This window comes from Halobellus litoreus, assembly GCF_024464595.1.
Lineage (GTDB): Archaea > Halobacteriota > Halobacteria > Halobacteriales > Haloferacaceae > Haloquadratum > Haloquadratum litoreum.
The window spans coordinates 1224000-1450492 of the sequence record NZ_JANHAW010000001.1 but is presented as its reverse complement, the minus strand read 5'-3'; the positions used below and the strand labels follow the sequence as shown (position 1 = coordinate 1450492).

At 67.7% G+C, this 226493-nt stretch carries 221 protein-coding genes, 1 tRNA gene and 1 pseudogene (2 of these 223 cut by a window edge); 120 read left to right on the top strand and 103 right to left on the bottom strand.

Annotated features, from left to right (window positions below):
- Positions 1-296: the 3' portion of a class I SAM-dependent methyltransferase gene (locus NO360_RS07365; protein WP_256306988.1), read on the top strand. Its footprint begins 385 nt before the window's first position; the window shows 296 of its 681 coding nt (coding positions 386-681); its start codon lies off the left edge, out of view; its stop codon occupies positions 294-296.
- A 145-nt stretch (positions 297-441) separates the two neighbouring features.
- Here NO360_RS07365 and NO360_RS07360 read toward each other — a convergent pair whose 3' ends face one another.
- From NO360_RS07360 to NO360_RS07350, 3 genes are all read right to left on the bottom strand, one after another.
- Positions 442-1767: an ABC transporter ATP-binding protein gene (locus NO360_RS07360; protein WP_256306986.1), complete on the bottom strand. Its 1326-nt coding sequence runs from the start codon at positions 1765-1767 to the stop codon at positions 442-444.
- Positions 1768-1769: 2 nt separating this feature from the next.
- Positions 1770-3512: an ABC transporter permease gene (locus NO360_RS07355; RefSeq protein WP_390282109.1), complete on the bottom strand. Its 1743-nt coding sequence runs from the start codon at positions 3510-3512 to the stop codon at positions 1770-1772.
- Positions 3513-3693: 181 nt separating this feature from the next.
- Entirely contained in the window at positions 3694-4842 is a 1149-nt protein-coding gene (locus NO360_RS07350; protein ID WP_256306985.1) for a thiamine ABC transporter substrate-binding protein, read from the bottom strand.
- A gap of 239 nt (positions 4843-5081) precedes the next feature.
- Here NO360_RS07350 and NO360_RS07345 point away from each other — a divergent pair, with 239 nt between their 5' ends.
- The gene (locus NO360_RS07345; RefSeq protein WP_256306984.1) at positions 5082-6131 is read left to right on the top strand and encodes an AI-2E family transporter; all 1050 of its coding nucleotides are present in this window, start codon (positions 5082-5084) and stop codon (positions 6129-6131) included.
- Positions 6132-6366: 235 nt separating this feature from the next.
- Positions 6367-6684, top strand: coding sequence for a HalOD1 output domain-containing protein (locus tag NO360_RS07340; RefSeq protein WP_256306982.1), 318 nt, complete (start codon positions 6367-6369; stop codon positions 6682-6684).
- Positions 6685-6748: 64 nt separating this feature from the next.
- Here NO360_RS07340 and NO360_RS07335 read toward each other — a convergent pair whose 3' ends face one another.
- The 3 genes from NO360_RS07335 to NO360_RS07325 form a co-directional block, all read right to left on the bottom strand.
- The gene (locus NO360_RS07335) at positions 6749-9367 is read right to left on the bottom strand and encodes an ERCC4 domain-containing protein (protein WP_256306980.1); all 2619 of its coding nucleotides are present in this window, start codon (positions 9365-9367) and stop codon (positions 6749-6751) included.
- Positions 9368-9445: 78 nt separating this feature from the next.
- Positions 9446-9625, bottom strand: coding sequence for a hypothetical protein (locus NO360_RS07330; RefSeq protein ID WP_256306979.1), 180 nt, complete (start codon positions 9623-9625; stop codon positions 9446-9448).
- Positions 9626-9794: 169 nt separating this feature from the next.
- The gene (locus NO360_RS07325) at positions 9795-10037 is read right to left on the bottom strand and encodes a ferredoxin (protein WP_256306978.1); all 243 of its coding nucleotides are present in this window, start codon (positions 10035-10037) and stop codon (positions 9795-9797) included.
- A 308-nt stretch (positions 10038-10345) separates the two neighbouring features.
- Between NO360_RS07325 and NO360_RS07320 the strand changes: the two genes are divergently transcribed.
- From NO360_RS07320 to NO360_RS07305, 4 genes are all read left to right on the top strand, one after another.
- Positions 10346-11545 (top strand): outer membrane protein assembly factor BamB family protein, encoded by a 1200-nt coding sequence (locus NO360_RS07320; RefSeq protein WP_256306976.1) that lies wholly within the window; start codon positions 10346-10348, stop codon positions 11543-11545.
- Between the two features lie 115 nt (positions 11546-11660).
- Positions 11661-14231, top strand: coding sequence for an ATP-dependent DNA helicase (locus tag NO360_RS07315; protein ID WP_256306974.1), 2571 nt, complete (start codon positions 11661-11663; stop codon positions 14229-14231).
- A gap of 19 nt (positions 14232-14250) precedes the next feature.
- The gene (gene cgi121, locus NO360_RS07310) at positions 14251-14760 is read left to right on the top strand and encodes a KEOPS complex subunit Cgi121 (RefSeq protein WP_256306972.1); all 510 of its coding nucleotides are present in this window, start codon (positions 14251-14253) and stop codon (positions 14758-14760) included.
- A gap of 133 nt (positions 14761-14893) precedes the next feature.
- Complete coding sequence (locus tag NO360_RS07305) at positions 14894-15127, top strand: Sec-independent protein translocase subunit TatA/TatB (RefSeq protein ID WP_305149084.1); 234 nt, start codon at positions 14894-14896, stop codon at positions 15125-15127.
- Between the two features lie 212 nt (positions 15128-15339).
- On the opposite strand, the gene NO360_RS07300 is transcribed toward NO360_RS07305, so the two are convergent.
- Positions 15340-15966, bottom strand: coding sequence for a DUF7344 domain-containing protein (locus tag NO360_RS07300; protein ID WP_256306970.1), 627 nt, complete (start codon positions 15964-15966; stop codon positions 15340-15342).
- 193 nt (positions 15967-16159) lie between these two features.
- On the opposite strand from NO360_RS07300, the gene NO360_RS07295 reads away from it, so the two are divergent.
- Positions 16160-16975 carry a DUF8054 domain-containing protein gene (locus NO360_RS07295; protein ID WP_256306969.1) on the top strand — a complete coding sequence of 272 codons (816 nt, stop codon included), beginning with the start codon at positions 16160-16162 and terminating at the stop codon, positions 16973-16975.
- 338 nt (positions 16976-17313) lie between these two features.
- Here NO360_RS07295 and NO360_RS07290 read toward each other — a convergent pair whose 3' ends face one another.
- Positions 17314-17856 carry a DUF7344 domain-containing protein gene (locus NO360_RS07290; RefSeq protein WP_256306967.1) on the bottom strand — a complete coding sequence of 181 codons (543 nt, stop codon included), beginning with the start codon at positions 17854-17856 and terminating at the stop codon, positions 17314-17316.
- A 381-nt stretch (positions 17857-18237) separates the two neighbouring features.
- Here NO360_RS07290 and NO360_RS07285 point away from each other — a divergent pair, with 381 nt between their 5' ends.
- The 8 genes from NO360_RS07285 to NO360_RS07250 all read left to right on the top strand — a co-directional run bounded on the left by NO360_RS07285 (position 18238) and on the right by NO360_RS07250 (position 27216).
- A complete protein-coding gene (locus tag NO360_RS07285) occupies positions 18238-19575 on the top strand; it encodes a choice-of-anchor W domain-containing protein (RefSeq protein WP_256306966.1) in 1338 nt (445 codons plus the stop codon).
- Between the two features lie 92 nt (positions 19576-19667).
- Positions 19668-21380: a vWA domain-containing protein gene (locus NO360_RS07280; RefSeq protein ID WP_256306965.1), complete on the top strand. Its 1713-nt coding sequence runs from the start codon at positions 19668-19670 to the stop codon at positions 21378-21380.
- A 119-nt stretch (positions 21381-21499) separates the two neighbouring features.
- The gene (locus NO360_RS07275; RefSeq protein WP_256306964.1) at positions 21500-22978 is read left to right on the top strand and encodes a vWA domain-containing protein; all 1479 of its coding nucleotides are present in this window, start codon (positions 21500-21502) and stop codon (positions 22976-22978) included.
- Positions 22979-23201: 223 nt separating this feature from the next.
- Positions 23202-24011, top strand: coding sequence for a hypothetical protein (locus NO360_RS07270; RefSeq protein ID WP_256306963.1), 810 nt, complete (start codon positions 23202-23204; stop codon positions 24009-24011).
- On the top strand, positions 24008-25201 hold the full coding sequence (locus NO360_RS07265) for a hypothetical protein (RefSeq protein ID WP_256306962.1): 1194 nt from the start codon (positions 24008-24010) through the stop codon (positions 25199-25201). Before NO360_RS07270 ends, NO360_RS07265 begins: the two co-directional genes overlap by 4 nt.
- Positions 25198-26169 carry a signal peptidase I gene (locus NO360_RS07260; protein ID WP_256306961.1) on the top strand — a complete coding sequence of 324 codons (972 nt, stop codon included), beginning with the start codon at positions 25198-25200 and terminating at the stop codon, positions 26167-26169. Before NO360_RS07265 ends, NO360_RS07260 begins: the two co-directional genes overlap by 4 nt.
- Complete coding sequence (locus NO360_RS07255) at positions 26162-27079, top strand: hypothetical protein (RefSeq protein WP_256306959.1); 918 nt, start codon at positions 26162-26164, stop codon at positions 27077-27079. The genes NO360_RS07260 and NO360_RS07255 overlap by 8 nt, the downstream gene beginning before the upstream one ends.
- Positions 27079-27216: a hypothetical protein gene (locus tag NO360_RS07250; protein WP_256306957.1), complete on the top strand. Its 138-nt coding sequence runs from the start codon at positions 27079-27081 to the stop codon at positions 27214-27216. Before NO360_RS07255 ends, NO360_RS07250 begins: the two co-directional genes overlap by 1 nt.
- A gap of 186 nt (positions 27217-27402) precedes the next feature.
- Here NO360_RS07250 and NO360_RS07245 read toward each other — a convergent pair.
- Together NO360_RS07245 and NO360_RS07240 are read right to left on the bottom strand one after the other, a co-directional pair.
- Positions 27403-27475, bottom strand: a tRNA-Gln gene (locus NO360_RS07245).
- A 159-nt stretch (positions 27476-27634) separates the two neighbouring features.
- Entirely contained in the window at positions 27635-28639 is a 1005-nt protein-coding gene (locus NO360_RS07240) for a CPBP family intramembrane glutamic endopeptidase (protein ID WP_256306955.1), read from the bottom strand.
- Between the two features lie 241 nt (positions 28640-28880).
- On the opposite strand from NO360_RS07240, the gene NO360_RS07235 reads away from it, so the two are divergent.
- Together NO360_RS07235 and NO360_RS07230 are read left to right on the top strand one after the other, a co-directional pair.
- Complete coding sequence (locus NO360_RS07235; RefSeq protein ID WP_256306954.1) at positions 28881-29462, top strand: IMP cyclohydrolase; 582 nt, start codon at positions 28881-28883, stop codon at positions 29460-29462.
- Positions 29463-29525: 63 nt separating this feature from the next.
- The gene (locus tag NO360_RS07230) at positions 29526-30197 is read left to right on the top strand and encodes a metallophosphoesterase family protein (RefSeq protein ID WP_256306953.1); all 672 of its coding nucleotides are present in this window, start codon (positions 29526-29528) and stop codon (positions 30195-30197) included.
- An 18-nt stretch (positions 30198-30215) separates the two neighbouring features.
- Here NO360_RS07230 and NO360_RS07225 read toward each other — a convergent pair whose 3' ends face one another.
- Positions 30216-31394, bottom strand: coding sequence for an aspartate kinase (locus NO360_RS07225; RefSeq protein ID WP_256306951.1), 1179 nt, complete (start codon positions 31392-31394; stop codon positions 30216-30218).
- A gap of 210 nt (positions 31395-31604) precedes the next feature.
- Between NO360_RS07225 and NO360_RS07220 the strand changes: the two genes are divergently transcribed.
- The gene (locus NO360_RS07220) at positions 31605-32066 is read left to right on the top strand and encodes a hypothetical protein (protein ID WP_256306950.1); all 462 of its coding nucleotides are present in this window, start codon (positions 31605-31607) and stop codon (positions 32064-32066) included.
- Between the two features lie 89 nt (positions 32067-32155).
- On the opposite strand, the gene NO360_RS07215 is transcribed toward NO360_RS07220, so the two are convergent.
- Complete coding sequence (locus NO360_RS07215) at positions 32156-34030, bottom strand: DNA-directed DNA polymerase II small subunit (RefSeq protein ID WP_256306948.1); 1875 nt, start codon at positions 34028-34030, stop codon at positions 32156-32158.
- 111 nt (positions 34031-34141) lie between these two features.
- Here NO360_RS07215 and NO360_RS07210 point away from each other — a divergent pair, with 111 nt between their 5' ends.
- Positions 34142-35017 carry a S26 family signal peptidase gene (locus tag NO360_RS07210; RefSeq protein ID WP_256306947.1) on the top strand — a complete coding sequence of 292 codons (876 nt, stop codon included), beginning with the start codon at positions 34142-34144 and terminating at the stop codon, positions 35015-35017.
- A gap of 15 nt (positions 35018-35032) precedes the next feature.
- Here the strand turns inward: NO360_RS07210 and NO360_RS07205 are convergent, their stop codons facing one another.
- The 3 genes from NO360_RS07205 to NO360_RS07195 form a co-directional block, all read right to left on the bottom strand.
- Positions 35033-35761 carry an Sjogren's syndrome/scleroderma autoantigen 1 family protein gene (locus tag NO360_RS07205; RefSeq protein ID WP_256306946.1) on the bottom strand — a complete coding sequence of 243 codons (729 nt, stop codon included), beginning with the start codon at positions 35759-35761 and terminating at the stop codon, positions 35033-35035.
- Between the two features lie 232 nt (positions 35762-35993).
- Positions 35994-36464 (bottom strand): Zn-ribbon domain-containing OB-fold protein, encoded by a 471-nt coding sequence (locus NO360_RS07200; protein WP_256306944.1) that lies wholly within the window; start codon positions 36462-36464, stop codon positions 35994-35996.
- A gap of 6 nt (positions 36465-36470) precedes the next feature.
- Complete coding sequence (locus NO360_RS07195; protein WP_256306942.1) at positions 36471-37649, bottom strand: thiolase C-terminal domain-containing protein; 1179 nt, start codon at positions 37647-37649, stop codon at positions 36471-36473.
- 145 nt (positions 37650-37794) lie between these two features.
- On the opposite strand from NO360_RS07195, the gene NO360_RS07190 reads away from it, so the two are divergent.
- On the top strand, positions 37795-39375 hold the full coding sequence (locus NO360_RS07190; protein WP_256306941.1) for a long-chain-fatty-acid--CoA ligase: 1581 nt from the start codon (positions 37795-37797) through the stop codon (positions 39373-39375).
- Positions 39376-39496: 121 nt separating this feature from the next.
- Here the strand turns inward: NO360_RS07190 and NO360_RS07185 are convergent, their stop codons facing one another.
- Positions 39497-40021: a DedA family protein gene (locus tag NO360_RS07185; protein WP_256306939.1), complete on the bottom strand. Its 525-nt coding sequence runs from the start codon at positions 40019-40021 to the stop codon at positions 39497-39499.
- Between the two features lie 213 nt (positions 40022-40234).
- On the opposite strand from NO360_RS07185, the gene hemB reads away from it, so the two are divergent.
- From hemB to NO360_RS07145, 8 genes are all read left to right on the top strand, one after another.
- Positions 40235-41215 carry a porphobilinogen synthase gene (gene hemB / locus NO360_RS07180; protein ID WP_256306937.1) on the top strand — a complete coding sequence of 327 codons (981 nt, stop codon included), beginning with the start codon at positions 40235-40237 and terminating at the stop codon, positions 41213-41215.
- Between the two features lie 313 nt (positions 41216-41528).
- Positions 41529-42920, top strand: coding sequence for an ammonium transporter (locus tag NO360_RS07175; protein ID WP_256306936.1), 1392 nt, complete (start codon positions 41529-41531; stop codon positions 42918-42920).
- Positions 42913-43278, top strand: a complete 366-nt coding sequence (gene glnK1 / locus NO360_RS07170; protein WP_256306935.1) for a nitrogen regulatory protein GlnK1 — start codon at positions 42913-42915, stop codon at positions 43276-43278. The genes NO360_RS07175 and glnK1 (NO360_RS07170) overlap by 8 nt, the downstream gene beginning before the upstream one ends.
- Before the next feature lie 435 nt (positions 43279-43713).
- The gene (locus NO360_RS07165; RefSeq protein WP_390281853.1) at positions 43714-45150 is read left to right on the top strand and encodes an ammonium transporter; all 1437 of its coding nucleotides are present in this window, start codon (positions 43714-43716) and stop codon (positions 45148-45150) included.
- Positions 45147-45536 carry a nitrogen regulatory protein GlnK1 gene (glnK1, locus tag NO360_RS07160; protein WP_256306934.1) on the top strand — a complete coding sequence of 130 codons (390 nt, stop codon included), beginning with the start codon at positions 45147-45149 and terminating at the stop codon, positions 45534-45536. The genes NO360_RS07165 and glnK1 (NO360_RS07160) overlap by 4 nt, the downstream gene beginning before the upstream one ends.
- 87 nt (positions 45537-45623) lie before the next feature.
- Positions 45624-46418: a CPBP family glutamic-type intramembrane protease gene (locus NO360_RS07155; protein ID WP_256306933.1), complete on the top strand. Its 795-nt coding sequence runs from the start codon at positions 45624-45626 to the stop codon at positions 46416-46418.
- Positions 46419-46481: 63 nt separating this feature from the next.
- On the top strand, positions 46482-47837 hold the full coding sequence (hemL, locus tag NO360_RS07150; RefSeq protein WP_256306932.1) for a glutamate-1-semialdehyde 2,1-aminomutase: 1356 nt from the start codon (positions 46482-46484) through the stop codon (positions 47835-47837).
- 76 nt (positions 47838-47913) lie between these two features.
- Complete coding sequence (locus NO360_RS07145; protein WP_256306931.1) at positions 47914-48624, top strand: hypothetical protein; 711 nt, start codon at positions 47914-47916, stop codon at positions 48622-48624.
- A gap of 27 nt (positions 48625-48651) precedes the next feature.
- Here NO360_RS07145 and NO360_RS07140 read toward each other — a convergent pair whose 3' ends face one another.
- Positions 48652-49068 carry a hypothetical protein gene (locus NO360_RS07140; RefSeq protein WP_256306930.1) on the bottom strand — a complete coding sequence of 139 codons (417 nt, stop codon included), beginning with the start codon at positions 49066-49068 and terminating at the stop codon, positions 48652-48654.
- Between the two features lie 119 nt (positions 49069-49187).
- Here NO360_RS07140 and hemC point away from each other — a divergent pair, with 119 nt between their 5' ends.
- The 4 genes from hemC to recJ all read left to right on the top strand — a co-directional run bounded on the left by hemC (position 49188) and on the right by recJ (position 53438).
- Positions 49188-50318: a hydroxymethylbilane synthase gene (gene hemC / locus NO360_RS07135; RefSeq protein ID WP_256306929.1), complete on the top strand. Its 1131-nt coding sequence runs from the start codon at positions 49188-49190 to the stop codon at positions 50316-50318.
- Positions 50319-50320: 2 nt separating this feature from the next.
- Complete coding sequence (gene cobA / locus NO360_RS07130; protein ID WP_256306928.1) at positions 50321-51148, top strand: uroporphyrinogen-III C-methyltransferase; 828 nt, start codon at positions 50321-50323, stop codon at positions 51146-51148.
- Positions 51145-51909, top strand: coding sequence for a uroporphyrinogen-III synthase (locus NO360_RS07125; protein ID WP_256306926.1), 765 nt, complete (start codon positions 51145-51147; stop codon positions 51907-51909). Before cobA ends, NO360_RS07125 begins: the two co-directional genes overlap by 4 nt.
- A 77-nt stretch (positions 51910-51986) precedes the next feature.
- Complete coding sequence (recJ, locus tag NO360_RS07120) at positions 51987-53438, top strand: RecJ family nuclease (protein WP_256306925.1); 1452 nt, start codon at positions 51987-51989, stop codon at positions 53436-53438.
- A gap of 289 nt (positions 53439-53727) precedes the next feature.
- On the opposite strand, the gene NO360_RS07115 is transcribed toward recJ, so the two are convergent.
- Positions 53728-54339 carry a helix-turn-helix domain-containing protein gene (locus tag NO360_RS07115; protein WP_256306924.1) on the bottom strand — a complete coding sequence of 204 codons (612 nt, stop codon included), beginning with the start codon at positions 54337-54339 and terminating at the stop codon, positions 53728-53730.
- Between the two features lie 1150 nt (positions 54340-55489).
- Positions 55490-56623 (bottom strand): RNA ligase, encoded by a 1134-nt coding sequence (locus NO360_RS07110; protein ID WP_256306922.1) that lies wholly within the window; start codon positions 56621-56623, stop codon positions 55490-55492.
- Between the two features lie 165 nt (positions 56624-56788).
- Between NO360_RS07110 and NO360_RS07105 the strand changes: the two genes are divergently transcribed.
- Entirely contained in the window at positions 56789-57478 is a 690-nt protein-coding gene (locus NO360_RS07105; protein ID WP_256306921.1) for an RNA ligase partner protein, read from the top strand.
- Between the two features lie 241 nt (positions 57479-57719).
- On the opposite strand, the gene NO360_RS07100 is transcribed toward NO360_RS07105, so the two are convergent.
- On the bottom strand, positions 57720-58805 hold the full coding sequence (locus NO360_RS07100; protein WP_256307129.1) for a CNNM domain-containing protein: 1086 nt from the start codon (positions 58803-58805) through the stop codon (positions 57720-57722).
- A gap of 165 nt (positions 58806-58970) precedes the next feature.
- Between NO360_RS07100 and NO360_RS07095 the strand changes: the two genes are divergently transcribed.
- The 4 genes from NO360_RS07095 (at position 58971) to NO360_RS07080 (ending at position 63692) form a co-directional block, all read left to right on the top strand.
- The gene (locus tag NO360_RS07095; protein WP_256306919.1) at positions 58971-59294 is read left to right on the top strand and encodes a DUF5783 family protein; all 324 of its coding nucleotides are present in this window, start codon (positions 58971-58973) and stop codon (positions 59292-59294) included.
- A gap of 88 nt (positions 59295-59382) precedes the next feature.
- Positions 59383-59745, top strand: a complete 363-nt coding sequence (locus NO360_RS07090) for a NifU family protein (RefSeq protein WP_256306917.1) — start codon at positions 59383-59385, stop codon at positions 59743-59745.
- A gap of 73 nt (positions 59746-59818) precedes the next feature.
- Positions 59819-61366 carry a sulfatase gene (locus NO360_RS07085; protein WP_256306916.1) on the top strand — a complete coding sequence of 516 codons (1548 nt, stop codon included), beginning with the start codon at positions 59819-59821 and terminating at the stop codon, positions 61364-61366.
- 580 nt (positions 61367-61946) lie between these two features.
- Positions 61947-63692 carry a BCCT family transporter gene (locus tag NO360_RS07080; protein ID WP_256306914.1) on the top strand — a complete coding sequence of 582 codons (1746 nt, stop codon included), beginning with the start codon at positions 61947-61949 and terminating at the stop codon, positions 63690-63692.
- Between the two features lie 363 nt (positions 63693-64055).
- On the opposite strand, the gene NO360_RS07075 is transcribed toward NO360_RS07080, so the two are convergent.
- From NO360_RS07075 to NO360_RS07060, 4 genes are all read right to left on the bottom strand, one after another.
- Entirely contained in the window at positions 64056-64262 is a 207-nt protein-coding gene (locus NO360_RS07075) for a cold-shock protein (protein WP_008418277.1), read from the bottom strand.
- 272 nt (positions 64263-64534) lie between these two features.
- Positions 64535-68242, bottom strand: coding sequence for a DNA polymerase II large subunit (locus NO360_RS07070; RefSeq protein WP_256306912.1), 3708 nt, complete (start codon positions 68240-68242; stop codon positions 64535-64537).
- Between the two features lie 2 nt (positions 68243-68244).
- A complete protein-coding gene (locus tag NO360_RS07065; RefSeq protein ID WP_256306911.1) occupies positions 68245-68664 on the bottom strand; it encodes a PPC domain-containing DNA-binding protein in 420 nt (139 codons plus the stop codon).
- A 99-nt stretch (positions 68665-68763) separates the two neighbouring features.
- A complete protein-coding gene (locus NO360_RS07060) occupies positions 68764-68931 on the bottom strand; it encodes a DUF7556 family protein (RefSeq protein WP_256306909.1) in 168 nt (55 codons plus the stop codon).
- Between the two features lie 488 nt (positions 68932-69419).
- Here NO360_RS07060 and NO360_RS07055 point away from each other — a divergent pair, with 488 nt between their 5' ends.
- The 15 genes from NO360_RS07055 to NO360_RS06985 all read left to right on the top strand — a co-directional run bounded on the left by NO360_RS07055 (position 69420) and on the right by NO360_RS06985 (position 84904).
- Positions 69420-70265: a CBS domain-containing protein gene (locus NO360_RS07055; RefSeq protein WP_256306908.1), complete on the top strand. Its 846-nt coding sequence runs from the start codon at positions 69420-69422 to the stop codon at positions 70263-70265.
- Positions 70266-72065, top strand: coding sequence for a glycine--tRNA ligase (gene glyS / locus NO360_RS07050; RefSeq protein WP_256306907.1), 1800 nt, complete (start codon positions 70266-70268; stop codon positions 72063-72065).
- A gap of 3 nt (positions 72066-72068) precedes the next feature.
- Positions 72069-72722: a dolichol kinase gene (locus NO360_RS07045; protein WP_256306906.1), complete on the top strand. Its 654-nt coding sequence runs from the start codon at positions 72069-72071 to the stop codon at positions 72720-72722.
- An 87-nt stretch (positions 72723-72809) separates the two neighbouring features.
- Positions 72810-73295, top strand: coding sequence for a cation:proton antiporter regulatory subunit (locus NO360_RS07040; protein WP_256306904.1), 486 nt, complete (start codon positions 72810-72812; stop codon positions 73293-73295).
- Positions 73295-74494, top strand: coding sequence for a cation:proton antiporter (locus NO360_RS07035; protein ID WP_256306903.1), 1200 nt, complete (start codon positions 73295-73297; stop codon positions 74492-74494). The genes NO360_RS07040 and NO360_RS07035 overlap by 1 nt, the downstream gene beginning before the upstream one ends.
- A 316-nt stretch (positions 74495-74810) precedes the next feature.
- Positions 74811-76025: an argininosuccinate synthase gene (locus tag NO360_RS07030; RefSeq protein WP_256306902.1), complete on the top strand. Its 1215-nt coding sequence runs from the start codon at positions 74811-74813 to the stop codon at positions 76023-76025.
- Between the two features lie 3 nt (positions 76026-76028).
- Positions 76029-77621, top strand: a complete 1593-nt coding sequence (gene argH, locus NO360_RS07025) for an argininosuccinate lyase (protein ID WP_256306901.1) — start codon at positions 76029-76031, stop codon at positions 77619-77621.
- Positions 77622-77825: 204 nt separating this feature from the next.
- Positions 77826-78005, top strand: a complete 180-nt coding sequence (gene lysW, locus NO360_RS07020) for a lysine biosynthesis protein LysW (RefSeq protein ID WP_103991080.1) — start codon at positions 77826-77828, stop codon at positions 78003-78005.
- A gap of 1 nt (position 78006) precedes the next feature.
- Positions 78007-78879 (top strand): lysine biosynthesis protein LysX, encoded by an 873-nt coding sequence (gene lysX, locus NO360_RS07015; protein WP_256306900.1) that lies wholly within the window; start codon positions 78007-78009, stop codon positions 78877-78879.
- Positions 78876-79946 carry an N-acetyl-gamma-glutamyl-phosphate reductase gene (gene argC, locus NO360_RS07010; RefSeq protein WP_256306899.1) on the top strand — a complete coding sequence of 357 codons (1071 nt, stop codon included), beginning with the start codon at positions 78876-78878 and terminating at the stop codon, positions 79944-79946. Before lysX ends, argC begins: the two co-directional genes overlap by 4 nt.
- A 17-nt stretch (positions 79947-79963) precedes the next feature.
- Complete coding sequence (locus NO360_RS07005; RefSeq protein WP_256306898.1) at positions 79964-80992, top strand: acetylglutamate/acetylaminoadipate kinase; 1029 nt, start codon at positions 79964-79966, stop codon at positions 80990-80992.
- Complete coding sequence (locus NO360_RS07000) at positions 80989-82128, top strand: aspartate aminotransferase family protein (RefSeq protein ID WP_256306897.1); 1140 nt, start codon at positions 80989-80991, stop codon at positions 82126-82128. The genes NO360_RS07005 and NO360_RS07000 overlap by 4 nt, the downstream gene beginning before the upstream one ends.
- Before the next feature lie 110 nt (positions 82129-82238).
- On the top strand, positions 82239-83366 hold the full coding sequence (locus NO360_RS06995; protein WP_390282112.1) for a [LysW]-lysine hydrolase: 1128 nt from the start codon (positions 82239-82241) through the stop codon (positions 83364-83366).
- Between the two features lie 5 nt (positions 83367-83371).
- A complete protein-coding gene (gene argF / locus NO360_RS06990; RefSeq protein WP_256306895.1) occupies positions 83372-84271 on the top strand; it encodes an ornithine carbamoyltransferase in 900 nt (299 codons plus the stop codon).
- A gap of 132 nt (positions 84272-84403) precedes the next feature.
- The gene (locus tag NO360_RS06985) at positions 84404-84904 is read left to right on the top strand and encodes a phosphate-starvation-inducible PsiE family protein (protein WP_256306894.1); all 501 of its coding nucleotides are present in this window, start codon (positions 84404-84406) and stop codon (positions 84902-84904) included.
- 50 nt (positions 84905-84954) lie between these two features.
- Here the strand turns inward: NO360_RS06985 and NO360_RS06980 are convergent, their stop codons facing one another.
- A complete protein-coding gene (locus NO360_RS06980; protein ID WP_256306893.1) occupies positions 84955-85416 on the bottom strand; it encodes a DUF6789 family protein in 462 nt (153 codons plus the stop codon).
- 163 nt (positions 85417-85579) lie between these two features.
- Between NO360_RS06980 and NO360_RS06975 the strand changes: the two genes are divergently transcribed.
- Both NO360_RS06975 and NO360_RS06970 read left to right on the top strand, forming a co-directional pair.
- A complete protein-coding gene (locus NO360_RS06975; RefSeq protein ID WP_345780178.1) occupies positions 85580-87757 on the top strand; it encodes an ATP-dependent DNA helicase in 2178 nt (725 codons plus the stop codon).
- 99 nt (positions 87758-87856) lie between these two features.
- Positions 87857-89227, top strand: coding sequence for a cytochrome P450 (locus NO360_RS06970; RefSeq protein ID WP_256306891.1), 1371 nt, complete (start codon positions 87857-87859; stop codon positions 89225-89227).
- A 36-nt stretch (positions 89228-89263) separates the two neighbouring features.
- On the opposite strand, the gene NO360_RS06965 is transcribed toward NO360_RS06970, so the two are convergent.
- A complete protein-coding gene (locus tag NO360_RS06965) occupies positions 89264-89785 on the bottom strand; it encodes a 2'-5' RNA ligase family protein (protein WP_256306890.1) in 522 nt (173 codons plus the stop codon).
- A gap of 86 nt (positions 89786-89871) precedes the next feature.
- On the opposite strand from NO360_RS06965, the gene NO360_RS06960 reads away from it, so the two are divergent.
- Positions 89872-90492 carry a hypothetical protein gene (locus NO360_RS06960; RefSeq protein WP_256306888.1) on the top strand — a complete coding sequence of 207 codons (621 nt, stop codon included), beginning with the start codon at positions 89872-89874 and terminating at the stop codon, positions 90490-90492.
- Positions 90493-90535: 43 nt separating this feature from the next.
- Here NO360_RS06960 and NO360_RS06955 read toward each other — a convergent pair whose 3' ends face one another.
- Positions 90536-90745, bottom strand: coding sequence for a DUF7554 family protein (locus NO360_RS06955; protein ID WP_256306886.1), 210 nt, complete (start codon positions 90743-90745; stop codon positions 90536-90538).
- A 146-nt stretch (positions 90746-90891) separates the two neighbouring features.
- Between NO360_RS06955 and NO360_RS06950 the strand changes: the two genes are divergently transcribed.
- The 3 genes from NO360_RS06950 (at position 90892) to NO360_RS06940 (ending at position 92490) form a co-directional block, all read left to right on the top strand.
- A complete protein-coding gene (locus NO360_RS06950) occupies positions 90892-92073 on the top strand; it encodes an SPFH domain-containing protein (protein ID WP_256306884.1) in 1182 nt (393 codons plus the stop codon).
- A 76-nt stretch (positions 92074-92149) separates the two neighbouring features.
- A complete protein-coding gene (locus NO360_RS06945; RefSeq protein ID WP_256306882.1) occupies positions 92150-92305 on the top strand; it encodes a hypothetical protein in 156 nt (51 codons plus the stop codon).
- Positions 92306-92331: 26 nt separating this feature from the next.
- A complete protein-coding gene (locus NO360_RS06940) occupies positions 92332-92490 on the top strand; it encodes a hypothetical protein (protein WP_256306880.1) in 159 nt (52 codons plus the stop codon).
- Here the strand turns inward: NO360_RS06940 and NO360_RS06935 are convergent.
- The 5 genes from NO360_RS06935 to NO360_RS06915 all read right to left on the bottom strand — a co-directional run bounded on the left by NO360_RS06935 (position 92487) and on the right by NO360_RS06915 (position 98196).
- The gene (locus NO360_RS06935; RefSeq protein WP_256306878.1) at positions 92487-92948 is read right to left on the bottom strand and encodes a universal stress protein; all 462 of its coding nucleotides are present in this window, start codon (positions 92946-92948) and stop codon (positions 92487-92489) included. The two genes, NO360_RS06940 and NO360_RS06935, sit on opposite strands and share 4 nt — an antisense overlap.
- 1 nt (position 92949) lies before the next feature.
- Entirely contained in the window at positions 92950-94068 is a 1119-nt protein-coding gene (locus NO360_RS06930; RefSeq protein ID WP_256306876.1) for a sulfite exporter TauE/SafE family protein, read from the bottom strand.
- 14 nt (positions 94069-94082) lie between these two features.
- Positions 94083-94277, bottom strand: a complete 195-nt coding sequence (locus NO360_RS06925) for a hypothetical protein (RefSeq protein WP_256306875.1) — start codon at positions 94275-94277, stop codon at positions 94083-94085.
- Between the two features lie 196 nt (positions 94278-94473).
- The gene (gene uvrB, locus NO360_RS06920) at positions 94474-96600 is read right to left on the bottom strand and encodes an excinuclease ABC subunit UvrB (RefSeq protein WP_256306873.1); all 2127 of its coding nucleotides are present in this window, start codon (positions 96598-96600) and stop codon (positions 94474-94476) included.
- 231 nt (positions 96601-96831) lie between these two features.
- On the bottom strand, positions 96832-98196 hold the full coding sequence (locus NO360_RS06915) for an ATP-binding protein (RefSeq protein ID WP_256306871.1): 1365 nt from the start codon (positions 98194-98196) through the stop codon (positions 96832-96834).
- Positions 98197-98397: 201 nt separating this feature from the next.
- Between NO360_RS06915 and NO360_RS06910 the strand changes: the two genes are divergently transcribed.
- The gene (locus NO360_RS06910) at positions 98398-99531 is read left to right on the top strand and encodes a thiolase family protein (RefSeq protein WP_256306870.1); all 1134 of its coding nucleotides are present in this window, start codon (positions 98398-98400) and stop codon (positions 99529-99531) included.
- A 213-nt stretch (positions 99532-99744) separates the two neighbouring features.
- On the opposite strand, the gene NO360_RS06905 is transcribed toward NO360_RS06910, so the two are convergent.
- From NO360_RS06905 to NO360_RS06890, 4 genes are all read right to left on the bottom strand, one after another.
- Positions 99745-101613, bottom strand: coding sequence for a cation:proton antiporter domain-containing protein (locus NO360_RS06905; RefSeq protein ID WP_256307126.1), 1869 nt, complete (start codon positions 101611-101613; stop codon positions 99745-99747).
- A 78-nt stretch (positions 101614-101691) separates the two neighbouring features.
- Complete coding sequence (locus NO360_RS06900) at positions 101692-103659, bottom strand: AMP-dependent synthetase/ligase (RefSeq protein ID WP_256306868.1); 1968 nt, start codon at positions 103657-103659, stop codon at positions 101692-101694.
- A gap of 139 nt (positions 103660-103798) precedes the next feature.
- On the bottom strand, positions 103799-104134 hold the full coding sequence (locus tag NO360_RS06895) for an AzlD domain-containing protein (protein WP_256306867.1): 336 nt from the start codon (positions 104132-104134) through the stop codon (positions 103799-103801).
- The gene (locus NO360_RS06890; protein ID WP_256306866.1) at positions 104134-104877 is read right to left on the bottom strand and encodes an AzlC family ABC transporter permease; all 744 of its coding nucleotides are present in this window, start codon (positions 104875-104877) and stop codon (positions 104134-104136) included. The genes NO360_RS06895 and NO360_RS06890 overlap by 1 nt, the downstream gene beginning before the upstream one ends.
- A 319-nt stretch (positions 104878-105196) precedes the next feature.
- On the opposite strand from NO360_RS06890, the gene NO360_RS06885 reads away from it, so the two are divergent.
- Positions 105197-106531, top strand: a complete 1335-nt coding sequence (locus NO360_RS06885) for a ribonuclease catalytic domain-containing protein (RefSeq protein ID WP_256306865.1) — start codon at positions 105197-105199, stop codon at positions 106529-106531.
- A gap of 76 nt (positions 106532-106607) precedes the next feature.
- Here NO360_RS06885 and NO360_RS06880 read toward each other — a convergent pair whose 3' ends face one another.
- From NO360_RS06880 to NO360_RS06870, 3 genes are all read right to left on the bottom strand, one after another.
- The gene (locus NO360_RS06880; RefSeq protein WP_256306864.1) at positions 106608-106841 is read right to left on the bottom strand and encodes a DUF7385 family protein; all 234 of its coding nucleotides are present in this window, start codon (positions 106839-106841) and stop codon (positions 106608-106610) included.
- Between the two features lie 92 nt (positions 106842-106933).
- Entirely contained in the window at positions 106934-109036 is a 2103-nt protein-coding gene (locus NO360_RS06875; RefSeq protein ID WP_256306863.1) for an ATP-binding protein, read from the bottom strand.
- Positions 109037-109079: 43 nt separating this feature from the next.
- Complete coding sequence (locus NO360_RS06870) at positions 109080-109829, bottom strand: rhomboid family intramembrane serine protease (RefSeq protein WP_256306861.1); 750 nt, start codon at positions 109827-109829, stop codon at positions 109080-109082.
- Between the two features lie 171 nt (positions 109830-110000).
- On the opposite strand from NO360_RS06870, the gene NO360_RS06865 reads away from it, so the two are divergent.
- The 3 genes from NO360_RS06865 (at position 110001) to NO360_RS06855 (ending at position 112403) form a co-directional block, all read left to right on the top strand.
- The gene (locus NO360_RS06865; RefSeq protein WP_256306859.1) at positions 110001-110276 is read left to right on the top strand and encodes a hypothetical protein; all 276 of its coding nucleotides are present in this window, start codon (positions 110001-110003) and stop codon (positions 110274-110276) included.
- Positions 110258-111577, top strand: a complete 1320-nt coding sequence (locus tag NO360_RS06860; protein ID WP_256306858.1) for a TIGR00341 family protein — start codon at positions 110258-110260, stop codon at positions 111575-111577. The genes NO360_RS06865 and NO360_RS06860 overlap by 19 nt, the downstream gene beginning before the upstream one ends.
- A gap of 88 nt (positions 111578-111665) precedes the next feature.
- Positions 111666-112403 (top strand): SIMPL domain-containing protein, encoded by a 738-nt coding sequence (locus NO360_RS06855; protein ID WP_256306857.1) that lies wholly within the window; start codon positions 111666-111668, stop codon positions 112401-112403.
- Between the two features lie 24 nt (positions 112404-112427).
- Here the strand turns inward: NO360_RS06855 and NO360_RS06850 are convergent, their stop codons facing one another.
- Complete coding sequence (locus NO360_RS06850; protein ID WP_256306855.1) at positions 112428-113687, bottom strand: MgtC/SapB family protein; 1260 nt, start codon at positions 113685-113687, stop codon at positions 112428-112430.
- Between the two features lie 54 nt (positions 113688-113741).
- Positions 113742-114716 carry an NOG1 family protein gene (locus NO360_RS06845; protein ID WP_256306854.1) on the bottom strand — a complete coding sequence of 325 codons (975 nt, stop codon included), beginning with the start codon at positions 114714-114716 and terminating at the stop codon, positions 113742-113744.
- Positions 114717-114859: 143 nt separating this feature from the next.
- Between NO360_RS06845 and NO360_RS06840 the strand changes: the two genes are divergently transcribed.
- Positions 114860-115222: a DUF5518 domain-containing protein gene (locus NO360_RS06840; protein WP_256306853.1), complete on the top strand. Its 363-nt coding sequence runs from the start codon at positions 114860-114862 to the stop codon at positions 115220-115222.
- A gap of 34 nt (positions 115223-115256) precedes the next feature.
- On the opposite strand, the gene NO360_RS06835 is transcribed toward NO360_RS06840, so the two are convergent.
- From NO360_RS06835 to serS, 3 genes are all read right to left on the bottom strand, one after another.
- Positions 115257-115811 (bottom strand): DUF367 family protein, encoded by a 555-nt coding sequence (locus NO360_RS06835; RefSeq protein ID WP_256306852.1) that lies wholly within the window; start codon positions 115809-115811, stop codon positions 115257-115259.
- Positions 115812-115879: 68 nt separating this feature from the next.
- Positions 115880-116176 carry a hypothetical protein gene (locus tag NO360_RS06830; protein WP_256306851.1) on the bottom strand — a complete coding sequence of 99 codons (297 nt, stop codon included), beginning with the start codon at positions 116174-116176 and terminating at the stop codon, positions 115880-115882.
- A gap of 208 nt (positions 116177-116384) precedes the next feature.
- Positions 116385-117767, bottom strand: coding sequence for a serine--tRNA ligase (gene serS, locus NO360_RS06825; protein ID WP_256306850.1), 1383 nt, complete (start codon positions 117765-117767; stop codon positions 116385-116387).
- 166 nt (positions 117768-117933) lie between these two features.
- On the opposite strand from serS, the gene uppS reads away from it, so the two are divergent.
- A complete protein-coding gene (gene uppS / locus NO360_RS06820; RefSeq protein WP_256306849.1) occupies positions 117934-118875 on the top strand; it encodes a polyprenyl diphosphate synthase in 942 nt (313 codons plus the stop codon).
- A gap of 68 nt (positions 118876-118943) precedes the next feature.
- Here the strand turns inward: uppS and NO360_RS06815 are convergent, their stop codons facing one another.
- A complete protein-coding gene (locus NO360_RS06815) occupies positions 118944-119552 on the bottom strand; it encodes an undecaprenyl diphosphate synthase family protein (RefSeq protein WP_256306848.1) in 609 nt (202 codons plus the stop codon).
- Between the two features lie 227 nt (positions 119553-119779).
- Here NO360_RS06815 and NO360_RS06810 point away from each other — a divergent pair, with 227 nt between their 5' ends.
- The 3 genes from NO360_RS06810 to NO360_RS06800 all read left to right on the top strand — a co-directional run bounded on the left by NO360_RS06810 (position 119780) and on the right by NO360_RS06800 (position 122434).
- Positions 119780-120538 carry a potassium channel family protein gene (locus NO360_RS06810; RefSeq protein WP_256306846.1) on the top strand — a complete coding sequence of 253 codons (759 nt, stop codon included), beginning with the start codon at positions 119780-119782 and terminating at the stop codon, positions 120536-120538.
- A gap of 112 nt (positions 120539-120650) precedes the next feature.
- Positions 120651-121955 (top strand): DUF92 domain-containing protein, encoded by a 1305-nt coding sequence (locus tag NO360_RS06805; protein ID WP_256306845.1) that lies wholly within the window; start codon positions 120651-120653, stop codon positions 121953-121955.
- Between the two features lie 35 nt (positions 121956-121990).
- Positions 121991-122434, top strand: coding sequence for a GNAT family N-acetyltransferase (locus tag NO360_RS06800; RefSeq protein ID WP_256306843.1), 444 nt, complete (start codon positions 121991-121993; stop codon positions 122432-122434).
- A gap of 3 nt (positions 122435-122437) precedes the next feature.
- Here NO360_RS06800 and dnaG read toward each other — a convergent pair whose 3' ends face one another.
- On the bottom strand, positions 122438-124171 hold the full coding sequence (dnaG, locus tag NO360_RS06795) for a DNA primase DnaG (protein WP_256306841.1): 1734 nt from the start codon (positions 124169-124171) through the stop codon (positions 122438-122440).
- 398 nt (positions 124172-124569) lie between these two features.
- Between dnaG and NO360_RS06790 the strand changes: the two genes are divergently transcribed.
- The 5 genes from NO360_RS06790 (at position 124570) to NO360_RS06770 (ending at position 128276) form a co-directional block, all read left to right on the top strand.
- Positions 124570-124803, top strand: a complete 234-nt coding sequence (locus tag NO360_RS06790) for a DUF3311 domain-containing protein (RefSeq protein ID WP_256306840.1) — start codon at positions 124570-124572, stop codon at positions 124801-124803.
- Positions 124796-126298 carry a sodium:solute symporter family protein gene (locus NO360_RS06785; protein ID WP_256306839.1) on the top strand — a complete coding sequence of 501 codons (1503 nt, stop codon included), beginning with the start codon at positions 124796-124798 and terminating at the stop codon, positions 126296-126298. The genes NO360_RS06790 and NO360_RS06785 overlap by 8 nt, the downstream gene beginning before the upstream one ends.
- A 79-nt stretch (positions 126299-126377) precedes the next feature.
- Positions 126378-127196, top strand: a complete 819-nt coding sequence (locus tag NO360_RS06780) for a YqcI/YcgG family protein (protein WP_256306838.1) — start codon at positions 126378-126380, stop codon at positions 127194-127196.
- A 4-nt stretch (positions 127197-127200) separates the two neighbouring features.
- Positions 127201-127806, top strand: a complete 606-nt coding sequence (locus NO360_RS06775; protein ID WP_256306837.1) for a cysteine hydrolase family protein — start codon at positions 127201-127203, stop codon at positions 127804-127806.
- A 74-nt stretch (positions 127807-127880) separates the two neighbouring features.
- The gene (locus NO360_RS06770) at positions 127881-128276 is read left to right on the top strand and encodes a DUF7994 family protein (RefSeq protein ID WP_256306836.1); all 396 of its coding nucleotides are present in this window, start codon (positions 127881-127883) and stop codon (positions 128274-128276) included.
- Positions 128277-128324: 48 nt separating this feature from the next.
- Here the strand turns inward: NO360_RS06770 and NO360_RS06765 are convergent, their stop codons facing one another.
- The gene (locus tag NO360_RS06765) at positions 128325-128588 is read right to left on the bottom strand and encodes a hypothetical protein (protein ID WP_256306835.1); all 264 of its coding nucleotides are present in this window, start codon (positions 128586-128588) and stop codon (positions 128325-128327) included.
- A gap of 170 nt (positions 128589-128758) precedes the next feature.
- On the opposite strand from NO360_RS06765, the gene NO360_RS06760 reads away from it, so the two are divergent.
- Positions 128759-129676, top strand: a complete 918-nt coding sequence (locus tag NO360_RS06760; RefSeq protein WP_256306833.1) for an HFX_2341 family transcriptional regulator — start codon at positions 128759-128761, stop codon at positions 129674-129676.
- Between the two features lie 120 nt (positions 129677-129796).
- Here NO360_RS06760 and lrp read toward each other — a convergent pair whose 3' ends face one another.
- On the bottom strand, positions 129797-130255 hold the full coding sequence (gene lrp, locus NO360_RS06755) for an HTH-type transcriptional regulator Lrp (protein ID WP_103990891.1): 459 nt from the start codon (positions 130253-130255) through the stop codon (positions 129797-129799).
- 126 nt (positions 130256-130381) lie between these two features.
- On the opposite strand from lrp, the gene glnA reads away from it, so the two are divergent.
- A complete protein-coding gene (gene glnA, locus NO360_RS06750; RefSeq protein ID WP_256306832.1) occupies positions 130382-131755 on the top strand; it encodes a type I glutamate--ammonia ligase in 1374 nt (457 codons plus the stop codon).
- 54 nt (positions 131756-131809) lie between these two features.
- On the opposite strand, the gene NO360_RS06745 is transcribed toward glnA, so the two are convergent.
- The 3 genes from NO360_RS06745 to NO360_RS06735 all read right to left on the bottom strand — a co-directional run bounded on the left by NO360_RS06745 (position 131810) and on the right by NO360_RS06735 (position 135420).
- On the bottom strand, positions 131810-132718 hold the full coding sequence (locus NO360_RS06745) for a phosphatase PAP2 family protein (protein ID WP_256306830.1): 909 nt from the start codon (positions 132716-132718) through the stop codon (positions 131810-131812).
- 98 nt (positions 132719-132816) lie between these two features.
- The gene (locus tag NO360_RS06740; RefSeq protein ID WP_256306829.1) at positions 132817-134190 is read right to left on the bottom strand and encodes a YihY/virulence factor BrkB family protein; all 1374 of its coding nucleotides are present in this window, start codon (positions 134188-134190) and stop codon (positions 132817-132819) included.
- A 114-nt stretch (positions 134191-134304) separates the two neighbouring features.
- Positions 134305-135420, bottom strand: a complete 1116-nt coding sequence (locus tag NO360_RS06735) for a tRNA (guanine(26)-N(2))-dimethyltransferase (RefSeq protein ID WP_256306827.1) — start codon at positions 135418-135420, stop codon at positions 134305-134307.
- 306 nt (positions 135421-135726) lie between these two features.
- Between NO360_RS06735 and NO360_RS06730 the strand changes: the two genes are divergently transcribed.
- The 6 genes from NO360_RS06730 (at position 135727) to NO360_RS06705 (ending at position 140210) form a co-directional block, all read left to right on the top strand.
- Positions 135727-136044, top strand: coding sequence for a hypothetical protein (locus tag NO360_RS06730; RefSeq protein ID WP_256307124.1), 318 nt, complete (start codon positions 135727-135729; stop codon positions 136042-136044).
- 120 nt (positions 136045-136164) lie between these two features.
- Positions 136165-137172: an HVO_0234 family beta-propeller protein gene (locus tag NO360_RS06725; RefSeq protein ID WP_256306825.1), complete on the top strand. Its 1008-nt coding sequence runs from the start codon at positions 136165-136167 to the stop codon at positions 137170-137172.
- Between the two features lie 82 nt (positions 137173-137254).
- Positions 137255-138121: a ribose-phosphate diphosphokinase gene (locus tag NO360_RS06720; protein WP_256306824.1), complete on the top strand. Its 867-nt coding sequence runs from the start codon at positions 137255-137257 to the stop codon at positions 138119-138121.
- 20 nt (positions 138122-138141) lie between these two features.
- Positions 138142-138771 carry a uracil-DNA glycosylase gene (locus NO360_RS06715; protein WP_256306823.1) on the top strand — a complete coding sequence of 210 codons (630 nt, stop codon included), beginning with the start codon at positions 138142-138144 and terminating at the stop codon, positions 138769-138771.
- Between the two features lie 172 nt (positions 138772-138943).
- A complete protein-coding gene (locus NO360_RS06710; RefSeq protein ID WP_256306822.1) occupies positions 138944-139372 on the top strand; it encodes an HIT family protein in 429 nt (142 codons plus the stop codon).
- A gap of 79 nt (positions 139373-139451) precedes the next feature.
- A complete protein-coding gene (locus tag NO360_RS06705) occupies positions 139452-140210 on the top strand; it encodes an AAA family ATPase (RefSeq protein ID WP_256306821.1) in 759 nt (252 codons plus the stop codon).
- A gap of 84 nt (positions 140211-140294) precedes the next feature.
- Here NO360_RS06705 and NO360_RS06700 read toward each other — a convergent pair whose 3' ends face one another.
- Positions 140295-140816: a DUF7858 family protein gene (locus tag NO360_RS06700; RefSeq protein WP_256306820.1), complete on the bottom strand. Its 522-nt coding sequence runs from the start codon at positions 140814-140816 to the stop codon at positions 140295-140297.
- A gap of 163 nt (positions 140817-140979) precedes the next feature.
- Here NO360_RS06700 and NO360_RS06695 point away from each other — a divergent pair, with 163 nt between their 5' ends.
- The gene (locus NO360_RS06695; RefSeq protein WP_256306818.1) at positions 140980-141867 is read left to right on the top strand and encodes a transcription initiation factor IIB; all 888 of its coding nucleotides are present in this window, start codon (positions 140980-140982) and stop codon (positions 141865-141867) included.
- A gap of 142 nt (positions 141868-142009) precedes the next feature.
- On the opposite strand, the gene NO360_RS06690 is transcribed toward NO360_RS06695, so the two are convergent.
- The 7 genes from NO360_RS06690 to NO360_RS06660 form a co-directional block, all read right to left on the bottom strand.
- Positions 142010-142678 (bottom strand): MinD/ParA family ATP-binding protein, encoded by a 669-nt coding sequence (locus tag NO360_RS06690; RefSeq protein WP_256306817.1) that lies wholly within the window; start codon positions 142676-142678, stop codon positions 142010-142012.
- Entirely contained in the window at positions 142675-143694 is a 1020-nt protein-coding gene (locus tag NO360_RS06685; RefSeq protein ID WP_256306816.1) for a DUF7857 domain-containing protein, read from the bottom strand. The genes NO360_RS06690 and NO360_RS06685 overlap by 4 nt, the downstream gene beginning before the upstream one ends.
- 58 nt (positions 143695-143752) lie before the next feature.
- Positions 143753-144667: a DUF7856 family protein gene (locus tag NO360_RS06680; RefSeq protein WP_256306814.1), complete on the bottom strand. Its 915-nt coding sequence runs from the start codon at positions 144665-144667 to the stop codon at positions 143753-143755.
- Positions 144664-145002 carry a DUF7855 family protein gene (locus NO360_RS06675; protein ID WP_256306813.1) on the bottom strand — a complete coding sequence of 113 codons (339 nt, stop codon included), beginning with the start codon at positions 145000-145002 and terminating at the stop codon, positions 144664-144666. Before NO360_RS06675 ends, NO360_RS06680 begins: the two co-directional genes overlap by 4 nt.
- A 57-nt stretch (positions 145003-145059) precedes the next feature.
- On the bottom strand, positions 145060-145344 hold the full coding sequence (locus NO360_RS06670; RefSeq protein WP_256306812.1) for a DUF7854 family protein: 285 nt from the start codon (positions 145342-145344) through the stop codon (positions 145060-145062).
- On the bottom strand, positions 145344-149387 hold the full coding sequence (locus NO360_RS06665; protein ID WP_256306811.1) for an LAGLIDADG family homing endonuclease: 4044 nt from the start codon (positions 149385-149387) through the stop codon (positions 145344-145346). Before NO360_RS06665 ends, NO360_RS06670 begins: the two co-directional genes overlap by 1 nt.
- Before the next feature lie 105 nt (positions 149388-149492).
- The gene (locus NO360_RS06660; protein ID WP_256306809.1) at positions 149493-150209 is read right to left on the bottom strand and encodes a conditioned medium-induced protein 4; all 717 of its coding nucleotides are present in this window, start codon (positions 150207-150209) and stop codon (positions 149493-149495) included.
- 84 nt (positions 150210-150293) lie between these two features.
- Between NO360_RS06660 and NO360_RS06655 the strand changes: the two genes are divergently transcribed.
- The 4 genes from NO360_RS06655 (at position 150294) to NO360_RS06640 (ending at position 152939) form a co-directional block, all read left to right on the top strand.
- Entirely contained in the window at positions 150294-150875 is a 582-nt protein-coding gene (locus tag NO360_RS06655) for a biotin transporter BioY (RefSeq protein WP_256306807.1), read from the top strand.
- A 37-nt stretch (positions 150876-150912) separates the two neighbouring features.
- Positions 150913-151665, top strand: a complete 753-nt coding sequence (locus NO360_RS06650) for an energy-coupling factor ABC transporter ATP-binding protein (protein ID WP_256306805.1) — start codon at positions 150913-150915, stop codon at positions 151663-151665.
- Positions 151659-152420 carry an energy-coupling factor transporter transmembrane component T family protein gene (locus tag NO360_RS06645; protein ID WP_256306803.1) on the top strand — a complete coding sequence of 254 codons (762 nt, stop codon included), beginning with the start codon at positions 151659-151661 and terminating at the stop codon, positions 152418-152420. The genes NO360_RS06650 and NO360_RS06645 overlap by 7 nt, the downstream gene beginning before the upstream one ends.
- A gap of 78 nt (positions 152421-152498) precedes the next feature.
- Positions 152499-152939, top strand: a complete 441-nt coding sequence (locus tag NO360_RS06640; RefSeq protein ID WP_256306801.1) for a twin-arginine translocation signal domain-containing protein — start codon at positions 152499-152501, stop codon at positions 152937-152939.
- A gap of 97 nt (positions 152940-153036) precedes the next feature.
- On the opposite strand, the gene NO360_RS06635 is transcribed toward NO360_RS06640, so the two are convergent.
- A complete protein-coding gene (locus tag NO360_RS06635) occupies positions 153037-153489 on the bottom strand; it encodes a ferritin-like domain-containing protein (protein ID WP_256306800.1) in 453 nt (150 codons plus the stop codon).
- Positions 153490-153736: 247 nt separating this feature from the next.
- On the opposite strand from NO360_RS06635, the gene NO360_RS06630 reads away from it, so the two are divergent.
- Positions 153737-155071, top strand: coding sequence for a glycosyltransferase family 87 protein (locus NO360_RS06630; RefSeq protein WP_256306798.1), 1335 nt, complete (start codon positions 153737-153739; stop codon positions 155069-155071).
- A gap of 48 nt (positions 155072-155119) precedes the next feature.
- Here the strand turns inward: NO360_RS06630 and NO360_RS06625 are convergent, their stop codons facing one another.
- On the bottom strand, positions 155120-155485 hold the full coding sequence (locus NO360_RS06625; protein ID WP_256306796.1) for a 4Fe-4S dicluster domain-containing protein: 366 nt from the start codon (positions 155483-155485) through the stop codon (positions 155120-155122).
- A gap of 215 nt (positions 155486-155700) precedes the next feature.
- Between NO360_RS06625 and NO360_RS06620 the strand changes: the two genes are divergently transcribed.
- The gene (locus NO360_RS06620; protein WP_256306795.1) at positions 155701-156186 is read left to right on the top strand and encodes a cupin domain-containing protein; all 486 of its coding nucleotides are present in this window, start codon (positions 155701-155703) and stop codon (positions 156184-156186) included.
- 209 nt (positions 156187-156395) lie between these two features.
- Here NO360_RS06620 and NO360_RS06615 read toward each other — a convergent pair whose 3' ends face one another.
- The 5 genes from NO360_RS06615 to NO360_RS06595 all read right to left on the bottom strand — a co-directional run bounded on the left by NO360_RS06615 (position 156396) and on the right by NO360_RS06595 (position 162713).
- Positions 156396-157109: a type 1 glutamine amidotransferase gene (locus tag NO360_RS06615; protein ID WP_256306794.1), complete on the bottom strand. Its 714-nt coding sequence runs from the start codon at positions 157107-157109 to the stop codon at positions 156396-156398.
- Positions 157110-157215: 106 nt separating this feature from the next.
- Complete coding sequence (locus NO360_RS06610; protein WP_256306793.1) at positions 157216-157995, bottom strand: alpha/beta fold hydrolase; 780 nt, start codon at positions 157993-157995, stop codon at positions 157216-157218.
- Positions 157996-158046: 51 nt separating this feature from the next.
- On the bottom strand, positions 158047-158655 hold the full coding sequence (locus NO360_RS06605) for a DUF7504 family protein (RefSeq protein ID WP_256306792.1): 609 nt from the start codon (positions 158653-158655) through the stop codon (positions 158047-158049).
- Between the two features lie 186 nt (positions 158656-158841).
- Positions 158842-161610: an alanine--tRNA ligase gene (gene alaS / locus NO360_RS06600; RefSeq protein WP_256306791.1), complete on the bottom strand. Its 2769-nt coding sequence runs from the start codon at positions 161608-161610 to the stop codon at positions 158842-158844.
- A gap of 122 nt (positions 161611-161732) precedes the next feature.
- Positions 161733-162713: a replication factor C small subunit gene (locus tag NO360_RS06595; protein WP_256306789.1), complete on the bottom strand. Its 981-nt coding sequence runs from the start codon at positions 162711-162713 to the stop codon at positions 161733-161735.
- Positions 162714-162815: 102 nt separating this feature from the next.
- Here NO360_RS06595 and samp2 point away from each other — a divergent pair, with 102 nt between their 5' ends.
- Positions 162816-163028: a ubiquitin-like small modifier protein SAMP2 gene (gene samp2, locus NO360_RS06590; protein WP_256306788.1), complete on the top strand. Its 213-nt coding sequence runs from the start codon at positions 162816-162818 to the stop codon at positions 163026-163028.
- 52 nt (positions 163029-163080) lie between these two features.
- Positions 163081-163743: a GNAT family N-acetyltransferase gene (locus NO360_RS06585; RefSeq protein ID WP_256306787.1), complete on the top strand. Its 663-nt coding sequence runs from the start codon at positions 163081-163083 to the stop codon at positions 163741-163743.
- A gap of 16 nt (positions 163744-163759) precedes the next feature.
- Here NO360_RS06585 and NO360_RS06580 read toward each other — a convergent pair whose 3' ends face one another.
- Positions 163760-165133 carry a phosphoglucomutase/phosphomannomutase family protein gene (locus tag NO360_RS06580; protein ID WP_256306786.1) on the bottom strand — a complete coding sequence of 458 codons (1374 nt, stop codon included), beginning with the start codon at positions 165131-165133 and terminating at the stop codon, positions 163760-163762.
- 162 nt (positions 165134-165295) lie between these two features.
- Between NO360_RS06580 and NO360_RS06575 the strand changes: the two genes are divergently transcribed.
- Together NO360_RS06575 and NO360_RS06570 are read left to right on the top strand one after the other, a co-directional pair.
- Positions 165296-165832: an NADPH-dependent FMN reductase gene (locus NO360_RS06575; RefSeq protein ID WP_256306784.1), complete on the top strand. Its 537-nt coding sequence runs from the start codon at positions 165296-165298 to the stop codon at positions 165830-165832.
- 198 nt (positions 165833-166030) lie between these two features.
- Positions 166031-167944: an ABC transporter ATP-binding protein gene (locus NO360_RS06570; RefSeq protein ID WP_256306783.1), complete on the top strand. Its 1914-nt coding sequence runs from the start codon at positions 166031-166033 to the stop codon at positions 167942-167944.
- Between the two features lie 6 nt (positions 167945-167950).
- Here NO360_RS06570 and NO360_RS06565 read toward each other — a convergent pair whose 3' ends face one another.
- Positions 167951-168220 carry a DUF7571 family protein gene (locus NO360_RS06565; protein WP_256306782.1) on the bottom strand — a complete coding sequence of 90 codons (270 nt, stop codon included), beginning with the start codon at positions 168218-168220 and terminating at the stop codon, positions 167951-167953.
- A gap of 174 nt (positions 168221-168394) precedes the next feature.
- On the opposite strand from NO360_RS06565, the pseudogene NO360_RS06560 reads away from it, so the two are divergent.
- Positions 168395-168630 (top strand): annotated as a pseudogene (locus NO360_RS06560) (cold-shock protein).
- A gap of 158 nt (positions 168631-168788) precedes the next feature.
- Here NO360_RS06560 and NO360_RS06555 read toward each other — a convergent pair.
- From NO360_RS06555 to larB, 4 genes are all read right to left on the bottom strand, one after another.
- Positions 168789-169079 (bottom strand): GIY-YIG nuclease family protein, encoded by a 291-nt coding sequence (locus NO360_RS06555; RefSeq protein WP_256307123.1) that lies wholly within the window; start codon positions 169077-169079, stop codon positions 168789-168791.
- Between the two features lie 65 nt (positions 169080-169144).
- Complete coding sequence (gene surE / locus NO360_RS06550; protein ID WP_256306780.1) at positions 169145-170011, bottom strand: 5'/3'-nucleotidase SurE; 867 nt, start codon at positions 170009-170011, stop codon at positions 169145-169147.
- Positions 170012-170142: 131 nt separating this feature from the next.
- On the bottom strand, positions 170143-170292 hold the full coding sequence (locus NO360_RS19060; RefSeq protein WP_425601423.1) for a DUF7563 family protein: 150 nt from the start codon (positions 170290-170292) through the stop codon (positions 170143-170145).
- 225 nt (positions 170293-170517) lie between these two features.
- The gene (gene larB, locus NO360_RS06545) at positions 170518-171309 is read right to left on the bottom strand and encodes a nickel pincer cofactor biosynthesis protein LarB (protein WP_256306778.1); all 792 of its coding nucleotides are present in this window, start codon (positions 171307-171309) and stop codon (positions 170518-170520) included.
- Positions 171310-171623: 314 nt separating this feature from the next.
- Here larB and NO360_RS06540 point away from each other — a divergent pair, with 314 nt between their 5' ends.
- Positions 171624-171791, top strand: a complete 168-nt coding sequence (locus NO360_RS06540) for a DUF1931 family protein (RefSeq protein ID WP_256306777.1) — start codon at positions 171624-171626, stop codon at positions 171789-171791.
- A gap of 105 nt (positions 171792-171896) precedes the next feature.
- Here the strand turns inward: NO360_RS06540 and rpiA are convergent, their stop codons facing one another.
- The 3 genes from rpiA to NO360_RS06525 form a co-directional block, all read right to left on the bottom strand.
- Positions 171897-172589: a ribose-5-phosphate isomerase RpiA gene (gene rpiA / locus NO360_RS06535; RefSeq protein ID WP_256306776.1), complete on the bottom strand. Its 693-nt coding sequence runs from the start codon at positions 172587-172589 to the stop codon at positions 171897-171899.
- Positions 172590-172692: 103 nt separating this feature from the next.
- Positions 172693-173118: a GtrA family protein gene (locus NO360_RS06530; RefSeq protein WP_256306775.1), complete on the bottom strand. Its 426-nt coding sequence runs from the start codon at positions 173116-173118 to the stop codon at positions 172693-172695.
- Positions 173119-174552, bottom strand: a complete 1434-nt coding sequence (locus NO360_RS06525; RefSeq protein WP_256306773.1) for a sulfatase — start codon at positions 174550-174552, stop codon at positions 173119-173121.
- Between the two features lie 157 nt (positions 174553-174709).
- On the opposite strand from NO360_RS06525, the gene hjc reads away from it, so the two are divergent.
- Complete coding sequence (gene hjc / locus NO360_RS06520; protein WP_256306771.1) at positions 174710-175159, top strand: Holliday junction resolvase Hjc; 450 nt, start codon at positions 174710-174712, stop codon at positions 175157-175159.
- Here hjc and NO360_RS06515 read toward each other — a convergent pair.
- Entirely contained in the window at positions 175112-175747 is a 636-nt protein-coding gene (locus tag NO360_RS06515; protein WP_256307121.1) for an SWIM zinc finger family protein, read from the bottom strand. The two genes, hjc and NO360_RS06515, sit on opposite strands and share 48 nt — an antisense overlap.
- A gap of 348 nt (positions 175748-176095) precedes the next feature.
- Here NO360_RS06515 and NO360_RS06510 point away from each other — a divergent pair, with 348 nt between their 5' ends.
- Positions 176096-176290, top strand: a complete 195-nt coding sequence (locus tag NO360_RS06510) for a DUF7472 family protein (RefSeq protein ID WP_256306770.1) — start codon at positions 176096-176098, stop codon at positions 176288-176290.
- 142 nt (positions 176291-176432) lie between these two features.
- Here NO360_RS06510 and NO360_RS06505 read toward each other — a convergent pair whose 3' ends face one another.
- The gene (locus NO360_RS06505; RefSeq protein ID WP_256307119.1) at positions 176433-177593 is read right to left on the bottom strand and encodes a DNA primase; all 1161 of its coding nucleotides are present in this window, start codon (positions 177591-177593) and stop codon (positions 176433-176435) included.
- A 200-nt stretch (positions 177594-177793) separates the two neighbouring features.
- Between NO360_RS06505 and NO360_RS06500 the strand changes: the two genes are divergently transcribed.
- A complete protein-coding gene (locus NO360_RS06500; RefSeq protein ID WP_256306769.1) occupies positions 177794-178384 on the top strand; it encodes a DUF7474 family protein in 591 nt (196 codons plus the stop codon).
- A 111-nt stretch (positions 178385-178495) separates the two neighbouring features.
- Entirely contained in the window at positions 178496-180028 is a 1533-nt protein-coding gene (locus NO360_RS06495; protein WP_256306767.1) for a molybdopterin-dependent oxidoreductase, read from the top strand.
- Positions 180029-180052: 24 nt separating this feature from the next.
- Here NO360_RS06495 and NO360_RS06490 read toward each other — a convergent pair whose 3' ends face one another.
- The 4 genes from NO360_RS06490 to NO360_RS06475 all read right to left on the bottom strand — a co-directional run bounded on the left by NO360_RS06490 (position 180053) and on the right by NO360_RS06475 (position 185267).
- On the bottom strand, positions 180053-180796 hold the full coding sequence (locus NO360_RS06490) for a DNA polymerase sliding clamp (RefSeq protein ID WP_256306766.1): 744 nt from the start codon (positions 180794-180796) through the stop codon (positions 180053-180055).
- 243 nt (positions 180797-181039) lie between these two features.
- Positions 181040-182260, bottom strand: a complete 1221-nt coding sequence (locus NO360_RS06485) for a carboxypeptidase-like regulatory domain-containing protein (protein ID WP_256306765.1) — start codon at positions 182258-182260, stop codon at positions 181040-181042.
- Positions 182257-184707 carry a cytochrome c biogenesis protein CcsA gene (ccsA, locus tag NO360_RS06480; protein WP_256306764.1) on the bottom strand — a complete coding sequence of 817 codons (2451 nt, stop codon included), beginning with the start codon at positions 184705-184707 and terminating at the stop codon, positions 182257-182259. Before ccsA (NO360_RS06480) ends, NO360_RS06485 begins: the two co-directional genes overlap by 4 nt.
- On the bottom strand, positions 184704-185267 hold the full coding sequence (locus tag NO360_RS06475) for a thioredoxin family protein (protein ID WP_256306762.1): 564 nt from the start codon (positions 185265-185267) through the stop codon (positions 184704-184706). Before NO360_RS06475 ends, ccsA (NO360_RS06480) begins: the two co-directional genes overlap by 4 nt.
- A gap of 240 nt (positions 185268-185507) precedes the next feature.
- Between NO360_RS06475 and NO360_RS06470 the strand changes: the two genes are divergently transcribed.
- The 5 genes from NO360_RS06470 (at position 185508) to NO360_RS06450 (ending at position 189282) form a co-directional block, all read left to right on the top strand.
- Positions 185508-186863 carry a c-type cytochrome gene (locus tag NO360_RS06470; RefSeq protein WP_256306760.1) on the top strand — a complete coding sequence of 452 codons (1356 nt, stop codon included), beginning with the start codon at positions 185508-185510 and terminating at the stop codon, positions 186861-186863.
- A gap of 24 nt (positions 186864-186887) precedes the next feature.
- On the top strand, positions 186888-187580 hold the full coding sequence (locus tag NO360_RS06465; protein ID WP_256306758.1) for a cytochrome c biogenesis CcdA family protein: 693 nt from the start codon (positions 186888-186890) through the stop codon (positions 187578-187580).
- Between the two features lie 4 nt (positions 187581-187584).
- The gene (gene ccsA / locus NO360_RS06460) at positions 187585-188364 is read left to right on the top strand and encodes a cytochrome c biogenesis protein CcsA (protein WP_256306756.1); all 780 of its coding nucleotides are present in this window, start codon (positions 187585-187587) and stop codon (positions 188362-188364) included.
- Positions 188365-188366: 2 nt separating this feature from the next.
- Entirely contained in the window at positions 188367-188486 is a 120-nt protein-coding gene (locus NO360_RS06455; protein WP_256306755.1) for a CcmD family protein, read from the top strand.
- Between the two features lie 82 nt (positions 188487-188568).
- The gene (locus NO360_RS06450; protein WP_390281906.1) at positions 188569-189282 is read left to right on the top strand and encodes a halocyanin domain-containing protein; all 714 of its coding nucleotides are present in this window, start codon (positions 188569-188571) and stop codon (positions 189280-189282) included.
- Positions 189283-189318: 36 nt separating this feature from the next.
- On the opposite strand, the gene NO360_RS06445 is transcribed toward NO360_RS06450, so the two are convergent.
- Genes NO360_RS06445 through NO360_RS06435 form a run of 3 tightly spaced genes read right to left on the bottom strand, consistent with a single transcriptional unit; the run spans position 189319 to position 191160 of the window.
- Positions 189319-189993: a heme exporter protein CcmB gene (locus NO360_RS06445; protein ID WP_256306753.1), complete on the bottom strand. Its 675-nt coding sequence runs from the start codon at positions 189991-189993 to the stop codon at positions 189319-189321.
- A 19-nt stretch (positions 189994-190012) separates the two neighbouring features.
- Positions 190013-190783 carry an ABC transporter ATP-binding protein gene (locus NO360_RS06440; RefSeq protein WP_256306751.1) on the bottom strand — a complete coding sequence of 257 codons (771 nt, stop codon included), beginning with the start codon at positions 190781-190783 and terminating at the stop codon, positions 190013-190015.
- The gene (locus tag NO360_RS06435) at positions 190780-191160 is read right to left on the bottom strand and encodes a cytochrome c maturation protein CcmE domain-containing protein (protein WP_256306749.1); all 381 of its coding nucleotides are present in this window, start codon (positions 191158-191160) and stop codon (positions 190780-190782) included. Before NO360_RS06435 ends, NO360_RS06440 begins: the two co-directional genes overlap by 4 nt.
- 382 nt (positions 191161-191542) lie before the next feature.
- Here NO360_RS06435 and NO360_RS06430 point away from each other — a divergent pair, with 382 nt between their 5' ends.
- Entirely contained in the window at positions 191543-192319 is a 777-nt protein-coding gene (locus NO360_RS06430; RefSeq protein ID WP_256306747.1) for a 23S rRNA (uridine(2552)-2'-O)-methyltransferase, read from the top strand.
- Positions 192320-192337: 18 nt separating this feature from the next.
- On the opposite strand, the gene NO360_RS06425 is transcribed toward NO360_RS06430, so the two are convergent.
- Positions 192338-193051 carry a queuosine precursor transporter gene (locus NO360_RS06425; protein WP_256306746.1) on the bottom strand — a complete coding sequence of 238 codons (714 nt, stop codon included), beginning with the start codon at positions 193049-193051 and terminating at the stop codon, positions 192338-192340.
- Entirely contained in the window at positions 193044-193217 is a 174-nt protein-coding gene (locus tag NO360_RS06420; protein ID WP_256306744.1) for a ribbon-helix-helix domain-containing protein, read from the bottom strand. The genes NO360_RS06425 and NO360_RS06420 overlap by 8 nt, the downstream gene beginning before the upstream one ends.
- Before the next feature lie 171 nt (positions 193218-193388).
- Between NO360_RS06420 and NO360_RS06415 the strand changes: the two genes are divergently transcribed.
- Positions 193389-193985: a carboxymuconolactone decarboxylase family protein gene (locus tag NO360_RS06415; RefSeq protein ID WP_256306743.1), complete on the top strand. Its 597-nt coding sequence runs from the start codon at positions 193389-193391 to the stop codon at positions 193983-193985.
- Positions 193986-194007: 22 nt separating this feature from the next.
- On the opposite strand, the gene tatC (NO360_RS06410) is transcribed toward NO360_RS06415, so the two are convergent.
- Entirely contained in the window at positions 194008-196233 is a 2226-nt protein-coding gene (tatC, locus tag NO360_RS06410; protein WP_256306741.1) for a twin-arginine translocase subunit TatC, read from the bottom strand.
- A gap of 110 nt (positions 196234-196343) precedes the next feature.
- On the opposite strand from tatC (NO360_RS06410), the gene tatC (NO360_RS19055) reads away from it, so the two are divergent.
- Positions 196344-198470, top strand: coding sequence for a twin-arginine translocase subunit TatC (gene tatC / locus NO360_RS19055; protein WP_256306740.1), 2127 nt, complete (start codon positions 196344-196346; stop codon positions 198468-198470).
- Positions 198471-198551: 81 nt separating this feature from the next.
- Here the strand turns inward: tatC (NO360_RS19055) and larE are convergent, their stop codons facing one another.
- Complete coding sequence (larE, locus tag NO360_RS06400; protein ID WP_256306738.1) at positions 198552-199490, bottom strand: ATP-dependent sacrificial sulfur transferase LarE; 939 nt, start codon at positions 199488-199490, stop codon at positions 198552-198554.
- Between the two features lie 151 nt (positions 199491-199641).
- Here larE and NO360_RS06395 point away from each other — a divergent pair, with 151 nt between their 5' ends.
- The 4 genes from NO360_RS06395 (at position 199642) to NO360_RS06380 (ending at position 204018) form a co-directional block, all read left to right on the top strand.
- Entirely contained in the window at positions 199642-201654 is a 2013-nt protein-coding gene (locus NO360_RS06395; protein WP_256306736.1) for a MutS-related protein, read from the top strand.
- Between the two features lie 165 nt (positions 201655-201819).
- Positions 201820-202338, top strand: a complete 519-nt coding sequence (locus NO360_RS06390; RefSeq protein WP_256306735.1) for a cytochrome b N-terminal domain-containing protein — start codon at positions 201820-201822, stop codon at positions 202336-202338.
- A gap of 96 nt (positions 202339-202434) precedes the next feature.
- Complete coding sequence (locus NO360_RS06385) at positions 202435-202794, top strand: hypothetical protein (protein ID WP_256306734.1); 360 nt, start codon at positions 202435-202437, stop codon at positions 202792-202794.
- 99 nt (positions 202795-202893) lie between these two features.
- Entirely contained in the window at positions 202894-204018 is a 1125-nt protein-coding gene (locus NO360_RS06380) for an ORC1-type DNA replication protein (protein ID WP_256306733.1), read from the top strand.
- A gap of 21 nt (positions 204019-204039) precedes the next feature.
- On the opposite strand, the gene NO360_RS06375 is transcribed toward NO360_RS06380, so the two are convergent.
- Positions 204040-205323 carry an adenosylhomocysteinase gene (locus NO360_RS06375; RefSeq protein ID WP_256306731.1) on the bottom strand — a complete coding sequence of 428 codons (1284 nt, stop codon included), beginning with the start codon at positions 205321-205323 and terminating at the stop codon, positions 204040-204042.
- A 603-nt stretch (positions 205324-205926) separates the two neighbouring features.
- Between NO360_RS06375 and NO360_RS06370 the strand changes: the two genes are divergently transcribed.
- On the top strand, positions 205927-206259 hold the full coding sequence (locus NO360_RS06370; protein WP_256306729.1) for a helix-turn-helix domain-containing protein: 333 nt from the start codon (positions 205927-205929) through the stop codon (positions 206257-206259).
- A 30-nt stretch (positions 206260-206289) separates the two neighbouring features.
- Here the strand turns inward: NO360_RS06370 and NO360_RS06365 are convergent, their stop codons facing one another.
- Positions 206290-206904 (bottom strand): DUF192 domain-containing protein, encoded by a 615-nt coding sequence (locus NO360_RS06365; protein WP_256306727.1) that lies wholly within the window; start codon positions 206902-206904, stop codon positions 206290-206292.
- A gap of 2 nt (positions 206905-206906) precedes the next feature.
- The gene (locus NO360_RS06360) at positions 206907-208214 is read right to left on the bottom strand and encodes an amidohydrolase (RefSeq protein WP_256306725.1); all 1308 of its coding nucleotides are present in this window, start codon (positions 208212-208214) and stop codon (positions 206907-206909) included.
- A 153-nt stretch (positions 208215-208367) separates the two neighbouring features.
- On the opposite strand from NO360_RS06360, the gene eif1A reads away from it, so the two are divergent.
- From eif1A to NO360_RS06345, 3 genes are all read left to right on the top strand, one after another.
- Positions 208368-208658 carry a translation initiation factor eIF-1A gene (gene eif1A, locus NO360_RS06355; RefSeq protein WP_256306724.1) on the top strand — a complete coding sequence of 97 codons (291 nt, stop codon included), beginning with the start codon at positions 208368-208370 and terminating at the stop codon, positions 208656-208658.
- A complete protein-coding gene (rio1, locus tag NO360_RS06350; protein ID WP_256306723.1) occupies positions 208655-209623 on the top strand; it encodes a serine/threonine-protein kinase Rio1 in 969 nt (322 codons plus the stop codon). The genes eif1A and rio1 overlap by 4 nt, the downstream gene beginning before the upstream one ends.
- A gap of 72 nt (positions 209624-209695) precedes the next feature.
- The gene (locus NO360_RS06345; protein WP_103990968.1) at positions 209696-210238 is read left to right on the top strand and encodes a KH domain-containing protein; all 543 of its coding nucleotides are present in this window, start codon (positions 209696-209698) and stop codon (positions 210236-210238) included.
- A 62-nt stretch (positions 210239-210300) separates the two neighbouring features.
- Here the strand turns inward: NO360_RS06345 and NO360_RS06340 are convergent, their stop codons facing one another.
- Positions 210301-211074 carry a DICT sensory domain-containing protein gene (locus tag NO360_RS06340; RefSeq protein WP_256306720.1) on the bottom strand — a complete coding sequence of 258 codons (774 nt, stop codon included), beginning with the start codon at positions 211072-211074 and terminating at the stop codon, positions 210301-210303.
- 201 nt (positions 211075-211275) lie between these two features.
- On the opposite strand from NO360_RS06340, the gene thsA reads away from it, so the two are divergent.
- Complete coding sequence (thsA, locus tag NO360_RS06335) at positions 211276-212925, top strand: thermosome subunit alpha (protein WP_256307118.1); 1650 nt, start codon at positions 211276-211278, stop codon at positions 212923-212925.
- Positions 212926-213266: 341 nt separating this feature from the next.
- On the opposite strand, the gene NO360_RS06330 is transcribed toward thsA, so the two are convergent.
- A complete protein-coding gene (locus tag NO360_RS06330) occupies positions 213267-213431 on the bottom strand; it encodes a DUF6757 family protein (RefSeq protein ID WP_170216802.1) in 165 nt (54 codons plus the stop codon).
- A gap of 65 nt (positions 213432-213496) precedes the next feature.
- Positions 213497-214330, bottom strand: a complete 834-nt coding sequence (locus NO360_RS06325; RefSeq protein WP_256306718.1) for a PHP domain-containing protein — start codon at positions 214328-214330, stop codon at positions 213497-213499.
- 185 nt (positions 214331-214515) lie between these two features.
- On the opposite strand from NO360_RS06325, the gene NO360_RS06320 reads away from it, so the two are divergent.
- On the top strand, positions 214516-214800 hold the full coding sequence (locus NO360_RS06320) for a DUF5789 family protein (RefSeq protein ID WP_256306717.1): 285 nt from the start codon (positions 214516-214518) through the stop codon (positions 214798-214800).
- A gap of 75 nt (positions 214801-214875) precedes the next feature.
- Here NO360_RS06320 and NO360_RS06315 read toward each other — a convergent pair whose 3' ends face one another.
- Positions 214876-215865 (bottom strand): DUF5784 family protein, encoded by a 990-nt coding sequence (locus tag NO360_RS06315; protein WP_256306716.1) that lies wholly within the window; start codon positions 215863-215865, stop codon positions 214876-214878.
- Positions 215866-216002: 137 nt separating this feature from the next.
- Here NO360_RS06315 and NO360_RS06310 point away from each other — a divergent pair, with 137 nt between their 5' ends.
- Entirely contained in the window at positions 216003-216176 is a 174-nt protein-coding gene (locus tag NO360_RS06310; RefSeq protein WP_256306714.1) for a DUF5786 family protein, read from the top strand.
- A 40-nt stretch (positions 216177-216216) separates the two neighbouring features.
- Here the strand turns inward: NO360_RS06310 and NO360_RS06305 are convergent, their stop codons facing one another.
- From NO360_RS06305 to NO360_RS06285, 5 genes are all read right to left on the bottom strand, one after another.
- A complete protein-coding gene (locus tag NO360_RS06305) occupies positions 216217-216960 on the bottom strand; it encodes a DUF7530 family protein (RefSeq protein ID WP_256306712.1) in 744 nt (247 codons plus the stop codon).
- Entirely contained in the window at positions 216960-218015 is a 1056-nt protein-coding gene (locus tag NO360_RS06300; RefSeq protein ID WP_256306711.1) for an NAD(P)H-binding protein, read from the bottom strand. Before NO360_RS06300 ends, NO360_RS06305 begins: the two co-directional genes overlap by 1 nt.
- 80 nt (positions 218016-218095) lie before the next feature.
- Positions 218096-219046 carry a YkgJ family cysteine cluster protein gene (locus tag NO360_RS06295; protein WP_256306710.1) on the bottom strand — a complete coding sequence of 317 codons (951 nt, stop codon included), beginning with the start codon at positions 219044-219046 and terminating at the stop codon, positions 218096-218098.
- Entirely contained in the window at positions 219043-219843 is an 801-nt protein-coding gene (locus NO360_RS06290; protein WP_256306709.1) for a universal stress protein, read from the bottom strand. Before NO360_RS06290 ends, NO360_RS06295 begins: the two co-directional genes overlap by 4 nt.
- Before the next feature lie 2 nt (positions 219844-219845).
- Positions 219846-221279 (bottom strand): APC family permease, encoded by a 1434-nt coding sequence (locus NO360_RS06285; RefSeq protein ID WP_256306708.1) that lies wholly within the window; start codon positions 221277-221279, stop codon positions 219846-219848.
- 99 nt (positions 221280-221378) lie between these two features.
- Here NO360_RS06285 and NO360_RS06280 point away from each other — a divergent pair, with 99 nt between their 5' ends.
- Positions 221379-221582 (top strand): DUF7561 family protein, encoded by a 204-nt coding sequence (locus NO360_RS06280; protein WP_256306707.1) that lies wholly within the window; start codon positions 221379-221381, stop codon positions 221580-221582.
- Between the two features lie 193 nt (positions 221583-221775).
- A complete protein-coding gene (locus tag NO360_RS06275; RefSeq protein WP_256306706.1) occupies positions 221776-223743 on the top strand; it encodes a PAS domain S-box protein in 1968 nt (655 codons plus the stop codon).
- Positions 223744-224027: 284 nt separating this feature from the next.
- On the opposite strand, the gene fer is transcribed toward NO360_RS06275, so the two are convergent.
- The 3 genes from fer to NO360_RS06260 all read right to left on the bottom strand — a co-directional run.
- Positions 224028-224417, bottom strand: a complete 390-nt coding sequence (gene fer, locus NO360_RS06270) for a ferredoxin Fer (RefSeq protein ID WP_256306705.1) — start codon at positions 224415-224417, stop codon at positions 224028-224030.
- 136 nt (positions 224418-224553) lie between these two features.
- A complete protein-coding gene (locus NO360_RS06265; RefSeq protein WP_256306704.1) occupies positions 224554-225711 on the bottom strand; it encodes an inorganic phosphate transporter in 1158 nt (385 codons plus the stop codon).
- 193 nt (positions 225712-225904) lie between these two features.
- Positions 225905-226493, bottom strand: partial view of an O-acetylhomoserine aminocarboxypropyltransferase/cysteine synthase family protein gene (locus NO360_RS06260; protein WP_256306703.1) — the 3' end only. 707 nt of this gene lie beyond the right edge of the window; 589 of the gene's 1296 nt are visible here — the last part of the coding sequence; its start codon lies beyond the right edge, outside the window — the gene reads right to left on this strand; the stop codon is at positions 225905-225907.

The following is a 226493-nucleotide window of genomic DNA, read 5'->3' as shown; positions in this document are numbered from 1 at the left end:
TTCTTCGCCCCGGTGGCACGTTCTACTGCGCCGTGAACTACTACGAGGAGAACGTCCACTCCCACGAGTGGCAGGAGCGGATCGACGTCGAGATGACGCGGTGGTCCGCCAACGAGTACCGGCAGGCGTTCCGTCAGGCGGGCCTGGCCGTGGCCGAACAGGACTTCATCCCGGATAGAGAGATCGACATCCCGCCCGCGGAGGCGTTCCCCACCGAGGACTGGGGGTCCCGCGAGGCGATGGTCGAGCGCTACCGGACCTTCGGAACGCTTCTCACTGTCGGCGTCAGCCGCTGAGACGCGTCGATCGACGGTCGAGCGGCTCGACGGCTTCGACTTGGGAGTCGATAACTCAGCTGTCGACTCGGCGGCCGTAGTCCGTGGGCCGATCGATCACTCAGTCGTCGACTCGGCGGCCGCAGTCCGTGGGCCGATCGATCACTCAGTCGTCGACTCGGTCCACGACGTGTGCCGAAGCGCAGTCGAAACCGACCCGCACGTCGCCGGTGGGTGGATCCGTCGACTGCACCGTCAGTCCTCGATCGTTCCAGCGGAGATACGTCCGGGTCGCGTCGCCGAGGAACTCGGCCCCCGTTACCGTCGCGTCGAGGATGTTGGTTTCGCTCCGAGAGGTTCCACTCGACTTCTCGAACCCGCCGGTCTCGCTCTCGGACGTTCCATTCGACTTCTCGATTCCGGCGGTTTCGCCCCTGGAACTTTCCGTTCCGAGCAGGCGCATCGCTTCGGGTCGGACACAGAACACGATCCGATCTCCGCCCGACAGGGCTACCCGAGTCGATATCACGACCCGAACCCCGTCAACGTCGACATCGACCTTCCATACCCGCTCTCCTCTGTCGTCCGTTGTCTCGGCACCGACGACATCGCTCCGAACCCCCTTCGTTTCAACTGGAGATTCACCGGATTCGCGGGCCGACGCGGACTGTTTTCCATCGTCCCGCTCGTGGGCGGAACAGGCCTCGTCCCTCCCGCGAACGGAGACGACCTCGCCCTCGAAGACGTTGTTGTCGCCGACGAACTCCGCGACGAAACGGGTCGCCGGGCGGCGGTAGACCGCCTGCGGCGTCCCGACCTGTTCGACCGCGCCGTCGTTCATCACGGCCACGCGGTCCGAAATCGCGAGCGCCTCCTCCTGGTCGTGGGTGACGTACAGGGTCGTGATCCCCAGCGTCGACTGGATCTCCTTGATCTGCATCCGAAGCCGCTCGCGGAGGCGCGCGTCGAGGGCGCTCATCGGTTCGTCGAGCAGGAGGAGGTCCGGACCGGGCGCGAGCGCCCGAGCGAGCGCGATGCGCTGCTGTTGGCCACCCGAAAGCTCCGTCGGGTCCCGGTCGCCCGCCTCCGGCAGGTCGACGAGTTCCAGGAGGTCGGCGACTCGTTCGTCCCGGCTCACCCCGCCCGGCGGGTCCGAGAACCGGAGGCCGTAGGCGACGTTCTCCGCGACCGAGAGGTGGGGAAAGAGCGCGTAGTTCTGGAAGACGACGCCCACGCTCCGCGATTCGGGCGGTACTCCGCGCATCTCCCGGCCGTCGAACCGAATCGATCCGCCCGTCGGCGGTTCGAACCCGGCCACGAGGCGGAGCGTCGTCGTCTTCCCGCACCCCGAGGGCCCGACGAGTGTGAAGAACTCACCGTCGTCGATCTCGAAGCTGATCCCCCGACCATCGCCCTCCCGATCTTCGCCCTCTCGACCGAGCGCGACCGTCTCGCCGTACGCCTTTCGAACGTTTTCGAGCGTCAGTTGCATCGTCAGAACCCTCCCCGTCCGCCGTACCGACCGCCGAACCGTTCGATGATCACGAAGCTCAGACTCGTCACCGCGAGCAGGACACAGCCCATCGCGGTCGCCGGACCGAGCCGCCGTCCGAGATACCGCTCGACTGCGACGGGCATCGTGTAGCTGGTCGACCCCTCCGCGAGGACGACCGTCGAGTCGAACTCGCCGATCGAGATGGCAAAGGCGAACGCCGCGCCGGCGACGACGCCGGCGGCCACGAGCGGCAACTCCACGTCGACGAGCGCCCGAACCCGAGTCGCGCCGAGACTCCGCGCGGACTCCACCAGTCGCGGATCGAGATTCCCCAGCAGCGGCGCGACGTTTCTCGTGACGAACGGGTACGCCCCGACCGCGTGCGCGGCCACGACGGCGAGGGCGCCGGTCACCTGTACCCGCGTCCCGAAAGCCTCGACGCCGAAGACGAGGCCCCGGAGCAGCCCAAGTCCGACGACGATCCCGGAGACCGCCAGCGGTGCCATCGCCAGCGCGTCGACGGCGGCCCGACCGGGGAACTCCCGCGTCGTCAACACCGCGACAGCGACGCCCATCGGCACCGCGACGAGCAGCGTCCCGATCCCGAACCGCAGCGAGTTCGTGATCGCCGGGAGCGGCCGCACCTGGTAAGACGCGCCCGTCTGCTGGCGTTCGAGGAGGAACAGGTAGTGTTCGAGCGTCAGCCCACCCTCCGGACCCGTCAGACTCGCGAGAACCATCGACGCGATCGGGCCGACGAACACCGCGAGCACGACGACGCCGTACGCGCCGATGCCGATGCGCACGCCGAGCGCGCTCGGCGTCCACGCCTCTGGCCACAGCGACCGCCGGGGTTGCGGCCGCGCGCCCTGCCCCGAGCCCCGATTCCGACCCTCGTAGCGGAGGTACCAGTACGTCAGGCCGATGGAGATCGCGGTCTCGACGACGGCGAGGGCGGCCGCCTCGGCGTACGCGAGGTTCTGGATCCGCGAGTAGATGAACACCTCGACGGTCGCCAGCTGGAACCCGCCGAGCGCGAGCACGATCGGGAACGACGCGAACGTGAAGACGAAGGTCAGCGTCGCACCGATCGCGACCGCCGGGAGCAACTGCGGCAGCACCACGTCGCGGAACGCCCGCGTCGGCGACGCGCCGAGACTTCGGGCGGTCTCCACGGCGGAGGCGTCGACGCTCTCCCAGGCCGCCGTCGTCACCCGCGCGACGAGCGGAGCGTTGTAAAACGCGTGCGCGATCACGATCGCCTCGATCGTGAACAGCAACTCGACCGGAGGCAGTCCGATCGCCCGCAAAACCGCGTTCAGCGTTCCGGTCCGTCCGAAGGTGGCGACGAACCCGATCGCGACCATAATCGAGGGCATCACGAACGGGAGGATCGTCAGCGAGCGCAGCGTCTCCCGACCGGGGAACTCGAACCGCGCGAGGACCCACGCGCCCGGGAGCCCCAGCAAGACGGACGCGATCGTCGACAACAGGGCCTGATAGGCGGTGAACCCGAAAATATCGACGAGGTAAAACCGCGACGTGAGAACCGAGACGATCGGCTCGACGGTCGGTCGACCGTCGACGAAGACCGCGTCGGCGAACACCGTCGCGACCGGATAGTAGAAGACGACGAGGAGGATCAGCGACGTCGCGACGGCGGCCAGCGCGAGTGCACGCGCTTCGATGCGACGCCCGAACGAACGCGCCGACGCTCGCACCCCGGCCAGCCGACTCCACACCGTCGACGCGGCGTCGCGGAGGGCCGCGCTCACGGTTCCGGAGTCGTCGCCGACGTTCGCCTTTTTGACGTCGCTCTCGCCGACGTTCGCTCCGTCGGCGTCGCCCTCATCGACGTCCGCTTTGTCGGCGCCGCCTTCGCCCACGTTCGGGACTCCCGACCCGTCGCTGTCGGCGTCGCCGTCACTTGCTCGCGAACTGTCGCTCCCACGCCTGGGTCCACTCACTCACGTTGTCTCGAAGTTCGTCGTACGTGAAAGTGACTGCTTCCGGCGGTGCCTGCGCGTACTCGGCGAAATCCCCCGGCAGTTCCGCAGTCGTCGTCGCCGGGAAGGCGACGTTCCGCTGGGCGATCTCGCCTTGGACGTCCGGACGCAGCATAAATTCGAGGAACTCACGGGCCAGTTCGGGGCGATCGGTCCCCTCGAAGATCGACATTCCCTCCGGGTAGGCGTAGCCCTCGTCGTTCAGGAATCGGATCTGGTGTTTCGCGAGGTCCTGGCCCTCGCGGTTGGCGTACACTTGGTCGGTCGAGTAGGAGACGACCATCGGCGCTTCCTCCTCTAAGAACGCGTTGTACGACGTCGACCAGTCCGAGAGGACGCGAACGTCGTTTGCCTGGAGGTCTTCCCAGTAGTCGAGGTACCCGTCGGGACCCTTCGCGTCGACCGTGTGCAGCAGGAACGACTTCCCGGTCGCGCTCCCCGTCGGATTCTGGGTGAGGAGGTCGCCCTCGAACTCGGGTTCGAGCAGTTCTTCGAAGGTCTCCGGGGCGACGAAGTCGCCGTCCTCGCTCATCGTCTCGTTGTAGACGATGCTGACGTAACTCGTGTCGTAGGGAACGATTCGGCCCTCGGGATCGAAGTTCAGCCCCTCTTTCACGTCGCCACGGCCGCCGATGTCGTCGACGGCGGTGAACAGCCCGTCGTCGAGCCGCTCGTCGATCCGGATGAGCATATCCACGTTGAGGCCGACGTAGACGTCCGACTCGATGTCGACGCCCTGGAGCGCCCGTTCGATGTAGTAGTTGATCTCGCTGTCGGGCGTCGCGAACGTCACCGTGGCGTCGAACTCCGACTCGAAGGTCTCCTTGAGCCACGGTCCGGGACTCGTCGACGGCGCGTCGACGAACGCGCCGTACGTCGAGACGACCAGCTCGGGCGGTTCCGACCCCGGCGTTCCCGTCGTCGTTCCGGTCGCGTCGCCGTCGGCTTCGGTGGCCGTATCGGCGGTTGACCCACTATCGCCATCGCCGCCGCCCCCGCCGACGCACCCGGCGAGTCCGACAATGCCGCCCGCACCGACCGTTCGTACGAACGTTCTCCGTTTCATTACCAGGTAGTTTCACCGAGTGGTACTTAATCGTGATGCATCGCCTCGGCCGACGCCGACGTATCCGGCGATCCTCACTGGTTCCGTTCGACGACGGTTCTCACCACTCCTTCTCACCACTTCCTTCTCACCACTTTCTTCCGCGACGGTCCTCACTGGTTCCTTGGGCGACGATCCACACCGCTTCCTTGGGTCGACCGCGGAGCAACGCTCTTGGCAGTCGGCCGTGAGTCGTATCCGTGACTCGGACCCGACGGTACGCGCTGGGGGCGGTGTTCGTCCTCGCCGGTCTCACGGCGGCGGTTCTCTTACAGTCGGTCCTCGGGACCGTCTTCTTCGCCGTCACCGTCGCGTACCTGCTGTGGCCCGTCCGACGGACACTCGTCGCCCGCGGCTTCTCCCGACGGGTCGCAAGCGGCGGTGCGACCCTCGGCGCGCTGCTGATGACGGTGCTCGTGTTGGTTCCGCTCGCCGTCGTCGTCTACCTCCGATTCGATTCCTTCGTTGCGCTGGTCGGACTGCTCCCGGACGAACTGATTCTCGACGCGTTCGGGTTCCAGTACGCGATGACGCTCGAGTCGCTCACGTCCGTCGTCGTCGACATCGTCGAACGCACTGCCCGACGCGCCGCCACCGCGGCACCGGTCCTCGTCCTGAAAGCGACGCTGTTCGTCTTCCTGGTGTACTCGCTCCTGTTCTACGGCACGGACGCTCGACAGGCGGTGCTGGCGCTCGTCCCGCCGGGCTACGGCGACGCCGCGGCGGCGCTGAACCGACGCACCCGCGAGACGCTCTTCGCCATCTACGTCCTGCAGGCGGCGACCGCGCTCGGCACCTTCGCCCTCGCGCTTCCGGTGTTCTTCCTCCTCGGATACGACTCGGTCGTGACGCTTGCGACTATCTCCGCGGTCCTCCAGTTCGTGCCCGTCGTCGGCCCGAGCGTCCTGCTCGCCGGACTCGCTGTCTACCACGTCGCGGTCGGCGAACTGCTCCGCGCGGTGCTCGTCTTTCTCGTCGGCGGGCTCGTCATCGCGTTGCTCCCCGACGTTCTCATCCGCCCGCGACTCGCGCGCGAGACGGCCGATATTCCGGGAAGCCTCTACTTCGTCGGCTTCTTCGGCGGCGTGCTCACGCTCGGTCCGATCGGCGTCGTGGCGGGGCCGCTCGCGGTCGGCCTGTTCGTCGAGTCGGCGGCGCTCCTCTCGGCGGAGTTGCATCCCGAGGGCCGCGAGACACCCACGGATCGAACCGCGGACGCAGACGATGAAAACAGCGATGAAGCGTCCTGAGGGCGCAGGTGGTGAAGGCAGCGGCGGAACGGACTGAGGACAGAGAGCCGGCGACAGCGGCCACGGACTGGGAAGCGGTAGAGACGAGCATATGACGACGACAGACTCAGTCGGCGCCGATCCCCCTGCGCAAAGTCCGGATGTAACGTCATAACTTCGCGGAAGACGGCCCCTGATTATCGAATTCGATACTTTTGTCGCCAAGTTTTATATGATGCGATTTTTACGGGGCTGTATGTCAAAAGCAGGTGACTTCCGACGCGGCTCCCTCGATTCCTGGTCCGTCATCACGCGCGATACCTGGGAAGACGAAGGCGAGTTGTTGGTCCGACTCTCCGACGCGCTCGGCAGCCTCGACGAGACGGACGACGACGTGTCCCTCTACGATCACGTCGAAATCGAGGCCGTGACTCGGGCGCTGCTGCCCGACGCCGAATCGCGGGCCGTCTCGGAGATCCGATTCGACTACCAGGGGTACGAGATCCGCGTCACACGCGATGGCGTCATCGCCGCCAGTCCGTCCTCCGCCGGATCCCGACAGTTCCCCCGATAGTATCGTCCATCGGTACCGTCGGCCATAGATATTGCCGCCGGAACGAGCGACCCGCCGCGCCTGTCTACTCGTAGTCGCTTCCCACGACCTCGCGGATCCGCTCGGCCGTCACCTCGCCGATCCCGCCGACCTCGCGGAGGTCGTCTTTCCGCGCGGTCATCACCTGCTCTACCGTTCCGAACTCCTGAAGGAGCGACTGCGCCGTCACGGGACCGATGTCCGCGATCGAGGAGACGACGTACTCCTGCTGTTCGGCGAGCGTCTTCGCGCTCTTTTCGCCGTGCACGCTCACCGTTCGGTCCCGCTCCGTCTGTTCACGTTCGGCGATGGTGAGAAGCAACTCCGCGGTGTCGTCCTCGTCGCGCGTCTGGAGGACGCTCACGTCGAAATCGACCGCCAGCGAGGCCAGCGCCCCTCGAATCGCCCCCGGATGAACGTTCCGCTCCTCGTATAGCCCGTCGCCCTCGACGATCAGCACCGGGCGGGCGTACGCCCGCGACAGATCGCCGATCTGCTCGAAGATGGAGCGCTCCTCGCCGAGGAGCGTGTCCAGGAAGTCCGCGACCGACTTGCGCTCGACGGCGACCCGGTCCGAAAGGACGTAGTCGCCGACGGCCAACGTCTCCAGTCGCGTGCGGACGCCCTCGCGCTTCGAGAGGTCCTTCGCGATGGCCGCGTCGAGTTCCCGCTGGTCGACGACGATTTCGGTCTCCTCGTCGCCCTCGGCGGTGGCGACGATCCCGTCCGCGTCGTCGCCGTCGTCCGCCTCGCCATCGTCGGCATCGGCGCTCTCCTCCGTACTCCCCTCCACCGCCTCACGCCCGTCGCCTTCGGCCCGTTCGATCTCCTCGTCCGTCGGGCCGAAGTCCGTGAGTCCCGCCTGACCGTCCGCCTGCGCCGCCGTCTCCGGCTCCGTCGTCCCGCTGTCCCGTTCCTCGCCGTCACCGCTCCGTTCATCCTCACTGCTCCGTTCCTCGCCGTCACCGCTCTGTTCGTCTCCGCTCCGCTCGTCGCCGTCACTGCTCCGTTCCTCGCCGCCCCTCCCGTCTTCGCTTTCTCCACTTCGGCCGTCTCCGTTTCCACGAGTCGCCTCTTCGTACGCCTCTAGCGCCTCCTGTGGCGGGTTCAGCTCGGATTCGATGTCGCCGACGACGCTCTTCAGCTCGCGCAGTTCCGACTCCATCTCCTTCTCGCGACGGCGAGAGATCCAGAAGTACGCCTCGTCGCGGGTGTCCTCCGCGAGGAGGACGACGACGCGCCCCTCCGCCTGTCGGCCGGTCCGGCCCTTCCGCTGGATCGAGCGGATCGCCGTCGGCACGGGCTCGAAGAAGAGCACCAAGTCGACCTCCGGGACGTCTAGGCCTTCCTCGGCGACCGAGGTCGAGACGAGCACCTCGAACTCCCCGTTTCGGAAGTCGTCGAGCGTCTCCTGTTGCTCTTTCTGGGTCATCCCCTCGGAGCTCTCCTTGTCGCCCTGTCCGACGAATCGGCGGACGTCGAACGACGCCGAGAGGAATTCGGTCAACGCCTCGGCGGTGTCGCGCGATTCCGTGAAGACGATGACGCGCTCGCCCTCCTCGATGCCGAGCGTCTGTGCGAGGAGGATCCGCGCGCGGGAGAACTTCGGGTGCGTGCCGTCGAAGCTCTCGGCCAGGCGCATCGCCTCCCTGACCTTCGGCTCGGAGACGAGCCGCTGGCTCGCCTTCGACGCCCCCGAGGAGCGCGCGGCGTTGCGCTGACGCTCGAAGTACCGCCGAACGGACTCGACGGACTGGGTCTCGACCAGTTCGACCGCCCGCCGGAGTTTCATCACCTCCGCGTGCGTCGACATCCCCTTGTACCCCTCCGACTTGTCGGCGTTCATCAGCTCTTGGAGCTTTCCGCGCATCCGATTCAGCTGCTTCTGGGAGACGTCGGGCTGGGTCGTGTTCGTCACCCCCAGCGACTTCAGCTTCTGCAACCGATCTTTGATCACTTCGTTGAGCGCGTCGCGGATCCGCAGGATCTCGTCGGGCAACTGGATCCGCTCCCACTCGACGGAGGTGTCGTGGGTGTACTCGTCGACGTCGGCGTCGTCCTCCGTCATCACCTCGACCTCGGCGATCCCGAGGTTCTGGCAGACGTTCAGGATCGCTTCCTTGTCACCACCGGGAGAGGCGCTCATCCCGGTCACGAGCGGATCCGTCGCGTCCGCGTGGTAGCGCTCGGCGATGTAGACGTACGCGTAGTCGCCGCTCGCGCGGTGACACTCGTCGAAGGTGAGGTGAGTCACGTCCGCGAGGGAGATCCGAGACCCCACGAGGTCGTTCTCGACGACCTGGGGCGTCGCGATCACGATCCGCGCGTCGCCCCAGGCGTCGGCCCGATCCTCGGGGCGGATCTCACCCGTGAAGACGACGATCTCTTCGTCGGGGATCGAGAGCGCCTCTCGGTAGAACTCGGCGTGCTGTTGCACGAGCGGTTTCGTCGGCGCGAGAAAGAGCACCGTGCCCCCTACCTCGTGCAGCCGATGGGCCGTCACGAGCAGGCTCACGGTCGTCTTCCCCAGTCCGGTCGGGAGGCAGACGAGCGTGTGCCCGTCACGTGCCGTACTCGCGAGTTGGACCTGATAGAGCCGACGCTCGATGAAGTCCGGGGTCAAGAGCGGGTGGTCAACGTAACCGGGCTCGTCGGTGGCCGCCATCACGCGGGATTGGGCGTCACCGCTGTTAAGGGTTCGCCGAGGAGGGTGGAAGTGAAACCGGAGGTGTCGGCCCCGATCTCACCGGTTTCCGTCCGCGTCGACGCCGAACTCAGAACCGAACCCGTCACGACGGCCCTCGCGCCCGTAGGCGTCGGCTGTCGGTCCGCCGTCCTCGCGGTCCTCGACGGAGTCCGGCAGCGACGCCCCGATCAGGTCTGCCCACTCCGAGAGGTTCTGCTTCTGGTTTCGGTGGCTCATACTCGTCCCTCGGGCGTTAAAATCTCCGCCAACGTATATAATGATTGTGCTGCGCGGCTGTTCGGGTATTCTGGGCCCTTGCGGGCGTGCTGGCCCACCTTGCGGGCGTATTGGCCAACTCTCCGGGTGCACCGGCCCGCCGTTCGGGCGTGGCGGTCGTCGATCCGCCTCAGATCACTTGCTCGCCGTCATCGTCGTACAGTTCGATGGCGTCGACGGGGCAGGCCCGCGCGGCGAACTCGGCGTCGAGTTCCGCACCGTCGGGAACCTCGAGTTCGAAGACGTCCTCCTCGACTTCCGTCGCGCCCGTTAACTCCGCCTTCCCCGCGTCCATATTCTTCTGGAAGGCGTCCCACTCGTCGACGCACTGGAACATCCCGATGCAGGTCTCTCGATCGTAGCGGATCTTCATACGCGACGTTCGGTGACGGGACACATAGCGGTGACGACGCTCCCCGACGAACGGCTCCCGACAGGAGTAGACCGCTGCGGCCGACGACGTGAACGCCCCGGTTTGCGGTACGGCGATCAGCGATGGCGTCGGGCGCGTCTCCGAACTCCCCGCCGGTGCGTATGTTCGACTTCGAACCCAATCGACTGCGGCCTCCTGTCTGTGTACCGCGCGGTCGGCCGTAACATCGCGCCACTCCATCCAGGCTGCGACCACGGCGGCCGCACTTTCTGCGGAAAATATATTTATCACTCATCCAACCAAACCGTATGAAACGACGCGGTGCTCTCGCTTTACTCGGTGCTGGGCTCACAGGGACTGGCGGCTGCCTCCGGCTGGTGGACGGCGGGGACTCGACGCCGCCGGAATCCGAGACGCCGCAGGATCTGTCGACTGCGACCCCGTCGGACGGGACTCCGACGAGCGACGGGTCCAACGAGGTAACGCTGACCGAGACGTGGACCGACGAGAACGGCGTCGACAACATCTGGACGAGGGAGGGGACGTTCTACTACAACGATTACAACTACGCCGCCGAGGCGTCCCACGGTGACGGTGTGCGGTGGTCGGCGGACACGACTCACGACGGTGTGGACGAGAACTTGGGTGCCGATGCGTTCGCGGCCGACGGCAGGTACGCGATCTTCGGCTACACTCCGGAAGGGGAGCACGAGGATGCGGGCGCCCATTTCCACGCCTACCGGCGGTACGACGGCGAGGAGGCGTGGGTCGTCGCCGCGCCGTCGGACGGCACACACAACCTGGCTGTCGGTGCGACGGTGGTTGGCAGCACGGCGGTTCTCGCAGTCTCGGACTACGGCGGGGGCGAGGAGCGGGCACCGCTCGTCTACGGCGTCGACATCGAGACGGGCGAGGTGCGGTGGCAGGGTGACGAATCGGTGCTTTCACCCTCGTACATCAGATACCTCGACAGCTACGACGGTGACGTGTACGTCGGGCTGCCGGACACCGTCCAGGTACTCGCGGCTGACACCGGGGATCCGATCGAGGCGTACAACTGGCTCGCCGGTACGAGCAGGCTCGAATCCGTAGCCCGGATACACGGGGAGACACTGTTTACGGCGTGGCCAGGAGGGTTTGACGCGCACCCGATCGGGGACAACGGCGTCTCCTGGTCGAAGACCGACCTCGGTCGTGTGTACACGACCCCCGTGATCGACAACTCGCTGACCGTGGTCGGAACGCGAGACGGAACCGTGTACGCGTTCGAGCGCGGGTCCGGTGAGACACGGTGGGAGGCCAGCATCACGAATGCCGTCGCCGCGATAGCGACCACCGGCTCACACGTCTGGGTCGGGGACACGGACATCGGACTCACGGCCTACGATCGGGCAGACGGATCGGTGGTGCATCGGTCGGCGAAGCCCGTCAACGGCGACGACATCGCCGTCGCGGACGACGTGTTACTGCTCGGTGGGGACACCGCGACGGCGTACACGATCGACTGACTCAGCCGTTTCCCGTGTCGGGTGACTCCCCACGCGACCACGACCGCCGCTCACCGAACCACGATCGGACCTCGTCTCCGATCGTTTAAATCCGGGGACGACGTACCCGCACACAATGCAACCGGAGGAGGTGCCCGAACTGCCCGAGGGGGTCGCCGCCCACCTGCGCGGGGAGGGAATCGAGGAGCTCTACCCCCCGCAGGCCGCCGCCGTCGAGGCCGGCGTCACCCGCGGGGAGAGCGTCGTCGCGTCGGTGCCGACCGCCTCGGGGAAGACGCTCGTCGCGGAACTCGCGATGCTTTCCAGTGTCGCCCGGGGCGGAAAGGCGCTCTACATCGTGCCGCTGCGGGCGCTCGCCTCCGAGAAGAAGACCGAGTTCGAACGCTGGGAGGCGTACGGCTTCGACGTCGGTGTCTCAACCGGCAACTACGAGTCCGACGGCGAGTGGCTGGCCTCCCGCGACATCGTCGTCGCCACCTCCGAGAAGGTCGACTCGCTCGTCCGCAACGGCGCGGCTTGGATCGACGAGCTGACCTGTGTCGTCGCCGACGAGGTCCACCTGGTCGACGACTCACACCGCGGGCCCACGCTCGAAGTCACCCTCGGGAAGTTGCGGACGCTCAATCCCGGCCTCCAGGTCGTCGCGCTGTCGGCGACTGTCGGCAACGCCGACGTCGTCGCCGAGTGGCTCGACGCCGAACTCGTCCAGTCCGACTGGCGACCGATCGACCTCCGGATGGGCGTCCACTACGGAAACGCCATCTCCTTCGACGACGGCACCCAGCGCGAGGTCCCGGTCGGATCCGGCGGGCGGCCGACCGCCGCGCTCGTCGACGACGCCCTCGACGGCGACAGCGGCGGTGACGACAAAACTGACGACCAGGGCTCCTCGCTGGTCTTCGTGAACTCCCGACGGAACGCCGAGGCGTCGGCCAAGCGCCTGCGAGACGTGACCGAGCCCCACCTCACCGACGACGAGCGGGGGCGACTCGCCGAACTGGCCGCGGAGATCAGAGAGGTCTCGGACACGGACACCAGCGACACGCTCGCGTCCTGCGTCGCGAAGGGCGCGGCCTTTCACCACGCCGGCCTCGCCTCGGAGCACCGCTCGCTCGTCGAGGACGCCTTCCGCGACCGACTCGTCAAGTGCATCTCGGCGACGCCGACGCTCGCGGCCGGCGTCAACACGCCCAGCCGTCGGGTGATCGTCCGCGATTGGCGGCGCTACGACGGCGAGTTCGGCGGGATGAAGCCGCTGGACGTGCTCGAAATCCACCAGATGATGGGGCGGGCCGGTCGTCCCGGACTCGACCCCTACGGCGAGGCCGTCCTGCTCGCGAAGGACTCCGAGACGCGAGACGAGTTGTTCGAGCGGTACATCTGGGCCGATCCGGAGCCGGTCCGCTCGAAGCTCGCCGCCGAACCGGCGCTGCGGACGCACGTCCTCGCGACGGTCGCCTCCGGGTTCGCGCACACCCGCTCGGAGCTGCTTGAGTTCCTGGACCAGACGCTGTATGCCACCCAAACCGACGAATCCGGTCGGCTGGAACGCGTCACCGACGACGTGCTCGCGTACCTGGAGCGCAACGAGTTCATCGAGCGCGAGGACGATTCGCTGACTGCGACGAGCGTCGGACACACCGTCTCGCGGCTGTATCTGGACCCGATGACGGCCGCCGAGATCATCGACGGGCTGGAGTGGGCCGACGCGAACCGCGGAGAGATGACTCGCGCGCTCTCGGGTGCGGGTTCGACTTCGGACCCCGCCACGACGAGAGCGTCGGACGCCACCTCGACGCCGGCCGGTGCCGCCACCGATCCGGCGGACGCGGGGTTCCAGCGCGCCAGCGAGCTGACGTCAGATGCATCCGGTAATGACGCAGCCGACGATGATGCAGCCGACGATGACGCAGCAGACGCCGAGGCGGACGCAGACGCGGCTGCTTCCGCCGATGCGCCCACGTACCCGACGGCGCTCGGCCTCTTCCACCTCGTTTCGCGAACGCCGGATATGTACCAGCTGTACCTCAAGTCCGGCGACAGAGAGACCTACACCGAAATCTGCTACGAGCGAGAGGCCGAACTGCTCGGTCGCACGCCCTCGGAGTACGAGGACGTCCGCTTCGAGGAGTGGCTCTCGGCGCTGAAGACCGCCCGGCTCCTCGAAGACTGGGCGGACGAGGTCGACGAGGACCGGATCACCGAGCGTTACGGCGTCGGTCCGGGCGACATCCGCGGGAAGGTCGAGACCGCCGAGTGGCTGCTCGGCGCCGCCGAACGGCTCGCCGGCGAACTCGACCTGCCGGTCGTCCCGGTCCGCGAGGCGAAAAAGCGCGTCGAGTACGGCGTCCGCGACGAACTGCTGACGCTCGCGGGCGTCCGCGGCGTCGGCCGAAAGCGCGCCAGACGGCTCTACGAGGTCGGCATCGAGACGCGCGCCGACCTCCGGGAGGCCGACAAGTCCGTGGTCCTGCGGGCGCTTCGCGGGCGGCGAAAGACCGCCGAAGGCATCCTCGAGAACGTCGGTCGGCAGGACCCGTCGATGGAGGGCGTCTCGAAGGCCGACTCCGCGGCGACGAGTCGGCCGGCAGACGATTCGGACGCACGGGACGGAACGTCACAGCCGACGTCGACTCGGGCCGACGACGATCCCGAAGAACAGGCCAGCCTGGGTGATTTCGGATGATCGCCGCCGGAGGGATCCGATGAAACTCGTCGAGGGAACGGTCGCCGTCGACGACGTCGACGCGTTCGTCGCCGAGATCGACGAGGTCGCCGCCGCGACCGGCGCGACGGTCCAGGTGTTCGACGCGCGATACGTCGTGAGCGAGCGCCACCTCGAACGCGCCGTCGAGTTGGCCGACCGGGCGTTCGATCGAGGGGAGAACGTCGCCCGCGAGCGCGCGGTCGAGATCCTCCTGTACGCCGCCGGCCGCCGGCAGATCACTGACGCCCTCGAACTCGGCGTTTCCGCCGGCGAGAACCGCGTCGTCGTCCTCGTCGACGCGGCCGAAACGCCGTCGACGTCCGAGGAGCGCGCGGCGGCGTCGATCCGCGACCGCGTGCTCGACGACGTCGAGGCGACGCTCGGCGACTACGACACCGAACGGGTTCGGGAGTACTTCGACGTCGGGGACGCCGAACTCGACGTCGTGGACGGCGACCTCGAAGCGCTCGTGCTCGAACGCGTTGCGCTGCTCGTCGTCGAGAAGTGAGGAGCCGCGTCGGTGGCCCGTGCCGCGACAGCGAACCCGAGTCCGCAGTGATCGCGTCGAACGGGACGATGAATCCGAATTCCGATTCGGTAGGACAGCCATAGCTATGCTCGATCCCGCCGTCCCAGCGGGTATGGACACACTCCTACCGGCCTTCATCGGCATCCCAGGCGGTCCGGAACTGCTCGTAATCCTCCTCCTCGTCGTCCTGCTGTTCGGCGCGGACAAGCTCCCGAAACTCGCCCGCTCGTCCGGGCAGGCGATGGGAGAGTTCAAACGGGGGCGCGATCAGATCGAGGACGAACTCAGAGAGGCCGCGGAATCGACGCCGGCCCGCCCCGAAGGAGAACCGGCCGAACGGGCCTGATACGTCCCCGGTGACTGTGCGGCTCAGATAGATTCTCGATAGGCGTGTACGACTCCGACAGACCTTCGGTGCGCGTACGGCTCAGATAGACCTCCGACGCGCGTATGACTCCGATAGCTGTCCGAGCGATTTGTCCGCCGGACACGAGTCACGGTCCCCCGACAGCGGCCGCTCTCGGACGTGTTTCACGACCGCGAGGAGCGGCAGCAAAGCTAGGCTTCTTCGGTAATCTCTCGTGGCGGTTCGACGTCCGGCGGCGTCGCGGTGGTTCCGATGAGCGACCGGCGGTCGCGGATCGTGTGAACGCAGCCAGCGACCGTGAACGCCGCGGCGACGAACAGGGCGTAGCCGAACCCGCCCACGTACGAGAACGGTGGGAATCCGAGCGCGCCGACCACGACGAGGGCCGACAGGACGCTTCCCAGCACGAGGTAGAACTGGCTCCACGGGATGTCGTCTCGCGGCACGACGTCGAGGTAGATATCGAACGCCCGAACGTGATCCGTCATCGTGATCGTGCCCCGATCCTTGTCGTACTCGACGACGCCGAGTCGGTCCATCGTCGGGAGGTGCGTCTGGTGGAGCGCGGTGTACACCCGTTTTCGCTGTTTCGGTGTCACCGCCTGCCGCTCGATACGGTTCTCCCACGCCGCGATCTGTTCGGAGAGATCGCGAATCGTCACCGGACCGTCTACCTGGGTCAGATAATGCAGTGTGTACCGACGCCGTCGGCTACTCAGCGTCTCGAACACCGTCTCAGTAGACAGTTCACGATCGTTCGAGGCGCCCGGCTTGCCGGCGTCTTGTCTCGTTTTTGTTATCTGTGCCCCACCTTTCATACAGTTCTATTGACTGATGAGAATATGAATCTACCTATCATGGGATACGATGTCATTAACTCCGTTCCGTTCGTCGTAGCGCACGGCTGATAGTCGAGACGTACCGCTATCCTCGTGGGGACAAACAGACGGCCTCGCGGTCGATAAGCCGATCATACCTATACATTTTGATGACCTTATCCGAGAGAGAGTTATGAATCGACAATCGTCGCCGTCGTTCCTGACACGGATCCGACGTCCGGAATACACCGGTGACAACCGGTGTCTGCCGTGCACCGTCGTCAACCTCGGTCTCGCTGCTGGGCTTACCGGCGTGGCGGCGCTCGTTTCCCTCCCCGCGGCCGCCGCCGTCGCGGTCGGCTCGCTCGCGAGCATCTATCTCCGCGGCTATCTCGTTCCCGGCACGCCGGAACTGACGGCGCGATATCTCCCCGACCGAGTGCTCGCCTGGTTCGAGAAGGCCGACCCGTCCGGGCCGACCGAGGACGCGGACTTCGACGTCGTGGCGTTCCTCGACCGCGCGGGCGTCATCGTCGACGACGGCGACGATGCCGCGCTCGCACCGGGGTTCCAGCGCCGCGTCGAGGCGGCCGCGCTCGACCTCGACACCGACGCGGCGATGACCGCGGCGACGGCGGATCTGCTCGGCGTCGACGGCGATCGAGTGGCGTTCGTCGACGGCGGGTCGTCGTGGCGGGTCTCTGTCGACGGGTCGATACGCGGCCAGTGGGAGTCGCGAGCGGCGTTCGTCGCCGACCTCGCCGCTCACCGCACGCTCTCGGCGTGGACCGACGAGTGGGCGTCGGTGCCGGGGGCCGCCCGCGGCCGGACGCTCTCGGCGGTCCGCGCCTGCCTCGAAACGTGCCCCGTCTGTGCGGGCCACATCCGACTCGGAACCGAATCGGTGCGCTCCTGCTGCCGCGAGTACGAAGTCGTCGCCGCCACCTGTACCGACTGCGACGCCCGACTCTTCGAGACCGACGCGCGGGCCGTCGTGAGTGCGGAGTGATTATCGCCGAAACCGGGGAGTGACTACCGTCGTGACCGCGGGCTGGTCACTCTCGAACGACGAGTGGAACCCGCGGTTCACGATCGCGGACCGAACCCCCTCTGACTCTCTCTCGCAAAAGAACGTGTTTCGACGGGAGTTGTCCGAGGGGACAGTGATTTTTACGGCGGGCCGATCTTGCTTCACGCTTGTCGATTCGAATCTCCCGCAGTGGCCGATTCGGATCCACAACCGTTGCTGTGATTGTTTGACTCCAAAACTGTGGTCTTCCGGACCCGCGGCTGTGAATTGATTCGAGCCCTCTGCTCCTTCGATCGGACGGTCGCCGCGCCGCGAGTTCAGAACAATCGAGCGCGGAGCCGTGCGAGCCGACCTCGCGCGCCGAGTCGCGCGGCAACGAGTTGATAGGCCGTCGAGACGGCGAAGAAGACGAGGAAGGCGGTCGCAGGGACGAGTGGATCGACGGCCGAGAATCCGGGTACCGAGGCGAGCGACGCGACGGTGGCGAACAGACCGACGACGCCGAGCGCGCGGTAGTACTCTCCCCACGTCACCCCCGCTCGCGTCGTCACGTCCATATACCGCCCCAGGTGACCCGCCTGCGCGCACACGCGAACCAGCTTCCGGTCGGGATCGTACTCGACCAGTCCGAGTTCGTCCATCTTCGGGAGGTGCGTCTGATGGAGCGCGTTGTACACGCTCTCGCGGAGCGCCCGCGGAGCGGGGCTCTGCCCGGACTCGGTCGCCGCAACACGTTCGGATAGCTCTCGCAGCGACAGCGCCTCCGGCTGGGTCCACAGCTCCGCGAGCGCCTCTCTGCGGCGCGCGTTGCTCAGTACGTGGTACACTTCCACCTCCGGGAGCGCGGATCGCTGGAACATCAGGCTTCGAGAGGAGCTTGCCGGGTATAGCCATGAATCGACTATCTCTCGACCCCGGAACGGAACGCTCGCCGTACGAAATCGGGATCGACCGTCGCTGACCCGGTATACCAGGTGGACTGACCGGTACGACCGCCGGACCGACCGGTACGGGCCCCGGACTCGACCGGTAGGTTGCTCGGACGGATCCGGTACGGCGGCTATACGGGGCGGTAGAGCCGACGTATCCGACCCCCGAAATGCTGCAACGAGTCCCTGAAAATGGCCTCTTCAGCGGCTAAAACCGTTGAACCGGCGCATAGGTAATACCACATAGGCTGTGGGGTAATTCGTCCCGAAACGACCGGTGACGGTCTCACGGTCCGACGGGCGGACAAACCGATGACGCAAGACAACCAACCCCAACTGTACAGCCTCTCACGCCGAAAAATGCTCGCCGGTCTCGGTGCCGTCGGCCTCGCCTCCGCGGGCGCCGGTCTGGGAACCTCCGCGTATTTCAGCGACGAGGAGAGCTTCGAGAACAACACGCTGACAGCCGGGACGCTCGACCTGCGCGTCCGCTATGAGGCCTCCTACGACAGCGACGGCGCGGTCGAGAATATGGCCGACTCCGCGATGGGGACTCAGGACGGCGACCCCGCGGGGATGTTCTACGACCTCGACGACGTGAAACCGGGCGACTCCGGGCACGTCGAGTTCTGTTTCGACATCGTGGACAACCCCGCCTACATGTGGGCGTGCGGTGACCTCTCCCAGGCCGAAAACGGAATGAACGAGCCCGAGATGGCGGTCGACGACACGCCCGACATCGGGGAGCTCGGCGACAGCATCGTGGCGCGACTCTCCTACTGCGACGAAGTCGACGGCGCGTTCGTCGAGGGCGAGGAGATCGTCTCCGGCTCGCTCGTCGACGTGATCGCGGCCATCTCCTCGGGTGCGGCGCTCGACGGCGACGGCGTCGCCGGCCTCGTGCCCGGCGAGCAGTCCCCGTACGACGAGGAAGTCGTCGTCGACGAAGAAGAGTACATCACCGGCGCGTGCATCTGCCTGTTCTGGGAGATCCCCTACGAGGTCGGCAACGAGATCCAGTCGGACTCGCTGACGATGTCCTTCGAGTTCCACGCGCTGCAGGCCCGCCACAACGACGGCACCACGAACCCGTGCGCGCCGTCGATCACCACCCGGACGGGCGAGGGCTTCGCCAAGCAACAGGAGTTCGCCACCGAGCAGGAGACCTCCTTCGCCCGCGGCCGCTTCGGTGACAACGGCCCCTCGGGGTCCTGGGAAGTCGCCGTCGGCCCCGACGTCGGCAGCGCCGACACGGCCAACTACGTCTGGACGCCCGGTAACACGGTCCCGTTCAGCTACATCTACGACGGGAGCGGCAACGCCTCGTTCACCCTCGACGGCGTGAACGTCGGCAGCGGGATCCCCGCGCCGAGCGGGAAGCTCGCGATCACGACGAAGGCCGACGAGGCAACCGTCAGCGTCGCGAACCTCGCGCTCGACCTCGACGGCGTCCCGGTCACCCTCAGCGGCCCCGACGCGATCTCGGCCAGCAACGACGGCCCCGACCGCGAGGTGACCTACCTCGTCTTCGACACCGACGCCGCGGACGTCGCGAACGCGTTCACGATCTCCGGCGACGTCACCGTCGACGTCCAGGGCGACTACTCCGGCAGCGACGAGGGCGTCGCCTTCGACATCAGCGTCGAGTGAACGACCTCTGAAACCCTCCGCGACCGGTCTGCGGAGGTGAGACACGACCCAAGACACCACCCCGAAATCACCCACCACACGGACCACAACCAATGACCAACGATCCCAAACTGTACACGCTATCGCGCCGCAAGATGCTCGCCGGAATCGGCGTCGTCGGGCTCGCCTCCGCGGGCACCGGCCTCGGAACGAGCGCGTTCTTCTCCGACGAGGAGGAGTTCGTCGACAACTCGCTCGTCGCGGGCGAACTCGACCTGCTCGTCGACTGGCAGCAGACCTACGACTTCGGCGACGGCCACCAGTTCGTCAGCGCCCACCCCGACCACGACGGCGACGGCGAACAGTCCATCGCGGCCGACAACGACGCCGGGCAGATCCGCTACAGCGACTTCCCGGACGAGGAGGACGAGGACAGCAACGGCGCTAACATCCCGGTGCTGAACTGTGAGAACATCCCCCCGCTCTCGGAGGCGGACTTCGGCGTCGACCCCATCACCGGCGAGGAGATGGAGACGCTCGTCCAGTTCACCGACGTGAAACCCGGCGACTCCGGCGAGATCACCTTCTCGCTGCACCTCTGTGACAACCCCGGCTACCTCTGGATGCAGGCCGACAACGTCTCCGAGTCCGGCGGCGTCCACGCCGAGCCCGAGATGGCGGTCGATCCGGACAACCTCGGCGACCTCGCCGGCGCGATCCAGGCGACGCTCTGGTACGACGAGGACTGCGACAACGTCTACGACGGCGCCGACCCGGTCGACATTATGCTGACGCTCGACTTCTCCGGGTCGATGCTGTACGACCAGTACGGCGGCGTCGTCAGCGGCGACGAGATCACGATCAACGGGACCACACACCCGGAGACGACGAAGATCGACCTCGTCGAACTCGGGACCCGGCAGTTCGTCGACTACCTGCAGTCGCAGAACGCCGACGCCAACGTCGGCGTCGCGTACTTCGACGGCGAGGGCAGCGACGACACCGAACCTCGAACCGGCATCCTCCAGGCGATGACGACGGACCTTTCGGTCGTCGACAGCGCGCTCTCCGGACTGCGCCAGAAACTCGCGAACGTCGTCAGCGGCGGTCCCGGCTCGACGCCGTTCGACGGCGACGGCGACCCGGACCCGTTCTCGAACGCGAGCTCGATCGCGACGGGGACGTACATCGGCGAGGGCGTCGACGACGCGCAGGACGAACTCGCGTCCAACGGCCGCAGCGGCGCCGAAAAGCGGAACATCGTCCTCTCGGACGGCGAGTCCTTCAACGGCGGCGGGAGCACGTCCTTCGCGTCGCCCGAGGACGCCGCCGACGACGCCCGCGCGGCCTCGCCGTCGCCGGCGACGGACGTCTACACCATCTCCGTGGGCAGCGCGAACGATGGCGTGCTCCAGGCGATGGCCGGCCCCGCCGGGGGCGCGGGCGGCGACCCGGCGTTCTTCAACGACGTCGACGACCCGCTCAACGTCCCGAGCGTGTTCGGGAACCTCGCGGCCCAGACGGTCGCGGAGAAGGTCATTATGCAGGACACGCTCGACAACGTCCTGGCCGCGCTGGCCGACGGGAACGGCGTCCCGCTCGACGGCAACCGCGCGACGATCTACGACGAGCTGAACGACGATCCGACCGACCCGGACCGCGAGGCGTTCCGCGGGGACGGCGTGATGCACTGCGTCGCCCTGTCCTGGGAACTCCCGTTCGAGGTCGGCAACGAGATCCAGGGCGACACGCTCGGCTTCGACCTCGGCTTCTACACCGAGCAGGAGCGGCACAACGACGGCTCCGGACCGGAACTCGCCGCCTGATCCGTGAACACGACCCACAGCGGCGGCAACGGGGGTTCGACTCCCTCGGTGGGTTCTCTCCCTCCAGCTGGACGGGAGGAAAGCATCGGTCGCGGACCACGCGCCGATACACCGTACCAATGACACAAGACAACGAACTACCGCTGTACAACCTCTCTCGGCGCCGCGTTCTCGCGGGCTTGGGCGCGGTCGGGCTCGCCTCCGCCGGAACCGGACTCGGGACCAGTGCGTTCTTCTCCGACGAGGAGGAGTTCACGGACAACACGCTGCAGGCCGGGACGCTCGACCTGAAACTCGACTACAAGGCGACCTACCTCGGCGGCACGGGGCGGCTCGACGCCGTCAGGGCGATGGGGTACCCGGACGCTGAGGAGATCGTCGACGACGACGAGGCGACCGGTCGCTACCTGCTCGCGCAAGCGCCCTCGCCCGCGGATATGCAGGAGTGGGAGGACCTCGTCCAGGGCGAACAGTTCGACTTCTGCAGCCCCGAGGCCGACCAGTACCTCGAGAACGGCGACGGCATCCCGATGTTCACCCTTTCGGACGTGAAACCGGGGGACTCCGGCGAGGTGACCGTGAGCATCCACATCTGTGACAACCCCGGCTACCTCCGAATGATCGGCGATATCACGGAGAACTCCGAGAACGGCCAGAACGAACCGGAGCTGTCGGCGGAGGGTGAAGACGCCGACGGCCTCGGCGAACTCGCCGACGCCATCGAGGTCTGCGTCTGGTACGACGAGGACTGCGACAACGTCTACGAGCCGACCGGCACCGGCCAGCAACAGGAGCTGGAAGTCGCGCTCGTCTCCGACGTCTCGGGCTCGATGGGCGGCGCGCCGCTGGCGGCGCTGAAGACCGCGGCGACGAGCTTCGTCGACAACCTCTCCTCCCCGGACGAGGCCGCCGCGATCTCCTTCAGCAGCAGCGCCCAGACCGACCAGGAGCTGACGACCGATTACCAGGCCGTCAAGGACGCTATCGACGCCTACACCTCGGGTGGCGGCACGTCGATCGCCGCCGGCATCAACGAGGGTGCCGACGAATTGCTCAACGGCACCAACGCGACCGCGGGCGCATCGAAGGTGATGATCCTGCTCAGCGACGGCAACTCGAGCGCCTCGGCCGCCACCACGGCGGCGAACGCGGCCAAGACCGCGGGGATCCGCATCTTCACGATCGCACTCGGCAGCGCGAACACGTCGCTGCTCCAGTCGCTGGCGAGCTCGCCGGACGACGCCTTCGTCGCTCCCGACCCCGCGGACCTCGACACCGTCTACGCCGAGATCGCGCAGATCGTCCTCGGTGGCGAACAGAAGATCGCAGAGGGAACGATGGCGGAAGTCTTCGCCCAGCTCTCGGAGGGCATCGTTCTCGATGGCGACCGCCAGGAAGAAGGCCTCCAGCCGTACCCGGGTGCGACGACCCAGTGCATCGGGTTCGAGTGGACGCTCCCGTACGAGACCGGCAACGAGATCCAGTCGGACTCCGTCACCTTCGACTTCGGCTTCGAGGTCGAGCAGTCGCGCCACAACGACACCCCGTTCGCGACGCCCGAACCCGCGCCGACGAACTCGACTGACGCCGGAAACTGACGCCGACACCGGCGGCTGTCGTCGCCGATGTCGCGTGACGTCTCGTCGCGCGGCCGAGGCGTTCGACCGGGTGCCCCGGTAACGACGCCATGCCACGGAGTACGGGCGTCGTATCGGTCGCGAAGCCGCTCCATACCTATGCTATCCGGTGCTGTATCGCTATCAGAACGCGGACCGGGAGATCGGTCCACCAACCGACCCGGCGTATCCGGGACCAACGACAATGACACTCACACGTCGGGAACTGTTGACGGGAATCGGCGGGGGAGCGCTCGCCATCGGCGGGTTCTCCCTCCGCCGGGACTCGCCCCGCTTCTCGCAGTATACGTACGCGGCACCGGAAGACGACACGGACGACCGACGGCTCCGTATCGCCTGGTACGAACGATACAACGGCGGCTTCGTCGCGAACCACGCCGGAACGAACGACGGCCTCGAAGCGACGCTCGACCCGGACAGCGGGCCTGCGTACGTCGACGAGGCGACGTTCGTGACCGACACGGCCGGCCCGGTCATCTCCGTGGGAAACGTCCTCCCCGGAGACGCGGGCACGCTCGTCGTCGGGCTCGAAGTGGTCGACGGCAGCGGCGCGGAGCCACTCGACGTGTGGTTCCGCGCATCGATGACCGAGAACGCCGAAAACGGCGTGAACGGTCCCGAGCGGAACGCCGGCGACACGACGGACGACGAGGGCGAACTCGACGATGAGGTCCTCGTGGAGATGTGGCGCGACGGCTCGCCACTGGGGAGCTGCAACGGTGTGAAGGAGTTCGACGAGACGCTCGAATCGCCGCTCGTCGCTCCCGCTTCCTTCGCCGACGCGTTCGCTCCGACGGCGGACGCCGGCGACGCCGAAGGACTGCTCGCGTTCGACTGCCTCCCACCGGGAGCGTTGCGGTGCGTCGCGCTCCGCTGGGAGTTTCCGGAAACGGCCGGGAACCGCGCGCAGGGGGATTCCCTGGGCTTCGACTTCTCGTTCGTCGGCGGCGCCTGCGACGGCGACAGTCCGTTCCTCGTCGGAGGTGCGCAATGATACTGAGTCGCCGCCGCGTGCTGGCGGCGCTGGCCGCCGCCGGCGGTGCCGGCGCGCTCACGGGGACCGGAACGGCCGCGATGCTCCGGGACGCCGAGCGGTTCGACGCGTCGATCACGACCGGCACCGTCGACCTCGTCGTCGAGTACGACCTGCTTACCGGCCCCGGTTCGGGAGGTCCCGACGGGAGCGGCACCGTCGACGGCCCGCGGATTCGCATCCCCGTCGATTCCCTCGGCGCGGACGGCGACGCGGGGAGTATGCTCCTCACGTTCGCGCTCCCGCAGGAGGGCGACGCGGTCAACAACCCCGCGGCGCTGTGGCTCGCGACCGACTGTCCCGCGCCCGCCTCGACGGCCCTGGCCGAAGCCATCCGGCTGACGCTGTCGTACGCCGACTGCGACTCCGGCACTCCGATCGAGCGGATCGTCAGCGGGTCGCTCCGGGAGGTCGCCGACGGCCTCCGCGAGGGACACCGCGTCGACGGCGATCCGACGACCGACGAGGTCGACTGTCTGACCGACGAGGTCTGCCTGCTCGTCGAGTACGAGCTCGCCGGGTACGTCGGCACGGAGACGGTCGACGTGCCCCTGTGGTTCTCGGCGGTCCAGTGCCGACACACGACCCCGGAGAACCCCTTCGCGGACCGGGACACGGAACCGTGTCCCGCCGCCGACCCCTGCCCGTGCTGCCGGACGCTCGGCAAACTGGAGTTCGAGGGCGGCACCCAACCCGGCCTCGACGACAGCTTCGCCGAACCCGGCACGTACGCGTTCACCGAGGGCGACGCCGACTACGGCCTGGAAATCTACGATACGGTGGATAAAGACGGCGAGCGCGAGACAGTCGGGGTCGCCTTCCGACTGGTGAATCTCGCCGACAGCGACGCCGCCGTTCCCAGCCTCTGCACTGTCGCGGTCAAGGGCGGTCCCGGGTTCGAGCAGTACGACCGGGACGACGGGACCGCAGCCGACACCGCGGGCCTCCCCGGCAGCGACGCCGACGGTCTCGTCTACGCGCCCGACGGGAAGGGAATCAGCCACGTCACCGTCTGCATCTGCACCACCGAATCGGCGGCGGACTGCCCAGGGTGCACCGACCCCTCGCTCACGAACGGCGGTCGCGGCGGGACTGGAAACGGCGGCCGAGCCGGGAATCCCGTCAAGAACTCGAACGGAGGTGGCCGATGACCCAGATTCCGAAGCCGACGATGCCCAGCGCCGCCGCACTACTCGCGACGCTCGTTCTCGTCGCGGCGGTCTCGCCCTTCGTCGTCTTCGCCGTCCCGCAGGTCGTCGGGGCCGACGAGGGGTTCGTCGTCCTCTCCGGCAGTATGGAGCCCGAACTGTCGCCCGGGGACGTGGTGATCGTCGACGCCGCCGCGCCCGTGCGGGTCGGTGACGTCATCACCTACCGGACCGGCGGCGATACCGTGCCGACGACTCACCGCGTCGTCGGCGAACGCGACGGCGGCTACGAGACGAAAGGCGACGCCAACGAGAACGTCGACGCGGGCCTGGTCGGCCCCGAGGCGATCATCGGACGGGTCGTCCTCACTATCCCCGTCGTCGGCCACGTGATCCTCTGGGCGAACACGCCCGTCGGATACGTCGCCCTCGTCGTCACCCCGCTGGTGCTGCTCGGCCTCAGCGAACTCCGCGCGTGGGCCCGCCGAGAGCCCGGAGCCGAGGCGGCCGCGGCGGCGACGGCCGATCCTGAATCGGACCGCGGCCGGCCGGCCGCGGACGCCGATGCGCCCGAGACGGGCAACAACGCGGCCGGGATGGACGTCGAGACGTCCGCGTCCGACGCCAGCGGGCCCGCTTCGGACGTCGGATCCGTCGACGGAAACGCCGACGGGGCCACCGCGCAGCGGTCGGCGGGAACCGTCGCGGTCGCCGCCGTCGACCTGAAGCTCACGCTCCTGGCGATGACGACGCTGTTCGCCTACGCGGGGTGGAACGTGTACCGCGAGTTCGCCGCCACCGCGGCCCCGAACCCCGTCTCCGTCGGTGCGCTCACCGGCGGGCTGCTCGGCCTGCTGTTCGCCGGGTCGGTGACGCTAGCTGCCTGGCGGGCCGCACGAGCGGCCGCTCGGCGCCCCTCGACCCCGGCTCTCACTGACGGGAGCGGGGACGTGGAGGTGGGCGATGAGTAAGACGCTCGCGGTCGCCTGTGCGCTGCTCGTCCTGTTCGCCTCGGCGACCGTGGGGTTCGCGGGCGGACTGTCCGTCGCCCTGCTGTCGGACGAGGAGTCGGTTTCGGTCGGCTTCAGTGCCGACGTGCCGAGCCCCGAGGCGGTCACGATAGACGACGCTCCGGCGGAGCCCGTCGGCCTCTCGGCGTCCGGATTCGCGATCGATGCGAACGCGACTTCCTCGGACGAGGAGGGCTCCTCCGAGGTCGGTGACGACACCACTGGCCGAATCGGGAGCACCGCGGCAAACGTGACCGCGAGCGGGAACGATTCGACCGCGGGCATCGGCTCGACCGGCGGAAACGGCGCGACCGATACGAACGGCTCGGCCGTCGACAACGAGACCGCCTCGGCTCCGACCCCCGCTGGCGAGGACGCCCCCGACGCCGATCCCGCGGCCCCGGTGAACGACACGGCTCCCGACGAGGAGTCGGCGGACGAACCGGATCCCGAGGATCCACTCGGTCCCGAGTCTGCAACCTCGCCCGAGTCGGATGACGATCGAAGCCCCGAGACCGACGAGCCTCGACCGTCCGGTGACGACGATCGGACGTCCAACGACGGAACTCAGGCGCCAGACGAGGAGAACGCGCCCCAACCGGACGGTGAGGGGACGCCCCAATCGGACGGTGAGAGCACGCCCGATTCGAGCGGCACCGACGCCGAGCAGTCGTCCGACTCCGACGCGGAGACCGCCGCGGGATCGGATCAGCCAGATCCCGACGACGGCGAGTCGGAGTCGGATTCCGGGAGTGAGAGCACGACGGGCGCCGGGGAATCGGGCGAAAGCCCCGATGAACCGGACGGTGACGCGGACGGGAGTGTGACCTCCATCGGGAACGGACCGGCGTCGGGATCGGTCCTCGGCTGATGCCCCTGCGGGTTCGATGGCTGCCGGGTCGCCTCCCGGGAACCGCCCCCGATGCACCGCGGCGGAACACGCTCGTGATTCTCGGGTACCTCCTCGGGGGGATCCTGTTCGCCGGAATTCTGTACGCACTCGTTTGAGTGGTCCCCGTGGTGAAGCGGCCGGATCACTGGTTACGAGAGCGCGGTCTCCCCGCCGACAGAACGGCCCTCCCGCGACGGTTCAGTGTCTGTAGAGCCACTGTCCCGCGTACGATTCTGCTTCTCGAAACGCACCGCTCTCGGTGTACACGCAGTGGTACCCAGTGACTCGACGTATCGGAGAAGTAGTCCCACCAGGATTCGAACCTGGGTCGAAGCCCCCAGAAGGCTTCAGGATTGGCCACTACCCTATGGGACTGCATCGTCGACGCCGTTCGTCGACTGCGTATCCCCTCGTAGCCCGTGGCTCCATATGAGTGTTGCGAAGTCCCTCCTTTCCGGATCTCGGTGGTCGTCGATCGGGGCCGGACTCGTGCTGATCGCTGCGCCCGACACTCGTCGAGTACGCTCTCCTCATTCACCCCCTCTCGTCGACTACGCTTTCCTTACTCGTCCCGCCTCCCGCTGGATTCGGAGGGCCTCCGGTCAGTGCATCGCGACCCAGCGACGGTGCCCCGACGACGACGACCAGTCCGGTCGCGAGGGCGAAGGCGACAACTCCAGCCAGTCCCACGGAATTCGCGACGAGTTCGCCGAGGATCGGATCGCTCGTCGCCGTGTAGACCAAGATCGTTCCGCCGGCGGCGTTGAACACCCCGTGGAACAGCCCCGCGGCGAGGACCGAGCGGGCACGGAGGACGAAGTACGTGTACAGCGGCGAGAACGCGACCGTCGCGGCCGTCATCGCGGCGACGCCGACGAGCGGAAACGACGGGTAGTTGTAGCCGTCGAGGATCACCGGCGCGTGCCAGAGTCCCCACAGGACGCCGATCAGCCCGCTCGCCCGCCAGAACCCGAGCGGCGCGAGTTCCCACAGGAGGTAGCCCCGCCAGCCGAGTTCCTCGCCGAGCGCGAAGACGGCGTTGACCGTCACGCCGGCGCCGACCGTCAGGGCCAGGAGCGCGAGTACGCCGAGCGCGCCCGACGGGAGGGGGAGCCCCGGCGTGGGATCGGCGCTGCCGTCGAAGGAGATTCCGGGCACTGCGAGCGCGATCCCGAGCGCGACGGCGACGAGTGCGAGGACGGTGACGACGGCGGCGACGTGCCAGCGGAGCCGACCGATCCGAACCCCGACTTCCCGTCTCGACACCCCCGTCGTGAACACTGTCACTGCGGCGGCCACCGAGGGCGTGAACATATACAGCGGTGCCAGCGCCACCATCCGGACGTTCGCCAGCCGAACGGCGGCGACGAACCCGAGCGCGAGCAGGACGAGCGTCCCGAGAAACTGACGCAACCGCGGCGCGTCCACGTCGCCGTCCCGATCGGCGACCGTCGCCGACGGTCGTCCGTCGGAGTCGGTGGCAGCTGCCGTCCGTGCGTCCGCAGCGGATGAGTCGGTGGCGTCTCTCGAGGGGACCATCTCGATCCCATCCATCGTAATGTAGGAAAAAGAACGTTTCCACGCGCTCGCTGTCGACGCCGACGAGGACGGCTTCGGCGGGACCGATGCAGATACGCCGGTGAAGACGACGCCGAGGGGAGACGATCGGCGGACACGCGGGCGACGACTGACCGCGGTATCGAAGGGGGGAACGCCGGACGACCCGGCCGTTCGTGCACAATCCACTATCTATTTATTCCGCTCTTGGCCACGTTCGCGTATGTACATCGGACGGTTCGTCATCGTCGCGCCCGACTTCGGCGCGTACCGCGTCTCCTCCCGCTCGTTCCCCAACCGGCAGATCGTCGACCGCGACGGGACGCTGACCGTCGGGCCGACGCCCGACGCGCCCGCGAACGACAACCCCTACGTCTCCTACAACTGCGTCCGCGAGGGCGGCGAGAGCGTCGTCGTCGGCAACGGCTCCCACGTCGATCCGATCGCCGAGAAACTCGACCTCGGCTACCCCGCGCGGGACGCGCTCGCCTCGGCGCTCCTCGCGCTCGACTACGAGAAGGACGACTACGACACCCCGCGGGTCGCGGGCGTCGTCGGCGCGGAGTCGTACGTCGGCATCGTCCGCCGGGATGCCCTCCTCGTCGAGACCGTCGACGAACCGACCCTCGTCGCCACCTACGAGGAGGACGCCCCGACGCCGATAGAGTTCGCGGGCGACGCGTCGACGGACCCCGACGACCTGGCTCGGCGCGCGTACGACCTCGACTACGAACACGCCGTCTGCGCCGCGGGCGTCACCGCCGCCGACGGCGACGTCGACGTCGGGTTCTACAACGGGGAGTAGCCCCGGACCTGCCGCGCGGTGCCGGGACGGTGACTTTTGTCCCCCAGACGCCTACGTCCCGCTATGCAGGTCGCCGTCCTCTCCGACATCCACTCGAACAGGGTCGCGCTCGACGCCGTCCTCGACGATCTCGCCGACGACGAATCGGACCCGGACGCGCTGGTCTGTGCCGGCGACGTCGTCGGCTACAACCCCTGGCCGGCCGAGTGCGTCGCCGCCGTTCGCGAGCGGGAGATCCCGACGGTGATGGGCAATCACGACCGCGCGGTCACCTCCGGAACCGCGTTCCGATTCAACTCGATGGCGGCCGCGGGCGTCGAACACGCCCGCGAGGAACTCGACGACGACGCCCTCGGGTGGCTCGCCGATCTCCCGGACGGCCGGACCGTCCTCGACGGCCGGGTGAAACTGGTCCACGGTCACCCCGACGACCCCGATCGGTACACCTACCCCGAGGAGTTCTCGCCGTCGATGCTCGGCGACGAGGACGTTCTCGTGACCGGTCACACCCACGTCCAGGGGCATCGGGTGTTCGACGAGGGAATCGTGATGAACCCCGGCAGCGTCGGCCAGCCCCGCGACAGCGACCCCCGGGCGGCGTACGCGCTGGTCGACCTCGACGACCTCACGGTCGACGAGCGACGCGTCGCCTACGACATCGACGCGGTCGTCGAGGCAGTCGCGGACGCCGGGCTGCCCGACCGCATCGGGAAACGGCTCTACGACGGTCGATGAGCGCCCCTCAAAGGCCGCTCAGAACTCGTTCTGAACGATCCTGAGCGTCTCCTCGCGGTCGTCCCACGCGACGAAGATGGCCACGGAGGTCGCGGAGGTGATGACGTCGTGGATGTTGATTCCGGCTTCCGAGATCGGCTGGACGATGTCGAGGATGACGCCGGGACGGTTCGGCAGTTCGCCGCCGGTGACGCGGATGACCGCGACGTCGTCGTCGACGGTGACCGAGGAGAGCGTCTGGTCGTCGACGACTTTCTCGTGCAGCAGGTTCTCGGCCTCCTCGGCGCGGTCCTCGTTCACGTAGAACGTCACCGAGTCCATCCCGGAGGCGACGGCGTCGATGTTGATGCCCGCCTCGCGCAGCGCCTGTGAGAGGTCCGCGAGAATGCCGGGGCTGTTCCGGATCGATCGCCCGGCTACCGTGATGCACGCCAGCGAGTCCTCCTGCATATCGATGAGGTTCTCGAACTCGCCCTCGATGAGGGTCCCGCCGGTTAGCAGGTCCCCGTGCTGGTAGTGGACGACGCGCACGTCGAGGTCGTCGTCCTTGTAGGACAGCGCCGAGGGCGCGACCACCTCCGCGCCGCGGAACGAGAGGTTTCGGAGTTCGTCGACGGTGATCCGACCGACGTTGCGCGCGCCCTCGACGACGCGCGGATCGCCCGTCATCACGCCTTCGACGTCGGTGACGATGACGACCTCGTCGGCGTTCATATACCGGCCGAGCATCACGGCCGTCGTGTCCGATCCGCCGCGGCCGAGGGTCGTGATCTCCCCGTCGTGGTTCTGCGCGAGGAACCCGGTGATCACCGGAACGACGCCGTCGAGATCGGCGGCCAGGGCCGCCGCGCGGCGTTTCGTCTCCTCGACGTCGACCTCGCCGAGGTCGTTCGCGATGACCGGCCAGTCATCCCCGCCCGGTTCGACGAACATCGCGTTCACGCCGCGCGCGGCGAGTGCGGCCTTGAGCATCCGGACGCTCGTCCGTTCGCCCATCGAGACGATCTCCGCGCGGTCGCGGTCCTCGGCCTCGAACTCGATCTCTTCGAGGAGTTCGTCGGTCGTGTTCCCCATCGCGCTCGCGACGACGGCGATCTCGTGGCCCTCCTCGACGGCCGCGGCGATGGAGTCGGCGGCGCGGTTGATCCGATCGCCGCTGCCAAGCGACGTTCCGCCGAACTTCGCGACTACGCGCACGATCGACCCTCCTGTCGACAAACGAGACAGAACTGCGAGTGGTGCTCTGACATAGCCGATGATTGCCGGGGGGAGTGTAAAATCTTGTCTCCCGGCCCAACCGTTGCCGAATCACCGCACTGGCTGCACTTGCCCCGGGTTTCGTCCGGATCGCGACCGCCGAGGGAGGTCCGGCGTCAGTTTAACCTCCCCGCGCCCGAACGTGGTCGTATGGACGTAGACGTCCGCGACGCCGTTGAGGCGGACGCCGAGACGATCGGAGCGATCGTCGACCTCCCCGCGGACGCGCTGCGGAACGTCGTGCACGACCGGACGGTGCGGATCGCGGTCGAACCGCCGTCGGACCCGGGACCGAACGCGGACGTCGAACCCGAGGCGGACGACGCCGCCGGCGCGGCCGACGAGTCCGTACTCGGCTTCGTCGCGTTCGACGTGCGGGAGGGAACGGTTCACGTGACACAACTGGCGGGCGACGCCGAGGTGGCCGAACATCTCCTCGCGGAACCGGTTCGGTTCGCCGTCAACGAGGGGTTCGACGTCTCGTTCGTCGTTCCGACTTCGGACGCCGACGCGGAGGCGGCCGCGCAGGCCGCCGGGTTCGAGGCCGTCGGCCCGGGGCCGCGCTTCGACGGCGCGGGAACGACCCGGTACCGGTTCCATCCCGAGCGGTGACCGAGCGGCGCGACGCTCTCTCCGCGAACGACTGACGGCCGGCCGCGGCGCTTCCGGAGCGGCGGCTCACCGGTCTCCTGATCTCTCCGTTACACGAATTTCCGGACGGTCATATCGAGCGTGTCGAGGTCGAGGATCGGCGCGTAGCCGACGTCGGGATCGATGTTGACGGACTTCTGGAAGTCGGTCTGGGCCTGCCAGCAGCCCGAGTTGACCGCGAGCACGTCGTGGTACTTTCCCCAGCCGAGTTTGTGGACGTGGCCGGTGTGGAACACGTCCGGCACCTCTTCCATCACGAGGTAGTCCTTCTCCTCGGGTGCGAGGCGCGTCTTCCCGCCGAACTGCGGGGCGACGTGGCGCTTCTTCAGGAGCTGGTACATCGCCTTGTGCGGGTCGTCGTAACTGGCCTTCCCCTCGGGCAATTCGGCGATGACCTCGTCGAGGGAGACGCCGTGGTACATCAGGATCTTCACGCCCTCGACCGTCACGAGCGACGGGTTGCCCGTGATGCGGGCGTCGTGCGCCGACATGATCTCTCTGAGGTTCTCGTCGAACCCCGGTTGCGGCTCCGCGAGGCGGACCGCGTCGTGGTTGCCCGGGATCATCAGAATCTCCATATCGCCGGGCACGTCCTTGAGGTGCTCGGAGAACGCCTCGTACTGCTCGTAGATGTCGACGATGTCGAGTTCCTCGTCCTGGTCGGGGTAGACGCCGACGCCCTCGACCATATCGCCCGCGATGAGCAGGTACTCCACCCGCTCGGCCTCCTCGGTGTGGAGCCAGTCGGCGAACCGGGTCCAGGCGTCGGCCTCGAACTCCTGGCTGCCGACGTGGACGTCGGAGACGAGCGCCGCCTGCACGTGTCTGTCCGCGGTGTTCGGCGAGTACGTCCGCGGCACGTCCGGGAAGTGCATCGAGTCGACGAACATTATCCCCGCGTCGTCCGAGAGCGTCCCTTCGACGGCGATGCACTCGTCGAGCAGCAACTCGTCGACGAGCTCGGCGAACCCGCGGTCCTTCATCACCAGACAGGGGAACGTCCCCGTCGTGTCCTCCAACTCGACCAGCCAGTGGCCGCTCTTCGTCGACCTGATGTCGTTCACGAGGCCGATCATCGCCGCGTCGTTCCCCCCGCTCATCGACTGGATGGCGGTCGCCGGGCGGTGGTTCACGCGGCCCCGAAGCTGTTTGGAGAGCTTCTCGTAGCGGTCTCTGAACACCTTCACGAAGTCGCCGTACTCGCCCGTGCCGGTGCTCTGCCCGGTCACGTCGCCGGCGACCTCCAGCGAGCGGAGCGACGGGTCGACCGTCCGCGACGCGGGCGCGTCCCCAGCGGACCGACGGCGGTCGCCGTCTCCCCGGTCGCGCTCGGCGTCGGATCGACCCTGCGCGCCGTCCCCCCGACCGCGTCCGACGGCCTGAGAGCGCTGGATGTCGTCCGCGTCTGTGGCGTTCGCTGCCGAAGCGTCTCCCTCGGCTTCCGGGGCCGAATCCCCTGCTTCCCTTGCAGAATCTTCTTCCGTATTATCTGCCGTAGTGACCCGGTTAGAGTCGGATTCTCCAGTCGAAGCGGAGGGGTCTGTGGAGTCCGGCGCGCCCTCGCTGGCGTCGGTGGAAGACGCCCCGGTCTCGAGGCTGCCGGTCGCGTTCGGCGTGTCGCCGCCGGTCGAGTTCTGGATCTCGTTCTTCGTCGCGTTCTCCGTATCGCCGCTGAGCTGATCTGGAGCGTCGCCGTCGGCCGTCACTGCGTCCCCGTCGCTCGTCGACGCACGCGACCCGTCGAGTGCAGCGCGGACGTCTCCGGCGGTGATCCGGAGCGTGGTGTCGTCGACGTGCTCGACCACCTGTTCGAGCGCTTGCCCCGGTCGCTCGGCGCTCGCGATGAGCGTCACGGCCGCCTGCTCGGCGTTGTATCCTCGCTCCGTGAGTTCCCGAACGATGCGAACCGGCGTCTCCAGAGGCACACCGACCGAACGGGGTAGCGGAAGAAAAACGTACTGAACGCGTCCGCGACCCGCGGCCGGGACCGATGCGGCCCAGAAGGTTGAAACGCGGCGGCGAAGAAACCCGGGTAGATGACGGACGAAGAGGGAGAGCGGAACACGCCTGGTCGCCGGGAGGCCTCCCCGCGCGATGACGGGGCGTCGCCGGACGGGTCGGAGACTGCGACCGGCACGGTCTCGGACGCGACCCGCGACGGGCCCGAGCGGGACGGGTCGGGACCGAGAAGCCGTCCCGACGACTCCAGTGACGAGGCGACCGCCGCCCGCGATCGCCGACCCTCCGATCGACGTCCCCGGCCGCAGCCCGGAACGCGGGCCGCCGACCGCGACGCGAGTTTCCTGACGCGCTTCCGGACCGCGCGGAGCGGACCGCTTCTGTTCATCCGCGAGACGCTCTACAGCGCGCTGGCCGTCGTCGCCGTCGGCCTCCTGCTCTTCGCCATCAGCGGCGTCTGGCCGCCGATGGTCGCCGTCGAGAGCGGCAGTATGGAGCCGGAGATGTCCCGCGGCGACCTGATCTTCGTGACCGAGCCCCAGCGGTTCACGCCCGACTACGCCTACGGCGACACGGGCGTCGTGACCGTCGACATCGGGAGCGAGGAGGGCTATCGGAGCTTCGGCGGCAACGGCTCGGTGGTGATCTACGATCCGCCCAGCCGCGCCGGCTCGCCGATCATCCACCGGGCGCACTTCCACGTCGAGGAGGGCGAGAACTGGTACGACCGGGCGAACACAGACTATATGAACGCGAACGACTGCAGCCAGCTCTCGAACTGCCCCGCCCCGCACGACGGATTCATCACGAAGGGCGACGCGAACGCGCGGTACGACCAGGCGAGCAACATCGCGGGGCCGGTCCGGCCCGAGTGGATCCGCGGGACCGCCCGGATCCGGATCCCCTATCTGGGGTACGTCCGACTCAAGCTGGCCGGGGCGCTCGCCGCCTGAATCGGTGTTATCCCGCTATTCGAGTTCGTCGAGCGCTTCGGCGGCTTCTCTCGCGGCCGCCAGATGCGCCTTCGCCTGTCGCGGGTCGTCCGTCCGCTCCGCCAACTGCGCGTGACGCGTCAGCGCCCGCAGCAGCGCGTCCCGTGCCGTCTGTTCGCTCGCCGCCGACTCCTCGTCCGCGGCGCTCGGCGTCTTCCCGACGTCGGCCGACGGACTGCGCGGCGCTCCACCGCTGTCGGTCGGGTGACCACCCGGCGTTCCACCGCTGTCGGCCGATCGACCGCTCGTCGCCTCCGGTTTCGGGCTGACGCCCGCCTCCCCGGCTGCCGCCGCGTTCGGCTCTGGTTCCGAATCCGGCTCCGGTCCGGGGGCGACGCTTCTGCCGCTCTCCCGGTCGTCGGTCTCGGCCGAACCGGCCGCCGTCGACTCCCGCTCGACCGCGCCGTTCGATTCCGACCGGCCGGCGGCGCCAGCCTCCGACGGCGGAGGTGATTCCGGCGACGATTCGGCGGTCTCGCCGCCCGACGCCGCCTCCCCGCCGGTGACGCGCTGGCAGCTCGGGCAGAACTCCTGGCCCTGGTAGCGGAATATCGGCGACCCGCACTCGCCGCAGTGCTGATTGGTCATCGTCGCGCCCTTCAGCAGGAGTTCGCTCATCTGCTGGGTCTCCTTGCGCCGCTCCTCGTCCTTCTCGTACTTTTCGCGCAGTCGCTCCCGCTCCGCTTCCTCGTCGAAGTCGCTCACGTCCCATCCGAACGCGACGTAGGTCGAAAAGTCCTCCGGGGACGAGGCGGGCGCGCGTTCGCGATAGCATCCGCCTGCGGGCCTCCCGCGGTCGGCTCTTGCCCTCGCTTTCGACAAGCAGATCGACGACCGAGCAGTTCACGCCGACGAACGGGAGACCTTGAGCCGGCGCACCCGACGCAGTGCACGGTGGGCCGTTCACCGTAACAGGATCCCGTCAGTGTGTATCCGTTTACAGCAGCTCGAAGACGTGGATCGGCCACTCCTCCTCGTAGGACAGATCGAAGTCCGGATCGATATCGACTGTCTCGGGATCACAGACTCGGAGCTCGACGCGGTCTCCGATGGCGACGTCCTCGAGCGGCGCGTCGACTCGACCCGTGAGCCGAGCCGAGGAGTCGAGTTCGACCACCGCGACGGTGATCGGCGCCAAGTGGTCGAACGCGGACGGGGGTCGGTTGACCGACGTGTACGAGACCACCTCGCCGGTCCGGGGCTGTTCCGACAGGGTGACGGCCCGGCTGCCACAGCCGTAACAGGCGGGGCGAGGCGGCAGCATCTGTGTCTCGCACTCCGTACAGTGGGCGGCTATCAACCGGCCCTCGGCTAACGCGTCGAAGAAGCCCGGGAGCGTAAAGGGCGAGTCGGCGGTGATGTCGTCCGGTACGAGCGGTCCCGTCGTCGTGGAATCGGTGTCTGTCATCGTGAATCACGCTCCTCCGTCATTTGCCGTCAGGACGGTGGCCACCGTGTGGGCGTCCGCGACGCCGCCTTCGTTGATGAGCAGCGCGGTGTCGGCGTCGGCCACCTGCCGGTCCCCGGCCCGTCCGGTGAGCTGTTCGTAGGCCTCGACCGCCTGCAACAGCCCGGTCGCCCCGATCGGGTGCCCGCGGGCCTTCAGCCCGCCGCTGGTGTTGATCTGGACGTCAGTCCAGCCCGCCGATCGGTCCCCGGGATCCTCGACGGTCTCGATTCCGCGACCCTTGGGAGCGAACTCGGCGGCCTCGGCCAGCAGCGCCTCGCAGACGGTGAAGGCGTCGTGGACCTCCGCGACGTCGATGTCCGCCGCGCCCACGCCGGCGTCCTCGTAGGCGGTCGAGGCGGCGACGTTCGCCCCCTCGACGAACGTCAGGTCGCGCTCCGCGACGGCGAGGTTGTTGGCCGCCGAGCCGACGCCGGCCACGCGGACCGCGTCGTCACGGTCCTGCAGGTCGGCCGCCACCTCGTCGTTCGCGACGACGACGGCCGCGGCACCGTCGGTAACCGGCGCACAGTCGTACAGTTTCAGTGGCGGAGCGACGCCGGGAGCGTCCATGACAGTCTCGATATCGACTGCTTGCTGGAACATCGCCCGTGGGTTGTCCGCCGCGTTCCGGTGGTTCTTCACGGCGATCCTGGCCAGGTCCCGTTCCGTTGCCTCGGTCTCGTGGAGGTATCGCCGCGCGAGCAGGGCGTACGTGGCGGGCGCGGTGATCCCGGACCGTTGCTCTAAGGCCCGCTCGAACGCGGCACCGAGCGCGTTCGTGGCCCCTTCGGTCCCGCCGGCGGTCATCTTCTCGACGCCACAGGCCAGCACCGCGTCGTGGACGCCCGCCCGAACGTCCCGGACTGCGTTCTTGAGCGCGAGCGCACCGGCGGCCGCACACGCCTCGACGCGCTCTGCGGGGACGTTCCGAAGGCCGGCCCATTCGGCCATGAGCGTCCCCTGCATAATCTGATTCTCGTACCGTTCGGACTGGGCGCCGACGTAGAGCCCGTCGACGACGTCGGCCGGATCGGGCAACTCCTCGAACGCCTCGGCCAGTGCCTTCGAGAACAAGTCGCGGCCGGGCAGGTCCGTCTTGCCCAGCGGAGAGGAGCCGACCGCGATGAGATGAGCTGTGGACATCCCCTGTGGAGAGTCAACTATTGATATTAATAGTTTGGTCGCGTAAGTGTCAGAATCTGATTCTGGTTGTCGCAATCGAGAGACAGGAGTTCGACCCCGCCGTTGAGAAAGAACTTTACGTTTCACAGTGGCGCGTTGGTACACTGTGAATCGACCGATGACGACGCTCGACTTCCTCGACAGGGGAGTCGACGTCTACGGCGACGCCGTCGGCGTGGTCGCCCACGACGGCACCGAGTACACCTACGCCGAGTTCGGCGAGCGAGTCGACCGCGCAGCGGCGGCGCTCTCGGATCTCGGCATCGAGGAGGGTGACCGCGTGGCGCTGCTCTCGCCGAACACGCACTGGTTTCTGGAGACGCTGTTCGCGATCAACGTCCTCGGGGCCGTCTCGGTCCCGCTCAACTACCGGCTCATCGCCGAGGACTACGAGTACATCCTCGACGACTGCGAGGCCCGGGCGGTCGTCGCCGACCACGAGTACGCCGAGAAGGTCGAGGCGATCCGCGACAGGGTCCCCGCCGCGACGTTCGTCGCCAACCCGGCCGACCGCGTCGACGGCGACTGGCACGACTACGAGGCGCTCCTGGACGGAGCCGACCCCGGCGCGGTCGAGCGCCCCGACATCTCCGAGGACGACCCCGCGACGATCAACTACACGAGCGGGACGACCGGCGACCCGAAGGGCGTGGTCCGCACCCACCGCACCGAACACTGGCACGCGCTGATCACCACCCACCACACCGAGGTCAGCGACGACGACGCCTATCTCTGGACGCTCCCGATGTTCCACGTCAACGGGTGGGGCTATCCCTACGTCATCACCGGCGTCGGCGGGACGCACGTCTGTCAGCGCCACTTCGACACCCAGGGCGCCTTCGAGCGCATCCACGCCCACGACGTGACCTACCTCTGCGGCGCGCCGACGGTCCTCGATCAGATGATCGACCACTACCAGACACACGACGTCGCGGCGACCGGTGACAAGCCGGTCAGGATCGCGACCGCGGCCAGCCCGCCGCCCGAATCCACCATTCGGACCGTCGAGGACGAACTCGGCTGGAACATCTTGCACGTCTACGGGCTGACCGAGACCGGCCCGCTGATCACGACGAGCAACTCGCCGCGCCGGATCGAGAGCGAGGGTCGCTTCGCGATCAAGACCCGCCAGGGCCACGCGATGCTCGGGACCGAACTGCGAGTCGTCGACGAGGACGGCGAGGACGTCCCCCCCGACGACGAGACGATGGGCGAGATCGTCGTCCGCGGCAACCAGGTTATGGACCGCTACTGGAACAAGCCCGAACGGACTCAGGAGGCCTTCACCGGCCGGGTCGACGGGTGGTTCCACACCGGCGACTTCGCCACTATCGACGACCGCGGGATGGTCGCGATCAAGGACCGCAAGAAGGACGTCATCATCAGCGGCGGCGAGAACATCTCCAGCGTCGAGGTCGAGGACGCCCTCTACGACCACCCCGACATCGAGCGCGTCGCCGTGATCGGCGTCCCCCACGAGAAGTGGGGCGAGACGCCCAAAGCAATCGTCGTGCCGGCCGGCGGTGCCGACCTCACCGAGGAGGGGGTCATCGAGTTCGCCCGCGACAACCTCGCGCACTTCAAGTGCCCGACCGTCGTCGAGTTCGTCGACGACCTCCCCGAGACCTCCACGGGCAAGATCCGCAAGGTCGAACTTCGGGAGTCCCACGGCGACCCCGTCGAGTGACGCCGACCGTGACCGCCGCCACTGTTCACGGTCATCACGCCGACGGTGTTGCGGGTGCGTTCGAGTACTCCGCGGGACGAAGCCAGGGGCCATCGCGCCCGTCGCGGTTCACGACTCCCTCCTACAGCAGCGTCCCGGCGTACAGGTACAGCCCCGCGAGCGCGACCTCGAAGACGAGCGTGCCTAGCGCCGACAGCGCGAGGAACTGCCGGTCGTCCATCTCGGCGAACCCGGCGGGGACGGTGAGCATCCCTCGGGTGAACAGCAACGCGTTGCTCACGGGCACGACGATCGGCCCCCACCGCTCGAACCAGCCGTCGAACCGATCGAGTTTCGTCTCGTCGATGCGGAACCACGACTTCGCGAGGAGGTACTCCCGGCCGCCGCGCTGGGCCACCTTGAACAGCGCGTACTGCCCGACCGTGGCACCGAGCACGGCGACCGCGAGGACCGGAACGAGGGCGTCGCCGCCGAGCAGCAGGAGCGACCCGGGAACGATGAGTTCGCTCGGCATGAAGTACATCAGCATCGCGCCTTCGAGGACGAAAACGCCGAAGAGCGCCACGTAGGCCCACTCGGACTCCAAGAGCGCCAGTAGGCGGGGCGGCATCGCGTCGAGTTGGAGGGCGACCGCGAGCGACTGCATCGTCCGTCTCTACCCGGGAGCGCCACAAACATATTTCGCTCCGGACGGCGGCCGAACAGATGTGTCTCGTCGCCGAAGTCCTCGGCGTCGTCGTTCCCGCTGTCCGAGGCGTCGTCGTTCCCGCTGTCCGAGGCGTCGTCGTTCCCGCTGTCCGAGGCGTCGTCGTCCCCGCAGTCCGATGCGATTTTTTCCGCCGGCGACGAAGCGGGGCGTATGAACCTCACCGACCGTCCGCGACGGCTGCGACGCGACGGCATCAGACCGCTCGTCAGCGAGACCCGACTGGACGCGCGGGACCTCGTCGCGCCGATTTTCGTCGACGCGACCACCGACGAGCGCGCCCCGATCGAGTCGATGCCGAACCAGGAGCGCGTGCCCGTCGACGACGCGGTCGCACGCGTCGAGGAAGTCCGGGAAACGGGCGTCGAGGCGGTGATGGTGTTCGGAATTCCCGAATCGAAGGATGAGCGCGGGACGCGCGCGTGGGCCGAGGACGGCGTCGTCCAGGAGGCCGTGCGGCGGATCACCGCCGAGACGGACGCGTACGTGATCACCGACGTCTGCCTCTGTGAGTACACCAGCCACGGCCACTGCGGCGTGCTCGAAGCCGACGCCGAGTCGGATCCCACCCTCACGGTCCGGAACGATCCGACGCTCGACCTGCTGGCGAGGACGGCCGTCTCCCACGCCGAAGCGGGCGCGGATATGGTCGCGCCGAGTTCGATGACCGACGGGATGGTGGGCGCGATCCGCGACGGACTCGACGCGGCGGGCCACGAGTCGGTCCCGATTATGTCCTACGCCGCGAAGTACGAGAGCGCCTTCTACGGCCCCTTCCGCGACGCGGCCGACGGCGCTCCGGCCTTCGGCGACCGGCGTCACTACCAGATGGACCCCGCGAACGGTCGGGAGGCGCTCCGCGAAGTCTCCCTCGACGTCGAACAGGGCGCGGACGTGCTGATGATCAAGCCCGCGCTCGCGTATCTCGACGTCGTGCGCTCGATCCGCGAGGCGTTCGACCACCCGGTGGCCGCCTACAACGTCTCCGGCGAGTACGCGATGGTGCACGCCGCCGCGGAGAGGGGATGGCTCGACCTCGAAGCGACTGCCCACGAGTCGCTGCTCGCGATGAAGCGAGCGGGCGCGGACCTGATCGTCACGTACTTCGCCGAGGACCTCGCCGACCGACTCTGAGGATGTCCGCCCCGCCCGACGTTGTCGCCGCCCGAGCGCGCACCCGCTGAAACGGACGGTTTGGCAGGATTTGCCTGAACGTACGTCCACCAAATACGGGTAATAACATAGATATCTACGCACTCTTTGACCTTATACGCATTATATTATTACCCAAATCATACGAATGTCTGGATAGGAATAGGTATTTTAGACATATTCAACTCCAAAATTTATATACTACCTTTGCTTGAGAATATCTCGTGACACAGACCACGAATCACAGCGAATTTGGAGCACCACTGGACGAACGTTCGAAGTTAGAGGTGAAAGTATGGTAACCCCGCTACAGGTCGATCCGACCGCCGTCGCGAACGGCATCAACAACGTCTGGGTCCTGGTCGTCACGTTCCTGATCTTCTTCATGCAGCCGGGCTTCGCGCTGCTGGAGTCCGGGCAGGTCCGCGCGAAGAACGTCGGGAACGTGCTGATGAAGAACATGAGTGACTGGTTCCTCGGGACGATCATCTACTTCGTCGTCGGCGCAGGCGTCGTCGGCGTCGTCGGGGGGCTCACCTCCGGCGGCGGCATCTCCGGCGCGTTCGCGCACATCAGCGATCCGAACGCGTGGATCGGCTGGCTCTTCGGTGCGGTCTTCGCGATGACGGCCGCGACGATCGTCTCCGGGGCCGTCGCCGAGCGGATGAACTTCGACGCGTACGTGCTGTTCACGGTCGTGATGACGGCGATCATCTACCCCGTGGTCGTCGGCTTCACGTGGGGCGGCGGCCTCCTCTCGGCCAGCGGCTACATCGGGAGCGCGCTCGGCGCGGGGTACCTCGACTTCGCCGGGGCGACCGTCGTCCACATGTGCGGCGGGATCGCGGGCCTCGTCGCGGCCAAGTTCGTCGGGGCGCGCAAGGGTCGCTACGACGCCAACGGTAACAGCCAGCCCATCCCGGGCCACTCGATGCTGCTCGCCGTCCTGGGAACGTTCATCCTGGCGTTCGGCTGGTACGGCTTCAACGTCGGCACGCAGGCGACGATCCTCGCCGTCGGCGACGACGGGTCGCTCACGTTCATGGGCGCGGCGCTCGGTCGCGTGGCGCTCGTGACGACGCTCGGAATGAGCGCCGGCGGCGCGATGGCGATGCTCACCTCCGCACGCTACCAGGGTAAGCCGGACCCGCTCTGGACCGCGAACGGCCTGCTGGCCGGTCTCGTGGCCGTCACGGGCGCGGTCCCGCACGTCACCTGGTGGGGCGGCGCGCTCCTGGGCGGTCTCGGCGGCTTCCTGGTCCTCCCGGCGTTCCGCTTCACCGTCGACACGCTGAAAACCGACGACGTCTGCGGCGTCTTCGCCGTCCACGGTGTCGCCGGCGCGGTCGGGACGGCGCTGATCCCGGTGTTCGCGGTCGGCGGCTTCGCGGTCAACCAGTTCGCGCTGCAGGTCGTCGGCGTCGTCGTCATCGCCCTGTGGACGGTCGTCGCGTCCGCGATCGTCCTCTACGTGCTCGACGCGGTCGTCGGCCTCCGCGTGACCGAGGAAGAGGAGTCCGAGGGGCTCGACGAGGGCGAACACGGCGTCTCGGTCTACCCCGAGTTCATCCCGAACGAACGCCGCGACAGCACCGTCGCCACCGACGGCGGCGAACTCCGTACCGACGGGGGTGCGACCCCTGGGGACGCCTCTGCCGACGGTTCGGGGGTGAGCGCCGATGAGTGACTCCGCAGACGACACCGGGATCAAGATGGTGATGGCGTACATCCGTCCCGACAAACTCGGCGACGTGAAGCAGTCACTCGCGGAGGCGGGCGCGCCGTCGCTGACGGTGACGAACGTCTCGGGGCGGGGCTCTCAGCCGGCGAAGAAGGGACAGTGGCGCGGAGAGGAGTACACGGTCGATCTCCACCAGAAGGTGAAGATCGAGTGCGTCGTCGCCGACATCCCCGCCCAGGAGGTCGTCGACGCGATTCAGGACGGCGCCAACACCGGGGAACCCGGCGACGGGAAGATATTCGTCCTCCCCGTCGAGTCGGCCTGTCAGATCCGCACCTCGACGACCGGCCCCGACGCCGTGTAGGCCCTCGCTGACTCACTCGGCCGCACTGACTCCCGCGGTTCTCGTCCGCGACGGATCGACTTCTCTTCGTCTGCGTTTCCTTCCTTCGCTACCCTGCTTGCCGCCGGCCCCAACCCCCGTGGCCGATCGCGCGCGGTCGCTGCGCGCCACCGTTTTCCCGCTTCCTATCAGATATTCAATACTATATTCGTCGAGAAGTTCGGCAACATTTGTCCGTCTCCTTTCGACGTTACGTCCTTATATTCCTTTAATTCCATAGTAATTTTGACAGACGTGTGAATATTCGAGAAAAATTTTACAATATAAACGATAAGTGTTTTAATACTCTATGTGAATAGAATCTATCGAGATTCGCAAAACGAATCCAACCTAAAACCACCAAACGATGTACGAACGTCCAAGCCAATTCGGAGCACCACTCACGAGGGGTATCGTATGTTGAGCGCAGCGCTGCAGTCCGACCTGTCCGCGGTCGTCGAGGGCGTGAACATGATGTGGGTCCTGACGGTCACGTTCCTGATCTTCTTCATGCACGCCGGGTTCGCGATGCTCGAAGCGGGGCAGGTCCGCTCGAAGAACGTCGCGAACCAGTTGACGAAGAACCTGCTGACCTGGAGCGTCGGCGTGATCGTGTTCTTCCTCGTCGGCGCGGCGATCTCGACGATCGTCGGCGGCGCGACCGGCGGCGGATCCTACTCGATCGCCGGCGCGTTCGCGGACCTCTACGCGCCAGACGCCGGGTCCGCCGGAGCCTGGGTCAGTTGGCTCTTCGGCGCGGTGTTCGCGATGACAGCCGCGACGATCGTCTCCGGGGCCGTCGCCGGCCGCGCGAAACTCCGCGCGTACGTGGGTTACACGATCCTGCTCGCCGGGGTCATCTACCCGGTCGTCACCGGCTTCACCTGGGGCGGCGGCTTCCTCGACGCCCTCGGGTTCTACGACTTCGCGGGCGGCGTGATCGTCCACGCGATGGGCGGCATCGCCGGCCTCACCGCCGCGTGGATCATCGGGCCGCGGATGAACCGCTTCAACGACGACGGCAGCGTGAACGTCATCCCCGGCCACTCGATGACGTTCGCCGTCCTCGGGACGCTCATCCTGGCGTTCGGCTGGTACGGCTTCAACGTCGGGACCTCGGCGTCGCCGCTCGCGCTGTCTGAGTCCGGCGAGGTCGTCCTCGGCTCCTTCTCGACCGTCGGGCGCGTCGCGCTCGTGACGACGCTCGGGATGGCCGCCGGCGCGATCGGTGCCGCGGCGGTCGCGACCTACAAGACCGGCAAGGTCGACACGCTCTACGTGGCTAACGGCCTGCTGGCCGGCCTCGTCGGCGTCACCTCCGTCACCGACGTCATCGTCTGGCCCGGCGCGATCGCCATCGGCCTGCTGGCCGGGGCGCAGCTCCCGATCGTCTTCGAGTTCGTCGAGAAGCGCCTCAAGATCGACGACGTCTGCGCTGTCTTCCCGGTGCACGGCTCCGCGGGCGTCCTCGGGGCGCTGGCGTACCCGTTCGCCGCGACGGCGTTCTGGAACGGCAACGCGTCGCTGCTCTCGCTGGCGATCCCGCAGGTCGTCGGCGTCGCCGTCATCTCCCTGTGGACGTTCGCGGCGACCGCGCTCGTCTTCGGCGCGTTCCGCGCCGCGGGTCAGGCGCGCGTCTCGCACGACCACGAGCTCGAAGGCCTCGACTCCTCCGAGCACGGCGTCGACACCTACCCCGAGTTCGGGCGCCCGGACGAATCCGGCGCCCGCGTCGACGGCGGGACGATCCGCCCGGACGGCGGAACGGTCCGCTCGGACGGTGAGGCGATCCGCGCCCGCAGCGACTCGCGTGCCGAAACTGCTACCGATGACGACACGGAGACTGAATTATGAGCGATACCACCTCGACCGACGAATCGACTGGCGGCAGCGACGCGGAGATCAAGATGGTGATGGCGTACATCCGCCCGGACAAGCTCTCCGACGTCAAACAGGGGCTCGCGGAGGCGGGGGCGCCGTCGCTGACGGTGACGAACGTCTCGGGGCGGGGCTCTCAGCCGGCGAAGAAGGGGCAGTGGCGCGGGGAGGAGTACACGGTCGATCTCCACCAGAAGGTGAAGATCGAGTGCGTCGTCGCCGACATCCCCGCACAGGAGGTCGTCGACGCGATCGCCGAGTCCGCCCGCACGGGCGAGAAAGGCGACGGCAAGGTGTTCGTCCTCCCCGTCGAATCGGCGCGGCAGATCCGCACCGACAAGAGCGGTCCCGACGCGGTGTAGGACGCCCTTTCCGGTCGGTGCGACTCTTCTTCCACCACGCCGCCGCGGAGAGAAAGAGCAAAGACCGCCGGTCCTCGCAGTTGCGGTGTGCAGCTGACGCCGGTCACCGCGGTCGGACTGCTCGTCGCTCTCGTCGGATTCGCGGTCCTCGATCGGACGCGCCGAGCCGTCAATACTATTGAGAGCCCCGCGGCCGGGGCCGGCCCACGTTCGGTCGACCTGCGCGAACACGCCTGGAAGTGGGCCGTCCCGGCGATGTTACTGCTCGTCGTCGCCGCCGAGGGCAACTCCCTCTCCTCGATCGGCTGGCGGATCGCGTCGCCGTCGGCGCTCCTCGGACAGGTGCTCGTCGGGTTCGGCGTCCTGACCGGGTCGCACGTTCTCACGGCACCGCTCTGGGCGCGCGTGGGGGACGGCGGCGAGAGCCTCGCGGCCGGGATCGGCTCCTTCACGTCGCTCTCGACCCCCGAGCGCCTGTTCGTCGCGGTCACCGCCGGGGCGACCGAGGAGACCGCCTTCCACGGCTACGCGCTCGAACGGCTGCTCTCGCTCACCGGGAGCGTCCCGCTGGCGGGCGGCCTCTCCGCCGCCGCCTTCGTGGTCGGTCACGCCGGCGACACCTGGGACCGCGACGCGATCGCCCGGATCGCACAACCGGCGCTCGTGATGACGCTCCTGTACCTCTGGTTCCGATCGCTGCCCGCGCTCATCGCGATCCACGCGTTGAACGACTCGCTCGCGCTCCTCCTCGCCGATCGGTTCGACGACCGCGCGGGCGATGCCGACTCGCCCGGAGCGAGCCCGGACGACTCGGTGTCGGGCGATGACGAACCCGGGGACGCCGCCGGTGCCTCGTCCCTGACGTGGCTCCGCGGCGAGTGATCGGCCGTCGCCTCGTCCCCGGAAGCGACAAGGATTTTGCACGCCCCGGCCGAAGCAACGCGTATGAGACACGACGAGTCGCGGGCGCTGTACGACAGAGCGCTCTCGGTGATCCCCGGCGGCGTCAACTCCTCGGTCCGGGCGACGCGCCCGTACCCGTTCTTCATCGAGCGGGGCGACGGCGCGCACGTCGTCGACGCCGACGGCAACCGGTACCTCGACTACGTGATGGGCTACGGACCGCTGCTGTACGGCCACGATATGCCGGAACCGGTGCGGGCGGCGGTGCAGTCGCACGCCGCCGACGGGCCGATGTACGGCGCGCCGACGGAGGTCGAGGTCGAACTCGCGGAGTTCGTCGCCCGTCACGTCCCCTCCGTCGAGATGACCCGCTTCGTCAACTCCGGGACCGAGGCGACCGTCTCGGCGGTCCGGCTCGCCCGCGGCTACACCGGCCGCGACAAGATCGTCGTGATGCAGGGCGGCTACCACGGCGCGCAGGAGTCGACGCTCGTCGAGGGGGAATACGAGCACGCGGAGCCGAGTTCTCCCGGCATCCCCTCGTCGTTCGCCGAACACACGATCCCCGTGCCGTTCAACGACGTCGAGGCCGCCGAGCGCGTCTTCGAGGAGCACGGCGACGAGATCGCGGCGGTGCTCACCGAACCGATCCTCGCCAACACGGGGATCGTGATGCCGGTCGACGGCTACCACGAGCGGCTCCGCGAGCTGACCGAGAACCACGGCGCGCTGTTGATCTTCGACGAGGTCATCACGGGCTTCCGCGTCGGCGGCCTCCAGTGCGCGCAGGGCAAGTTCGGCGTCACGCCCGACGTGACGACGTTCGGCAAGATTGTGGGCGGCGGCTTCCCGGTCGGCGCGATCGGCGGGAAGGCGGAGATCCTCGAGGAGTTCACGCCCGCGGGCGACGTCTTCCAGTCCGGCACCTTCTCCGGGCACCCGGTGACGATGGCGGCGGGCTACGAGAACCTCAAATACGCCGCCGAGAACGACGTCTACGGGCACGTGAACCGCCTCGGCGAGCGCCTCCGCGAGGGGATCTCCGACATCGTCGCCGACCAGGCTCCCGCCTACACGGTCGTCGGCACCGACTCGATGTTCAAGACCGTCTTCACGCGCGAGGGCCCGGCCGGAGGCGACGGCGACGCCGGTGACCGCCACGTCTGCGACGCCGGTTGCAGACAGGACGAGTCGTGCGCGCGGTACGATCACTGCCCGAAGACCGGCGCCGACGTCGCGAACGCCGAGACGGAGCGCTGGGAGCGGCTCTTCTGGCAGGAGATGAAGGATCGGGGAATCTTCCTCACCGCGAACCAGTTCGAGTCGCAGTTCGTCTCCTACGCCCACACCGACGAGGACGTCGAGGAGACGCTCGAAGCGTACAAGGAAGCGTTGTAAGCGTCGTCCGCGACACAGCGGCTCGCGGTCCGCGCTCGCCCCCGATTTTTTGTACGATAGCGGCGAACGAGGAGGTATGGACAGCCCTCCACGCGACGATTCGACGGCCGACGACGGCGATTCGGAGTCCTCGGACCGCGACGACTCGGAATCTCCCGACCACGGCGACCCGGAGTCACTCGACCCCGGAGGAGGCCCCGACGGGAGCAGCGACGACTCCGGTGTGCCGACCGAGGAGTTCGACCCCTCGACCAGCCGCTCGGAGACCGCGGAAACGGGGACGACAGAACCGGAATCCGGCGGTCCGGCGACGGCTGCGTCGCCGACGGCGGGAACCGGTCCCGCGACGGGCGAGACCGACACGAAGGGCGGGGACTTCGACGACCCGATCGGCGACTTGCTTCCCCGCGCGAGCGTCGACTCGCGCTGGTGGTACTGGATCGCCGCGATTCCGCTCTACGTCGCCCTCGGGGGCTTGCTCGCCGTGCTGTTTATCGGCGCGTTCCTCTTCGACCTCTTTCTCACCGGAGGGATCGTCACCATCTTCGGGGCCTTCGTCGTCGTCCCGATCGTGGGGCTCCTGGGCCTCGTGCTCTCGGTGATGTATCCGATCGCGACGTACGTCGACGCGCGGGCGATCGCCGAGTCGGACGCGTCGTGGTCGCCCGACCCGCTCGTCTGGGGGTTGGCCGCCCTCGCGACGGAGGTCCTCAGCGCCTTCACACTCAGCATCGTGCTCGCGCTGTACTACCTGTACAAGCGGCACGTCGCGGTCGGGACGCCCTAAGCGACCCCCCCGATCCGGCCTCGCTCGTCACTCGACGGCGACGGACGTCCGTAACCGCCGCCAGGTCAGCGGATGCGCAAGCGCGACGCCGACGGCGACCCCGACGACCCAGAACCCGGCGACTGCGGCGACCGCGAGCCAGGACCCGCCTTCGACGACGGCGCGACTCAGCCCCGAAAAGACGTACAGCGACGCGAACGTCGCCGTCGTCGCGACGCCGACGACGAACCCCCGGACCAGTTCCCAGGAGGGGTCGTAGTACCGGACGACGCCGACGCCGACCGCCGACAGGACGGCGGCGTGCCAGAGCCGCCGCTCCAGCGGAAACGGGAGCGCGGAGACGACGACGTTCACGGGCGCGGCCGCCGAGTTGAGCAGGAACCAGAGCACGGCGACGTGGAGGAACTCGCCGATCTCGTCCGCGACGCGGGCAGCGATGGACACGTCGGTAGCGATGGAGCGGGGGCGTGAGTGCGTTTCGGTGGTCGTGGCCGTCGCCTTTGTCGGACCTCACCGGGACCGAAGTGGTGGCCTTTTCACCCGTGGCCGCCGAGGTCACGGCAATGACTACTCGCGGCACACTCCGATTGGCGACCCGGAGTTCGGATCTGGCGCTCCGGCAGGCGGCGAGCGTTCGGGAGACGCTCGAAGACCGGCGGTTCGACGTCGAACTCGTCGAGGTCGAGACGCGCGGCGATCAGATCAGGGACGAACTGATCCACCGGCTCGGGAAGACTGGCGCGTTCGTCCGCGCGCTCGACGAGCAGGTCCTCGACGGCGACGTCGACGCCGCGGTCCACTCGATGAAGGATATGCCTACGGAGGGACCGACGGACCTCGTCGTCGCCGGCGTCCCCCACCGCGCGTCCGCGGCGGACCTGCTTCTCACCCCGACCGGGACCGAACTGGCGGACCTCCCGTCGGGGTCCGTCGTCGGCACCTCGTCGCTCCGCCGGAAGGCCCAGCTCCTCGCCGAGCGCCCGGACCTGACGGTCGAACCGCTCCGCGGCAACGTCGACACCCGGATCGAGAAGCTCCTGGCCCCCGACCTGCAGGCCGAACACGAGCGCCGCGTCGATGCCGACCGCGACGAGAGGGCCGAGAACCCCTCGGAGTCGGCAGACAGCGAGGGAGCCGCGGCGGACGGGGAGACCGAGGACTTCGAGCAGTCGATCGAGGAGTGGTTCGACGGCCTCGCCGAGATCGAACGCCGCGCGCTCGAACGCGAACTCGACGTCGAGTACGACGCCATCGTCCTCGCGGAGGCGGGACTCCGCCGCGCGGGCCTCTTGCACCACGTCGAGTACGCGCGGCTCGACCCCGCGACGTTCGTCCCCGCGCCCGGACAGGGTGCCATCGCGGTCACCGCGCGCGCCGACGGCGACGCGACCGAGGAGATCCGCTCGGCGCTCGATCACCCGCGGACCCGGGTCGAGACGACCGTCGAACGAACGGTGCTGGCGGAGCTCGGCGGCGGGTGCATCGCCCCGATCGGCGTCCACGCGAAACTGCAGGGCGAGTACGTGCACACGGTCGCCCGCGTGCTCTCCGGCGACGGCGAGGACGAGGTGGCCGCGAGCCGCGACCTCCCGGTCGACGACCACGCCAACGCCGCCGCCGAGTTCGCGGCCGACCTCGCCGGCCGCGGGGCCGACGACCTGATAGCCGCGGCCCGCGAAGCCGCGGAGGAGTGACGATGGCTGACGGCGACACCACCGAACCCGCGAGCGACACGGACTCCACTGCCCCGGTCGGCACCGTCTATCTCGTCGGCAGCGGCCCCGGAGACCCGGAACTGCTGACCGTGAAGGCGCGTCGCCTCCTCGACGAGGCCGACGTGGTCTTACACGACAAACTCCCCGGGCCCGAGATCCTCGATTCCATCCCCGACGGGAAGCGCGAAGACGTCGGCAAGCGCGCCGGCGGCGAGTGGACGCCGCAGGAGTACACGAACCGACGACTGGTCGAACTCGCCCGCGAGGGGAAGGACGTGGTCCGACTGAAGGGCGGCGACCCGTTCGTCTTCGGCCGGGGCGGCGAGGAGATGGAGCACCTCGCCAGCGAGGGCATCCCCTTCGAGGTCGTGCCGGGGATCACCTCCGCCATCGCCGGCCCCGGCACGGCCGGCATCCCGGTCACGCACCGCGACCACACTTCCTCAGTTTCGTTCGTCACCGGCCACGAGGACCCCACGAAGGAGGAGTCAGCCGTGAACTGGGAGGCGCTCGCGGCGACCGGCGGAACCCTCGTCGTTCTGATGGGCGTCGGCAAACTGCCCGACTACACCGCGGCGCTGCGAGAGGCCGGGATGGATCCGGACACGCCCGTTGCGCTGGTCGAGCGGGCGACGTGGCCCGAGATGCGCGTCGCGAGCGGGACGCTCGACACCATCGTCGACGTCCGGGACAGCGAGGGGATCGAACCGCCCGCGATCACCGTGATCGGGGACGTGGCGGCGACGCGGGAGCGCGTCGTCGAGTTCCTGCGGAACCGGACCGGGACTGCCGAGGTGTCCGAAGCGTGACCCGAGACGTTCGCGTGGCTGTCTTCCGCCCGGACGACGAGCGGATGGCGCGCGCGGTCGAACTGCTGGACTCCCTCGGCGCGAGTCCGATCCCCGATCCGATGCTCGCGGTCGAGCCCACCGGCGCGGTCCCCGAGACCGGTGCCGACTCGTCGGACGACCCCGCTGTCGTCGTCCTGACGAGCAAGACCGGCGTCGAACTCCTCGCGGCGGCCGACTGGACGCCCGGCGACGCGGCGCTCGCCTGCATCGGCCCGCGAACCGCCGACGCCGCCCGCGACGCCGGCTGGACGGTCGACGTCGTCCCCGAGGAGTACACCTCCGCGGGCCTCGTCGCCGCACTCGACGGCGACGTCGACGGGGAGTCCGTCGAAGTCGCTCGGAGCGACCACGGGAGCGACGTGCTCCTCGACGGCCTCCGTGAGGCCGGTGCCGACGTCCACGAGACCGTCCTCTACCGTCTCGTCCGTCCCGAGGGCGCCGGGCAGTCGACGGTGATGGCCGCGGGCGGCGAACTCGACGCCGTCTGTTTCACCTCCTCGCTCACGGTCGAGAACTTTCTCGCCGCCGCCGCCGAGCGCGGCGTCCGCGAGGAGGCCATCTCGGGCCTGAACCGGGCCGTCGTCGGCGTCATCGGCGCACCGACTCGTGAGACGGCCGAAGGATACGGGATCCGGGTCGACGTCGTCCCCGCGAACGCGACCTTCGAGGAACTCGCGACGGCCGTCGTCGAGGAAGCCGCCCCGACGTACCACGAGTAAGTCACCGGGGCCCTGCGGTTGCGTTTCTCCCCCCGCTCGAACGTAGGTTTAAATCCGAGAACGCCCCACGCTCGGGTATGAGCGCAGACACGACGACGAGTGCCGACGCGCCGGTCCCCGACCTGCAGGACCGAGCCGTCGCCTGCGCAGACCGACTGCGAGCGGCCGACCGCGTGTTGCTCGCGTCGCACATCGACGCCGACGGCCTGACGAGCGCGGCGATCGCGGCCGCGGCACTCGAACGCGCGGGGATCCCGTTCGAGACCGTCTTCGCGAAGCAACTCGACGAGCGGGAGGTCGCGCGTATCGCCGCCACCGATCACGAGACGGTGCTCTTCACCGACTTCGGCAGCGGCCAGTTGGACGTCATCGCGCCCTACGCGGCCGACGGCGCGTTCACGCCCGTCGTCGCCGATCACCACCAACCCGCCGACCTGCCGGACGGCGTCGACGAACCGACCCACCACCTGAACCCGCTGCTGTTCGGTCTCGACGGCGCGTCAGAACTCTCCGGGGCGGGGGCGAGCTACGTCCTCGCGCGGGCGCTCGAACCACCCGAGGGCGACAACCGGGACCTCGCGGGCCTCGCCGTGGTCGGGGCGGTCGGCGATATGCAGGGCACCGACGGCGGCCTCTCGGGGGCGAACCAGGGCATCGTCGAGGAGGGCGTCGCCGCCGGCGTCGTCGAGGAGGCCACGGATCTGCTCGTCTACGGCCGGCAGACCCGGCCGCTCCCGAAGTTCCTCGAATACGCGACCGACGTCAGAATCCCGGGGATCACGAACGACGAGAACGGGGCGATCGAGTTCCTCTCGAACCTCGATCTGGACTTGAAAGACGGGGGCGAGTGGCGTCGCTGGGTCGACCTCACGATGGACGAACGACAGGCGCTCGTCAGCGGCCTCCTGCAGCGGGCGATCGCGTCGGGCGTCCCGGCCGATCGGATCGACTCGCTCGTCGGAACCACGTACACGCTGACCGACGAGGCTCCCGGAACCGAACTCAGAGACGTCTCGGAGTTCTCGACGCTCCTGAACGCCACCGCACGCTACGAGCGGGCGGACGTCGGTCTCGCGGTCTGTCTGGGCGACCGCGAGAAGGCCCTCGACCGCGCGCGGACGCTCCTCCGGAATCACCGGCGCAACCTCTCGGAGGGGTTACAGTGGGTCCAAAACGAGGGGACGACCGTCGAGGACGACGTCCAGTGGTTCGACGCCGGATCGCGGATCCGCGAGACCATCGTCGGTATCGTCGCGGGAATGGCCGTCGGGGCCTCAGGGATCCGCGGCGACATTCCCATTCTCGCGTTCGCCGAGAAGTCCGACGAGGAGGTGAAAGTGAGCGCCCGGGGCTCGCACGCGCTCGTCCGCGACGGATTGGACCTCTCTGCGGTGATGCGCGAAGCGTCCCGCGCCGTCGGCGGCGACGGCGGCGGACACGACGTGGCCGCCGGCGCGACGATTCCGACCGGAACGCGGGAGGCGTTCGTCGCCGAGGCGGACCGGCTCGTCGGCGAGCAACTCGACTGAGGCCGCCGGTCCTTCTCGGTCGATGATAGGGCTGCAAGACCTTCTGTTCTCTCGGACGCCGCGACCGTGGACAAACTCGCGTGCGGTCGACGCCGCCCGAGGCCGATGCACTCACCGTCGACCGATAGTCCTGCCACCTGAATCCAGACATAACAAATATCCAACGCTTTTTGCGTATACCAAATTTTATTTTATATATTATAAATAGGCAGAAATTGGTATTTATTCGAATCTACTTAAGCGGTAGATCAGCCGCCAGTACCGGACCAAGTTGTACACCGCCATTTAGCTATTCGATATCTTTGATAGCTGATTCAATGATATTTCTCATCCCACGCTTGATTCGACCGCTGGCAGCATTCATCGAAATGTCGAGATCGTCGGCGATTTCTTCGAGTGTTATTTCGGCTGGTTTTTGGAAATACCCGTTATTGTACGCGTGTATCAGTGTGGTTTTTTGTTTCTCTGTCAGTCCTGTCCCGTGTATGTCGGTACTGTTTGATATCTCGCGTACCGTTCGTATCTCGAACTCGAACGCCTGGTCGTTCGCGTACTCCCAGACGGACTGGAGCGCGCTTCGACCCGGCAGCTGCCAACGTTCGATCCATCCACCGTCGTGCTGATGCGCCGCGAGTGCGAATCCGTTGTGCTCGGTCACAACCGATCCCAGAAGCAGCGTTTCGGGGGTGAACTCGATGCTGTACACGGGCCAGCCCTCGTACCGTGACACCTGCTGAGCGTCCTCGACGGTGTGATCCGCGGCCAGTTCGTGTTCGAGGATCTCGATTCGATCGGTTTCGAGAACGAAAAACGAGGTGTCGCTAACCGGATCCGTGCTCACTTCCTGTAGCACGCGAATGGTTACCTCGGGAAGAGATGAGATAACGTTCGCCAGTGCCATATCCGGGTGCGAAAAGTACACTCTGGTGATGATTGGCATACGTTTGGGGGTGTCAATACTATCGACCCGACGAAAGTAGTACTTCGGATTGTGCTATCGCCGGAGTCGGGTGCCCTCTCAGCCGAAGCAACTGGAGCGATGATTTCGGTATACCCGTTAGAGTGATACCGGACGACGTTGGCATACAGCGGCGAACATACGATATCTGCGCACGCTGCCTCGGCGGCGTGAAATCCGACTGGCGACCGGCGCGTCCGTTACAGCCGCCAGTTTCCGCTGGCGTTTGATCATCTACCGCTTGATGCGGTTGTTGGAAGTGGGTGCATTTCCGACACCCGCTTTGTCTCTCTTCGATTCTACGGTGACGGTTGCAAGTCTTCGCTCCACGATCGCACGATGACCTGTAATCGGACGTGCAATTCGTTGTAGAGGTTCGTATAGTCTAATGGTGTCTTCGACCAAAATCTACCCTGAAACTGGGGAAACTAATTCTGTATCGCAGTATATGATTTATTGAGGCGTCGTTCCCGGGTTACGGACCCGTTTTCCCCCGGATTGTTCTCTCGGGTGAATACTCGTTTGTTCAGACGGTGCCCGCGGGGCGTGCTTGGATGCTCCCGGTTCTTCGGGGCGTCGAATACTGCATTCCGCGCGGGTCGTGAACTTCTCGTATGCTACTACCGAGAACGCGGCACCGCTCTCTTCGAACGTCTCCAACTTTCCATACCGCCCTGGACGCGATACGTTTCGGTCCGATCGAGTCCGGGCTACCGTTTCATCAGGGAATGTGGGATGAACGGACGAGTCCTGAGCCACGCTGGTGATAGCCCGTTCGGCTGTTATGTCTGATATTATCTTCCGTTTCTCGGTCACCCACTGTTTCGTGCGCGGCGTTTTCGTGGGTTACGGCCACCAGTTACGCCGTCGTCATCCATTTTGGTCCGTATTGTACGTGAATCGAGGGTCGTAGTGGCCCCCCTACGGATAGGACAAAATAAACCATATTCTGATATATGAAAACCGTATTTAGATCGAAGACACGGTGGCAGTGATGGGTATTTCACGGCTGCTTCCCTGACGACCGTGCCCGAAGCCGCCGCGACTCGAATCTCGTCGTCAGGTCTCGGAGTACTGGTCTCGATTACGGCCGTCACTCGTCGTAGGTCCCACCCTCTAGATAGTACGTCGTTCGATCGACCGTCGATTCTGCCACTTTCAGGAACTCCACGACGCGCTGGCCGTTCTCGCGGTAGTCCGCCTCGACTTCGATGGTCAACGAGAGGTCGCGCAGGTGGTCGAGGAGGGCGTCGATGTCGTCGTGACCGCCGCGAACGCGGTGCCGTTGGCCCACGGTTTCGCCTGATTCGATCCGTCGGACGGTCTCGACGGCCGGGAGCAGGATCGACTCGCCGAGGTCGTGTGCGCGCTCGCGGAGCCGTTCGTCGCTCTCGTCGAACTCGGCCGCCTGGAACACCTCGCGGGTGATTCGCGAAAAGACGAAATCCCGACCCAGGTCGAACGGGAGCGAGAACGCGTCCGCGAGTTCGTCGTGGTGTTTCGACTCGGTGGTGTACTTCACCATCGAATCGCTGTCGGCCGTCTTCATTACGACGCCTTCCCGACCGTCGGCGTCGAGTTCCTCGATGGCCGACCAGATCTCTTCGGTCGCTTCCGAGCGGTCGTACCGCCCGAACAGTCGAGGCTGTGGGAAGTCATACCGGACACAGAGCTCTCGGCGTTCAGAAACCGCGAGCGGCACGGCGGATTCGCGGTCCCGCACGTCGAACACGCGGATCGCGTCCGAGTCCACCTCCGCGTAATCGTGTGTCGTGTACGGCGTTTCAGGGCCGATCAACTCGGCGCACAGCATCATCTCGGGGTGCGTCGCGAAGAACTCCCCCAGATCGAGGAGGTCGCGGACGCGTGCGGTGGTGTACGGGCAGACGTAGCCGCCCCGGGTGAACGCTAGCGGCCCCTCGTCGCCGACGTCGGCGACTCGGACGTTGAACCCGTCGAGTTTCTCCTCGGCGAAAATCGACTCGCCGGACTCGAAAAACGAGGTGACGCCCGCATCGAGCGCCAGCACCCGTGGGATGCTGGGATACCCGCGGACGATGGCGTCGGCCGCGTCGAGGATCACGGTCCCGCGCTCGATACCGTGGCGGGCCGACGGGAGCACGTGCGTCGTTCGCCCGCCGACGGATCGCTGCTCGAAGTGCTCGAACAGTTCGGCCGGGTCCGACGCGGTGGAGTCCAGCCGTTCGAAGTATGCGCGTTCGTCCATACGCTCTCTGCGGTCGGTTCGGTGAAAAGATTCGGGCAGCGTCGAGACGGTGTCGGCCCGAGAGGGAGTAGCGACCTCGACGTTGACTCGATCTCGTCCCGACGGTGCGATGGAACCGGTGCCGACGGGGTAGCATCTTTTATTGCCCCCGTACGAAGCGGAAGTATGCCCGGGGAACTGCCGCGACAACAGTTCGTCCTCGATACGTCGCTTTTCATCACCGAGGAGATCCGTCGAGACGGCGAGTCGCTGACGGACGCCGCGCTTCGGCTGCTGGACCTCGTGGCGACGGCGCGTCTGGAACTCAACATCTCCTGTCATATGCCGCCCTCGATCCACGACGAACTCGCGACGATGCTCCGGGACCGCGACGTCGACGAGGAGGTCTTCTCGCGCCTCGACACGTGGGTCGTCCGCAAGAGCCCCGACCGCTACGGCGTCACCATCCCGGCGAACATCGTGTACAACTTCATCGACGAGATGAGCGACCGCGTCGACCGCGGACTCCGCGTCTCCGAGGAGGCGCTCCGAGAGGTCGAACAGCTCGATCCGAGCGAACTGACGCGCGGCGGGGCCGACAGCGCCGAGGCGTATATGACCGAGGCCGACCGCATCCTCTCGGGGATGCGAGACAAGTACCGACAGGCGCTTCGGCAGGGCGTGCTCGACTCCCGAGAGGACTTCGACCTCCTCGTCCTCGCGCGGGAGCTCGACGCCGGTGTCGTCACCGAAGACCGGGGCATCATCTCGTGGGCCGACGAGTTCGGCCTCCGGTACGTCCGCGGCGCCCAGTTCCCGACGCTCCTCGAAGAGTACCTCCGCGCCTCCGGCGTCGACGGGTACACACCGGATTGAGCTTCAACGAGGAGTGGTGTCCGGGACCGGCGTGGATTTATATATCAGCGGGCGGCCAGAGCCCGCGTGACGTAAGCGATGCCCCGCGCCGGTCCACGGTTGTTCGGCACGTCGGCGCGGGTTCGAGTGGCGGGTCGTCCGCGACGGGTGCCGACTGTTTGCCTTCCATTGGGGATGTGTCGTTCCCAGCCCGAGTGCCGGTCCGCGACGGACCCACTGCCGTCGCCGCGAACCGCCCGGTTCAGTTCGTCTCCTCGGACGCACCGCCCCCGTCGTCGTCGGCGACGTCGAGCGGGTCGTCGAGTTCGCCCATCACGGCCTCGAAGGCGTCCGTCGCGGTCAGCAGTCCGACGACGTCCCCGCCGTCGAGGACGAGTGCGAGCTCCTGACGCTCGACCTGGAACTGGTCGATCGCCTCGCTGATCTCGGTCTCCGCCGACAGCGTCATCGGCGGTGCAGCGAGCGATTCGAGCGTCAGCTCCCCGTCTCTGAGCGCGTCGACGTTCGTGACGACTGCGGGGACGTACACGATGCCGCGGAAATCTCCCGGATCCGATCCGACGAGCGGAAAGCGGGTGTGAGGCTTCGATTCGAGCCGCTCCAGGTTCTCTTCGAGAGAGACATCCGTCGAGAGGAACACGACGTCTTCGAGCGGGATCATCTCCTCGCGGACCGAGCGCGCCCCGACTTCGAGCGCGTTGAGCACCTCCTCGCGGCGCTCCTCGGAGAGGTCGCCGCGGTCGAGCACCGAGCCGAGTTCGTGTCTGAGATCCGCTCGCGACTCGATCGCGTCGGTTTCGGCTTCCAACCACGCACCGGTCATCTCGATGCCGAACAGTTTCAGCGTCCACTTCGCGACGCCGTCGCCGAGCGCGATGATCGGCGAGATGAGCTTCGCGAACCAGTACAGCGGCGTCGCGCCGTAGCGGGCGACGAACTTCGAGCGCTCGACGCCGAGGTACGTCGGCGTCTGCTCGCCGTGCGTGAGGTGCAGGAGGTTGATGATCAGAAACGCGAGGATGCCGCCCGCGCCGACCGACGCCAGGACCGTCGATCCGAAGTACGGCTCGAAGAGCGCGGCGAGCGCCGGCTCCGCGACGATCCCGACGGCGATGCTCGACGCGGTGATTCCCACCTGACAGCTCGTCAGATAGATCTCCAGGTCGTCGGTCATCTCCCAGGCCCTGCGGAGCCCCGGCTCGTCGAACTCCGATTCAGGGTACTGTCGAACCCGGGTGAGCGCGAACTCGATCGCCACGAAGAAGCCGTTTGCCAGGATCAGCGCGAGCCCGGCGAGGAGACGGAGCGCGATTCCGACGCCGGTCATACTTCCAGCGACGCTCATACCGGCGACCAGTCGGTGACGACTCAAATACGTGTGGGACTCTCGCTCGCTCCCGTCCGTGGTCAGCCGAAGGTGCGACTCGAAGTCCGCGGCCGACCGAGGCAAAGACTCAAAACCGGTTTGTACCGCCGCCGACCAATCACGGGTATGAGTGACTTCGACCCCGAAAAGTTCGAAGACAAGTACGCGAACTACTTCCCCGAGCTGCAACGGGCGTACAAGAACGCCTTCGAGGCGATGAACGACGAGTACGACTCCGAACTGATCCACGCGATCGACCAGCAGATCCTCAACGAGTCGGAACCGTTCTACGAGGACGGCGAGTTCCGGATCGAACTGCCGGAGAACCCGCACGAACGGCTGACGGCCGTCGTCGTCGACGACGCGAAGCTCTCCGGCGTGCTGGATGCGTACCTCGAAGAGCTCCGCCGACAGCACCGCCGCGTCTTCGGGTTGGACCGCTCCGAGTGAGCGGTCGCGTCCGAACCGCGGCAGTCGTGGGTAGCGGCCGCGTGCAGTGAACCAAAGGCCTAAGCCCGTCCCCGCCGAAGCGATGGGTATGAGCACCGACGCTGCAAGCGGCGACGACGACCTGAAAGAACGCGTCACGAACTTCCTCCGCCGGAACTTCCCGCAGATCCAGATGCACGGCGGCTCGGCCGCCATCCAGAACCTCGACCGCGAGAGCGGTGAGGTCACGATTATGCTCGGCGGCGCGTGTTCGGGCTGCGGCATCTCGCCGATGACAATCCAGGCGATCAAGAGCCGGATGGTCAAAGAGATCCCCGAGATAGAGACGGTCCACGCCGATACCGGAATGAGCGGCGGTGGCGGCCACGAGGGCGGAATGTCGCCGTCGTTCCCCGGCGAGAGTTCGAGCGAGGAGACCGAAAGCGACGAAGGCCCGCAGGCACCGTTCTAACGCCCCACATACTCGTCTGTCCCCGCGCCCCAGGACCGGTGACTCTTTGACGCCGTCGCCGTGAGAGGTGAGTATGACTACCGAATCACCCGAGAACGTTCTCTTCGTGGTGATGGACACGGTTCGAAAGGACCGACTCACGCCGTACGGGTACGACCGGCCGACGACGCCGAACCTCGCGGCGTTCGCCGAAGAGGCCACCGTCTTCGAGCAGGCCGTCGCACCCGCGCCGTGGACGCTCCCGGTTCACGCCTCGCTCTTCACGGGGATGTACCCCTCTCGCCACGGCGCGGACCAGGAGAACCCCTACCTCGAGGGGGCGACCACGCTCGCGGAGACGCTTTCGACCGCCGGCTACGACACCGCCTGCTACTCTTCGAACGCCTGGATCACGCCCTACACGCACCTGACCGACGGATTCGACGATCAGGACAACTTCTTCGAGGTGATGCCCGGGGAGTTCCTCTCGGGTCCCCTCGCCCGCGCGTGGAAGACGATGAACGACAACGAGGCGCTCCGGGCCGTCGCGGACAAACTCGTCAGCCTCGGTAACACCGCCCACGAGTACTTCGCCGGCGGCGGCAGCGCGGACTCGAAGACGCCCGCCGTGATCGATCGGACGCAGTCGTTCATCGAGGACGCGGACCGATCGTTCGCGTTCATCAACCTGATGGACGCCCACCTCCCGTACCACCCGCCCGAGGAGTTCGCCGAGGAGTTCGCCCCCGGCGTCGACTCGACGGAGGTGTGTCAGAACTCCAAGGAGTACAACTCGGGGGCCCGCGACATCGACGCCGACGAGTGGGACGATATCCGCGGGCTGTACGACGCCGAGATCGCCCACATCGACGACCAGCTCGGCCGCCTCTTCGACTGGTTGAAAGCGGAAGGGCGATGGGACGACACGATGGTCGTCGTCTGCGCCGACCACGGCGAACTCCACGGCGAGCACGACCTCTACGGCCACGAGTTCTGTCTGTACGAACCACTGGTGAACGTTCCGCTGCTGGTCAAACACCCCGCCCTCGACGCCGATCGACGCGAGGACCAGGTCGAACTGCTCGACCTGTATCACACCGTCCTCGACACGCTCGACGTCGAGGGCGGGACGCCGGCCGACCCCGACGACGAGGTCGTCGCCCTCGATCGGACCCGATCGCTCGTCTCCGATTCGTATCGAACGTTCAACGGCCTCGCTGACGCCGCTCGCGATCCCGGACAGCGCGGCGACGGCGAGTACGCGTTCGTCGAGTACTCCCGTCCCGTCGTCGAGTTGAACCAACTGGAGGAAAAGGCCGCCGCCGCCGGCATCACGCTTCCCAGCGATTCGCGGTACTACTCGCGGATGCGGGCCGCGCGCCGGACCGACGCCAAGTACGTCCGAATCGATCGGATCGACGACGAGGCGTACCGACTCGACGAGGATCCAGGCGAAACGGAGAACGTCGCCGCCGGTGACGACCCCGCGATCGAGGAAGCCGACGCGACGCTCGCGGCCTTCGAATCCGCAGTCGGCGGCGCGTGGACGGACGCCCTCGACGACGACGTTTCCGACGACGCGGTCGACGAGATGGACGACGAGGCGCAGGAGCGGCTTCGCGACCTCGGATATCTGGAGTAACGGGGTGCCGTCCGATTTTCGGGCCGAGACGGCGCGCAGCGCGGCAGTAGGTCTTGACACCTGTGACGACGGTCGTGTTACGACGTCCGGTAGCGACGACGAAGACGAAAAGAGCGAACTCAACTCACGGATCGACCGCCTCGTGAACGTCTTGGCGACCTACCTTCCGTGAGGTCCTGAAATGCGGCACAGAGGCTCTGCTGCGATACTCGATCGGTGATACGTTTCAGCAGGTGTGCTGAATACAGAGGCTGAGTCCAGCAGGGCTTCCCAGTATCTGTTGTCCACTCAACCGACTTCTGAGTCGGTTCGCTGAGCTCGAATCTTTGCCCGACACGAGATACCTCGCTGCTTCGGATCCAGTCAGTGATCACTGTCGCTCAGCGAAAGACTATTATCAATACGACAACAATATTCTGGATGGTATATGTTAGCAAATACCTAGCTATTCACCTGGCTACCGCAGGTAGCCACCCATACCCGGTTGCGGCACGGGAAATCGGGAACAGAGTGTTCGGCCGACGCAACACGGCTAGACGGAGGTGTTCCCGACGGCAATTCGCTCCGGAGGAACAGGTCGATGTCCTCACCTGACGACGAAGCCGTCGGGGCGACTTCAGAGGGGCTCCAGGTTGAACTGTTCCACCCGGATACTGATCGGGAAACGGGGGATATGAACGTCCAGGTCTTCGGAGTCGACGTTCATTCGCGGGTGTTCCCTATCTCCTGCCTTGTGATCGCGCTCTTCATCGCAGTCACGCTGATCTTCCGATCGCAGTCTGCGGGGGTGTTCAATGCGATCCAGACCGGGATTTCCGCTGTCGCAGGATGGTTCTACATCCTCTCAGTGAACATCTTCATTATCGTCGTTCTGTACTTTGCACTTGGCAAGTACGGGGCTATTCGGATCGGGGGCGTTGAGGCAGACAAGGAGTTTTCGGACTTTTCCTGGGTCGCGATGCTGTTCAGCGCCGGTATGGGGATCGGGCTTATGTTCTTCAGCGTGGCTGAACCGATCTTTCATTTCGGGTCCGTGCCGCCATTTTTCGACGGGGTTCAGAGTGGGAGCGCCGTGGCTGGCGGGGCCGCGATGGCTACCACGTTCTTTCACTGGGGCATCCACCCGTGGGCAATTTACGCACTCGTCGGTCTCGGTCTGGCCTTCTTCTCGTTCAACCGCGGCCTGCCCCTGACCTTCCGGTCGATCTTCTGGCCGTTGCTGGGCGAGCGCATCTACGGTTGGCCCGGCCACGTAATAGACATTGTCTCGGTGATCGCGACACTGTTCGGGCTCTCGACGTCGCTTGGCATCGGCGTCCAGCAAATCAACGCCGGCCTCACGACGCTCTCCGGGCAGTTCCTCCCGACGAGCATCCCGCAAGGGGTCTGGATTCAGGTGGTCCTGATCGGAGTCATCACGGCCATTGCGACGCTGTCGGTGGCGGCTGGGCTCGACGGCGGCGTGCGGCGACTCAGCGAGTTCAATGTCTTTCTAATGGTGACGCTCCTCGGATTGATGCTCATTGTCGGCCCGACGCTGTACATCCTCGGCAATTTCGTCACGAGCCTCGGCACCTATATCGGCGCCTTGCCGGAGCTGGCGTTCTGGAGTCAAACTGGCGGCGGGAACTCCTGGCAGAGCGGCTGGACGATTTTCTACTGGGGCTGGTGGATCTCCTGGTCACCGTTCGTCGGGATGTTCATCGCCCGCATCTCGAGGGGCAGGACTGTCCGAGAGTTCGTGCTTGGCGTCCTTATTGTACCGACGCTGTTTTCGTTCTTCTGGATGTCTACGTTTGGCGGGTCGGCGCTGTTCGTCGAATTAGAAACGGGTGGATCGCTCGTCGCGGCGGTGAACGCCGATGTCGCGACCGCTATCTACGAAATGTTCTCGTACTTCCAACTGGCAATCCCCCTGTCGGTGCTGGCAGTCGTCCTTGTAGTCACCTTCTTCGTCACCTCCTCGGATTCTGGATCGCTCGTGATCGATCACCTGACCTCCGGAGGTAAACACGACGTTCCGACCGCCCAGCGGGTCTTCTGGGCGGTCATCGAGGGTGTCATCGCCGCCGTCCTGCTGATCGGCGGGGGACTGGACGCGCTTCAAACCGCCTCGATCACCGCCGGACTTCCCTTTACCTTCGTCCTGCTGTTGATGTGCTACACGGTCTACGTGGGTCTGGGCAACGAACTCCGGATTATGGAGTCCGACGAATTCGCCGAGTGGATGGAACGGCTTGACGACCGTGGATCCCTCGTAATTGAGGACGACGGCAGCGTCGTCATCGACATCGATGACGGCGAACCCTCACCCAGTGATGACTAACAGTACTTCCGAGAATCGATCGCTTAATCTACCAGGTTATCTGGTGGGAACAGGAGTGAGCCAACCAACGGAGACGCGGCCGTGTGTGGTCTCTCGTGAATAGTCTGGGCCGCAGTGGGGTGAAGAGGCCCTATGCGAGATACGCGCCCTGTATTCAGCACACCTGCTGAAACGTATCACCGATCGAGTACCGCAACAGAGCCGGCAAAGAACAGTTTCCGCAGACGCGGGCAGAGAAGGGGCACACCGCTATTCGTATGAATCCACCAGTACGGAGTGTACGGATAGCATAAGCTCGGGCGTGTAACCGTCGAAAAGTCGAGATCGGTGTCTGTCGCCGTGAGCGACAGGTTCGTCTCGGTATTACTGCCGGACGACGTTCGCCGCGCGGGGTCCCTTGGGCGAGGACTCGATGTCGAATTCGACCTCGGTACCTTCCGTGAGGTCTTCGCCGCCGACGTCCTCCATGTGGAAGAACACGTCTTCGTCGTCGTCGAGGTCGCCGTCGTCAGTCGAGATGAAACCGTAGCCGCCTGTGTCGTTGAAGAAATCAACCTTACCGTTTGCCATTACAAACAGACAGAAGGTAGAGTGAGGGATAACCCTTGCGAGGGTCGAGGTACCACGACTCCTTACCCCGCATCAGCGCAGTCTCTCCCGCCGCTAATTCGCCACAAATAGACGTGAAACCAATGCTTCTGCATAATTCTCGACTCCCGATCTCCGAGATATTCTACCGCGAGCGAGGCCGGAGGCCGAGCGAGCGATATTTTTGGCGCAGATTTTTTTCGCCGGGATCGAGCGTCGCCGGAGACGGCGTGAGGCCCCGATGCAATACGGTCCTACATAAAGTCCGCAAACCCTGACTGCTTGTTTTTGTCGTTCTCGAACACGGATTCTAAGCTCTTTTCGAGCACTTCCAGCCGCTGTTTGGTGTACTCGCGGCAGCCGAACTCCTCGGCGACGTGGATCGCGGTGTCCATGTACTTGTTCACCGATCCTTGGTGAACCGTTAGGTTGACACGGCCGCCGCACTCGCGGCAATCGCCCGTCAGCGGCATTCTTCGGTACTTTTCGCCGCAGTCGAGACACCGCGTCTCCTGTCGCGAAAATGCGCGGAGGTTCCCGATCAGATCCGGCAGGAAGTGGTATTCGATGACGCGCTCTGCGACGTCAGTCTCGTCGACGGCGCGGAGCTTCCGCGACAGCGCCAGTTGCGCGTCCATCTTGTCCATCATCGATCCGAGCGTCTTGTAGGCGGAGAGGTCCGGACCCAGCGCGATGTCGGAGGTGTCGTGGGTGTGATCGAACCCGCGGTACTCCTCGTCGGTGCCGAGGGTGTCCTCGCCGAGTTGAATCAGGTCCTCGACGGCCTCGGGGTCGTCGAGTTCGAGCGTGGCCTCGTAGAACTCACGGGGGTACTGCCGCACGATGTCCATATTGTGCGCCTCGTCGTCGATCTCGCTCGGGTCGATGCGCGAGGACATCACCAGAGGTGCGTCCATCTGACCACCGCGTTTGTCGGGAAGGTACTGCTTCGAGAAGTTCAGCAGGCCGTCCATCAGCAGCATCACGCAATCTTCGTCGCCATCGCAGTTCCGCCGTTTCGCGGCGTGGAAGTACGGATGCGCGTAGCCGACGGCCGCGGAGGTGAAGCCGACGACGCGGCCGACGACCGCAGCGGAGGTGTGCGGGGCCATCCCGAAGACGAGTTCGCCGACGAGGTCCTCGCGCTCATCGACCTCGTAGAACGGCGGGAGCCCGTAGTACTGTTCGAGGAGGTCGTCGACGAAGTCCGCGGTCTTGAGCATGTGCTCGGCCGCGCCGTCCGAGAGGACGATGTCCTGGACCTTCAACTCGACCAGTTGGTCGTCGAACTCCAGGGGCTCGCCGTCGATATCGGTCTGATACCCCAACTCGCGGAAGTCCGCGGCGGTCACGTCGAGTTCCGACGGGCGGACGGCGGTGACGGGGAGGTCCGTCATATCGTACCGGACCGTGCCGTCCTTGAACGAGGTGACGCCGTTCTTCGCGCGCAGAACTCCCTTTTCCATCGGTTCGGGCGTCTTGTCCGCGGAGGTCAGCCCCTTGACGCCCTTCAGGATCTCGTAGGCGGACTCGCGCTCGCCGACCGTCTCGAGCGCGCGGCGGTACTCCTCGCCGACGTCGATTGAGAACCAGTCGGGGCTGGTGACGTCGCGGTCGCAGCGGTCGCAGTGGACGCGGCCTGAATCGTCGGGTTCGATCACCTGTCCGCACTCCTCGCACTCGTAGTGCGGTTCGGTGTGCGCCCCGCAGTCGGGGCACGTCGTCCGGTAGGTGTGAGCGTCGCAGTCGGGGCAGACTCGGTCGCCGACGCGGACGTCGACGACGCCGCGTCGACCCTGTTCGTCTCTGCCGCGGGCGGCCTCGCCGACGTCGCGCTGGCTCCCGCCGGCCTCGCCGATCGGGAAGAGCGTGTGAACCGCGGGAGAGAGGTCGCGCGACTCCGACTTCTCGGGGCGGCCCATCCGGTTGCCGATGCGGGTCGGCGCGCGCTCGCGAATCTCGAACGGCGCGACCTCGTTTGCGGCCCGAATGGCGCTCTCGCCGTCGTCCCACTCGCGGGCCGCCGGAGAGAGGTCGCTCGGTCCCCAGGTCCGGTCGAGTCGGGGGCGCGCGACGGTATCGTCGTCGACCGATCCCGACTCGGCCCCGTCGACGGCGAACCCGAGCGAGCGGACCAGCAGCCGCCACTCGGGCACTCGGATCGTCTCGCCGCTCTGCGTGTGCTCGACGAGCAGGCGTTCGAGCGTCTCCGCGATCGGTTCCGCGTTGGCGAGTTCGAGGACGGCGCGGTCCTCGATCGCTGCGTTCCCGCTCGCTGCGGGGCCTCCGGCGGGGCCGTCAGCGTCGGCGACGCCCCCGTCGGACGCCCTGGGGACGAGGCGGCCGTCAGCGACGGCGTCGGCCAGTTCCTCGAACTGCTCGACCGAGACGTCGTGCCAGAGGTACGTGTAGTCGGGGTGCAGCGGACAGTCGTGCTCGGTGGCCCACTGCTCGGCCTCCGCCGGCGTCGGGTGTTCGAGGTCGACCGCGGGGTCGTCTTCGAGCGCCTGGACGGGCGCGCCGGCGGCCGCGAAGTCCTGGACCCACCACTCGTAGACGTAGGAGGCGGGCGCGAGCGGGTGGTTGTTCTCGACGAACTCGCCGAAGTTCACGAGGTACTCGCCGAGGTCGATGATCTTCTCGACGCCGTTTCTGACCTCCAGGGCCTCCGCGGGGTCGTCGATCCGCCGGACGTCGCCGTTCGCGAGGCGGACCGTCGGCCCCTCGATGGAGTCGACGGGGATGACGCCCGCGGCCTTGCCCGGTCGCTCGGTCTTGATCTGCGTCCCGGTCGCGAGGAAGTCGTCGACGAGGTGCATCGTCGCCGGGTGGACGCCGGCGGTCGCGAAACCGTGGTTGCGCGCGCGGCCGTACCGAAGCCTGAAGCCGCCCTCGGCGCTCGGGTGCCCGAACACGGGCCGGCCGGCGATGAGATCTCTGAGGAACTTGGTCGACGGGTCGAGCCGGGGCGGTCCCGCGGGTTCGTCGGCGTTGTCCGGTGCTTCCTCCCCACCATCGTTCTCGCTCCCCCCGTCTTCGCTCTCGGTGTCCGCCGCCGACTCTTCGTCGGCTTCGTCTGGCGCACTCTCGGCGTCGGCGGCCTCGGCTTCCGCGTCCGACTTGCCGATCGTCCCGTCGATGAGGTCCTGGAGCCACGGCCAGTCGACCTCGTCGAGGCCGCGGGTGTAGCGCTGGATCTTCGGGGCCTTCAGCGCGATTCCCTCCGCGAGAACGAGGCACATCCCCCCTCGCGCGCTGTTGGTGTCGACGCGTTCGAGGTCGCGGAAGCCCGAGACCTCCTCGTCGCCGGTGGCCTCGCCGTCGAGCATAATCGGCATGTGATCGGCGATGAACTTCGTCTCCTTATCCTTCGGCGAGTACTGGAGGCCGGTCTCCTTGTCGTACAGCGAGATCTCCTCGGCGTACCGCTCGGTCTCCACCGTGCGCGCGTCGTACTCGTCGATGCCGAGCAGCGACCGGGCGTAGTCGGCGACCAGCACCGACAGGGCCTGGGCGGTGCCCCCCGCCGAGCGGATCGGTCCCGCGTAGTAGACGTTCACGAATTCGGTGCCGTCGTCGTTTTCGAGGATCTCCACGCGATCGATCCCCTCGATCGGCGCGGCGACGACGCCCTCGGTGAGGAGCGCGACCGCCGTCCGCACCGCGCCTTCGATCTTCCCCGCGCGGCCCTCGTAGTCGCCGACGGTCCCCTCGACGAAGTCGGTCACGAGTTCGAGAGCGGCCTCCTCGCGGGACATCTCGCCTTCGAGTTCCCGGACGCGCTCTGCGACGCCCGCGATCCCGAGGATGTTCTCCACCCTGTCGGCCATGTCCTTCGCCACGGGGATCTCGACCTCGGGTTCGGGGTCGTAGCCCATCCCCTTCGCGCGTTCGGCGCGTTCGAACGCCTCGTCGAGTCGGGATTCGATCCGCTCGAAGTACCGCTCGTCGTCGTCGCGCACGGTTACAGCCAGAGGTCCAGGTCGGTCGTCTCGTCGTGTTCTCTGACGAGCGACTCGTCGAACGCGCGGAGGTACACCTCGCCGGCGAAGACGGTCGCGGCGTTGAGGTGTCCCGCGAGCGCCTGCCCGCTCGGCCGCGAGAGCACGGCGTGCGTGTGCGCGAAGCGATCGCCGTCGAGGTCGGAGACGTTACCGACGCAGGCGGCCACTTCCAGGGGCTCGTCGAACGTCACCGACTGGTACTCCTTGTCTTCCTGGTCGTAGAACCACACTTCGGCGTCCTGGACGGCCCCCATCGCTTGGAACCACGCGGCGTCGATCCCTTCGAGGTCGGCGAACTCCTCGATCTCGGTGCGCCAGTCCGCCCCGGTTTCGAGCCGAAGCAGGAACTCCCGACTCGCGTCGACCTCGCGATAGTGCATATCCACCTCCTCGGGAGACGCGGACAAAAATCCTGCCGGTCGCGGTCTCGCGACTGACGGTCGGTGGAACCGGGAAAAAACCGTCCGTTAGGCCGAGCCCTACGCCCAGTCTTGGAGCGACGGCGCCTCCGACAGTCGCATCGAAAGCCACGCGTCATCGCGGGAGATGTCCGCGATAACGAACTCCGATTGAGCGGGAGTGGAGTCCACCGAGGCCATCACCTCGGCGCGCGACGCGTCGGACACAGCCGCCGCATTCGGCGTCATGTTTGTGAGTGTGTCTCATTCATACATAAACCCGTCGGATCGATGTCGTGAGTTATTTCACGATTATGTATATTATGACGGCAGATACCGCACGTTAGTATATAATTAAACCCTAACGGAAAACGTATGATCGATCTAAAGCGGCAATCCGTGCGAATGTGTACCAAACCGCGAATGGGACAGTGTCCCAGGGTTTGCCGTTACCCACGCAACTCGATCACCCGACAGCGGCCGAGCAAGCGAGTAACGGCTATTGTTCGAGTGTGAGTGGTGAGCGAAGTGCGTGCGAAGTGACCGAGAGACGCGTTTCGGGTGGGTGATGACTATCCCGGTGCGCACGCCGCGCGGTGCACCCGCACACCGGCGGCCTGCTGGTCGCTCCTGACTGTCGCACTTCTAGTGCGCGGCGCTCGCGGGCTGAAAACCGTCCGGGAGGCCGTCCGAGAACCTTCAAAGAGTACAAGAGGTGTGACGCAGTACAACGCCTCATGAACGTTGCCGACGCGATGACTCCCCGCGAGGACGTTGTCACTGTCGAACTCCCGGGGACCCGCGACGACGTGCTGGAGTACCTCCAGGAACGCGGTTTCTCCTCCGTTCCGGTCGTGAAGAACTCCGCCGACGGCGAGGAGTACCGCGGCCTGGTCTCCCGCGAGGAACTGATCGAACGCCCCGACGAGGACCAACTCGCCGTGTTGATGCGGGAGGTCCCGACGGTCACCGCCGACACGAGCGTCGAGGAGGCGGCGCACCTGATGCTCGACTCCGGGTCCCGGCGGGTCCCAGTGGTCGACGGCCGCCTCGAGGGCATCGTCACCGTCACCGACGTCATCCACGCCATCGCCCGCGGCGAGGTCGACACCGACGCCACGGCGGGCGACGTCGCGACCGCGGACGTGAACACGACCTACGCCGGGACGCCGCTGCCGGTCGCCGAGCGCGAGATCTACTACGCGAACGTCCCCTACACGGTCTGTCTCGACGACGACGGGCGGATGAGCGGAATTCTCACCGAGGTCGACATCATCGAGGTCGCCCGCGTCGTCGAGGGCGAGGACGACACCGGCGACTCGGTCGCCGGCCAGGACGACGAGTGGATGTGGGAGGGCATCAAGGCCATCGGAAAGCGCTACGTCCCGACCCGGAACGTCGAGATCCCCTCCGAACCGGCCTCGAAGTTTATGTCCGACGGCGTCGTGACGGTCTCGAAGCGAAAGTCCGTCGTCGAGGTCGCGCAAGCGATGATCACCGAGGACATCGAGCAGATCCCGCTCGTTGCGGGCGACCAACTCGTGGGCATCGTCCGCGACGTCGACCTCCTGGAGGCGCTCTAGATGAGCGAGGAGCGGACCGAGGGCGAGCGACTCGCCGAGCTGGCCAAGCGCCGCGGCTACTTCTTCGGCGCGAGCGGGGCCTACGGCGGTGCCGCCGGCTTCTACACCTTCGGCCCGCAGGGCGCGGCGCTGAAGTCGAACGTCGAGGACGCCTGGCGCGACCGCTTCACTGTCCAAGAGGGTAACTTCGAGATCGAAGCGCCGACGATTATGCCCGAGCCCGTCTTCGAGGCGTCGGGTCACCTCGACGGCTTCGACGATATGCTCGTCGAGTGCCCCGAGTGCGGCGAATCTCACCGGGCGGATCACCTCGTCGAGGACAACACCGACGTCGAGGACGCCGAGTCGCTGCCGATCGCCGAGGTCGAGGACCTCATCGCCGACAACGACCTCCGGTGTCCGAACTGCGGCGGGGCACTCGCGGGCGAAGCCATCGAGGACTTCAACCTGATGTTCGAGACGAACATCGGGCCGGGGTCGTCGACGCCGGGGTATCTCCGCCCGGAGACCGCGCAGGGCATCTTCGTCGAGTTCCCGCGCATCAAGGAGTACGCGCGCAACAGCCTCCCGTTCGGCGCGACGCAGATCGGCCGCGCCTACCGCAACGAGATCTCGCCGCGGAAGAGCATCGTCCGCACGCGTGAGTTCACGCAGGCGGAGTTAGAGCAGTTCGTCGACCCCGAGCGCGACGAACCGGACCTCGACTCCGTCGCCGACGTCGAGGTGACGCTGTACCCCGCGACCGCGCAGGGGAGCGAGGACGGCGAGTACGTCGAGACGACGGTCGGCGAGGCAGTCAGCGAGGGCATCGTCGGCGACGCGTGGATCGGCTACTTCCTCGGCATCGCTCAGGAGTGGTACGAGCGCGTCGGCGTCGATATGGACCGCTTCCGCTTCCGTCAGCACCTCGCGGGCGAACGCGCCCACTACGCCGCGGACTGTTGGGACGCCGAAAGCGAGGTCGACGGCGACTGGATCGAGATCGCGGGCTTCGCCTACCGAGGCGACTACGACCTCTCGAAGCACGGCGAGCACAGCGACGACGACTTCACCATCTTCCGGCAGTTCGACGAGCCCAAAACGGTCGAAAAGGCGGTCGTCGAGCCGGATATGAGCGTGCTCGGCCCCGAGTTCGGCGGGGCCGCCGCCGACGTGAAGTCGGCGCTCGAAGAGCTGGCCGAGCGCGACCCCGCGGCGTTCGAGTCGGAGACGGTCTCGGTCACGGTCGGCGGCGAGACCAAGACCGTCGACAGCGACGTGGCGAACTTCCGGATCGAGGAACAGACGATCTCGGGCGAGCACATCACCCCGCACGTGATCGAACCGTCGTTCGGCGTCGACCGGACGGTGTACACGCTGCTGGCGCACGCCTACCACGAGGACGAGGTCGACGGCGAGACGCGGTCGTATCTCTCCCTCTCGCCGACGGTCGCGCCGACGGACGTCGGCGTCTTCCCGCTGGTCTCGAACGTCGCGGAACTCACAGACCGCGCCGAGGCGCTCGTCGACGACCTTCGAGCGTCCGGGTTCAGTGTCGTCTACGACGACTCCGGCAGCATCGGCCGCCGGTACCGCCGGCAGGACGAGGTCGGCACGCCCTTCTGCGTCACCGTCGACCGCGACGGTCTGGAGGGCGACGGCCCCGACAGCGTCACGATCCGCGAGCGCGACACCGCTCGGCAGGTCCGCGTCCCGATCGATGCCCTGGTCGAGGAGCTCCGCGCCGTCGCGAGCGGCGAACAGTCCTTCGACGACCTGGTTGACGAGTACGACCTCGTCGCGCCGGGTGCGGACGCCTAGACGGTGCTGCTCTCCCAGCCGCTCTCCGGCGTTCTCTCGGGTGTGTCCCAGAGCGAACTCAGACGGCGGCTGGTCCACGCCAGCGGCACCGGGCTCCCGCTCCTGTACGTCCTCGAGTTCGTGACGTGGACGCAACTCGGCTCCGTGATGCTGCTCGCGTCGGCCATCGCGGCCGCGCTGGAGTTCTTCCGCCTGGTCGTCGGGCTCGAGTGGTCAATCTACGACAACCTCACGCGCTCCTACGAGCAGTCGAACGTCGCGGGATACGCGCTGTTCGTGTTCAGCATCACCGCCGTCGTCCTCGTGTTCGCCCCCCACGTCGCGGTTCCCGCCGCGCTGATGCTGACGATCGGCGATCCGATCTCGGGCGTCCTCGGGACGACCCGCGAGGCCGGCGAGCCGAAGCGGCTCCGGACGCTCGTCGCGATGTTCGTCGTCTGTCTCGCCGTCTCGCTCCCGTTTCTCGTCCCCGCCGCGGGCGTGGCGGCCGGCCTCGCGGCGTCGGTCGCGGCGGCCCTCGGCGCGACCCTCGCCGACGGCTTCAAGCCCGTGCTCGCGGGCTACGTCGTCGACGACAACCTCTCGATTCCCCCGGCGGCCTCGGTCGCCGCCGGCGTCGTTCTCGCGGTGACGGGTGCCGCGCCGGTGTTCGGGTGAGGTGGTTCCTCCTGGGCCGGGGTCGCCCGCGACGCTCCCCGACTGACCACAGGACGACTTTTGTACGATCACGACGAAACGCGGGCTGTGACGGTCTACGAGAGCGACCTCCCGGGCGTCGGAAAGAAACACGAGATCGACCTGCCGGACGGGTCACAGCTCGTCGTCGTAACCCACAACGAGGGGCGTCGGGAGGTATTCTTGCGTGCGGATCCCGACACGGACTCCGAAAAACTGTTCGAGCTGCCGGACCGCCTGGCCCGACAGGTCGGGACGATCTTGGAGGGCGCGTACTTCCAGCCCGTCAAGTCCCAGGACATCGAGACGCTTCTCGGCGGCGACACGCTCCTCGAGTGGGTCGACGTCGGCGAGGACTCCCCGATCGCCGGACAGACGCTCGGGGAGTCCGATCTCCGCGCGGAGACCGGTGCCTCGGTCGTCGCCATCGAGCGCGACGACGACGTGATCTCGTCGCCGGGCGCGGAGACGACGATCCACGCGGGTGACCGGCTCGTCGTCGTCGGCACCCGTGAGAACTGCGAGGACTTCCAGTCGCGCGTGGAAGGCGCATAATGGCCGCCGGGCTGCTGGAACTGGGGCAGGTGTTCGCCGTCCTGGCCGTCGCCGGAGCGGCGGCGCTGCGGATCGGCCTCTCGGTGATCCCGCTCTACGTCGTCAGCGGGATGCTCGCCGGTCCGTTCGTGGCCGGGCAGGTCGGGCTGCCGTACGTTTCGGACGGCGAACTGCTCACCGTTCTGGCGGAAGTGGGGATCGTGCTGTTGCTCTTCTTTCTGGGCCTGGAGTTCAGCCTCGATCGCCTGCTGGCGGCGCGCTCGCGGATCTCCCGCGCGGGCGTCGTCGACGCCGCGATCAACCTCCCGCTCGGTATCGCGATCGGCCTCGCGCTCGGGTGGTCGATCGTCGAGGCGCTGCTGCTGGGCGGGATCGTCTACATCTCCTCCTCGGCGATCGTCACGAAGACCCTCATCGACCTCGGCTGGATCGCCAACGACGAGGCCGACCCGATCCTCGGCACCCTCGTCTTCGAGGACCTCTTCATCGCCGTCTACCTCGCGGTCGTCACCTCGCTCGTCCTCGGCGGCGCCGACGCCGGACTGAACGGTCTCGGGCGTTCGCTGGCGATCGCCTTCGGGTTCCTGGGCGCGCTCCTGATCGCCGTCCAGTACGGGACGGCGTTCTTCTCGCGCGTCCTCGACGTCTCCGATACCGAGTCGTTCGTCCTCCGGATCCTGGGCGTGGTCGTCCCGATCGCGGGGGTCGCGCTCGCGCTGGGCGTGAGCGAGGCCGTCGCGGCGTTCTTCGTCGGGATGGGATTCTCGACCAGCGGCCACCAGGAGCGGATCGAACGACTGCTGACACCGGTTCGCGACGTCTTCGCCGCCGTATTCTTCTTCTGGATCGGCGTCGGCACCGACCCGCGACTGCTCGTCGGCATCGCTATCCCGCTCGTGGCAGTCGTTCTCCTGACGACGCCCGCGAAACTGGTCTCCGGCTACGTCGGCGGTCGCGTCTACGACCTCTCCGAGCGCCGGTCGCTCCGCGTCGGCCTCGGCCTGGTGCCGCGCGGGGAGTTCTCTCTCGTCATCGCCGCGCTCGCCGCGGGCGGATCGACGGCGGTGATGCGGGAGACGATTCCGGCGCTCGCGGTCGGGTACGTCCTCGTGATGAGCGTCGTCGGAACGGTGCTGATGCAGCGCGCAGACCGCGTGGAGGAGCTCATCGATCGGCTGCGTCCGGGTACGTCGGCGTGATCGAATCCCGAAAGCGTTTAGTGCGCCGGATTCGTCCGGTTCCTCCGATGATGCGGCTCTCGCCGACGCGCGTCCGCTCCGTATCGAGAGCCGCGGCTCCGGCCGCCTCGGCCCGCTCGACGCCAATTTCCGCCGAGACGACCGACGACGCGCGGCGACCGCGACGACGGGCCGCTTAGGCCCACTACTACCTTCCCTTTACGTTGTATCGAACGAACCCACAAGCGACTAGCGTCTCTATAGGCATCTCTGCAGTTTAATTTCTAAACTCCAAACCGTGTAATTTATACGGAAGAGCGTCCGATTCGGAGGTATAATGACAAGCGTGGCACTCGCGTTCTCGGGCGGCCTCGACACCACAGTCTGCGTCTCGCTCCTGCAGGAGGAGTACGGCTACGACGAAGTCGTAGGCGTGACCGTCGACGTGGGGCAACCCGAATCCGAGTTCGAGGAGGCACAGGAGACCGCCGACGCGCACGGCCTGGACCTGCACGTCGTCGACGCGAAAGACGAGTTCGCGGACCTCTGTTTCGACTCCGTCCGCGCGAACGCGACCTACCAGGGCTACCCGCTCGGCACGGCCCTGGCCCGTCCGGTCATCGCGAACGCGATCCTGGAAGTGGCGGAAGAGGAGGGTTGCGACGCCCTCGCACACGGCTGTACGGGGAAGGGCAACGACCAGCTCCGCTTCGAGGTCGTCTGGCGCGCCTCCGACCTCGACGTGATCGCGCCCGTCCGCGAACTGGAACTCACTCGCGAGTGGGAACAGCAGTACGCCGAGGAACACGACCTCCCGGTCCAGTCGGGTAACTCGGGCGTCTGGTCGATCGACACGAACCTCTGGAGCCGCTCGGTCGAGGGCGGCGAACTGGAAGATCCCGGCTACGTCCCACCGGAGGACATCTACGAGTGGACCGACGACCCCGCCAACGCCACCGAGACGGAGTTAGTGGAAATCGCATTCGAGGACGGCTACCCGGTCGCTCTCGACGGTGAGGACCTCGCTCCCGCGGAACTCATCGAGGCGCTGAACGAGCAGGCCGGCAAACACGGCGTCGGCCGCACGGATATGATGGAAGACCGGATGCTCGGGCTGAAGGTCCGCGAGAACTACGAGCACCCGGCGGCGACGACGCTGCTGACCGCTCACGAGGCCCTGGAGCAACTCGTCCTCACGAAAGACGAGCGCGACTTCAAGCGCTCGATCGACGACGAGTGGGCACAAAAGGGCTACGAGGGCCTCGTCGACCACCCGCTCGTCGACGCCCTGGAGGGCTTCATCGACGAGACGCAGTCCCGCGTCACCGGTAACGTGACCATCAAGTTCCAGGGCGGACAGGCTCGTCCGGTCGCCCGCGAGTCGGAGTACGCCGCCTATTCGGAGGACGCCGCCTCGTTCAACACCTCCGGCGTCGGCGACATCACCCAGCAGGACGCCACCGGCGTCGCGAAGTACCACGGCTTCCAGTCGCGCCTCGCGAACGCCGCCATCGACGCGGCCGAGGACGACGACGAAGGCGACTGGGAGTGAAGAATGACGGGCGAGGACGCGCCGACCGCAGGCGAGGGCGACTCCGATTCGAGCGACGGCTCCGCGACGAGCGGTGACGCCGTGTCGAGCGACGGCTCGGGCGTCGTCCGTCGCGACCGCTTCAGCGGCGGTCCCGCGCGCGGATTTATGTCCAGCCTCGCCGCCGACGAGCGGATCTTCGCCGCCGACCTCGCGGTCGACCGCGCGCACGTGGTGATGCTCGCCGAGCAGGACATCGTCGACGACGAGGTCGCCGGCGACATCCTCGCCGCGCTCGAGGAGGTGGAGTCCGCGGGCCACGCGGCGCTCCCCGAGGGCGAGGACGTCCACGAGGCCATCGAGACGGCGGTCGTCGAGCGCGTCGGCCAAGACGGCGGAAAGATGCACACCGCCCGCAGCCGGAACGACGAGGTCGCGACCTGCATTCGGTATCGCCTCCGCGAGGACCTGCTCGAATCTGCCGAGGCGACGGTCGCGCTCCGCGAGGCGCTCGTCGAGGCCGCCGCCGAGCACGTCGATACCGTGATGCCCGGGTACACGCACCTCCAGCCAGCCCAGCCCACGACAGTCGCGCACTTCCTGCTCTCGTACGAGTCGGCGTTCGCGCGGGACACCGCGCGCCTGCTCGACGCCTACGACCGGACGAACCGCTCGCCGCTCGGCGCGGCCGCCTTCGCCGGGACGCCGTTCGACGTCGACCGCGAGCGGACGGCCGAACTGCTCGGGTTCGACGGCGGCTCCGCGAGCAAAGCGAGTGGAGCCTCGTCAGGCGCGGAGCGCCTCGACGGTGTCGTCGCGAACTCGATGGACGCCGCCGCGGGGCGCGATTTCCTCGCGGAGTCGACGGCGGCGCTCGCGACGCACGCGACGACGCTCTCGGGGCTCGCGGAGGACCTCGTGATCTTCGCGAACAAGGGCTTCGTCGACCTCGCCGACGAATACTCCTCGACGTCGTCGATTATGCCCCAGAAGGTGAATCCGGATACCTTGGAACTCGTCCGCGCGGTCGCGGGCGACGCCATCGGCGGGCTCTCCGGGCTCCTGACGACGCTGAAGGGGCTGCCGCGCGCGTACAATCGCGACCTCCAGCGCGCGACGCCGCACGCCTGGGAGACGGTCGACGCGGTGTCGGAGGCCACGGCGGTCGCCGCCGGCGCGGTCGCCACCGCCGAGTGGCCCGCCGAGACGCTCGAAGCCGCCGCGGGCGAGGGATTCTCGACGGCGACGGGCGTCGCGGACGCGCTCGCGATGGCGGGCGTCCCGTTCCGCACGGCCCACGAGGTGCTCGCGGCGGCCGCCGAGCGCGCCGACGGCGACACCCCCGACATCGCAACACTTGACGCGGTCGCAGCCGACGTGCTCGGCGAGTCCCTGTTCACCTACGTGAGCCGTGAGCGCGTCGAAGCGGCGCTCGATCCCGTCCAGAGCGTCGCGAGCCGCGATTCGGCCGGCGGCCCCGCCCCCGAGGCCGTGGCCGATCAGCTCGTCGACGCCGAGACGGGGATCGACGCCGACACGGCGGCTCTCGGGGACCGCCGCGACGCGCTCGCCGACGCCGCCGACCTGCTCGACGCGGAGGTGGGCGACTATGCGTGATCGCCGAGCCTGGGCGGTCCCCGGACCGCACCTCCGACGCCGGCCGCGACGGTCCCCTCCCGGGGACGATAACATATGAAATCAGACATCGATTTCACACGGGCGGACTGATCGACTGTTCTACGCCGTTAGTGGTTTCGCCGGTCAGTTAATTTATCCGACAACTTCGATGGGTTTAAGTCGCTTCCTCGCCCATCGACGGGTATGGCAGCAACCATCACCGCCGAAGATCCGCTGACCGGAGAGGAGATCGAGATCCCCGCCGACGTCGAGGTCGGCGAAATCGTCGACAGCCCCGCGACCGGCGCGGAGTTGGAGGTCGTCTCGACCGATCCGCTGACACTCGAAGAGGCCCCGGAGCTCGAAGAGGACTGGGGCGAATAAGATGAAGATCGGGCTGCTCTACTCCCGGATTCGGAAGGACGAGAAGCTCCTCCTCACGGAGCTCCGCGAGCGCGGCCACGAGGTGGAGAAGATCGACGTCCGGAAGGAGCAGTTCAACATCGCCGAACCGCCGGAATCGTTTGACGGCGTCGATCTGGTCGTCGATCGCTGTCTGGCGACCAGCCGCAGCCTCTACACGACGCAGTTCCTCGACGCCTACGACGTTCCCGTGGTCAACAGCGCCGAGACCGCGGACGTCTGTGCCGACAAGGTGAAGAACAGCCTCGCGCTCGAACGCGCCGGCGTGCCGACGCCGAACACGGAGGTCGCCTACACCGTCGACTCCGCGATGGAGGTCATCGAGGAGTTCGGCTACCCCTGCGTCCTCAAGCCCGTCGTGGGCTCGTGGGGCCGCCTGATGGCGAAGGTCGAGACGCCCTCGGCCGCCGAGGCCATCCTCGAACACAAGGCGACGCTGGGCCACTACCAGCACAAGGTGTTCTACGTCCAGGAGTTCGTCGAGAAGCCCGGCCGCGACATCCGCGTCCTGGCCGTCGACGGCGAACCGATCGCCGCGGAGACGCGCTCGTCGGACCACTGGCTCACCAACGCCTCCAAGGGCGGCGAAGTGGCCGAATTCGAACTCGACGACCGCGCACGCGAACTCGTCGCCGCCGCCTCCGACGCCGTCGGCGGCGGCCTGCTTGGCGTCGACCTGATGGAGACCGGACAAGATTACACCGTCCACGAGGTCAACCACACCGTCGAGTTCAAGGCGCTGAACGACGCCGTCGAGGTCGACGTCCCGGCGAAGGTCGTCGACTGGCTCGAATCGAAAGCCGAACAAGCGGCGGACACGGAAGCGACGGTATGAGTACTTCCCACACGGATGCCGGCGACGACGCGGCCTACACTGCCTCCGTCGTCGGCGGCTCGGGATTCACCGGCGGCGAACTCCTTCGCCTGCTGTATCAACACCCCGATTTCGACGTCGTGCAGGCGACGAGTCGCTCGAAGGAGCGCAAGACCGTCGGCCACGTCCATCCGAACCTCCGCGAGATGGACCTCCGATTCACGTCGCCTGCGGACCTCGAATCGGTCGACGTCCTCTTCGCGGCGACGCCGCACGGCGTCTCGATGGAGCACATCGACGAGTTCCAGGACGCGGCGGACACGGTCGTCGACCTCTCGGCGGACTTCCGCCTCGATTCCGAAGCGCAGTACGACGAGTGGTACGACGGGCACGTCTGCCCCGAATACCTCGAAAAATCGGAGTACGCCCTGCCGGAGATCAACCGGGAGAACCTTTCTAATGCAACCCTGATCGCCTCCGGCGGCTGCAACGCCACGGCGACGATCCTCGGCCTGAAGCCGCTGTTCGACGCCGGGATTCTGGAGGGCGACGAGCAGGCCGTCGTCGACGTGAAAGTCGGCTCCTCGGAGGGCGGCGCGGGCGGCGGCGACGCCTCCAGCCACCCCGAGCGCTCGGGCATCGTCCGCCCCTACGCCCCGACCGGCCACCGCCACGAGGCCGAGATCGAGCAGTTCCTCGGCCTCTCGGTCTCGTTCACCGTTCACGCGGTCGATATGACTCGCGGCGCGAGCGCGACCTGCCACCTCTTCCCGAGCGCGCCCGTCTCGAAGGGCGACCTCTGGACGGCCTACCGCGAGGCCTACGCCGACGAGCCGTTTATGCGGACCGTCGCCGGCGGGGGCGGCGTCTACCGCTACCCCGAACCGAAGGCGGTCGCCGGGACCAACTTCGGCGAGGTCGGCTTCGAGGTCGACCCCGGAAATCGGAGATTGGTCGTCTTCTCGGCGATCGACAATATGATGAAGGGATCGGCCGGACAGGCCGTCCACGCCGCGAACGTCGCGCTCGGCATCGAGGAGACCGCGGGCTTGGAGTTCGCCGGTCTTCACCCCGTCGGCGCACCCTGACGACCATCGAAGTACGTATGACAACCGAACCCACTACCCACGACGACGCACGCGACGCCCGCCAGACGCAGCAGCCCGACAGCGGGACGGGACGACCGCTCCGGGCCGACGGCGGCAGCGACGCCGCAAGCGGCGGCAACGACGTCGCGAGTGATAGCGACGCGTCGCTCCCGCCGGTCGTCGTGAAGGTCGGCGGCGCGCGCGCGGTCGACCCCGCGGGCGCGGTCGAGGACGTGGCCGAACTCGTCGCGGACGGGCGCGAGGTCGTCGTCGTCCACGGCGGTTCCACCGCCGTCGACGACACGCTCGAAGAACTGGGCGAGGAGCCGACGTACGTCGAGACGCCCGGCGGCGTCGTCGGGCGCTTCACCGACGAGCGCACGATGGAAGTGTTCTCGATGGTGATGCCGGGGAAACTCAACACCGATCTCACTGTCACGCTCCGCAACGCCGGCGTCGACGCGCTCGGCCTTTCCGGCGTCGACGGCGGCTTGCTTTCCGGCCCCCGCAAGTCGGCCGTCCGGGTGATCGAGAATGGGAAAAAGAAGATCAAGCGCGGCGATCACTCGGGGAAGATCACCGACGTGAACGGGTCGCTGCTCGAAACCCTGCTCGCCGACGGCTACACGCCGGTCGTGACCGTCCCGATGCTCGCCGACGACGGCGTCGCGGTCAACGCCGACGCCGACCGCGCGGCCGCGGCCGTCGCCGGTGCGCTCGGCGCGGAACTGGTCGTCCTCACGGACGTCGCCGGCGTCTACGCCGACCCCGACGACGCGTCGACGCTGATCGAGTCGGTGTCGACTCCCGGCGAATTTGAGACGCTGAAGGACGCTGCGGAAGGGTTTATGACGAAGAAAGTGATGGCGGCGAAGGAAGCGCTCGACGGCGGCGCGGTGACAGTCATCGTCGCCGACGCGAACGCTGACGACCCGATCCTGGCTGCACTCGATGGCAGTGGGACGCACATCCACGCGAGCGCGGTCGTCGCCCCCGAGGACGACGCCGACGACAGCGACGCCGACGAGACGGAGGTGACACAATGAGCGGCGGCTTCGTCTTCTCGGAGAAGCCCATCCAGATCGAGTCCGGCGAGGGCGCGTACCTCTACGGCGAAGACGGCACCGAGTACCTCGACTTCGGGGCCTCCTACGCCGTCGCCTCGCTCGGGCACTCCCACCCGACCGTGACCGAAGCGGTCCAAGAGCAGGCCGCGAAACTGACCTACGTCCAGGCGTCGTACCCGGTCGACGTCCGCACGGAACTGTACGAGAAGCTCGCGACGCTCGCGCCGGGCGACGCGGACAACGTCTGGCTCTGTAACTCGGGAACCGAGGCCAACGAGGCGGCGATGAAGTTCGCCCGTTCCGCGACGGGTCGCTCAAAGATCGTCGCGACCAAGCGCGGCTTCCACGGCCGGACGCTGGGGGCGCTCGCGATGACCTGGAAGGACAAGTACAAGAAGCCGTTCGAGCCGCTGGCCGGCGGCGTCGAGTTCGTCCCCTACGGTGACGGTGACGCGCTCGCGGAGGCCGTCGACGAGGAGACGGCCGCCCTGTTCTTGGAGCCGGTCCAGGGTGAGGGCGGCATCTACCCCGCCTCCGCGGAGTACCTCCGGCAGGCCCGCGAGGTGACCGAGGAGGCGGGCGCGGCGCTCGTCTTCGACGAGATCCAGACCGGCGTCGGGCGCACGGGCGACCTGTGGGCCTGCGAGGGCGTCGGCGTCGCCCCCGACATCCTCACCTCGGCGAAGGGCATCGCCAACGGCCTGCCGCTTGGCGCGACGCTCGTGAAGGACTGGATCGCCGAGGACTCGGGCGACCACGGGTCGACCTTCTCCGGCGGCCCCGTCGTCTGCGCCGCGGCCAACGCCACGCTCGACACGGTCGTCGATGAGGACGTCCCCGGAAACGCCGCGGCGGTCGGCGAGTACCTCCGGAGCGAACTGGAGGCCGCCAGCGAGGAACACGACCTGCCCGTCCGCGAGGTGCGCGGCGTCGGGCTGATGATCGGCATTCAGGTGAAGCGCGGCGCGAACCGCGTGCTCAAGAACCTCGCGCTGTCCGAACAGATCCTCGCGCTGCCGGCCGGCCGGACGGTCGTCCGCCTGCTCCCGCCGCTCGTGATCGACGAGAGCCACGCCGACCAGTTCGTCGACTCGTTCGTGGAGGTGCTGGGATGAGCATCGAACTCGATCCCGACGAGGCCGAGGAGCCGCCGACCGACGGCGCGGACGCGTCGCCGGACGCCGACGCGATGTCTGATTCCGACGTACCGCCGGACGCCGACGCGATGTACGCCGACTTCGACGCCGACGGCACCTCGGAACTCCTCCGCGACGGCGGGATGGCCTTCGCGACGGAACACGAGGTCTTCGACGTTCAGGAGGGGCTCACGGACGGGTTGACAGACGCGCAGACGCTGCTGGCGGACCTCGTCTCGATCCCCTCACCCTCCGGCGAGGAGGCCGCGGCCGCGGCGCGGCTGAAGGCCTTCTTCGAGGCACACGACCGCGAGGTGTGGATCGACGACGTCGGCAACGTCCGCGCGCCCGCCGACGACTCGGTGCTTCTCACCTCCCACATCGACACCGTCCCCGGCGACGTCCCGGTGAAGATCGAAAACGGCGTGCTGTGGGGTCGCGGGAGCGTCGACGCCACGGGGCCGCTGGCGGCGATGGCCGTCGCGGCCGTCGAGACCGGCGTCTCCTTCGCGGGCGTGGTCCGCGAGGAGACCGGCTCCAACGGCGCGTGGCACCTCGTCGAGGACAGAGAACAGCCCGCGGCCGTGATCAACGGCGAGCCCTCGGGCTGGGACGGCATTACCCTCGGCTACCGCGGGTTCCTCGCGGGGACGTACGTCTCGACGAGCGAACTCGGCCACTCCTCGCGCCCGGAGGACAACGCGATCCAGTCGGCCGTGAACTGGTGGTCGAGCGTCGCCGAGTTCTTCGACGAGGACGAGTCCGACGGCGTCTTCGACACGGTGACGACGAAGCCGGTCCGCTTCGACGGCGGCCCCACGGAGGACGGCCTCGCCGTCGAGGCGACCGTCGACGTGCAGTTCCGCGTTCCGCCGAAGTACACCATCGACGACGTCCGGGAGGTCGCGGAGGGCGAACTCGATCGCGGCGGCGTTCACTGGGAGAAGCCGATCCCGCCGGTGATGACGAGCCCGCGCACCGAGGTCGCCCGCGCGTTCCGCGTCGCGATCCGGGGGGCCGGCGGCGAGCCGCGGCTGCTCAGGAAGACCGGCACCAGCGATATGAACATCTTCGCGGGGGCGTGGGAATGCCCGATGGCGACCTACGGCCCCGGCGACTCGGACCTGGATCACGCGCCGAACGAACACCTCGACCTCGCGGAGTACGACGGCTCGATCGACGTGCTCGTCGACGTCTGCGAGCGCCTGCAGGAGTGAGAGAGATGCTCGAAACTGACCACTTCCTCGACATCGACGACCTGACGACCGACGAACTGGGGACCGTCCTCGACCGCGCCGCGGCGATCAAGGCCGGCGAGGACGACACGCAACTGTCCGATCAGACGCTCGGGATGCTCTTCGAGAAACCGAGCACGCGAACCCGCATCTCCTTCGAGACCGGGATGACCCAGCTCGGCGGCCACGCCATCTTCCTCGGTCCCGACGACATCCAACTCGGGCACGGCGAGCCCCTGTCGGACACCTCCCGCGTCCTCTCGCGATACGTCGACGCCGTGATGGCCCGGCTGTTCGATCACGAGGACTTACTCGAAATCGCCGAGTACTCCGACGTTCCGGTCGTCAACGGCCTCACGGACGACGCGCACCCCTGCCAGACGCTCGCGGACCTGCTGACGATCGAGGAGGCCTTCGGCGGCTTCGACGGCGTGCAGGCCGCCTGGGTCGGCGACGGCAACAACGTCGGTCAGTCGTTCGTGATCGGCGCGGCGATGGTCGGGCTGGACCTGACGGTCGCGACGCCCGAGAACTACGGAATGGCCGACGAGGTGCTCGAACAGGCCGCCGACCTCGGACACGAACCGACCGTCGTCGACGATCCGAAAGACGCCGTCGACGACGCCGACGTCGTCTACACCGACGTGTGGATCTCGATGGGCCAGGAGGACCAGCGCCACGAGAAACTGGCTGCCTTCGACGGCTATCAGGTGAACGAGCGCCTGCTCGCCGACTCCGATGCGCAGGTGATGCACTGTCTGCCAGCGCACCGCGGCGAGGAGATCACCGACGACGTGCTCGAATCGGACCGCGCGCTCGTCTGGGACCAGGCCGAGAACCGCCTGCACGCCCAGAAGGGGCTGCTCGTCGAACTGCTGGACGCCTGACCGAAGCCGGACCCCGCACGCCCGACGACGACCGCCGGACCGTCGTCGTGGTCGTCAGCGCCGGCGGTACTCTTCCCCGGCGGCAATCGCTTTTATTTGCGTGTAGCCGAAGGACCGGGTATCGGCGCTCGTATGGTGGACGACCCAGATCCGGACGCGGACTCCGAAGGGACCGCTGCCCCGCCGCGGTGGCTCGACGCGTGGATCGACCGGACCGCGAGTCGCATCGAGGACTTCATCAACGTCGTCGAACTCGCCGCGGCGGCGATCTTCGCGCTCCTCTTCGCGATCGGCGTCGTCGACCTCGCGCTCCAGATCGTCGAGACCGCCTCCAACGGGAACATCACCGACCCGCTGGCCGTCATCGACATCATCGACACGGGGCTGCTGCTCCTGATAATCGTCGAGGTGTACCAGACGGTCATCGCCTACACCCGGCGGAGCGAGACCCGCCTGATCGTCCGGTTGATCGTCTACACCGGTATCATCGCGATGGTCCGAAAGGTGATCATCTTCCGGACCGGCGAGTACGCGACGACGCTGGACGCGTTCCTGGCGGCGGCCGCCTACACGCTCGCGCTGGTCGGACTCGGCGTCGTCCTCGTCGTCGAACGGCGGGTGATCGGTGACTGAGCCGCGGTGAGCCGGCGGAGACGACGCGCTCCGGTCGCTGCCGTCCCCTGTCAGCGGCCCTGGAACCCGCCGTAGACGGCTCCGAGGACCGCGCCGTAGACCACGTGTCCCACGAGGCTGGTGACGTTCACGTTCGGCAGGGGCGGGTTCGCCGGCGAGCCGACGGCCGAGAGCCAGACCGGCATCACGAGAACGGCGAGAACGACCCACAGGACGACCCCGTAGCCCACGCCGAGAGCCAGACTCTTCACGGTCGTCAGATCGGTTTGCGTCGAGGCGATCGCGGCGAAGACGACGCCCAGAACCGCCCCGTGGGCGACGTGGATCGTGAACCCCGCGGCACCGCCCGACAGGAAGTACATCGAGGGGATCGCGACCTCGAGGACGGGCCGCATCTGCATCACCATCAGCGCGCCCATCACGACGCCGGCGATGACGCCGGCGACGACGCCGTACTGCCACGCGTTATCGGTCGTCTGTGCTGTCGTCGTCGTGCTCGTTTCGGTCGCCATACTAGAGAAGGACCGCATCCTCCCGAATAATGGCATCTCGGCGGCGCGACTTCGACGCACAAGGCCGATAGAACTATGATGGTTGGTAGCATTCCTTAAGGACTAGCGTTCGGCTTTCCCGACCGCCCGAGGCTTTTAATTCGAGGAGGGCGGAGAGACCACCGTGTCGACGACCGGCGAGTACGAGCGGTTCTTCCCCTACGAGGAGCCGTATCCGAACCAGCGCTCGGCGATGGCGGAGATCGCCGAGGCGGTAGACGAGCAGCGCGACGTCCTCCTCGAGGGGGCGCCCGGAACCGGGAAGACCCTCTCGGCGCTCGTGCCGGCCCTGGAGTACGCCCAGCGGACGGACAAGACGGTGGTCATCACCACCAACGTCCACCAGCAGATGCGGCAGTTCGTCGCCGACGCGCGCGCGATCACCCGCGATGAACCGGTCCGGGCGGTCGTCTTCAAGGGCAAGTCGTCGATGTGCCACATCGACGTCGAGTACCAGGAGTGTCAGACCCTGCGCGATACGACGCGGACGCTCGTCGAGAAGGAGGAAGAGCGCGCCGAACTCACAGAGCAGGCGGAGGCGCTCTTAGACCGCATCCGCGACGGGGCGGACGGGGCCGGCGAGGCCCGGAGCGCGGTGACCGACGAACTCGACGCCGTCGAGTCCGAACTCGAAGACCTGCGGGACGGCAACGTCTGCGAGCACTACTACAACAACCTCGTCGGCGACAACGACGAGTTCTTCGAGTGGCTCTTCGCGGACGTGCGGACGCCCGAAGAGATCTACGCGTACGCCGAGGAGCGACAGCTCTGCGGCTACGAACTCCTCAAGGAGGGGATGGAAGCCGTCGATCTGGTCGTCTGCAACTACCACCACCTGCTCGATCCGAACATCCGCGAGCAGTTCTTCCGGTGGCTGGGACGGGAGCCCGAGGACGTCGTGACGGTCTTCGACGAGGCGCACAACATCGAGTCGGCCGCGCGCGACCACGCGAGTCGGACGCTCACCGAGAACACGCTCGAAGAGGCGCTCTCGGAACTGGAGGACGCCGACGACTCCCGGGCGGAGCCGGCCGAGAACGTCCTCTCGGCGTTCCTCGGCGCGTTGCGGGCGACGTACGACGACGCGCTGGGGTTCGGCGAGCGCGAGCAGGTCGGCGACGACTGGTACGACCTCTCGATCGCGAACTCGGATCGCAGAGACGACCTGACGCTCGCCTTCCTGAATCGGTACGAGGGTCGCGGCATCGACGCGGAGGTCGACCTCGCGCTCCAGCTCGGCCGCACGCTCGACCGGGAGTACGAGGAGGCCTACCGCGATGGCGAGGCCACGAGCCGCGCGGAGTGTCAGACCCTGCAGGCGGCGCAGTTCGTCGCGTCGTGGATGGCCGACGGCGGGAAGCTCGGCCAACACCCGCTGTGCTCGGTGCGGCGCGACTCCGGGACCGACGAGGTGTACGGGCGCGCGGAGCTGTACACCTGTATTCCGAGGGAAGTGACCGAGACGCTGTTCGAGGAGGTCCACGCGAGCATCCTGATGTCGGCGACGCTGCGCCCGTTCGACGTCTTGGAGGACGTCCTCGGCGTCGACGACCCGGCGACCATGGCCTACGGGCTCGAATACCCCGAGGACCGCCGTCGGACGCTCGCGGTGGAAGCGCCGGCGCTCTTCAGTTCCGACCGCGCGGATCCCGACACCCAGTCGGCGATCGCGGACGTGCTGGCGGACGCGACGCGCTTTACGCCCGGCAACGCGCTCCTCTTTTTCCCCTCGTACGCCGAGGCCGAGCGGTACCACGACCGCCTCCGAGGGCGGTCGGACGTGGCGAGCGAACTCCTGCTCGACGGGTCGGGCGTCGACACGGAGTCGCTCCGACAGTCGTTCGTCGACAGCGACGACGCGACGCTCTTTACGTCCCTCTGGGGAACGCTCGCGGAGGGCGTGAGCTTCGACGGCGACGACGCCCGGACCGTCGCGGTCGTCGGCGTCCCGTACCCGCATCTCTCTGAGCGCTTAGAGGCGATCCAGGACGCCTACGATCGCGCGTACGACGACCGTTCGGAGGCCGGCTGGCGCTACGCGGTGGAGATTCCGACGATCAGAAAGACGCGGCAGGCGCTCGGGCGCGTCATCCGCGCCCCCGACGACTTCGGGGTCCGCCTGCTCGTCGACAAGCGCTACACGCAGAAGAGCGTCGAGATGGGGAAGTACGGCGTCCGCGAGAGCTTCCCCCGCGAGGAGCGAGTCGAACTCGTCGACGTCGCGCCGAACAAATTGAAGTTCTCGATGCTGAACTTCTACGCCGACCTCGACGCCTACGAGGGGTCGCCACCGCAGCCGTAGCGCGGGACGCTTCGATGGTCGCGTCACGGAACGCCCGATGGTCCCGAGACAAGCCGAACGGCCGAACGGCTCATACGCTTGCAGACCAACTACACTCCGATGCGTACACAGCCCCCCGGTCCAGCGGGCGTACCGGTGTTCGGGAACAGCCGCCAGTACGCGCGCGACCCCTTCACCTTCCTCACGAGCGTCGAAGCCGCCTACGGCGACGTCGTCCGGTTCGACCTCGGGCCGCTCGAGACGTACCTGCTTACCAACCCGGCGGACATCGAACGGGTGCTCGTCGCCAACGACGCGACGTACCGGAAACCCGACTTCCAGGACGACGCCATCGGGACACTGCTCGGCGACGGCCTGTTGCTCAGCGAGGGCGAGACGTGGCGACGCCAGCGGGCACTCGCCCAGCCGGCGTTCGCTCCCGACCGAATCTCGTCGATGGACGGCCTGATCGCCCGGCACGCGCGGGAGATGGTCGACGAGTGGGACGCCGGCGACCTCCGCGACGTCAACCTCGATATGGCGCGGGTGACCGTCCGGATCATCGTCGAGGCGATGTTCGGCTCGCGGCTCACCGACGAGCAGACGCGAACGATCCAGGAGCACCTCGAACCGCTCGGGCAGCGCTTCGAGCCGAACCCGATGCGGTTTCTCGTCCCCGACTGGGTCCCGACGCGGGAGAACCGCGCCTACCAGGACTCCGTCCGGACGCTCGAGGGGATCATCGACGACATCGTCGCCGAGCGCCGCGGCACCGAGGACGACCCCGCGATCGATCCGGCCGCGGACTCGTCGAACGGCGGGGAGCCGATGGACCTGCTCTCGATCCTGCTGCGAGCGCAGCGCCGCGGCGAGCAGAGCGACGACCAGCTCCGCGACGAGTTGATGACGATGCTGCTCGCCGGCCACGACACCACCGCGCTGACGCTGACGTACACGTGGTACCTCCTCTCGGAGCACCCCTCGGTCGAGGCCCGGGTCCACGCCGAACTCGACGAGGTCTGCGGCGACGAGCCGCCGACCGCGGCCGACGTGCGGGACCTCGACTACCTCGAACGGGTGATCCAGGAGGCGATGCGGCTGTACCCGCCGGTGTACGTGATCTTCCGGGAGCCGAAGGTCGACGTGCGGCTGGGCGGCTACCGGGTCCCGCGCGGGTCGGCCGTGATGCTCTCGCAGTGGGCCACCCATCGCTCGGAGCGGTGGTACGACGACCCCGACGCGTTTGATCCGGATCGCTGGCTCCCCGAGCGCCGCGCGGATCGACCGCGATTCGCGTACTTCCCGTTCGGCGGCGGCCCGCGCCACTGCATCGGCAAGCACCTCTCGATGCTGGAGGCGAAACTCATCGTCGCGACCGTCGCCCAGGAGTACGAACTGGAGTACGCCCGCGAGAAGCCGTTCGACCTCCGCGGGTCGCTGACGATGCACCCCGAGGAGCCGCTGTCGATGCGGGTCCGGCCGCGCTCGTAGCGCCGCTGAACGGTCGACGGCGGTCGTCGAGACCGCCTAACGAAGCGGGATCCGCGCGGCGTCCTCCCGGTAGCGCGAATCTCGAATCCGAAGCTCCTCCGTCGTCCACGCGATCGGTTCGATGCTCGTTCGCTCGATCAGGTCGGTGGCGTCCGCGATCCGTCCGCCGCGGGCCAGCGTCACGTGCGGGACGTACCCGTCGCCCTCCATCCCCTCGACCGTCCCGAACGACTCGCAGAGCCGGCGGTGGAGCGCGTGCAGATCGGCGCTCTCGACGACGAGGTACACCACCGGCCCGGGGCCGCGCGGCGGCGTCTCGAAGTAGTCGAGGCCGGTCACCCGCAGGTCGAGGCTCCCCGCGCCGTGGCTCCGCAACAGCGGTCGGAGTCGCTCGCGGAGTCGCGGCAGCGAGTCGGCGTCGTCGTCGAGCCCGGTGTCGAACCGCTTCGCCAACAGCGTGTGACGCTCGCGGATCCGCTCGAAGCGCGTGAGCTCCGGGTGGAGCTCCGAGGCGAGCCGCGCGACTTGCCCCGGAACGGGAACGTTCAGACTGAACACGCTCTCCTGTGCGGTACCGCCGGGCAAGAAGCCGTCGGGTGCGGACTCGCCGTGAGCGTTATTGCCCGCCGCCGTGTTGCGAGCGTATGAGAGACACGCCCTCGACCTCCCGACGGCGGCTGCTTTCGGGACTGGCGAGCGTTACGGGAATCGGGCTGCTCGCGGGTTGCAGCGGCGGGTCCGAGGGGAGTGGCGGCGACGGCGGCTCGACGAGCGGATCGGGAGATGCGAGCGACACCGGCGATCGGACATCGGACGCGAGCGATGGCGGTTCGTCGACAGCCGTCCCGGAAGCGAGCGACGACAGCGGATCCACCTCGAACGAGACCGAATCGGCTCTCGACCTCCGCGAGGCGAACGTCGTCGACGTGGCGTTCGAGGCCGACGGCGGCCGCTACACCTTCGACGTGTCGCTGCACCACGACGACGACGGCGAGGACGGGTACGCGAACTGGTGGCAGGTAGAGCGCCTCGACGGGACGCGACTCGGCCGGCGGGAGCTACTGCACGCCCACAGCCGGCAACCGTTCACTCGCTCCGAAACCGTCGAGATCCCGTCGGAAGTGACCTGCGTCGCCGTTCGGGGCCACGACCGGACGCACGGCTACGGTGGTCGGATGATGCTCGTGAATGTCGAGTCGGGCGCGACGCAGGCCGTCGAGCAGGGGGCCGACCGACGCCCCGTCGACGAGCGCGACTGTCCGTAGCGTCGCTCGGCGAACCGCGGTCACTCGACGGCGCGGCGACGGGTTAGATCCGGTCCAGCAGCCACAGTACGATCAGGACGATGACGGCCAGCCCGATGAGGGGGCGGAGCGGCCCGAGCAGTTCGCCGAGTATTCCCAGAATCCCGCCGATGATCTCTAAGACCAGCCAGACGACGACCAGAACGAGGACGACCTTCAACAGGTCCTCGACCTCCAGTTCCGCGCGGTCGGTGCCGGGACTCGGTAAGCGCATACCGGTCCCTCACTGGCCACCCTCAAGTGCCTTCGGGTGACCGCGATCGGTGTACTGACCGCCTGTCGGCCGAGGCGCTCGGGTCGGTACGCTCCGACGCTCGCCCGCCGGGACATCCTTAATGCCACAGGCTCACAAGGTCACCTATGGCGAACCTCTTCCGCGAACTCGGTCGGGTCTCCGCGCGGGGCCTCCCGGGTTGGCTCCTCCCCGTCGCGGGCGTCGCCGCCGCCCTCCTGATCGCCGGAACCGTCTTCGGCGGCGATCCGGTAGCCGCCGTCGGCTTCGGCGTCCTCGCGCTCGCGATCGCGGCGGTCTACAGCGCCGTCGAGATCGTCAACGCCTACGAGAAGCGGGCGCTCACGGTGTTCGGCGAGTACCAGAAACTGCTGGAACCGGGCATCAACTTCGTCCCGCCGTTCGTCTCGAAGACGTACGTCTTCGATATGCGGACGCAGACGCTCGACGTGCCGAAGCAGGAGGCGATCACCCGCGACAACTCGCCCGTCGTCGCCGACGCTGTCGTCTACATCCGCGTGATGGACGCAAAGCGGGCGTTCCTCGAGGTCGACAACTACCGGCGCGCCGTCTCGAACCTCGCGCAGACGACGCTGCGGGCGGTCCTCGGCGATATGGAACTCGACGAGACGCTCTCCGAACGCGAGAAGATCAACCGTCGGATCAACGAGGAACTCGATGAACCGACGGACGAGTGGGGGATCCGCGTCGAGAGCGTCGAGGTCCGGAGCGTCAAACCCAGCGCGGCGGTCGAGGACGCGATGGAAGAGCAGTCCTCCGCCGAGCGTCGCCGCCGCGCGATGATCCTCGAAGCGCAGGGCGAACGGCGCTCCGCGGTCGAGCAGGCCGAGGGCGAGAAGCAGTCGAACATCATCCGCGCGCAGGGTGAAAAGCAGAGCCAGATCCTCGAAGCGCAGGGTGACGCCATCTCGACGGTCCTCCGCGCGAAGTCCGCCGAGTCGATGGGCGAACGCGCGATCGTCGACCGCGGGCTGGAGGCCCTGACTACCATCGGGACGTCGCCGTCGACGACGTACGTCCTCCCGCAGGAACTGACGAGCCTCCTCGGCCGCTACGGCCGCGGGCTCACCGATTCAGACGTCCAGGAGTCGGCCGGGCTGGAGAGCCTCGACTTCGACGCGGAGACGCGCGAACTGCTGGGTCTCGACGAGATCGACGAGATCGCCGCCGCGGTCGAGGACATCGAGAGCGTCGACGCCGTCGCCGACCTGCCGGGCGGCACCGACGGCGAACCGGGGGCCGACGTCGACGTCGATCTGAACATCGAGGAATCCTACGAGACGCAGTGACGACGGCGGATTCGAACGGGGATCGGGTACACGAATAATCGTTACTGTTATTCCTCGCCCTGAGAGACACTACCATATGAGTCACGAGCGCGGCCCAGGTGTCTCCGGTGGCGAACGCACACCGACGACGCGGGACCACGGTGTCCTGCACCGGTTGAAGCGGCACCTCCTCGAGTGGCCACGTCGCTACGTCGAGATGCGCGTCGGCGCGATCGAAGATAGAAGCAGTTAGGTGGCCGCTCGACGCATCACCGGTCGATGCCCGTACCGCTTCATCTCGGGTTGGAACACCCCAGCGCGCTGTGGATCGTCGCCGTCGGCTTCCTCGCGTTCGTCGCCGGGTTAGGCGTCAATCTGTATCGCTCACGCCGTTCGGAAACGTCTCCGGACGCGGTCAGTGACGAAGAGTCCGCTTAATCGCCAGTCGCTGATTCGTCCTGCGCACGGTCGCCCTGGACGGTCAACACGGGGACCGGCGAGCGGCGGACCACCCGCTCCGTGACGCTCCCGATCAGGTACCGGTCGATCCCCGCCCGCCCGTGCGTTCCCATTACGACGGCGTCTGCTCCGGTCTCCGCGACGAGGTCGACGATCTCGTCCTGCGGAATCCCGGTGACGACCGTCCGTTCGGTTTCCACCGCTTCCGGGAGTTCCGCGGCCGTCTCTTCGATGGCGGCCGTCGCGCGTTCGCGCTCGGCCTCGCGCCACGCGTCCGGGGCGAGACCGCTGCTCGGACTCTCGAACCGGTTTCGGCTGTCCGCGACCGAGACCACCTGCACCGTCGCTCCCGTCGTCTCGGCGAGCGATCCGGCGTGCGCCGCCGCGGCCAGCGACGCGTCGCTACCGTCCGTCGGCAGGAGTATCCGCTCGTACATCTCAGATCCCCCCCAGCGCCATCAGGAACAGCGCGACCGAGATGACGGCGAAGAGTCCGCCCACGAACGCCTTGATCGTCGACGTGCTGAGTGCGTTCGAGACGTAGGGCGCGATCTGCCCGCCCGTCACCGTCGCCGGCACGGTGAAGACGACCATGTTCCACGGCGTCGACGCGAGACTGAGGCTGTGGCCGCCGACGAGGCCGCCGCCGAACACGTGGACCAGCGAGGCCAGGATGGCCGTCAGCGCGACGACGATGTGGTTCGTGCCGATGGCGACCCGGACCGGGACCTTCGTGCTGAGCATCGAGATGATCCCGAGTTCGCCGACGCCGAAGCCGGCGAGACCCTGGAACGTCCCGCCGATGCTGTAGTTGGCGAAGCGACGCAGGTACCCCCCGCGGGTGTACCGGTAGTCGTCGCCCTCGCGGTCGACCCGCGTGACGTTGCCGTCGTCGTCGGTGCGGACGCCGGCGGGGCCGAGCTTTCCGGGATCGTTCGGCATCTCCGCGTGACCGCCGTCGATCGCGGTTTCGACCTCGCCCTCGGCCGCCGGGTTCGCGTCGTCTTCGGAGTCGCCGGCGTCGTCGGCGTCGCCCTCGTGATCGAGATCGGCCTTGAAGAGGAGGTACGACGCCGCCAGCAGCGCGACCCCGAGCAGTCCGTGAAAGAGCGGTTCGGGAATGACGAACGACAGGAGCGCGCCGGCGACGACGAACGGGACCGCGCCGCCGACGAGCGCGAGCGCCAGGCGACGGTCGACGAGTCCGTACTGGATGAACGCGATCGACGAACTCGACAGGCCGAACGCCTCGCTGATGAGCCCGACCTTCACGATCGTCGGCGGGTCCAGCGGACTCGCGAACAGGGGGTACACGAAGATGAGGAACGGCACGAAGATCGCCGACCCGCTGATCCCGACGGTGTTGACGATCGTGGCTCCGAGCAGGAACGCCGGGAACAGCCACCAGTACTCCAGCCAGTAGCTCGCCCCCGTCTCCGACGGCGTGGGAGCGCCGAAGAACACCCCGACGATGAAGACGATCGGGGCGAGAAACACGAACACGTGTTGATACCGGAGGAACGACCGCTGGACACGACTGTAGGAGGTTGATTTCATTGGTGTCTGTGGATTCAGTCGTCGAGGACAGTCGGTCGCTGTGCGATGGAGAAATCGGCCGCCTCCGGCCGGCTCGGCGGTTCAGGCGCGCCGGGCTTCGAGACGTCCGCGGCCCACCGCCGGGCCTCTGCGTCCGACCCTTGGGTGTCCTCCGATTCCCGAACGGTCACGTCCGTTCGCCCGGCCGCGGGTCCACGGCGGCGGCTCATCTACGTGATCCCCCCGAGCGCGCTCCGGCGACGTTCGTTACTGATACCGACGACGACCGACTCCGAATACATCGTAGCCGCCGGATAGCGACGACCGAAGAATAAATCTTGAGGTTCGGCTCCGTCGTGGGACGCCCTCACGCACGAAACCGGGGCGCCGCTACGGTCGCGCACGGCTCCGAGGTCGTCGTCGCCGTCAGACGTCTTCGGGCGGGACCCCGTCGTCGACCGGGGAGTCGGCGTCGTCCAGCGGGTCGACGCCGGGATCGACGCCGTCGTCGCCGCGGGACTCCTCGTCGTCCTCCCGGATCCCGAACTCCTGTCGGAGTTCGCGGATCCGATCGCGGATGTCGGCCGCGAGTTCGAACTCGAGGTTGTCGGCGGCCGCTGCCATTCGATCTTCTAAATAAGCGATCTGTTCGCGCGCCTCGTCCTCGTCGGTCGGCTCGTCGGTCGGAGAGCGCTCGCTCCGGTCGCCGCTCCCCGGGAGGTTCGTCTCACCGACCGCCTTCTCGATCGTCTTCGGCTCGAAGCCGTGTTCCTCGTTGTACTCCCGCTGAATCCGGCGACGGCGACGCGTCTCCTCGATCGCGGCGGCCATCGAGTCGGTTCGTTCGTCTGCGTAGAGGACGACCTCGCCCTCGACGTTCCGCGCGGCCCGCCCCATCGTCTGGACCAGCGTGGTCTCCGAGCGGAGGAAACCCTCCTGGTCGGCGTCGAGGATGGCGACCAGCGACACCTCGGGGATGTCCAGTCCCTCTCTGAGGAGGTTGATCCCGACGAGGACGTCGATGTTGCCCAATCGGAGGTCGCGGATCAGTTCGTGGCGCTCCAAGGTGTCGGTCTCGTCGTGCATGTACGCCACGTCGACGCCGGATTCCTCGAGGAACTCGGTGAGGTCCTCGGCCATTCGCTTAGTGAGCGTCGTGACCAGCACGCGCTCCTCGCGCTCGATCCGGTCGTCGATCCGGTCCAGCAGGTCGTCGACCTGCCCCGTGGCGGCTTCGACCTCGATCGCGGGGTCGACGAGGTGGGTCGGCCGAACGATCTGCTCGACGATCTGCTCGCTCTCCTCGCGCTCGTAGTCGCTCGGCGTCGCCGACACGTAGAGCGTCCGGTCGGTCTTCTCCTCGAACTCCTCGAACGTCAGCGGGCGGTTGTCGTACGCCGTCGGGAGCCGGAAGCCGTTCTCGACGAGAGAGTCCTTCCGGGACTTGTCGCCCGCGAACTGCCCGCGGATCTGTGGCAGCGTCTGGTGGGACTCGTCGACGACGGTGAGGAACTCGTCGGGGAAGTAATCCAGCAGCGTGTAGGGCGCTTCGCCGGTGTCGCGATCGGACATATGCACGGAATAATTCTCGATGCCCGAGCAGTAGCCCGTCTCTCTGAGCATCTCGATGTCGAAGGTCGTGCGCTCCTCGATACGCTGGGCCGCGACGAGGTCGCCCTGTCGCTCGAAGTACTTCACGCGCTCTTCCATCAGTTCCTCGATCTCCGAGATGGCCGCCTCCAACTGGTCCTCCGGGATCGAGTAGTGCTCGGCGGGGTGGACCAGGACGGCGGGCTCCTCGGAGACGACCTCGCCCGTGAGGGGATCGAGCTTCGTCAACCGGTCGACCTCGTCGCCCCAGAACTCGATCCGAACGGCGTAGCGGCCGTACATCGGATAGACTTCGACCGTGTCGCCGCGGACGCGGAAGGTGCCCTGCTGGAAGTCGACGTCGTTGCGCTCGTAGTTCAGATCGACGAGTTGCGCCAGCAGTTCGTCGCGGTCGAGGCGGTCGCCGAGTTCGACTCGGAGCGCCATATCCGTGTAGTTCTTCGGGTCACCCAGCCCGTAGATGGCGGAGACGCTCGCGACGACGATGACGTCGTCCCGGGTCAGAAGCGACCGCGTCGCGGAGTGTCGCAGTCGATCGATTTCCTCGTTGATCGACATGTCCTTGTCGATGTAGGTGTCGGTCTGTTCGACGTACGCCTCCGGCTGGTAGTAGTCGTAGTAGGAGACGAAGTACTCGACCGCGTTGTCGGGAAAGAGGTTCTTGAACTCCTCGTAGAGCTGTGCCGCGAGCGTCTTGTTGTGGGCGATGACGAGGGTGGGCTGCTGGAGTGCTTCGACCGTCCAGGAGACGGTGTTCGTCTTGCCCGACCCCGTGACGCCGAGCAGCGTCTGCTTTTCCATCCCCGATTCGAACCCCGCGACCAGTTGCTCGATGGCGTCGGGCTGGTCGCCCGCTGGCTCGAACGGGGCGTCGACGCGGAACGCCCGCTCTGCGGCCGGCCTGTCCGGCGAGAGCGGGCTCGACCCGGAGGTGTCGCTCATCGGAAATTCGTTGGGGGTACAGGCACTTGAGACGGTCGGTCGGGACGACGCACGCCTCACCCAGAGAGCGCCGCCGGTCGGCAGTGGCGGCGAGTGGATCGCCGCAACTGTCGGTCGCCCCACTGTCAGTCGTGGCCGCCGTCAGTCGTCGCCGCTGTCAGTCGTCGCCGCTGTCAGTCGCCACCACTGTCAGTCGTCGCCGCCGTCAGTCGTGGCCGCACCGCACCCGTTTCAGTGGTCGTGATCGTGAGAGTGCCCGCCGCCGCCATCGCCCGCGACGAGCTGTTCTCCGTCCGACATCATATCCATGTTCTTGAGGTTGTCGCGTTCCTCGAAGTCCTCGACGGCCTCGACGATGTCGTCCTGCGTGAGCGTCATCCGCTCTTCGGTCAGCGCCTCCAACACGGCCTCGCGGAGCACCATCCGGAGGTCGGAGCCGGTGAGCCCCTCCGTCAGTTCGGCGACGGCCTCGGGATCGAACTCCTCGATGTCCATCCGCCTGGTGATGATGCGGAGGATGTCCGCGCGCATATCCCGGTCGGGCTTCGGGAAGTTCACGATCTCGTCGAAGCGCCGCCACGCCGCCGCGTCGAGCTGGTCGGGGTGGTTGGTCGCGCCGATGAGGATCACCTCGTCGCGGATGAGCGAGATGTCGTCGATGCTCTTCAGGAGCGTGTTGACCGCGCGCTTCAGCGCCGCGTGCTCGTCGGAGCGACGCGTCTTCGCGACGGAGTCGAACTCGTCGATGAAGAGGATACACGGCGAGAGTCGCTTGGCGACCTCGAAGGTCTTCTCGACGTTCTTGGCGGTCTCACCGAGATACTGACTCGTGATCATCGAGAGCTTCACCTCGACGAAGGGGAGCCCCAACTCGTGGGCGAGTGCGCGGGAGACCGTGGTCTTCCCGGTCCCCGGCGGGCCGACGAAGAGGATCTTCCCGATCTCGCGCAGGCCGATCCCTGCGAGGTACTCGCGGTGCTCGATCGCCTGCATCAGTTTGTGGATCTCGCCCTCCTGATCGCCGGTGAGCACGAGGTCGTCCAGCGTCATCTCGATCTCCTCGGGCGCGCGGACCTGCACGAGATCCAGCATCTCGGCGTCCTCGTCCTCGTCGAAGTACTCCTCGAGCAGGCTGTCGATCCAGACGCGGTCGGCCTGGATCGGGCGCGTGTGCTCGCGCGCCTCGTCGTGCGTCACGTCGACCGTCTCGCGGTCCTCGACGGCGGCTGCGATGGTCGGATTCGTCTCGAGCCGCTCGCGGTCGGCGCGGTCGAGATACCACTCGATGGCCATCTCGGGTTGCGTCAGGGAGATGCGACCCGAGAACTCCTCGCGCTGGGTGAAGAGCAGATCGGAGATGGCCTCCCAGGGGTGCTCGACCCCGGTCGCTTTCCGCGCGACGCTGTCGGTGACGACGAGCGGTCGCTCGATGCCGACGACGTTGGGACTGTCGTCGTCTTCGTCGTCCTCGGACGGCTCCGTCCAGAAAACCCGTCGGTATCGCGGTGGCAGATCGTTCTCGTCGAGGTCACGGTTATCGCTGTAGAGGTGCGCCGTGAGGAGGAACTCGACGACTTCGAGAGCCCGGTTAGTCATCCCAAAGACCTTGCCGGCTCATCCGCATAAGCGCGTCGAAACGTCCGTAGCGGCCGCTCCCGGCCGTAAGGTGGTACCTAACTACCGGCGCGCGGTGCACGGCGCGACCGACCGGCCGCAGAAACACCGCCTGCGTACAACTCCGTGTGCGGTTCCCCGCGTTCTCCCCCTTTTATGCCGGCGCGGACGCCATTGACTTCTATGCCAACGCCAGTCATCGCCGCTGCACACCGTACGCCGTTCGGAAAGGCCGGCGGCGTCTTCGAGGACGTCCGGAGCGAGGACCTCTCGACCGCGCTGATCGACCACATCCTGGCCGAGACCGGACTCGAGAGCGACGCCGTCGACGACCTGATGTGGGGCGTCGCCCAGCAGCGCGACGAGCAGGACAACAACGTCGCCCGCGTGATCGCGCTGCTGTCGGAGCTGGGCGAGGGCGTCCCGGCGACGTCGATCAACCGCTGGTGCGCCTCGTCGATGCAGGCGATCATCTCCGCGTCCGATGCGGTCGCGGCGGGCAACCGCGAGTGCGTCCTCGCCGGCGGCGTCGAGAGTATGAGCCGCGTGCCGATGGACGGCGACTCCTACCAGCACCTTCACCCGGAACTCTCCGATCGGTACAACGTCTTCGAACTCCAGATGGGGATGACCGCCGAGAAGGTCGCCGAGGAGTACGACGTCTCCCGGGAAGCTCAGGACGAGTACGCGCTTCGGTCGCACCAGCGCGCCGCCGAGGCGACCGAGTCGGGACGCTTCGGCGACGAGATCGTCCCGATCGAGACGGAGGACGGGACGATCTCCGAGGACGAGGGGATCAGGCCGGACACCTCGCTGGAGGCGCTCTCGGAACTCTCGCCGGCGTTCACCGGCGACGGCAGCGTCACCGCCGGCAACTCCTCGCAGGTGACGGACGGTGCGGCCGCGACGCTCGTCACCTCGCGGGCGTTCGCCGAGGATCACGGGCTCGACGTCCTCGCGGAGATCGGCACCAACGCCGTCGCGGGCGTCGATCCGACAGTGATGGGTATCGGTCCGGTCCCGGCGACCCGGAACCTGCTTTCGCGCGCCGGCACCGACGTCGACGACTACGACCTGGTCGAACTCAACGAGGCGTTCGCCAGCCAGTGCGTCTACGCGCGACGCGAACTCGGCGTCGATCCGGAGCGGTACAACGTCAACGGCGGGGCGATCGCGATCGGCCACCCGCTCGGGGCGTCGGGGGCGCGCCTGCCGGTGACGCTGATTCACGAGATGCGAAAGCGCGACGCCGACCGCGGGCTCGCGACGCTCTGCGTCGGCTTCGGACAGGGGGCGGCCATCGAGTTCTCGCGGTAGTCGCGCTCGATCGCGACCCTCGGCGGTCTCAGTTGTTCCATCTATCGACGACGCGCGGGACTCCGGCCGCGAGACGATGCGCGGGACTCCGGCTGCGAGACGATACGCGGGACTCCGGCTGCGAGACGATACGCGGACCGCCAGTCGCGAGACGATACGCGGGACTCGGGTCGGGGGACGGCGCGCGGCGCTCCGCCCGGGCGTCGGCGTCGACTACGCGTCGGCGTCGATCATCCGGATCGCCTCGCGAACCTCGTCGCGGCCGCCGAAGACGGTCAGTCGATCGCCCCGCTCGAAGGTGAACTCCGCACCGGGGACCTGCGTGTCGCCGTTCCGTTCGACGAGCGCGATCAGGCAGTCGTCGGGGAGTTTCGGACCGAGCTCGCGCATCGTCCGCCCGACGACCGCGTCGGAGGTGGCCTCGGCTTCCTGGATGTCCCCGGTGTGGCCGACTTCGTCCATCCAGTCCATCATCGACGGCCGCTCGATGTAGTTGTCCATCGCCTGCGCCGTCGCGAGCGTCGCCGAGATGGTCCGGACGCCGAGTTCCTCGAACGCCTCGGCGTTGTCGGGGTTGTTCACCCGAGCCAGGACGGTCTCAGGGTCGAACTTCGAACTGCTCAGCTGTGAGACGAGCAGGTTCACGTCGTCGTCGCCGGTCGCTCCGACGACGATGCGGGCGTTCTCAGCCCCGGCCGATCGGAGCACGTCGGTGTCGGTCCCGTCGCCCTTGTGGACGGTGAATCCGGCGTTCCGGGCGGTTTCGATGGCTTCTTCGTTTTGTTCGATGAGCACTACGTTCTCGCCGCGGTCTTCGAGGCGTTCGGCGAGCGTTCGGCCCACCCGTCCGCCTCCGATGATGAGTACGCGCATTGGTATGATGTCGAAGTAGTCCGCGATCCGTCGGGCGAATCCGCCCTCGAAGACGACCGTGACGAAGATGACGAGAAAGACGGTTCCGACGAGCAGGTCCGCCGCGGCGGCTCGCCCCGCGTCCCGGAGCCCGATCGCGAAGAGCGTCGCGACCGACGCCGGGATGATCCCCCGCGGCCCGACGAGACTCATAAACCACTTCTCGCCGGTGGTGAAGCGACCGCCCGTCGCGGAGGCGAAGACGAGCGCCGGGCGGAGAACGAGCGCCACGATCCCGGCGACGAGGAGGCCGCGGACGCCGAGCGTGACGAGCACGTCGAACCGCAGGAGCGCCGCGAGGGCGATGAACACGAAGGAGAGGACCACGAGCGTCACGTCGCCTTTGAACGCCGAGATCTCGTCCTCGTAGGGGATGTCGGCGTTCCCGAGGAGGATCCCCGCGGTCGCGACGGCCGCGACGCCCGCCTCCGTATCGATCGTGTCCGCAGCGCCGTAGGCGACGAGCGCGCCGGCGAGGACGAGCAGGCGCGCGTTGCGCGGCGCGTTCCCAGGCGAGAGGTCGACGTACCGGAGCCCGTAATACAGGAGCGCGGCGACCACCCCGCCGACGACGACGCCGACGCCGAGGCGTTCGGCGAACAGCGTCAGAAGCGGCAGCGGTTCGTCGATGCCGACGTTGATCGCGTTGAAGATGACGACCGCGGTGATCGCCGCCGTCACGTCGTTGACGATGCCCTCCGTCTCCAGTACGGCCGCCACGCGGTCGCGGGTGGGGACGACGTCGAGGATCGGCGTGACGACCGTCGGCCCGGTCGCCACGAGGAGCGCGCCGACGAGGAACGAGATGTCCCACGGCGCGCTGAGCAGGAAATGGACAGCGGTGGCGGTCCCGACGAGCGCGACGGCGGCCCCGAACGTGATCAGCTTCAGCGTCGCCGCCGGGGCCTCGCGCAACTTCTCGATCCGGAGGTGAAACGCGCCCTCGAAGACGATGATCGCCACCGAGAGGCCGACGATGGCCCCGAGCGCGTTGCCGAAGGAGTCGGGGCCGACGACGCCGAGCACTTCCGGGCCGAGGAGGACGCCGGCGGCGATGAGAAACACGACGCTGGGGACCTGAAACCGGTCTGCGAGGACCTGCGCGATCACGCCGATGGCGATGATCGACGCGACGATCGGGAGCAGAAACGAGCCACCGGCGGCCGCCACTATCGGTCCCCCATACATCGATTGCGACGAATCCGCGCGGTATAAAAGTACAGATGACCGCGGCGACCGACCCGCAGATCAGTCGTAGAGCATCTCGATCTGGTCGGCGTATCGGTCCAGGATGTTCCGCCGCTTCTTCTTCATCGTCGGGGTCAGCGTGTCGTCGTCGGTGGAGAACTCCCTGGGGAGGATCCGGAACCGCTTGATCCGCTCGTGGGACTCGAAGCGCTCGTTCACCGCGTCGACCTCGCGTTGGATCCGTCGGCGGACCCGCTCGTCACGGGCGCGCTTCGTCCGGTCTTCGGGGAGGTCGATCCCCTCCCGGTCGGCCCACTCGCGGATTCCCTCGTCGTTCGGAACGAAGAGCGCGGAGACGAACTTGCGGCCGTCGCCGACGACGAGGCACTGCTCGATCACGGGGCTGGCCGCGAACGCGTCTTCGATCGGTCCGGGCGCGACGTTCTTGCCCGTCGAGAGGACCAGGAGCCGCTTGGCCCGCTCGCGGAACGTGAGGTAGTCGTCGGGGCCGCGTTCGACGATGTCGCCGGTCCGGAACCAGCCGTCGTCGGTGAACGCCGCGGCCGTCTCGTCGGGGCGGTTCCAGTACCGGGAGAAGACGCTCGGCCCGCGGACGAGCAGTTCGCCCACTGCGGCGTCGGAGCCGACGTCGGACTCCTCGGTGTCATCAGCGACGATCGACCGGTCCAGCCGGATCTCGACGTTCGAAAGCGGCGGGCCGATCGTGCCGATGCGCGGGTGCTCCGGGGGGTTGGCGGCGACGACCGGTGCGGTCTCCGTGAGCCCGTATCCCTCCAGGATCGGCAGCCCCATCGCGTGATAGAGGCGACACAGATCCGGCGAGAGGCTGCCGCCGCCGCTGATGAGGAACTCGACGCGGCCGCCGAGCGCCTCCCGAACCTGCTCGAAGACCAGTCGGTCCGCGAGCCGGTGTTTCGCCGACAGGAGGAGGCCCGGTTCGTCCGCGGTCTCGTACGCGCGCCCGACCTCGACCGCCCACTCGAAGATGCGCCGCTTCACCGCCGATTCGGACGCCTGCGAGCGGATCGCGTCGTAGAGTTTCTCGTAGACCCGCGGGACCGACGTTCCCACCGTCGGCCGGACGGCCCGGAAGTCCTCGCGGAGCGTGTCGGGGCTCTCCGCGTAGGCGACGGTCGCGCCGGCGGCGAACATCAGGAAGTGTCCCGCGAGACGCTCGAAGACGTGCGCGAGCGGGAGGAACGAAAGCGTCGTCGCTTCGGGCGAGATGGCCCCCCGCTCTCTGTCCGGTCGGGGGCCGAACCGCCGGTAACAGCCGTCGACGTTCGCGCGGAAGTTCCGGTGGGTCAGTTCGACGCCCTTCGGCCGACCGGTCGTCCCCGACGTGTAGATGAGCGAGGCCGGATCGTCGAGGTCGCGGTCGTCCAGCCACGACTCGAAGTCGGCGGCGTCGAAGCCGTCGGCACCGCGGGCGTGGACCTCGCCGAGCGTGTGGACGTCGTCGCGGTCGCGGACCGCGCCGGCCATCCCGCTCCCGTCGGGGATCTCGTCGAGGACGACGACGAACTCCAGCGAGAGGTCGTCCTCGACGGCGAGCACCTTCGAGAGCAAATCGGCGTTCTCGACGACCACGCCGGTCGCGCCGGGATCCGAGAGGAGGTACTCGACCTGTGACTCCGAGGAGGAGGTGTAGACCGTGGTGACGACGCCGCCGACCGAGAGCAGCGCGAAGTCGGTCTGGGCCCACTCCATCCGGGTGTTCGCGAGGATGCCGACGCGGTCGCCGGCATCGACGCCGAGGTCGCGGAACCCGGCCGCGAGCCGGCGGACGATGCCGCGCATCTCGGCGTACGTCAGATCGGCGTAGTCGCCGTCCGGCGCGGGTGAAACGACGCCTTCGGCGACGAGCGAACGGTCGTAGATCCCGCCCTTGTACCGCTGAGCGACGCCGTCGGCATTCCGCGCGGCGCTCTCGTCGAACATCCGGGGCAGCGTCGTCTCGTCGAGGACGTCGTCGTCGAACGTCGTCTCCGCGTCCCGCCACTCCATACGACCACGAGACGCCGGGGTGAATTAAATGTACAGCCGTTCCGGCGTCGGTCGGTTGTTCCCCGTTCAACGCCGACACACGCAGGCGGCGTTTATCCCGCGCCCGCCGGGCGACGGCCGCCGCCTCCCACGAGGACCGTCAGACTCCGAACCGCAGCAACCACAGCGTCGCCATCCCGGCGACGATGGTCGCGAAGACGTCGTCGAGGTACCAGGTGACGCCGGCGGCGACGACACCCGCGAGCAAGCGCTCGTTGCCGACGACGGCGATCGCGCCCTCGGGAGCGACGAACGCGGGGGCGACGAGGGCGGCGAACACCGCCGGCGGGACGAACCGGAGCGCGTTCGTCGCTCTGTCGGGCACGTCGTCGACGCGGCCGAACAGGTGGATAAAGGAGGCGCGGATGCCGAACGTCGCGAGTCCCAGCGCGACCACGACGCTCCAGACCGCCAGCGGTCCGTACTCGGTCGGCATCAGTGGCCACCTCCCACGTCGGAGTCACCGCTCGGGGTCGAGAGCCACTCCGCGGCGAGCACGCCGGCGACGACGCCCGCGAGGCCGCCGAGGATGAGCCCCAGATCCAGCGGCACGGCGAACACGTCGCCCGCGACGGCGACGCTCCCGCCGACGAGCGCGGCGACCGCCTTCGGCTTCGAGGTGACCGCGGGGATCAAGAGGCTCAGGAAGACGAGCGGGACGGCGAACGACAGCCCCCAAGAGTCGGGGACGCGCGCGCCGACGGCGATGCCCAGGATCGTACAGCACTGCCAGACGATCCACAGGGAGCCGCCGACCGCGAGGTAGTAGCGGCGGCGCTCCGCCGGGTCGAGTTCGGCCTCGGCGTCGGTGTAGCGCGCGATCGAGAGCGCGTAGGCCTGATCGGTGAGGACGTACGCGCAGATCGACTTCCAGACGGAGCGGAGCGAGCGGAAGTGCGGCGCGATCGAGGCGGAGTACATCAGCATCCGGAGGTTGATCACGACGCCCGTGAGGAGGATCACGAGCAGTTCGGCGTTGCTGCCGAAGAGGTCGATCGCGGCCAGCTGCGACGCGCCGGCGAAGACGACGACCGAGAGGCCGACGGCCTGCAGCGGCGTCAGCCCGGCGTCGACGGCGGCCGCGCCCGCGACGAGGCCGAACGGAGCGATGCCGACCAGCAGCGGCGCGACGTCGCGGACGCCGCGGCGGACCTCGGCAGGGAGGCGAGAGCGGAACACGGGCGGAGCTTCCGCGCGGGAAGGCTAAATCGATGCGGTTTGCGTCGGCCGAGTCGGGCGATGTGACGACGACAGCCGCGTTCGGGGATGCGACGGTGGCCGGGGTCAGGGATGCGATGGCGGCCGAATCTCGGCGGGCAATCGCCGACGAGAAAACGCTCGGGCGGGAGTCCCGCGAGTGGAACGAGCGGGACGTCGATGGACGCGAAGCGTCCAGCGGGCTTCCGAAGTCCCCTCATTCAGAATCTCAGCCCAGTTTTCGCTCTGCACACGGTATGGGTGCGACACGACTAACTACCTCACACAAGAAGACCAGGGTATGTCGAACGACGCGCAGTCACAGGCCGGGACGGCCGAGGGGCAGGGCCCCGTCGAGATCTCTATCGACGTCGCCCGGCAGTTACAGGAGAAGCGCGAGGAGCTCTTCGCGGAGTTCGAGATCCGCGACGAGTTCCCGCCCGCGGTGCGCTCGGAGGCGAAGTCGCGGACAGAGGGGATCCAAGCCGAGATCGAGGACGAACTCGATCACCGACAGGATCTCCGCGATCTGACCACGTGGACGACCGACCCGATCGACGCCCAGGACTTCGACGACGCCCTGAGCATCCGCGAGAACGAGGAGACGTACACGCTGTGGGTCCACATCGCCGACGTGACCCACTACGTCCACCCCGACTCGGAGATGTGGGAAGAGGCCGTCGAGCGCGGCAACACGGTCTACCTCCCGGCGTACACGATTCATATGCTCCCGCCGGTGCTCGCGGAGACGGTCTGTTCTTTGGTCCCCGAGGAGGATCGACTGGCGCACACGGTGGAGATGGAGATCAAGAAGGACACGCTGTCGTTCGAGGACGTCGACATCTACAAGTCCGTCGTCCACTCCGACGAGCGGCTGACCTACACGCAGTGTGAGAACCGCCTCGACGACCCCGACGCGCCGCTGCACGACGAGAACGCCCTCGTCTACGAACTCGCCGACCAGCTCCACGAGCAGCGGAAAGAGGACGGCTCGCTAGTCTTGAACCCGAGTCGGGACCGCGCGCACACGATCATCGAGGAGTGTATGCTGAAGGCGAACAAGGCCGTCACCCACGAACTGATGTGGAACCGCGGCGTCGAGGCGATGTACCGCGTCCACCCCCAGCCGACCCCCGACCAGTGGGACGAGGCGCTGCGGGAGATCACCGAACTCGACGGCGTGAACATCTCCGGCGCGTCGTGGGACGACCCCCGGAAGGCCGTCAACGACGCCTTGGAGAACTCCGAGAAGCGGGCGCTCAACAAGATCCAGCGCGCGGTGTTGAAGGTGATGCCCCGCGCGAAGTATATGAACGACCCCTTCGGCGGGCACTACGCGCTGAACTTCGATATCTACGGGCACTTCACCTCCCCGATTCGACGGCTCTCGGACCTGATCAACCACTGGATCGTCCACGAGAACGACGTCCCCGAGGACCTCGTCGAACTGTGCGACCGGGCCTCCGAGCGCCAGAAGGACGGCGAGACCGCCGAGCGCCTCTACAAGCAGTTCTTAGAGGAAGTTCACCTCGATCCGCACGCGGTCAACAACCGCGGGATCGTCACCGTCGACGGCGACGGCGACGTGGTCAACGAGGAGGGACTGCCGCCCGAGGAGATCGACCTGCGGGACTGACCGGGTAGCTACCCGTTCTCGACGCTCGCTGCGCTCGGCGCACTCTCCGGCATTGCGAACGCGGCGAGCGGCCGCGTTACTGCTTGTGCGTAAAGAGGAGGACTTCGTCCTCGTGCGTCGTTACGCAGAGATCGAGCAGCATACTGAGTTCGAGACTGTTGTACTCGTCCTCGCAGATGACCAGGTCGTCGAACGGGTCACCGCACGCGGGACAGGCGATGCTCACGGTGTTCCGGTACGTCGTCACCCCGCCGGCCGACTCGTGCGGCGTCAGCGACGTGGTGAGTTCGTCGTACTCGCTGTCCTCCATCGTCCACACGAACGAGGGGATCCGTCATAATTCTACTCCTCACGAGGGGTCGGCGTCGAGCGATCGGCCGACAGTCGAGTCCCGATTCCCGCTCACTCCGCCAGCGGCAGTTCGACGACGAACACCGCGCCTTCGGGGTCGTCGCTGGAGTCCTCCCCACTACCGCCGGACGGGCTCGACTCCCTGTCTTCGACCCAGACGTCGCCGCCGTAGGTGTCGACGAGTGCCTGGACGAGATAGAGTCCGAGTCCCGTACCGCCGCTTTCCAGCCCCTTCTCGCCCTTCCCGAAGATCTGTTCTTTTCGGCCGTCCGGAATCCCGGGGCCGTTGTCGGCGACGCGGACGCGGACGACGTCGCCGTCGACCGTCGCCGAGACCCGCACCTCCGGAACGTCCTTGTCGTTGTGCTGGACGGCGTTCGTCAGGAGGTTCCGGAAGACCGAGCCGAGAATGTCGTTGGCGGACACGGTCACGTCCGGAACCGTCCCCTCGGTGACGACCACCGCGTCGGTCTCCGATCTGAGATTCTCCAGTTCGCTCTCCAGGGCGGTTCTGAGGCGCATCGGCCTGCGCTCGGTCTCGTCTGCGAGCATCACGTCCGCCATATTCCGAGCCGTCTCGGTGAGTTCGACGGCGTGGGTCGCGCTCTCGGTTATCTTCCGGAGGTACGCTCGCTCCTCGGACTCCTCGCCGGCGTCCCGTTTCTCGCAGAGATCCGAGAGCAGGTCGGCGTAGGCCGTGACCAACTGGAGGTCGTTGCGGACGTCGTGGCGGAGGACCTGGTTCAGCGTGTCGAGGTTGTCGCGCTGCTCCCGCAGGCGGGTCTCGTACTCGTTGCGATCGGTGATGTCGACGTACACCCCGAACTGACGCGAGAGGTCGTCCGCGTCCCCGTCGATCGGTGCCGATCGGAAGAGGAACTCGCGGACGCCGTCGCGCGCCTCGCGCCGGACCTGACGCGTGATCTGCGCCCCGGCCGCCGCCTGTTCGTCGACGGCTTCGGCCTCGGCCACCGCCGACGCGTCCTCGGGCACGATGAGGTCGTTGACGTCCTCGCCGGCGACGTCCTCGACGGCGTAGCCGAACGTCGTCTCGAACGCCTCGTTGGCGTCGCGCAGGATCGTCGCCTCGTCCGTGATCTCGACGGCGACCACCGGTTCGGGGACGCCCTCGAACAGCGCCTCGAACCGGTCTCGCTCGCGCCTGAGTTCGCGTTCGCGCGCTATCCGCTCGCTTCGAGCGGTCTCGATCGCGTCGCTCAGCCGGTTGAACCCGGTCTCCACCTGTTGCCACTCCTCGGAGTCGTGCAGTTCGATCCGGGTCCCGTACTGGCCGTCTTCGAGCCTGCGGAAGCCCCCGAGGAGCCGGGAGAGTTGGGCGATACTCAGTCTGTAGAGCCGCCAGCCGAACGCGGCGAGAATCGCCAGCACGGCGGTGATCGATCCGACCTGAACGAACGTCACCGTCCGAATCGTGGACTGTACCGATCCGGGGCCCTCCCGGACGCTGACTGTCCACCCGATCTCCTGAACCGTGATGTCGCGTTCGAATTCGGCCGAGACCCCGGGGCCAGTCGCGTAGATCGGCGTCCCGTCCCGGCCGTACAGCGCCAGTCGTTGATCCGCTTCGAGCCCGGTCGCGAGGCTCCCGAAGAACTCCTCTTCGGAGAGATGAAACGCGGCGTTCATCGTCCCGACGACGCGCCCGTCGCGGTATATCGGCGTGCTCACCGTGATGATGTGGTTCCCGGAGTCGGCCTCGACCGGGTCGCTGACGTACGTCGTGCCGTTCAGCGCCCGTTTGAAATAGGCCCGGTCGCTGAAGTCGGAGCCGACGAGGGCGGCCCGCCGCTCCGCGGAGACGTTCGAGACGATGTTCGTCATCGTCCCGTTGGCCGCGATCACGGAGACGCCGGCGAACTCGGAGCGCTCGACGAACGCCTCCAGCGCTCGCCGCTGCTCGGTGCTCCCGTGGGCGGCGACCTCCGGGTTCGTGGCGGCGATCGAAACCGTGCGCTGCAGCGACGAAAGCTGCGTTTCCAGCGCCGACGCGACGTGCGCTGCCGTGTGGTCGACTCCCTGCTGCTCGTGTTCGTAGAGCGTGTCCTTGTACCCCTGGAACCCGACGAAGACCGCCGCCGAGAGAACGATCCCGACGACGAGGATCGAGACGAGGAACGCTCGCTTGATCTGCACTACCAGCCCCCTCCCGGGGGAGAAAATTGAATGTACTGGTTCGCTAGCCTTCCTTCGGCGTCGTCGTGTCGCGGTCCCGCGGAAGTCCAGCCTCGCCCGCGTCCGAATCGGATCCGTCGCGACCGAGCGGACCCGGGCAGTCCCGCGAGAGGACGGCGGTCACGAGCCCCACGAGCAGGCCCACCGCGTGGCCGACGTTGATCGCCGCCGGCGAGAGCAAGGCGAGCGCCGCGAGCGACTCGACGCCGACGAGCGCGACGGCACAGAGGCCGAACAGGACGGCCAGCAGTTCGAGGTCGGTCACGCGGTCGTGGTTCGGCAAGTGGACGACGGCGAAGCCGGCGGCGGCGAAGACGACGCCGCTGATTCCGTACACGGCGACGTGCGGTTCCGCGGCGAAGGCGACGCTCCAGCCCGCGAGCGCCGCGATCGAGCCGACGGCGGCGACGAACGCCATCGCCGCGAACCGGCGACGTGGAAGGTGCGCCTCGGCGATCCGACCGAACAGGAACAGCGTGACCACGTTGGGGACGACGTGCGCGAGCCCACCGTGAAGGAGCGGCGACAGCGGCCACGCGAGCCACGGCGCGCGGAGGTACACGTAGTTGGTGGTCTCGAAGACCGAGGGCGTCCCCCAGAGCGCGGTCTGGGCGGCCTGAATCGCGTAGATGCCACACACCGCCACCGTGAGCAGGTCCGTGACCGGCGCGGACAGCGATCGGTGCTGTGTGAGGATCGGCCGCACGCCGTTCTCGAAGGGCGTCATCAGGTTCGCCACCGAAACGGGCCGCATCGTCAACGTATCCGCCCCGGGCCGATATGAGTGCTTGGGCGGACGTCCCGAGCGGGACGCTCGGTTGCAGCCAGAGCGCCGATTGCGCTGGCTGTGCCGATCGAGACGGAAGCGTCGGACGCGACACCGACGAGGGTTTATAACCGAAGGCGCGGCCAAGGTCGGTGTGACGTGAGCGTCGCCCCGGGTCGGGTCGCGGTCGTCCGGCACGTCGACGCGGGGGAGGACGGTAGCGACGCGATCGACGTCGTGGCGATCGGCCGCGTCGTCGTCGGCGTCGCCGCCGTCGCGAGCGGGTGCCGGCTGCTCGCTATCGGACGGGAGCGGATGCGCTCGCGGAGGACGCGCCGGACGGAAGTCCCTTCGCCGGCCGACGACGGATCGTCGAGACCCGCCGGATTCATACTTCGGCGCCGAGACCGACGCACGTGCGACTCGTCCAGGTGATGGTGCCGACCGGGAAGCGCGAGGCGGTGCTCGGCGTCCTTGACGAGGAGGACGTCGATTACGCGGTCTCCGACGAGACCAGCGGCCGCGATTACACCGCGGTCGTTTCGTTCCCGCTCCCGACGGCGGCGGTCGAACCGGTGCTGGACGAACTCCGCGGCGTCGGAATCGAGCGGGACGCCTACACCGTGGTCGTCCAGGCGGAGACGGTCGTCTCCGAGCGGTTCGAAGCCCTCGAAGAACGCTACGAGTCCGACGAGGAGGAGAACGGGAACGGCGACCGGATCGCCCGCGAAGAGTTGGTGGCGCGGGCGAACGATATGGCGCCGACGGTCCGACCGTACGTGCTGATGACGGCCGTGAGCGCGGTCGTCGCCACCGCCGGACTCCTGCTCGACTCGCCCGCGGTCGTCGTCGGGTCGATGGTCATCGCGCCGCTCATCGGCCCGGCGATGGCCGCGAGCGTCGGGACCGTCGTCGACGACAGCGACCTCGCCATCCGTGGGATCAAACTGCAGGCGCTCGGCGGCGGGCTGTCGATCGGCGCCGCCGCGGTGTTCGCGGTGCTGTTGCGAGTGACGAACGTCGTCCCCCTCACCGCCGAGGAGGTGTTCGCCATCGGCGAGGTCAGAGAGCGGTTGGCCCCCGACGTGCTCTCGCTCGTGATCGCGCTCGGCGCCGGTGCCGCGGGCGCGGTCTCGCTCGCCTCGGGCGTCTCCTCCGCGCTCGTCGGCGTGATGATCGCCGCCGCGCTCGTGCCGCCGACCGCCGTCGTCGGCATCGGCATCGCGTGGGGCGAACCGCAGACGGTGATCGGGTCGGCGGTGCTCGTGCTCGTGAACATCCTCGCGATCAACCTCGTCGCGCTCGTCGTCCTCTGGCGGATGGGCTACCGGCCGAAGCTGTGGTTCCGCGAGGATGAGGCGCGCTCGGCGACGGTCAAGCGGATCGCGGTGCTCGCGGTCGCGCTGCTGCTCCTCACGGGGCTGCTCGGCGCGTTCACGTACAGTTCCTACCGCACCGCCGACTTCGAGGCGGACGCGACCGCCGCCATCGAGTCGGAGCTACCGCCGGACGCGACGCTTCTGAGCCTCGACGTGACCTACGAGGGGTTCCCCGTGCAGAGCCCGCGGACCGTGGTCGTGACCGTCGGGTATCCGCCGTCGTCGTCGCCGCCGCCCGTCGCCGAGTCGATACGCGAGCGCGTCACCGCCTCAGCACCCGATCCGATCGGCCCGTTCGGCCAGGGCGACGTCCGTGTGGAGATCAGGTACGTCGGCGTCGATCGAGCGGGGAGTTAACCGGCGATTCGCGTCGGCCCGCACGATGACTCAAAGAGTTCCTTGCGCCTAGCACACGTTGAATACCTGAGACGACGAAGGAGCGGGTATGAACCGACGACTCGGTATCGGGACGATCGCCATCGCAACGCTCGTGCTGCTCGCGGGGTGTACTGCCCCGCTCCAGACGACGGAGGGAGACGCACCGTTCGGGGACAGACACCGAACGATTTCGACCAGCGGGAGCGGTGAGGTGTCCACGGAGGCCGACAGGGCCGTCGTGACCGTCGCCGTCACCGCTCGGGCCGACAGCGCCGAGGGGGCGCGATCGACGGTGGCCGCCGACGCGTCTGAAATGCGCGAGGCGCTCCGCGAGGCCGGCGTCGACGACGACGCGGTGACGACCGCGTCCTACCGCGTCCGACCGATCGTCGATTCCGCCCGCGAGAGCGGCGAACGCGAGGTCACCGGCTACGAAGCCGTCCACGCCTACCGGATCGAGACGACGCCCGACGCGGCGGGCACCGTCGTCGACACCGCCGTCGGCAACGGCGCTACCGAGGTCTACGGCGTGAGCTTCACGCTCAGCGACGAGACGCGGACGGAGCTCCGCGAGCAGGCGCTCGAACGGGCGATGGACTCGGCGCGCGACGACGCCGACGCCATCGCGTCGGCCGCCGGACTGTCGGTGACGGGCGTCCAGTCCGCCTCGACGAGCGGCGGCTACGCGCCGGCCTACGAGGTGCGAGAGACCGCCGCCGACGCCGGCGGCGCGCCGACGCAGTTCGAGGGCGGGTCGGTGACGGTCTCCGCGACCGTCGACGTGACGTTCACCGCCGAGGCGTAGCCCGATCGGGCGCTGCGGGACCGCTCACACCGGCAGCGCGAGCATCGCCACTCCGCTCAGCACGACGACGCCCAGAACGATCGACACGAGTCGTCCGAGTCGGTAGGTCCCGAGAAACAGCGCTAACCCAGCCTTGACGAGCGTGTTCGCGATGGCGGCGATCACGATTCCGGTCGTCGCGACCTCGGTCGAGACCGTGCCCTGCGCCGCGAGTCTGCTCAGCGTGATCGTCATCGCGTCGACGTCGGCCAGTCCGGAGAAGAAGGCGGTCGCGTACACGCCCGAGGCGCCGAACCACTGGTTGGCATACTCCGAGACCAGGAGGACGACGGCGAAGACCGCACCGAAGACGAGCGCCGGGCGCAATCGAAACGGATTCTTCAGCTCGTCGGCCTCGACCGGTTCTTCGGTCGCCGTCCGCCAGTAGAGCAGCGCCGCCGAGACGGCACCGACGCCGGTCATCACGCCGAGCGGCAGCGCGACCGTCGGCAAGAGATCCGGATTGACAACCGAGACCTCCACGAGCGCCCGGGGGAACATCACGATGGATGCGGTGACGACGGCGAACGCGCAGATCCGATACAGCGTCTCGTTCTGTGCCGTCTTGCCCGCCATCGACACCGTCGTCGCCGTCGAGGAGACGAACCCGCCGACGACGCCCGTCAGCGCGATGCCGCGCTCGGGGCCGAGGACGCCGCCCAAGACGTACGCGACGAATCCGAGGCCGGTGACGAATACCACCATCAGCCAGACGAACCGCGGGTTGAGCCCGTAGAGGACGTCCATCGAGCGGTCCGGAAGCGACGGCAACACGACGAGCACGATGAGGATGAACTTCGCCGACGCCAGCCGTTCGCTCGCGTCGATTCGGTCGGCGAACTCGTGGAGCGGGTCCTTCACGGTGAGGAGGACCGTGACCGCTCCGCCGACGACGACGGCGAGCGTCGCGGCGCGGTCCGAGTGCATCGTCATCGCGCCCAGGACCGTCGTGAGAAGCGCCGACGTGAGCGTCGTGAGGCCGAGATCGCCGTCGCTCCAGACCTTCGCTATGTACGCGACGGTCAGCGGAACGACGAGGACGCCGAGCGCGACGAGCAGCCCGTCACCGAAAAACGCGAAGAGCAGCGCGCCGTACAGCGCGAACAGCGGGAACGTCCGACTGCCGGCGAACCGCCCGGCCGACTCGCTCTGTTCGCGTTCGAGACCGATGAGCGCGCCGAGGCTGGTCGCGACGAGGAGTCGCAGGACGACTTCCGACAGCGGGGCGGTGAGTGGATCGAACATCGGTTGCCGGTGTATCTCGGTGTTGCGAGCGACGCGTGTTCGGTCGGCGCGGAGCTACTCCTGCCGTGACGGCGGGATGTCCGGCGTCCAGTCGACCGCCTCGACCGCCGCATCGAGGACCGCGTCGACGCCTTCGCCGCTCTCGACGCTCATATGCAGGTCCGCCTCGACGTCGCGCGAGCGGTCGCTCTTGTTGTTCACCGTGAGCACGGGGACGTCGCGCTCGCGGAACCGCGCGGCGACGGACTCCCGCAGTTCCAGTTGTGCGTCCAGCGGATAGCCGCAGGCCTCGCTCGCGTCGAGGACGAAGACGACCGCGTCCGCGAGGTGTTCGATCGCGCTCACTGCCTGCCGTTCGATGTCGTTTCGCTCCGCCTCCGGCCGGTCGAGCAGCCCCGGCGTGTCGATGATCTGATACCGGATCCGATCCCGCTCGAAGTGCCCGACGTGGACGCCCTTCGTCGTGAACGGATAGCGCGCGATCTCGTTTTTCGCGCGGGTGACCGCGTTGACGAACGACGACTTGCCGACGTTCGGGTAGCCGGCGACGACGATGGCGGGTTCGTCCGGGCGGATGTCCGGGAGCGTCTTCAGCGCGTCGCGGGCCTCGCCGATGCGTTTGAGGTCGTCGGCGACGTCCTCGACGAGGTCGGCCATCCGCGCGAACGCCTGCTTGCGGTGCTTCCGCGCCGTGTCGGCGTCGGTGTTCCGGAGCTTCGGCTGGTACTCCCGCCGGAGCTCGCTAATCTGTCGACTCGTCCACGTGACCCGCGAGAGGCTCTGTCTGAGTTCGTCGACGTCGACGATGGCGTCCGCGAGTTCGTAGTAGAAGGGATCGACTGTCCCGAAGTCAGGCCACTGCGTGACGACGTTCTCTAGGTTGTCCGAGAGGATCGACGAGGCCGTCTGGAGCATCGACTGCTGGGCCTCCAGGCCGGACTTCGCGCGCCCCGCACGGGCCGCCCGGGAGAACGCCTTGTCGAGAAGTTCCTCCGACCGGGGCGTCGTCGGGAGGGACTCGAAAATCATATTGGTCACCTTACATCGCCGAACCGTAAAAGCGCGTCCGTTCGGCGGTCGTGTGGGCCCGCCTCCCTCGCGACCGTTCGCGGCGGGATCGCGCCCGGAAACCGTTCGCGGGGGTTTTGGTCCTCGGCCGCCTCCTCTACAGTATGAACACGAACTGGCGGGCCATCGGCATCGGTTTCGTCGTGATGCTCGTCGTCGGCGCGTTCGGCCTGTGGCTCCCGGTCGTCGGCCAGGTCGGCGCCGGCCTCGTCGGCGGGTTCGTCGCCGGCTACCTCGCCGGCGGGATCGGGAACGGCGCGTGGAACGGGCTGGTCGCCGGATCGATCTCCGGGATCGCGGTCTCGGTGCTCGCCGCGCTGCTCGGCGGGTTGATCGGGCTCGCGGGCGGCCCGCTGGGGGGGTTCCTCGGCGGCGCGGGGGTCTTCCTCGTCGGCGTCGTCATCACGCTCTTGTTCGCGATCGACAGCGCCATCGGCGGGGCGATCGGCGGCCTGTTCAACCGCTGAACGGGGTGGGCGGGACCGGGCGTGTGGAGAGACGTCACTCCTCGCCGCGATCGAGGTACTCCCCCTGGACGGCGACGACCTCGGACGAATCGTCGCACTCGGCGTAGCGACGGAGCGGTTCGTCGTTCAGCTCCAGGAACGTGTGCCCCCAGGTGAACTTCGAGAGCAGCGCCGCCGCGCGCTCGCGCCGCCCGAAAATCGCCAGCGCCGCCGCGAGCGCCTCGACGGTGGTCAGTCGCATCGGCCGACCGAAGTTGACCGGGTTCGCGGCCACCAGATACGGCAGCGCCCGGTGATCCCCGGGCAGCGAGAAGCGCGCCTCGCCGGCGGACTCCCACGAGCAGTCGAGCGCGACGAGCCGTTTCGCGTCCGCGTCGGCGGGCGAGAGCGCCCGCTCGGCGTGTGGGTTGAGGACGACCCCATAGGGCGTCACCCGGTCGGAGCGGTGGAGTTCGACGAGGTCGAACCGGGCGAGCTTCCGCGCCGTGCACTTTTCGGGGTCGTCGTCGCCCTCGTAGCGCACGTGGAGGCCGTAGGTGTCGGCGACCTCGCTATCGAGCGCTTCGGAGTCGGCGGCGTCGACAGTCACAGTCGGAGAAGGCGGGCCGGGGAGAAAAGCCGTTCGTCGCGAGTTCGGCGGTCACCGGGCGAAGCCGGTCAGCCGGGGAGGCCCGCAGCGTCGCGGGCTTCGACGGTCCCGTCGGCCGAGATGCGAACGATCCGTTCGGAGAGGGAGAAGACGACGCTCGCGTCGTCGCCGTCGACGGAGCGCAGGAACCGTTCGGCGGGTTCGATGTCGACCGCGGCGTACAGCGGGACCCCGTCGCAGCAGCCGTCGGTCTCGAGGGCGGTCAGGACGGTGGCGTCGAGTTCCGCCGAGCCCTCGAAGTCGTGGTGGGCGACGACCTTCCAGTCGCCGATGCCGTTCCGGTCGGCGTCGGGTCGGTGAGTCATATCTCTGAGTACCGTCTCTCGGAGTAAGAAACGGAGCGACGATGGGGAACTGATTAAGCCCGATTTAGTCGGATTAGTGGGTTTAATCGGTCCTTTCGGTGACTTATCGACGTCTTAGCGGCGACCGGCGGCCAAGCCGGCCCGCGCGCAAAGTGCGGCAGGCGGTCACGTCAGTCCCGCGCCGCTCGGTCGGACGCGACGGCCGCAGTCAGTCTCGCTTCCCGGCCCCGACGGCGGACTCGCCGACCGGGTCGTGGCCCTCGATGACCTCGGTTCCGCCCATATACGGTCGGAGCGCCTCCGGCACCGTCACCGTGCCGTCGTCGTTCTGGTAGTACTCTAGGATGGCGACCATCACGCGCGGGATGGCGAGGCCGGAGCCGTTCAGGGTGTGGAGGTAGTCCGCGGACTCGTGACGCTCGGGGCGGAAACGGAGACCCGCGCGTCGCGCCTGGAACGCGCCGAAGTTCGAGACCGAGGAGACTTCGAGCCAGCGGCCCCCCTCCTCGGGCCCCTCCTCCATCTCGTCACCGGGCGCCCACACCTCGAGGTCGTACTTCTTGCGCTGGGTGAACCCGAGGTCGCCGGTGCACATCTCCAGGATCCGGTAGGGGAGTTCGAGCCGGCGGAGCACCTCCTCGGCCTCGTCGACGAGGCCCTCGAACCGGGCTTCGCTCTCGTCGGGACGCACGAAGTTCACCATCTCGACCTTGTTGAACTGGTGGACGCGGACGATGCCGCGGGTCTCGGTGCCGTGTTCGCCGGCCTCTCGGCGGAAGTTCGGCGTGTACGCCTGCAGTTTCAGCGGGAGGTCGTCGTCGAGCAGGATCTCGTCGCGGTACATGTTCGTCACCGGCACCTCCGCGGTCGGGCAGAGCCACAGGTCGTCGTCGTCCCAGGGCTCCTCGTTCGCGCCGCCGATGCGGTAGGCGTCCTCGGTGAACTTCGGGAACTGGCCGGTACCGACCATCGATCGGGAGTTGACCGGGATCGGCGGAAAGACGTCCATATAGCCCTGTTCGCGGTGGATGTCCATCATAAACTGGATCAGGGCGTGTTCGAGACGCGCGCCGTCGCCCTTCGTGAAGTAGAAGCCGCCGCCGGTCACCTTCGCGCCGCGCTGGAAGTCGAGGATTTCGAGGTCCTCGCCCAGGTCGTAGTGCGGGACGACCTCCTCGGGAAGCGTCCGGAGGTCGTCGAAGCCCTCGCGGCGTCGCTCGACGTTCTCCGATTCGTCCTCGCCGATCGGCACGTCGTCGTCGGGGATCTGCGGAATCTCCAGGAGCGCCGCCTCCAGTTCGGCCTCGAGTTCGTCGGCCCGGCCCTCGACGTCTTCGAGTTCGGCTTTGAGTTCCTGGGAGCGCTCGATCGCCTCTTCGGCGGCCTCATCGTCGCCCTCTGCCTTCAGATCGCCGATCTCCGAGGAGATCTGGTTGCGCTCGTGCCGCAGGTCGTCGCCGCGCTGTTTGAGCTCTCGCCACTCCTCGTCGACGGCGAGGACGCGGTCGAGATCGACGTCCTCGACGCCCTTCTGTTCCAGCGCCGCGCGAACCGTCTCCGGGTTCTCGCGGAGGAACTGTCTCCCGATCATACCCGCCGATTCTCCGGGACGTGGCAAAACCGTGTCGCATCCGCGTGCATCGAGCGGAACCGACCGGGCGGAGCGGGGTCCGGCGTCCACCTCCCGGCGCGTCGACCTCGAATGTCAGCGTCACACAACGAAAAGACACATATCCGAGGCCGCAGTCCGAGTAGGTATGCCGCAGTGGCTCCGCCGACGCTTCGCCGACGCGTACGAGCGGATGCTCCGCCGACAGTTGGAGGTCGCGCCGACCCACGTCGCGATCATCCAGGACGGGAACCGACGCTACGCCCGCGAACACGGCGACGACGCTCCCGACGGCCACCGCGAGGGGGCGAAGACGACCGAACGCGTCCTCGAGTGGTGCGAGGACCTGGGAATCGAAGAACTCACGCTGTACGCCTTCTCGACCGAGAACTTCGACCGCCCCGACGAGGAACTCGCGCCCCTCTTCGACCTGCTGGAATCGAAGCTCTACGAGTTCGCCGACGCCGACCGCGTCCACGAGAACGGCGTCCGGATCGGCGCGATCGGCGACGTCGAGCGACTGCCCCAGCGGGTCCGCGACGCCGTCGCGTACGCGGAGTCGGAGACGGCCGAGTACGACTCGCTCCGGCTCAACATCGCCCTGGCGTACGGCGGCCGATCCGAACTGCTGGGCGCGGCCCGGGCGGTCGCTCGGGAGGTCGCCGACGGCGAACTGTCGCCCGAGGACGTCGACGCCGACGCCGTCGAGGACCGCCTCGCGGAGCACACGACCCGCGATGTCGACCTGATCATCCGGACCGGCGGCGACGAGCGAACGTCGAACTTCCTGCCGTGGCACGCCAACGGCAACGAGGCCGCCGTCTACTTCTGCGCCCCGTACTGGCCGGAGTTCTCGAAGGTCGATTTCCTCCGCGGCTTGCGCACCTACGAGGCCCGCGAGCAGTCCTGGCGGCAGTCCCGGACGGAACGGGCCGTCGGTATCCTCCGTGCGGTCGCCGAGACCGAACTCGCCGACGCGAAGACCGTCGCCGGGCGGTTGCGGACGCAACTCCCCACCGCGGGGGCTCGCGAAGTGTCCGCGGAACTTGAGCGCCAGCGCGGCGCAGAGGCTGGCGAGCGCATCGATTGACCGGTCGCGCGGTTGCGCGCGAACGCTCTAAAAGCCGCGTGCCTGACGGCGGGGACCGCTTTCCGCAGTCACCGACCGAACCGCCGCTGTCGGTTCTGGTAGTCCAGAACGGCCCGGAGGTAATCCCGCCGCCGGAAGTCCCGCCAGTTCACGTCGGTGAAGTACAGTTCCGAGTAGACCGACTGCCAGATGAGGAAGTCCGACAGCCGCTCGGCTCCGGTCTTGATCAGCAGGTCGGGTTCGTCGTCGAAGACGAGCCGCTCTTCGATCTCGTCGGCGTCGACGTCGTCGGGCGAGAGCGCCCCCGACTCGACGGACTCCGCGATCCGTCGGACCGCCGCGGCGAACTCGCGCTTCCCGCCGAGGCCGATGTTCACCCGGACGGGCGCGTCGGCCCGCTCGGTGTCGCCCGGTTCGCGGACGGCCACGGGGCGGGGCGAGTCCACGTTTCGAAGCTCCCGCGAGAGCGTCGGAACCACGGCCTCGTCGAGCACGCTCACGGAGACGGTGACGCGCTCCGCGCCGTACTCGAAGGCCCACCCGAGGAACTCCGAGAGCGTCTCGTAGGCCCCCTGTTCGAGCAGGTCCCGCTCGGTGATCACGACCGCGACGTGCGCGGGCGGGTCGGCGTCGTGGAGGCGGTGGCGGAGGGCGAGATAGCGGTCGTACAGTCCCACGGACGTCTCTGTGACCCACGATGATATATGCCTCCGGGTTTTGCGAGAGAGCGCGACAAACACGTCAGGGCGGTAATATTCTGTTAAATTATGCCATAGAAAGCGATATTAGGTGCGAGGTTGGACGACTATCCGAGAAATAAGTATACGATGCTGAGTAATTGTGCGTTTACAGTAGCGATATGTGAAAATAATATCCTCAAACGGACGCGTTGTCCGGGAGCACTATGAGCGCGTCTTCTCCCGGACCGATCCGGGCGGTCGTCCAGCGACCGCTGCTGCGCCGCCTGCTTCGTCCGGTGGCGGCCTTCGGAATCGTCGTCGTACTCGGCGTTTCGGGGTTCACGTCGCTGGGCGGCGTCGGCGTCGTGGACGCGCTCTTCTGGCTCCTGGACCCGACGAGCATCGAGTTGCACTTCCGGGCGCACGGGGGGCCGGAGACGCTCACGAAAGGCTACGCGGTCGTCGTGCTGTCGGGGCTCGTCGTCACCGGCCTCTGGATCGGCGAGACGGTGTTTTCGGCGGCGTTCGGCGGACAGATTCAAACGGAGTTGAAACAGATGGGAGTCGAGCGAACGATCGACGAGTTGGAGGGGCACATCATCATCTGCGGCTACGGGACGTTCGGGAAGACGGTCGCCCGGCGGCTTCGAGACGAGGACCGCGACGTCGTGGTGATCGAGCGGGAGGACGCGGAGTTCCAGCGCGCGATCGACGACGACCTCCTCGCGATTCAGGGCGACGCCCGGCGCGAGGAGGTGTTGACCGAGGCCGGCGTCAAGCGGGCCTCGACCGTCGTGGGCGCGATCGACGACTCGAACGCGAACGTCCAGATCGCGATGGGCGCGAGCCAGATCGCGCCGACCGTCCGACTCGTCGTCCGCGTCGGCGACGAGATGTACGAGGCGCTCGCGCGGCGCGCCGGCGCGGACGAGGTAATCATTCCCGAGGTCGCGAGCGCCGAACAGGTGACGTCGACGCTGTGAGGCGTCGGCGACGCCGGCCGCGTTCGCTGGCTGGGCGGTCCGAAACGGCGGACGGGCGACGGCGATACGGAATGTCGGGAGGGTTAAGTGCGCGTCGGAGGTATCCGGAGACGTGCAACCGACGCTCCGGCGGGCGGGCGGATTCGCCCTGGTGGGGACCCTGGCGGTGGCCGCCCCAGTGCTGGGACGGGCCGCGTTCGCGCCCTTCGCCGCGGTCGCGGTCGCCGCCGCGTTCGGGATCACTGACGGCCCGCTGTTCGACCTGTTCGCCCGACCGGCGGACAGGCGCGAGGGCCGACTGAACGGTCTCGCCGGGTTCGCGCTGGCGGCCGCCGGGCTCGCGATCCTCGCGACCGAGATCGGCCTCCCGCTTCCGCTCTTCGTCGCCGCCGTCCTGGTGCTCGCCTACGGGAACCTGGGCAAGCGGCTCGTCGCCGAGACGACCGACAACCCGTTCCTCGGGACGGCCGGGTTCGGCGTCGGCGGGAGCGTGGCGGGCGTCGGCGGACAGGCCGCGGTCGCCTCGCTGTCGGGGACGCCGATGCTCCTCCAGCGCTTCGTGTTTCTGGCAGTCGCGGGAACGCTCGTCGCGGCGCTGTTCAGGGAGATGCTCTTCGAGCGCGACGACCCGCTGGTGATGCTCTCGACCGGGATGTTGCTCTGGCTGTTCGACGCCCTCGCCGTCGCGGTCAGCACGCTCGACGTGGTCGCGGGACTCGCGGTCACGATCGCGCTCGGGATCGCTTCCTACGCGCTCGGCGCGGCCTCTGTCGCGGGAATGCTCTCGGGCGTCCTCCTCGGCCTGCTCGTCATCGTCTTCGGCGGCGTCGGCTGGTTCGCCGTGCTCATCAGCTTCTTCGGCGTCGGCTCGCTCTCGACGAAGTACAAGTACGACGAGAAGACCGAACGCGGGATCGCCGAGGAGAACGAGGGCGCCCGCGGAACGGGGAACGTGCTCGGGAACGCCGCCGTCGCGCTCGTCTGCGTCATCTGCTTCGCCGCCAGCCGGTCGCTTCCTATCGACGGGGTGCTGTTTCAGTACGCCTTCGCCGGGTCGATGGCCGCCGCGCTGAGCGACACGCTCTCCTCAGAAATCGGCGGCCTGTACGACGACCCCCGACTCATCACGACGTTCGAGACCGTGCCGCCGGGAACCGACGGCGGGGTCACCTGGCAGGGCGAGGTGTTCGGGCTGCTCGGTGCGACAGTCGTCGGCGTCGTCGCGCTCGCGCTCCTGCCCGGCGTCACGCCGCTCGGCGCGGCCGTCGTCGCGCTCGGCGGGTTCCTCGGGATGAACGCCGACAGCGTCCTGGGCGCGACCGTCGAAGGGGCGCGGTTCGGCAACGAGGCGGTCAACTTCGCCGCGACGCTCGTCGGGGCGGTCGTCAGCGCCCTCGCCGTGCTCGCACTGTTGTGAGAGGGTGGTTCGAACGTGACCCGTGAGACTCGAACGTGATCCGCGACGCAAAACCCACTGACGCGTCGGCACTGGCCTCCCTGCAGTCGTATCTCGACGCGCCCTCGCCGAGACTGCTCGCGTCGTTCGCGTCGCTCGGAACGTGTCTGGTCAGCGTCGTCGACGGCCCCACCGCGTCTGCGGGATCGCTCGTCGGGTACGTCCTCCTGATCGGCGGCGACGACGTCCACCTCGCGGAGCTCGTCGTTCACCCCGCACACCGTCGGGAGGGTCGCGGACGGGCGCTGCTTCGGGCGGCGATCGACCGACAGGAGCCGGGGACGCGGGTGACGCTCGCCGTCGCCGCCGACAACGACCCCGCGCGTTCGCTGTACGAATCGGTCGGATTCCGCCCGATCGACTACCGGGCAGGGTTCTACGATGCGGAATCGGTCGAGGGGTCGAAAGACGCGGTCGTGTACGCCTACGACGCCGCGTGACCCTCAGCTCGCGACCGATTTCGCCAGTTGGTCGGCGGTCAGCAGCCGGGTCCCGATCGGCTTCTTGACGAACTCGCCGGTCGAGGTCGCGACCGCGTGGTCGACGCCGCGTTGGGCCGCCACGTCGAGGAGCCGCTGGGTGAACTCGCCGTCGACGACCGCGGCGTACGGTGCGGGGTCGGCCTCGGCGATCGCGTCGAAGGCGTCCTCGACCGGGCGCTCGGCGAGCGTGCCGAACTCGTCGTCGAGGAGGCGAATCGCTCCGGTCTCGCCGTCGATGACCTCGCGGACGTGATCTCTGAGCGAGCGCGGGCGCTCGGTCTCGGCGGCGGACTCGTCCGCACCGTCTTCCTCGGCGCCGTCTGTCTCACTCCCGTCCGGGGCCGCTTCCGACCCGTCGTCTGGGGTCGCGTCCGACTCGCCGTCCGCGCCACGTTCGGCGTCGACCGACTCGCCGTCCGCGCCCGGGCGAGCGCCGTCGTCGGCGTCCGTCTCGTCGGCGTCGGGGGTGACGTCCGCCGAGGGGGTTCCTTCGGCCGTCTCCGCGGCAGTTTCCTCGGCCGCCTCCGCGTCTGCGACGCTGCTCGTTCCCACGTCGACGTCCGTTTCGGTGGGGTCCGACGGTGAGGCGTTTGGATCGTCGGATCCCGCGCTGGGCGCGGCGTCGTCTCCCGCCCGCCCGTCGGCTGCGTCGCGCGCGGTGGTTCCGCCCGAACACGCGGGCGGGGTAGTGCTCGAATCCGCGGCCGCCGAGGCATCTCCCGTCGGCGGGAGTCCCGAATCGGTGACGTGATCGCGTTCGGTCTCGCTCTGCGACTCGGATCCGTCGGACTGCGGGGCCGCCGACTCAGTCGTCGGCGACCCCCGCAGAGGGTCTGGGTGGTCACCGTCCGCGACGGACTCCGTCGTCTCCCCGTTCGGCACGGCCTCTTCGCCCTCGAAGGACTCGATCGGTTCCTTATCGCGCAGCGCCGCGAACACCTCGTGGCGCTTGAGGTCCTCGACGGAGCGACCCTTCGGCGCGAACGCGACGTAGTCGACGTCGCCCACCTGGGTGAGTTCCCGGAGGATGAGTTCGCCGCCGCGGTCGCCGTCGAAGAAGGCGGTCGTGGTCCGCTCGGCGGTGAGGTCGGCGACGACGTCGGGAACGTTCGTCCCCTCGACCGCGATAGCGTTCTTGATGCCGTAGCTCAGAAGCGTCAGGACGTCAGCGCGCCCCTCGACGACGACGACGGCGTCGGAGTCGGCGACGTGGGGACCGGCGGGGAGGTCCTCGTACTCGCTGATGTCCTCGATGCGGACGCTCTCTTTGACCTCCTCGAGGATCTCGGTCGAGGAGATCACGCTCTCGTCGAACGACTCCGAGAGGAGTTCCTTCGCGCGCTCGACGACCTCGCGGCGCTTGGCCTCGCGGACGTCCTCGATGTCGGTTACCTCGACGGTGGCCCGGCAGGGCCCGACGCGGGTAATCGTCTCCAGGGAGGCGGCGAGAATCGCGGTCTTGACTCTGTCGAGGCTGCTCGCGATGGTGACGGTCCCGAACGACTGGCCGTTCTGGGAGTCGATTTCGACGTCGATGCGCCCGACTTTCGACGACTGTTGGAGGTCGCGGAGGTCCAGGTCGTCGCCGAGGAGCCCTTCGGTCTGCCCGAAGATGGCCCCGACGACGTCGGACCGTTCGACGATGCCGTCGGCGGTGATCGCTGCGTGGATGAGGTATTTTTCGGTATCTTCCATTGGTGAAGTCCCCCTACGGGGCGGTGTGATGGTGATGTGAGCGTCATGGGAAACCCGATGACGTGCTTATATATGGGCTGCTCCCGGCAAATATCTATCGTACCTGAGAAGAGCGCCGGCGGTTCGGCCGCGTCCCGGACCACCGACGACTGCACGGACCGTCGCACGGTTCACACGACTGTTGGACAAATTACACGATCGTCGGATAAGTCACACGACTGTCGAGTGAGCCACACAACTATTGGATGAGTCACACAACTGTCGGATGCGGCGCTGCGGGCGTCGAATCGGGTACACGGGGACTCCGAACCGGCGCTACGAAGAAAAATTTTCTTCGATAGTAGAAACCGAATCTCGAAGAGTAATACTTACGTACGAAGAGTAATTACTCGACTTCGATGAGACGAAAGAAGACCGATTTCTTGTGGATCGGAGTCTTCGTAGTACTCGTCGCGTTCGCTATTCCGTGGTTCCTCTGGGCGGACGCGACGACGTGGCTCGGGCTTCCGGTGTGGCTCTGGTGGCACATCGGGTGGATGGCGCTGGCGTCGCTCGCGTTCGCGCTGTTCGCTCGCGGAGCCTGGGACCGGGGAATGAACGTCGATCCCGACGAGGTGGGCGTCGATGGCTGAGTCGGAACTGCTGGTCCGGCTCGGCGTCGTCGGCGCGTACCTCGTGGTCGCGCTCGCGGTCGGCGTATTCGCCTATCGGGCGACCGGGCGGGACGCCGAGGATTACTACTTGGCGAGTCGCTCGATCGGCACGGGCGTCCTCCTGTTCACGACGTTCGCGACGCTGCTCTCGGCGTTCACCTTCTTCGGCGGTCCCAACCTCGCGTACGCCTCCGGCCCCGAGTGGATCCTCGTGATGGGGCTGATGGACGGGATCCTCTTCGCGATCCTCTGGTACGTGATCGGCTACCGCCAGTGGCTGATCGGCAAGGTCCAGGGGTACGTCACCCTGGGTGAGATGCTCGGCGACCGGTTCGGCTCGAAGCGCCTCCGGGCGCTCGTCGCCGGCGTCTCCATCTTCTGGCTGTTCCCGTACGTGATGCTCCAGCAGATGGGCGCGGGGGAAGCCATCGTCGGCCTCTCCGACGGGGCGGTCCCCTACTGGGTCGGCGCGGCGGCGATCACGCTGTTCATGATCGTCTACGTCGTCCTCGCGGGACTCCGCGGGGTCGCCTGGACCGACACGATCCAGGGCGTGTTCATGCTCGGGATCGTCTGGATCGCCGTCGGCTGGGTGCTCTCGGCGGCGGGCGGTCTCGACGCGGTCTCGACGTCGCTGGCGGCGTCGAACCCCGAGTTCCTCTCGCTGGGCGGTGGCATCTACTCCCCGCAGTGGATGATCGCCCAGGCCGTGACCATCGCCTTCGGCGTCGCGATGTTCCCGCAGATCAATCAGCGCTTCTTCGTCGCGAAGGACGTCCGCGTGCTGAAGCGCTCCTTCTCGCTGTGGCCGGTGCTGGTCCTCCTGCTGTTCGTGCCCGCGTTCCTGCTGGGCACGTGGGCCGCGGGCCTCGGCGTGGCCGTTCCCGAGGGCGCGAACGTCGTACCCGTAGTGCTGAACGCCTACACGCCCGGGTGGTTCGCCGCGCTCGTCGTCGCCGGCGCGATGGCGGCGATGATGTCGTCCTCGGACTCGATGCTGCTCTCGGGCTCGTCGTACCTGACCCGCGACCTCTACCGGCCGTTCGTCAACCCCGATGCGTCCACCACCCGCGAGGCGTGGATCGCCCGCGGCGGCGTCGCGGCGTTCGCGATCGGCACGTTCGTCGTCAGCCTGTTCCGGCCGGGCACGCTCATCACCGTCGGCGACACCGCTTTCGGCGGCTACGCGCAACTCGCGCTGCCGGTGATCGTCGCCCTCTACTGGTCGCGGACGACCCGACAGGGGATGATCGCCGGCATCGCGGGGTCGCAACTGTTCTACGTCGCCCACGTGTTCGTCCCGGCCGTGACTGTCGGCGGCGTCACGGTCCTCGGGTCGACGTACTTCACCTGGGACTTCGCGCTCTACGGGATGGCGCTCTCGCTCTTCCTCACCGTCGGCGTGTCGCTTCTCACGTCGGCCGACACCGACGAGCGGAGCGAGACGTTCGCCGTCGGCACGCGCGCGGACTGACACCGCGAACGACCTGTCCCCGTTCTCGGCGTCTCGGAGCCGGCGAAGCGCTCTTGATCGCCTGGCCCGATTCACCGGTATGAACGAACCGGGAATCCAGTCGCTCCTGGACCAGGAGACGCTGGCCGCCCGCGTCGACGACGGCGACGTTCCCCGGTGGGTCCGCCGCCACTTCGAGACGTTCACGGACGCGCTGCTCGGCGAACGCAACGGGACGGAGTTCCCGTGTCACTTCGGGGCGCAGTCGGTCCGCGACGGCGAGCCGCTCTACACGGCCGTCCCCTCGACAACCGACCCCGACGCGCTCCTGGCGTTTCGGGACACGCTGCTCGAATACCTCGACACCTACCCCGACGCGCCGGGGCGGGCCTCGCTGGTGACGTTCTTCAAGCCGCCCGCGCGGGAGTTCACCGAAGCCGACTACCACGAGACGCTGTGGCACCTGCTGCAGTTCCTCCACGTCCACGACCCCGAACCGTGGCCGGCGGACATCCCGACAGACCCCGACGACCCCCGCTGGGAGTTCTCCTTCGGCGGCGAGCCGATGTTTCCGACCTGTCGCGCCCCCTTCTACGACGACCGGAAGAGCCGCTACTGCCCGGTCGGCCTGGAGATCACGTTCCAACCGCGCGCGCTCTTCGCGGGGATCACTCACGACACCGAGGCCGGCGAGCGCGCCCGCGAACAGATCCAGGGTCGCCTCGAGGAGTACGACGGCGTCTGCCCCCACGCGGACCTCGGCGACTGGGGCGTCGAGGGCGACCGCGAGTGGCCGCAGTACCTGTTCAGGGAAGACCCCGAGCTCTCGCCCGACGAGTGTCCGATCGAGGTGACGCGCGAGCACCCGAAAGCCGCGCCGCCGAAGGAGGCGCCACAGCCCCCGGCGGGGGACGACTGAGCCGATGACCGGGACGGACGCCGCCGCGCTCCGGGAGCGCCTCGGCGACTCCCCCGCGCTCGTGCTCGTCGACCTCCAGACGGGGTTCGACGACCCCGCGTGGGGCGAGCGGAACAACCCCGACGCCGAGGCGAACGCCGCCCGCCTCCTGGAGGCGTGGCGCGCGGCCGACCTGCCCCGGTTTCACGTCCGCCACGACTCGGCGGAACCGGACTCGCCCCTGCGGGGTGACGCCCCCGGCTTCGCGTGGAAACCGGAGACCGCGCCCCGCGACGACGAACCGGTGATAACGAAGCGGGTGAACGCGGCGTTCGTCGGCACCGACTTGGAGGACCGGCTCCGCGAACGCGGGTGTGAGACGGTCGTCGTCGTCGGCCTCACGACGGACCACTGCGTGTCGACGACGACCCGCCTGGCCGAGAACCTCGGCTTCGAGCCGATCGTCGTCGCCGACGCGACCGCGACGTTCGAACGCGACGCGCCCGACGGGACGCACTACGCCGCTTCTGAAGTCCACCGAACCGCGCTGACGCACCTGTACGGGGAGTTCGCCGACGTGGCGGTCACCGAGGAGGTCCTCGCGGCAGTCGAGGGGTGGACGGAGGCGTAGCGGCGGGGCGACGGCTCCGGTCTCGCCCCGGTACCGCCGGTACCTCTATCCGAATCGATCGACAAGGCCGCCCTATGCGCCGCGCCCTCCTCACGCTGCTCGGAAGCGGACTGCTCCTCGTCGCCGCCGCCTTGGTCGGACTGGCCGGCGTCCCCGACGACGCCCCGACCGGACTCCTCGTCGCCTGTCTCGGCGTCGCCGGCGGGACGTTCGTCGTCGCCGGCCGGCGCGAACGCGTCGCGGTCGGATCGCGGTCGGTCGAGTGGCACGTCTTCGCGGGCGTCGGTGACCTCGCGCTCGCCCTCGCGATGCTGTCGACGACCGTCCCGGAACTGCTCGGCGGGAGCGCCGCCGCTACGAGCGCCGTCGTCGGGTCCGCTGCCGGCGCGCTGGGCGCGCTCGCGCTGGCGTTCATCGGCGTCGACTACCTCCGCGGCGGGGTCCACCTCGACGTCGACGTGGTGCGGTGAGCGGGACGACGACAGACTGTCAGCGGCCGGCGGACGGGAGCGGCCGCGTCATCCCGTCGTCCAAACCTGTTCGTGGACCGATCCGATGACCGCCCACAGCGAGAGCCACAGAAAGAGGAACACGAACACGAGCATCGTCGTCGAGAGCAACTCGAACGTGCGCGTCAGATCCGTCAGCGCCGGCAGCCAGATGACAAAGACGACTGCCGCGGCGGCCCCGCCCGCCAGGCACTCCAGGCACGTCCAGAGCGTGCTACTGTCGGGGGGTAGTCGGTAGTACCGTTCCGCCCCTGCCTTTCCTGGTGTGGTCACACATACCACCTAGATGAAAGTACACTGTAGATAATTATAAATATATCGTGCGCTCCTCGCGAGCGACGCCGCGGGCGCGACTCGCGACTGCGAGTGCGGCCTGTCGATCCCGCTGACCCGCGGGTAGTCGCCTCGCGCTTTTTATGGTCGCCCCCGGCGAACGATGGCGTATGCAGACTCACATCGTGCCGGTCGGCTTCGACTACGACCGGCTGATCGCCCCGCTCATCCGGGACCAACAGGACGTCGACCGGGTGATTCTCCTGGAGGGGGCCGTCGGCAGCGAGTCGAACGTCGAGTACTCCCGGAACCTCTCGGGGAAGTTGGAGAAGGACTTCCAGAACCTGCTCGGCGCCGACACCGAGCGCGTCGTCGTCGCCGACGTGTACGACTACGACGCCGCGTTCGAGCAGGCCTACGACCTCATCAACGCCGAACTCGACGCCGCAGCGGATTCGGAGGTGTGGGTGAACGTCTCGGCGATGCCGCGGCCGGTCTCGTTCGCCTTCGCCACCGCTGCCCACTCGATTATGGTCGAACGCCAGGAGGACCGCGACCGGATCCACACCTACTACACCGCCCCCGAAAAGTACCTGGAGACCGACCTCGCGGAGGAAGTCCGTGCGGCGAAGGAACTGCTCGGGGAACTGCTCGCGGGGTCCGACGTCGAGAACGAACGGATCCGCGAGCGCTACGAGTCCGCGGCGGACATCCTAGAGGAGTTCGACGAGCGCGGGACGACCATCGGCGCCAAGCGCATCGGCGACACCCACATCGTCGAACTCCCGATCGCGTCCTTTCAGAACGTCAAGCCCTTCGAGGAGGTCATCCTCTTCGAACTCGGCGAGTACGGCGAGTTCGATTCGGTCTCCGAGCTCGCGGAGACGCTCGCCCGCGATATGAACGAGGAGTACACCGACTCGTTCAGGTCCAAGGTCATCTACAACGTCGACCGGCTCGGCCCGGGCGGGAAGGGATACATCGAACAGGAGGAACACGGGAAGTCCTACCGGACCCGACTCTCGCGGATCGGCCAGCTCTGGGTGCGCGCCCACGCCGAGGACGAACCGCTCGCCGGATCGACGTAACGTCGGTCGAAGCGGTGTACCGCCTGACGGATCGACGCCGCGGCGGTACGGACGTCGACCTCTCGACGGCATTGACCGACCCAGCGGGTTTTCCAGAGGCTCGTTGACGGTGTGTCTCGACTACTCGTCGACGTCGAGGTCGAACTGCGCGTTCTCGACGACGGCGTTGAGGACGACGCTCGTGTTCGACTCGCGGATGTCCGTGTCGGTGAGCAGTTCCTTGATCTGATCGTTCATCCCGTCTGTGTCCTCGAACTTCCCGACCGCGATGACGTCGTAATCGCCGGTCACCTCGTAGACGGTGACCATCTGTTTGTGTCCCTTGAGCCGTTCGGTGATGTCCGGAAGGGCACTCCCCTCGACCTTCAGTTGGATGATCGCCGTGACGTCGTAGCCGAGCGCGTCGTAGTTCACGCGCGGGGAATAGCCCTCGATGACCCCCTCGTCTTCGAGGTCGCGGAGGTGATTCGAGACAGTGGTGACGGAGACGTCGAGGTCTTCTGCGAGACTTCGGAGACTGGCCCGTCCGTCGCCGAGTAGTGCGTTGATCAGTTTTGCGTCGAGGTTTTCGTACGTCATTACACTCACGATGCGACTGTGGGCATTAGAATTTTACGAATATCCAATTAGACTAGCAACCACGGGCATTTGCACTAAGCGATAAGGTCTTTATACTGGGAGTGTTCGGATTCGATTGTCCAGGATATGACGGACGAAAACACACCTGCCGCCGCACCCGACGGCGGTCTCTCCGCCGAAGCACAGCGCGTCATCGACGAGATAGAAGAGAAAGACGTGGACTTTCTCCGCCTGCAGTTCACCGACATTCTCGGGACCGTGAAGAACGTCGCCGTCCCGGCGACACAGGCCGAGAAGGCCTTCACGGACGGCATCTACTTCGACGGGTCCAGCATCGAGGGCTTCGTCCGCATTCAGGAGTCGGACATGCGCCTCAAGCCCGATCCCGAGACGTTCGCCATCCTCCCGTGGCGCGACGGCCGCTCGGCCCGGCTCATCTGCGACGTCATCAACACCTCCACCGGCGAACCCTTCGAGGGCGACCCGCGCCGCGTCCTGAAGAACGCCCTCGACCGCGCCGAGGAGATGGGCTACACCGTCAACGTCGCGCCCGAACCCGAGTTCTTCCTCTTCGAGGAGGACGAGGAGGGTCGCGCGACGACGAAGACGAACGACGCCGGGGGCTACTTCGACCTCGCGCCGAAGGACCTCGCCAGCGACGTGCGCCGCGACATCATCTACGGCCTCGAACAGATGGGCTTCGAGATCGAGGCCAGCCACCACGAGGTCGCCGAGGGCCAACACGAGATCAACTTCGAGTACGACGACGCGCTCTCGACGGCCGACAACGTCGGGACGTTCCGAACGGTCGTCCGCGCCATCGCGGCCCAACACGACCTCCACGCGACGTTTATGCCCAAGCCGATCCCGAAGATCAACGGCTCGGGGATGCACACCCACGTCTCGCTGTTCGACGAGGACGGGAACAACGCCTTCCACGACGAGGACGACGAGTTCAACCTCTCGGAGACGGCGCACTCTTTCCTCGCGGGCGTCCTCGAACACGCCCCGGCCATCACGGCCGTCGCCGACCCGACGGTGAACTCCTACAAGCGGCTCGTGCCCGGCTACGAGGCCCCGGTCTACATCGCGTGGTCCGACCGCAACCGCTCGGCGCTCATCCGGAAGCCGGCCGCGCGCGTCCCCGCGGCCTCCCGCATCGAGCTCCGGTCGCCGGATCCGTCGTGTAACCCCTACCTCGCGTTCGCGGCGATCATCCACGCCGGCCTCAACGGCGTCGAGGACGGCCTCGAAGCGCCCGACCCGGTCAGAGAGAACATCTACGAGTTCGACGAGGCAAAGCGCGAGGAGTACGGCATCGACACGCTTCCCGCGAACCTCGGCGAGGCCGTCGACGCGCTCGAAGAGGACGAGGTCATCGCGGAAGCGCTCGGCGAGCACGTCTACGAGAAGTTCATCGAGGCGAAGACCCAGGAGTACGACGAGTTCCGCATCGACGTCTCCCAGTGGGAACTCGACCGCTACCTCGAGACGTACTGAGCCCGAACGAACCTGAGCTCGAACGGCCCGACTGCGTTTTTTTTGACTGTTCTTTTAGGAACCGACGGCACCGTCACCCTCGTCGCCGACGACCACCGGCAGCGCGAGCAGGCAGACCGCCCCCACGGCACCGACCGCGACGATCAGGAGGCCGCTCTCGGCCAGTTCCGCCGCCCCGCTCATCACCCCGAGAACGATCGCCAGTCCGCCCCCGCCGACCGCGAGGGTGTTCCCCGAGAGTTCGACCGTCGTCGACGCCGCACGTTCGCCGAAGCGGTGCCAGGCGACGATCCCTCCCGCCGCGGTCCCGATCCCGAGGAACAGTTCGCTCTCGCCCGGCGCGAGGGCGAGCGCCCCGAGGCCGAGGCCGAGCGCGACGCCGAAGAGCACCGCGACGTGTCGATGCGTCGGGGACGCGATCGGTCCAGTCGGGTCTTCGGCCGAGAACCCCGGCCCGAGCGCGAACGCCGCCGCGAGGACGGCGACCCCGGCCGCGACTCCGGCGGCGACGTCCGCGAGGTAGTGCACGCCGATGAGCACCCGGGAGAGCGCGACGACCGCGACGACGCCGCCGGCGAGCGCGAGTCGGCGTCGCCACCGCCCGCGGTGGGCCAGGACGGCGACGCCGCCCCAGAACGTCGTCGATCCGAGCGCGTGCCCGCTCGGGAAACCGAGCCCCTCTCGATACGAGATGGGCGGGCGCGGCAGCCCGAAGAAGTGCTTCAGCCCGACCGTGAGACCGATCGCGCACAGCCCGAGACCGAGCGCGAAGGCCGCGTTCCGGCGGGAGATCCCGACGCGGTCGCCGAGAAGGTACGCGAGTGCGACGCACGTCAGGAGGAGATACGGGTTGCCGAGGTGGGTGAGCCCCCAGAAGACGGACGTGACGGCCTCGGGGAGCGACTCGGCGAACGCGACTTCGCCGACGCCCCGGGAGGCCAGGGGGGTGACCGAAGGAGTCATCGCTCGTCCACTCGCCGCGCGAGCGACAAATAGCCCGGGGAAACCGTCCGCCGTCGTCGCGGGCGCGTCGACTCCGCCGCCGCTGACGGGGACTCCCCTCAGGAGCGCCGGTCGCGCACCCAGTCGACGAGCCGGCCGGGCACGCCGAGGGCGTTCAGGCCGACGCCGAAGATCACGAACAGCGCGTAGAGCCCCAGCGTCGACAGGTAGATCACGAGCATCGCGACGACCGCGAGCAGGTCGTCGTCGAGCAGATAGAACGCGGCGATGGTCGCCGCCGTGCCGTACAGGAGCACGAGGTACGGTCCCCAGCCGCGGGCCTTCCCCCGTCGGAGTCGCCCGCGGACGTAGCGGCGCATCTCTGATTCGACGTCCGGCCGGTCGACCGTGCGGGACTGGACGTCCTCCTCGAAGGCGTCGAGGTCGGCGCGGAGCTCCTCGACGCGGCGGTCGAGTTGGTCGATGTCGGGCGCGCCGCGGGGATCGACGTCGGTGTCGGCGCTCGAAGCGTCGGTGGTCGAGGGACCGGCCGTCGAAGAGCCGGCGCTCGAACCGTTGGCGTCGGTGTCGGCTGTGGATTCGTCACCCGCGGGGCCGGTGTCCCCGGACACGGCGTCGTCGTCGGTCGTCTCGTCGTCCGCGCTCATCGTCCGCTCGGGACGTCGGTCCCGCGGGTGTTGTACCTGCCGGTCTCCGTCCTCGCCCCGGCCCGCGAGGACGGCGTTGAGCACGGCACCGGTGAGCACCAGGATCCCCGAGAAGTAGAACCAGGTGACGAGCAGCAGGACCGCGCCGAGCGCCCCGGCGACGCCCGTCGAGAACTGCGCGTACAGTCCGAACCCGGCGCTGAGAACGGCCCAGCCGACGGCGGCGAAGGCCGCGCCGGGGAGGGCCTCGCGAACCCCGACCGGAACGTCCGGGATGACGGCATAGAGGGGGAGGAAGGCGGCGACGAGGAACGCGAGGAGGACGAGCGGACTCACGATCCCGACGAACGGCACGTCGACGAGCGCCATCACCGCCGTCGCGATCACGACGCCCACCGTCGCGCCGCCGAGCGTCGCGAGCGTGAGCAGTCCGTCGGACAGTTGGTCGACGATGGGGCTCGTCGGATACTCGTAGATCCTGGCGAAGGCGACGTCGATGCCGCGGAAGAGCTTCAGCGCCCCCCAGGTCGTGACGAGGAGGCTGAGAATCGAGACGGCTCCGCGCCCCGTGGGGTCCGTGATCGCGCCCACGACGAGTTCCGAACCCGTGGGGAGGAGATACCGCCCGGCGATCGACTGGACTTGCGTCGCGAGATCCGCCCCGCCGACGACGGTCGCGACGACGACGGCGAGCGTGAGAAGCGGCACGAGCGAGACGAGCACGTAGTAGGAGATTCCCGCCGCGAGGAAGGTCACCTCCCGGTCGCGGACGGTCGCGACGATCGAACGCGGTACGGCGAGTCGGTCGGGGGTCGAGACGCTCACACGGTCCGGTTCGGCGGATTGACACAAGAATCACCCGGCGGTGGTCGGTACGGCGCTTTCGTCACGGCACCCACGTCGACTCGATGCTCGCGACGCAGTCAGCGCAGTACGCACTCACTCGGCGGTGGCGTCGCGGATCTCCGGGACGGTCGCGTCGGTCTTGAACGCCGTCCCCGAGTAGTGCGCCCGCGTGGCCGCGAAGCCGGCGTCCCGAAGCGACGCCAGGAAGTCGTCCATCGCGGGCGCGGAACGGCTCCACTGCTTGCAGAGGCGGTGTTGATCGTAGTGCGTCGGCGTGTCGAGCTCCGTCGCGACCGTCTCCAGCAGCCGCTCGGCCCGGGCGGCCTCGCCCATCTCGTCGGTGACGTGCTCGCGGACGGTATGGACGAAGTCGGCGTCGCGAATCGGGCCGAGGTAGAGCGGCCCCGCCGAGAGGAGGCGGTCGCCGCCGCAGGCGTCGCACCGGTCGGGCGGGTGCGCGATCAGACCGACCTCGTGCGTCCGGCGGAGGCAGTCCTCGCAGTGGTGGACGTAGCCCAATCGGTCGATCAGTTCGTCCGCCTGCGTCGCTCGCGCGTCGATCTGGAGGTACGTGCGGACGTAGTGGCGGCTGACGTGCGAGAGGATCGGAACGGCGGCCTTGTCGTACCGCGCCGCCGTGCGGATCAGCGCCGAGAGCAGGACGCGGAGGCCCATCTCGGGGTGGTAGTCGGTGTTCTGCGGGAGCGTCGAGTACTTTCGAATCCCGGAGCGCTGGTGTGCGCCGCAGAGGGGGGCGGTGTCGGTGGCGGTGACGCAGACCATACTCCGCGCGTTCGACAGCGCCGCGTCCGCGAAGGGGATCGGCGTCCCGAACGGATCGAGGTCCACGACGTCGAACAGCGATTCGTACAGCAACGCGTTGACGTCGCGCTCGATGGCCTCGCCGTCGAGGTCGTTCCGCGCCAGGTTCTCGCGGGCCAGTTCGACGGCGTCGGGGTCGACGTCGGCGCAGGTGACGTCGTACCCCTCGGCGGCGGCCCGGACGCCGCGGATCCCGCTCGCCGCCATCGCGTCGAGGTACGAACTCGCGCGGGGCTCTCGCTCGCGGTACGCCCGGAGCGTCGCCACCGTCACATCGCGGTTGAGTTCCTGCGTCGGGTTGTAGAACACGCCGTCGCCCGCGCCCTCGGATGCGCCGTCGCGGGCGTCGGGAACAGACACCTCGACGCCGCCCTCACGAACGTCCATACCTCCGGTCGGACGCTCCGCGGCGAAAAGCGATGCGGTCGGCGTGAGTCGGGACCGAGGATCTGAGGCTGGGGCACTGAACCGGGACCGCGCCGGAGTCGCCGCCGGCCGCGGGGCACCGGTGACGTTTTGTCCGGGCCGGGGGAAGAGCGGGCCGTGAGCGACGGCGACGACTCGGACGAACGGGAAGACGGCGACGCCCGCGGATCGGAGACGGGCGGCGCTGCCGACGCCCCTGGCCCGCTCGAAGAGTTCGTCGTTCCGACAGAGACCGGAACCGAGGCCGAGACCGCCTGGCGGCGCGCGCTGGCCGAGCGCGGCGAACTCATCCCGGACGCGGTCGACGCGCTGATCTCGCGTCACGGCGACCGCGGGGCGCGCGCCATCGAGGCCGTCTCTGAGGGGCGCGTCAAGCGCTACCGCGACTTCACCGTCGTCGTCGGCCACGAGGACGAGTACGTCGTCGAGGACGGCGGGTGCACCTGCAAGGACAGCGCCTACAACCTCGACCCCGAGGACCCGACGGAGCGCTGCTGGCACGTCCTCGCGGTCGCCGTCGCCGAGCGCATCGGCGAGGTCGACCACCACGAGATGTGGTACTCGGAAGTGCGGGACTTCCTGTGACGGGCCGGCCGACTCCGACTCCGGAAGTCGCGACTGCCGCGGGATCGCCCGGTTCCGACGCCGGGTCCGGCACCCGCCCGCTCCGCACCGTTTTTACCCCGTCTCGACCAACCTCCGACAATGCCCACGATCGACGAGAAGCGGGTGTACACCGACAACGCCGGCACCGAAACGGTGCTGCTCGCGACCGGACTCGGCGTCGTCTCCGTCTCGGTCTCCGACGACCTGATCGGCGAGTTCGGGGTCGTCCGCCGGTGTGAGGCCCGCGACGTCGCGACCGCCGGTTCGCTCGTGGCCGTCGCGACCGAGGAAGACGTGTTGCTCGCGGACCGTTCCGACGCGGACGTCGCGTCCGACGCCGCCACCTCGACCGCCACCCAGCGGCTCGACTTCGCGGAGACGGGGTTCGGGCCGGCGACGGCCGTCGGATTCGACGAGAAGACGCTGCTAGCGGGCGACGAGAGCGGACGCGTCGCGCGCAGCGCGGCCGAGGAACGTCTCAGCGGCCCTGAAGGCGGCGAACGAAACGAGAGCGACGGAACGGCGTGGACCGAGGTCGGGACGACCGGCGCGGTGCGCGCCGTCGAGGGCGGCCTCGTCGCCGCCGCCGACGGCGTCTATCGGGTCGGCTCCGCGGGTGTCACCCACGCAGGCCTCGACGACGCGCGCGACGTCGACGCGGAACCGCTCGTAGCCACCGGATCGGGACTGTACAAACTCGGCAACGGCTGGATGGACGTCCTCGACGGCCCGGTCGACGCCGTCGACGCCGCCGGCGAGCGGGGGCTGGCGGCGGTCGACGGCGCGCTGTACGCGCGAGGGCTCGATACCGAGCGAGCCGCGGACGTGGGGGACGCCGCTGATCGGAGCGGGGTCCCGAACGAGAGGGACGACGACGGCCGGAGCGGGGCCGCGAACGGTGAAGACGGCGACGACTGGGACGGGATCGCGACGGACGGCTGGACCGAAGCGGTGCTGCCGGTCGACGGTGACGTCGTTGCCGTCACCCACGGCGTCGACGCGTCGTACGCGGTCACCGCCGACGGGACGCTCGCGGTACGGCTGCCCGACGGAGCGTGGCGCTATCGCGGACTCGGCGTGCGGGACGTCGCGGCCGCCGCGGTCTGACAGCACCGCGGCAGCCCGACGGCGGCGCGGTTCCGGGGCGCAGACGAAAAGGGGTTTTACCGCGGGTCGAGAGGGTATCGGTATGATCGTTCCCGGCGCATCCTCGCAGGCGCTCGCGGCCGCACTCGCCACGCAGTTGGACGAACCGATCTCGGCCGTCGAGTACGATCGCTTCCCCGACGGCGAGACGTTCGCGGCCGTCCCCGACTTCGACGCCGACCGCGCGGTTGTCGTCGCGACGACGGACTCGAACGACGCGTGGGTCGAACTGCTGCAGCTGCAGGACGCCGTCCGGGAGGCCGGGGCCTCGGAGGTCGTCACCGTGATTCCGTATATGAGCTACGCGCGACAGGACCGGTCGTTCGAGCCCGGCGAACCGGTCTCCGCTCGGGCGATGGCTCGTGCGGTCTCGACCGGTGCCGACCGGATCGTGCTAGTGAACCCCCACGAGGAGTCGATCGCGGACTTCTTCGACGCCCACGTCACCGTCTGCGACGCCGCGGGGCTGCTTGCCGAGCCGCTCCCGGACGATCTCACGGAGCCGCTGTTTCTCTCGCCGGACGCCGGCGCGGTCGAACTCGCGGCGGCGACGCGCGACGCCTACGGAACCGGCGAGATCGACTACTTCGAGAAGACTCGTCTCTCCGGGACCGAGGTCGAGATCTCGCCGAGCGACGCCGACGCCACGGGCCGCGACGTCGTGATCGTCGACGACATCGTCGCGACCGGGTCGACGATGAGCGAGGCCGTCGCCCACCTCGACGACGACGGGGCCGAGCGCGTCTTCGCGGCGTGCGTTCACCCGATCCTGGCCCGAAGCGCTCGGACGAAACTCGAACGCGCCGGGATCGAGCGGATCGTCGGAACAGACTCCGTCGAGCGCGACGTGAGCGCCGTCTCGGTCGCCCCGATCGTCGCCGCCGCCGTCGACGCGGTGGATGTGGCCTGAGAACGCGATCAGCACAGACGATGGACCCCCAATTCCCCGACGAGAAACACGTCCTCGAAGCCGACTGTACGCGCTGTCCCGCGCTCGTCGCGTGTCGTGAGCATATCTCGTGGGGCACCGGCGACCGCGACGCCGACGTGATGGTCGTGGGCGAAGCGCCCGGCGCGGGGAACCCCGACGCCGAGCGGTGGCGCGGCGGCAACTGGACCGGGAAGGCGTACACCGCGCGGCACTCGGGGCGTCGCGTCCGCCGGCTCCTCGCAGATATCGGCCACCCCCGCGCCTACGTCACGAACGCCGTGAAGTGCTTCCCCTGCGACGGTGAGGGGTCGAACCGCGAGCCGACCGAGACCGAGCGCGCGAACTGCCGGACGCACCTCCGGACAGAGATCGAGACCGTCGACCCGTCGGTGATCGTCGCGACCGGCAGGCACGCCACGACGACGACGCTCGCGCTCGAGGACCGAACGATCGACGGCTTCGTCGATCTGATCCTGGAGCCGATCGAACTGCCCTTTTCGACGCTGCTCCCCATTCTGCACCCCTCCTATCAGGATATCTGGCGGGCGCGGCTCGGCTACAGCGCCGAGGAGTACCGCGAGGCGGTCCACGACGCGATCCGAACGGCGCTCGGCGACGACCGATCCTGACTCCGGAGTCGAACAGCGGCTTTTGGCGCGCAAGTACAGGCCAAAGTCCCTATGGGCGGGACTGGAAGGGGGCTTCCGAGGTCGTCTCTGCTCCGCGACGCTCGACGAAGTACAAATCCGATCAAACATATTGACCCGAACTTACTTCGGCGATTCGTCCGACGTACCGCGTATGAGTGAGGAACCGACCATCTTCGAGCAGATCATCGCCGGCGACATCCCGGCGCGCATCGTCTACGAGAACGACACCGTCGCGGCGTTCCTGGACGCGAACCCGCTCGCGCCGGGACACACGCTCGTGGTGCCGAAGGAGCCCTACGAGCGACTCGACGACCTGCCCGAAGGCCTCGCGGCCGACCTCTGGGCGGCCGTTCAGGAGTTGACGCCGCGGATCGAGTCAGCGGTCGACGCCGACGCGTCGAACGTCGGCGTAAACAACGGAAGCGCCGCCGGTCAGGAGGTCCCGCACGTGCACGTGCATATCGTCCCCCGGTTCGAGGGCGACGGCGGCAAGCCGATCCACGCGGTCGCGGGCGGCCGACCGGACCTCTCCGACGACGAACTCGACGACATCGCCGCCGCCATCGAGACGAGCGCGTGAGCGTCGATCCGCCCAGACTCCCCTCGTCGACGGACGGTCGACCGGATTGTTTAAACCACAGTACGCGGCCAGACTGGGTATGAGCGAGACACGGGCGAACGTCACGGCGTTCGTCGGCGCGACGGGCGGCGCGGGGACGACACGGACGGCCGTCGAGGTCGGCGCGGCGCTGGCGGCGGACGGCCGCGAGACGGCGATCCTCGACGCCGCGTTCGCGACGCAGGGCCTCGCAGACCACGTCGAGGGGCGGATCGATCCGGACCTGACGGCGCTCGTCGTCGACGACGACCGAGACCTCTCGACCGGACTGTCGGAACTGGGTTTCAGCGACGCGGTCGCCGGTCGCGTCGCCGTCTGCCCTGCGAACGCGCCCTTCGAGCGACTGGCACGGGCCAAGCGCGTCGAGGCCGCGCGACGGTTCGAGTCGCTCATCGCGACCGCGGCGGCGCGGTTCGATCACGTCCTCCTGGACGTGCCGCCGATCGCGGCGAACCAGGCCGTCGCCGCGGTGAACGCCGCAGACAGGGTCGCGATCGTCGCGCCGGCGAGCGAACGGGGCACCGAGGCCGTCCAGCGGTGCCACGAGCGACTGGTGGACGTCGGCACCGAGGCGTCGCTCGTCGTCTCGGTCCGCGGTGACCTGGAGACGGCCGACGTGTCGGTCCCGGAGACCGACGTGACGGCGGCCGACTCGGTCCCTGCGTGCTTCGACGGCGACGACGCGTTCGCCGGCGCAGTCGGTCGCCTCGCGGCCGCGGTCACGGGAGGCGAGATCGCCGATCCGGAGGCCGAACGCGACGGACTGCTCGAGTCGGTCGGCGGACTCGTCGGTCGGTAGGAACGGCGCTCGCGACGGTTTCCCCCGGCGGTCCTACCCCTGATCGGGAACGGACCGCGGGGTGTGGGTGCCGCCGGTCCTCTCTTATCGGAGGTCGGAACTGCCGGTCATCGTCTCGGCGAGCGCGTCACGCTTCGAGACCAGCGCGTCGCCCGCGATCGGTGCCGAGGCGTCGCGGCGAATGGCCTCGGCGAGTTCGGCGATCGGTTCGTGCGTCTCGACGTAGGCGGCGAGTGCGAACTCCGCGTCGTCGGTATCCGTGAGTTCGAGCGCGTCCGCGCGGGAGAGCCGCCCGTCGATCCAGTCGCGGAGCACGCGGCGGGCCGTCGGCGACAGCGGCGTCACGCCTTCGAACCCACACCGGTGCAATAGCTTCGCGGCCGTGACCGGCGCGAGCGCCGCGGCCTCGCCCGCGTCGCCGACGCTTGCGCCCTCGTCGTATCGGTCGAGGACGGTCCCCGCCGCCGCGGCCGAACACGGGAGGTCGGCCTCGAACTCCCGGAGTCGCGCGTCGAGGTCGACGTCCGTGTCGTCGACCGTCGCGACGCCGCGCTGTACCTGCTCCGTCTTCAGCTCCAACCCCGCTGCGATTTCCGACAAACCCATCGTGGGTGTCTGTCCACCCCTCCGGATAAGTAGGTTCGCTTTGAGTATCAAATCTGATTCTACTACGTACCGGTTACCGGTCGGTTAAAGTCCGTCACCAAGGGTCCAAAACCCCGATTTCTCACGTCTTTAAATATGGCTTCACGACCGAGTTTCAATTGTGATGAGTGAAGCACCCGCCGCCGACGCTGCCACGACGACGAACACCTGCCCCGAATGCGGCGGTCGCCCGGAGACCGCTCGCGGAGAGACGCTGTGTGGGGACTGCGGACTCGTGCTCTCGGAGTACCGGATCGATCACGGTCCCGACTGGCGCTCCTTCGCCGACGATGACCGGGACCCGAAACGGACCGGCGCGCCCCTGACGCGCTCGCGACACGACCGGGGGTTGTCGACGAAGATCGGTCGTTCGACGCGAGCGAAGGGACGTAAGCGCCGGCAGTTCGCCCGGATGCGTCGGCAGCACAACCGCGCGCGCATCTCCTCGAAGCGCGAGCGCAATCAGGTGTACGCGTTCACAGAGATCCGCCGGCTCACGAGCGTGCTGTCGCTTCCGGATCGGATCAGAGACCACGCCTGCTCGCTGTTTCGGTCCGCCCAGTCGGCGGACCTGCTCCCCGGACGCTCGCTGGAGGGCTTCGCTTCGGCCTGCGTCTACGCCGCCTGCCGCGTCGCACGGGTGTCGCGAACGGTGGGGGAGGTCGCCGACGTGGCGAAGGCCACTGAGGACGAACAGACCACCGCCTACGACGCGATCAACCGGGAACTCGGCCTCCCCGTCGGACCGATCGATCCCGCCGAGTACGTCCCGCGATTCGCCTCGCAGTTAGACCTCTCCGGCGCGGTGGAACGGCGCGCCCGCGACTACGTCGCGGAGGCGGTCGAAGACGGCATCGCCGTCGGCCGGAATCCCAGCGGCGTCGCCGCGGCGTGTCTGTACACCGCCGGCCGCGACGTGGGTTCCGGAGTGACGCAGCAGGAGGCCGCCGACGTCGCCGGCGTGACGCCGGTGACGCTCCGGTCGACCTATCAAGAGCTCAGTGGGGAGTGAGACACCCCCGGCTCGCGAATCAGACTCCACAACTCGCGAATCGGACCTCCCGGCTCGCCGATGTGGCGGAGGAATCGACCCTGTCTCCGAATCGATCCGACCGCACACGCTGCGATACGAATCCGTTCTGCCGAAGAGAGAATCAGACCCGCTTCGCCCGACGCACCGCGTCCGCGACGGCCGTCACCGCGCGGGCCGCCCGCGTCGACGGCGCGGACCGGACCACCGGACGGAATGCGGGGACAGTCTCGCTCACGCGTGGGTCCGCCGGCACGGTGACTGTCGGCGCGCCCAGCACCTCCTCGAAGGCCTCGGTCGGCGGGTCGTCGACGACGCGGTTGACGACCACTCCGACGAGCCCCGCGTCGAGTTCGCGTGCGAGTTCCCGCGAGCGGGCTGCGTCCGCGAGCGCGTACGGCTGCGGTGACGCCACGACGACGCAGGCGTCGGCGACGGCCAGCGGCACGCCCGCGTCGGCCTTCATCCCCGCGGGGCAGTCGACCACGACGTCCCCGTAGGCGGCCTCGACGGCGCGGAGCGCGTCGTCGAGCATCGCGACGTCCGCCGCGCGAGCGCCCGCGAGCGATCGGCCGCAGGGGAGCAGCCGGACCGGTCCGCAGCCCTCCCGTACCGCCTCTATGGGGTCCGCACGGTCGGCGAGGACGTCGTGAAGGTCGGGGCCGGGACCCGTCGGGAGGTCGGCCATTCCGAGGTCGGCGTCGACGACGGTCGCGTCGAGGGCCGCCCCGAGTTCGACCGACATCGTGGACTTGCCCACGCCGCCTTTACCGCCGGTGACGGCGAGAATCATCGATCGACACCGATCCGGGACGTCGGGGTGGTCGGTCGATCTCCGTTCGCGGCCGCCGACAGCGAGGCGACGACCGGGGCTGCGTTCGTCGTCGCCGCACGGTCGGCGAGCGCGTCGGCGCGCGCGGCGACGGCCCGCAGCGCGGATTCGTCGGCCGCGACCGCCTCGGGAAGATCCGAGAGCGCGTCGACGCCGCCGCGGGCAGCCAGCACCGCCGTCGCCTCCTCGGCTGACGCGTCGGTCAGCCGGTCGGCGACCCCCACGCGAGACTCGACCTCGTCGAACCAATCGTCGACTGCCACCGGGACGGCGTCGGCCGCCCTCGGTTCAGTGTTCGTCGCGTCGGTCGCCCACGGGCCAGCGTCCGTCTCGTCGGTCGATCCGTGCGTTCCGTCGCTCGCGGTCGTCTCGGGTGAACGTGCACCGGCACCGATCGGAACGGCGTCCTGGGGCGGGCGAGCACGCCCGAGCGACCGAATCGTCGCCTCGACGGACGCCGATTCCGCTCCCGCTTCGTCCGCGGGGCCGAGCAGTTCGACCGAGACCGCATCGGACTCTCCCGCCGTAGCGGTCCGCTCTCGGGTCGTTCCGTGATCGGCCGAACGTCTCGCCCCCGAGGTCGATACCGGACAGGCGTAGCCCACGCCGAGGCGTCCCGAGGCGGGGACGACCCCGCGGAACCCCTCGGCGTCCCATCCGGCCGCCGGGACGCCTTCCGGGCGCGGCGGCAGGACGGGACCGTCCAGTCCGTTCGCGATCCGGACGCGGAGGTCGGCGTCGACAGTGCTCTGCAGCTCGACTCGCACCAGCGTCACGCCTGAACTGGTCGTCGTCGAGACGGTGGCCTCCAGGGGTCCGTCGACGGGAGTCGCCTCTGCCGCGTTGGGAGCGTTGGATCCGTCGGCCGCGTTGGGAGCGTTGGATCCGTCGGCCGCGTTGGAAGCGTTGGATCCGTCGGCCGCGTTGGAAGCGTTGGATCCGTCAGTAGCCTCGGGAGCGTCGAGAGCGGATTGCACGCGGGCTCTGGTGGCGCGTTCGTACATAAACCGTCGGGCCCGCCGGCACCGACGCCACCTAGCCGATCACGAGCGGCGCATCGAGGGACTCGAACGTCGCGGTCGGGCCGCCGAACGCGTCGACGACGTCGGCGGCGACGACGACGGGTGCGCGGATCGGCGCGAGGCGCGTGATCGCCAGCGCGTCGAGAACGTCCGCCGACGGCTCCGCGGGTTCGATCCCGCCACGGTCACGGATCCGGTCCCGCAGCGCGTGACGCGCGTCGCGGAAGTCGTCTGCGACGGCGGCGACGCGGGCGTCGCGAACCGCCCGTTCGAGGTTCCCGACCCGGTCTTCGAGCCGCAATCGAGCGTCTCGCTGGTCGCGGGCGCTCCGAACGCGTTTTTCGAGCACCGCCAGCCGCTGCGCGGCGGCGACCCGCTCGGTCGCGACCTCCGAGAACTGCCGGGTCGCTTCCGACAGTGACGCCTCCGCGGCGGTCAGGGCCTCGCCGTCTGCCGACGGGGCGTCCCGGAGGGCCGTCACCCGTCCGCGGACCGTGGCGACCCGTTCTCGGAGCCGCTCGGTCTCGGCCCCCGCCTCAGCGGCCCGCCGCCGCGCCTCCCGGAGTTCGGCGTCGTCGACGGCGGCGGGCGGCGACGAACGCAGCGACCGGACTGCGCCGACTAAGTCGTCGTCGTGCGGCGTCTCGACCCCGCGGTCGGCCGCGACGGCGGCCAGTGCGGGACGTGTCCGAACGTCGGCGTCGCAATCGAGTCGGGCGATATGCGCGTGCACCCGACCGGGGGCGGACGCGTGGACCGTCGGGCGGCCCGGAGCCGACGGGCATCCGTGGCGTATCGCCCGTTGGATCCGAGATGCGATCGGACCCGTCGCGGCCGCCGAATCGCGGAGGTCGACGACGGGGCCGGTCTCGGTGCTCCCGTCTGGGAACCGGATCGTAAAGTCCCGCTCGGCGACGCTGTCGGTCACAGCTCCCGCCCGCGCATCGCCTCGGAGTCCGGATGCTCGGTCCCGGCCGCGAACCGGTCGTACGGCGTACTCGGCGACTCCCGTGCCTCGTAGGCGGCCGCCGCCTCCCGGACGGCGTCCGGCGCGTCGGCGAACTCGTTGAACGGTTCGGTCCGTTCGATCTGCACGTCCCCGGCGTGTCGCTCGCGGAGCCGACACGCCAGAAACGCGCCGTACTCGGTCTCCCGCAGGAGCGCGACGCGGCCGAATCGACGGACGACGGTCTCCTCGTGGGCCCGGCAGGCGTTCCGGAGCGTCTCGCGCGCCCGACGCGAGTACGTCACTACCAACAACACGGCTACGCCGAGGTTTCCGGGATGGAATAAAAACCCACCTACATCGTCGAAACCGGCTTACACCGGCGAGACGTCGGCGTCGATCGTCGTCGGATCCTCGTCCAGCAGGTCCGCGATGCGCTCGCGGGCCTCGCTCTCGTTCTCGGCGACGACGACCAAACCGTGCGCACGACCGTCACCCGTCGCCTGATACGCTCGAAGGCCCGTTTCGCCCTCGAAGTCGGTCGCGTACGTCCGGAGGATCGTCACGACGCGCTGCTCGGTCGCCGCGAGATCGGACTCCCCCGACTCGAAGTCCCGAAGCGCCTCCTCGACGTTCCGGAGCGCGGATATTCGGTCCATTACGTCGTCCGGAGGTAGTCGTTTCGCGGTTCGTAGAGCTCTCCCTTCCGCTTGAGATTCTCGATCTCGTCTTCGGCCTTCGTCTCCTCTAAGCCGAGGTCCGTGCCCGCGCGTTCGATGACCTGCTCGACCGGCGCACCCTCCTCGTACTCGTCTTCGAGGTCCTCGATCAGGTGCTTGATGTCCTTGATCCGATCGCGCTGGTTCTTCGAGGTCCCGGTCTCGACGATGTCGGCGTCGAACTCACCCGTTTCGGGATCCATTCCGATGTCGCGGAGACACGATTCGACGATCTCGGTGACGCGGACGGCGTCATCGCGTTCGACCGTATCCGAGAGTCGAAGCCGCGCGGAGGCCTCCGAGAGGCGAACGAGCGCTTCGAGCTTCCGCGCCGTCACCGGCACGGGCGCGTCGTCGTCGGCGCCCTTCGCCCGGAAGTCGACGTAGAAGTCCCGGATGACCTCCTTCGCCTCGTCGGTCATCGTCGGGTAGCAGTTGCGCTTCGCGTAGGCGATGTACTTCCGCAGGAGTTCCGCGTCGATTTCGGGGGTTACCTCCTCGGTCGCGCTCTCGACCTCCCCGTCGGTGAACTCCGAACTCGGGATCTTGGACTTCTGGGTGTTCAACTCCCCCGCGTAGTTCGTGTTGATGATGTGCTCGGCGAGTTCGGCGTCGGTCTCGGGGTCGGGGTTGTCCGTGACCGTGAAGATCAGGTCGAATCTGGAAATGAGCGCTGGTTCGAGGTCGATCTGCTCGCCGATCGGTTCGTACTGGTCGAAGCGGCCGTACTTCGGGTTGGCCGCGCCGAGCAGCGAACACCGGGATTTGAGGGTGGCGTTGATGCCGGCCTTTGATACCGAAATCGATTGCTGTTCCAGCGCTTCATGCATTGCAGAGCGGTCCTCTGAGTTGTGAACAACCATTCCGTTCGCGACGAAGTTGTGCGTTCCTTGGACCGTGAGATCGTACACTTTTGGTGACCGATTCCGGCTCTCGATTTCGTCGTGAATCGACGCAATCCGCGCTCGAACCGCTTCGATCAACTCGAATGCGGCACGTCGCACTTCCTCGAAGTTGTCGACGTCGACCGTGCCCGAGAACCAGCGAGAGACTGTCGATCCTGCAACGTCTAACTGGTCAGCGAGCCGCTGGAACGAAACGCTGTGTCGTTCGAGTTCACAGCGGAGTTCGTCCCACGATTCGGCTGTCGGCTCCGTAGAGAGGAGCATCCGAGCGGAGTCTCGGGCGCGGTCACGATCGCAACCGATCTCATCGGCTAACTGACGCTCCAAAACCGGAATCCTATCGTCGCCGGAAGACGGCACGGTCGGCTCGACAGATTCGACCCGACGCCACCGAACGTCAGCCTCGACCAGCGCGGAAATACCAGATGTATTTGTATTCGAGATGGATTTCAGGATGCTTCGGAACCGGTCTACGACGGTTCGTCGGAGCGCATTGTTTTGCCCCCAGAGACGGGAGATCTGTTGTTGCGTGTACGCTGTTCCTTCGGCGATTTCTCGCTGTGAGACGTGATACTCGTCACGGAGAACGTTCAAACCCGTCCACGACGGGGACTTCTCAAGCAGTTCCAAGTCGGCGTAGGCCTGGTGCCGGCGTTCCGTGAATCGGGTGACAATCCGTCTAGCCCGATGAAGTGATGGGTTGGCATCGCCGTTCTCGAAATTGCAATACGTGGCATCGTTGAGCCCGCATTCGGACTGATAAAGCCGAAGCGACTCTCGGAGTCGCTGGAATCGGTCCCCGATCTCCGGGAGGACATCGATAATCGCTCTGTCTCCAGTCGTCCGTTCGACTGCCTCGTTCAGCGCCGACTGCTTTCTGTCGAGTGTGAACCCGATCTCGCGGTTGTACGCTTCCAGGGAATCTGCCGCAGTAATCGCCAAAATATAGAGGTCACGCTTGTTCGAGTACGAGCGGGTCTGTATTTGACTGCGGATTCCGAACTCCGAGAGGAGCATTTTCGTCCCTAGCAGCAAGTCGTAACTGCTGGAATGGATCTTGACCGACCGTAGGTCCACGGTCGCCTCCGAATCAGCGAGGCCTCGGATGAAGGCGGCTTTCGTATCGCCACCACTCCGAGTGACTTCGACCGGGACACGTTTGTTTTCGTACGTTTCGAGGTTCAGGCCTGATTCAAGGAGGTCGTCAACACACTCTTTCCCGTGGAGTCGGACGGTTTCGACCCCATCGTCTCGCTGTTCACTGGGGTGACGAACCGCTTCTTTGCCGTACGCCGTTCGGCAGACGGATTCGAAGTGACTCAGGAGTTGTTCTTCCTTGTTCGTAAACCGGATCCCGTGACTTCCCTCGGATTCGTTGCTGTAAACGTTGCCGTCACCGGCGAGATACCCTAGTATCGCACCCTTTGCCGGGGGGAGATCCGCCGTATCTCCGGGCTCGCTCCCGACTGTCTCTGGAATCGGAGCCGATGCCGTACCGCCGTCTGTCGCCGTTTCCCGAACGGCCTCGGGCACGTACACCCAATCGCCGGGCTCAAGTTCCCCAGTGGATTTCTCGGTTCGCTTACCGCTCTCTAAGACGAAGAAGGGGTGATCGGCAGTAGCCGACACTGCTTCCCCGGATTCGAGTGTCACTTCGTAGAGCGTGTCAGGGGCGTCATACTCGTGGACTGCGGTAACGGGCCGCGTGACGAGTGTCCCGTCTTCTGTGAGCGTCCAGACGTCCGCGACGTCGTCGCGGATCGTCCGCCCGTTCGACAATGGCTCAATGACTCCCGACGACGCAGCTTCGTGTGCGAGCTCACGGATCGGCCGGATCCCGTCTGTCGTATGGACGAGCGTATCGCCAGTCACGCATCTCATCTTATCCAGCTCGTCGACAGCCGCAATTCCCTTGTCGGCCAGGACGAGCGCACCGGCTTCGAGCGTCCACTGTTGGCCGTCGCCGAAGTCGTCGCGGACGGCGGCCGCCGTGAGACCGGCGGACGAACTGCCTTTCCCGGAGGTGTACACCGATCGGGGCGCGATGTTGCGTATATATTGAAGCATCGCGGACTTGCCCGTCCCGGGATCCCCGATCAAGAGCATATGCAGGTCGCCCCGGATCCGTGACCCGTCCGGGAGGTGCTTGGTCACGCCCGAGAACAGTTGCAGAATCATCGCGAGTTTCTCCTGGTCGTATCCGTAGATCGAGGGCGCGACGGAGGCGACCATCTTCTCGTAGATGTCGGGTTCGTTCGAGAGGTCGACGATCTCGGCGACGTCCTCGTCGGTGATGTCCATGTCCTCGAACTCCTCGTCCTCGATCTCGACGGCGACCCCGTCCATGTAGAGGTCGAAGATGGGCGTCTTCTCGTTGCCGGAGGTCTGCTGTTCGATGTGGAGGACGCCCGTGACGGTGACGTGATCGCCGGCGGTCACCCGACCGGTGACGTCGTCTTCGAGGTCGATGTCGATGCTCTGTGGCGTCTCGCCGCCCCGCAGGCCCTCGGGGCTCTCCTGGACGCGCACCTTCTGGGCGTCGACGAACTCGGATTGATCGAAGTCGACGTGAAACGGTCCCTGCCGCTCACAGCCCTGGCACTCGTGGGGTTCCTGGAAGCCGCTGTCCGACTGGGGGATGTAGGTCATCGTCCCGCAGCGCTGGCACTCGAAGGCCGCCTCGGTGATCTTCGGCCGGACGTCGGTCGCCTTCCGGACGATTCCCTGGACCGCGATCATCCGGCCGATGTGGTCGTCGTGGACCCGAATGCCCCGGATGTCGACCGTCTCGGGGAGGTTCGCCAGGCGGACGTGCGCGCGCCCGAGTTTGACGTCGGCGGGGAGGTCGTAGAGGCGCAACGCCTCCTCGGCGTACTCGCGTATCTGGTCGGGTTTCTGCTTGTAGTCCTCGGCTAACTCCGCGTCGAACTTGTAGAGGTCCTCGTAGTTGATGTACAGCGAGCGCTGTTCGTTCGGGTATTTCTGGGCGAGCGTGCCGATCTCGTCGCGGTAGTACTTCCGATAGAACTGGATGAACCGATCGGTGAGGTCGCGCGAGTCCTGGGGGGCCTGGGCCATCGCACCGGAGTAGGGTCCTCATCGGGTAAGAGTCTTCGCCAAGGGAAGTGAAAGTGATCGGCCCGCGCTCGACGGGAGTGAGGGGCGAAAGCGCGCCGCAGACGCTCACAAAGACACGTCGGTCTCGATGTCTTCGGTCGCCTCTTTCAGGCCGTCGCGGCGGGCGTCCGCCGCGAGTCGCGTCGACAGGTCCGCGTCGGTCAGCAGGTCCGAGAAGGCGTCGCGGAAGCGGTGGTTCACGCGGCGGGACGCCAGGTCGGCCGCGACGACGCGTCGGTAGCGGCGGACCGCGTCGGCGTCGACCGTCCCGTCGACCTCCGCGGCGAGTTCGGCCGCGAGCGCGTCGTCGTGAGGTCCGTCTGCGACCTCTGACGGCCCGTCCGAGGCGTCGGAATCGCCGGTATCGTCCGCCGAGAGCCGCCGTCGAAGCCGGTCGTACGGAACGGGTCCGTCACGGTCCGCGTCGCTGACGAGGTGGAGATCCATCCGCGCGCGGAACACCTCGTCGGCGTCGACGTCGCTGTCGAGCGACGCCGCGAGCGCCGCGTCGGCTTCCGCCGACCACGACCCGGCGTCCGCGCCCGCCGCCTCGGGATCGAAGAACGCGCGGACGACGCGACGGAGGTCGGGCACCGAAAGCGACGACGCGAACGCGTCGCGCTCGCGCATCTCCTCGACGATGGCCGTCAACCGCTCGTCGACGGCCGCCTCGTCGCGGTCGCTCCCGAGAGAACCCCGCGGCGCCGACTGCGACTCGGTCACGGTCTCCTCGCCGGTCGTCTCCACGAAGAGGTCCCGGAGGTCGGCCGTCTTCTCGTCCATCGGAAGCGTCTAGGACCCGTGGGCGTACAAACGTTACCATCGTAAACCGAAGTATTCATTGGAGTTTACGAGAGGGCAGAGAGTATGTCGGCAGAGACGCAGTCGATCGAACTCGTCGGAGAGGACGTCGTCGGCAACGTCGCCCGCGCGGCGCTGTTCGCGGCGCTCACCGGCGCGTTCGCGTACGTATCGTTTCCGAACCCGATCTCGCCGGTGCCCGTGAGCCTCCAGGTGCTCGGCGTGTTCCTCGCCGGCGTCTTCCTCGGCCCGGTGTGGGGCGGCGCGTCGATGGCGTTCTACCTCGCGGCCGGCGCTGCGGGGGCGCCGATCTTTGCCGGCGGAGCGGCCGGGTTCGGTCCGCTCGTCGGCTACACGGCGGGATACCTCTGGTCGTACCCGATCGCGGCGGCGCTCATCGGCGCCGCCGTCCACGGGTTCGACGGCCTGGAGGACCCGAAGGCGGTCGGCACCGTTCGCCTCGTCGGCGGGATGCTCGCCGGGACGGTCGTGATCTACGCGCTCGGGACGGTCGGGTTCGCGCTCGTCCAGAACGTCGGCCTCGTCGAGGCCTTCGCGGTGAGTGCGCTGGCGTTCGTCCCCTTCGAGGCCGTGAAGATCGCGGCGGCCGTCGGCGTCGTTCGCAGCGACGCCGCGGCAGCAGCGTGACCGACGCGATGACCTGGCACGTCGGGGATAGATCGCGATGATCCGAACTGAGGGACTGACCCGCCGCTACGGCGACGCCGTCGCCGTCGATAACGTCACGCTCGCGATCGAGGACGGCGAGTGCGTCGTCCTCGCTGGCGCGAACGGCTCCGGAAAGACCACGCTCGTCCGTCACTTCAACGGGCTGCTGGAACCCGACGAGGGGACGGTCGAGGTGAACGGGCGAGGCGTGGGGGCGGACCTCGTCGCCGCGCGGACGGCCGTCGGGATGGTGTTCCAGGAGCCGCGCGACCAACTGGTCGCCGCGACGGTCGGCGCGGACGTCGCCTTCGGCCCGGAGAACCTCGGCCTCGCGAGAGACGAGATCGACCGCCGGGTCGCGGACGCGCTCGCGGCGGTGAACCTCTCGGGGCGCGGGGACGACCGGGTCGACCAACTCTCGGGCGGCGAGCGCGAGCGCGTCGCCATCGCAGGCGCGCTGGCGATGGAGCCGGATCACCTCGTCCTCGACGAGCCGTTCACCGGGCTCGACGACCCCGCGCGGGCGTCCGTGCTGGATCGGCTTCGCGAACTGTCGGCGTCCGGAACGAGCGTCGTGATCGTCACGCACGACCTCCGCGACGTTCTCGGACTGGCGGACCGCGTCGTTGCGATGGCCGAGGGCCGAATCGTCGTCGATGGCCCACCGGAACGCGTCGTCGACTCGCTCGCGGGGTACGACGTTCGCGTGCCGGAGACGACCGAAACGGACGTTCGGGGCCGATCCGCCCGCCCGCCCGGTCGATGCTGACCTACGCCCCCGGCGACTCGCTCGCCCACCGGCTCGATCCGCGGACGAAACTGCTGGCACAGGCCGCATTCGCCGCCGCCGCGTTCGCGCACACGACGCCGCGGGGGCTCGTCGTCGCGACCGTCGTCGCGGCGGCGTTCCTCGCCGCCGGGCGGCTCTCTCCGCTCCGGGCGCTCCGCGGGTACCTGCCGGCGTTGCCGTTTCTGGCGGCCGGGCCGCTGATCTCGGTCGTCGACGTCGGGATCGGCGTGGGTCCGGATCCGGCGACGTGGACCGCGGGAGCCGGAGCGTCAGCGTGGTCGTTCGGGATCGATCTCGCCGCGGCGACCGATCCGTTGCTGGCGAGCTACCGGGTGCTTCTCATCCTGCTCGTGTCGGCGGTCTACCTGCACACGACGCCCGTCCGCGACTCCCGCGCGGCGATCCAGCGATTCGTCCCCGGGCGCGTCGGCCGCCTGCTCGGCGTCGGCGTCGCGCTCGTGTTCCGCTTCCTCCCGCTCCTGCGTTCGGACCTCCGGTCCGTCCGGGAGGCGTCGGCCGCGCGGTTGGGGGCGGAACGACCGCTCCGCGAGCGGATGCAACTCGTCGCCGCGGCGGGCATCCGCCGAGCCTTCGGCCGCGCGGATCGGCTGGCGCTCGCGCTCCGCGCCCGCTGCTTCGCGTGGAACCCGACGCTGCCGGCGCTCCGATTCGGACGGCTCGACGGCCTGGGGCTCCTGGTCGTTGCGGCGCTCGCGGGATCGGTACTGCTCTGAGGCGGGGCCCGCTCCGGGAGAGACGCGACCCGACCGCCGGGCGCAAAGCACTTTCCGTCGAACGGTCAACTCACGGCGATGCCTTCCAGACGCCGGTTCCTCGCCGGCGCCGCAACCGCCGTCGTCGCCTCGTTTGCGGGCTGTAACGCCGGCGTGTTCGAGCCGCGCGTCCGCCAGCCGGTGTCGGCGTCGGTGACGATCCCGCCCGACGGACACCGCGCGTGGCGGTTCGAACTCGCCTGGGACCGCGACGGGCGGCTCGCACTCGAGGAACACGCGGGCGACGCCCGTGTCACGACGATGACGCCCGCCCAGTACGAGGCGTACGCGGCCGAAGAACCGATTCCAGACGCCGAGCGGGAGGCCGTCGCACTGTGGCACGACGACGAGGCGTACGTGACTCAGAGCGAAATCGAGGCCGGCGAGTGGGTCCTCCTCTGTGAGAATACGGGCGACGGCCCCGCACGGGTGACCGTTCGCGTCAGCGTCGACGTGTGGGCGGTCGATCTGCGAGAGTAGCGTATCGAGCGACGCGGGGAGGCTGTCGAGCGACGCGGGGCTGCTGTCGATTTATGCAGGCTGCTGCCGCTCTCCACGGGTGCCGAGACGCGGTCCGTCAGTCCTGGCTGTACTCCTTCTTGAACCCGCGGAACTCCGTCCGGTGGGCCTCCTCGTCGGCCAGAAGCGTCACTGCGAGGTCTTCGGTCACCGGGTCGTTCGCCTCCTCGGCCGCGGCGACGAGCGCGCGGTACGTCTCGATGGCGTCGTCCTCGGCGTCGAGGACGCCCTCGATCACCGAGAGCACGTCCGTGCTGTCCTCGGGCGGCTGGAGGCTCAGCTGGTTCGCCTCGAAGGCGGCCGAGCCGGGCGGGTGCTCGTCGAGCTGCTTGAGTCGGTTGCCGAGCTGCTCGGCGTGGCCGAGTTCCTCCTGGATGTCCTGCTGGAGTGATTCCTTGATCTCCTCGGCGCGGACGCCGTCGAGGACGATGGAGTTCGTCATGTAGTTCATCACGGTCTCGATCTCGTCCTGGTAGGCCTTCTGCAACAGCCGAACGACTTCGTCAGACATCGTGGTTTTGCGTTCGGCCGCCGGCGGCAAGACACTGTCGGCGATCGTGATCGGGGGCTGTCTGCGACGCGTGGGCCGTCGATCCCATCCGCCGACTACGGATCAGTCAGCGGACCGTCGACGGGGCGCTGTCCCCGCCCCGTCGAGTTGTTGCGTCTCCGACAGCGACGAGACGACGGAGAGACATATATAAGGATTTGAACGGAGATGCTTCGCCCGTCACGACTCGACCGCACCGTGGCGACCGATGTCCCCGCCAGATCTCTCCCGTCGACCGCTCGTCGCCCGCTCGAAGAGAACCGTCTGGGCCGTGATGGCCTTCGCGATTCTGGTCGGGACCGCCGCGTACGACCGCAACTTCAACCCCGACTGGGCCGAGTGGGCCTGGAACCCCGGTGGCAACCTCGGGGCGAACGTCCGGACCTATCGGTACGCCGCGAAACTGGCCCGGGACGGACAGTCGTTCTACGGCGTCGCCCCGCCGGAACTGGGCGAGTGGGCGGTCTACCTCTACCCGCCGATCACCGTCACCGTCTACTACCCGTTCACCGGCTTCGAGTGGCTGACCGGCTACTGGGTCGTCGTCGCGCTGAACGTCCTCGCCGGCCTCGCCGTCGCGGCCGCAGTCGTGCGCTTCGTCGATCGAGTGGCGTACCGGCTCGGGTGGCTCGACGTCGGGTTGATCACCGGACTCGTGCTCGTCTCGCCGTTCACCTTCGGGACGATGTACTACGGCAACATCAACCTGCTCGTCGCGCTGGCGTTCGTCGCGGGCTTTCTCGCGCTCGACCGCGACCGCGAGGGCGTCGCCGGTGCCGCGTTCGGGCTCGCGGCGCTGTTCAAACTGTTCCCCGCGCTCGTCGGCGCGTGGCTGCTCAAACGCCGGTCGTGGCGGTCGATCGCGAGCGCGACGGCCGTCGGCGTCGGCGGGCTTCTCGCGGGCGTCGTCGCGTACGGCACGGAGCCGACGGTCACGTTCTTTTCGGCGGTCGTGTTCGACCGCGCGGAGACCGCGGCCTTCGTCGGGGGCTACCCCGCGGACGCGACGTTCTACGTGACGCTCCAGCGGCCGCTGTCGCACGTCGTCTGGGGGCTCTTCCCGAACGCCCCGCCGGAGGTGCTGACGCCCCTCGCCGCGCTCGTCGGTGTCGTGATCCTTCGTTCTCTTTACGCCGACGTGGCGACGCTTCAGGGGCGACTGATCGGGATCTTCGCGACGCTCGTCGTCACGATCACGCTGATCCCGGCGCTGCAGTGGTATCTCGTGCTGCTGTTCTTCCCGATGATCCCGCTGTGGTACGTCTGGGACGGTCCGGGACGCCGGCTCTTTCTCGCCGGCAGCGCGGTGCTGTTCGCGAACGAGTACCCGGGGTCGCTGGTCGAGGCGGTTCGGGAGTTCGGCCTCCCGTCTCTCCTGGAGGTCGCCCTCGTCGACGTGTTCACGTTCGCGACGGTGCCGCTGTACGGCATCGCGATTATGCTGCTCGCGTGCGCGGCGGCGACGCACGGCGTCCGCCCCGAGCGCGCGGCCGGCCGGGTCGGAAGCCGGATTCGAGCGGCGATACGCGATGTGACCGAGTGACGACCGTCAGGTCGGAGGAGAATCGGTCCGAGCGGGACGCGGTGGCTCTCAGACCCGAGACCCGTCGACGTCGATGGCGTCGACCGGGCAGATGTCGACGCAGAGCATACAGTCGATGCACTGGTCCTCGCGCGTCGGTTCGACCTTCCGCTCGGACTCGGGGTGCCCCGGCGTTTCGACCCACGTGAACACGTCGACCGGGCAGTTCTCCAGGCACGCGCCGTCGGCGACGCAGAGGTCGTAGTCGACGGCGACGTGCGTCCCGTGGATCCCCAGTTTTTCGGGGGGCTCGACGGGTCCCCAGACGTCTACCCCGTCGCCAAATTCCGTTTCGCTTGCCGACGAGCGGAGCTCGTCCAGCTCCTCCTCGCCGACCTTCTCGCGGTTGCTGTCGAAGTTCGGATCGATTCCCATTGCCCGTCAGTACAGTGGAGAGGATGAAAACGCCGTCGGTGCCGCTCCTTCCTCTGCGTTCGGGCCGGCGCGTCCCGGTGCAAAAGCTGGCGCTCCCTAGCCGCTATGCCACGACGTTTACGACACTCAGTCGGCCGCGCCTGACCATCGAGCCACCGGTCCTCGACTCGAGCCGCCGCCCCCGTATTTAAGCCGCCAGCTCTGGGACGGAACGTATGGGCCGTGTCAACGAACAGGACGTCGAGTGGAGCGAAACCGAACGCGAGGAGACGCATTTCAGACGAAAGAAACTCGCGGCCGAGACCGACGCGGCGGACCTCGGCGCGAGCCTCTACGAACTCCCGCCGGGGGCATCGTCGTGGCCGTATCACTTCCACGCCGGCAACGAGGAGGCGGTGTACGTCCTCGCGGGGAGCGGGCTGCTTCGGACGCCCGACGGCGAGACCCGGGTCGGACCGGGCGACTTCTGCGCCTTCCCGGCGGCCCCCGATGGCGCACACCGGCTCCACAACGACGGCGATGACCCGCTCCGCTTTCTCGCCGTCTCGACGATGCAGGACCCCGACGTGACCGTCTATCCGGACTCCGAGAAGATCGGCGTGTACGCGGGATCGCCGCCCGGCGGCGACGCCGACGAGCGGGTCGTCTCTGGCTACTACCGCCGCGACGACGACGTCGACTACTGGGAGGACGAGTCGTGATCAAGCAGGAAATCGTGATCGAGCGGGACGAATCGTAATCGAGCGGGACGAATCGTAATCGAGCGGGACGAATCGTAATCGAGCGGGACGAATCGTAATCGAGCGGGACGAATCGTAATCGAGCGGGACGAATCGTAATCGAATAGCGGAATCGTAATCGAGCGGGAGCAAGACCGATCGGTGGTGCGATCACCGCGCCGCGGCAGCGGTCACCGCACCGCAGCCGCTCGCTCGCCCCGAATCCGCCGAACCGCGTCAGTGAAGTTGTCGAACAGCCGCTTCGTGCGACAGGCGGCCGCGTAGTTCTCGTCGGTGACGCCGTCGAGCACCGACTGCCGGCGCTCGGGGGAGAGGTCCTTCTCGTTCGTGACCGCGACGGCGGTCTCGCGGTCGTACTCGGGGTGGAACTGCACGCCCCACGCGTCGCCGCGGCGGAACGCGTGCACGCCGTAGTCGTTCTCGGCGAGCAGTTCGGCCCCGGGCGGGAGTTCGGTCACCGCGTCCGAGTGCGTCGTGAAGGCGACGAAGGTCTCCGGGATCCCCTCGAACAGTTCGTCGTCGGCGACCCGCTCGATCTCGCGGTAGCCGATCTCGTACTCGCCCATGTCTCGGACGCGGCCGCCGAGCGCCGAGGCGACCACTTGGTGCCCGTAACAGACGCCGAGGATCGGCAGTCCGCGCTCGTCGGCCTCGGCGACGTAGTCGACTAGGGGTCTGATCCAGTCGCGGTCCCAGTAGACCGACGAGCGGGAGCCGGTGACGACGACGCCGTCGAAGTCGAACCCCGCCGGTCGCTCGTTCGCCGTCACGTCGAACTCCACGAGGTCGGCGTCGAGTTCCCGGCGGAAGTTCCGCGGCGTGTGTTCGTCGCCGTGGGAGGCGTCGAGAAGCGCGAGGCGCAGTCGGTCGCTGGACCGGGTCATCGGTCTGGAAAACGCGATGCGCCGAAAAAGACCTTGCGCCCACGGGCAGTCGTGCCGGTCTCTCGGACGCGACTGGGCCGACCGGGCGAGATCCGATCGGGTCAGATCACTCCTCGACCTGCCCGTCGAGGAAGCCGATCAGGTCGTCGTTCACCCGCCGCGACGCCTCGACGTGGACGAAGTGGCCCGCGTCTTCGACGCCGTAGAACTCGCCCCGCGGGAGCCCCTCGGCCAGCGCCTCGCCGCGGGCGGGCGGCCAGACGGCGTCGTCGCGGCCGTGGCACACGAGCGCGGGGGCGGTGATCTCGTAGAGCCGGTCCGAGACGTCGAAGTCGGCGACGGCGGCGGCCTGCGCCTCCCACGCCGCCCGGTCGGCGTCCGCTTCGGACCGCCACTCGACCATCCGCTCGACGGCGTCGGGACGGGCGTCGACGAACGCGTCCGACAGGCCGGCCGCGAGCGAGGATTCGAGCGCGTCCGGGTCGTCGGGGTCGCCCCACAGCGGTTCGAGGTCGAGGTCCGCGCCGCTCGCGGCCGTGCCGAGCAGGACGAGGCTGTCGACGCGCGCGGTGGTTCGAGCCGCCTCCAGGGCGACCATCCCGCCGAGCCCCGCGCCGACGACGTGCGCCGAGCGAACCCCGGCGTCCGAGAGGACGGTCGTGAAGTCCGCGACCAGGTCTTCGACGGCGTACGGGCCGGACGGGGCGTCCGAACGTCCGGTCCCGCGGAGGTCCGCCACGAGGCTCTCGTACGGCCCCGCGACCGCGGCGTGCTGCCAGCCCCACTGCCACGCGCCGTACCCGACGTCGCCGACGAACGCGACGGTCGGGCCGCTGCCGGCCGTCTCGTAGTAGAGGCCGACGTCGCCGTTCGAGGTTCGAACCATACGTACGAGTGAGACAGGAGCGGCTTAGGCGTCTCGGAGCGCGACCGCCGCTCACCCGTTTCGAATCGCGACCGACCACTCGACCGTCGAGTCGTCACCGTCGTCGTCGACCTCGCACTCGACGACGGCGTCGAACAGCGTCTTGAACAGTTCGACCGTCCGGTCGTCTTCGAGTGTCGGATCGAGGTAGAACTGCCCCGCCGCGTCGGTCGCCTGGAGCCGACTCGTCAGCACGTGGAGAAACTTGTAGACGCTCTGCGTGTCGGCGTACTGGAGCAGCACCGTCAGCGATTCCACGACCGCGAGAGCGTCGTCCCACTCGTTCAGGTACGGCGTCGATTTGACGCCGATCCCCGTGAGGTTGGAGGGAGTGGCCACCGTTTCGACGTTGGCGTCGCAATCCTCGGGCGTCCCTCCCGCGAGCTCCGCCGTCGAGATCACGGCCGACGCTGCGGGGGCGTTCCCGAGCGCGTCGACCCACTCTTCGTACCAGACAGCGGGTGGCTGTGAGAAGGAGACACCGAGCAGTTCGACCTCCGTGGAGTCCCCGACGAGCGCCCCTTTCCACTGGACATCGTCGAAGGCCGCACGCTGTGGCCGGAGAACTAGCACGGTAGACGCCTCCTCGATCCGGGAAGCCACCTGCTCTATGGAGGACACAATGTTAGATAACCAACAAGTATCGATAAGTCTTGTGTCGAACGAGTCTGTTGCCGAGACCGACAGCGACGTGCCGCGGTCAGGTGACTAACGACGGCCCGCGATCAGGTGGCCAACTCCGACACGCCGCAGTCTGGCGACTGCCTGCGACGCGCTGCGATCGCGTGACACGGTGACCCGCCGCAATCAGGCGCTCCGGATGGCGCGGAGAATCTCGGGGGCGTCGTCGAGAACCTCGTCCAGCGCGTCGACGTCGGGACCGCCGCCCTGTGCGAAGTCCGGCGGGCCGCCGCCGCCGCCGCCGACCCGGCCGGCGAGTTGCCCGACGACCTCGCCCGCGTTGATTCCCGCTCCGTCCGGGACGCCGACGACGAACTGCGCGCTTCCGCCGCTTCCGGAGCCGAGAACGGCCACTTTGCCCTCCTCGACGAGCGCGTTCGCGGTCGCTCTCAGTTCGTCGGCGTCGCCGTCGAGTCGGCGCACCACGGCGGGCGTCCCGTCGATGTCGATCTCGTCCTCGCCGGCGGCCGCGCGCGCCTCCGCCAGTTCGGTCTTCAGCCGATCGATCGTCTTGCCGCGCTCCTTCCACTCGGTGAAGAACCGCTCGGCCGTTTCGGGGACGTCCTCGGGCGTCACGTCGAGCACGTCGGCCGCCGCGTAGAGGGCGTCCTCGGTCCGCTGCGTGGCTTCGATCGCGGCGTCGCCGGCGGCGAAGACGATGCGCTCGATGCCGTCCTGCACCGGCTCCGTCGTGAGGATCTTGATCGTGCCGATGTCGCCGGTGCGACTCACGTGCGTGCCGCCGCAGGCCTGGACGTCGTCGCTGATGGTGATCGTCCGGATGTTCTGTCCCGGCGGGATACCCCCCTGGTAGAGGTCGAAGCCGTGCTCCTCCTCGGCCTCGTGTCGGTCCGGCCAGCGCTGCTTGACCGCGACGTTCCGCATCACGAGATCGTTCGCGACCGCCTCGATCCGCTTTACTTCCTCCCGGGAGATCCGCTCGTAGTGCCTGACGTCGAGTCGCGAGCGGTGCGTTCCCTTCTGTGCGCCGGCCTGTCGGACGTGCTCGCCGAGCACCTGGCGGGCGGCGTAACCGATGACGTGCGTGGCGGTGTGGTGCCGCATCAGTCGCCGCCGGCGCTCGACGTCGAGTTGGCCGCGGACGAACTCGCCCTTTCCGGGGTTGCCGTCCGCCCGGTGGAGCACGACGCCGTCGCGGATCTGGACGTCCGTCACCTGCACCGTCACGTCGTCGGTCGAGAGCGTCCCGTGGTCGGCCGGCTGGCCGCCGCCCTCGGGGTAGAACATCGTCTGGTCGAGGACGACGTCGTAGCCATCCTCGCGCTCGATGACGTCGAGAACGACGGCCTCGAACTCCGTGCGCTCCTGGTCGTCGTAGTACAGTCGCTCGGTCTCGGGGAGGTCCGCGAGGCGTTCGCTTCGCTCGACGGCCTCCCGGGAGGCCCCCTCGCCCTCGTGCCGCTCCGCGACGAGCGAATAGAAGTCGTCCGGGACGTCGACGCTCGCGCCGCGATCGGCGGCGATCTCGGCGACCATCTCGGGCTGGATGCCGTGGGAGTCGTACAGTTCGATGAGCTCTTCGACCGGAATCGCCGCGTCCTTGTCGGCGTACTCGGCGGCCAGGCTCTCGACCTTCCGGCGCCCGCGTTCCAGGGTCTCCCGGTACTTCCGCTCCTCGGTGCGGACGATATCGCGGATCGTGTCCCGGTTCTCGTACCCGAGGCGCTCGGCCTGCATGTCCACGAGTTCGTCGAGCGGCGCGTCGACGCCGACGTCGTCGACGAGGCGCTTCGTCCGGCGCAGCACCATCCGCGCGAGGTAGCCCGTGCCGACGTTCGAGGGGACGATCTCGTCACCGAACATGTAGGCCATCGTCCGACAGTGGTCCGCGATGGCGTAGATCGTTTCGAGGGGGTGCAGCAGTTCCGTGAGTTCGTCGGCGTCGACGCCGAGTTCGTCGGCGACGTCCGCGCGGGCCTGGGTCAGGTCGTCGATCTCGTCGATGTCGAGATAGCCCGAGAGCTTCGCCGCGCGGTGGACGAGTTCCGCCTCCTCATCGCTCAGGGTGACCCCGGCGTTCTCCTTGAGGAACTCGATCATGTCGGGATAGACCGCCTCGTACACGGTGGGCGTCCCCTGCGACACCCACGTCCAGCGTTCGAGGCCGTAGCCGGTGTCGACGATGTAGGTGTCCATCGGCGAGTACCGGTTGCCGTCCTTCATCTCGTAGTCGCCCTCGTCGTCCTGCTCCATCGACATGAAGACGAGCGTCGCGAGTTCGGCGCCGCGGTACAGGACCTCGAAGGCGGGACCGGCGTTGCCGCCGCCGACCCACGGGTCCTCGATGTAGGTGATCTCTTCGAGGTCAGCGCCCATATGCTCGAAGAACTGATCGCAGAGTTCGACGGTCTCGTCCTTCCAGTAGACCTCGCCGGAGTAGGCGTACTCGTCGCCGACCTCCTCGCGGGCGTTGAACGCGTGGTGGGCCATCATCTCGAAGGCCATCGTGTGCCGACCGGTCTTGCCGACGTTGTCGATGTCCTGCATTCGGATGCACGGCTGGGAGATGGTGAGGGGATTCGCCGGGGGCGGCGTCTGCCCGCTCGTGACCAGCGGCTGGAAGTCGTAGATCGACGCCTGCGTCAGGAGGACGTCGTCGCGCCAGCGGTTCGCCGCGACCGGGTACGGTTCGATCCGCTCGTGACCGTGCTCCTCGAAGAAGGAGAGGAACTCCTCGCGCATCTCCTCTAAGGTGTACTCCTCGTCGAAGCCGGGGTTGTCGATGAAGGAGTAGTCGTCCGCGGGGGGTTCGCCGCAGGTCTCGCGGTCGGGGTCGCGCGTCCAGAAGTGGACGTCCGTCACCGGACACTGCTTCCGGTGGAACCCCTCCTCCTCGAAGTAGTCGAGACGGTACTCCGCTTCGAGTTCACTCATTACCCGTCAGTTGACCCACGGCCGGGTAAAACAGTTCCGGGTGCGGGAGGCGTCGACGGTCGTTCGAGGCCGTTTAACGACTGATTAGCGGCCGGCGGCGGCACGTCGATGCCGAGTGACGCCTACTCCTCGGCGGCGAGAGAGGCCAACAGCGCCTCCAACTGCACTCGCTCGTTCGCCCCCGCCGTGATCCGATAATCGGCCTCGCCGATCCGCTCCATCAGCCGGATCGTCGTTCGCTCGTCGAGGTCGAAGTCCCACGCCGAGCGGTGCAGCTGATCGATGACGTCGCCGCCCGCCATCCCGGTGTCGACCAGTAGCGTTTCGAGTTGGGACCGCGCCGACGCGAAGTCGCCGTCGATGGCCGCCTCCACCATCTCCTCGATCTGCTCGGGGCGGGCCGTCGAGGTGATCAGATACACGGCCTCCTCGTCGACGACCTCGCCGGTCGTCGCCGCCGCCTGCAGGGAGTTGATCGCGCGGCGCATATCGCCGCTGGCGGCGTACACGAGCGCGTCGAGGCCGTCCTCGGTGACCTCGATGTCCTCCGCTTCGGCGATCGCTTCGACCTGCTGTCGGATCGCCTCGTCCGACAGCGGCGAGAAGCGGAATACCGCGCATCGGGACTGAATCGGGTCGATGATCTTCGAGGAGTAGTTACACGAGAGAATGAAGCGCGTGTTGTCGGAGAACTGCTCCATCGTCCGGCGCAGCGCTGACTGGGCGTCGTCGGTGAGACTGTCGGCCTCGTCGAGGAAGATGATCCGGTGGTCGTAGCCGCCGAACGACGAGCGCGCGAAGTTCTTGATTCGATCCCTCACGACGTCGATCCCGCGCTCGTCGGAGGCGTTCAGTTCGAGGAAGTTGTTCCGCCAGTCGTCGCCGTAGACTTCGCGGGCGATCGCGGTGGCTGCGGTGGTTTTCCCCACGCCGGCCGGGCCTGAAAACAACAGGTGCGGTAGGTCGTCGCGCTCGACGTAGGACCGGAGGCGCCCGACGATCTCCTCCTGTCCGTAGATGTCGTCGAAGGTCTCCGGTCGATACTTCTCGATCCAGATCTCGCGCCCCGCCGGGGCCCCCTCCGAGGCGTCGGCCTCACTCATACGCGAGAGAGGGGCCCCGTGGCTCATAAACCACCCGCGTTCCGGTCGCCGCCTCACCGCCGAAAGCGAAACCGGCAAGCCCGCGCCGACCGAATCGGGCGTATGCGCGTGACCGTCGACGTCGTCGGCGAAGGCGAAGAGGCGGTCGAAGTCGGCGACACCGACACCTACGCCGACGTCGTCCGTGCCGTCGGCTACTCGCCCCACGAGGTCTCGGTGCTGATCGACGGCAGTCCGGTGCCGGAGGATCAGCCCGTGGAAGTCGACCGCGTGCGGGTGCTTCGGCTGATCAAGGGCGGATCGTCGCCGCGATGACGGTCCCTTGCGAGGCGTTTCGGTCGCCCGCGACACCCGCGAGGTTCCCCTCGTGACCCACGAGATCCGCGAGGCGACGGCCGACGACGCCGACGACGTCGCCCGACTGCTCGACGCCGCGATGCTCGAATTCGATCGGGAGCGACTGGTTCGTCGCGTCGAGGCTGGGGACGTGCTCGTAGCCGTGGTCGACGAGTACGGAACGCCCGCGGAGGTCGACGAATCCGGAGCCGGTGAACTGGAGCGCGAGGGCGACACCGAGGGGAGAGACCGCGAAGCCGACGGCTCTGAGACGTTGGCGGACCGCGTCGTCGGCGTCTGTGTCCTCGCAGGGGTGGACGATGACGGCGACGCGACCGGACTGGAACCGGCGGACGTGGGCGATTTCGCGGCTGTCTCGGACCTCGTCGGAACCGATCGCTCCGCGACCGAGATCGAATCGATCGCCGTCCACCGCTCCCGGCGCGGGCGCGGGATCGGCCGCGCGCTCGTCGACGCGGCCGCGACGCGCTCGGCGGGCCCGCTCGTCGCCCGCTTCCACGAGCAGGTGCGGCCGTTCTACGAGGCGCTCGGGTTCGAGATCCGCGAGCACGCCGGCGAGACGGGCCGCGACGATGAATCGGGGACCGGCGTCGGCGGGTCGGAAGATAGCGGTGTCGAGGGCGCCGGCGATCCCGTCGGCAGCGACGACCGCCTGTACGGTGTGCTCAGGTGAGCGGTTTGCGACCCTCTCAAATGAGCGGCTCGACTAACTCCCGGCCCGCCGCCAGCAACGCGTCCGCGCGCTCCTGGCTCGCCGCTTCGGCGTAGATCCGCATTTTGGGTTCCGTCCCGGAGGGGCGGACGAGGAGCCACGAGCCGTCGTCGAGCAGGAGTTTGAAGCCGTCGAGCGTCACCACCTCGGCGATGTCGCGATCCGCGACCCGGTCGGGAAGGGCGTCGTCGAGTTCGTCGATGACGCGGTCCTTCTCCGCGTCAGGGCAGTCGAGGCCGATCTTGTCGGCGACGATGTCGCCGTGGGTGTCGAGCAGGCGGTCGACGCGGTCGTCCATCGGTTCGGCGGCTGCCGCGGCCGCGCCGAGCAGTCCCATCAGGACGCCGTCCTTCTCGCGGACGTGCCCGCGGATCGAGAAGCCGCCGGACTCCTCGCCGCCCATCAGCGCGTCGTGCTCGGCCATCGACTGCGCGACCCACTTGAAGCCGACCGCCGTCTCGAACACCTCTTCCCCGTGCGCCTCGGCGATCCGGTCGATCAGGAACGTCGTCGAGACTGTCCGGATCGCGGGGCCGGAGTCCGACTCCAGCAGGTAGTCGTACGCGGCCGCGAAGAAGAGGTTCTCGTCTAAGTGGCCGCGATCGGGCGTCACGAACGCGACGCGGTCGGAGTCGCCGTCGTTGGCGACGCCGAGGTCCGCGCCGTGTCGTTCCACGGCTTCCACGAGCGGCCCGAGGTTCTCGGCGCTGGGTTCCGGCGGCGTCCCCCCGAACTCGGGATCGCGGTCGTCGCGGACGTTGAACACCTCCGCGCCAGCGGAGCGGAGGAGTTCGTCGGTGACGCCGCGGCCGGAGCCGTGCATCGCGTCGTGAACGACCGTGAGCCCCGAGAGGTCCGCGTCGACCAGCTCGCGGGCGTGTTCGGCGTGCGGCGTCACGAGGTCCACCCGCCTGACGGTCCCGCGCTCGGATTCGGGGCGGAGATCGGGCTCGGCGAGCCGGTCAGCGACGGCGTCTGTCACCTCCGGGAGCGCCGGCGCGCCGTCGGCGGGGATGAACTTCACGCCGTTGTACTCCGGGGGGTTGTGCGAGGCCGTGATCATCAGCCCGCCGGAGAGTCCGCGCTCGACGATCGCGTGGGCGACGAGCGGCGTCGGACAGTCGCGCCTGGGGAGGAGGACGTCGAAGCCGTTGCCGGTGAACACGTCCGCCAGCGACCCGGCGAACCCCTCGGAGCTCAGACGGGCGTCGTAGCCGATCACGACGGGGTCGTCGTAGCCTTCGTCGGCGAGATAGTCGGCCACCGCCTGCCCGACGATCCGCACCCGCTCGTCGGTGAAGGTGTCGAGCGTCGCCCGCCAGCCGTCCGTCCCGAAGGAGATGGCGTCCATACACGCACTGTTTCCGGCATCGGATAAAAAGATGCGGCGGCGGGGCCTCGCCCGACCGTCCCGCGCCTCGCTGCCCTCGCGGTTTCTCGCTCCGCGCCGCTCGCGCTCCGCGTCCCGCCGCACCCACGGCTCTTTTCGCCCTCGGACCCCGAGGTGAGTGTAATGATTACGGTCCTCGCAGTCTCCGGGAGCCGGCGCGAGCGGAGTTACACGAAGAAGTCCCTGCAGGTGGTCCTCGACGCCGCGGGTGAGACGGGCGTCGAGACCCAACTGCTCGACCTCGGTGCGGTCGACCTCCCGCTGTACGACCCCGACCGCGACGAGCAGGGCGACTCGGCGGAACTCACGCGTCGCGTCCGCGGGGCGGAGGCGGTCGTCCTCGGCTCGCCCGTCTACCATGGGTCGTACTCCTCGACGTTCCGCAACTTCCACGACTACTGCTCGAAGGACGACTACCGAAACACGGCAGTCGGCCTGGTCGCGACCGCCGGGGGCGGTTCCTACGGTCCGACGCTGGAACACATGCGGAGCACGGTGCGCGGCGTATACGGCCACACGGTCCCCGAACAGGTGGGCGTTCGGAACGCCTCGAAGAAGTACGACGGCGACCGCCTCGCCGACGCCGACACGCGGCGTCGACTCGAAGAACTCGGCGTGGCGGTCGTCGAGGAGGCGCGGCGGTTGCATCCGGATTCGTGAATCCAAACGGCGACCCGCACGCGCAGCTGTCGACGCTCGAAGCAGAGCGCGCCGAGTAGCGTTCGAGTTCCGGCGTGTCGCGGGGCGAACAACACCTTTGTTTGGGTTCGACGCGTTTGATCGACGTGGCTACGCTATGATTGAGAGATTCGGTGTCGATCGTACGGGAAGCGGCGCGAGCCTTCGGGTACCGCACGCGTGACCGACGAAGACGGCGGCTTTTCCGACGTCAGTGAGACAGTCGACGGACATCCGATGCGGAGCCTGCTCGGGTACGCTCGCCCGTACTGGCCCCGGATCACGCTCGGGGTGATCGCGGCGATCGGGACCCGGTTCGCCCGACTGGTCCCGCCGATCATCGTCGCGACCACCATCGATCGGATCGTTCTCGGAGCTGACGAACCGGGGCTGCTGACCGAGGCGGGCCTGTTGCCGGGCGGCGCGATCACCGGTGAGGCCGCCCGCTTGGCGTTCTTACAGCGACTCGTCGCGATCGCTGCGCTGGCGTATCTCCTGCGCTCTGTCACGCGTTTCGGGTCGCGGTATCTGTTACAGTCCTCCGCACAGAAGATCCAGCGAGACCTCCGCGACGACACGTACGATCACCTCCAGCACCTCTCGATGGACTTCTTCGCCGACCACCAGACCGGCGGGTTGATGTCGATTCTCAACAGCGACATCAATCGGTTGGAGCAGTTCCTCAACACCGAGTTCCGTCAACTCATTCGCGTCGTCGCGACCGTCGGCGGGATTGCGGTGATCCTCTGGTACTACGCGCCGACGCTGGCGCTCATCGCGTTAGCTCCCGTCCCCGTGATCGGTCTCGGTAGCGTGCTATTCCTCCGGTGGATCGAACCGCGATACAAGTCGATTCGAGAGACGGTCGCCCGGCTTAACACCCGCCTGGAGAACAACCTCGGGGGCGTCGCCGTCGTGAAGTCGTTCAACCGATACGCCTTCGAACGCGACCGCGTCGCCGAGCAGAGCGAGGCGTATCACGACGAGAAAGTCGCCGCCCTGCGTATCCGCCGGGGGTTCTTCGCCGCGCTCCGCCTCCTCACCGGCGTCGTGTTCGTCCTCATCCTGTTCGTCGGCGGCCGGGCCATCATCACGACGCCCCCCGGCGAAGCGGCCCTGATCTCGACGGGGGCCTTCGCGGCCTTCTTCCTGTACCTCCGGCGGCTGTACTCCCCGATGCGTCGGATCGGCCGGTCGGCCAACAAGTACCAGCTCGCCAAGTCCAGCGCCGAGCGGGTGTTCGGCCTGCTCGGGCGCGAGCCGACCGTCACCGAACCCGAGGACCCACACGTGCCCGACGGGATAGACGGTCACGTGACGTTCGAGGACGTCTCGTTCAGCTACGACGACCGCGAGTCGGTACTCGAATCAGTCTCGTTGGACGTCCCGAGCGGCGCGACGGTCGGCCTCGCCGGGGCGACCGGTGCCGGAAAGTCGACGCTCGTGAAGCTCGTCCCGCGCTTGCACGACGTCGACGAAGGCTCCGTCTCCGTGGACGGTCGGGACGTTAGAGCGTACGACCTGCAGGCCCTCCGCGAGGAGATCGCGGTCGTCGAGCAGAACCCCTACCTCTTCTCCGGAACCGTCGCCGAGAACGTTGCCTACGGCGACAGCGAGGTGCTCGCCGCCGAACGGCACGGCGCACGGGAGCACCGCGACCGCGTGGTCTCGGCCGCGAAAGCGGCGGCAGCCCACGAATTCGTCGCCGACCTCCCGGACGGCTACGAGACACAGATCGGCGAACGGGGGATCAAGCTCTCCGGCGGCCAGCGACAGCGGATCGCGATCGCCCGGGCGCTGCTCAACGATCCGGCGATCATCGTCTTCGACGAGGCAACCAGCGACGTCGACACCGAGACCGAGGAACGGATCAAAGCGAGCATCGATCGGTTAATCGAGGACCGAACCGCCTTCGTCATCGCACACCGCCTCTCGACGATTCGGGACGCCGATCGGGTGGTCGTCCTCGACGACGGCGAAGTCGTCGAATCGGGCACCCACGACGAGTTGCTCGCCGGGTCGGGAGAGTACGCCGCGCTGTGGGACGCGCAACTCGACGAGTCCGCAGCGGTCAGCGCGGATCGAGCGGGGTAGCGTCGCTCAGCCGGACACGCGGCCGCGCGTCCAGCCAGGGTCGTGACCGGTGCGATCGATGAGGTCGGACCGACACGCCGGGCAGTAGTCGGGGGTGACGGAGTCGCTTCGAGGAACGTACACTCCGCCGCCGCACTCCACGCACGCGTCCGCGACGATGGTCGCACAGTCCGCACAGAGGTTGAAATCGTCGGCCGTGAGTTCGCGCAGCGGTTCGAGTTGTTTATCCAGGAGATACTCGTCGATAACCGACTGGCAGCCGTGACACGGTTTCATAGCGGTGCACAGTACGTCTCGTGATCGGCCCGTATATACCTGCCTCCGCAACCGAACTGGCTACACGAGCCTGGAGCCGAACCGATAACCGGAACCCGAACGGCCCGGTTGCGTGATTGGTGCGCCCCGTCCGAAGCCGGCGACTGTCGTGGTGCCTCGACCCTCGGAAGCGTCATTTCCGAAAGCAGAGTCCGTTCTCTTGTCGGGGCAAACGGTACCGTCGCTCTCTCCAACGACACCGGCGGCTACGGTTTCACTTCGACTGACGACGACGTTGTCGACGACGGGGAGTGTTCTTCCACAGAGAGGACGTCGGCAGTTCCGACCTCGAAGAGGGACGGGAAGTCGAATTCGAAATCGAATCGTCCCCCCCCAAGGGATCCCGCGCGACGAACCTCGTCCGCGACTAACGACCCGTCTCGCCCGTCGTTCGTAGCGATGGACGGTGATTCGTCCTTTCAGATCCTCACACAGCGGAGATACAGCAGTGTACGCTCTGTGTCTGCGCCGCAGATCGATCGCGACGACCACCGTGTGGGCGGTCCCGCACGCGTGAGACCCGTTTCGACTAGTCGAGGCCGACCAACTCCGCCTTTTCCCGGCGCGAGAACTGTTTGATCTCGTACTCCCGCGACATCGCCGCCGACTTCGAGTCGAAGGACTCGACGTGGACCAACTCGACGGGCGTCCGACCGCGCGTGTACTTCGCGCCCTCGCCGGCGTTGTGTTCGGCGACGCGGCGCTCCACCTCGGTCGTGTAGCCCGTGTACAGCGAGCCGTCGGCGCACTCCAGGACGTAGACGTAGTGATCGCCGTCGGGGTCGGCGCCAACCTCGCGGTCGTCGGAGTCGGCAGTCACGTCTCGTGAATCGTGATCGGCGGTCGGTTCTCGTGAGTCGTGATCGGACATCTCGCCGCGGGCAGTCACTCCACGTCGATCGTCTCGACGACCTCGGCCAGCGCGGCGCTATCGGGCGAGGCGTGGCTCATCGAGAGCGGCGAGACGCTGACGGCGGCGTCGACCATCGCGCGGCGGTCCGTCCCGACGGGGTACCGCTCGCGGTGTTCGTCGGTCGGCGGGAACGGGTTCTCCCAGCCGACGACGCCGGGCCACGTCCGGTCGTGGAGGTGAACGATCTGTTCGTCCGCGGCTAACTCTCCGCCGTCGGCGTCGATCTCGCCGTCGTCGAGCGCCTCGGGGTCGGCGGGTTCGACGTCCTGTTCGTAGTCGTGGTACGGTTCGGTGAGGATGACTGGCGGCGACGACGCGTCCACCGGTGCGTTGACGTTCAGCAGGTCGACGTCCTCGTACACGCCGGATTCGAGGGCGCGTGAGACCAGGCGGCCGGCGATCCGAGCGGGACGGGCGAAGTCGTACTCCTCCGGCGGCGAGAGGAAGAAGTCCGTCGAGTGGTACGCCGAGATGGCGAGCGCGGGCGTGCCGAGGAACGCCGCCTCGATGCCCGCGCCGACGGTCCCGGAGCGCCCGACGACGTAGTTGCCGGCGTTCGGACCGTTGTTGACGCCGGAGACGACCACGTCGAAGTCGGTCTCCAGTCCCCGCAGGCCGTACGCGACGCAGTCGGCGGGCGTGCCGGAGAGCCGGTACCCCCAGGGATGCTCGCGGATCCGGGCCGTGTGGCTCCGGGTCCGGCCGACGCCGCTCTGGTTCGCATCGGGCGCGACGACGGTGACGTCCCCGAAGGCGGTGAGTTCCGTCCGGAGGGTCGCGATGCCCGGCGCGTCGATGCCGTCGTCGTTGGTCAGGAGGATCGCGGGACCGTCGCTCATTGAGAGAGCGTTCGCGGAGAGACAGGTAGCCCTTCCGGTACGGGACTGGGTACGACGATCGGGGGGTGGTTCGCCCGCCCGATCGAAAACGGGAGTCGGCTTCGCGTGGTGGTCTGTGTCCGTTTCAGTGGTCACGCTGTGCGGGTGCGCCGCCGTGCGACCTCCGCGATACCCGCGTTCGCCGAGCAGTTTGGACAGGCGAGGAGTCGCCCTTGCTTGTCGGCGAACACGCGCGCGAAGCGGTCGGAGACGTGTGACCCGCAGTGGTCACAACTTGGCATGCGTGTGTCCGGCAGCCACCATTTGCCGGTGATTCCCATACGGACCCGCGACTTATAGGGCTTTCCGCGCACGCGCGCGAGATTCGAGAACCTGGCGGTGACAGGAACGCGGCGACGGCGACGGCGGAGGGGCGATGGCGACAGCCACGTCGCGACGGCGACAGACGAGGGACGGGGCGAAAGCGACCGCGGCGAGCGACAGGACGGTGCGACGCCGCGCGGCACTCACTCGGCGTCCGGAGCGTCGCGAGGGTCGGACTCGCCGCCGCGGGCGTCGCTGACGGCGCGAGCGACGAGCCCCGCCTGCGTCCCGGCGACGAATCCGGCGTCGACGTTGACCACCGAGAGCACGGTACAGGACTGGAGCATTCCGGAGAGCGCCGCCGCGCCGTCGCCGCCGTGCCCGTAGCCCGTCGAGACCGGCACGCCGATCACGGGGGTGTCGACGAGACCGGCGACGACGGTGGGGAGCGCGCCCTCCCGTCCGGCGGCGACGACCAGGACGTCCGCGGCGCGGAGCGCGTCGAGGTGATCCAGGATCCGGCCGAGGTGGGCCACGCCGACGTCGTCGATTCGCTCGACGGTGGCTCCCATCGCGTCGAGTACCGTCGCCGCCTCTCCGGCGACGGCGGCGTCGGCCGTCCCGCCGGTGACGATCGCCGCGGTCGCGTCCAGTGTCGGCGGTTCGTAGTCCGCTCGGCGAGCCACGAGCGTCCCCGCGCGCTCGTCGTGGACCAACTCGACGGATTCGTCGACGGCCGCCTCGACGGCGGCGACGTCCGCGGCGGCGACTCGCGTGATGACCGCGCGGCCGGTCGAGTCGAGCGCCGCGGTGGCGAGCGTCGCGACCTCTGCGGGCGTCTTGCCCTCGGCGAGGATGCCCTCGGGAGCCCCGCGCCGCTGCTCCCGAGCGGCGTCGAACCGCCCCGCGTCGGTGGTCACGTACCCGGCCAGTCGAGCCTCGGCCTCCGTCGGCGAGAGTTCGCCCGCCGCGACGGCCTCTAACAGTTCGCGCATACCCACCTTCCGGGGTCGAGCGTCACGTACCTATCGTTCGAGAGGCCGGACCGGACAAACAGCCGAGGCGATCGGCGTCGCGGCGCTCGCCACCGCGGCGATCGACTCGGACCGCGCTCGCCGGATCGTATCGTTCCAATCAGTCGATTCGGGACGCCACAGGTGTCGAATCGCCCGAAACAGTTCGATCAGTCTAATGCGGTGCCCGGGTATATAAATCATTCCCATAGCAAACGCTACAGACGAGGCGCACGGACGGAGAGGCGGGCGTTTTGGAAAATCTTTTTATATAGTGCCGATATAGAGGGTGTTGTATGGCAGACCTTATTGTCAAAGCGGCCGTGAAGGAAGCGCTCCAGGACAAGAACGTTGCTTCTGACTTCTACGACGCGCTCGACGAAGAAGTGAACGAACTGCTCGAAGACGCTGCCCGTCGCGCGGAACAGAACGACCGCAAGACGGTCCAGCCCCGCGACCTGTAAGTCGGCGACTCGATCCGATTTTTTCGCGATAGCCGCCCGTGCAGTCCCCGGTCCGTCGATAGCCTGGGCAACCCTACACGACGTTCCGCTCGGTCGAGACCGCCGTCACTCCCGACGCCGCACCTCGACGTCGTCGTCGGTTCCGACGTACACCGTATCCACGAGGCCGACGAACAGCCCGTGTTCGACGACGCCCGGCAGACCCGAGAGCCCCGTCGCCAGCGACGCCGGATCGTCGACGACGCCGAAGTCGCAGTCGAAGAGGAGGTTCCCGTTGTCGGTGACGACCGGCCCGTCCTTTCGCTCTGCCCGTCGGAGCGTCGGCTCGCCGCCGAGGTCCGTCAGATCCCGTTCGACCGCCGCGTGCGCGTCGGGGAGAACTTCGACCGGCACCGGGCGCGACAGCGCCTCGGTGACCTTCGAGGGGTCCGCGACGACGACGAACCGGTCGGCTGCGGCGTCGACGACTTTCTCGCGGGCGTGGGCCGCGCCGCCGCCCTTGATCGCCTGGAGGTCCTCGTCGACTTGGTCCGCACCGTCGATCGCGAGGTCGACGCCGTCGACTTCGTCGAGCGAGCGGAGCGGGATCCCGGCCTCGCGGGCGAGTGCTCGGGAGTCGAACGACGTCGGGACCCCTCGAAGGTCGAGGCCGTCGTCGACCGCCTGTCCGAGCGCGCGGATCGCGTGCGCGGCGGTGCTGCCGGTTCCGAGGCCGACGACGTCGCCGTCGGAAACGAGTTCGGCGGCGCGTTCGCCCGCGCGTCGCTTCTGGTCGTCGGTTCCGCCGGTCGTCTTCATACCCGTCGACTCGGCGACGGCCGGCACAAAACTTCCGCTCCGGGCGCGCCGTTCACCGCTTTCCGCTCTTCGCTGCGCCGCCCACCGCTCTCTACCGCGCCGCTCACTGCCCCCACGTCCACTTCGCGTCGAGCACGTAGCGGTAGATCCCGCTCACCACGATCGCGACGGCGTTGGCCGCGAGGTACGGCACCGAGCGCCACTCGACGAGCAGATACAGCACCGCGAGCTGGATCGGGATCGCCGTCCCGCGGACCACGTTCGTCTTGAGCAGCCCCGAGAGGTACTCGACCGTTCCGGTGTTCTGCGTGGCCTGAAACGTCCAGGCGTTGTTGAGGACGTACGAGAGGATGATCGTGATCTCGATCGAGAAGAGCGCGCCGAGGAGGTAGAACAGCCCCACGACGTCGACGAAGACCCACAAAAGCACCATCTGGATGCCGGCGGTGACCGCGCCCACGACGACGAACCGACGGAGCTGAAGCGCGAGCGGGCCGCTATGGAGGTTGCGCAGGAAGCTCCGGAGCATCTATCGGTAGCCGAGCGCCTCCAGCCGTGCCCCGAGGTCTTCGTTCACGTCGCCGGCGTCCGCGGCGACGTCGCCCGTCTCGCGGAGCAGTTCCGCGTGGGCGTCGACGATCGGTCGGAAGCGCTTGCGGACCGCCCGCGCGTCCCCGTCGGCGTCGTCGCCCCGGTCGTCCTGCTGGGTCGGGTCGTCGGGGCGGTAATACATTTCCTCCGTCTCCGCGTCGACGTTCCGGATGTAGGTCCAGTCGCGGTCGCGGACGCTCACCAGCAGGTCCCCGTCGTCGAGCGACCGCGGGATCGGCTGGGCGGTCACGTCCTCGTCGCGGACGGTGACGGAGACGACCGGTTCGTCCGCCGGCGCGTCGCCGTCGATGACGGTCGACGCGAGCGAGTCGCCGGTCCACTCCTCGGGGGCGTCGATCCCGAGCAGTTCAGTCACCGTGGGGGGGATCGCGTCCAGGCCGACCTGCTGTTCGACCCGCCGTCCGTCCGCGCCCGGCACGTCGACGACGAACGGGACGTGGATCAGTTCGTCGTACAGTTTCGGGTAGTGCGCCAGGTGACCGTGCTCCTGGAACTCCTCGCCGTGGTCGCCGGCGAGGATTACCGCCGTCTCGTCGTCGAGGCCGTTGGCCGCGAGTTCGTCCAGCAGGCGACCGATGCTGGCGTCGACCTGCCGGGCGGCCGCCTGGTACAGCGTCCGGAGGTCGTCGAGGGTCCGCTCGCCCACCTCCCAGCCGAGGCCGGTCCGCGTGTGGGCGTGGAGCATCCGGTGGGTTCCCAAGATCCCGTCGGAGACCTCCCGGATGTACCGCGGCGCGGGCACGTACGGCGTGTGGGTGTCCATGTAGTGCACCCAGAGGAAGAACGGTTCCTCGGTCGCGTCGAGGAACTCGCCGGCGGCGTGTTCGACGTCGAACATCCGCGAGGTGTCCAGGAACGGCCGGTCGTCCGTGTCGCCGGCGAGCCGCGACCGGATCCGCCTGATCGGCGACGCGGCCAACTGGAGCCACGCTTCGACGGTCGGGTGCGTCGCCAGGTACCGGCTGTAGATGCTCGATCCGACGCTGGCGACGAACGGCTCGAACTCGTCGAAGCCGTCGTCGTACCCCCAATGCGAGGTGAGAAAGCCGTTCGCGGCGTTGAACCCCCCGGTCGCGACGCCGGCGTCGGAGACCGTCCCGGCGAGCGTCGGCACGTTCTCGACGCCGATCTCGCCGGAGTCGGCGAACACCGGCCGCGACGCCAGGATCGAGGGGAAGGAGAAGGGCGTCCAGTTGCCGGTCGCGAACGCCCGCTCGAACACGGTCCCGCGGTCGGCGAGGTCGTCCATCACGGGCGTGTGTCGGTCTCGATCGTACGCGCCGATCGCGTCGGCCCGCAGCGAATCGACCGTGACGAGGACGACGTTCGAGACGTGAGTATCTGTGTTCATCTGTGTGCGCGGACTCGTTCGACGCGGAGCCCCGATCCGCGGAACGACGTACTATCCCGGTAATGGCATTTTAGACATTTATACCCGCGGATTTGTTTTGACTCGCCTCGACGACCGCGGTCGTCCCGTTTAACTGTCTCTCCGGACGAGTACGGGTATGTCCTCGAATCGAAAGGGCGACCGCCGCGAGCGCGAACTGGTCAACCGCCTCGACGAGGCCGGATTCGCGGTGATGCGCGCGCCCGCCTCGGGGTCGGCGACGGAGCGGGAACTCCCGGACGTGCTCGCCGGCGACGGCGACGTCTTCTACGCCATCGAGGCGAAGTCCAGCTCCGGCCGGCCGATCTACCTCTCCGGCGAGGAGGTCGAGGCCCTGATCTACTTCGCGCAGAACTTCGGCGCGAAGGCCCGCATCGGCGTCCGCTTCGACCGCGAGGAGTGGTTCTTCTTCCACCCCGGCGACCTCCACGTGACCGACGGCGGCAACTACCGGGTGAAAAAGGAGACGGCGCTCGCGGAGGGCGAGGGCTTCGACTCGTTCGTCGGCGGCCCCGCGCAGTCACGGCTGACCGACGTCGGCGACGGCGTCGACGACGGGGCCGAGTAAGGAGGAAGCGCGGTCGCGACCGGCATCGTCTGCGCCCGCCTCCCGGCGAGAGACGTCGTCCCGGCCGGCGTCCTTCGGGAGCGGGCGGAGGCGGGACGCCGGGAACAGGTACCGCCGCGCGTCGCCGGGATCGATCGGCAGAGATTCCGCGTAGACCGCCGCGAACACGGGTTCCTGACCGCCGTAGGCCGCGTTGGTCTCGTACTCGGAGACGAGGCGCCCCTCGTCGGTCCGCGTCTCGTCGGCCCGCTCGCCGATCGCGTCGACGACCACGAGGAGGCTACCGGTCTCCCGATCCCGGACGACGTCGCCGGGTTCGTGGTCGTGTCGGTCACAGAGCGCGGGGCTCCAGTCGTCGATCGGGCCGAACGTCCGACCGCCGCAGACGGCGCAGACGCGTTCGCGCTCGTTCGGCGCGGGGACCGCTCCCGCCTCGATTTCGAGACTCACGCGACGGATGTGCTTGCAGCGAGCGCCGCGGATCGCGTTGTCCGGACAGGTGCAGGTCGTTCGTTCGGCGTCGACGACGTACGTGCCGCCCTCGCTCTCGACGACGTAGCGGCCGTCACGCAGCGGCCGGACGGTCATCGGTTCGGTCCGTGCGCGGTACGCGCGGCCTTCGTAGCCCGCGGCGGGGAACGTCCGGCCTCCCCGGTCGCCGGCGGTCGATCCGTCTCGACGACCGCGGGAGGGCCGGTCCGTGGTGCGGGCGTCCGCTCCTCGTCCCAGTCGGGTCGTAGTCTCGTCTGACGCGGCTGTGTTTCGGGTGTGCGTCATTGGTGGCTCTCCCGAGGGGGCGTCTCCTACGAAGTCGGATCGCTCCCTCGTTACGTACTCGTACGCGCCCGACGACCCTAAACCCTCGTTTCAGGTGGAGTTCGGCGGGGAGCGCGTCGCATCGAAGCCCTTTTAGAATGTCCTCCGGAAGGCCCGGGTATGGAAATCGACGCGGCGATGCGCCGGAAGATCGTGGTCTCTCTCGTCTCCGTCGGTGCGTTCTTCGCGCTCTTCATCGGCATCGGTGCCACGTACGGCCCGGACCTCGGCGAGACCGGCGGGCTCGCGCTCGTCGGCGCGATCGCGCTGTTCGTGCTCGTGATGGCCGGCGTCGGCCTCGTCCTGCAGGACTGACTCTCGCTCCGTCGGTATCGCGATCCGGTTCCCGCTCGTCTATCTCTGCCCTGCAGTCCGGCGAGCAGTCCCTCGCGTCGTCGATTCCGGAGTAGCGCCAGGCGCCGCCTGCGACGCCTCTCCGACTCTTCCCAGCACCGCCTCACTCCGCGCGTTCGGCGGTCTCACGCCAGTCGCGGACGTCGCCGGCGTCCCGGATCGCGTCGGTGTAGTACGACAACGGGTGCGAAATCGTCTCACAGCGCTCGTCCGGATCGACGCAGGTGCCGTACTCCTTCATCGTCGCGCACGACGGCGGCGGGTACTGCGTCCCGTCGCGCTCCGTGAGGTACTCGACGCGCGTTTCGATGCGCGCGCCGGCCTCGCTCTCGGGACTGACGTCGAGGAGCGTCGCCACGTCGCCGCGGTCCATCCCGAGCGCCACGAGGAACGAGACGAGCGAGAACTCCGCGTGGTCCGAGAGCGCTTCGCCCTCCCGGGCACGGCGGACGAGCGTCCGCATACACGGGGGAAACAGCGCGGGGACGACGGTGTCGACCCGTCGCGGGTCGACGGCGTCGTGGTCGTCGAGCAGCCCCCGAAGCTCCGAGACGGCCGATTCCAAGGCCTCCGCGAGGGCGTCGCCGCCGTCGGTGCCGCGCACCTCGAACGGGAGGCCCTCCGCCACGCGGCGCTCGACGGCCGCTTCGAGGAGCCGCGAGAGGTGCTCGGCGGAGATCCGGACCTCGCCGTCGGCGACCTCCCGGTTGACGAGTCGCCAGCGCTCCCCCCAATCGGCGTCGGCGAGTTCGAGGTACGGCCCGATACCGACCCAGTAGTGCGTGGGGCCGCGACCGCCCCGCCCGCCTCCGCGCCGGCCGCCGCGTCCTGCCCGCTCCGCTCCGACTCGGTCCCGCTCTGGCCGGACGGCGTCGGCGAGGTCGAACTCCCGCAGGACGTCGTCGAGCGATGCGCGGCGTCGCCCCGTGCTCTGGAAGTCGTCGTCGGCCGCGAAGTCGGTCTCGAACCGCTCGCGCGCCGTCGCGGCCTCCGCGGTCGCGTACTTCTCGACGGCCGCAGGCGTCTCGATCAACGAGACCAGAATCCGGGCGATCGGATACGAGAGCAACTTCTCGCGGTCGTCCCACCGGGACGGCTCCTCGGCGGCGACGGTCCCCTCCATCAGGGCGCGTTTGACCCGCTCCGTGGCCCGATCGACTGCGGGGGCGTCCTCGGTGATGAGCGCCGCCGGCGAGATGTCGGCCTCTCGGACGGCCTCGCGCGCCCCGTCGAAGAACGGGTAGCGCGCGTAGAGCGGGTCCAGCTGCATCGCCTCTCCTTTTCTCCCGCCGCCGAATAAACACGACGATTGGGTAGCTACTGACGGCCCCCGCATCTACCGACAGCCACCCACTACCTACCGACGCCCCTTCGACGAACGAGGGCTCCCAAACGCTCCCAGCGGCGGGACCCGTCGGCACCCACACCGCATCATCTAAGACGGACCCCGCCGTTTCCCTCCACGTGCCGCAGTTCGACTACCCGTGTCCCGACTGCCGGGCCACGAACAGCCTCCACGACACCGACTGCGAGTTCGAGGGGACGGCCTGGCCGGCCGTCGAAAAGGCTTACACCGACATCGTGGCCCGACTCACGGCCGCGCCGACCGAGGAGTCCGAACTCTACGACGCGGTCGACGGCGAGTGGGGCGCGCTCCACCGCGCGGCGCTCGAACGCCTCAAGCGCGACGAGCGGATCACGGAGGGCAACGACGTGCTCCGACTGCGCACGTCCGAGGAGTTCCGCGAGGAGGTGTCCGAGCCGACCCGCGAGCCGATGCGCACCATCTACCGCAACGGGAGCGTCCCGGGCTGTCACGACAACGCGGTCTTCGCGATGATCGCGTGGTACGAGATGGTCGGCCTCTCGTGGGCGGAGACGCGCGAGAACGTGATCGAGTGGCTCCACGACAGCGGTGCGTGGGCCCGCGGCGGCTTCGAGGAGTCGTCGCCCGAAGCCCTCGTCGACGCGAAACGTCACGTCTACGAGGCGGGCTACGGCTGGAAGGAGAAAGCCGAGGCGGCCAAGCGCGTCATCGATCGCCATCGCAGCTGAAGACGACGTCTTCTCGGTGTCGGATTCACTCTTCCGTTCCGGTACAGGGTGGCTCCCGCGCCGTAGCGAGCCACGCCGCAGCGTTATCCCTCTGCGACCCTTGGTAACGCTATGCGTTCGACGACCGTTCGACGCGGGACGGTCGGTGCCGTCGTCGGCACCGTGTGGCTCGCCGGACTGTACCTCGCTGCACCGCTCGTCGGGGGATTCGCTCCCGTCGCCCTCGCGGAGGGGATCATCGTCCGCTCGCCGGGGTGGCTGTCGACCTTAGCGGTCGGCCTCTTGGGGTTCTCCGCGAAGCCGGTGTTGTTGGCATCGGTGCTCGTCGGGATCGTCGCCCTCTCGGCGATCGGGGGTGCCGTCTGGCCGCGCGTTCGAGCGGAGACGCCGTTCCTGGCGGGTTTTCTGGCCGTGGGCGCGACCGTAGCCGTCTTTCTCGCCGCCGGGGTTCCCCTCTCGCCGAGCGCGGTCCTCGGCGTCGTCGTCGCCGTCGTGCCGGCGTACATCGCGAGTCGCCTGCTCTCGACGCCGACGACCCGCCGATCGCCCGACCGCCGCCGGTTCCTTCGACGGATCGGCGCGGTCGCGGTCGTCGGGACGGGGTCGCTCCTCGGCGTGCGCGCGGCGTTCGACCGACTCGCTGGCGGGCGCGGTCGCGGCGGCGACGTGGACGGCGTCGATGCGGGCGGTTCCGACGGCGGCACCGACGCCGCCGGAGAAGCATCGCCGGTTGCCACCCCCGGCGATCCTCGGTTCGACTTCGAGGGGATGCCGGCGGCGGTCACGGCCCCGGAGGACCACTACGTCGTCGACATCAACATCCGACCGCCGGATCTCGATCCGGCGTCGTGGACGCTCGACGTCGACGGTGCGGTCGAGCGACCCTACAGCCTCTCGTACGACGAACTTCGCGAGCACGACGCGAGCGTCGAACAGGTCACGACGATGGTCTGCGTCTCGAACACCGTCGGCGGCGACCTCATCGGGACGCCCCGCTGGACGGGCGTCCAACTGTCGGACCTGGTGGCCGACGCCGACCCCGCCGCCGAGGCGGTCGACGTCGTCACCCACGCCGCCGACGGGTACAGCGAGGCGATCCCGCTCGACATCGTCGAGCGCGAGGACATCCTGATCGCCTATCGGATGGGGTCGGAGCCGCTCGCGACGGAACACGGCTTTCCGGCCCGGTTGCTCGTCCCCGGCCGCTACGGGATGAAGATGACCAAGTGGATCACGCGAATCGAGGTCTCGGCCGCCGACCACGAGGCCTACTGGGAGGCGCGCGGATGGGACGAGGAGGCCGTCGTCAACACGATGTCGTACGTCCGCGGCGTCGAACGCGACGGCGATCGCGTCGTCGTCGGGGGAGTCGCGTTCGGTGGGTTAGCGACCGGCGTCGAGGAGATCGCGGCCGTCGAGGTCAGCGTCGACGGCGGCGACACGTGGACCGAGGCCGAGTTGGAGTCGCCGATCGCGCCCCACGCGTGGCGGCGCTGGCGGTACGCGTTCGACGCGCCGAACCGCTCGGAGTTCGAGGTCGTCGTCCGCGCGATCACCCGGGACGGCACCGTCCAGACCGAGGAGCGGAGTTCGCCCCGTCCGAGCGGCGCGACGGGATGGCACAGACGGCCCGTTCGGGTGTGATGCCTGAAAAGGAGGAGAGAAACGCTAGTCGCTCTGGATGCGCGGCGCGAGCATGTACGTGACGTTGCCCTGCCCCTCGGCGACCGCGTAGTGGATCTTGACCGGGAACTCCTCGCCGAGTTCGACGGTGACCTCGGCGTCCTTCGGGATCGCCTTGTTCATGTCCTTCAGGTAGTCCAGCGAGAACAGCGAGTCGGCCGTACCGGCCGTGAGCGCGATGAGGTCGTCGGCGTCGAGTTCGAAGTCGACGTCGTCGGTGTCGCCCTCGGCCTCGATGTGGAAGGCCTCGTCGTCGGCGTCGACGCGGAGGCGGACGTGGTCCGACACCATGTCGGCGGCCTTGATCCCGCGGTCCAACTGGGCGCCTTCGAGGACGATCTCGGCCGCCAGGTCGAGGTCGGGGATGTCCGGCTCCTGACGGATGGAGTCGGGGTCGATCAGCGCGAGCGTCGAGGAGAGGCCGTCCATCCGGATGTTCAGCTTCCGGGTCTCCTCGTCGAGTTCGAGTTCGACGAGTTCGTCCCCCGAGGCCATCCCGACGAAGTCTTCGAGTTTCGCGAGGTTGACGCCGATGACGCCCCCGTCGGCCTCGTAGGATTCGAAGGCGGCGGCATCGAGCGAGAGATCGACCATACCGACGTTCGCGGGATCGACGGCGCGAATCGACAGTTCGTCCTCGTTCAGTCGGATCTTGCACTCGTCGACCAGCACGCTCACCGAGTCGAGCGCGTCCTGGAGCGTAGACGCGCTCACGATGGCCTTGAACATATAGGGAGGGATTGGCCGGGATGTGATAAAAAGGCACCCGATTCGGTTGTGTGTTTCTGCGGGGGCGGACGCGCGCGAACGGGTCCGGATCCGGCGGTCGTTCGTGACGCAAACCCTCGGCGCGTGACCGACGCCGGCACCCCCGATCGACGAGTGTGGAACATACCCCGATGCAGATCGTGTGACCGTCACCGTGGTCAACACCACCGACGCTCCGGTCAGCGACGTCGCGGTGACTCGACGTCAGGGTTCCGGTCGGGTCAGTCGGTACGCGCCGAGGCCGACGAAGACCGTTCCGAAGATGCCGGCGAGTATCGGGACGCCGGGGAAGGCCGGGATCGACCCGCTCCCGGAGGAGGACGTCTCCACGGCCCCTGTCTCCGAGTTGGTTCCCGCCGTCGACTCCGCGGTGGTCCTCCGAGCGCCGGCGACGTCGGCGCTGATGGTCGCGCCTGCGTCCAGCGACTCGTTCGTGGTGAGCAGCGGGATCGGTGCCGATCCGACCCGGAGGTTCGCCGAGTGGCTCACCCGGGACGGATCGTAACCCTGGAGCACGACCGCGAGAGAGGTCGTGTCCCGTCGGATCTCTTTCCGGAACTGCGTCCCGGTGAGATCGTAGGCCGCGCCCACCTGCGTGCTTCCGTTCGCGGGGACGCTGACGTTCAATTCGACGCCCGCTTCTGTCTGTCGATACTCCGCCCCCGAGCCGTCGACCATCGCCGCGTACGCCGACGCGTCGGCGGGCGTTCCGATCGTCACGGTCCCGACGAACGGTCGGTCGCTCGGGTTCTCGAACGCGATCGTCTCGATGACGCTCGGCGCGTCCGATTCGTTCCCCGGCGGCACGATCTGGACGACGTGGCCGGTCGGCGTCCGGTTCGCGACACCGAGTACCGACGTGTCGTTCGTCGGCTGCAGCGCCGTAACCGTCACGTTCCGTGTCGTCGACGGATCGATCGTCCGCCGATACGCCGCGTTCCCGACCGTGGTACGGAGCTCGTACGTCTCGTCGGATTCCAGCGGGCCGAACGCGAACGCGCCCGTCTCGTTCGTGCGTCGCGTGCCGACGACGTACTCGTTCTCGTCGATCAGTTCGACGACAGCGCCCGGCTCCGCTTCCCCATCGTCGTCGACGACCCGCCCGGCGAACCGCTCGGACAGTTCGAATTCGACCTGCGTGCGGTTCTGCAGCACCTCGTAGTGTGTCGTGCCGCCGTGCTCGACGCGCACGGCATACGCCGGCGCGTCCGGCGCGTCGACCGAGAAGGACGAGTCCTCGACGGTCGTGGTCACTGCGTCGTCCGCTCGCTGCCGTTGCTCGCTGAGCGGGACGACCTCGACGGTCGCGCCGTCTGCGCTCCCGTCGTCGACGGTGACCGTCCCGCCGACCGTCGTCGTCGCGCTGGCGACGGGAACGAACGCGAGTGCGCTGACGACGACGAGCAGCGCGAACAGCCGTCTCATTGGTCCGAAACCTCCCTCACGCCTTCCTGACGATCGCGAGTCGTCGCTGCAGTCGAGTCGCTGGAACCGACGATCGAGTTCGTTCGAACGCCGTGTCGCGGGTCGAAGACGATCACGAGCAACATCCCGAGGAGGAGCGCCGCGATACTCGCCCGCATCAGGGTCACGAACGGAATCCGCTTGACGGACATCGAGGCGGTTCCGTCGCTCACGCCGGCGATGACGTACGTGTCGACGAACAGTCCCCGATCGATCAGGACGTCTCTGACCTGGAGTCCGCCCTGCTCGGGATACTCTCGCTGGCCGGCGACGCCGGAGACGACGAGACCGGTATCGTCGTACACCGCGAGCGACACGCCGGTGGCGATCACCCGGGTCGGAACGGCCGCGTCCGGCGGGTCGTCGGCGGGACCGACGGTTTCCGGCCCGGCGAGGACGATGGCGTCAGCCGTCGGGACGAACTCCCACATCACCTGTCCGCGGGCGACGACCGATTGGCCGGTTTCGAGACCCACCGTTCCGTTGCCCGCGACGCCGATCCACACCTGGGAGTCGTCCAGTTGCACCACCGTCGCCTGTGGCCCCTCGCGTATCGCGGTCACCGTCCCGTGAACGGTCTGTACCGACGTATTCAGCGACTGTCCGCGTGTGAGAACCTGCGAGGAGGAGAGCGCGTACGTCCCCGGTTCGGGGTCGGTCGGGAACTCGGTCCGCTCGTACCCGAGCACGCGGACGTCGTACGAAGACGTCCCGACGTCGCGTTGGGACGTGTCGACCGCGCCGGCCGCGACCCCGGTCGCCATCACCGACGCCTGTCCGGCGAAGAGATACATAAACGGTAGCGAGAGCACGAGCAGCGCGGCGCCGACGTGAATCAGCGTGATTCCGGTCTCTTTCAGTTTTGCATCACGGCTCGTCGTCGCGGCGATCCGCTGCCCCGTTCGTTTGACTGTCCCGAGAATCGCGTACGCCACGGGTGGCAGCACCGAGAGCGCGCTCGCGTTGCCGATGACCTGATAGATGAACGCGTCCCCTGGGCGCGCGGACGCCAACCGCCAGGTTTCCGACGGCGCGACAGCGGCACCGACGAGCGTCGCGAGGCCGAACACCGCGAGTCCGGCGAGGCTCCGTCGGAGGCCCTCCCGGTCGTAGTCCATATAGAAACCGAGGAGGAGCAACACCGCGAGGACGAGCGGGAAACTCCACAGGTTGTAGTAGCGCGATTCGACCGACACCTCGAGGCCCGTCATCGCGCTCCGGAGCAGCGGGAACGAGAGCCCCCACAGCGAAACGAAGGTGAGCAGTCCGAAGAGGAGGACGGCGAGATGCAGCAGGTTCGATCGGGTGACCCACGCGTCGAGACGGCCCCCTTCGGTCGATTCGGGAGCGACAGTGCCGCCGCTGTTCTCCTCGGTCACCATCCAGTAGGCGAGCGGCAGCACGACGCCGAGGAGAGTTGTCACGCCCATCAACACGAGGAACGACGCGCCGATCCCGCCGTCGGCGAACGAGTGGATGCTTCGGAAGACGCCGCTGCGGACCACCGACGTCGTGTACACGGCCAGCGCGAACACGCTGGCGGTCATCGCGGGCGCGAGGATCCGGTACCGTCCGCCCGGTCGGTAGTTCGTGACCGCGTGCAACGTCGCCGTCAGGAACAGCCACGGGACCAGGATGGCCGTCTCGACGGGGTCCCACGCCCAGATCCCGCCCCAGCCGAGTACCGTGTACGACCAGAGTCCGCCCAGCGCGACGGCGGCGGTGAGAAACAGCCATCCGAGTCGGAGCCAGCGGATCACGCTGCCGACCCACGCCGAGAAGAGTCCGTCGTCGCCGCGGAACAGCGCGATGAAGTGTGCGGCCCCGATGGCGAACGGCATCGTCAGCAGCGCGTAGGAGATGAACATCACCGGCGGGTGGATCGCCATATACGGATCGACGAGGAGTGGGTTCAGTCCTTGGCCGCTCGTCGGCGTGAACCCCGGAGGCGCGTTGGGGAACGCCGTTCGGACCGAGGCGAACGGGCTCTGCAGCAACAGCATCGCCGAGAAGTACGTCACGACGCCGACGGTGAGCGCGTGGACGAGTTTTCCGCGTCGCGTCGGGAAGCCCCGCGTCACGCCGGCGACCAGCGCGACGACGGCGACGATCGAGGCCCACAGGAGCACCGATCCCTCGTTGGCCGCGTACACGCCCGTCACGCGGTAGAGCACCGAGAGGTACGCGGCGGTGTTCTCCCACACGTACGCGTTCGAGTAGTCGAGACGCACGAACTGGTAGGTGAGATGCGACAGCGCCGCGACCAGGAGGACCGCCGTTCCCGCGGTCAGTTTTGGGACGTACGAGAGGTACCGGTCGTCGTCGAGGAGGTACGCCCGCGTGAGAAGGCCCGTACTCGACAGTCCGGCGAGGAACGCGAGCGCCAGCAGGATCGTCCCGGGGTTCACTGTGCGACCTCCGTGGTCGGCTCCGATTCGGTTCTGGGCGTCGATGTCGGTCCGGCGGCGGCTGTCGCCGACCCGTTATCGGTTGTCGTGCCGGACTGGTAGCGTTCTCTGGCCGTCTCCAGGTACGTGAGGAAATCCTCGGGTGAGGCGTAGCCGGGGATCCGCGTGAGCACGTCGCCCTCGGGCGTCACGACGACGTGCTGCGGCGGGTAGTTGACGTTGTACCGCTGCTGCAGTCGCGCGTCGGCCTCGGCGTCGCTGTCCAAGTTCACCGCTACCTTCGTGAACTCGTCGAGTTCCGATCGCACCGCCGGGTCGCTGTAGTGGTTCTGATTGTAGTCCTCACAGTAGGTACACCAGGTCGTCCAGAAGTAGATCACGACCGGCTCGTCTTCGGCGGCGGCTGTTTCGACGGCGTCGGCGTAATCGGTCTGCCATCGCGTCTCTCCGTGGTAGGAGTATCCTTCTCCGGAGAGAACGGGCGCCGCGTTCATCGAGACGTACCCGATTCCGAGCAGTGCGGCGAAGAAGGCGATCGTCATCGCCTTTCGTGGATTCATCGATAGTCCCGGCTATTAGACTGTGACAGTAAAACCTACCGTCGTCGATCCAGTGGTCGAGTGCAAAAATGAATCAATAAAACAATATTTAGTGAGTGCTGTCTATCGAAAACAAAAACTGACCCGCAGCAGTTGTGTAGAAGAGAAGCTTTATTATCTATCTATTTTTCATTCGGAAACACGATACCGTAGAGGGAGATATGAAATGATAGACTATCTAACTGCTAGGTGGGCAACTACATGAGTAAGAGCGACTCGACGCTCTTACTCAAACCCGTCCTGCTCGTCTTCGGGACGGTCTTCGCGGCGATCGTCGTCGTATTCGCCATCAACGGCGCGGTCGCGTTCCTCGGTGGCCCGGGGGACGCGCCGGCAGCCAGCGCTGGCGGTGGCGAGGTTCGTGACCTCCCTGGCACGTGGAACGGCAGCAAGTGGTACAGCGAAGACCTGCGCGAACAGGAGTTCCAGTACAAGAACGCGACCGCCGGCGAGGAGGTGAATTTCGTTCCCAAGAAGATGAACAACTCGACGCTCCCGGAGAACGAAAACCGGCGGGAGCTTATCCGTGAGGGACGTGCGATCTTCGCGAACACGTCCAACGAGATGCCCGAACACGTCGGAAACGACCTCTCGTGTGCGAACTGCCACGGCGGGGGCGATCTCCCCACGACGACCGGTATGGTCGGGCAGGACATCGATATGATCCCGCTCGTCGGGACCGCGGCCGGCTATCCGGAGTGGACCGGCCGAACCCAGCGGATGCGGGATATGCGCCAGCGGATTATGGGCTGTTTCCTCCGGAGTATGAACTCACCGGGGTCCGAAGAGGGCGTCCCCGCGTACGACAGCCGCGAGATCCAAGCGATGGAGTCGTACATGGTCTGGCTGAACAAGGGAACGCCGAGCGAGACGGTCCCCTACTGGCGGCACATCGAAAAGCCCGAGGGCGACGAGAAAGTCCCGGTCTCGGAGATCAACCCGGTCCGCGGGGCCGAACTGTACCTTGAGAACTGCGCCTCCTGTCACGGTGCAGACGGGCAGGGGATCGAGGGCCAGTACCCACCGCTTTGGGGTGCGGACTCGTTCAACGACGGGGCCGGAATGGGTCGCGTCTACACGTCCGCCGGCTTCACCCGCGAGGCGATGCCCTACGGCGCAGCGCACACGTTCTCCGACTGGGAAGACGTCCAGGACGTCGCCGGATTTATGAACGCGCACAAGCGGCCGCACCTGCCGCGACAGCCCAAGGACTGGGCGGCCGCCGGTGCGCCGGACGAAGCGGTCTACTACAACCGCACGCAGCAGCGTCTCGGGTACGAGATGAACCCGATGACGAAGAAGCTCATGCTCGCAGACATCCCGATCGACGATTCGGAGATCGACGAGAGCGTGATCCCCGACAACGTCGAACGGTACGACCAGCCGCTTCGGAACGAGTCCGTCGACGGGTCCTGGGAGACGACGTGGATCCGGACCTACGAGGACGTCGACAACTCGACGAGCGAAGACGCCGCGAACCAGTCGTCGGTGACCGCACAGGACGCGGTCACGACCGCCTTGGCAACCGAGCAATCCACGAGCGAGACCGCGAGCTAACGACTCCACAACGATCAGTATCGAATGATAACTGACCCGACCGCCGTCACCGTCTTTCTCGCGGGGGTATTGACGATTCTGACTCCGTGTTGTCTTCCGATGATTCCCGTCCTCGTCGTTGGCGCGAACGGCCACCGGTTGCGGCCGGTCGCCATCGTCGTCGGGAGCACGGTGACGTTCACCGCCCTCGGTGTCCTGACCGGGATGATCGGCTCGGTGACGCCTGACACCGTCCGTGCGCCGTTCGCCATCCTGATGCTGGCGTTCGGGGCTGTGATGGCCGACGACGACCTCAACGAGGTCTACTCGCGGTACGCCTCCCGCCTCGCCGGACGGGCATCGCGGCTTTCCAACCGCGTCGACGAGGAGGCCTATCCGCTGGGCAACGCGTTCGCGGTAGGGCTGCTCCTAGGCGTCATCTGGCTCCCCTGTGTCGGCCCCGTCCTCGGTGGCGTCTTGGCGTACGTCGGGACGACTTCGGACGTCGTCGGCAGCGCTCGGCTGTTGGCGACGTACGGGGCCGGCTTTTCGATTCCGCTCTTGGGCGTCGCGTACCTCGGACAGGCCGGCAGCAGTCGGCTGTTCGACTCGGTCGCGAGCGGCGCGTCGACAGAATCGTTCCGGACGGCGACCGGCTACGCGCTCATCGCGCTCGGGATCGCCGTGCTCTTCGGGTTCGACAAACTTGCACTCGCATCGGTAACGACTTGGCTCTAACAGTATGAACGGTAGCTCATCGACGGACGACGGGGACGCTCGCGGGAGCAGAAGCAGCAACGTTCGGTTCGCCCGGATTCTCGCCACGGTCACGGCGTTTCTCCACCGCGTGACAGGAAGTCGGTTCGTCGCGTGGGGCGCGTTCGGCTTCGGACTACTCTCGATGCTCCTGATCTTCGGGGTCGCGTCGGACACGATGTACGGCATCGAACACGGCGCGAACCTCCTCGCGTACTGGCACATCTCGCTCGCGTGGGTCGCCGCGGCCGCGCTCGGGTCGACGTTCGTCGGCAGCGCGCTGTATCTGCGCTACCGAGGTCCGTTCTGGAGCCGGCTGGCCCACAGTTCCGGTGAACTGGGTTTTCTCTTTGCGACGCTGACGCTGCTCCTCGGCAGCGCGTGGGGGCGGGTCATCTGGAACTCCTGGTGGGAGTGGACCGACGTCAGGCTGGTGACGTTCCTGATCGTGTGGTTCATCTACGCCGGTTATCTCGTGGTCTACTCCGCGACCGAGGCTCAGTCGGGCGACCGGTACGCGGCGGTCTACGGGGTCGTCGGGTTCGTGACCGTGCCGCTTTCGTACGCATCCACGCGGCTCTGGACGCCGACGTTCCACGAGACCACGATCGGAAACAGCGGCGTCAGCGCGAACATCGACCCGCTGACGCTCGTCGTGACGCTCGTCGCGGCAACCTTCCTCTATCTCTACCTCCTAGGCATTCGGATCCGCATCCACGAACTCGAACAGCACGTTCGCAGAGCACAGCTCTCACGGAGGCGATAACGATGGAACCACTACTCCTGGCTGGCTACTCCGCGCTCTTCGTCGCGTTTTTCGGATACGTGACGTATCTGCAGCGTCGGATGGCGCGGCTCGAACGGCGACTCGAAGACGCACAGGCGTAAGACCGAACAGACGGGCGATACACCGCCGATCGATCGTATTCGACACCGACCGAGAACACAGACGATTCACGACCGACACACAATGTCAGAGCAACCCAAGAGATCGACCGACCGACGAGCGTTCCTGCGCCGGACCGCGATCGGACTCGGCGCGGCAGCCACGAGTGGCCTCGCCAGCGGCACCGCGACCGCCCAATCGGAGCCGGATTACGGCGGCTGGTTCGACGGCGTTTCCAACTACGAAGGAACCTACGACTACACCGGCCAATCGGAGGTGACCGTCGCAGTCGGCTCCGAGGCCAACGGCGGGTACTACGGCTTCGGCCCCGCGGCGATTCGGGTCGACCCCGGAACCACCGTCGTCTGGGAGTGGACCGGCGAGGGGAACAGCCATAACGTCGTCGCCGAGGACGGCAGCTTCGAGAGCGAACTCTACAGCGCTCCTGGCGAGACGTTCGAACACACCTTCGAGAGCGAGGGAACGTACACGTACTACTGCGCTCCGCACCAGTCCCTCGGAATGCTCGGAGCAGTCGTCGTCGGCGGCAGCGGCGGCCTCGATTCGAGCCAGGTCGAACAGCCGCTTCTCGAAGCCAGCGGCGGTGGGGACAGCGGCGGTGGCGGCAGCGGCGGCGAATCGGGCGGTGGATCCGAGGGATCGGGGACGCCGATATCCTTCGAGAACGCAACGTTCGTCACCATCCTCGCGCTCGGACTGCTCTCTCCGGTCTTCTTCGGTGTGTTCCTCCTTCTCAAGCAGACCGACTCCGCGGAACCGCCGGCGAAGGCCGAGTGATCTGACGAATGCCCCTCCCGGGCGTCGCCCCCGTTGTCACTCTTCGACGACGTACTCGAACGTCGCGACGCCAGCGAGTAGCACGATTCCGGTGTACAGCCCAAGGAGTCGGAGCCAACCACCGAGCGGCGCGCCGCTTTCGAGCGCCGCGGTGAGCTCGACCCCGGCTAAGAGTAGCGGCACGACGAGCGGCACGAGGAGGACCGGCAGCGCGAGTTCGCCGAGGCCCGATCGAAACGTCAGAACCGAGACGACGACGCCGATAGCGGAAAATCCGACGGCGGTGACGAGGAGCACGGCCACGACAGAGACCGCCGTCGGCATCGACGGACTGTAGCCGAGAAAGACCGCAGTCGCGCCCAACGTCACCAGACTCACCGCGAAAACGAACGCCGCCGTGCTGAGCACTTTCCCGAGGTAGATCGCCGAGCGGTCCACCGGGGCGATCAGCAGGCCATCGAGCGCCCCGTTTCGGTCTTCGAGTTCGGTCGTCTTCGTGACGCCGAACGTCCCGGCGAACACGAAGGCGACCCAAAGTGCACCGCGTCCGAGCAGCGCCGAACTCTGGAGCGTCTGGACGAAACTGAACGCGAACACGAGCACGACGAGCAGCGCGAAGACGGCGACGGTCGTCGTCACTTGCTTCGTCCGCTGTTCGATCCGGAGATCCTTCCTGAAGACCCGGTACACCGCGCGGAGAAACGCCTTCATCGGACTGGTTCGATGGTGGTCATCCTGCTCGTTCCCCCGCGCGTTCCGACTCGGAGTCGACGCCCAGTATCCGGCGATACGTCGCGGCGAACGACGTCCCGTCGTCGAGCACGAGGTCCGCCTCGAGTCGGCCGTGGTCGACGACGATCGCCCTGTCGCAGCGGGCGACACCGCGTTCGAGGTCGTGCGTCGTCAGGAGGACTGTCCGGTCGTCGAACCCGTCGAGGACCGATTCGAGGTCGGCGACGGAGCGCTGGTCGAGTCCAGTGTACGGTTCGTCGAGCAACAGCACGTCGGGGTCGTGGAGCAGCGCTCGAGCGAGCGACAGCCGTTTTCGAAGCCCGTGTGAGAACGTCCTCGGCCGGTCGCTCCCGCGGTGGGATAACCCGACTGTCTCGAGCACCGACGCACACCGGCCGGTGGGGTCGTCGACGCCGTGGAGATCAGCGTGGAATCTGAGATTCTCCCGAGCGGTGAGTTCGTCGTACAGCATCGTCTCGTGGGTGACGATACCCATCGTTCGGTAGGCGGTGTAATCGTCCGGGGTGAGTCGCACGCCGTCGACCGTGATGGTCCCGCGGGTCGGCCGCGCGAGTCCGGCGATCATCCGAAGCAACGTCGTCTTCCCTGCGCCGTTCGGTCCGAAAAGCCCGACCGTCGAGCCGTGCTCGACCGCGAACGACAGGCGGTCGACGGCGGTGAAGTGTCCGTAGGATTTCGTCACCTCGTCGACTTCGACGGCCGGCGGTTCCGAGGCCGGTCCCGACCGCTCCTCCTCCTCTGGCGTCATCGAGTGCTCTCGGGGCGTTCCTCGCCTTCGTGTGCTCGGACGGAGAGCTTGTTCGCGACCAGTCGGTCGCCGTCGAACTGTCCTTTGGCGACGACGACGCGGCCGTCCTGAAGTGTGTCGGGTAACGTCCCTTCGTACACTACCGGAACGGTGTGGTTCTCGTCGGTCACCTCGAAGGTGATCGCCGCTCCGTCGGCGTCGAGGTCAGTGACGACGCCCTCGAGATTGACCCAATCGCCCTGATACGCTCCATCCGACTCGGAGACCTGGGTCGGCGACACGAACGCGGCCGAGGCGTTCATACTCGTCACGCCGAGAGTGGTCAAGAGGATGAGTATCCCGACGGTCGTGACGAGCAGTTTGTTCTTCCGGCGCACTTGCGGAGTTCGTACTTAGTCGCCCTTTATTGTACCGAACTCCCGCAGTCGTGGGGCTCCCAGAGTGCGACTGTTTCTGCCCGGATTCAACAATTCGTCCGGTGGTGAACGTGCGACGACGACGAACGGACGACTTCGGCGTGCTCTCAGATCCCGGGGGGCCTCGACAGCCGCATCCGATGCTTTCGACTCGCCGACTTTGCCGTCACCGCGGGCTCGAACGGGTCTCAGCGAGGATTCCCACTTCCCTCGATGGCGTCCCTCTCGAAGACGCCCCTGAATTCGGCATCCATTTCCGACTCAACCTCCTTTCTATCGATATGAACGCGAATTCGCCGGCTGTTTCCCCGCGGAACACGGCAGCCGATTCAGTGAGGACCGTATGACACGAAAGGACCACTACTACAACAAGGCCAAACAGGAGGGCTACCGCGCCCGCTCGGCGTACAAACTGAAGCAACTCGACGAGGCTGCGGGCCTGTTCGGTCCCGGGAACACCGTCGTCGACCTCGGGGCCGCCCCCGGCGGGTGGCTGCAGGTGGCCGCCGAGGCCGTCGGCGACCGCGGAACCGTCGTCGGCGTCGACTTCCAGCGGATCCGCGACCTAGAGCACGACAACGTCGAGACGATCCGCGGCGATATGACCGAGGAGGACACCAAAGCCGAACTGAAGGAGAAAATCGGCGACGACGGCGCGGACGTCGTGATCTCCGATATGGCGCCGAATATGACCGGCGAGTACTCGCTGGATCACGCTCGCTCGGTCCATCTCGCCCGCCAGGCCCTTGAGGTCGCGCTCGAACTCCTCCCGGCCGGCGGCGACTTCGCCGCGAAGGTGTTCGACGGCCAGGACCTCGACGACCTCCGCGAAGACGTCGACCGGGAGTTCGAGTACGTCCGCTCGATCCGCCCGGACGCCTCCAGGGACTCCTCTTCGGAACTCTATCTGGTCGGCAAACACCGGATCACGGCACCCGTCCGCGAGGGCGAGGAACTCGACGTCGTCGTCGACGACGTCGGCAGCGAGGGCGACGGCGTCGTCAAGATCGACGGCTACGCGCTGTTCGTCCCCGGGACGGAGACGGGCGATTCCGTTCGGATCCGCGTCACCGACGTCAAGGCGAAGTTCGGCTTCGCCGAGGTCGTCGACGAAGCATAGCCGAGTTTTCGCGGTCGCTCAGTCGGCCGCCCAGGCGTTCTCGTCGTCGTCGATCGTCGACCCGCCGAAGAACGCGACGACCGCGTAGACGAACGGCGTGTCGACCAGGGCGATGAGCAGTTTCAGCAGGTATTGGCCGACGATCAGCGAGAGGATCACCGGGATCTCGAACTGCGCGCCGAACCCGAGCACCCGCGGGGCGACGTAGAACGCGATGGCGACGAACAGCACCGTGTCGATCGCCTGACTCGTCGCCGTCGAGGCGATGTTGCGAAGCCACAGCATCGACGCGCCGGTGGCGTCGCGGATGCGGTGGAAGACGAGGACGTCCCAGTTCTGGCTGACGAGGTACGCGAGCAGGCTCCCGAGGACGATGTTCGTCCCAGGGGCGAGCACCGCGCGGTACTGCGCGGCCGACTCGGGGTTCGCCGCGGGCGCGAGGATGGTGCTCCAGACGAGCGCGAGCAGGACGAAATTCATCGCGAAGCCGACGTTGACCATCACCTGCGCCGCGCGGCGGCCGTACAGTTCGGAGTAGCAGTCCGAGGCGAAGAAGGTCAGCGCGTACGCCAGCGCCGCGCCCGGGAGCACGATGCTCGCGCCCGTCACCGGGAACTCGAACGGGAGCCCGAACGCAAGCAGTTTCGACGCCGTCAGTTGCGCCGTCGTCAGCGCGGTCACGAACAGCGCCACGAGTGCGATCTGGCCGGCCTGCGTCCGCGCCTCACTCATCGTCGATCCGCCCGTGCCGGGAGTCGATCTCGTCGAGCAGATCCAGCGTCTTGCGGATCGAAGCGCGCACCGCGTCGCTCCGGTTGACGAACTTGCCGTCGTCGCCGACGTGCTCGTCGAGGTCTTCGAGGAGTTCCTCGGGAATCTCGACGCTTATTTTGGGCATATATTCTCTTGGGAATACCTGGTTAATATACCGCGCGGATTCCGTCCGGGTCGCTCGGGTGCGGTCCCAACCTCCCGAACGCGACACGAAGACTCTCGCGTCGGATTCGACCGTGTTTCTCGCTCGAAACGTCGGGGCAGTATTTTGTACCGTACTGTAGTTTGGGACCGTATGGCACGAATCGATCTCCTCGACCCGAACGAGTCCGACGACCCGGCTGTGCGGGAGTTCGCCCCGAAGGTGACCGCCCCCGACGGATCGGTCGGCAAGCACTTCCAGGCCGAGACGCACTTCCCGCCGGTGATGATGCAGGTGTACGAGGCCCGCCTCGACCTCGCGCGGAGGGGAGACCTCGGCACCGAACTGTTCACGAAACTCGCCGTCGCGGTCTCGATGGCGAACGCGTGCACGTACTGCACCGGGGCCTACGCCAAGCAGTTGTCGCCGCGCCTCGGCGGCGACGAGGCGACCCGCGAGTGGCAACTCGCGCTCGCGAACGGCGACCTCGACGGAACGGAAGCGCTCGTGATCGATTTCGCGCTCGACGTGCTCGCCGACCCCGATTCGGTGACCGACGAGGACTTCGAGGCGCTCCGGGAGACGTGCGAGTTCACGGACAAGACGTTCGTCGAACTGCTCTACACCGTCAACATCGTCTCGGGATACAACCGGGTGACGATGGCGACGGATCTCGGATACGATCACGACTACCCGGAGGAGTGGGCGGATCCGGACTCCTACCCCGACGGATTCCGGCCGTCGGCGTAACAGTCAGCTATCGGGATAACGCTCAGACGTCGATGCTGCGGGGCGGTGCCAGGTCGCGACGGCCGCCGAGCGTGATCACGAACAGGACGCCGAGACCGATCCCGTAGGCGACCATCAGCGGGATGGTCACGAGGAACATCGTGAGGACGTCCGCGGGCGTGAAGAGCGCCGCGAACGCCAGGACACCGACGGTCACCTCGCGCCAGCGACCCCGCATCGATCCGTAGCCCACGCCCGCGCTGTTGAGCAGGATCATCAGGATCGGGACGTCGGCGAGGATGCCGATGCCGGCGGTGGTGAAGAAGATGAGCCAGAAGAAGTTGGTGATGCGGTAGGCGATCACCATATTCGCCTGGACGGCGTCGTTGACCAGCCAGGAGATGACGGCGGGCGCGATGGTGGAGTAGCCGAGCGCGAACCCGCCGAGCAGGCCGGCCGCCAGGGCTCCGGTCCACAGGAAGACCGCGCGTCGGCGCTGTCTGATGATGTTCCGCTCGCGGAGGGCGGGCCACGCGTAGTAGGCGAGCACCGGTGCGGTCACGAGGCCGGCGATGATCGTCGAGAACTTCACCTCGAACACCAGCGCCTCCATCGGGTGGAGGGCGACGACGTTGAGCACCTCCTCGGGGGTCACCTGCGCGGGGAGTCGGCTGAGGAAGTCCTCGTAGACGCGCTTGATCCCGCCGGTGTAGAGCCAGCCGAAGGTCCCGGCGAGCACGAGCATGAACAGCCCCACAATGCGGAACGCCCGCGACGTGATCGAGTCGAGGATGAACGCGAGGTCGGTGTAGTACCCCTCGAAATCGTCGCTCTCCTCGTCGGAATCGCCGTCGGCCTCGTCGGAGTCGTCGCCGAACTCGTCGAAGAACGTGCTCCCGGCCCGCGAGAACCGATCGCCGATCGAACCGCCCGACTCGGCGGCCGTCGCTTCCGACTCCGCCGGGGCGGCCGATCCGTCGCCGTCGCCCGCGTCGCCCTCGTCGCCGTCGCTCGCGCCGTCCTCGTCGAACCGGTCGATGATCGCCTGCGCCTTCGCCCGCTCGCCCGCGTCGAGCGCGTCGCCGGCGGCGGCCATCGCCTCGTCCTCGTCGAGCGCGGCGAACACCTCGGGCGGCGCGGCGCGGACGCCGTCGGCGTCGAGGTCCGCGAGGTCGATCGCGCTCGGGTCACCGACGCCCGCCTCCACGACCGCGAGGTCGTCGAGGTCGTGGTAGACGAAGTAGCCGACGGCGACGACGGCGGCGACGACGACCGCGAGGAGCACGTAGCCGACGAGCAGCCCCGTCGACGACGGCGCGAGGATCACGTAGTCGCTGCCGATGGCGGCGAGTCCGTCGTTGAGGTAGCCGACGCCGCCGCGCTCGAAGAACGCGTAGACGAGGACGCCGCCGAGGACGCCGACCCCCGCGATGACGTTCCAGTGCGCCCGGACGGTCGCCTTCACGTCCATCTTCTCGCTCCCGCGTCGCGCGGTCGTGACGACCTTCGCGAGATAGAGGCTGACGCCGTACAGCGCCAGGACGGGGATCGCCCACATAATCTGGGTGAACGGGTCCGGTGGCGTGAACAGCGCGCCGACGGCGAAGACGCCGACGACGGCGTAGCGCCACTTGTCGCGGAACGTCTCGTAGGGGACGATTTCGGCGTAGGAGAGGCCGGTCATCGCGAGCGGCAACTGGCTCGCGAGGCCGAAGGAGGCGGTGAGCAGGAAGATGAACTGCGCCCACTTCACGATCGAGTACGTCGGCGAGAAGCCGGCGGCGATCGCGTTCTGCGCGAGGAACGCGAACGTGAACGGGAAGAAGACGAAGTAGCCGTAGGCGACGCCGAGGACGAAGAGCGTCACCATCCCGACGAAGATGAGCGCGAGCTGCCAGACGGGGACCGGCGAGGAGGGCCACAGTCCGCGCTCGACGAGGGCGTCGCGGGAGAAATAGAGGAAGGCCGGGAGCGCGAGCACGACGCCGACGACGAGGCCGATCTTCGCCTGCAGGAGGATCACGTCGAACGGCGTCTGGGCGATGATCGAGACGTCGCCGCTGATCCCCGCGGACATCTGCGCTCTCGTGACGCGTTTCAGGAAGTCCCAGACGTAGAGTCTGAGCGCGTAGAACGTCCCGAGAAAGCCGATCAGGAAGAAGATGAATACCTTCTGGAGATCCTTCTGCGCGGCTCGAAGCATCGCGCCGGCGGTCTCACGGCCGGCGTCGAGCGTCTCTCTCGTGTCCTCGTCGAGCGCGCTAGACATACCCGAAGAGAACCGACTCGCAGTTATCAATCTTTTCGACCGCCGCGCAGGGATCGGCGTCGAGACGATGCGGAAAGGCCTATAAGATCCGGGCGGCGAAACTCTGGTGAATGGCCGACGATTCGGAGGACGGGGACCGGACGCCCGAAGACGACGCCGAAGCGTCCGGCAGCGGCGAGTCCGCAGTCGGCGACGCGGAAACCGAACGGTCCGCCAGCGACGCGTCCGAAGCGGTCTCCGACTCCGAGCGGCCGGAAGGTGACACTGAGCAGTCGGCGGGTGACGCCGAACGATCCGAGGCTGAAGACGCTGTCGCCGATGCCGATGATACCGAAAATCCCGGCGACGTAGAGACTGAAGACGCCACTGAAGAGAGTGAAGACGCCGCCGCCGAGACTGAAGACGCCACTGAAGAGAGTGAAGACGCCACCGACGAGACTGAAGACGCCACCGACGAGGGGACACACGTGGCCGCCGGCGAGGGCTCGTCCGGCGAGACCGACAGTCAGTCGGACACTGACGGCGACCCGGATACCAATGGCGACTCGGACACCGACGGAGATTCGGACGCTTCTGACGCCGCCGCCGACTCGGAGGAGGACTTCCCGGCCTCCGGTGATCCGACGGCCGGATGGGACCTCTCGGTCGGCGAAAACGTCGCTGACGACCTCGACGCCGAATCCGAACCCGCGGGTTCGGACGACGAATCGGCCGACGGATCCGCTGATTCGGCCGACGAGGGTGTCGACGACACCGAGGAGGACGGTGGGGACGACACCGACGCGGAACCGGACGCGGGCGTCGTCGGCGACGACGCCGACGAACTCTGGCCCGACGAGGGGGCAGACGCCGCCGACGATCCCGACGCCGTCGCCGCTGCGACCGGCACGGACGGCGGCGCGCCGGCCACGGGCGACGCCGCACCCGGCGGGGCCGCGGCCGAGACCGCCGCGCCCGACCCGCTCGTCGACGCCGACGATGGAATGCTCTCGGACGGCCCCGAGAGCGACGAAGAGATGCCGCTCGCGGACCACATCGAGGAGATGGTCCGCCGACTGGCGGTCGTCCTCGGCATCGGCGGCATCGTCACGCTGCTGCTGTACCCCGGTGCCGACCTCGTGAACTCCGCGTTCGGCCTCGACCTCGTCAGTTCCACGGAGGTCATCGACTTCCTCTGGAACACGCACATCCCCGGGGCACCCGAGATGGTCGACCGTCGGCCGCGGGTCTACGGCCCGCTCGAACTGCTGTTGACGGAACTGAAGGTCGCCGCCCTCGGCGGCCTCGTGATCGGTCTGCCGGCGTTCGTCTACGAGACCTACCTGTTTATGCGACCGGGACTGTATCCGAAGGAGCGCCGCTACTACCTCGCGGCGGTGCCGACGAGCCTCGTCCTCGCGTTCGTCGGGATCGCCTTCGCGCACTTCATCGTCCTGCCGGCCATCTTCGCGTACTTCACCTCCTACACCACCGGGACGGCGGTCGTGGCGTTCGGCCTCAAGGAGACGTTCAACCTCATCCTCATCCTGATGGGCTACAACGCCATCATCTTCCAGATCCCGCTGTTCGTGATGCTGGCGATTATGATGAACCTCGTCACCCGGGTGTGGCTCGAAGACCGCCGCCTGCTCTTCTGGGGGACGTTCCTGGGACTCGCGTTCCTCGTCAGCCCCGATCCGACCGGGATGGCCCCGATCATCGTCGGCGCGACGATGATCGCGCTGTTCGAGGGGACGCTGTTCGCGCTGCGGTGGACCGCGAGGGGATCGCTGATCCCCACCGCCGAGGGACTGGCGGCCCGCCGTCCCCAGGCTGCCGTGCTCGCGGCGCTCGTCGGATACCTCTTCAGTCCCCTGCCGGTCCCGACGGGGTATTACGGCCGTCTTCCCTCGGCGGCCGTCGAGACGCTCGCGGCCAACGGCCTCGCGGTGTACACGCCCCTGCTCATCGCGGGCGCCCTCGTGGGTGTGTTCGAACTCGTGTCGCTCCTCCTGCGCCGCTACGGCCGCTCGCGGCGGCTGCTGCGGGTCCGCCTCGCCCTCGACAGCGCCCGCCGTCCGGTTTGGCTGGTCGCCGTCGTCGTGGGGTATCTCGGGAGCCCCGATCCGGCCGTCCTCCGGTGGGCCGCCGAGCTGAATCTTCCCCCGGCGGTGGCCGGCGGAATCGCGGTCGGGTTGGTGCTCGGCTACGAGGGGCTTCGCCTCCTGCTCGCGTCCCGCGAAGATCGTGCGGCCTGAACTGTCGGCTGTCTCCCCGTGCGCTCCCGGACAGTCAGGACCGGGGCCACACCGCTCCAACCACCGGTCGCCGACGCGGCTTCACTCGCTGGCGGTCGGGTACTCCGCCGAGAACACGTCTTCGACGAGCGGTTCGTCGCCCGACTCGTCGCTGTCGGCGCTCGCGCCGTCCTGGTCGTCCTCGCCCGCTGGACTGACACTGCCGGTCTGATACCCGTGCAGATCGAGCGTCACGTGCTCGAACCCGAGATCCGTGAGGTGCTCGCGCACGGCGACGACGAAGTCGTGGTTCAGCGCGGCCTCCAGTTCGTCGGGCGCGATTTCGATGCGCGCGAGGCCGTCGTGGTCGCGGACGCGGAACTGCGAGAAGCCCCACTCTCTGAGCACGCGTTCGGCCTTTTCGACGCGCGTGAGCCGTTCGGTCGTCACCTCCAGTCCGGTCGGGATCCGCGAGGAGAGACACGCCATCGAGGGTTTCTCGGCGACCGATAGGTCGTACTCGTCGGCGATCTCTCTGACCTCCTCCTTCCCGATGCCCGCCGCCAGGAGCGGCGAGCGGACGTCGAGTTCGTCGACGGCGCGGAGTCCCGGGCGGTGTCCCTCGCCGGGGTCGGAGGCGTTGGTGCCGTCGCAGACCGTGTCGATCCCCAACTCCTGCGCGGCCTCGTACATCCGACCGAGACGCATCGTCCGACAGTGATAGCACCGGTCGCCGTCGTTCTCGACGAAGTCGGGGTTGTCGAGTTCCGAGAACTCGACGACCTCGTGGCGGATCCCGACCTCCTCGGCGACCCGCCGGGCGTCGTCGAGTTCGGCCGCCGGGAGCGTCTCGGACTTGGCCGTGCACGCGACGGCGTCGTCGCCGAGGGCCTCGTGTGCCAACGCGGCGACGACCGAGGAGTCGACGCCGCCAGAAAAAGCGATCAGGACGCCGTCGCACGCCGAGAGCGAGTCGCGGACGGCGGCGGCCTTCCCCGCGGCGTCGTCGGGGACCGAATCCGGATCCGTCTGGGTTGCCATACCCGACGTATCCGGCGCAGCGGCAAAAACACGTTGTCGTCGGCCGCGGACCGGCACCGGCGAGAGACCGGACCCCGATCGGGTCGGACTTCCACGCAGTCGCCGATCGGACCCGTAACGTTTTGTCGGATCGGGAGCGAAGGCACCTCGAATGGAGTTCGAGGCCATCCCGGGCGTCGGCGAGAAGACGGCGGCGGCGCTGTCGGAGCTCGACGACGCCGAACGGGCGCTCAGCGAGGGCGACGTCGCCACTCTTACGCGCGCGCCCGGCATCTCGGAGGGTCGCGCCGCGGCCGTCGCCCGCGGGGCGATCCGCCGCCGACACGACGACGACGGCGACTTCCTCGCGACGGACCGGGCGCGGGAGGTGTACGACGACGTCCTGGGACTGCTCCGGGAGCGGACCGTCACCGACTACGCCGCGAAGCGCGTGGCGACGTTCTACCCCACCAGATCGGCCTCGCGGATCGCGGAGGTCCGCGAGTTCGTCGAGCGCGCGACCGGACGCGATCCCGATCCCGCGGTGCTCGACGCGCTCGCGGGCGTCGAACCGCTCTCGCCGCCCGCGACGCGTCGAGTCCGGGACCGCTGCCTCGCGACGGCCGACGCAGAGCGGTTCGCAGCGGCGGAGGAGGCGTTTCCCGAACTCTCGGTGGAGGTCGTCGAGGACGCCCGCGGCCTCGCGGAACTCGCCCGTTCGTACTCGACGGTCGTCGCGCTCGACGAGCAGTTCGCCGGCATCGACGTCGACGGCGACGTCCGCGTGCGGCCCGACGCGATGGAACGCGGGGACGAGATCGTTCCCGAGCGCGTCCTCGCATTCTTCGCGGAGAACCGCTCGCGCATCCTCGCGGCCGCGGCGGTCCACGAGGCGTCGGATCTCGACCCGCCCTGCGACCTCGACGCGCTGCGGGACGCGCTCGACCGCCTCGACGACGACGGGACCATCGTCGGCGACGCGGAACTGGACCGGCTGGCGACGGCCGTCGACGACCTCGACGCGACGGTCTCGACTGCCGAGTCCGTCGCCAACGATCGCCTCCGAGAGGCGATTCGCGAGCGCGACGTGACGATCGAGGGGACGGACTTCCTCTCTCTCGTCGAACAGGGCGCACGGGTCGACTCGCTGCTCGATCGGGAGTTGGAGGACGAGTACGACGACGCCGTCGCCGCCGCCCGCGAGCACCTCGTCGACGCGCTCGACCTCCGGCCCGAGGAGGCCGACTTCGCCGAGCGGGCGTTCCCCGACGACCCCGCGTTCCCGGTCGAACACGAGTCCTCGGTGATCTCGCGGCTCCGGACCGAACTGAAGGCCGGGCGCGACCGCCGCGCCGCGCGGCTCAAGCGCGACCTCGCCGCCGACCTCTCGGCGCTCCGCGACCCCGTCGAGGAACTCGTCCGCGAGGCGCTCGAACTCGACGTCGAACTCGCGGTCGCGCGCTTCGCCGACGACTTCGCGTGCACGTTGCCGACGTTCGTCGATATCGACGACGCGGACGCCGCTCGAGACGGGATCTCCGAGAGCCACGGCTTCGCCATCGAGGGCGGCCGCTCACCGCTTCTGGACGTCGACTTCGCTGAGGTCGACCCGGTCGATTACCGGGTGTCGGGCGCGACGCTCCTCTCGGGCGTCAACTCCGGCGGGAAGACGTCGACGCTGGACCTTGTCGCGCTCGTGGTCGTCCTCGCGCAGATGGGACTGCCCGTCCCGGCCGAGCGCGTCGAACTCGAACGCTTCTCTGAACTGCACTACTACGCGAAGACGCAGGGCACACTCGACGCCGGCGCGTTCGAGAGCACGTTGCGGGACTTCCGCGACCTCGCCGACGGCGAGACGAACCGCCTCGTCCTCGTCGACGAACTGGAGAGCATCACCGAACCCGGCGCGTCGGCGAAGATCGTCGCCGGAATCTTAGAGGCGCTCGACGAGCAGGCCGCGACGGCCGTCTTCGTCTCGCACCTCGCGGGGGAGATCCGCGAGGCCGCCGGCTTCGACGTCGCCGTCGACGGCATCGAGGCGCTGGGGCTCGAAGACGGGGAACTCGTCGTGAACCGCTCGCCGGTGAAAGACCACCTCGCGCGCTCGACGCCCGAACTCATCGTCGAGAAACTGGCCGACGACGACGGCTCGGGCTTCTACGATCGGCTCCTGGAGAAGTTCTGAGCGCGGTCGACCGCGTTGGCTGTGTCTTGGTTTGTCCGCTTGCGTCTTTTCGTCCCGACTCGCTCGTGCCTTCTCCTCCCAACTCGTTCGCGTCTTTTCCCTCCGGGACGACCGCCGCCCGAAAAACATACGGACTGCGGGTCGTTTGTCCTCCGTGGCTCCGCGATGACTCGCTCGACCCCTCCACACTCCACGCTGAAGACGTCTCTCGTCGGTCTGATCGCCGCCCTCACCGTCGTCGACCTCGCGTTGCTCGCCGCGACGCCGACGACGTCGCAAACGGAGTTGCTGCGGCTCCTCCTGGCGGTCGGCGCGTTCGGCGCGCCGTTCCTCGGCTTCCTTCTCGGGTTCGCAGCGCGGCCGCTGTACGCGGTGGGTGCCGCACTCTCTCTCCCGCTCGTGGCCCTGTACGCCTACACCGGGCTGTTGCTGCCGTGGACGCAGCTCTCCTTCTCGCTCGGGCAGTTCGGGCTCGAACTGCTGCTCGCGGTCCCGGTCCTCGGCGAACCGCTGGCGACCGCCCTGTTCGGTGGGTTCACGCTCGGCCAAGCGACGCTCCGGGCCGCGTTTCGGTATCACTACGCGCTCGTCGGGCTCGGCCTCGTCGGCGTCGTCGCCGCGACCGCGAGGATCGGGTGGCGACGCGTCGCCCTCGACCGGTCCGGGAACGGCTCCGGCGGTTGACGCGCTCCGCGCCGGGACGGCCGTCGATTCCGGAACGTCTGGACGCACGACTCGCTCGCCGCCCGGCTTTTTCACGCGGGGTTCGGTGTGTCAGGTATGGTCCCCGACCGCTCCGACGGCTCCCGCGCTCGGACCGAGACCGACGAACGGGCCGCTGGCGACCCGACTAGCCCCGCCGGCGAGAACTCGACCGAACCGTCGACCGGAACGATCGACGACGACACGTACGACCTCGTCTACCGGGCGGCCCGGGAGGCGATCTGGGACGTGCTCGGGACGGCGACGCTGATCCTCTTCTATCTCGCGCTGGCGGCGATCGGCCTCTCGGTCGCCGTCGGCGGCATCGGCCCGTTCCTCCGCGGGTCGGCGTCGTACACCGCCCTGACCCTCGGCGTCCTCGCACTCGTCGTCGGCGTCTTCGCCGTCGTCCGCGTCTACCGACTCGTCACCGAGTGAGGGCATCGGTGCCGTGAGCCGTCCGGAGACGACACCTGACGCGACAGTGACCCCGCGCCTGGGGAACGATTAAGTAGACTCCTCGACGTGGTTCAATCGATGAGGGACGACCCCGACGAGGGGATGCTGTCGTGGGACGAGACGGTCTTCCGCGACGAACACGTCTTCGAGATCGACTACGTCCCCGAGACGTTCGAACACCGCGAGAGCCAACTGGAGAGCCTGAAGTACGCGCTCCGGCCGGCCGTCCGTGGCTCGCGCCCGCTGAACACGATGGTCCGCGGGCCGCCGGGGACCGGAAAGACGACGGCCGTTCAGAAACTGTTCGGCGAACTCGGCGCCCAGAGCGGCGTCCAGACCGTTCGCGTGAACTGCCAGGTCGATTCGACGCGGTACGCCGTGTTCTCGCGGATCTTCGAGGCGATCTTCGAGTACGAGCCCCCGTCCTCGGGCATCTCGTTCAAGAAACTGTTCGGCCAGATCACCGACCGCCTCGTCGAGGAGGAGGAGGTGCTCGCGGTCGCCCTCGACGACGTGAACTACCTCTTCTACGAGAACGAGGTCTCGGACACGCTCTACTCGCTGCTCCGCGCCCACGAGGCCCACTCGGGGGCCCGAATCGGCGTCGTCGTCGTCTCCTCGGACCTCGCGCTCGACGTGATCGACGAACTCGACACCCGCGTCCAGAGCGTCTTCCGCCCCGAGGAGGTGTACTTCCCCGTCTACGACGTCGACGAGATCGTCGACATCCTGCGCGAGCGGGTCGAACGCGGGTTCCACGATGGGGTCGTGAGCGCCCAGGAACTCGATCGCGTCGCCGAACTCACCGCCGAGAGCGGCGACCTCCGAGTCGGGATCGACCTCCTCCGACGTGCCGGCCTCCACGCCGAGATGCGCGCGAGCCGAACCGTCAGCGTCGAGGACGTCGAGGCCGCCTACGAGAAGTCCAAATACGTCCATCTCTCTCGGAGCCTCCAGGGCCTCTCGGAGCGCGAACGCGACCTCGTCCGCGTGGTCGCCGAACACGACGGCAGCCAGGCCGGCGAAGTGTACGAGGCGTTCCACGACGAGACCGAACTCGGGTACACGCGGTACTCCGAGATCGTCAACAAACTCGACAAACTCGGCCTCCTCGACGCCGACTACGCCGACATCGAGGGTCGGGGCCGGTCGCGGTCGCTGTCGCTGTCCTACGACGCCGAGGCGGTCTTAGACCGACTGTGACCGGCCGAGACCGGGGTTGGATTACGTCCCGTGGCTCCAGCTGTCCATGTACTCGGCCTGTGCGTCGGTGAGCGAGTCGATCTCGACGCCCTCGGCGTCGAGTTTGATCTCGGCGACTTCCCGATCGAGTTCGTCGGGGACGTCGTGGACGCCGGCTCCGTACTCGTCGCCGTGTTCGACGAGTTCGCGCACGCAGACCGCCTGAATCCCGAAGGACTGGTCCATCACCTCGGCGGGGTGGCCCAGGGCGATCGGCGAGGCGAGGTTGACCAGGCGGCCCTCCGCGAGGACGTTGAGTCGGCGGCCGTCGGCCAGTTCGTAGGCGCGGACGCCGTCGCGCGCCTCGTATTCGTCGACCGCGAGATCCGAGAGTGCCTCGAGGTCGATCTCGATGTCGAAGTGACCGGCGTTCGCGAGCAGGACGCCGTCGTTCATCACCTCGAAGTCCTCGCGGGTGACGACGTCGCGGTTGCCCGTCGTCGTGACGAAGACGTCGCCGACCGCGGCGGCCTCGTTCATCGGCATCACGTCGTAGCCCTCCATATGCGCCTCCAGCGCCCGGCGGGGTTCGACCTCGGTGACGATCACGTTCGCGTTCTGGCCGGCGGCCTTCTTGGCGACGCCCTTGCCGCAGTAGCCGTAGCCCGCGACGACGACGTCCTTGCCGGCGTACGAGAGGTTCGTCGTCATTGCGATTGTCGCGAGCGAGGACTCACCGGTCCCGTGGACGTTGTCGAACAGGCGCTTCATCGGGGTGTCGTTGACGGCGAACACCGGGTACTTCAGTTCGCCGTCCTCGTCCATCGCGCGCAGGCGGTGGACGCCCGTGGTCGTCTCCTCGGCCCCGCCGACGATGGTGTCGATGAGTTCGGGGTAGTCCTCGTGGATGGCGTAGACCATGTCCATCCCGTCGTCGACAGTGATCGTCGGTCCGTGAGAGACCACGGCCTCGATGGCGGCGTAGTAGTCGTCGTCGCCGACGCCGCGCTTCGCGTAGGAGGTGATGTCGTCGTTGGCGTCGAGCGCCGCGCTCACGTCGTCGTGCGTCGACAGCGGGTTACAGCCCGTGATCGCGACCTCCGCGCCGCCGAGGGCGAGCAGTTCGACGAGGTTCGCTGTCTTCGCCTCGACGTGCATCGCCATTCCAATGGTCTGCCCGGCGAGCGGTTTCGATTCCTCGAACTGCTCGCGGAGTTCCCGAAGGATGGGCATGTGTTGCAGCGCCCAGTCCATCTTTCGCCGTCCCTCGGTGCGAGCGCTCTCGACGTCGTCGAGTTGCTCGCCGATCGGTGGGTACGTGCTCATACTCCCCGGTAGCGACAGGCGGGCCAAAACGCTACCGACCTACCTTTTTGACGTGGCGGGTTTCCTCGCTCACTGCGTTCGCTGCGGGAACCCGCCACGCAAAAACCTAGAGGGAAAAATTCCGCGAGGCTCGCGTTCGCGAGCCTCGCGGTACAATTACTGGAACAACTACGACCGCAACTACTGGAACAACTACAACCGCAACTACCAGAATAACAACGAGAGTTTACCCTCCGCGTCGTCCCAACTCGCCACTGGCACCGGCCAACTACCGGCCAGCCACTGGGCATTCGCTTCGAATGTCCGTGATCACACGACCGCTACGGCGCATCGACGAACGGCCGTAGGCTTATATCCGAATACGGGACCACAGCCGGCGTGACGTAGGACTCACCCCGCGTCGGGCAGCGGTCGTTCGGCACGTCGACGCGGGGCGAAAACACGACTGCCGGTCGGCGAGAGACTGGCGAGTCGTCCGAGCGGGTGCCGACTGTTCGCCCTTCGATACCTCTGGTAGCGTCTCGCTCTTCGGTCGGCGCCGGAGCCGTAACCCGCCCTCCGGTAAACGTTTCAGTACTCACTCCGAACACACAGCCGTCGGAGATGTCTCCACCTGAAAGCAAGCCGAACCGCAGAGAGGGGCGAGAGACCTCTCTCCCGCGGTCGGACGCATTGACGTTGCTAGCGAGTGACTCCGGTGCCGAGTTGCTGCAGGCCGCCGGGCGCCCGGGGACGGCCTGCGAACTCCGCGATCGGTCGGGAATTCCACTGTCGACGGTCTACCGCGAGGCGCACAAACTCGTCGAGGCGGGGCTCCTCGAGGAACGGGTCCGGGTCGACGCCGAGAACGGGCGGCACGCCAGCGTCTACGAACGCGCCGTCGAGTCGCTGACGGTATCGATCACCGACGAGGGCGTCGAGGTCCGGCCCGAGTGACCATCAGAAACCGAGATCCGGTCTCGCGAATCATTCTGGACGCGCGAACACGAGCCGGTCTCCCTCGGTGATCCCGCGGTCAGTCGTCCAGCGGTAGCCGACTTCGAGCACGTACTGCCCCCGGCCGGGGTATCGCTGCGCTGCTCCGTCCTCGCCGGGTCCGGGTTCGGGCGCGTGGTGGATGCGGGTGATCGTCCCGTCGGCATCGGCGTAGACGATGTCGATCCCGAAGTCCATTCTCCGCATCACGAACGTCCGGTCGTCGACGGTCTCGTACACGAAGAGCATTCCACGGTCCTCGGGTAGGGCGTCTGTATCGCTGAGACCGAGGTAGCGAAGCTCACTGGTGTCGGCGATCGCCGCCGTGACCGACCCGAGGCGGTCCCCGGCCGGCGTGCGAACCTCGACCTCGGTCGTCTCGTAGCCCTCGTGAATCGAGAAAGCGGTCGGCTCCGACGTCGACGAGGGCTGGGTCGATGACGCAGTCGACGAGGGGGTCGGATCGGCGTCCGTCGGTGCCGGACCGGTATCCGTCGTCCGCGGTGTGTCGCTCGCGGTGTCACCAGCGGGGGACGTGTCGCTTGCGCACCCAGATAGCCCCGTAACGCCCGCTCCGAGCAGTCCGAGGTACGTCCGGCGGTGCATCCTCACTCAGCGCGCGCGACGAGGTCGACCGCGCGCTGCCGTGCCTCCTCGACGACCGACGCCTCGTCGAGCGTCAGGACCTCGCGATCCCGCATCAGCACCCGACCATCGCAGACCGTGTGGCGAACGTCGGAGCCGCGAACGGCGTAGGCAAGGTGGCTCACCGGATCGTGCGCCGGCGCGAGGTGCGGCGCGTCGAAGTCGACGACCGCGAGGTCCGCGGCGGCCCCGACTTCCACCCGACCGCCCGGCAGCGACAGCGCCGCCGCGCCCCCCTGCGTCGCCATCGTCACGGCGGCCTCGGCGGGAACGGCCGAGGCGTCGTCCGCGCCGAGTTTGCCGAGCATCGCGGCGTCGCGGAGCTCGTCGAAGAGATCGAGGTCGTTGTTCGAGGCGGCGCCGTCGGTGCCGAGGCCGACGGTCACGCCCGCGTCCAGGAGGTCCTGAACGGGCGCGATCCCGGAGGCGAGCTTCATATTCGACGCCGGACAGTGGACGACCGCCGCCCCGCGCTCGGACAGGAGGTCGATCTCGCTCTCGTCGACGTGGACGCCGTGGGCGAGGAAGTCGGCCTCGGAGAGGAGGCCGACGTCGTCGGCGTACGCGAGCGGCCGCTCCGAGCGCTCCTCGACGATCGGCTCCACCTCGTCGCGCGTCTCGTTGGCGTGCGTGTGGACCGGGATGCCCTCCTCGTGCGCCTCGGCGACGGCCTCGCGGAGGAGCGACTCGTCGACGGTCGTCAGCGAGTGCGGCATCACGGCGGTCCGGACCCGGCCCTCGGCCGCGCCGTCGTACTCGCGGGCGACGTCGAGGCTCTCCCGGACGTCCGCGCGGGCCGCTTCCGCGTCCTTGCCCACGGTGACGACGCCGTGACCGACGCGGGCGCGCATCCCCGCCTCGTCGACGGCCGCGACGACCTGGGGGACGTGGAAGTACATATCCGCGAACGTCGTCGTCCCCGACCGGATCATCTCGACGAGGCCGAGTTCCGTCCCGGCGCGGACGTCCTCGGCGGTGAGTTCGGCCTCCGCGGGCCAGATGTCCTCGCGGAGCCACGCGTCGAGCGGCTTGTCGTCGGCGTACCCCCGGAGGAGCGTCATCGCGACGTGGGTGTGCGCGTTCACGAGCCCGGGCATCACGATCCCCCCCGACGCGTCGAGCGTCTCGTCGGCGTCGCGGTCGGCCGCGAGATCCGGCGCGATCTCCGCGATTCGGCCGGCGTCCCGATCGACGAGGACGTCCGCCTCGGCGACTGTACAGTCCGGACGCAGCACCCGACCGCCGGAGACGAGAAGCGTGTTGGAAGCCATATCGGCCGGTACCGACGGCGGGCGTATGAGGCTATCGTCTGGGCTCCGTCGAGCGAACCGCGGCCCAGCGGATCGAACCACGCGGAAGCACCCACATCGGAAGATACGACGCCTCTCGCAGAACTTAAACCGGGGCGTGACGAACGCCCGCGTATGAGCGACGACGAGAACGGGGGACGACGCGACCTCCGGATGCCCGACGACGACGAGGTGTTCGCCGTCGTCACGGATATGCTCGGAGCGAACCGCGTGAAGGTCCGGTGCGCCGACGGCGTCGAGCGCACCGCACGGATCCCCGGTCGGATGCAAAAGCGGATCTGGATCCGCGAGGACGACGTGGTCCTCGTCGAACCGTGGGACTGGCAGGACGAGAAGGGCGACATCACCTGGCGCTACGAGAAATCGGAGGCGGAGCAACTCCGTGAGGAAGGACACATTCAGTGACTGACTCCGACGAGTACGGCTTTTTGGCACCGGAGGAGGCCGACGCCCCGGGCGACGAGTGGGAGGAGATCGACGTCACCGACACCGAGGCCGACCGGATCGCCAGGCGTCGGGATCGGGAGTTCGACGACTTCCGCAAGCGACTGAAGGACGCCGACCAGTTCAAGGTCGAGCAGTCGGTCTTCGACGACGCCACGTTCGCGGCGATCTACAAACTCGTCCAGGACGGACACATCGACGCCTTCGGCGGGCCGATATCGACCGGGAAGGAGGCGAACGTCTACGAGGCGCTCGGCAGCGACGACGGCGCCGAGCGGGACGTCGCGGTGAAGATTTACCGGATCAACGCCTCGAACTTCCGGCAGATGCGGGAGTATCTCGAGGGCGACCCGCGCTTCGAGGGGATCGGCAGCGACAAGAAACAGGTCGTGCTCGCCTGGACCCAGAAGGAGTTCGCGAACCTCTCGCGGGCCCGGCAGGCGGGCGTCCGCGTTCCGGAACCGATCGCTGTCGAGCGGAACGTCCTCGTGATGGAACTCGTCGGCCTCGTCGAGGAGCGGGCGCGGCGGCTGGCCGAGGTCGACGTCGAGAACCCCGAGACGGCGTACGAAGTCGTCTCAGAATATATGCGACGGCTCCACGCCGCCGGTCTCGTCCACGGCGACCTCTCGGAGTACAATATGATCATCCACGAGGGGGAACTCGTCGTGATCGACCTCGGACAGGCGGTGACCGTCCACCATCCGAACGCCGAGGAGTTCCTGCGGCGCGACTGCCGGAACGTCGCCGCGTTCTTCGGCCGGCAGGGCCTCGACGTGACCGCCGACGACCTGTTCGAGTTCGTCACGTCCGTCGAGGCGGACCCGAGCGGGACGCCCGACGGTCCCGCCGACGCCGGTGACCGCGACGGCTCCGACGGTTCCGACGAGACTGGTGACGCGGACGATTCGGGTCCGGCGGCCTAGCCGGTGCGAACCGCGCGCCGTGGGGCCGCTCGACGAACAAACTCTTAAACCGCTCCGTTGGGTATGCAGCGTATGAAGCACGTGAAGGTACCGCAGGACCGCATCGGCGTCCTCATCGGCGAGGGCGGGGAGACGATGCGCGAGATCGAGCGACGGGCCGAAGTGCGTCTCGACATCGACTCCGAGAGCGGCTCGGTCGCGATCGACGACGTGGGCGACCCCGTGAGCGGGATGCTCGCCCCCGACATCGTGCGGGCGATCGGGCGCGGGTTCACGCCGGAGTCGGCGCTGTCGATTCTCGACGACGACCTCCGGACGTTCGAGCTCGTCGACCTCGAATCCCACACGCGTAACAAGAACGACCTGAAGCGACAGAAAGGTCGGCTCATCGGCGAGAACGGTCGGACGCGCGAGTTGATGGAGGAACTCACGGGCGCGGAAGTCGTCATCAAGGGCACGACGCTCGGCATCATCGGTCAGCCCGAGGAGGTTGAGGCCGTCCGACGCGCCGTGGGAATGATTCTCGACGGCGCGCCGCACGGCGCGGTCTACTCCTTCCTCGAACGCAAGCACAACGAACTCACGCAGGGGTTCGACGTTCGGCAGTCCGGTTGAGCGGTCGTAAGCGACCCGAGATCGAGCGGTCGTGTCGAGACAGGGATCCGGACGAATCGACGCTAGTTCTGTCCGTACTCCGTCGAAAGGTACGCCGCGACGCGCTCGGCCTTCGCCGTATCGATCGTCCAGACGCCGTCCCACTCGACGTCGTCGTCGGTGACCGCGACGAGTGCCGCGCCGACCGCCTCGGACTCTGGCGGGGGAACGAAGACGACGAACCAGCCGCATCTGATCTCCTCGACGTCGTCGTTGTGGACGGTGAGCGACCGCGACTCCAGGGTGGCGGGGTCGCCGACGCCGTACACGTGGACGTCGAGGTCGGTGGCGGCCAGTTTGTCGTAGGCGCGTTCGGTCCCGCGCTCGTCGACGATGCGCGAGAGGCGCTGAAACCCGGTGTGGAGTTCGCCGTCGCCGTGCCGGAGCGCCATCGCCTCGATGTACCGAGAGATCTCGATGAGCAGGAGTTTCCCCTTCGTCCCGGCGGGATAGCCGCGGACGCGAAAACGCGTTCCCTCCAGGTCGCGAACGACGGCGGGCGTGTCGACGGCTTCGAGCGGCCGAGTCCCGGTGATGTAGAGGTCGGAGTTGACCGCGAGGATCGAGTCCCGAACGTCACCGAACTCGGATTGGGCGACGACGCGTCCGTCTCTCCGCAACTGGACCACGTCGGACTCCGAGAGCACGCGGGCGACTTCGGAGACGGAAACCGACTGGTCCTCGAAGAGCGAGTTCAGCATTCGGGCGACCATCGGGGGCTGTTCGCTGTTGACGATCGAGAGCGACGTCTCGTGGTCGCCGTCGGCGAACTCGTCGATGAACTCCCGAAGCGCCATCGATTCGAGTATATTCAGTCTCGGTAATAGAGCTTTACACACCCACCGCGGACTACTCTATATAAACTCACGTATTGAGAGAGATTAACACGCATTTTTCGGACGATCTGACGTTTCTGTCTGTCGCTAGCGATGCTTTTTTATAGAATCACAAACAATCAATGGATGACTATGTCTCAGCGAATGCAGCAGGGTCAGCCCATGATCATTCTGGGCGAGGACTCCCAGCGCACACAGGGGAAAGACGCGCAGTCGATGAACATCTCCGCCGGCAAGGCAGTAGCCGAGTCGGTTCGGACCACGCTCGGTCCGAAAGGGATGGACAAGATGCTCGTCGACTCCGGCGGCTCGGTCGTCGTCACGAACGACGGCGTCACGATCCTCAAGGAGATGGACATCGATCACCCCGCGGCGAACATGATCGTCGAAGTCTCCGAGACCCAGGAGGACGAGGTCGGAGACGGAACGACGACGGCCGTCGTCGTCGCCGGTGAACTCCTCGATCAGGCCGAGGAGCTCATCGACCAGGACGTCCACGCCACCACCATCGCGCAGGGCTACCGCCAGGCTGCAGAGAAGGCGAAAGAGATCCTCGAGGAGAACGCCATCGAGGTAAGCGAGGACGACCGCGAGACGCTCGTCAAGATCGCCGAGACGGCGATGACCGGCAAGGGCGCGGAATCCTCGAAGGACCTGCTCGCCGAACTCGTCGTCGACGCCGTCGTGGCCGTCGCCGACGACGATGACATCGACACCGACAACGTCTCCGTCGAGACGGTCGTCGGCGGCTCGATCGGCAACTCCGAACTCGTCGAGGGCGTCATCGTGGACAAAGAGCGCGTCCACGAGAATATGCCCTTCGGCGTCGAGGACGCCAACGTCGCGCTGTTCGACGGCGCGCTCGAAGTCCGCGAGACCGAGATCGACGCCGAGGTCAACGTCACCGACCCAGACCAGCTCCAGCAGTTCCTCGACCAGGAAGAACAGCAGCTGAAGGAGATGGTCGACAAGCTCGTCGACGTCGGCGCCGACGTCGTCTTCGTCGGTGACGGCATCGACGATATGGCCCAGCACTACCTCGCGAAGGAGGGCATCCTCGCGGTCCGCCGCGCGAAGTCCTCCGACCTGAACCGGCTCGCCCGCGCGACTGGCGGCAACGTCGTCGGCTCGCTCGACGACATCGAGGCCGACGACCTCGGCTTCGCCGGCTCCGTCGCCCAGAAGGACATCGGCGGCGACGAGCGCATCTTCGTCGAGGACGTCGAGGACGCGAAGTCCGTCACGCTCATCCTCCGCGGCGGCACCGAGCACGTCGTCGACGAGCTCGAACGCGCCATCGAAGACTCCCTCGGCGTCGTCAAGACGACGCTGGAGGACGGGCAGGTCCTGCCCGGCGGCGGTGCCTCCGAGACCGAACTCTCGATGCAGCTCGGCGAGTTCGCCAGCTCCGTCGGCGGCCGCGAGCAGCTCGCCATCGAGGCGTTCACCGAGGCGCTCGACGTCATCCCGCGCACGCTCGCCGAGAACGCCGGCCTCGACCCCATCGAGTCCCTCGTCAACCTCCGCAAGGAGCACGCCGACGGCGACATCGGTGCGGGCCTCGACGCCTACACCGGCGAGATCGTCAACATGGAGGACGACGGCGTCGTCGAACCCCTCCGCGTGAAGACGCAGGCCATCGAGTCCGCCACCGAGGCGGCCGTGATGATCCTCCGCATCGACGACGTCATCGCCGCCGGCGACCTCAAGGGCGGCGGCAGCGACGACGGCGGCGACGAGGGCGGCGCGCCCGGCGGCGCCGGCGGCATGGGCGGTATGGGCGGTATGGGCGGTATGGGCGGCGCAATGTAAGCGCGGTCTCAGGCCTACCTACACCCACTCCACGCCCCGTCTGAATCGCCCGCCGAACGCCTCGCAATCCGACTTCTTTGACGACCGAATCGCAGAGCGGCAGCGCCGTCGGTCCGGTCGCTTCGGGGATCCGACGAATTTATATGTGGATTGCTAACAGACCGTACTGATATGGGCGACAGCGCGTGCTACCGCGAGGTGTGTCCGCGCTGCGACGCGTCGGTGACGATCGTCGACGACGAGTGTCCGGAGTGCGGGCGTCCGTTGGCCGAACGGTAACGGACAGGAAAGCAGTAAATCGGCGCTCACGCTGTCGGAGCCCTCGGGAGGGCGAGGGCGGCTTATTCGGTGCGGTCGATGTCGATCTGCTCGCGGATCGCGGACAGTTCCTCGGAGTCGGCCAGCGACTCGACCTGCGTCCGGAAGTGCCGTTCGCAGAGTCCGACCTTGATCCCGTCTTTCTCCGCGGCGTAGGCGGCGTCCCGGTCGCAGTAGTGGCACTTCATACCCCCACTTGGCTCCCCGTGGGGTTTAACTCTACGCTCGCGGCTATCTCCACCGAGAATTGGCGTCAGACACCCGGCAGACGGGCGGCGAACGACTCGAATTCGGCCGACGGCGGTCCGGCGACCCCGAGCGTCCTGTCGTGCGCGTCGGAGCCGCCGGTCGAGAGCAGGTCCGCGTCGGCGGCGACGTCGTCTAAGAGTTCTCGTTCCTCTTTCTGGGCGCTGGACCCGCTGTAGGGATAGAATCGCTCGACTGCGTCCAGTTCTCGGGCGCGTTCGAGCGCCGACTCGGGATCGGGATACCGGAACGGATGCGCCAGCGCGACGACAGCGCAGGACTCCCGAAGCACCTCGGCACCGACGGAAAAGGAGGGAACGTACCGCTCGACGTAACAGGGACGGCCGTTGCCGATCAGTTCCTCGAAGGCCGCGTCGAAGTCGTAGGGCGCGTCGCTCGCCTCGATGGCGCGGGCGATGTTCGGCCGACCGATCCCCTCGCGGAGTTCGATGTCGAGGTCGACACCGAGTCGGTCCTCGACGCGGGCGACGATCTCCGCCCCCCGCTGTTTTCGGTTGCGCTGGATCCGGGACGTCACCGATTCGATTCGGTCGGTCACCGCGAGGCCGTATCCCAGGAGGTCGAGGCGCTGCTCCCCGGCGTCGACGCGGAGTTCGATCCCGCGAATCACGGTCACGCCGCCGATCGGCTGGACAGGTGCGTCCAGTTTCGGGTGGACGCGGTTGTGATCCGTCACGGCGACGACGTCGACGTCGCCGGCGCGTGCGGCGTCGGCGAGTTCTGAGACCTCCAGGATGCCGTCGGAGGCGGTCGTGTGAACGTGGAGGTCCGCCACCGGCGGACGTTCGGGGGCGGGATCACCGCTTCGCTCGCTTCTCACGTCTCTCGATGCGCGTCTGCGGAGTAAGTCACTTGCGCCACAGCGCGTCTGCCGTGGCACGGCAAACCAGTGTTAGTGAGATAAATTACCGATTAAGGAAGTATAACGTAGTACAAGGAATATCCGGTCTATAAAGACCATAACAGAAAACCATTAAGAACCTTCGGCGATCAGAGACGGATGCAATGCGCTTGAACCGCACCGGCGATCTCATCGACGCTCACGAGTTCCCGGCAACGACCGAGGACCTCATCGAGGCGTACGGCGACCAGACCATCGAACTCCCCAACGGGACCGCCCGCCTCGGAGACGTACTCGCCCGTGCGGGTTCAGAGACGTACGCGAGCGCCGACGACGCGCACTCGGCGCTCCTGTGCGGCCTCGGCCACGAGGCCATCGGCCGACGGTACTACAGCGACCGCGACGCCTACGCGACGGGCGAAGACGGCCCGCAACAGGTCTCCTTCTGAGAGGCGCGACGCGGTGTCGCGGTTTTTTCGCACGTAACGAGCGGAAGCGATCCGTCCGCGGCGCAAGGGTGACGTTCAGATCGGCAGATCCAGCGGGACGCTTCCTTTCGTGTACCCCTCGACGCGACCGGACGGCCTGAGTCGAAAGACCACGGCGGGCCGGTGGTGGACTTCGGGTTGTTCGGCGAGCACCGACTGCCACTCGTCGTCGGGGAACGACGAGCAGTCGACGAAGAGGACGACGCCGCCGCCGTGTTCTTCGAGTTGACCCTCGGACTTCGTCGACGCGGTGTCGCGGACGGCCGCGACCGGCGTGCCAGCCCGGCGATCGCCCGTCGGCGTCGGTCGCGTCACCTCGACGAGCACCGCGTCGCCGCCGCTGCCCGCCCGATAGTCGATGGCGTGGCCGGTCGAGACTTCGATCTCCGGTTCGATGTCGTAGCCCGCCTCGACGAGCAGGTGCCCGACGTTGAACTCGCCCATCGCCGCCGTCATCCGGGTGTGATCGAGGTACTCCGAGGTGCCGAGTTTGCCGGCCATCACCTCCCGCCACTCGTCGAGGACGCGCGTCCGGAGGAACAACTCGTAGAACTCCAGGGCCTCCTCGCGGGTCGCGTCCGGGAACCCCGCGGCGTGGTCGTCGAAGAACTCCCGCGTCGTCTCGCGTCCGTCCTTCGAGAGAAAGACGGGAAGGAAGAACCACGAGAGGTGCGGGTACGGTTCGAGCCACGGGCTCTCCTCGTGCAACTGGGCGGTGAGCTCTCGCGTGGCCCACGTGGAGACGTCGTCCGGGACGGCCTCGAAACTGTACTTCTCGGTCCGCCAGAGCGCCTCGGGCGTCTCGGTGTTGCCGAGCCAGTAGGCCTCGTCGTCGTTCCACAGGAACAGCGCAACGTCGCCGTTGTCCATCTCGAACCGCTCGCCGTCGTAGCGGTCGGGCTGTTTGAACCACGGACGGCGACGAGTCGCGCCGAGATTACGGTCTAAATCGCGGTAGATCTGACCCACCACCCGGTCTTCGGTCCAGCGGCCGGGGGCGTGTCGAAAGCGTAGTGGACGTGCCACACGCGCCAGTAGCGCGCCCACCCGTTTATACTGTCGCCTGTGGGGCCGTTTTTACCTCTCGTTCCAGCGCGCCCGTCTGTCGTCCCTCGAAACGGCGATACATATATGTGGGTTGCATTCACACGGTATGTCGTACCATGTCGATGGGCGCATACGACGACGACGAACACGAGCGTCGTGAGCGGAAGAACGGTGCGGTCGATACGGACTTCTCGGACGACCGAACGGTGTATCGAGGGTCCGTAGAGTACGACGACGGCGACTCGACGGAGGCGCTCCTCGACCAGTTCAAACAGCTCCAGGGCGAGTAGCGACGGCGGTGCTCCGGTCTCGACGCGGGAGAGCCGAGGCTCAGTTAGCCACCGGATCGACCTCTCGAACCCGCAACGTCGCCATCGCCGCGAGCGAGACCACCGTCACCGCGACGATGTGTCCTCCGACGGCGACGAGAAGCACCGGGCGGTCGAGCAGGAAGGGAATCATCGCGAGCTGCGTCAGGCCGAATCCGACGTTGAGCGCGTCGAGACGGCGGAGACGGCGGGCCGTCTCGGGATCGAACGCGTACCGCCACGAGCGCCACAGGGCCACGACCGCGGCCCACCACGAGGTCCCGATGCGGTAACAAAGGTCCCAGAGGATCAACAGCGTGAGATAGACCACCGGGATTGCCGGATCGGGGCCGAACAGCCACTCCAGGAGCGGCGGGTCCGCCGACCGCGGGTCGAAGACGAACAGGTGCGTCACGAGCGCGACGAACGCGAGGATCCCGAGCACGACTTCGATGCTCGAACCGAACAGGAGTCGGCGGTAGGGTTCGGGGAGATCGAGGCGACGCGTCCGCCGGCCGAACTGTCGCATCACTCCGCTGCCGGCGGCCGCGACGGCGACGGCCACGGACCCCGGGAGGACGGCCTCCCAGAGGTCGTAGAACCACGCCAGCAGTAAGACGCCGGTCTCGAAGAGCGCCAACTGGATGGCGATCGCCTGCCAATCAGTGAGGTCGACTCCGGGAATCGCGCCGACGATGCTCTCGTAGACCCAGGTGTCGCCGTACAGTTCGTTGGGCCTGTCGGACGCGGGACGTGACCCGCTCATCAGCGATCGAGACTCCCGGTTCCCGTGAGACGGACGTTTCTCGCGGTGTCGGCGCTGTCCCCGTCATCGGTCGAGGCTGCGCCACCGCCGCGGGCTGTCGGGTTGCGCGCATCGCCGCCGTCGACGGGACCGCCGCGCGCATCGCCGACTCCCCCGCCACCGCCGTCGGTCGCCACGTCGTCGCTCCGGGCCTGTGAGACGGCCTCGTCGAAGGGTGTCAGATCGACCTCGACCAGCGACTCGATGCGGTGATCGCGCACGACGACGGGGTTCTTCAGCCCCTCGATCAGGGGCCGGGCGACCGACGCGGGGATGTCGGTGACGAGGCCGATCCACAGCGAGGAGAGCTTCGGCGAGAGGATCGGTACCGGGACGATCCGCGGTGCGCGGCCGCGGTGTTCGCCGACCCGAACGAGTATCTCGCGGTACGTCAGCACGTCCGGACCGCCGATCTCGTAGGTTTCGCCCGCCGTCTCGGGCACGTCGAGGACGCCGACGAGATACTCGACCGCGTCGTCGACGAAGATGGGCTGACACTTCGTCTCGACCCATCTCGGCGTCACCATCACCGGGAGCCGCGAGGACAGCTGTTCGATCATCTCGAAACTCGCCGAGCCGTCGCCGATCAGGATGGCGGCCCGGAGAGTCGTGAGGGCGTATTCGCCCTCGCCCAGGATCCGCTCGACCTCCCGACGAGACCGGAGGTGTTCGGAGAGCCGATCTCGGTCCTCGCCGAGACCGCCGAGGTAGACCACGCGGTCGACCTCGTGTTCAGAGGCCGCTCGCGCGAAGTTCTCCGCCGCTCGCCTGTCGCGCTCCTCGAAATCTGATCCGGCCCGCATCGAGTGGACGAGATAGTAGGCCGCGTCGACGTCGAGCGCGTCGTCGAAACTTCCCGGGTCGAGGAGGTCGCCCTCGACGACGCGGACCCCGTCGGGGGCGTCGTACCGGGACGCGTCGCGGACCAGCGCCGTCACGTCGTGACCCGCAGCGAGCAGCGCGGGCACGAGACGGCCCCCGACGAACCCCGTCGCGCCCGTCACGAGAACGTTCATACTGTGACGTGGGTCCCCATCCGGTTAACCGTTCTCGCCGCGGTCGACCGTCAACGTGGATTCGTCCCCAGGGCCGTGGATCAGTCACCGTCCCCGACGGCGTCCCAACCGGGCGTCTCCGGCGCGCCGCGGGCGACCTCGACCGCGTCCCCGCTCGGCACGTCGAACGCGACGGTGCCGATCACGCCGTCTTCCGGCCCGTCCTCGGCCACGGGCTCGTCTGCGAACTCGGCTGGAACTCCGCCTCTCTCCTCGGCCACGGTCTCCCACTCGTCGATCGCCCGGCCCACCCACGAGTCGGCGTCGAGCACGTCCGCCGTCGCCGCGGCCGCCCGATCGTCGTCGATTTCGAGCGTTCCCGGCCGCGACCCGGCGGCCACGCCGACGAACGCGGCCCGATCCGTCTCTCGCAGAGCCCCGTCGCGTATCCGGTCGACGACGCCCGCGAGTTCGTCGGGGTCGGGGTAGCCGAACAGTTTCGCGCCGAGCGCCTGCGGGCCGAGCAGGGGCCCCTCGTACTCGCCGGGATCGTCGTCGAGGAGCCGATCGGTACCGTACTCGGCCTCGACGCGCTCGCACTCGGTCTCGACGCCGAGATCGAGGTTGTAACTCGGGTACGCCGCGCACTCCGCCGGGTAGGTGTCGGCCTCGTGAATCCGACACTGGAGCGTCTCCGGATCGAGGAAGGCGCAGGTCCGCAGCCACCGCCGATCCCTGCCGAACGGCGCGACCGGCTTCGGCGCTTTCCGCAGGCCGACGAAGAAGACCGGGCGGCCGGCGACGGCGGCGATCCGGATTCCGTCGACGACGACGCCGGGCGTCTCCTCGTCGACCCGCCAGAGCCGCGGCGTCAGCGCGTCGCCCAGACCGCGCTCGACGAACCGCGCCACCTCGTCGCGCGTCAGCGGCACGAGGTTGTACGCGTCGTCGAGCGGCTCGCCGGGACCGCGGCGCTCGTGGTCCGACGGCGTCGATGCGAGCGGCCGCCAGTCGATACAACAGCCCGCACAGCCCTCGCAGTTCAGCTTCATTGCGTTGCTTCGGAATCGGTCTCCTCCGGGTCCCTGTCCCGCACGACGAGTACCGGGGCGACGGCGCCCTCGGCGACCCGCTCGGTGTCTTCCCCGAGGAGCGCCGCGAGCAGCGACTCGCGCCCCTCGCCCATCACGATGATGTCGGCCGCGGCCGACCGGTCGACGATGTCGATGATCGGCGTGGTCGTGGTCGTCACCTCGCGGTCGAGCTGGCCGTCGGGGATTCCCCGTTCGCGGATCCGGTCGGCCGCTCGCTCGACCGCGCCCTCCGGATCGAAGTCCGATCCGTCGGACGCGAGCCCCCACAGCGTCACCCGTTCGCGATCCTCGACGACGAGCGTCGCGACGAGGTCCGCGAGTCGGTCGTCGTCGATGGCACCCCGAATCGGCACGAGCACTGTCTCGACCTCGCCCGTGGGGTTCGGCAGCAGGATCGCCGTCGCGCCGACCTCGCTCGCGACGCGGTCGATCGTCTGCTCGCGGTCGTGGGTGAACACAACGCGCGTGTCGGGGTTGCGGCCGGCGTCGACGAACGCGGCCGCGATGTCGTCGACGGCCGCCTGGGCGCGTTCTTCGAACTGCAGGCTCGCCTGTTCGGTCGGGGTCTGTTCCGGGAGGACGTGGTAGCCGAGGACGACGACCTCCGCGGGCGCGAGAAACTCCACGAGCGTCTCGGGGATCGTTTGTCCCTCCAGGATCTCGATCGGAACGAGGATCACCGGCGGCTCGCGGATCGCCAGTCCGCCGTCGGTGATGCATCGGCCACCGTCGTCCGCGAAGCCGTTCGGGTACATCTTCAGAGCACCCCCTTGAGTCGAACGTCGGCGGCGTAGTACTTGTACCATCCGGCGGCGGCGAGCATGATCGCGACGCCGATGATCTGCGAGGTGGGTTGCATGAACAGGATCAGCCCGGCGCTCGCGACCGCGCCGAGGCCCGCGACCAGCGGGTACGCCGGCACCCGGAACGCCGGGTCGTACCACTCCGGTTCGTCCCTGCGCATCGCGAAGAGCGAGACGCACATCAGGCCGTACATCACGAGGTGGAGGAAGGACGCGACCTCAGCGAGGACCTCGACCTCGCCGAACGCCACCAGCACGAGGACCGGACCGCCGGCCATCGCCAAGGCGACGTGCGGCGTCCCGTAGCGGAGGTTCATCCGAGCCGCGAAGCGCGGCAGGATGGCGTCTTTGCTCACCGCGAAGACGGCCCGAGAGGTCGAGAGGATCGACGCGTTCGCGCTGGAGACCGTCGCCAGCAGCCCCGCGACGAGGATCGCGATCGCGCCGGCGGTCCCGACGAAGTTGCGGGCGACCTCGACGATGGCCGTCTCGCCGAAGGACGCGAGCGCCGCGCTCCCGAAGGCGCTCGTGGCGACGAAGATCGTCACGACGTAGAGCACGCCTACGATCACCACCGAGGCGACCATCGCCAGCGGGAGGTTCCGTCCCGGCCGCTTGATGTCGCCGGCGACGGTCGCGACCTGCGCGAAGCCGAGATACGACGTGAACACGAGCGCCGCCGTCGTGAACACGGGAATCGGCCCGAACGGCGCGAACGTCTCCGGGGCGCTCGCGCGACCGAACACTCCGAGGGCGTCGAGGCCGCCGTAGCTCAGGAAGAACACGAGGATCGTCAGGAGCAAGCCGACGACGTAGTTCTGCAACGCGGCGGCGTTCTCGGTCCCGAAGAGGTTCAGCGCGGTCAGGAACGCGCCGAACAGGAGGCCGAGCGGCACCACGATCGGGACGTCGCCGACGGCGACGCCCGCTTCCGCCAGCACCGCGGCGGCGTAGTTGCCGAACCCGACGAGGTAGAAGGCCGTCGCGAACACCAGGCCAAGCCAGATGCTGATCCCGACGATCGCGCCGGGCAACGCGCCGAGCGCCCGCGAGATGAAGTAGTACCCCCCGCCGGATTTCGGCATCGCCGTCGCCAACTCCGAGGCGGGCAGCGCGACCAACAGCGCGATGACCGCGCCGATGCCGAACGACGCCGCGGCGGCAGGACCCGCCCGGCCGGCGGCCAGCCCCGGGAAGACGAAGATCCCCGCGCCGATCATCGTCCCGACGCCGATGGAGATCCCGCCGGACAGCCCGATGGTCCGTTCGAGTTCCGACCCGGCTTCGGTCGTCGTGGTCTCGTCGTCCGCGTCGGGCAGCGAGACGGTCTGCGGCGACTCGCCCGCCCGATTGCTGGTCGCGGATGCCTCCCGTTCGGAAGTGGTCATTCGACCGTCAGTTCGTCGGGTTGGCCATAGAAGCTATTGATATGTCGGAAATTGAATGATTCTCGCAGGTGGTTTCACGCTCCACCACGTCGCTCCGGTATGACGAGTGAGCCCTGCGACGGTTGCGGTCGGTCCGTGCGAATCGCCGGCGGCATCGGCGACTTCTGGTCGTTCGAGGCCGAATCGAGCGGCGGGATGACGCTCGAACTCGACGACGGCGGAGAGTTCTTCCTGTGTCACGACTGCATCGCACGACTCCCGGACGACCGCGTGGTGACGAGCGAGGACATCAACTCGCTGTGACCATTCATACTGTGGCCGACCGTCCGGACCACCTGCCGTGACCGATCGTCCGAGCGTCGCTTTATGCCACCCGTTCGTCCGGCTGGACGCTCCTTGCGGTCGACCTTCTGATGAGGGATCGAGTGACGGCACGGCATCGCGACGACCAAACAGAAATAGCTAAGAACCGGTGACTGATGGACGAAACAAGCAGATGCAACGAGAACCGGGCGAGATCCGCGTTCTCTACGTCGGTGCAGACCGGGACGACGCCGCAGCGACCGCGGCAGCGTTCGAACGCGAGGATACGGCGCTCGACGTCGACTCGGTCGCGACGGCCGGCGATGTCCGTTCGGCGCTCGAAACGACGCCGTACGACTGCGCCGTCGCGACCTACGACCTCGGATCGACGAACGGGGTCGAGTTACTCCGAACGGTCAAAGCCGCGCACCCCGACCTTCCGTTCGTTCTCTACCCGGCGACGGGGTCGGAGGCGATCGCCAGCGACGCGATCGGTGCCGGCGTCGACGACTACGTCGTGCGATCGAGGGCCGACGGCGGACACGCGACGCTCGTCGGTCGGCTCCGATCGGTCGTCGAGCGTGGTACCGCCGAGGACGATGCCCCCGCAGACGCCGTGGACGACGCTCGCGCTGACAACGAGAGCGACGCTCCCACAGATGCCGTGGACGAGGTCCTCGGAGACGACGAGACCCGGCGACTCCGGACCTTCCGCAAAGCGATCGAGTCGTCCGGACACTCGATCTACTGCACCACGTCCGACGGCACGATCACCTACGTGAACTCGGCGTTCGAGTCGACGACCGGCTACGCGGCCGAGGAAGCGATCGGACAGACGCCGCGGATTCTGAAGTCCGGCGAGCACGGCCCGGCGTTCTACGCGAACCTGTGGGAGACGATCCTCTCGGGGGAAACCTGGCGGAGCGAACTCACGAACAGGACCCAAGGCGGCGAACACTACGTCGTCGATCAGACGATCGCACCCGTGGAAGACGAGGACGGGCGGATCCATCGCTTCGTCGCAGTCAACGCCGACATAACGGACCGAAAGCAGCGTGAGCGTCAACTCCGGAGCCTGTACGAATCGATGACGGGGTGGCTGGACGCCGACTCCCGACGGGAAATTTGTTCGCTCGTCGACCGACAGCTGTCGGGGCTCCCGGGATTCGAGGCCCACGCGGTGTATCGGTACGACGAATCGACCGATCGGCTGGTCCGGAGCCCGGAGAGCGACGACCCGGAACCGGCTTCCTGCGCAGAAGAGAAAAGTTCCGGCGCGCGGTCGACCGTTCGGGACGTCTTCGAGACGAAACGGTCCCGTCGGTGCGATGCCGTCGACGAGGGTGACCTGGACGTGGACGGCGACGTCCGCAGCGGACTGTTCGTTCCCATCGGTGCCCACGGCGTTCTGTTCGTCGGATCACCGGAGCCCGACGCCTTCGACGCGACCGACGAGGCGATCATCAACGTCTTCACGGCCGCACTGGCCGAGGTCATCGATCGGGTCGACTACGAGCGCGAGTTGCAGGAGCGGAACGATCGGCTGGAGAACTTCGCGAGCGTCGTCTCACACGACCTCAGGAACCCGCTCTCGGTTGCGGACGGCTACCTCGAACTGGCACGAGAGACCGGTTCGCAGGCGCACCTCGACGAGGTCGAGTGCGCCCACGACCGGATGGCCCGGATCATCGACGACCTGCTGTGGCTCGCCCGGGAGGGGCGAACGATCGGCGAACTGCGGCCGACGTCGCTCCCCGACGTCGTCGAACGGGCGTGGGAACATACGGACGCGCCCGACGCGACGCTCCGCGTCGACTGCACGGCGGACATCGCGGCCGATCCGGACCGGCTCCAGCAACTGTTCGAGAACCTGTTCCGAAACGCCCGCGAGCACGCCGGCGACGGCGTCGCGGTCCGCGTCGGTCAGATCGGGGACGGCCCGGACTTCTTCGTCGAGGACGACGGTCCGGGCGTTCCGGAGGCAGAGCGCGACCGCGTGTTCGACGCGAGTTACACGACCGCCGAAGACGGCACGGGCTACGGGCTCTCGATCGTCGAGACCGTCACCGAGGCGCACGGCTGGAACCTACGGCTGACCGAGAGCGAGACCGGGGGCGCGAGATTCGAGATCCGGGGCGTCGCCCGCGCGGAGACCTCGTAGCCGGACTCGGCGTAGCCGCACTCGGGACGTCGTCGCCGGAGCGACGGCGTCGAGCCGCGCAGGAGCACGGGAGCGTCGCATAGCGGACGCCGGGGAAGTCGTCGAAAGAAAGACGCCGGGGGAGTCGTCGAAAGAAAGACGCGGCGGGATCGCTGGGCGTCACCGACGATCGGGCCGATACGGCCTCGCGAAGTCGAAAGAGAAGCGAAGACACGCGAGCGCATCTTCGAGACGTTGCGGTCGCCGACCACCGCGGTCGGGGGAGTGGTTCCCGGGAGTCGCGCTTAGATGACGCGGTTCTGGAGGTAGTCCAGGTGTTTCGCGTTGTAGACGATTTTGACCTCGTCGGCCGCCGGCGATCCGATGCAGGTCAGACGGACGTTCTTCTCGGAGACCTCCTCGTCGGAGAGGATCTGCTGCATGTCCATGTCGATTTCGCCCTCCTTGAGGATGGACGCACAGTTCGCACAGGCACCGGCGCGGCACGAGAAGGGCCAGTCGTAGCCCTGCGCCTCGGCGGCTTCGAGGATGTACTCGCCCTGATTGACTTCGAGGGAACCGTAGTCCTCGTCGTCCAGGCCGGCGTCAGCGGCCTTCTCGAAGAGGTCGTCGTCGTCCATGTCCCAGTCGTGGTCGTCCAGCACTTCGTAGTTGAGGTATTCTACGGTAGGCATCAGCAGGCGATTTGTATGCCATCCCATTAGACTTTGCTGTTCACTTCGCCTCCGTCACCGGATTGATAGCAAAAATCGTCCAGTTCGAACCCCAAAGGTGGACGGATCTGAAGCCTGCCGACGGTGAGCGGCAGTCTCAGAGCGGTGTCGTCGCGAAGAGGACGTACGAGGCGACGGCCGACAGCGTCGGGGTCAGGAGCCAAAAGAAGATGACCCGGCCGGTCGTCCCGGGGTCGAACAGATCGGTTCCGCCGAGTTCCTGCGTCGACTCCTCGCCCATCCGAGGGACCTCCTCGGCCGTTTCCGTGGTCAGGGCGTCGACCGACATCTCGGGCGTCTCGCCGCCGATGGCCTCGCCGATCGTGACCGTCCGGGTCGCGCGCCCCCAGCCGAGACCGACGATGCACATCGTCGCCGAGACGGCCAGACTCGCCGGAATACCGAGGTACGACAGCGTCGCGATCAGCGTCGCCGACACCGTCTCGACGACGAGCGCCGCCAGGATCGGCAGTTCCGTGAGGTCGTTGCCGACGGTGTCGAGCGTCCGGCGCGCGATCGTGAACGCGCCGAGGCCGATCGCGCCCGCGGCCAGGAGGATCCCGCCGTTCATCGACACCGCGCCGTTGCCGACCAGCGGCGCGACGGCGTTGGCGGCGTTCGACGCGCCCGCCGAGTACGCCATATAACACGCGATGACGACGACCAGCCCCACGCTCCCGAGCTCTCGCGGGGTCGTGTTGGGACCGAGTCTGGGCCGCGGAACAGCCCCGTCGCGGTCGAAAACGACGACGGGGCCGGGAGAGCGGTCGAGTTTCAGCGCCGCGTCGAGGTAGGGGTAGACGTACCGGCCGATGACCGCGCAGATCCAGAAGGCGATGACCGGCGCGACGATCCACCAGGAGATGATCTCGAGCATCACGGCCTCGTTCAACGTCCCCGAGGCGACGCCGAGACCGGCGATCGCGCCGACGGCCGTCATCGACGTCGACGCCGGCACGCCGAACGTGTTGGAGACGAGCAGCGCCAGGCCGACGAAGAAGAGGACGGCTACGCTCGCGGCGAGCGTGAATTCGCTCCGCGGGACGATCTGCCCGCCCATCGTCTCGATGACTTCCCGCCCGGCGGTCCACGCGCCGAGGAGGGCAAACGTCGTCATCAACCCCGCCGCGCCGACTTTCGAGACCAGGTCGCTTCCGACCGCGGGCCCGAAGGCGACGCCGGTCGAGGAGCCGCCGATGTTGAACCCGACGAAGACGGCCACGAGGACGCCGACGCCCAGGAGTGCTTCGACCACGCAGAGCGGTTCGGCGGACCGACAAAAAAGCGTCACTATCGGCGGTTCGGCACGCCCGACGCTGTTGGCTCGACTCGTTCCCCGTCGTCGCTTGGGCCCCCTTACGTCGCCGGCTGGGACTGGCTTACGCCGCCGTTTAGCCCCCGCTTTCGTCGTCGATTGGGACTGACTTACGCCGCCGCTCGGTCTCCGCTTACGTCGCCGACTCGATGGCCTGCTCTAAGTCCGCGATGATGTCGCCGACGTCCTCGATGCCGACCGACAGCCGGACCATATCCGGCGTTACGCCCGCCGCCTCCTGTTCCTCCTCGGTGAGCTGCTGGTGGGTCGTCGACGCGGGGTGGATCACGAGCGTCTTCGCGTCGCCGACGTTCGCGAGCAGCGAGGCGAGTTCGACGTTGTCGACGGTGTCGCGGGCGGCCGCGTAGCCGGCCTCCAGCCCGAAGGTGATCATTCCGCCGTAGCCGCCGTCGAGGTATTCCGAGGCCTCCTCGTGTGTCTCGTGGCTCTCCAGTCCGGGGTAGTTGACCCACGAGATGGCGTCGTGGTCTTCGAGGAACTCCGCGACGGCCTGGGCGTTCTCGCAGTGGCGCTCCATCCGCATCGGCAGCGACTCCAGTTTTTCGAGCGTGTTCCACGCGTCGAACGGCGATTGGGCGTTGCCGAGGTCGCGCAGACCGCGCGCGATGGCGGCGTAGGTGAACGCCGCGTCGCCGAAGCGCTCGGCGAAGTTGACGCCGTGGTAGGCGGGGTTCGAGGCCCCGATCTCGGGGTACTTCTCG

What these genes read in the sequence shown, in the direction of transcription:
- NO360_RS07115 (WP_256306924.1), bottom strand. Translation starts at nt 54,339, where the DNA reads ATGGCACTGGCGAACGTTATCTCATCTCTTCCCGAGGTAACCATTCGC.
- NO360_RS07100 (WP_256307129.1), bottom strand. Translation starts at nt 58,805, where the DNA reads ATGACCGGCGTCGGAATCGCGCTCCGTCTCCTCGCCGGGCTCGCGCTG.
- NO360_RS07260 (WP_256306961.1), top strand. Translation starts at nt 25,198, where the DNA reads ATGACCCAGATTCCGAAGCCGACGATGCCCAGCGCCGCCGCACTACTC.
- NO360_RS06490 (WP_256306766.1), bottom strand. Translation starts at nt 180,796, where the DNA reads ATGTTCAAGGCCATCGTGAGCGCGTCTACGCTCCAGGACGCGCTCGAC.
- NO360_RS06895 (WP_256306867.1), bottom strand. Translation starts at nt 104,134, where the DNA reads ATGCCGACCGAGTACGGACCGCTGGCGGTCTGGAGCGTCGTGGTCGCG.
- NO360_RS06620 (WP_256306795.1), top strand. Translation starts at nt 155,701, where the DNA reads ATGGGCCGTGTCAACGAACAGGACGTCGAGTGGAGCGAAACCGAACGC.
- NO360_RS07030 (WP_256306902.1), top strand. Translation starts at nt 74,811, where the DNA reads ATGACAAGCGTGGCACTCGCGTTCTCGGGCGGCCTCGACACCACAGTC.
- larE (WP_256306738.1), bottom strand. Translation starts at nt 199,490, where the DNA reads ATGGCAACCCAGACGGATCCGGATTCGGTCCCCGACGACGCCGCGGGG.
- dnaG (WP_256306841.1), bottom strand. Translation starts at nt 124,171, where the DNA reads ATGGAAGATACCGAAAAATACCTCATCCACGCAGCGATCACCGCCGAC.
- NO360_RS06940 (WP_256306880.1), top strand. Translation starts at nt 92,332, where the DNA reads ATGCCCGTACCGCTTCATCTCGGGTTGGAACACCCCAGCGCGCTGTGG.
- NO360_RS07035 (WP_256306903.1), top strand. Translation starts at nt 73,295, where the DNA reads ATGGCCGCCGGGCTGCTGGAACTGGGGCAGGTGTTCGCCGTCCTGGCC.
- NO360_RS06525 (WP_256306773.1), bottom strand. Translation starts at nt 174,552, where the DNA reads ATGAACACAGATACTCACGTCTCGAACGTCGTCCTCGTCACGGTCGAT.
- NO360_RS07240 (WP_256306955.1), bottom strand. Translation starts at nt 28,639, where the DNA reads ATGGTCCCCTCGAGAGACGCCACCGACTCATCCGCTGCGGACGCACGG.
- argF (WP_256306895.1), top strand. Translation starts at nt 83,372, where the DNA reads ATGCTCGAAACTGACCACTTCCTCGACATCGACGACCTGACGACCGAC.
- NO360_RS06360 (WP_256306725.1), bottom strand. Translation starts at nt 208,214, where the DNA reads ATGGCTTCCAACACGCTTCTCGTCTCCGGCGGTCGGGTGCTGCGTCCG.
- NO360_RS06595 (WP_256306789.1), bottom strand. Translation starts at nt 162,713, where the DNA reads ATGAGTGAGGCCGACGCCTCGGAGGGGGCCCCGGCGGGGCGCGAGATC.
- NO360_RS07255 (WP_256306959.1), top strand. Translation starts at nt 26,162, where the DNA reads ATGAGTAAGACGCTCGCGGTCGCCTGTGCGCTGCTCGTCCTGTTCGCC.
- NO360_RS06880 (WP_256306864.1), bottom strand. Translation starts at nt 106,841, where the DNA reads ATGGAGGACAGCGAGTACGACGAACTCACCACGTCGCTGACGCCGCAC.
- NO360_RS06300 (WP_256306711.1), bottom strand. Translation starts at nt 218,015, where the DNA reads ATGAACGTTCTCGTGACGGGCGCGACGGGGTTCGTCGGGGGCCGTCTC.
- NO360_RS07320 (WP_256306976.1), top strand. Translation starts at nt 10,346, where the DNA reads ATGAAACGACGCGGTGCTCTCGCTTTACTCGGTGCTGGGCTCACAGGG.
- NO360_RS07330 (WP_256306979.1), bottom strand. Translation starts at nt 9,625, where the DNA reads ATGAGCCACCGAAACCAGAAGCAGAACCTCTCGGAGTGGGCAGACCTG.
- NO360_RS06980 (WP_256306893.1), bottom strand. Translation starts at nt 85,416, where the DNA reads ATGGCGACCGAAACGAGCACGACGACGACAGCACAGACGACCGATAAC.
- NO360_RS07065 (WP_256306911.1), bottom strand. Translation starts at nt 68,664, where the DNA reads ATGCACTATCGCGAGGTCGACGCGAGTCGGGAGTTCCTGCTTCGGCTC.
- lysX (WP_256306900.1), top strand. Translation starts at nt 78,007, where the DNA reads ATGAAGATCGGGCTGCTCTACTCCCGGATTCGGAAGGACGAGAAGCTC.
- NO360_RS06845 (WP_256306854.1), bottom strand. Translation starts at nt 114,716, where the DNA reads ATGATTTTCGAGTCCCTCCCGACGACGCCCCGGTCGGAGGAACTTCTC.
- NO360_RS07195 (WP_256306942.1), bottom strand. Translation starts at nt 37,649, where the DNA reads ATGTCCACAGCTCATCTCATCGCGGTCGGCTCCTCTCCGCTGGGCAAG.
- lysW (WP_103991080.1), top strand. Translation starts at nt 77,826, where the DNA reads ATGGCAGCAACCATCACCGCCGAAGATCCGCTGACCGGAGAGGAGATC.
- NO360_RS06445 (WP_256306753.1), bottom strand. Translation starts at nt 189,993, where the DNA reads ATGAAGGCGTTTCTCCGCGCGGTGTACCGGGTCTTCAGGAAGGATCTC.
- NO360_RS07270 (WP_256306963.1), top strand. Translation starts at nt 23,202, where the DNA reads ATGACACTCACACGTCGGGAACTGTTGACGGGAATCGGCGGGGGAGCG.
- NO360_RS07295 (WP_256306969.1), top strand. Translation starts at nt 16,160, where the DNA reads ATGAATCGACAATCGTCGCCGTCGTTCCTGACACGGATCCGACGTCCG.
- NO360_RS07325 (WP_256306978.1), bottom strand. Translation starts at nt 10,037, where the DNA reads ATGAAGATCCGCTACGATCGAGAGACCTGCATCGGGATGTTCCAGTGC.
- NO360_RS06670 (WP_256306812.1), bottom strand. Translation starts at nt 145,344, where the DNA reads ATGGACCGAATATCCGCGCTCCGGAACGTCGAGGAGGCGCTTCGGGAC.
- NO360_RS06720 (WP_256306824.1), top strand. Translation starts at nt 137,255, where the DNA reads ATGATCGTTCCCGGCGCATCCTCGCAGGCGCTCGCGGCCGCACTCGCC.
- NO360_RS06455 (WP_256306755.1), top strand. Translation starts at nt 188,367, where the DNA reads ATGGAACCACTACTCCTGGCTGGCTACTCCGCGCTCTTCGTCGCGTTT.
- NO360_RS06285 (WP_256306708.1), bottom strand. Translation starts at nt 221,279, where the DNA reads ATGACCACTTCCGAACGGGAGGCATCCGCGACCAGCAATCGGGCGGGC.
- NO360_RS07175 (WP_256306936.1), top strand. Translation starts at nt 41,529, where the DNA reads ATGGTAACCCCGCTACAGGTCGATCCGACCGCCGTCGCGAACGGCATC.
- NO360_RS06960 (WP_256306888.1), top strand. Translation starts at nt 89,872, where the DNA reads ATGAGAGACACGCCCTCGACCTCCCGACGGCGGCTGCTTTCGGGACTG.
- NO360_RS06485 (WP_256306765.1), bottom strand. Translation starts at nt 182,260, where the DNA reads ATGAGACGGCTGTTCGCGCTGCTCGTCGTCGTCAGCGCACTCGCGTTC.
- NO360_RS07110 (WP_256306922.1), bottom strand. Translation starts at nt 56,623, where the DNA reads ATGGACGAACGCGCATACTTCGAACGGCTGGACTCCACCGCGTCGGAC.
- alaS (WP_256306791.1), bottom strand. Translation starts at nt 161,610, where the DNA reads ATGAGTGAACTCGAAGCGGAGTACCGTCTCGACTACTTCGAGGAGGAG.
- glnK1 (WP_256306934.1), top strand. Translation starts at nt 45,147, where the DNA reads ATGAGCGATACCACCTCGACCGACGAATCGACTGGCGGCAGCGACGCG.
- NO360_RS06745 (WP_256306830.1), bottom strand. Translation starts at nt 132,718, where the DNA reads ATGACTCCTTCGGTCACCCCCCTGGCCTCCCGGGGCGTCGGCGAAGTC.
- NO360_RS06440 (WP_256306751.1), bottom strand. Translation starts at nt 190,783, where the DNA reads ATGACGCCAGAGGAGGAGGAGCGGTCGGGACCGGCCTCGGAACCGCCG.
- NO360_RS06915 (WP_256306871.1), bottom strand. Translation starts at nt 98,196, where the DNA reads ATGACTAACCGGGCTCTCGAAGTCGTCGAGTTCCTCCTCACGGCGCAC.
- NO360_RS06650 (WP_256306805.1), top strand. Translation starts at nt 150,913, where the DNA reads ATGATCCGAACTGAGGGACTGACCCGCCGCTACGGCGACGCCGTCGCC.
- NO360_RS06380 (WP_256306733.1), top strand. Translation starts at nt 202,894, where the DNA reads ATGAGGGACGACCCCGACGAGGGGATGCTGTCGTGGGACGAGACGGTC.
- NO360_RS06345 (WP_103990968.1), top strand. Translation starts at nt 209,696, where the DNA reads ATGAAGCACGTGAAGGTACCGCAGGACCGCATCGGCGTCCTCATCGGC.
- NO360_RS07290 (WP_256306967.1), bottom strand. Translation starts at nt 17,856, where the DNA reads ATGTTCCAGCGATCCGCGCTCCCGGAGGTGGAAGTGTACCACGTACTG.
- NO360_RS07200 (WP_256306944.1), bottom strand. Translation starts at nt 36,464, where the DNA reads ATGACAGACACCGATTCCACGACGACGGGACCGCTCGTACCGGACGAC.
- NO360_RS06430 (WP_256306747.1), top strand. Translation starts at nt 191,543, where the DNA reads ATGACACGAAAGGACCACTACTACAACAAGGCCAAACAGGAGGGCTAC.
- hjc (WP_256306771.1), top strand. Translation starts at nt 174,710, where the DNA reads ATGTCCTCGAATCGAAAGGGCGACCGCCGCGAGCGCGAACTGGTCAAC.
- NO360_RS06370 (WP_256306729.1), top strand. Translation starts at nt 205,927, where the DNA reads ATGTCTCCACCTGAAAGCAAGCCGAACCGCAGAGAGGGGCGAGAGACC.
- NO360_RS07335 (WP_256306980.1), bottom strand. Translation starts at nt 9,367, where the DNA reads ATGGCGGCCACCGACGAGCCCGGTTACGTTGACCACCCGCTCTTGACC.
- NO360_RS06425 (WP_256306746.1), bottom strand. Translation starts at nt 193,051, where the DNA reads ATGAGTGAGGCGCGGACGCAGGCCGGCCAGATCGCACTCGTGGCGCTG.
- NO360_RS06780 (WP_256306838.1), top strand. Translation starts at nt 126,378, where the DNA reads ATGAACGAACCGGGAATCCAGTCGCTCCTGGACCAGGAGACGCTGGCC.
- NO360_RS07300 (WP_256306970.1), bottom strand. Translation starts at nt 15,966, where the DNA reads ATGAAAGGTGGGGCACAGATAACAAAAACGAGACAAGACGCCGGCAAG.
- NO360_RS06415 (WP_256306743.1), top strand. Translation starts at nt 193,389, where the DNA reads ATGGCACGAATCGATCTCCTCGACCCGAACGAGTCCGACGACCCGGCT.
- NO360_RS06810 (WP_256306846.1), top strand. Translation starts at nt 119,780, where the DNA reads ATGAGCGCGTCTTCTCCCGGACCGATCCGGGCGGTCGTCCAGCGACCG.
- NO360_RS07315 (WP_256306974.1), top strand. Translation starts at nt 11,661, where the DNA reads ATGCAACCGGAGGAGGTGCCCGAACTGCCCGAGGGGGTCGCCGCCCAC.
- NO360_RS06330 (WP_170216802.1), bottom strand. Translation starts at nt 213,431, where the DNA reads ATGAAGTGCCACTACTGCGACCGGGACGCCGCCTACGCCGCGGAGAAA.
- NO360_RS06290 (WP_256306709.1), bottom strand. Translation starts at nt 219,843, where the DNA reads ATGTACCCGAACGGCTTCGCGGACGACGGTGGCCGATGCATCACCGAC.
- NO360_RS06635 (WP_256306800.1), bottom strand. Translation starts at nt 153,489, where the DNA reads ATGTCTGACGAAGTCGTTCGGCTGTTGCAGAAGGCCTACCAGGACGAG.
- rpiA (WP_256306776.1), bottom strand. Translation starts at nt 172,589, where the DNA reads ATGAAGACGACCGGCGGAACCGACGACCAGAAGCGACGCGCGGGCGAA.
- NO360_RS06515 (WP_256307121.1), bottom strand. Translation starts at nt 175,747, where the DNA reads ATGACCGTCCGGCCGCTGCGTGACGGCCGCTACGTCGTCGAGAGCGAG.
- NO360_RS06660 (WP_256306809.1), bottom strand. Translation starts at nt 150,209, where the DNA reads ATGGACGAGAAGACGGCCGACCTCCGGGACCTCTTCGTGGAGACGACC.
- NO360_RS07235 (WP_256306954.1), top strand. Translation starts at nt 28,881, where the DNA reads ATGTACATCGGACGGTTCGTCATCGTCGCGCCCGACTTCGGCGCGTAC.
- NO360_RS06930 (WP_256306876.1), bottom strand. Translation starts at nt 94,068, where the DNA reads ATGAAATCAACCTCCTACAGTCGTGTCCAGCGGTCGTTCCTCCGGTAT.
- NO360_RS06735 (WP_256306827.1), bottom strand. Translation starts at nt 135,420, where the DNA reads ATGGACGTTCGTGAGGGCGGCGTCGAGGTGTCTGTTCCCGACGCCCGC.
- NO360_RS06630 (WP_256306798.1), top strand. Translation starts at nt 153,737, where the DNA reads ATGTCCCCGCCAGATCTCTCCCGTCGACCGCTCGTCGCCCGCTCGAAG.
- tatC (WP_256306741.1), bottom strand. Translation starts at nt 196,233, where the DNA reads ATGTCTAGCGCGCTCGACGAGGACACGAGAGAGACGCTCGACGCCGGC.
- NO360_RS06840 (WP_256306853.1), top strand. Translation starts at nt 114,860, where the DNA reads ATGAACACGAACTGGCGGGCCATCGGCATCGGTTTCGTCGTGATGCTC.
- NO360_RS06275 (WP_256306706.1), top strand. Translation starts at nt 221,776, where the DNA reads ATGCAACGAGAACCGGGCGAGATCCGCGTTCTCTACGTCGGTGCAGAC.
- NO360_RS07360 (WP_256306986.1), bottom strand. Translation starts at nt 1,767, where the DNA reads ATGCAACTGACGCTCGAAAACGTTCGAAAGGCGTACGGCGAGACGGTC.
- eif1A (WP_256306724.1), top strand. Translation starts at nt 208,368, where the DNA reads ATGAGCGACGACGAGAACGGGGGACGACGCGACCTCCGGATGCCCGAC.
- NO360_RS07005 (WP_256306898.1), top strand. Translation starts at nt 79,964, where the DNA reads ATGACAACCGAACCCACTACCCACGACGACGCACGCGACGCCCGCCAG.
- glnK1 (WP_256306935.1), top strand. Translation starts at nt 42,913, where the DNA reads ATGAGTGACTCCGCAGACGACACCGGGATCAAGATGGTGATGGCGTAC.
- NO360_RS06465 (WP_256306758.1), top strand. Translation starts at nt 186,888, where the DNA reads ATGATAACTGACCCGACCGCCGTCACCGTCTTTCTCGCGGGGGTATTG.
- NO360_RS07060 (WP_256306909.1), bottom strand. Translation starts at nt 68,931, where the DNA reads ATGACGCCGAATGCGGCGGCTGTGTCCGACGCGTCGCGCGCCGAGGTG.
- NO360_RS06340 (WP_256306720.1), bottom strand. Translation starts at nt 211,074, where the DNA reads ATGGCGCTTCGGGAGTTCATCGACGAGTTCGCCGACGGCGACCACGAG.
- NO360_RS06610 (WP_256306793.1), bottom strand. Translation starts at nt 157,995, where the DNA reads ATGGTTCGAACCTCGAACGGCGACGTCGGCCTCTACTACGAGACGGCC.
- NO360_RS06450 (WP_390281906.1), top strand. Translation starts at nt 188,569, where the DNA reads ATGTCAGAGCAACCCAAGAGATCGACCGACCGACGAGCGTTCCTGCGC.
- NO360_RS06690 (WP_256306817.1), bottom strand. Translation starts at nt 142,678, where the DNA reads ATGATTCTCGCCGTCACCGGCGGTAAAGGCGGCGTGGGCAAGTCCACG.
- NO360_RS06320 (WP_256306717.1), top strand. Translation starts at nt 214,516, where the DNA reads ATGCGCTTGAACCGCACCGGCGATCTCATCGACGCTCACGAGTTCCCG.
- NO360_RS07080 (WP_256306914.1), top strand. Translation starts at nt 61,947, where the DNA reads ATGTCCTCACCTGACGACGAAGCCGTCGGGGCGACTTCAGAGGGGCTC.
- NO360_RS06790 (WP_256306840.1), top strand. Translation starts at nt 124,570, where the DNA reads ATGAGACGAAAGAAGACCGATTTCTTGTGGATCGGAGTCTTCGTAGTA.
- NO360_RS06945 (WP_256306882.1), top strand. Translation starts at nt 92,150, where the DNA reads ATGAGTCACGAGCGCGGCCCAGGTGTCTCCGGTGGCGAACGCACACCG.
- cobA (WP_256306928.1), top strand. Translation starts at nt 50,321, where the DNA reads ATGGCTGACGGCGACACCACCGAACCCGCGAGCGACACGGACTCCACT.
- fer (WP_256306705.1), bottom strand. Translation starts at nt 224,417, where the DNA reads ATGCCTACCGTAGAATACCTCAACTACGAAGTGCTGGACGACCACGAC.
- NO360_RS06580 (WP_256306786.1), bottom strand. Translation starts at nt 165,133, where the DNA reads ATGGACGCCATCTCCTTCGGGACGGACGGCTGGCGGGCGACGCTCGAC.
- NO360_RS07145 (WP_256306931.1), top strand. Translation starts at nt 47,914, where the DNA reads ATGGACAGCCCTCCACGCGACGATTCGACGGCCGACGACGGCGATTCG.
- hemB (WP_256306937.1), top strand. Translation starts at nt 40,235, where the DNA reads ATGAACCTCACCGACCGTCCGCGACGGCTGCGACGCGACGGCATCAGA.
- NO360_RS06305 (WP_256306712.1), bottom strand. Translation starts at nt 216,960, where the DNA reads ATGAGCGGGTCACGTCCCGCGTCCGACAGGCCCAACGAACTGTACGGC.
- NO360_RS06995 (WP_390282112.1), top strand. Translation starts at nt 82,239, where the DNA reads ATGTACGCCGACTTCGACGCCGACGGCACCTCGGAACTCCTCCGCGAC.
- thsA (WP_256307118.1), top strand. Translation starts at nt 211,276, where the DNA reads ATGATCATTCTGGGCGAGGACTCCCAGCGCACACAGGGGAAAGACGCG.
- NO360_RS06885 (WP_256306865.1), top strand. Translation starts at nt 105,197, where the DNA reads ATGTCGAACGACGCGCAGTCACAGGCCGGGACGGCCGAGGGGCAGGGC.
- NO360_RS07275 (WP_256306964.1), top strand. Translation starts at nt 21,500, where the DNA reads ATGACACAAGACAACGAACTACCGCTGTACAACCTCTCTCGGCGCCGC.
- NO360_RS07105 (WP_256306921.1), top strand. Translation starts at nt 56,789, where the DNA reads ATGCCCGGGGAACTGCCGCGACAACAGTTCGTCCTCGATACGTCGCTT.
- NO360_RS06390 (WP_256306735.1), top strand. Translation starts at nt 201,820, where the DNA reads ATGACTCGCTCGACCCCTCCACACTCCACGCTGAAGACGTCTCTCGTC.
- NO360_RS06540 (WP_256306777.1), top strand. Translation starts at nt 171,624, where the DNA reads ATGGCAGACCTTATTGTCAAAGCGGCCGTGAAGGAAGCGCTCCAGGAC.
- NO360_RS06310 (WP_256306714.1), top strand. Translation starts at nt 216,003, where the DNA reads ATGTCGATGGGCGCATACGACGACGACGAACACGAGCGTCGTGAGCGG.
- NO360_RS06565 (WP_256306782.1), bottom strand. Translation starts at nt 168,220, where the DNA reads ATGAAACCGTGTCACGGCTGCCAGTCGGTTATCGACGAGTATCTCCTG.
- NO360_RS06530 (WP_256306775.1), bottom strand. Translation starts at nt 173,118, where the DNA reads ATGCTCCGGAGCTTCCTGCGCAACCTCCATAGCGGCCCGCTCGCGCTT.
- hemL (WP_256306932.1), top strand. Translation starts at nt 46,482, where the DNA reads ATGAGACACGACGAGTCGCGGGCGCTGTACGACAGAGCGCTCTCGGTG.
- cgi121 (WP_256306972.1), top strand. Translation starts at nt 14,251, where the DNA reads ATGAAACTCGTCGAGGGAACGGTCGCCGTCGACGACGTCGACGCGTTC.
- NO360_RS06855 (WP_256306857.1), top strand. Translation starts at nt 111,666, where the DNA reads ATGAACCGACGACTCGGTATCGGGACGATCGCCATCGCAACGCTCGTG.
- NO360_RS07210 (WP_256306947.1), top strand. Translation starts at nt 34,142, where the DNA reads ATGACGGACGAAGAGGGAGAGCGGAACACGCCTGGTCGCCGGGAGGCC.
- NO360_RS06970 (WP_256306891.1), top strand. Translation starts at nt 87,857, where the DNA reads ATGCGTACACAGCCCCCCGGTCCAGCGGGCGTACCGGTGTTCGGGAAC.
- tatC (WP_256306740.1), top strand. Translation starts at nt 196,344, where the DNA reads ATGGCCGACGATTCGGAGGACGGGGACCGGACGCCCGAAGACGACGCC.
- argH (WP_256306901.1), top strand. Translation starts at nt 76,029, where the DNA reads ATGACGGGCGAGGACGCGCCGACCGCAGGCGAGGGCGACTCCGATTCG.
- NO360_RS06950 (WP_256306884.1), top strand. Translation starts at nt 90,892, where the DNA reads ATGGCGAACCTCTTCCGCGAACTCGGTCGGGTCTCCGCGCGGGGCCTC.
- samp2 (WP_256306788.1), top strand. Translation starts at nt 162,816, where the DNA reads ATGCGCGTGACCGTCGACGTCGTCGGCGAAGGCGAAGAGGCGGTCGAA.
- NO360_RS07230 (WP_256306953.1), top strand. Translation starts at nt 29,526, where the DNA reads ATGCAGGTCGCCGTCCTCTCCGACATCCACTCGAACAGGGTCGCGCTC.
- uppS (WP_256306849.1), top strand. Translation starts at nt 117,934, where the DNA reads ATGCCGCAGTGGCTCCGCCGACGCTTCGCCGACGCGTACGAGCGGATG.
- NO360_RS06900 (WP_256306868.1), bottom strand. Translation starts at nt 103,659, where the DNA reads ATGGAGTGGCGGGACGCGGAGACGACGTTCGACGACGACGTCCTCGAC.
- NO360_RS06615 (WP_256306794.1), bottom strand. Translation starts at nt 157,109, where the DNA reads ATGACCCGGTCCAGCGACCGACTGCGCCTCGCGCTTCTCGACGCCTCC.
- NO360_RS06575 (WP_256306784.1), top strand. Translation starts at nt 165,296, where the DNA reads ATGATTACGGTCCTCGCAGTCTCCGGGAGCCGGCGCGAGCGGAGTTAC.
- lrp (WP_103990891.1), bottom strand. Translation starts at nt 130,255, where the DNA reads ATGACGTACGAAAACCTCGACGCAAAACTGATCAACGCACTACTCGGC.
- serS (WP_256306850.1), bottom strand. Translation starts at nt 117,767, where the DNA reads ATGATCGGGAGACAGTTCCTCCGCGAGAACCCGGAGACGGTTCGCGCG.
- NO360_RS06475 (WP_256306762.1), bottom strand. Translation starts at nt 185,267, where the DNA reads ATGAATCCACGAAAGGCGATGACGATCGCCTTCTTCGCCGCACTGCTC.
- NO360_RS06280 (WP_256306707.1), top strand. Translation starts at nt 221,379, where the DNA reads ATGACGAGTGAGCCCTGCGACGGTTGCGGTCGGTCCGTGCGAATCGCC.
- NO360_RS06665 (WP_256306811.1), bottom strand. Translation starts at nt 149,387, where the DNA reads ATGGCCCAGGCCCCCCAGGACTCGCGCGACCTCACCGATCGGTTCATC.
- NO360_RS06495 (WP_256306767.1), top strand. Translation starts at nt 178,496, where the DNA reads ATGCGTTCGACGACCGTTCGACGCGGGACGGTCGGTGCCGTCGTCGGC.
- NO360_RS06645 (WP_256306803.1), top strand. Translation starts at nt 151,659, where the DNA reads ATGCTGACCTACGCCCCCGGCGACTCGCTCGCCCACCGGCTCGATCCG.
- NO360_RS07280 (WP_256306965.1), top strand. Translation starts at nt 19,668, where the DNA reads ATGACCAACGATCCCAAACTGTACACGCTATCGCGCCGCAAGATGCTC.
- NO360_RS06625 (WP_256306796.1), bottom strand. Translation starts at nt 155,485, where the DNA reads ATGGGAATCGATCCGAACTTCGACAGCAACCGCGAGAAGGTCGGCGAG.
- NO360_RS06830 (WP_256306851.1), bottom strand. Translation starts at nt 116,176, where the DNA reads ATGACTCACCGACCCGACGCCGACCGGAACGGCATCGGCGACTGGAAG.
- NO360_RS07165 (WP_390281853.1), top strand. Translation starts at nt 43,714, where the DNA reads ATGTTGAGCGCAGCGCTGCAGTCCGACCTGTCCGCGGTCGTCGAGGGC.
- NO360_RS06470 (WP_256306760.1), top strand. Translation starts at nt 185,508, where the DNA reads ATGAGTAAGAGCGACTCGACGCTCTTACTCAAACCCGTCCTGCTCGTC.
- NO360_RS07095 (WP_256306919.1), top strand. Translation starts at nt 58,971, where the DNA reads ATGAGTGACTTCGACCCCGAAAAGTTCGAAGACAAGTACGCGAACTAC.
- NO360_RS06760 (WP_256306833.1), top strand. Translation starts at nt 128,759, where the DNA reads ATGCAGACTCACATCGTGCCGGTCGGCTTCGACTACGACCGGCTGATC.
- NO360_RS07085 (WP_256306916.1), top strand. Translation starts at nt 59,819, where the DNA reads ATGACTACCGAATCACCCGAGAACGTTCTCTTCGTGGTGATGGACACG.
- NO360_RS06510 (WP_256306770.1), top strand. Translation starts at nt 176,096, where the DNA reads ATGGAAATCGACGCGGCGATGCGCCGGAAGATCGTGGTCTCTCTCGTC.
- NO360_RS06705 (WP_256306821.1), top strand. Translation starts at nt 139,452, where the DNA reads ATGAGCGAGACACGGGCGAACGTCACGGCGTTCGTCGGCGCGACGGGC.
- NO360_RS19060 (WP_425601423.1), bottom strand. Translation starts at nt 170,292, where the DNA reads ATGCCAAGTTGTGACCACTGCGGGTCACACGTCTCCGACCGCTTCGCG.
- NO360_RS07305 (WP_305149084.1), top strand. Translation starts at nt 14,894, where the DNA reads ATGGACACACTCCTACCGGCCTTCATCGGCATCCCAGGCGGTCCGGAA.
- NO360_RS06910 (WP_256306870.1), top strand. Translation starts at nt 98,398, where the DNA reads ATGCCAACGCCAGTCATCGCCGCTGCACACCGTACGCCGTTCGGAAAG.
- surE (WP_256306780.1), bottom strand. Translation starts at nt 170,011, where the DNA reads ATGAGCGACGGTCCCGCGATCCTCCTGACCAACGACGACGGCATCGAC.
- NO360_RS07340 (WP_256306982.1), top strand. Translation starts at nt 6,367, where the DNA reads ATGTCAAAAGCAGGTGACTTCCGACGCGGCTCCCTCGATTCCTGGTCC.
- NO360_RS07220 (WP_256306950.1), top strand. Translation starts at nt 31,605, where the DNA reads ATGGACGTAGACGTCCGCGACGCCGTTGAGGCGGACGCCGAGACGATC.
- ccsA (WP_256306756.1), top strand. Translation starts at nt 187,585, where the DNA reads ATGAACGGTAGCTCATCGACGGACGACGGGGACGCTCGCGGGAGCAGA.
- NO360_RS06985 (WP_256306894.1), top strand. Translation starts at nt 84,404, where the DNA reads ATGGTGGACGACCCAGATCCGGACGCGGACTCCGAAGGGACCGCTGCC.
- NO360_RS06770 (WP_256306836.1), top strand. Translation starts at nt 127,881, where the DNA reads ATGCGCCGCGCCCTCCTCACGCTGCTCGGAAGCGGACTGCTCCTCGTC.
- uvrB (WP_256306873.1), bottom strand. Translation starts at nt 96,600, where the DNA reads ATGAGCGACACCTCCGGGTCGAGCCCGCTCTCGCCGGACAGGCCGGCC.
- NO360_RS06955 (WP_256306886.1), bottom strand. Translation starts at nt 90,745, where the DNA reads ATGCGCTTACCGAGTCCCGGCACCGACCGCGCGGAACTGGAGGTCGAG.
- glnA (WP_256306832.1), top strand. Translation starts at nt 130,382, where the DNA reads ATGACGGACGAAAACACACCTGCCGCCGCACCCGACGGCGGTCTCTCC.
- glyS (WP_256306907.1), top strand. Translation starts at nt 70,266, where the DNA reads ATGAGCGAGGAGCGGACCGAGGGCGAGCGACTCGCCGAGCTGGCCAAG.
- NO360_RS06655 (WP_256306807.1), top strand. Translation starts at nt 150,294, where the DNA reads ATGTCGGCAGAGACGCAGTCGATCGAACTCGTCGGAGAGGACGTCGTC.
- NO360_RS07250 (WP_256306957.1), top strand. Translation starts at nt 27,079, where the DNA reads ATGCCCCTGCGGGTTCGATGGCTGCCGGGTCGCCTCCCGGGAACCGCC.
- NO360_RS06715 (WP_256306823.1), top strand. Translation starts at nt 138,142, where the DNA reads ATGGACCCCCAATTCCCCGACGAGAAACACGTCCTCGAAGCCGACTGT.
- NO360_RS07075 (WP_008418277.1), bottom strand. Translation starts at nt 64,262, where the DNA reads ATGGCAAACGGTAAGGTTGATTTCTTCAACGACACAGGCGGCTACGGT.
- NO360_RS07350 (WP_256306985.1), bottom strand. Translation starts at nt 4,842, where the DNA reads ATGAAACGGAGAACGTTCGTACGAACGGTCGGTGCGGGCGGCATTGTC.
- NO360_RS06395 (WP_256306736.1), top strand. Translation starts at nt 199,642, where the DNA reads ATGGAGTTCGAGGCCATCCCGGGCGTCGGCGAGAAGACGGCGGCGGCG.
- NO360_RS06700 (WP_256306820.1), bottom strand. Translation starts at nt 140,816, where the DNA reads ATGGGTTTGTCGGAAATCGCAGCGGGGTTGGAGCTGAAGACGGAGCAG.
- NO360_RS07090 (WP_256306917.1), top strand. Translation starts at nt 59,383, where the DNA reads ATGAGCACCGACGCTGCAAGCGGCGACGACGACCTGAAAGAACGCGTC.
- NO360_RS06385 (WP_256306734.1), top strand. Translation starts at nt 202,435, where the DNA reads ATGGTCCCCGACCGCTCCGACGGCTCCCGCGCTCGGACCGAGACCGAC.
- NO360_RS06785 (WP_256306839.1), top strand. Translation starts at nt 124,796, where the DNA reads ATGGCTGAGTCGGAACTGCTGGTCCGGCTCGGCGTCGTCGGCGCGTAC.
- NO360_RS06420 (WP_256306744.1), bottom strand. Translation starts at nt 193,217, where the DNA reads ATGCCCAAAATAAGCGTCGAGATTCCCGAGGAACTCCTCGAAGACCTC.
- NO360_RS07055 (WP_256306908.1), top strand. Translation starts at nt 69,420, where the DNA reads ATGAACGTTGCCGACGCGATGACTCCCCGCGAGGACGTTGTCACTGTC.
- NO360_RS06640 (WP_256306801.1), top strand. Translation starts at nt 152,499, where the DNA reads ATGCCTTCCAGACGCCGGTTCCTCGCCGGCGCCGCAACCGCCGTCGTC.
- NO360_RS06695 (WP_256306818.1), top strand. Translation starts at nt 140,980, where the DNA reads ATGAGTGAAGCACCCGCCGCCGACGCTGCCACGACGACGAACACCTGC.
- recJ (WP_256306925.1), top strand. Translation starts at nt 51,987, where the DNA reads ATGAGCGCAGACACGACGACGAGTGCCGACGCGCCGGTCCCCGACCTG.
- NO360_RS06935 (WP_256306878.1), bottom strand. Translation starts at nt 92,948, where the DNA reads ATGTACGAGCGGATACTCCTGCCGACGGACGGTAGCGACGCGTCGCTG.
- NO360_RS06710 (WP_256306822.1), top strand. Translation starts at nt 138,944, where the DNA reads ATGAGTGAGGAACCGACCATCTTCGAGCAGATCATCGCCGGCGACATC.
- NO360_RS06870 (WP_256306861.1), bottom strand. Translation starts at nt 109,829, where the DNA reads ATGCGGCCCGTTTCGGTGGCGAACCTGATGACGCCCTTCGAGAACGGC.
- NO360_RS06775 (WP_256306837.1), top strand. Translation starts at nt 127,201, where the DNA reads ATGACCGGGACGGACGCCGCCGCGCTCCGGGAGCGCCTCGGCGACTCC.
- NO360_RS06725 (WP_256306825.1), top strand. Translation starts at nt 136,165, where the DNA reads ATGCCCACGATCGACGAGAAGCGGGTGTACACCGACAACGCCGGCACC.
- NO360_RS07000 (WP_256306897.1), top strand. Translation starts at nt 80,989, where the DNA reads ATGAGCGGCGGCTTCGTCTTCTCGGAGAAGCCCATCCAGATCGAGTCC.
- NO360_RS06850 (WP_256306855.1), bottom strand. Translation starts at nt 113,687, where the DNA reads ATGTTCGATCCACTCACCGCCCCGCTGTCGGAAGTCGTCCTGCGACTC.
- NO360_RS07285 (WP_256306966.1), top strand. Translation starts at nt 18,238, where the DNA reads ATGACGCAAGACAACCAACCCCAACTGTACAGCCTCTCACGCCGAAAA.
- argC (WP_256306899.1), top strand. Translation starts at nt 78,876, where the DNA reads ATGAGTACTTCCCACACGGATGCCGGCGACGACGCGGCCTACACTGCC.
- NO360_RS07265 (WP_256306962.1), top strand. Translation starts at nt 24,008, where the DNA reads ATGATACTGAGTCGCCGCCGCGTGCTGGCGGCGCTGGCCGCCGCCGGC.
- NO360_RS06295 (WP_256306710.1), bottom strand. Translation starts at nt 219,046, where the DNA reads ATGAAGCTGAACTGCGAGGGCTGTGCGGGCTGTTGTATCGACTGGCGG.
- NO360_RS06365 (WP_256306727.1), bottom strand. Translation starts at nt 206,904, where the DNA reads ATGCACCGCCGGACGTACCTCGGACTGCTCGGAGCGGGCGTTACGGGG.
- larB (WP_256306778.1), bottom strand. Translation starts at nt 171,309, where the DNA reads ATGCGCGAACTGTTAGAGGCCGTCGCGGCGGGCGAACTCTCGCCGACG.
- NO360_RS06925 (WP_256306875.1), bottom strand. Translation starts at nt 94,277, where the DNA reads ATGAGCCGCCGCCGTGGACCCGCGGCCGGGCGAACGGACGTGACCGTT.
- NO360_RS06375 (WP_256306731.1), bottom strand. Translation starts at nt 205,323, where the DNA reads ATGAGCACGTACCCACCGATCGGCGAGCAACTCGACGACGTCGAGAGC.
- NO360_RS07185 (WP_256306939.1), bottom strand. Translation starts at nt 40,021, where the DNA reads ATGCAGTCGCTCGCGGTCGCCCTCCAACTCGACGCGATGCCGCCCCGC.
- hemC (WP_256306929.1), top strand. Translation starts at nt 49,188, where the DNA reads ATGACTACTCGCGGCACACTCCGATTGGCGACCCGGAGTTCGGATCTG.